The sequence below is a fragment of the Aliidiomarina shirensis genome (assembly GCF_003987345.1).
Classification (GTDB): domain Bacteria; phylum Pseudomonadota; class Gammaproteobacteria; order Enterobacterales; family Alteromonadaceae; genus Aliidiomarina; species Aliidiomarina shirensis.
Map to the genome: position 1 here is coordinate 1 of NZ_PIPP01000005.1, position 172,196 is coordinate 172,196.

At 46.2% G+C, this 172,196-nt stretch carries 141 protein-coding genes and 4 pseudogenes; 63 read left to right on the forward strand and 82 right to left on the reverse strand.

Annotation, left to right across the window (positions count from 1 at the left end; genetic code table 11):
- Nucleotides 1-654 precede the first annotated feature (654 nt).
- Both CWE13_RS10115 and CWE13_RS10120 read right to left on the reverse strand, forming a co-directional pair.
- Nucleotides 655-1,968: a type II toxin-antitoxin system HipA family toxin gene (locus CWE13_RS10115; RefSeq protein WP_126808553.1), complete on the reverse strand. Its 1,314-nt coding sequence runs from the start codon at nt 1,966-1,968 to the stop codon at nt 655-657.
- A complete protein-coding gene (locus CWE13_RS10120; RefSeq protein ID WP_126808318.1) occupies nt 1,968-2,243 on the reverse strand; it encodes a helix-turn-helix domain-containing protein in 276 nt (91 codons plus the stop codon). Before CWE13_RS10120 ends, CWE13_RS10115 begins: the two co-directional genes overlap by 1 nt.
- Before the next feature lie 317 nt (nt 2,244-2,560).
- On the opposite strand from CWE13_RS10120, the gene CWE13_RS10125 reads away from it, so the two are divergent.
- The 7 genes from CWE13_RS10125 (at nt 2,561) to CWE13_RS10155 (ending at nt 12,381) form a co-directional block, all read left to right on the forward strand.
- Nucleotides 2,561-3,511 (forward strand): GlxA family transcriptional regulator, encoded by a 951-nt coding sequence (locus CWE13_RS10125; protein ID WP_126808320.1) that lies wholly within the window; start codon nt 2,561-2,563, stop codon nt 3,509-3,511.
- The gene (locus CWE13_RS10130; protein WP_126808322.1) at nt 3,508-4,737 is read left to right on the forward strand and encodes a S41 family peptidase; all 1,230 of its coding nucleotides are present in this window, start codon (nt 3,508-3,510) and stop codon (nt 4,735-4,737) included. Before CWE13_RS10125 ends, CWE13_RS10130 begins: the two co-directional genes overlap by 4 nt.
- A gap of 361 nt (nt 4,738-5,098) precedes the next feature.
- Nucleotides 5,099-5,422 carry a hypothetical protein gene (locus tag CWE13_RS10135; RefSeq protein ID WP_126808324.1) on the forward strand — a complete coding sequence of 108 codons (324 nt, stop codon included), beginning with the start codon at nt 5,099-5,101 and terminating at the stop codon, nt 5,420-5,422.
- 55 nt (nt 5,423-5,477) lie between these two features.
- Nucleotides 5,478-6,725, forward strand: a complete 1,248-nt coding sequence (locus CWE13_RS10140; RefSeq protein ID WP_126808326.1) for a TolC family protein — start codon at nt 5,478-5,480, stop codon at nt 6,723-6,725.
- A complete protein-coding gene (locus CWE13_RS10145) occupies nt 6,722-7,951 on the forward strand; it encodes an efflux RND transporter periplasmic adaptor subunit (protein WP_126808328.1) in 1,230 nt (409 codons plus the stop codon). The genes CWE13_RS10140 and CWE13_RS10145 overlap by 4 nt, the downstream gene beginning before the upstream one ends.
- 11 nt (nt 7,952-7,962) lie before the next feature.
- Complete coding sequence (locus tag CWE13_RS10150; RefSeq protein WP_126808330.1) at nt 7,963-11,097, forward strand: efflux RND transporter permease subunit; 3,135 nt, start codon at nt 7,963-7,965, stop codon at nt 11,095-11,097.
- A 174-nt stretch (nt 11,098-11,271) separates the two neighbouring features.
- A complete protein-coding gene (locus CWE13_RS10155; RefSeq protein WP_126808332.1) occupies nt 11,272-12,381 on the forward strand; it encodes a ligand-binding sensor domain-containing protein in 1,110 nt (369 codons plus the stop codon).
- 73 nt (nt 12,382-12,454) lie between these two features.
- Here the strand turns inward: CWE13_RS10155 and CWE13_RS10160 are convergent, their stop codons facing one another.
- The 11 genes and pseudogenes from CWE13_RS10160 to merR form a co-directional block, all read right to left on the reverse strand.
- A complete protein-coding gene (locus tag CWE13_RS10160; protein WP_126808333.1) occupies nt 12,455-12,787 on the reverse strand; it encodes a hypothetical protein in 333 nt (110 codons plus the stop codon).
- 274 nt (nt 12,788-13,061) lie between these two features.
- A pseudogene (locus tag CWE13_RS12650) lies at nt 13,062-13,280 on the reverse strand (glyceraldehyde 3-phosphate dehydrogenase NAD-binding domain-containing protein); the annotation flags it as partial.
- Between the two features lie 180 nt (nt 13,281-13,460).
- Nucleotides 13,461-14,357, reverse strand: coding sequence for a copper resistance D family protein (locus CWE13_RS10170; protein ID WP_126808335.1), 897 nt, complete (start codon nt 14,355-14,357; stop codon nt 13,461-13,463).
- A 16-nt stretch (nt 14,358-14,373) separates the two neighbouring features.
- Nucleotides 14,374-14,742: a copper resistance CopC family protein gene (locus tag CWE13_RS10175; protein ID WP_126808337.1), complete on the reverse strand. Its 369-nt coding sequence runs from the start codon at nt 14,740-14,742 to the stop codon at nt 14,374-14,376.
- A gap of 15 nt (nt 14,743-14,757) precedes the next feature.
- Complete coding sequence (locus CWE13_RS10180; protein ID WP_126808339.1) at nt 14,758-15,471, reverse strand: copper resistance protein B; 714 nt, start codon at nt 15,469-15,471, stop codon at nt 14,758-14,760.
- Nucleotides 15,472-15,480: 9 nt separating this feature from the next.
- Entirely contained in the window at nt 15,481-17,325 is a 1,845-nt protein-coding gene (locus CWE13_RS10185) for a copper resistance system multicopper oxidase (RefSeq protein WP_126808341.1), read from the reverse strand.
- The gene (locus CWE13_RS10190) at nt 17,322-17,840 is read right to left on the reverse strand and encodes a DUF411 domain-containing protein (RefSeq protein WP_126808343.1); all 519 of its coding nucleotides are present in this window, start codon (nt 17,838-17,840) and stop codon (nt 17,322-17,324) included. Before CWE13_RS10190 ends, CWE13_RS10185 begins: the two co-directional genes overlap by 4 nt.
- 49 nt (nt 17,841-17,889) lie before the next feature.
- Nucleotides 17,890-20,190 carry a heavy metal translocating P-type ATPase gene (locus tag CWE13_RS10195; RefSeq protein WP_126808345.1) on the reverse strand — a complete coding sequence of 767 codons (2,301 nt, stop codon included), beginning with the start codon at nt 20,188-20,190 and terminating at the stop codon, nt 17,890-17,892.
- The gene (locus tag CWE13_RS10200) at nt 20,183-20,410 is read right to left on the reverse strand and encodes a DUF805 domain-containing protein (RefSeq protein ID WP_126808347.1); all 228 of its coding nucleotides are present in this window, start codon (nt 20,408-20,410) and stop codon (nt 20,183-20,185) included. Before CWE13_RS10200 ends, CWE13_RS10195 begins: the two co-directional genes overlap by 8 nt.
- 199 nt (nt 20,411-20,609) lie before the next feature.
- Nucleotides 20,610-21,371: pseudogene (locus CWE13_RS10210) on the reverse strand (ISL3 family transposase); the annotation flags it as partial.
- Nucleotides 21,372-21,395: 24 nt separating this feature from the next.
- Complete coding sequence (merR, locus tag CWE13_RS10215) at nt 21,396-21,851, reverse strand: Hg(II)-responsive transcriptional regulator (RefSeq protein WP_126808349.1); 456 nt, start codon at nt 21,849-21,851, stop codon at nt 21,396-21,398.
- A 71-nt stretch (nt 21,852-21,922) separates the two neighbouring features.
- On the opposite strand from merR, the gene merT reads away from it, so the two are divergent.
- The 5 genes from merT to merD are packed head-to-tail and all read left to right on the forward strand — an operon-like array spanning nt 21,923 to nt 25,134.
- Entirely contained in the window at nt 21,923-22,303 is a 381-nt protein-coding gene (gene merT / locus CWE13_RS10220) for a mercuric ion transporter MerT (protein WP_001294655.1), read from the forward strand.
- A gap of 13 nt (nt 22,304-22,316) precedes the next feature.
- Nucleotides 22,317-22,595, forward strand: a complete 279-nt coding sequence (merP, locus tag CWE13_RS10225; protein WP_126808351.1) for a mercury resistance system periplasmic binding protein MerP — start codon at nt 22,317-22,319, stop codon at nt 22,593-22,595.
- Between the two features lie 27 nt (nt 22,596-22,622).
- Complete coding sequence (merC, locus tag CWE13_RS10230) at nt 22,623-23,030, forward strand: organomercurial transporter MerC (protein ID WP_000522993.1); 408 nt, start codon at nt 22,623-22,625, stop codon at nt 23,028-23,030.
- 38 nt (nt 23,031-23,068) lie between these two features.
- Nucleotides 23,069-24,751, forward strand: a complete 1,683-nt coding sequence (merA, locus tag CWE13_RS10235; protein WP_003055149.1) for a mercury(II) reductase — start codon at nt 23,069-23,071, stop codon at nt 24,749-24,751.
- Between the two features lie 17 nt (nt 24,752-24,768).
- Nucleotides 24,769-25,134: a mercury resistance co-regulator MerD gene (gene merD, locus CWE13_RS10240; RefSeq protein WP_001277466.1), complete on the forward strand. Its 366-nt coding sequence runs from the start codon at nt 24,769-24,771 to the stop codon at nt 25,132-25,134.
- 147 nt (nt 25,135-25,281) lie between these two features.
- Here merD and lspA read toward each other — a convergent pair whose 3' ends face one another.
- Both lspA and CWE13_RS10250 read right to left on the reverse strand, forming a co-directional pair.
- Nucleotides 25,282-25,785, reverse strand: coding sequence for a signal peptidase II (gene lspA, locus CWE13_RS10245; protein WP_126808353.1), 504 nt, complete (start codon nt 25,783-25,785; stop codon nt 25,282-25,284).
- A gap of 3 nt (nt 25,786-25,788) precedes the next feature.
- Complete coding sequence (locus CWE13_RS10250) at nt 25,789-26,685, reverse strand: cation efflux transmembrane domain-containing protein (protein ID WP_126808355.1); 897 nt, start codon at nt 26,683-26,685, stop codon at nt 25,789-25,791.
- 95 nt (nt 26,686-26,780) lie between these two features.
- Here CWE13_RS10250 and cadR point away from each other — a divergent pair, with 95 nt between their 5' ends.
- The 5 genes from cadR (at nt 26,781) to CWE13_RS10275 (ending at nt 31,165) form a co-directional block, all read left to right on the forward strand.
- Nucleotides 26,781-27,188, forward strand: coding sequence for a Cd(II)/Pb(II)-responsive transcriptional regulator (gene cadR / locus CWE13_RS10255; protein WP_024126910.1), 408 nt, complete (start codon nt 26,781-26,783; stop codon nt 27,186-27,188).
- 178 nt (nt 27,189-27,366) lie between these two features.
- Nucleotides 27,367-28,032: a response regulator transcription factor gene (locus tag CWE13_RS10260; protein ID WP_126808357.1), complete on the forward strand. Its 666-nt coding sequence runs from the start codon at nt 27,367-27,369 to the stop codon at nt 28,030-28,032.
- Nucleotides 28,019-29,353, forward strand: coding sequence for an ATP-binding protein (locus CWE13_RS10265; protein ID WP_126808358.1), 1,335 nt, complete (start codon nt 28,019-28,021; stop codon nt 29,351-29,353). Before CWE13_RS10260 ends, CWE13_RS10265 begins: the two co-directional genes overlap by 14 nt.
- Nucleotides 29,354-29,562: 209 nt before the next feature.
- On the forward strand, nt 29,563-30,894 hold the full coding sequence (locus CWE13_RS10270) for a type II toxin-antitoxin system HipA family toxin (protein WP_126808359.1): 1,332 nt from the start codon (nt 29,563-29,565) through the stop codon (nt 30,892-30,894).
- Nucleotides 30,887-31,165, forward strand: coding sequence for a helix-turn-helix transcriptional regulator (locus tag CWE13_RS10275; protein ID WP_126808360.1), 279 nt, complete (start codon nt 30,887-30,889; stop codon nt 31,163-31,165). Before CWE13_RS10270 ends, CWE13_RS10275 begins: the two co-directional genes overlap by 8 nt.
- A gap of 1,314 nt (nt 31,166-32,479) precedes the next feature.
- Here the strand turns inward: CWE13_RS10275 and CWE13_RS10285 are convergent.
- The 8 genes and pseudogenes from CWE13_RS10285 to CWE13_RS12765 form a co-directional block, all read right to left on the reverse strand.
- Entirely contained in the window at nt 32,480-33,661 is a 1,182-nt protein-coding gene (locus CWE13_RS10285; protein ID WP_126808364.1) for a hypothetical protein, read from the reverse strand.
- 87 nt (nt 33,662-33,748) lie between these two features.
- Nucleotides 33,749-34,459, reverse strand: a complete 711-nt coding sequence (locus CWE13_RS10290) for a hypothetical protein (protein ID WP_126808366.1) — start codon at nt 34,457-34,459, stop codon at nt 33,749-33,751.
- A gap of 121 nt (nt 34,460-34,580) precedes the next feature.
- The gene (locus CWE13_RS10295; RefSeq protein WP_126808368.1) at nt 34,581-35,267 is read right to left on the reverse strand and encodes a hypothetical protein; all 687 of its coding nucleotides are present in this window, start codon (nt 35,265-35,267) and stop codon (nt 34,581-34,583) included.
- Between the two features lie 109 nt (nt 35,268-35,376).
- Nucleotides 35,377-35,811 carry a DUF6367 family protein gene (locus tag CWE13_RS12655; protein WP_241973678.1) on the reverse strand — a complete coding sequence of 145 codons (435 nt, stop codon included), beginning with the start codon at nt 35,809-35,811 and terminating at the stop codon, nt 35,377-35,379.
- Nucleotides 35,812-36,894: 1,083 nt separating this feature from the next.
- Nucleotides 36,895-37,581 (reverse strand): primase 1D-like protein, encoded by a 687-nt coding sequence (locus CWE13_RS10310; protein ID WP_198677949.1) that lies wholly within the window; start codon nt 37,579-37,581, stop codon nt 36,895-36,897.
- Nucleotides 37,574-39,106: a dGTPase gene (dgt, locus tag CWE13_RS10315; RefSeq protein ID WP_126808372.1), complete on the reverse strand. Its 1,533-nt coding sequence runs from the start codon at nt 39,104-39,106 to the stop codon at nt 37,574-37,576. Before dgt ends, CWE13_RS10310 begins: the two co-directional genes overlap by 8 nt.
- Nucleotides 39,107-39,173: 67 nt before the next feature.
- Nucleotides 39,174-40,327: pseudogene (locus tag CWE13_RS10320) on the reverse strand (IS3 family transposase).
- A gap of 732 nt (nt 40,328-41,059) precedes the next feature.
- Nucleotides 41,060-41,380 (reverse strand): annotated as a pseudogene (locus CWE13_RS12765) (transposase); the annotation flags it as partial.
- 190 nt (nt 41,381-41,570) lie between these two features.
- On the opposite strand from CWE13_RS12765, the gene CWE13_RS10330 reads away from it, so the two are divergent.
- The 4 genes from CWE13_RS10330 (at nt 41,571) to CWE13_RS10345 (ending at nt 44,883) form a co-directional block, all read left to right on the forward strand.
- Nucleotides 41,571-42,413 carry a hypothetical protein gene (locus CWE13_RS10330; protein ID WP_126808374.1) on the forward strand — a complete coding sequence of 281 codons (843 nt, stop codon included), beginning with the start codon at nt 41,571-41,573 and terminating at the stop codon, nt 42,411-42,413.
- A 12-nt stretch (nt 42,414-42,425) separates the two neighbouring features.
- A complete protein-coding gene (locus CWE13_RS10335) occupies nt 42,426-42,977 on the forward strand; it encodes a hypothetical protein (RefSeq protein ID WP_126808376.1) in 552 nt (183 codons plus the stop codon).
- A 15-nt stretch (nt 42,978-42,992) separates the two neighbouring features.
- A complete protein-coding gene (locus tag CWE13_RS10340; protein WP_126808378.1) occupies nt 42,993-43,934 on the forward strand; it encodes an SAM-dependent methyltransferase in 942 nt (313 codons plus the stop codon).
- A gap of 763 nt (nt 43,935-44,697) precedes the next feature.
- Nucleotides 44,698-44,883, forward strand: a complete 186-nt coding sequence (locus CWE13_RS10345) for a hypothetical protein (RefSeq protein WP_126808380.1) — start codon at nt 44,698-44,700, stop codon at nt 44,881-44,883.
- A gap of 1,991 nt (nt 44,884-46,874) precedes the next feature.
- Here the strand turns inward: CWE13_RS10345 and CWE13_RS10360 are convergent.
- Entirely contained in the window at nt 46,875-47,090 is a 216-nt protein-coding gene (locus CWE13_RS10360; RefSeq protein WP_198677950.1) for a hypothetical protein, read from the reverse strand.
- A 423-nt stretch (nt 47,091-47,513) separates the two neighbouring features.
- On the opposite strand from CWE13_RS10360, the gene CWE13_RS10370 reads away from it, so the two are divergent.
- The 5 genes from CWE13_RS10370 to CWE13_RS10390 all read left to right on the forward strand — a co-directional run bounded on the left by CWE13_RS10370 (nt 47,514) and on the right by CWE13_RS10390 (nt 55,246).
- Nucleotides 47,514-48,881, forward strand: coding sequence for an amidohydrolase family protein (locus CWE13_RS10370; RefSeq protein ID WP_126808383.1), 1,368 nt, complete (start codon nt 47,514-47,516; stop codon nt 48,879-48,881).
- Nucleotides 48,882-48,955: 74 nt separating this feature from the next.
- Nucleotides 48,956-49,711 (forward strand): DUF3667 domain-containing protein, encoded by a 756-nt coding sequence (locus CWE13_RS10375; protein WP_126808385.1) that lies wholly within the window; start codon nt 48,956-48,958, stop codon nt 49,709-49,711.
- A gap of 350 nt (nt 49,712-50,061) precedes the next feature.
- Complete coding sequence (locus CWE13_RS10380) at nt 50,062-50,400, forward strand: GreA/GreB family elongation factor (RefSeq protein WP_157980958.1); 339 nt, start codon at nt 50,062-50,064, stop codon at nt 50,398-50,400.
- A 337-nt stretch (nt 50,401-50,737) separates the two neighbouring features.
- Entirely contained in the window at nt 50,738-53,773 is a 3,036-nt protein-coding gene (locus tag CWE13_RS10385) for a ligand-binding sensor domain-containing diguanylate cyclase (RefSeq protein ID WP_126808389.1), read from the forward strand.
- 261 nt (nt 53,774-54,034) lie between these two features.
- Complete coding sequence (locus tag CWE13_RS10390) at nt 54,035-55,246, forward strand: NAD(P)/FAD-dependent oxidoreductase (RefSeq protein ID WP_126808391.1); 1,212 nt, start codon at nt 54,035-54,037, stop codon at nt 55,244-55,246.
- A 40-nt stretch (nt 55,247-55,286) separates the two neighbouring features.
- Here the strand turns inward: CWE13_RS10390 and CWE13_RS10395 are convergent, their stop codons facing one another.
- Nucleotides 55,287-55,955, reverse strand: coding sequence for a glutathione S-transferase family protein (locus CWE13_RS10395; RefSeq protein ID WP_241973679.1), 669 nt, complete (start codon nt 55,953-55,955; stop codon nt 55,287-55,289).
- Between the two features lie 126 nt (nt 55,956-56,081).
- Between CWE13_RS10395 and CWE13_RS10400 the strand changes: the two genes are divergently transcribed.
- From CWE13_RS10400 to CWE13_RS10450, 11 genes are all read left to right on the forward strand, one after another.
- Nucleotides 56,082-57,026 (forward strand): helix-turn-helix transcriptional regulator, encoded by a 945-nt coding sequence (locus CWE13_RS10400; protein ID WP_126808393.1) that lies wholly within the window; start codon nt 56,082-56,084, stop codon nt 57,024-57,026.
- Between the two features lie 153 nt (nt 57,027-57,179).
- Nucleotides 57,180-58,448, forward strand: coding sequence for an efflux RND transporter periplasmic adaptor subunit (locus tag CWE13_RS10405; protein WP_126808395.1), 1,269 nt, complete (start codon nt 57,180-57,182; stop codon nt 58,446-58,448).
- A 15-nt stretch (nt 58,449-58,463) separates the two neighbouring features.
- Nucleotides 58,464-59,177 carry an ABC transporter ATP-binding protein gene (locus CWE13_RS10410; RefSeq protein ID WP_126808397.1) on the forward strand — a complete coding sequence of 238 codons (714 nt, stop codon included), beginning with the start codon at nt 58,464-58,466 and terminating at the stop codon, nt 59,175-59,177.
- A 1-nt stretch (nt 59,178) separates the two neighbouring features.
- Nucleotides 59,179-60,483: an ABC transporter permease gene (locus CWE13_RS10415; protein ID WP_126808399.1), complete on the forward strand. Its 1,305-nt coding sequence runs from the start codon at nt 59,179-59,181 to the stop codon at nt 60,481-60,483.
- Nucleotides 60,484-60,495: 12 nt separating this feature from the next.
- Nucleotides 60,496-61,680: an FtsX-like permease family protein gene (locus CWE13_RS10420; RefSeq protein WP_126808401.1), complete on the forward strand. Its 1,185-nt coding sequence runs from the start codon at nt 60,496-60,498 to the stop codon at nt 61,678-61,680.
- Nucleotides 61,681-63,009, forward strand: a complete 1,329-nt coding sequence (locus CWE13_RS10425; RefSeq protein ID WP_126808403.1) for a sigma-54-dependent transcriptional regulator — start codon at nt 61,681-61,683, stop codon at nt 63,007-63,009. It begins immediately after the preceding gene.
- A 181-nt stretch (nt 63,010-63,190) separates the two neighbouring features.
- Nucleotides 63,191-64,303, forward strand: coding sequence for a sensor histidine kinase (locus CWE13_RS10430; RefSeq protein ID WP_241973680.1), 1,113 nt, complete (start codon nt 63,191-63,193; stop codon nt 64,301-64,303).
- Nucleotides 64,304-64,552: 249 nt separating this feature from the next.
- Nucleotides 64,553-66,796 carry a glycosyltransferase gene (locus tag CWE13_RS10435; protein WP_126808404.1) on the forward strand — a complete coding sequence of 748 codons (2,244 nt, stop codon included), beginning with the start codon at nt 64,553-64,555 and terminating at the stop codon, nt 66,794-66,796.
- A 36-nt stretch (nt 66,797-66,832) separates the two neighbouring features.
- Nucleotides 66,833-67,546, forward strand: a complete 714-nt coding sequence (locus CWE13_RS10440; RefSeq protein ID WP_157980959.1) for a TVP38/TMEM64 family protein — start codon at nt 66,833-66,835, stop codon at nt 67,544-67,546.
- Nucleotides 67,547-67,643: 97 nt separating this feature from the next.
- Nucleotides 67,644-69,023 (forward strand): prephenate-dependent tRNA uridine(34) hydroxylase TrhP, encoded by a 1,380-nt coding sequence (trhP, locus tag CWE13_RS10445; RefSeq protein ID WP_126808408.1) that lies wholly within the window; start codon nt 67,644-67,646, stop codon nt 69,021-69,023.
- Nucleotides 69,024-69,218: a YfhL family 4Fe-4S dicluster ferredoxin gene (locus tag CWE13_RS10450; protein WP_126808410.1), complete on the forward strand. Its 195-nt coding sequence runs from the start codon at nt 69,024-69,026 to the stop codon at nt 69,216-69,218. It abuts the gene before it with no gap.
- Nucleotides 69,219-69,223: 5 nt separating this feature from the next.
- Here the strand turns inward: CWE13_RS10450 and CWE13_RS10455 are convergent, their stop codons facing one another.
- Together CWE13_RS10455 and CWE13_RS10460 are read right to left on the reverse strand one after the other, a co-directional pair.
- Nucleotides 69,224-69,805, reverse strand: a complete 582-nt coding sequence (locus CWE13_RS10455; protein ID WP_126808412.1) for a choice-of-anchor V domain-containing protein — start codon at nt 69,803-69,805, stop codon at nt 69,224-69,226.
- A 3-nt stretch (nt 69,806-69,808) separates the two neighbouring features.
- Nucleotides 69,809-70,831, reverse strand: coding sequence for a Vgb family protein (locus tag CWE13_RS10460; RefSeq protein ID WP_126808414.1), 1,023 nt, complete (start codon nt 70,829-70,831; stop codon nt 69,809-69,811).
- Between the two features lie 235 nt (nt 70,832-71,066).
- Here CWE13_RS10460 and CWE13_RS12525 point away from each other — a divergent pair, with 235 nt between their 5' ends.
- Both CWE13_RS12525 and CWE13_RS10465 read left to right on the forward strand, forming a co-directional pair.
- Nucleotides 71,067-71,240, forward strand: a complete 174-nt coding sequence (locus tag CWE13_RS12525) for a hypothetical protein (RefSeq protein WP_157980960.1) — start codon at nt 71,067-71,069, stop codon at nt 71,238-71,240.
- A gap of 28 nt (nt 71,241-71,268) precedes the next feature.
- A complete protein-coding gene (locus CWE13_RS10465; RefSeq protein WP_126808416.1) occupies nt 71,269-71,694 on the forward strand; it encodes a DUF4920 domain-containing protein in 426 nt (141 codons plus the stop codon).
- Between the two features lie 52 nt (nt 71,695-71,746).
- Here the strand turns inward: CWE13_RS10465 and CWE13_RS10470 are convergent, their stop codons facing one another.
- The 3 genes from CWE13_RS10470 to CWE13_RS10480 are packed head-to-tail and all read right to left on the reverse strand — an operon-like array spanning nt 71,747 to nt 78,305.
- Entirely contained in the window at nt 71,747-72,868 is a 1,122-nt protein-coding gene (locus CWE13_RS10470; RefSeq protein WP_126808418.1) for a cytochrome-c peroxidase, read from the reverse strand.
- A gap of 24 nt (nt 72,869-72,892) precedes the next feature.
- On the reverse strand, nt 72,893-75,547 hold the full coding sequence (locus CWE13_RS10475) for a TonB-dependent receptor (RefSeq protein ID WP_157980961.1): 2,655 nt from the start codon (nt 75,545-75,547) through the stop codon (nt 72,893-72,895).
- Between the two features lie 34 nt (nt 75,548-75,581).
- The gene (locus CWE13_RS10480) at nt 75,582-78,305 is read right to left on the reverse strand and encodes a hypothetical protein (protein WP_126808422.1); all 2,724 of its coding nucleotides are present in this window, start codon (nt 78,303-78,305) and stop codon (nt 75,582-75,584) included.
- 209 nt (nt 78,306-78,514) lie between these two features.
- Between CWE13_RS10480 and CWE13_RS10485 the strand changes: the two genes are divergently transcribed.
- A complete protein-coding gene (locus CWE13_RS10485) occupies nt 78,515-78,850 on the forward strand; it encodes a hypothetical protein (protein WP_126808424.1) in 336 nt (111 codons plus the stop codon).
- Nucleotides 78,851-78,912: 62 nt separating this feature from the next.
- Here the strand turns inward: CWE13_RS10485 and rluF are convergent, their stop codons facing one another.
- Nucleotides 78,913-79,881: a 23S rRNA pseudouridine(2604) synthase RluF gene (gene rluF / locus CWE13_RS10490; RefSeq protein WP_126808426.1), complete on the reverse strand. Its 969-nt coding sequence runs from the start codon at nt 79,879-79,881 to the stop codon at nt 78,913-78,915.
- A 222-nt stretch (nt 79,882-80,103) separates the two neighbouring features.
- Here rluF and CWE13_RS10495 point away from each other — a divergent pair, with 222 nt between their 5' ends.
- A complete protein-coding gene (locus CWE13_RS10495; RefSeq protein WP_126808428.1) occupies nt 80,104-81,309 on the forward strand; it encodes a GGDEF domain-containing protein in 1,206 nt (401 codons plus the stop codon).
- 68 nt (nt 81,310-81,377) lie between these two features.
- Here the strand turns inward: CWE13_RS10495 and katG are convergent, their stop codons facing one another.
- Nucleotides 81,378-83,597 (reverse strand): catalase/peroxidase HPI, encoded by a 2,220-nt coding sequence (gene katG, locus CWE13_RS10500; RefSeq protein WP_126808430.1) that lies wholly within the window; start codon nt 83,595-83,597, stop codon nt 81,378-81,380.
- Nucleotides 83,598-83,888: 291 nt separating this feature from the next.
- Between katG and CWE13_RS10505 the strand changes: the two genes are divergently transcribed.
- Nucleotides 83,889-85,193, forward strand: coding sequence for a hypothetical protein (locus tag CWE13_RS10505; RefSeq protein WP_126808432.1), 1,305 nt, complete (start codon nt 83,889-83,891; stop codon nt 85,191-85,193).
- A gap of 74 nt (nt 85,194-85,267) precedes the next feature.
- The gene (locus CWE13_RS10510; RefSeq protein WP_126808434.1) at nt 85,268-85,768 is read left to right on the forward strand and encodes a DUF1543 domain-containing protein; all 501 of its coding nucleotides are present in this window, start codon (nt 85,268-85,270) and stop codon (nt 85,766-85,768) included.
- Nucleotides 85,769-85,879: 111 nt separating this feature from the next.
- On the opposite strand, the gene prpF is transcribed toward CWE13_RS10510, so the two are convergent.
- The 11 genes from prpF to CWE13_RS12530 form a co-directional block, all read right to left on the reverse strand.
- Nucleotides 85,880-87,049: a 2-methylaconitate cis-trans isomerase PrpF gene (prpF, locus tag CWE13_RS10515; protein ID WP_126808435.1), complete on the reverse strand. Its 1,170-nt coding sequence runs from the start codon at nt 87,047-87,049 to the stop codon at nt 85,880-85,882.
- On the reverse strand, nt 87,042-89,633 hold the full coding sequence (gene acnD / locus CWE13_RS10520; protein ID WP_126808437.1) for a Fe/S-dependent 2-methylisocitrate dehydratase AcnD: 2,592 nt from the start codon (nt 89,631-89,633) through the stop codon (nt 87,042-87,044). The genes prpF and acnD overlap by 8 nt, the downstream gene beginning before the upstream one ends.
- Before the next feature lie 82 nt (nt 89,634-89,715).
- Entirely contained in the window at nt 89,716-90,840 is a 1,125-nt protein-coding gene (prpC, locus tag CWE13_RS10525) for a bifunctional 2-methylcitrate synthase/citrate synthase (RefSeq protein ID WP_126808439.1), read from the reverse strand.
- 72 nt (nt 90,841-90,912) lie between these two features.
- Nucleotides 90,913-91,791: a methylisocitrate lyase gene (gene prpB, locus CWE13_RS10530; RefSeq protein WP_126808441.1), complete on the reverse strand. Its 879-nt coding sequence runs from the start codon at nt 91,789-91,791 to the stop codon at nt 90,913-90,915.
- Nucleotides 91,775-92,476 (reverse strand): GntR family transcriptional regulator, encoded by a 702-nt coding sequence (locus tag CWE13_RS10535; protein ID WP_126808443.1) that lies wholly within the window; start codon nt 92,474-92,476, stop codon nt 91,775-91,777. The genes prpB and CWE13_RS10535 overlap by 17 nt, the downstream gene beginning before the upstream one ends.
- Before the next feature lie 77 nt (nt 92,477-92,553).
- On the reverse strand, nt 92,554-95,853 hold the full coding sequence (locus tag CWE13_RS10540) for a cellulose synthase subunit BcsC-related outer membrane protein (RefSeq protein ID WP_126808445.1): 3,300 nt from the start codon (nt 95,851-95,853) through the stop codon (nt 92,554-92,556).
- Nucleotides 95,843-97,051 (reverse strand): cellulose synthase complex periplasmic endoglucanase BcsZ, encoded by a 1,209-nt coding sequence (gene bcsZ, locus CWE13_RS10545; protein ID WP_126808446.1) that lies wholly within the window; start codon nt 97,049-97,051, stop codon nt 95,843-95,845. Before bcsZ ends, CWE13_RS10540 begins: the two co-directional genes overlap by 11 nt.
- Before the next feature lie 4 nt (nt 97,052-97,055).
- Complete coding sequence (bcsB, locus tag CWE13_RS10550) at nt 97,056-99,341, reverse strand: cellulose biosynthesis cyclic di-GMP-binding regulatory protein BcsB (RefSeq protein WP_126808448.1); 2,286 nt, start codon at nt 99,339-99,341, stop codon at nt 97,056-97,058.
- Complete coding sequence (gene bcsA, locus CWE13_RS10555) at nt 99,334-101,931, reverse strand: UDP-forming cellulose synthase catalytic subunit (protein ID WP_126808450.1); 2,598 nt, start codon at nt 101,929-101,931, stop codon at nt 99,334-99,336. The genes bcsB and bcsA overlap by 8 nt, the downstream gene beginning before the upstream one ends.
- A complete protein-coding gene (locus tag CWE13_RS10560; protein WP_157980962.1) occupies nt 101,928-102,809 on the reverse strand; it encodes a cellulose synthase operon protein YhjQ/BcsQ in 882 nt (293 codons plus the stop codon). Before CWE13_RS10560 ends, bcsA begins: the two co-directional genes overlap by 4 nt.
- A gap of 1 nt (nt 102,810) precedes the next feature.
- Nucleotides 102,811-103,047: a hypothetical protein gene (locus CWE13_RS12530; protein WP_157980963.1), complete on the reverse strand. Its 237-nt coding sequence runs from the start codon at nt 103,045-103,047 to the stop codon at nt 102,811-102,813.
- 96 nt (nt 103,048-103,143) lie between these two features.
- On the opposite strand from CWE13_RS12530, the gene CWE13_RS10565 reads away from it, so the two are divergent.
- Nucleotides 103,144-104,703, forward strand: coding sequence for a BcsE family c-di-GMP-binding protein (locus tag CWE13_RS10565; protein WP_126808454.1), 1,560 nt, complete (start codon nt 103,144-103,146; stop codon nt 104,701-104,703).
- Between the two features lie 213 nt (nt 104,704-104,916).
- Entirely contained in the window at nt 104,917-106,533 is a 1,617-nt protein-coding gene (bcsG, locus tag CWE13_RS10570; RefSeq protein ID WP_126808456.1) for a cellulose biosynthesis protein BcsG, read from the forward strand.
- A 37-nt stretch (nt 106,534-106,570) separates the two neighbouring features.
- Here bcsG and CWE13_RS10575 read toward each other — a convergent pair whose 3' ends face one another.
- The 4 genes from CWE13_RS10575 to CWE13_RS10590 form a co-directional block, all read right to left on the reverse strand.
- Entirely contained in the window at nt 106,571-108,157 is a 1,587-nt protein-coding gene (locus CWE13_RS10575; RefSeq protein WP_126808458.1) for an ABC-F family ATPase, read from the reverse strand.
- Nucleotides 108,158-108,369: 212 nt separating this feature from the next.
- Nucleotides 108,370-111,429, reverse strand: coding sequence for a ligand-binding sensor domain-containing diguanylate cyclase (locus CWE13_RS10580; protein WP_126808460.1), 3,060 nt, complete (start codon nt 111,427-111,429; stop codon nt 108,370-108,372).
- Between the two features lie 85 nt (nt 111,430-111,514).
- Nucleotides 111,515-112,285, reverse strand: coding sequence for an OmpA/MotB family protein (locus CWE13_RS10585; RefSeq protein ID WP_126808462.1), 771 nt, complete (start codon nt 112,283-112,285; stop codon nt 111,515-111,517).
- Nucleotides 112,282-113,139, reverse strand: a complete 858-nt coding sequence (locus CWE13_RS10590; RefSeq protein WP_126808464.1) for a motility protein A — start codon at nt 113,137-113,139, stop codon at nt 112,282-112,284. Before CWE13_RS10590 ends, CWE13_RS10585 begins: the two co-directional genes overlap by 4 nt.
- Before the next feature lie 238 nt (nt 113,140-113,377).
- Here CWE13_RS10590 and dbpA point away from each other — a divergent pair, with 238 nt between their 5' ends.
- Entirely contained in the window at nt 113,378-114,772 is a 1,395-nt protein-coding gene (dbpA, locus tag CWE13_RS10595; protein WP_126808466.1) for an ATP-dependent RNA helicase DbpA, read from the forward strand.
- Between the two features lie 37 nt (nt 114,773-114,809).
- Nucleotides 114,810-115,427 (forward strand): glutathione S-transferase family protein, encoded by a 618-nt coding sequence (locus CWE13_RS10600; RefSeq protein ID WP_126808467.1) that lies wholly within the window; start codon nt 114,810-114,812, stop codon nt 115,425-115,427.
- Nucleotides 115,428-115,520: 93 nt separating this feature from the next.
- Here the strand turns inward: CWE13_RS10600 and CWE13_RS10605 are convergent, their stop codons facing one another.
- Nucleotides 115,521-116,507 carry a YeiH family protein gene (locus CWE13_RS10605; RefSeq protein ID WP_126808469.1) on the reverse strand — a complete coding sequence of 329 codons (987 nt, stop codon included), beginning with the start codon at nt 116,505-116,507 and terminating at the stop codon, nt 115,521-115,523.
- Between the two features lie 52 nt (nt 116,508-116,559).
- The gene (locus tag CWE13_RS10610; protein ID WP_126808470.1) at nt 116,560-116,922 is read right to left on the reverse strand and encodes a hypothetical protein; all 363 of its coding nucleotides are present in this window, start codon (nt 116,920-116,922) and stop codon (nt 116,560-116,562) included.
- Between the two features lie 188 nt (nt 116,923-117,110).
- Here CWE13_RS10610 and CWE13_RS10615 point away from each other — a divergent pair, with 188 nt between their 5' ends.
- A complete protein-coding gene (locus CWE13_RS10615) occupies nt 117,111-117,947 on the forward strand; it encodes a DUF4097 family beta strand repeat-containing protein (RefSeq protein WP_126808472.1) in 837 nt (278 codons plus the stop codon).
- 61 nt (nt 117,948-118,008) lie between these two features.
- A complete protein-coding gene (locus tag CWE13_RS10620) occupies nt 118,009-119,931 on the forward strand; it encodes a M1 family metallopeptidase (RefSeq protein WP_126808474.1) in 1,923 nt (640 codons plus the stop codon).
- A 62-nt stretch (nt 119,932-119,993) separates the two neighbouring features.
- On the opposite strand, the gene CWE13_RS10625 is transcribed toward CWE13_RS10620, so the two are convergent.
- Nucleotides 119,994-122,162 carry an FAD-dependent oxidoreductase gene (locus CWE13_RS10625; protein ID WP_126808476.1) on the reverse strand — a complete coding sequence of 723 codons (2,169 nt, stop codon included), beginning with the start codon at nt 122,160-122,162 and terminating at the stop codon, nt 119,994-119,996.
- The gene (locus CWE13_RS10630; protein WP_126808478.1) at nt 122,159-123,043 is read right to left on the reverse strand and encodes a sterol desaturase family protein; all 885 of its coding nucleotides are present in this window, start codon (nt 123,041-123,043) and stop codon (nt 122,159-122,161) included. Before CWE13_RS10630 ends, CWE13_RS10625 begins: the two co-directional genes overlap by 4 nt.
- Nucleotides 123,044-123,209: 166 nt before the next feature.
- Here CWE13_RS10630 and CWE13_RS10635 point away from each other — a divergent pair, with 166 nt between their 5' ends.
- Entirely contained in the window at nt 123,210-123,938 is a 729-nt protein-coding gene (locus tag CWE13_RS10635) for a DUF1499 domain-containing protein (protein ID WP_126808480.1), read from the forward strand.
- Nucleotides 123,939-124,020: 82 nt separating this feature from the next.
- Here CWE13_RS10635 and CWE13_RS10640 read toward each other — a convergent pair whose 3' ends face one another.
- Complete coding sequence (locus tag CWE13_RS10640) at nt 124,021-124,533, reverse strand: response regulator transcription factor (RefSeq protein ID WP_126808482.1); 513 nt, start codon at nt 124,531-124,533, stop codon at nt 124,021-124,023.
- Nucleotide 124,534: 1 nt separating this feature from the next.
- Nucleotides 124,535-125,755: a sensor histidine kinase gene (locus tag CWE13_RS10645; RefSeq protein WP_126808484.1), complete on the reverse strand. Its 1,221-nt coding sequence runs from the start codon at nt 125,753-125,755 to the stop codon at nt 124,535-124,537.
- A 209-nt stretch (nt 125,756-125,964) separates the two neighbouring features.
- Between CWE13_RS10645 and CWE13_RS10650 the strand changes: the two genes are divergently transcribed.
- Entirely contained in the window at nt 125,965-126,882 is a 918-nt protein-coding gene (locus tag CWE13_RS10650) for a hypothetical protein (RefSeq protein WP_126808485.1), read from the forward strand.
- 204 nt (nt 126,883-127,086) lie between these two features.
- A complete protein-coding gene (locus CWE13_RS10655) occupies nt 127,087-127,698 on the forward strand; it encodes a hypothetical protein (protein WP_126808487.1) in 612 nt (203 codons plus the stop codon).
- A gap of 113 nt (nt 127,699-127,811) precedes the next feature.
- On the opposite strand, the gene CWE13_RS12575 is transcribed toward CWE13_RS10655, so the two are convergent.
- From CWE13_RS12575 to CWE13_RS10675, 3 genes are all read right to left on the reverse strand, one after another.
- A complete protein-coding gene (locus tag CWE13_RS12575) occupies nt 127,812-128,675 on the reverse strand; it encodes a PRC-barrel domain-containing protein (RefSeq protein ID WP_198677951.1) in 864 nt (287 codons plus the stop codon).
- A gap of 264 nt (nt 128,676-128,939) precedes the next feature.
- Entirely contained in the window at nt 128,940-129,698 is a 759-nt protein-coding gene (locus CWE13_RS10670) for a Crp/Fnr family transcriptional regulator (RefSeq protein WP_126808489.1), read from the reverse strand.
- A 142-nt stretch (nt 129,699-129,840) separates the two neighbouring features.
- Complete coding sequence (locus CWE13_RS10675) at nt 129,841-130,593, reverse strand: Crp/Fnr family transcriptional regulator (RefSeq protein ID WP_126808491.1); 753 nt, start codon at nt 130,591-130,593, stop codon at nt 129,841-129,843.
- A 334-nt stretch (nt 130,594-130,927) separates the two neighbouring features.
- Here CWE13_RS10675 and CWE13_RS10680 point away from each other — a divergent pair, with 334 nt between their 5' ends.
- The 8 genes from CWE13_RS10680 (at nt 130,928) to CWE13_RS10715 (ending at nt 139,304) form a co-directional block, all read left to right on the forward strand.
- Complete coding sequence (locus CWE13_RS10680; protein WP_126808493.1) at nt 130,928-131,341, forward strand: PRC-barrel domain-containing protein; 414 nt, start codon at nt 130,928-130,930, stop codon at nt 131,339-131,341.
- A gap of 131 nt (nt 131,342-131,472) precedes the next feature.
- Nucleotides 131,473-131,619 (forward strand): lmo0937 family membrane protein, encoded by a 147-nt coding sequence (locus CWE13_RS10685; protein WP_126808495.1) that lies wholly within the window; start codon nt 131,473-131,475, stop codon nt 131,617-131,619.
- 365 nt (nt 131,620-131,984) lie between these two features.
- Nucleotides 131,985-132,806 (forward strand): SDR family oxidoreductase, encoded by an 822-nt coding sequence (locus CWE13_RS10690; protein ID WP_126808497.1) that lies wholly within the window; start codon nt 131,985-131,987, stop codon nt 132,804-132,806.
- A complete protein-coding gene (locus CWE13_RS10695) occupies nt 132,803-134,215 on the forward strand; it encodes a coniferyl aldehyde dehydrogenase (RefSeq protein WP_126808499.1) in 1,413 nt (470 codons plus the stop codon). The genes CWE13_RS10690 and CWE13_RS10695 overlap by 4 nt, the downstream gene beginning before the upstream one ends.
- Before the next feature lie 40 nt (nt 134,216-134,255).
- The gene (locus CWE13_RS10700; protein WP_126808500.1) at nt 134,256-134,882 is read left to right on the forward strand and encodes a twin-arginine translocation pathway signal protein; all 627 of its coding nucleotides are present in this window, start codon (nt 134,256-134,258) and stop codon (nt 134,880-134,882) included.
- On the forward strand, nt 134,869-136,479 hold the full coding sequence (locus tag CWE13_RS10705) for a GMC family oxidoreductase (protein ID WP_126808502.1): 1,611 nt from the start codon (nt 134,869-134,871) through the stop codon (nt 136,477-136,479). Before CWE13_RS10700 ends, CWE13_RS10705 begins: the two co-directional genes overlap by 14 nt.
- 7 nt (nt 136,480-136,486) lie before the next feature.
- Nucleotides 136,487-137,206: a biliverdin-producing heme oxygenase gene (locus CWE13_RS10710; RefSeq protein WP_126808504.1), complete on the forward strand. Its 720-nt coding sequence runs from the start codon at nt 136,487-136,489 to the stop codon at nt 137,204-137,206.
- Nucleotides 137,207-137,255: 49 nt separating this feature from the next.
- Complete coding sequence (locus CWE13_RS10715) at nt 137,256-139,304, forward strand: sensor domain-containing diguanylate cyclase (RefSeq protein WP_126808506.1); 2,049 nt, start codon at nt 137,256-137,258, stop codon at nt 139,302-139,304.
- Nucleotides 139,305-139,352: 48 nt separating this feature from the next.
- Here the strand turns inward: CWE13_RS10715 and CWE13_RS10720 are convergent, their stop codons facing one another.
- Nucleotides 139,353-139,730 (reverse strand): SirB2 family protein, encoded by a 378-nt coding sequence (locus tag CWE13_RS10720; protein WP_126808508.1) that lies wholly within the window; start codon nt 139,728-139,730, stop codon nt 139,353-139,355.
- A gap of 195 nt (nt 139,731-139,925) precedes the next feature.
- Here CWE13_RS10720 and hemN point away from each other — a divergent pair, with 195 nt between their 5' ends.
- On the forward strand, nt 139,926-141,290 hold the full coding sequence (gene hemN, locus CWE13_RS10725) for an oxygen-independent coproporphyrinogen III oxidase (RefSeq protein ID WP_126808510.1): 1,365 nt from the start codon (nt 139,926-139,928) through the stop codon (nt 141,288-141,290).
- Here the strand turns inward: hemN and CWE13_RS10730 are convergent.
- From CWE13_RS10730 to CWE13_RS10750, 5 genes are all read right to left on the reverse strand, one after another.
- Complete coding sequence (locus CWE13_RS10730) at nt 141,272-142,171, reverse strand: putative RNA methyltransferase (protein WP_126808512.1); 900 nt, start codon at nt 142,169-142,171, stop codon at nt 141,272-141,274. The two genes, hemN and CWE13_RS10730, sit on opposite strands and share 19 nt — an antisense overlap.
- Before the next feature lie 122 nt (nt 142,172-142,293).
- Nucleotides 142,294-143,352, reverse strand: a complete 1,059-nt coding sequence (locus CWE13_RS10735; RefSeq protein ID WP_126808513.1) for an efflux RND transporter periplasmic adaptor subunit — start codon at nt 143,350-143,352, stop codon at nt 142,294-142,296.
- On the reverse strand, nt 143,349-146,723 hold the full coding sequence (locus CWE13_RS10740; RefSeq protein WP_338024814.1) for an efflux RND transporter permease subunit: 3,375 nt from the start codon (nt 146,721-146,723) through the stop codon (nt 143,349-143,351). The genes CWE13_RS10735 and CWE13_RS10740 overlap by 4 nt, the downstream gene beginning before the upstream one ends.
- A gap of 28 nt (nt 146,724-146,751) precedes the next feature.
- Nucleotides 146,752-146,961 carry a YgaP family membrane protein gene (locus CWE13_RS10745; protein ID WP_420837040.1) on the reverse strand — a complete coding sequence of 70 codons (210 nt, stop codon included), beginning with the start codon at nt 146,959-146,961 and terminating at the stop codon, nt 146,752-146,754.
- A gap of 43 nt (nt 146,962-147,004) precedes the next feature.
- Complete coding sequence (locus CWE13_RS10750) at nt 147,005-147,316, reverse strand: ArsR/SmtB family transcription factor (RefSeq protein ID WP_338024815.1); 312 nt, start codon at nt 147,314-147,316, stop codon at nt 147,005-147,007.
- A 184-nt stretch (nt 147,317-147,500) separates the two neighbouring features.
- Here CWE13_RS10750 and CWE13_RS10755 point away from each other — a divergent pair, with 184 nt between their 5' ends.
- Entirely contained in the window at nt 147,501-148,130 is a 630-nt protein-coding gene (locus tag CWE13_RS10755; protein WP_157980964.1) for a LuxR C-terminal-related transcriptional regulator, read from the forward strand.
- A gap of 41 nt (nt 148,131-148,171) precedes the next feature.
- Here the strand turns inward: CWE13_RS10755 and CWE13_RS10760 are convergent, their stop codons facing one another.
- The 5 genes from CWE13_RS10760 to CWE13_RS10780 all read right to left on the reverse strand — a co-directional run bounded on the left by CWE13_RS10760 (nt 148,172) and on the right by CWE13_RS10780 (nt 154,618).
- Nucleotides 148,172-149,347, reverse strand: coding sequence for an acyl-CoA dehydrogenase (locus CWE13_RS10760; protein WP_126808519.1), 1,176 nt, complete (start codon nt 149,345-149,347; stop codon nt 148,172-148,174).
- Nucleotides 149,348-149,368: 21 nt separating this feature from the next.
- A complete protein-coding gene (locus tag CWE13_RS10765; RefSeq protein ID WP_126808521.1) occupies nt 149,369-150,064 on the reverse strand; it encodes a hypothetical protein in 696 nt (231 codons plus the stop codon).
- A 196-nt stretch (nt 150,065-150,260) separates the two neighbouring features.
- Entirely contained in the window at nt 150,261-151,370 is a 1,110-nt protein-coding gene (locus tag CWE13_RS10770; RefSeq protein ID WP_126808522.1) for an OmpA family protein, read from the reverse strand.
- 376 nt (nt 151,371-151,746) lie between these two features.
- Nucleotides 151,747-153,714: a bifunctional 2',3'-cyclic-nucleotide 2'-phosphodiesterase/3'-nucleotidase gene (locus tag CWE13_RS10775; RefSeq protein WP_157980965.1), complete on the reverse strand. Its 1,968-nt coding sequence runs from the start codon at nt 153,712-153,714 to the stop codon at nt 151,747-151,749.
- 31 nt (nt 153,715-153,745) lie between these two features.
- Nucleotides 153,746-154,618 carry a 23S rRNA (adenine(2030)-N(6))-methyltransferase RlmJ gene (locus CWE13_RS10780; RefSeq protein WP_126808526.1) on the reverse strand — a complete coding sequence of 291 codons (873 nt, stop codon included), beginning with the start codon at nt 154,616-154,618 and terminating at the stop codon, nt 153,746-153,748.
- Between the two features lie 223 nt (nt 154,619-154,841).
- On the opposite strand from CWE13_RS10780, the gene CWE13_RS10785 reads away from it, so the two are divergent.
- On the forward strand, nt 154,842-156,431 hold the full coding sequence (locus CWE13_RS10785) for a serine hydrolase (RefSeq protein WP_126808528.1): 1,590 nt from the start codon (nt 154,842-154,844) through the stop codon (nt 156,429-156,431).
- Nucleotides 156,432-156,558: 127 nt separating this feature from the next.
- Here CWE13_RS10785 and CWE13_RS10790 read toward each other — a convergent pair whose 3' ends face one another.
- The 15 genes from CWE13_RS10790 to CWE13_RS10860 form a co-directional block, all read right to left on the reverse strand.
- Entirely contained in the window at nt 156,559-157,263 is a 705-nt protein-coding gene (locus tag CWE13_RS10790) for an RNA polymerase sigma factor FliA (protein WP_126808530.1), read from the reverse strand.
- Nucleotides 157,264-157,290: 27 nt separating this feature from the next.
- Nucleotides 157,291-157,782, reverse strand: coding sequence for a hypothetical protein (locus CWE13_RS10795; protein ID WP_126808532.1), 492 nt, complete (start codon nt 157,780-157,782; stop codon nt 157,291-157,293).
- A complete protein-coding gene (flhF, locus tag CWE13_RS10800) occupies nt 157,775-159,919 on the reverse strand; it encodes a flagellar biosynthesis GTPase FlhF (RefSeq protein WP_126808534.1) in 2,145 nt (714 codons plus the stop codon). The genes CWE13_RS10795 and flhF overlap by 8 nt, the downstream gene beginning before the upstream one ends.
- Nucleotides 159,919-162,000 carry a flagellar biosynthesis protein FlhA gene (gene flhA, locus CWE13_RS10805; RefSeq protein WP_126808535.1) on the reverse strand — a complete coding sequence of 694 codons (2,082 nt, stop codon included), beginning with the start codon at nt 161,998-162,000 and terminating at the stop codon, nt 159,919-159,921. Before flhA ends, flhF begins: the two co-directional genes overlap by 1 nt.
- On the reverse strand, nt 161,997-163,199 hold the full coding sequence (gene flhB, locus CWE13_RS10810; protein ID WP_126808537.1) for a flagellar biosynthesis protein FlhB: 1,203 nt from the start codon (nt 163,197-163,199) through the stop codon (nt 161,997-161,999). The genes flhA and flhB overlap by 4 nt, the downstream gene beginning before the upstream one ends.
- A gap of 137 nt (nt 163,200-163,336) precedes the next feature.
- Entirely contained in the window at nt 163,337-164,275 is a 939-nt protein-coding gene (gene motB / locus CWE13_RS10815) for a flagellar motor protein MotB (protein WP_126808539.1), read from the reverse strand.
- 2 nt (nt 164,276-164,277) lie between these two features.
- Nucleotides 164,278-165,144 (reverse strand): flagellar motor stator protein MotA, encoded by an 867-nt coding sequence (gene motA / locus CWE13_RS10820; RefSeq protein ID WP_126808541.1) that lies wholly within the window; start codon nt 165,142-165,144, stop codon nt 164,278-164,280.
- A gap of 214 nt (nt 165,145-165,358) precedes the next feature.
- Nucleotides 165,359-165,910: a flagellar transcriptional regulator FlhC gene (gene flhC / locus CWE13_RS10825; RefSeq protein ID WP_126808543.1), complete on the reverse strand. Its 552-nt coding sequence runs from the start codon at nt 165,908-165,910 to the stop codon at nt 165,359-165,361.
- Nucleotides 165,911-165,940: 30 nt separating this feature from the next.
- Nucleotides 165,941-166,243, reverse strand: coding sequence for a flagellar transcriptional regulator FlhD (locus CWE13_RS10830; protein ID WP_126808544.1), 303 nt, complete (start codon nt 166,241-166,243; stop codon nt 165,941-165,943).
- 440 nt (nt 166,244-166,683) lie between these two features.
- Complete coding sequence (locus tag CWE13_RS10835) at nt 166,684-166,956, reverse strand: EscU/YscU/HrcU family type III secretion system export apparatus switch protein (RefSeq protein WP_241973682.1); 273 nt, start codon at nt 166,954-166,956, stop codon at nt 166,684-166,686.
- Nucleotides 166,946-167,917, reverse strand: a complete 972-nt coding sequence (gene fliK / locus CWE13_RS10840; RefSeq protein ID WP_126808546.1) for a flagellar hook-length control protein FliK — start codon at nt 167,915-167,917, stop codon at nt 166,946-166,948. The genes CWE13_RS10835 and fliK overlap by 11 nt, the downstream gene beginning before the upstream one ends.
- Nucleotides 167,918-167,978: 61 nt before the next feature.
- On the reverse strand, nt 167,979-168,332 hold the full coding sequence (locus CWE13_RS10845; RefSeq protein WP_157980966.1) for a flagellar protein FliT: 354 nt from the start codon (nt 168,330-168,332) through the stop codon (nt 167,979-167,981).
- 2 nt (nt 168,333-168,334) lie between these two features.
- On the reverse strand, nt 168,335-168,745 hold the full coding sequence (gene fliS, locus CWE13_RS10850; protein WP_198677952.1) for a flagellar export chaperone FliS: 411 nt from the start codon (nt 168,743-168,745) through the stop codon (nt 168,335-168,337).
- A 66-nt stretch (nt 168,746-168,811) separates the two neighbouring features.
- Entirely contained in the window at nt 168,812-170,158 is a 1,347-nt protein-coding gene (gene fliD, locus CWE13_RS10855) for a flagellar filament capping protein FliD (RefSeq protein ID WP_126808549.1), read from the reverse strand.
- Between the two features lie 156 nt (nt 170,159-170,314).
- The gene (locus CWE13_RS10860) at nt 170,315-172,036 is read right to left on the reverse strand and encodes an HD domain-containing phosphohydrolase (RefSeq protein WP_126808551.1); all 1,722 of its coding nucleotides are present in this window, start codon (nt 172,034-172,036) and stop codon (nt 170,315-170,317) included.
- Between the last annotated feature and the right edge of the window lie 160 nt (nt 172,037-172,196).

The following is a 172,196-nucleotide window of genomic DNA, read 5'->3' on the forward strand; positions in this document are numbered from 1 at the left end:
TTAGCTAGTGATTCCCCTTACCGGGCTCACAGAGGACTCACACCTCCAAGTCATCCTGCCAGCACCACCTGCACAGGAACAGCGCCTGTCAAGGCGCTACGCGCCGTGCCCGGCGCACCACAAAAAAGCCACCCGAAGGTGGCTGTTTGTTTAGTGGCCTTGGCTAGAGGCTATCTAACAGGTAGTAATTCTTAATCAAATACGTGGCTACTGTCGCAAACCTTTAAAAAGAGTGCAACTTTAAAATGAAGTAATAGCAGGGTGCATAAACTGCATGATCTTATCTCTCTGCAGTGCGGCTGTTAATTTGGAGGCGAAACCGATCCACGATTTACATCTAAAATTGGTCCATCCGATTGCAAGTTTTCTCGTTGCTAAAGCTAGTGCTCCTTGTTTAGAAAACATAAGCGTTACTCACTTTGACCTCCCCCAAAGAATAGAACCATTGCACCAACGAGATTTCCATTAAGATGGTTTAAGCTTGGAAGTCTTTGGACATAAACAATCAATGTGTGTCGCGCAACAAAAATGAATATAATCATTTTAAGCAAATAGAAGGTGTCTAGAATACTCAGGCCTTACCACCTGGTAAGGCCTGATTATTTTAGACACTTTCTAGTTGCTCAAAACACTCACGTTACCAATCGGGTAAATTCATTCGATCAGAAGTCGACGTTTACGCTCAAGCATACCTTCAAAAATTGGAGTCGAAACGCGCTCCGGAAAATCATCCGGCAAATCGTTTTTCACTCGCTCAATAACATCATCTACTTTATCGCATAGGGTCGTGATGATTTCGCTCATTCGGCTCGGGCTAAATTCAGCTTCTTTTGCGGTATTTAAAAAATGCCGCCGAAAAATTTGATAGATCCGCCATTTCTTTCCACTCGACCCTCGCAAGCTCATCGCAAGTTTTAAATCACGAATATTCAGGCCATTTCCACCTATTGCAGTGTGAGCAGAAATGATGTCATAAAGCGGTGTTAACCGGTAGGTACAATGAGGCTCGATGTGTATAGAGAAGTTTTTTGCATGCCCATCAGTTGCGCCTAAGAGAAAAAACAGCACCTGCGCTGCCATAAAAGTTTCACGATCGCGCGTAGGCTCAGCAGAGCCCTGAAGGTGTTTCATTATTCTGGCAATCGTTGGTCCGTTATCCGATTCGTATTTTCTAGCCGAGGGCAAACCCAGTATCTGACAGTAATCTTCTTGAGGGAGTCTCATTAGCCACGAGTGATCTGGGGAATATTTACGATCGAAGCGCTCAATGGCGAGGGCTTTAATAGTTGGCGTGGTAATCACTTCACAATCGGGCGCATCAAAACCAAATGCTTTTGCAATTCTTAAGCACAGCATTTCATTCTCTACGCTGTCAGTCAGGTCAATCGTGTGATCATGGCTTTGAATCTTCCCTATAGGAAGCTTAATGATGTGCGTAGTTGGGGTGTTACCTTTTGGAATACACCATGCGTTGCCTATTTTTAGTAGGGCTGTTTTTTCCTGAGCGCCGGCAATTGAAATTCTAAAATCGTCTAGCTCCCGCAACATGCCCAAAGGTGCCTTAGATTGATAACCTTTTAAAATTCTCTCTAATTTGTCTTCGGTGAGTCTTTCATATTGCAGTTCATGAACGCTCCCCAAGTCTTCGTTTTCGGGAACAAACTGCAATGCACCTACACTATCTTTTCCAATCGCCGAGAGTAGGTCAAACGCTTGGTAAGAGTCGGCTTGATAGCGGGCAACAATTCTGTCTCTAATTTCTTCATTGTCGGGCAGTAAGTTATCAAAAAAGTTAATCACCTCCCGTCCTGAGTATTCGTCGTGCCTTAATGGCATCGACAAAGAAATTGGACGCGCTCCCTCTTTGATAATCCAGCTCTTATCGTAACAGAACGTATGAGCGCCGGAATCACTTCGGCTCAAGTAGCCTATGCGGTAGCCGTTCATATAAATAGCGAGTGTATTCATTACCAATCTTCACTCCATTTGACATCGGGCCGTACAGAGTCAGAACTATTCTTCAGGTCATCGCTATTTTTAGGTTTTACTGACAACTCAAGCTCTAAAGCTGATAGTAAACGAAACAAAGTATCAAGCTGCATTTTCTCTGGCATTGATTCAAATTTAGAAACCGTTCCTTGCCTAAGCCCAACTAAATCACCAACCTTGGCTTGACTCAGGCCGCGAGTTCTTCGTTTATCTCGTATGTAGTTTGATAATGCTTTGGGATCAGTAATTTTCATTGCGCTCTCTTTATAAGCGAGTTCATATAAATCTTATTTTAGACGCATTTGCGTATAAGTCAAGATTCATACGCAAGTGCGTATGAATGTGCCTTTATACTCGAGTGCGTATAATAATAACAAACGGACAAACTCAATCAGATAAATCGAACGTTACTTTTGAACCTTGCTATGCCTAACTTCCACGATTCGCCTCCCAACAGCACCAACGCCGATAATGTCCCGTAACGATGTTTTTCCATTTTGTCTTTTTTTGTCGTAATTATGAATTAACTGCCACAAGCTTTTCCAGTACATTGGTGTTGTGGAGGAGAACAATGACAATTCATCAAGTATTTTTTATCGCAAATGGCTTTCAAGCGTTGGATTTATTTGGGCCTCTGGATGCTTTTATGGAAACAAACACGTTTGTACCTAATGCATATAGAGCCAGCTTATTGAGCTTACAGAAAGATCCGGTGAAAACCGTTTATGGCCAACAGTTGCAAGCTGATCTGTGCTTGGATGACGAATTTGAATTAGACGACCTGATCATTTGCGGTGGGAATGGCATGCGTACGCTTTCTTTAAGCATAAAACAGCATGAACAACTGCGCCAAGTCGCTGTTAAAGCAAAGCGAGTGTTTAGCATTTGTACCGGCGCATTTATCCTCGCGAAGCTGTTCCCGTGCCAGTCGCTTACAATGACTTCCCACTGGCGACACTGTGAGGATTTAGCGCGCCGCAATCCCGGAATTAACGTCCAAAAGGAGCCCTTATTTGTGAATAGCGGCAATAAATGGTCGTCGGCAGGCGTATTATCGGGAGTTGATCTAGCGCTTGCTATCATTCGCCAAGACCATGGCAATACAATAGCCGCTAAGGTAGCAAAAGAGTTGGTTGTATATGTGCAACGCGCTGGATCACAGAACCAATATTCCGACATGCTACAGCTACAATCAGGCGAAAGCCTCAAACTCTCACCTCTACTTGATTGGCTCGCTAAAAATATAGACAGGCCAATAAGCGTCAGTGACATGGCAAGCTTTATTAACCTCAGTGAAAGACAGATTGCCCGCATTTTCAAACAACATCTGAACTGTACGCCAAGCTCGTTTTTTAAACAGTTAAAGCTCAACTACGCTCGGGATTTACTTGGAAACGAAAACATAAGCGTAAAACAAGTCGCTCACCGCATTGGCTTCAACAGCTATGATAGTTTCCGTCGGGCTTTTTATCGCCAGTTCTCGGTTTCACCAACAACATTCACAAAAGGAATTCACTCGTGAAACGATTTTCATTTTTAGCATCCCTACTTGCAATTTTTGGCTCTCAGACGAATGCATTGCCCGAACCGCAAATGACGCAATGGGCGGAAGATATTGATTTTTACGTGGAGCAGGTTAAAACAAAGCACATAAAGCCGTTCCACACACTAAGCGAAAGTGACTTCGATCAACAAATTACAACATTAAAAGCAGATCTCAGTACACTTTCCGAAGTTCAAATAGAAACTCGGTTAATGGGTATAACATCTGCTCTTGGCGATGGGCATAGTAACTATTTCATGATGTCAGGCCCCCACAGTCATTTCCCTTTTCAATTTAAGTATTTTGGCGAAGAGCTACGAATAGTAGCGACAACAGAAGATTATGAACATTTGCTTGGCAGTGAACTGGTTAGCATCAATGAAGTACCCACAGCTGATTTGTTCGAGCGACTCAAACATTACCTTTCCGGAGTAGATAATCAGTTTAGTGAAAAAGTCAGTTTTGAATTTCATCTAACCTTAGCCAAGCTGTTAAGAGGCTTGGGAATTGTAGCTGATGGGGAGAAAGCCAAGTTCGTAACTAAAAGAAATAACTCATTTTCGACGCATCATATTGAACCAATTTCGATGGCGTTATTCGGCCAAATAGAATCTCCCTATCGAACTCATACGCCAGCTTTCACAATGCAAGACATTGCCATGCCGGGAATACAGTTTGATATCGTTAATGAAACTACCGCTTATTTTCGTTTTCGGCGCTATCCTGACGTAGCAGATGTGCTCGATAATTGCAGTGCCCTGCAGTCAAAGCTTGAATCCAGCAATGCCCGCAACCTGATCATTGATTTCCGTGGTAACGGTGGTGGTAATTTTTACACCGGGCTAGCCTTTTCGTCATGCCTGTTACCAATGGAGCAATTTGACTGGCTCAAAGGCGCTGTTTTGCTGACCGATGGGCACACTTTTTCAGCCGCAATGAGTAACGTCGTCCATTTTAAACAACTTTTTAATGCAACGGTGATTGGTGAACCTACAGGTGGAGACCCAAACCACTTTTCTGAAAGTTATCGTTTTGAATTACCCAATTCTAAACGGAAGCTTAGCCTTTCGATTCGTTACTATCCCTTCTTAGAAACGCCGACGGATTCAATTTATCCTGACGAGCTCGTTATACAGTCTTGGGAAGAGTTTGAAGAAGGCTTAGATGTCGTTTTAATGAGGGCATTGGAATATTTTAAGCGGTGAGACCACTCCTCGAACCCTATTGATTAACTCCGACTGCTGGTTTTATCTCTCAATAATTCCAGCAAAGCTCTCGGGGGACGGAATTAACACTAATTCACCCCAAAAGTACTACAAATAAATATGTAATAGCCAAGTGAAATTGAACATTTTTTTGCGGGTAAATTAGAGCGTCCCTTCACGACTCTTTGGAATGTATCCTTATGTTAAACTTCTATCTTCGCAGCGAGGTTTTCACTTTAAAATGTGTCAATAAATCTCAGGCGTTACCAATCTGTTGGTATATCAGTAGGCAGCACTTGAGTTTTACGAGATTTATCTGTTAAGTTAGCAAAGTTATAGTTCATATTCGCGGGTCTTCACATTGTCAAAGCTTGCTTGGTCATTGGTCATTGTTATGCTGGTTCACAGCTTTTTTGCCTGTGCCGTTGCGGTTGGCCACGTTGAAGATACCCAGCACACCTTTGATTATGCTTATCAAAGCCACACCCACACTGACCACAACACAAGCTCACACGAAAATTCTGATATTGATAATGAACACCAGTTTCACGCCCATGTAACCTGCATTATCGGCTACGCATCATTTTGCTCAAGTGATCCATCACCAGCATTAGCGATAGTGCAGCGAATTATTTCCTTCGATAGTAACGACAAACAACCACCCGTACCTCCACCAAACGCTTAATCTCACCCCTAAAGTCTGTGCGTAAAGCACAATCATTTTATTGTGGAGATTAATCATGAAATTATTTTATTTCGTGATTGCTGCAATGGTGGGCTCGCTATTTGTCCCCCTATCAGCAATCGCAAATGAGTTGACCTTGCGTGATGCATTACAAAGAGCCGTGCAAGACAATCCAGATCTACAAAAGTACCCATATCGAAAACGTATGGCCGAAGCTGAAGTACTGCAAGCTTCTTTAAAGCCCAATCCAACGCTTGGATTAGAGCTTGAGAATATTGCGGGGACCGGTAATAGCCAAGGCTATGAAAATGCCGAGGCAACTCTATCTTTTAGCCAACTCATCGAACTTGGTGGGAAGCAAGAGCAGCGCGTTGAACTTGCATCAGCCCGACAGCAGCAGCTGGATGCTGAGTTTAACTACACCAAAATTGAAGTTCTGGCAGAAACAGCTCATCGCTTTTATAAAATGGTGCTGTTGCAGGAATTAAGGAGCTGGAGTCAACAACAAGGGCAACGTCTTGATGCTGCGCTAGAAATTACGCTGGAGCGAATGGAATCTGGCGCAGTGCCTCCCTCTGATGTTACCCGTGTTCGTTTACAACAACACCACGCTCTAGCTAAATCAGAAGAAATCGCTGGAAAGATTACGGAGGCGAAATCAAATCTGAGTGCCATGTGGGCTGCAGAACCTCAGTTCGATAACGTTATTGGCAACTTTAACGAACAACTTCAACTGCCCTCAAGAGCTGATCTAGAGCGCGCGGTAAATCAAGCACCGGAATTTCTCCGCTTGCTTGATTCAGAGCGCTTGCTTATTGCTAGAGCCAAAGCCACGGAGACAGCTGCAGTTTCAGATATAACCGTCGGCCTTGGCATACGTTACAACAATCAACTCAATGATGCGGGCTTGGTTCTTCAAGCATCAATGCCGTTTCAGCTAACAAATCCTAATCAAGGCTTAATTCAGTCGAATCAAGCTGAGCGAGATATGGTCCTCAACCAACAACGGGTAGTGCGAGAACAACTGCGGGGTTACGCTCGATCTATTCTCGCCAGATTGCATATGAACCAACGCTACCTAGAGCGTATTCAACGTGATTTGCTACCTCTTGCCCGCCAACTAGAGCAAGAAACGAAGGCCGGCTACGTTAACGGTGTTCATAGCCTATTGATGGTTATCGATGCCCAGAACGAACTCGCACAATTGGAATACCAGCAAATCAATCGCCGTTACGCTATTTATCAAGACATTCTTGAACTTGAGCGACTGACAGGCCAATCATTCTTGGGATCTTCATTATGAACTATATCAAAGCAATTATTATTCTCTTTGTTCTTCTCGGGTTAACCGTAACAGAGCATGCTTACGCTTCACCTGAAGCAGATCACGAGCACTCTGAAACAAAAATAGAAGGACCTAACGGCGGCACATTTCTTAGTGAAGGAGAATTTGCAGTCGAAATAACTATTTTTGAATTAGGCAATACGCCTGAAATGCGCGTTTATACCTACCTAAATGAGGAGATCATCGAACCCGACAAAGTAAACCTAGAAGTAGTCCTTCACCGATTAGGTAACACAAAAGATACGCTCAGCTTTACCCCCGAGGGTGACTACCTCGTGAGTAATACCGCCATCACTGAGCCGCATTCCTATGAGGTCTATGTTACCGCTTCAACGCAAAATAACCGGGGAGAATGGCACTACGAAAGTTTCGAGGGACGAACGACATTATCCGATCGAGTGATCGAAAGTGCCAATATTCTGGTGGAAAATGCGATGCCGAGAACATTACGGTTTAAAGATCAATTATTTGGTGTTGTGGCGCCTGTAAGCGGACAAGCAGCAAGCGTACGGGCAGTTTATCCGGGTGTAGTGTCCGATGTTTTCGTTAGTATCGGTGCACAAGTTTCAAAGGGGCAAGTTTTAGCTCGGATTAGAAATTCCGCCAGTGGCGCCAGTTATGAGGTGATCAGCCCCATTGCTGGTGAGGTAACTGAACGATTTGTTACAGCGGGCGAAATCGCTAATGAACAAGTGCTCTTTGAAATTGTAGATTTATCCACTGTTTGGGTTGAGCTTTCAGCATTTCCTCAGAACATCGAAAAGCTGAAAGTTGGTCTGCAGGCTGAGATATCTGATTTACACCAACATGAACGCATCTCTGGTGAAATTATATACATTGCTCCTGTAATGACAGGCGGCCATATCGCTCGAGCCCGAGTACTAATTGAGAACAAGGATAGGCACTGGCGTCCCGGAATGCATGTTCAGGCAGAGGTTACTGTAGGCGAGAAAGAAGTTGCGTTAGCGGTAAACATGAATGCAGTGCAAAGTTTTCGCGGAATGCCAATAGTGTTTGCTCAATATGGAAATACCTTTGAAATTCGAGTGCTTGAACTCGGTGACAGCGATGGCGATTACATCGAAGTAAAGGCCGGCTTAGTAGAAAATACTCCCTATGTATTTATGAATAGCTACTTGTTGAAAGCTGATGTACTAAAAGACGGTGCAAGCCACAACCACTAGAGGGCGAACTTATGATTGATTCATTTATCCGTTTCGCTATTCAACGTCGTTGGTTAGTGATTGCCGCAACACTGCTCCTTGCAGGACTAGGCGTTTATAACACATTGAAGTTACCCATTGATGCAGTGCCTGACATTACTAATGTTCAAGTGCAAATAAATACTGAAGCACCCGGATATTCACCGTTAGAAACAGAGCAGCGCATTACCTACTCAGTAGAAAATGCGATGGCAGGTATCCCCGATCTTGATTACACACGATCGATATCACGCTACGGGCTATCGCAGGTGACAGTTGTGTTTGATGAAGGCACTGACATCTATTGGGCCAGGCAGCAGATTAGCGAACGTTTACAGATGGTTCGCGGTGAGTTACCTGGCAACGTTGAACCCGCTCTCGGTCCTATTACGAGCGGGTTAGGTGAAATATTTACGTATATCGTTCGAGCTCAGCCAGGAGCTCGTGATGAGTACGAGCAACCTTACACCACTGAATCACTACGCACATTGCAAGATTGGGTGATTCGCCCACAATTGGTAACAGTACCCGGAGTTACTGAAATTAATACCGTTGGCGGCTATGAGCGAGAGTACCAAGTGGCTCCCAACCCCGGAAAAATGTTGGCCTACAAACTATCCATCGCTGACATTTTTAACGCTCTTCAGTTAAATAACACCAATGCTGGCGCTGGTTATATTGAACGTATTGGCGAGCAGTGGCTCGTGCGCTCGCCCGGGCAGTTGGCATCTCTGGATGATATCGGCAACGTGGTGGTTACTAAACGCGATGATGCACCGGTGCGTATACGAGATATTGCTGAGGTTTCCTTTGGCAAAGAGCTGCGTACTGGCGCTGCAACTTCAAACGGTGAAGAGGTTGTTTTGGGCACTGCTATGATGTTAATCGGTGAAAATAGCCGCACCGTCTCGAAAGCGGTTGCCGAGCGATTAGATGATGTGCAACTAAGCCTCCCAACTGGTGTGATTGTTGAACCAGTTTACAATCGCACAACGCTAGTGGAAAAAACCATCACAACGGTCAAAAAGAACCTTTTTGAAGGCGCGGTGCTGGTAATTGTTGTGTTATTTCTACTGTTAGGCAATGTTCGAGCAGCTCTCATTACGGCGCTAGTAATCCCATTAAGTATGTTATTTGCAGTTTCTGGAATGACAGCCAACCGGGTATCCGGCAATTTAATGAGTCTGGGTGCAATAGATTTCGGAATTATTGTTGATGGCGCCGTTATTGTTGTTGAAAACGCATTACGCCGTCTTGGTTTAACACAAAAGCGGTTAGGTCGATTACTTTCAACCAAAGAACGCTTAAGCGAGGTTTTCGAAAGTACTCGGGAAGTGTTCAACCCCGCAGTTTTCGGTGTACTTATCATTATGTTGGTGTACCTACCGATATTCGCACTCAGCGGTGTCGAAGGAAAAATGTTCCATCCAATGGCTTTCACGGTGGTATTTGCTCTGGTGGGCGCTCTCATTTTATCAATGACATTTGTGCCCGCCGCGATTGCTATTTTTGTTAAGGGTAAGGTGAATCACGAAGAAAACCGAATTATGCGGGGAGCCCGTCGCCTATACGAGCCATTGCTAAAAATATCTTTAAAGCAGCCCGTGTTTATCGTGCTCCTTGGATTCGGTTTGTTTATTGGCTCGGTTCTCCAAGCATCAAAAATGGGAACCGAGTTTTTGCCGCAGCTCGATGAAGGAGATATTGCTTTGCACGCGCTCAGGATTCCAGGCACCGGGTTGCAGCAGTCCGTCAGTATGCAATTACAGTTGGAATCAACAATTGCTGAGCTCGATGAAGTAAAGCGAGTTTTCTCAAAAATTGGGACCCCAGATGTTGCAACAGACCCTATGCCACCAAGCGTAGCCGACACCTTCGTTATTCTAAAGCCGAGAGATGAATGGGCTGACTCATCGAAAACTAAAGAAACGTTCGTGGCTGAGCTACGCGACGCTGTTGAACAACTGCCCGGTAATAAATATGAATTTACCCAGCCTATTGAGATGCGGTTCAACGAACTTATCGCTGGTGTAAGGGCAGATTTAGCTGTGCGTATTTACGGTGATGATCTTGAGCAATTGAAACTGCTGGGCGACGAGGCGGTACAGATCATTCAAGAGGTTTCCGGGGCAATCGACGTGCGTGCTGAGCAAATGACGGGCTTACCCACCCTATCTGTGTCTCCGCAACGTGACCATCTGGCGCTATTAGGCCTAACGGTTCATGACGTACAAAACGCTGTACAAAGTGCTGTTGGTGGTCTTGAGGCGGGCACTATTTTTGAGGGAGACAAACGTTTCAAGCTCATGCTGCGCCTTGATAAATCCTGGAGTACTGATCTCGAATCATTAAAACGTTTGCCAGTTGCCGTTCCTGAAGCGAGTAACCCAGAGCTTCAGTATGTGCCTCTTGGTGAAATCGCCGATATTGAACTCGCGGTGGGTCCCAATCAAGTCAACCGTGAAAGTGGTAAACGTAATATGGTTGTCAGTGCCAACGTAATAGGCCGAGACCTCGGCTCGTTTGTTGATGAGATTCAGGAGCAGTTACAAACCAACCTGTCGCTTCCTCCAGGATACTGGATCAACTACGGTGGTACTTTCGAGCAATTGCAATCCGCCTCTCAGCGATTAGCTATTGTGGTCCCGCTGACGCTAATACTGATTCTAGGACTTCTCTATAGCGCATTCAATTCATTGAGCAATGCCTTCATCATATTTACCGGTGTGCCCTTGGCACTAACTGGCGGTATCTTAGCCCTTACCTTGCGAGGAATGCCATTATCGATTTCAGCCGCCGTGGGCTTTATTGCCCTATCGGGTGTTGCAGTATTGAATGGCGTGGTGATGTTAACATTTATTCAGAAGCTACGGGATGACGGTAAAGCTCTAATGGACTCAGTCTATGAAGGCGCGAGGCATCGTTTAAGGCCTGTCCTAATGACAGCTTTAGTAGCAAGCTTTGGTTTCATACCCATGGCTTTCAACACAGGTACTGGCGCCGAAGTACAACGCCCTCTGGCCACAGTAGTGATTGGTGGAATTATTTCTTCAACCCTACTAACTTTGGTCGTACTCCCTGCTTTGTATTTACTTGTGAATAAGTTTCGGCGGTTGCCACCATCATGATTAGCTGAAAAATAGAAGTTGGGCCTTCGGGCTCAACTTCTGCCAACGTGCATTTTCTTTTACGTCAGAATATCTGCCCAAAGTTTCTCTAAGCATGAGTTCGATAAAACCCATCTATTCCTTTATTTCAAAATGATTTAGAATTGCGATATACGTTTAAAAAGAGAGCAGTTTATGATTTCTGTCGCCCGGTTTCTGATTGCGACATGTCTTGTTTTTGCGTTTGTAATTCCTTCTGCGTGGGCTCAACATCATTCATTTGAGCGATTTGCCGACGAACTGGGTGGCCGCCAATCTTCCGTTTATGACATTTTTCGTGATTCCCGCGGTTTCTTGTGGTTCGCGGGTGATACCGATGGGCTGCTTCGCTACGATGGCTATCAATTAACGCGTTGGGCGGGTAGTGAAAACGATGACCTCGGCCGGGTAAGTTACTCAGCGGTTATGATGACCCAGAACGATGAACTTTGGGCTGCCGCATGGGGATCGGGGTTGCTGTTTTGGCAGCATGAAGAAAATCAGTTTCAAGTATTTAACACTGACAACAGCGCCCTTCCCGACAATCGTGTTCAAACTATCTTTGAAGATAACCAAGGGCGTATATGGGCAGGCACCCTCAATGGCTTAGTTATGGTGGACGATCACCAACTAAGCGCTCTGAACGCCAGAAACCCACTTCATCAGGAACGAATTTGGGGTATTACAGAGCTTGGTGAACATCTCTGGTTTGCCACCACTTCTGGGCTTTATCGCACCAATGAGGACGGTACGGAGTGGCAGCAGTTCCTGCCTTTTCCTGAGCGATATGGCAACAATCGTATAAACGAAATCCGAACCGTGCGGGTGGTGGATAATCGGATTTGGGTAGGTATCGATAGCGGCGTGTTTGAGTTTGAGCCGCACGCTAAGCAATTTACGCCGGTGCAGTTTCCACGTAACCACGCGAGTGAAACGAAGCCTCGGGTTAATACGCTCTATCCGCAAGGCAATAACAAAATTTGGGCAGGCGCTGAGAACGGATTATATTTGGTTGATGCGAATAGCCTCGAGTACATCGCCGCGCAGGACGGGAGCTTTGTCCGGGCTACCGATGTTGATATACGGCGGGTAGCAACTGATACAAGCGGCACACTTTGGCTGGGTGCTCGTGACCAAGGCATTTTGCGTAGCAATCCCCTAACAAGCGATTTCCAGTTAACAGCGGAGCACGCTCCTGAACCCATCCGATCACTGTTACAACGAACAATTAGTGCTGTGCATGTGGAGCCAAACAATGATTTATGAACATAATAGAACCCGCAAAATGTCGAATGAAGATAGACGTCGCCAGTTTGAAAAGTCAATGGTGATTCAACATCTATTTATTTTTATTTTTATTTTTATTTTTATTTTTTAATAGCCTATATCTAGGGTGAGAAACCGCCCATTTTTTTATTGATTCCTCGTTATCTTCTACATTAGGCAGGTATTTCCTAAGATTTTTAGGAACAGAGGCCAGAGGGGTTCCCCGCCGTTCATTATCTAACACTATCTGAAGAAATTGCTCTGCCGGGCTTTTTATGTCATTGATTTTTTTTGATCGCCAACGTGGATCAAGGAAAGCCCGATCTCGTTCCTCTATTTTCTCTTCTTTATCTTTATCGCTTCGGCTAACGATCGTGCTACCGCCTAAATAGCTGCCTTTACCCATATTAAAGCTTTGCCTTGTCATGTTATTTACAAAGAACTTTAGTAGACATAAAACATAAAAGCAATTGTAGTAGGCCTATATCGTGAGTTGTGAGGCCAGAGCTTTCTGAACGATTTTGTCCATTTGCTAACGGACTGAAGGTGTAAGAAGTTTTTAATATACCTATGCTAAAGCTAGAACTTTCCATGCACCGTTTATCGGCGATAATTCCAATGCATTTATAAACATAAGGCAAATGCACTATGTCTAAGAAACCTAGGCCGTACCAGACATTTATTCTCTGGCTGCCAATGAGCATGGCATTACCATCGGCTGTGGCTTCATGGCTCCAACGGCCATGAATGGAGTCAAAGTTTAATAAGTGCGCTAGGGTTGCGGCATCACCAGCCGGGTCGTTAATGTGTACAATTTCGACGCTACTGTGGTTAAAAAGAGCGCGCATGGTAAGCCGCCCCATGCGGCCAAAGCCGTTAATACCTACTTTCATGGTTATTCTACTTCTCCAATTAATAACAGTGCGGCTCCGTCAACTATTTCCGCTAGCTTCGAAGAGCCATCGGCACGGTAAAGCTTATGTGCAGCGTCAGCGGGTAAGCTAGGGTACTACAACTATTTGTCGTTACCAGTAGGTGTTTTCTTACAGTTTATTTTAATCCATATTACTGAACGTGAGTTAACTCAAGCTAACGGGCCCTAAAACACTTGATAGCACCGCAGTTGTAGCCAAAATCAATACCCCCACGACAACCTCTAAGGCGATTGATTTTTGCAATTTTCGGGCAGCTATCGGATCGTTTTGATTTGTTAAACTTGGTACTAAAATAAACTTATGTCGGGCTGCAATAAGTAAAATCACGCATACCAAACTTAGCTTTAACAGCATCGCTTGGCCATAACCACTAGTTATAAATTCGCTAGGTTTATCAAACAATTGCCACAATAAACTGCCGCCAGACACAACCACTAAAGCCACTATGCCAATACCTAGCTGACCAAATTTGTCCATTATTAGCTGCAACTCTTTTACATTAGCTACTGAGCACAGGCGCCATAGTGGATAAAAAGCTCCCACCCAACTACCAATAATAACCACATGCAAGAACACCATGCTTTGGGAGAAGAAATTAAGTTCAGTGCTATGCCCTAGTGTGCTAAATGCAGTAGCCAGCAGCACCGTTCCGCTAAGTACTATGGCCCACGCAAGTTGCCTTATTTTTAGTGTGGTACTGAGTATTAACCTGCTGCCAAGTAACACTAAACCAAAGCCTGCAACACGCCACAACACCGACTCGCCAATAGGGCTAAACCATAGTAATTCATGCATAAAGCCATCGAACATTCCGGCAACACCGTCGCCCGCAAATGAACCTACTTGCGCCAAATAGTTTACCGCTACAGCTACTAACCCAAGTGCTGCGCCGCTAGCTATGTAATGCCGCAGCACAGCAGCTTCTTTAGGTTGCTGACGGACTAGATTTAGCATGAAAAGACCACCTACAACTGCAGCAAAGCCTATATACACCGCCCATTTAGCAAGCAATGCCATGACTACAAAGCCAGACAGCAACATGGTTTATTACTCCCTCTTAATGGTGCTTCATATGCACGCCATGCACCATAAAGGTAAATTCCCCCTCCATTTTATGGGTGTCTTCACCCATAATCATCCAGCTTACGGTGTATTCCGAAGCATCTAATTCGGGCAGCGGAATTGAAAACTGTGTTGCGCTTTGTCGTCTCGATGGCAAAGTTAAGGCAATCTCATTTTCAGCTTTGTCTTTCAGGGTAAGCTGAATTAACCGTGCAGGCCCTGAGAAAGTTAATTCCAGCTTGCTAGGTGCTTCATTGAGCATGGCACCATTAGCTGGGTTTGAGTTGTTCAAGCCCACATGTGCCCATGCCGAACTCGTAAGTGCAAAACCTATAACTAATACTATTACTTGAAATAATCTCATTGTATTTCCCTCATGTTAGAACCATGCCTTCAGACCAATGACGACTTGCGTGCCTTCAACTTTTTTGCCTTCATTACGAGCAAACTCCGCTGTGTTACCAAATTTGCGTGCCCATTCCACACCAATATACGGGGCAAATTCACGTTTTATTTCGTAGCGCAGCCTTAGCCCAGTGCTTAGATCCGACAAACCCGAGCCAATTCCTAAATCTGCATCGTTTTGGCCGTAAAAGTTCACTTTAACTTCGGGGCTTAATATAAGTTTCTGGGTTAGCAACATTTCATACTCAGCGCTCACACGCATAGCCGTACGACCTTCATCACCAATGAATAACGCAGCGTCTATTTCAAAGAAATATGGCGCCAAGCCTTGTAGGCCTAACACTGCCCAGCTGCGTGAAGGAGAAGGTTCAAGGTCAACTCTAACACCTATTTGAGCGTCCCAATAGGGAGCTATAGCACGGCTATAAAGTGCCTGTATTTCAAGTTCTTTGTCGTCGGCATCTTCATATTCGCCTTTGGTTTTCAACCAGAACTTGTTGATGTCTTTCCCCACCCATGCCTGAATATTGAAGCTGGTGGGATCATTCGAACCCACGCCCCTTTCCACTTCATCAAACATGACCTTGGTTAACAGTGGGTCATCGCCACCTCCCGCCTGAGCAAACCCACTCATAAACAAAGCGGCGATTAAACTAAGCGTAAAGCCTTTTACATTAATGTTTTTCATATCAACCCCTTACCTAACCACTACTTTAAGAAACATACCTGGCATGTGATAAAGCAAGTGGCAATGATATGCCCATTTGCCTATTGCATCGGCCGTTACCAAATAACTTATTGTTGAGCCCGGCTGCACTATTACCGTGTGTTTACGTGGTATAAAGTCTGGGTCGCCCGTTTCAAGATCACTCCACATGCCATGTAAATGCATTGGGTGAGTCATCATAGTGTCGTTTACTAAGGTAAAACGCACGCGCTCGCCATACTCAAGCACCAAAGGTTCTGCATCTTCAAAACGCACACCGTTAATTGACCACATATAGCGGTGCATATTGCCCGTTAAGTGCAATTGAATTTCGCGGCTAGGTTGGCGCTTGTCGTAGGTTGGGTGCAAACCTTTCAGGTCTGCATAGGTGAGTACTTTGCGATTGTATTCTGCTTGGTGGTTTCTTAAGCCTATGCCTGGATCATGCAAACCGTTTTGCGGTGCATCGGCACGCATGTCTATGTGAGGGCCGTATTCGGCGTCCGCATGCTTAATTTCTGCGGTACTACCAAAACCTGCTAAGCCTAAAACCGGCGCCCCCATTGCCATACTGCCGTGATCCATTTCTACATGACCCATAGGTCCATGGTCCATACTGCCGTGGTCCATGCTACCGTGCCCCATAGCGCCATGATCCATATCGCCGTGGTCCATGCCTTCCATGCTCATGCCCATGTCACCATGGCCAAGTATAGGTGCAGGGTCCATGCTTGGCACCGCCGCTACTAAATGCGCATCAGAGGTTAAGTTTCCAGTAGTAAAGCCTGTTCTATCTATATTTTGCGCGAAAATGCAATAAGCATTCCCTTCTTCAGGCTCAACAATAACGTCATAGGTTTCTGCGACACCCATACGGAACTCGTCAACTTCAACAGGCTGCACATTTTGCCCGTCTGTTGCCACTACCGTCATTTTCAAGCCGGGTATACGCACATCGAATATGGTCATAGCTGCAGCATTAATAAAGCGTAAGCGTACTTTCTCACCTTGCTTAAAGAGTGCACTCCAACCTTGTTCTGGGGTCTTGCCATTCATTAGAAATGTGTAAGCGGCGCCTGTTACGTCTGAAATATCTCTGTCGCTCATACGCATATCGTTCCACATAGCTCGAGCTTTCCAGGTATTAATTAGGCCATGCTTTCTAATATCCGTGAACAGGTCTGAAACTGTGCGTTCGCTGTAGTTGTAATAGGTTGACTGTTTTTTCAGGTTTGCATAAATCTTTTCTGGCGGTGTGTCTGACCAATCCGACAGCATCACTACATATTCGCGATCATAGACAACAGGATCTGGCTCGGCTGGATCAATAATAATTGGGCCATATACCCCTGTTTGCTCTTGGAAGCCTGAATGGCTGTGGTACCAGTAAGTACCGTTTTGCTGAACTTTAAATTGGTATTCAAAGGTTTCCCCCGGCTTAATTCCGTCGAAGCTTAAGCCTGGTACACCGTCCATTTCTGTTGGCAAAATAATGCCATGCCAATGAATAGAGCTGTCTTCGTCGAGATTGTTTTTTACTCGAAGAGTAACTGTTTCACCTTCTTTCCAGCGTAAAATTGGGGCTGGTAACACTTGGTTAACCACAGTGGCTCGAGCCGACTTACCAGTGAAGTTAACCGTTTTATAATCTATGCTGAGATCAAATACCTTCCCCGACAACTGGGTAAGCGATTCACTTATCGCTTTTGCAAAGGCGTTCTTAGGAAACGGTAAAGCCGCTAATGCCAACATGGCAGAAGCGCCAAGTACAAAACGCCGGCGGCCTTTATCTTGCAAGCCACTCATAGATTCTAAATTGTTCTTTGTATTACTCATTCTACCGACTTCTCAAGGGTATTCACTTGGGCAAATATTTCCGTACTGCCGTCTGCATTTATTTGCAGTATTTGGTATGGCCTAAACATGTTTTTATATTCCATGCCCGGGCTACCCACCGGCATAGCTGGCACAGACAAACCAATAGCGTTAGCTGGCGGTGCGGCTAAGAATGCATGTATAAACTTAGCTGGTATGTGCCCTTCAAACACATAACCTTCAGTTGAAATAGCGGTATGGCAAGACTGGTATGAGCCACTCACGCCCTTGCTTAATTTAAATTCATACAAACCACCAATATTGTGTGGGTTAGCAGTAAACCCTCGCTCATTGGCGTGATCTATCCACGCATTACAACAACCACAATTAGGGTCTTTATACACATCGAGCACTATCGGGTTGGTGGTAACCTGACTCGTTTCAGCTTTTGCTATGGTAATTAGCCCCAGCCCCACTAAGGCTGAAAACATAATGCTTAGTTGTAGCAAAAATGGCTTCCTAAAAATAAAGTTCATTCCGTACCTCTCGTTAAATATCGGTTGACACTTTCTCTTACTTATATAGTTAATTTAATTTACTTACCCGTAACCGAAGCGCGTTAATAATCACACTAACCGACGACAGTGACATCGCCGCTGCGGCAAATATGGGTGATAACAAAATACCGAAAAGCGGATAAAGAACACCGGCGGCAATAGGCACTCCGGCGGCGTTATAAACAAACGCAAAAAATAGGTTTTGGCGGATATTGCGCATCGTTGCTTTCGACAATTGCCGTGCCTCTACAATGCCCATAAGATCGCCGCGAAGCAGAGTAATGCCAGCACTTTCAATGGCAACGTCTGTTCCCGTGCCCATAGCAATACCCACGTCCGCTGTGGCTAAAGCAGGAGCGTCATTCACACCATCCCCTGCCATGGCAACAATTCGCCCTTCATCTTTTAAACGTTGAACAAACTTGCCTTTATCTTCTGGTAAAACCTCAGCTTCCACTTCATCAATATCTAGCTTACGCGCCACTGCTTCTGCCGAGGTGCGGTTATCACCTGTTAGCATCACCACTCGCATGCCTTTCTTATGTAACGCTGAAATAGCACGTTTCGTCGTTTCTTTAATAGGGTCTGCTATGGCAATTAAACCGCACACTTGCCCTGCAACAGCAGCAAATATTACGGTTGCACCATCAGTACGCAGTTGGTCGGCTTGTTCATCGAAAGCTGTGGTGTCTACACTTTCTACTTCCATCAGTATGCGATTACCAAGCAGTACTCTCTTCCCATCAATGGTGCCGACAACGCCTTTACCATTTGGAGAATCAAAACCTTCTGCATTGGGTAAATCCAATTTCATACTGGCGGCTTTTTCAAGAATGGCATGGGCTAAGGGATGTTCACTGCCCTTTTCTAAGCCTCCGGCATAACGCATTAGCTCCTTCTCGCTGAAACCATTTAATGGAACTAACTTTGTTACCTGTGGCTTGCCTTCGGTTAAGGTGCCCGTTTTATCGATCACAACCGTGTCTACTTTTTCCATACGCTCTAGGGCTTCGGCATTGCGAATGAGTATTCCTGTTTGAGCACCACGGCCCACACCCACCATAATTGACATAGGAGTAGCCAGGCCTAACGCGCAGGGGCACGCAATAATTAATACGCTTACCGCGACTATAAGCCCGTACGTCATAGGCGGGTTCGGCCCGTAAATCGACCAAACAACAAAAGCAATGGCGGCAATAACTATCACTGCTGGTACAAACCAGCTTGAAACTTTATCAACTAACCCTTGAATAGGCGCACGGCTACGCTGAGCAGTAGCAACCATTTGCACAATTTGCGAAAGCATGGTGTCGCGGCCAACTTTGTCAGCACGCATAATAAAACCGCCTTGCTGATTAATACTGCCACCAATAACTTGGTCACCTGCTTTTTTACTCACTGCTAAGGGCTCACCGGTAACCATTGACTCATCAACGTTAGAACGGCCTTCAAGCACTTCGCCATCGAGGGGCACTTTATCGCCAGGCCTAACTCTTAAACGGTCGCCTACTTTTACCTGCTCAAGCGGAACGTCCGATTCATCGCCATTGTCAGCTAATTTTCTTGCTGTTGCGGGGGCTAAATCTAATAGCGCTCTGATTGCCCCTGAGGTTTTCTCTCTGGCACGCAATTCCAGTATTTGCCCAAGCAACACCAATACCACAATGACAGCGGCGGCTTCAAAATAAACCGCAACCGAACCATCGGCTTGTCTAAATGCCTCAGGAAACACCTGCGGAATTAATGTCGCCACTAGGCTATAAACTAACGCGACACCAGTACCAATGGCGATCAAGGTAAACATGTTTAAGTTACGACTTAAAACTGATTTCCAACCTCTAACAAAAAATGGCCAACCACACCAAGCAACAACCGGTGTTGCCAGCGCTAACTGAATCCAATTCGAGGTTTGTGGCAATATCATGTGCTCAAGGCCAGTAAAGTGACCGCCCATTTCAAGCAAAAATACTGGTAACGCAAGTATCAACCCAACCCAAAAACGCCGCGTCATATCCACTAATTCTTCCGACGGCCCATCGTTCAGAGTTATTTGCTCAGGCTCTAAGCCCATGCCGCATATAGGGCAATCACCGGGCCCTTCTTGGCGAACTTCCGGATGCATAGGACAAGTGTAAATACTACCTGCAGCAACAGGCTCTGCCTGTTGTGGGCTATCGCTTAAGTATGTCTCCGGGCTTTCGTCAAACTTAGTCTGGCAGCGGTCAGAACAGAAGTACCAAGGCTTACCCGCATGTTGGCTACGATGCTCTGTCGTATGAGGGTCTACCTTCATGCCACACACAGGGTCTTTTACCGTATGTTCACTCATTACGTGCTCCTTTTTTATCCGTAGGCCAATCTGAAAAAGCAATAAAATACAGCAATATCAAATTTACCATTGGAACCAAAATTAGAATCCCTATCCAACCTGGGTATCCAGTACGCTGACAAATTCTCCAAGTGGGTATAACCAATGCAATGACAACAATTAACATCCATAACCAGTGACCTGCCCACATCGTGTGACCAAACATATTTCCGTTCATCATGGTGTTGCCTCCGACTTTACAAACCTCCGCCTGTACGGCTGTGAGGAATAATGTTCACTTTTAAAGCAGTAGCAAATAGTCCTCCTGCCTTTTTACTACCCCTATAACAACACCCCAAGCTGAATCGAAGCTGAAAATGTAGGGTATACGGATTTAATGGTTGATGGGGCACCTTCACCCCATCAATCTGATACCACCCTCAGATGGTTGATAGATCGACTCCGTAGTTGAGTTCCTCTGCGAAGTCCGGCAGTCCGTAACCGATGGTTTTCTTGTAGAAAGGAGAGACCTTCGCAGTCGGTGCCTTCTTCTTGTGCTTCGTGGTGTAGAGCATTCGTGCCCGCATCACCTCGAAGGAGTAACCGCGCCCTTCACGGTTCTTGTCCTTGGCCAGTCGGTTGATGGACTCCGTGTAAGCGTTGGTGACGGGCATGTCCGTCTCGAAGTAGGTCATGGTCTCTTCGCGCCAGTTTCCCACTGCCCTGACCAGATCGCTCCAGACTTCCTTTTGGCCCTTCGGGATGGTGGCTATCCACTCGTCCAGGGCGGCTTCTGCCTGGAGCCGTGTGGTGGCGTCCCAGATGCCGTAGAGGCGCTCCCGGTCTGAGACTTCGTGAGCGCGTTTCAGCAGGATTTTCCGGTCTCCCTTGAGAGTCCGGCTCTGGGACGGTTTCAGCTCCTTTCTGAGGCCCTTGCGCACTCTCTCTAGGGCATCGTTGGCCATGCGCACCACATGGAACTTATCGACCACGATACGGGCCTGGGGCAGCACAGCCTTGACCGCTGCCCGGTAGGGGTTCCACATGTCCATGCTGACGATCTCGACCTTCTGCCAGTCTTTCAGCTTCATCAGGTAGTTGGTCACCACGTCCTGGCGGCGGGTGGCCAGCAGGTCGAGCAGGGTTCGCTCCTCAATGTTGGTCAGAATGCAGCGGTAGCGCTTGTTCAGGTAGGGATCGTCTCAGAATTCGGAAAATAAAGCACGCTAAGGCGTAGTCACCCCGTGACTCCCCCGCGCCGATGCAGCGAGCTTCGTTCCGTCTTGCAGTGACACAATCAGCGGGCAGGAAACGTTCCCTTTCCGCGCATGGCAGGCGCACACCAGTTCAGACAGCACGGCCTCCATGCGTGCCAAGTCGGCCATCTTCTCGCGCACATCCTTGAGCTTGTGCTCGGCCAGGCCGCTGGCTTCCTCGCAATGGGTGCCATCCTCCAGCCGCAGTAGCTCGGCGATTTCGTCCAGGCTAAAGCCCAGCCGCTGGGCCGATTTCACGAACCGCACTCGTGTTACATCCGCCTCGCCATAGCGGCGAATGCTGCCATAGGGCTTGTCTGGCTCCGGCAGCAGGCCCTTGCGCTGGTAGAACCGGATGGTCTCCACATTGACCCCGGCCGCCTTGGCGAAAACGCCAATAGTCAGATTCTCCAAATTTTTTTCCATATCGCTTGACTCCGTACATAACTACGGAAGTAAGCTTAAGCTATCCAAACCAAATTTGAAAGGACAAGCGTATGTCTGAACCACAAAAGTCTGAACCACAAAAGTCTGAACCACAAAACGGGCGCGGCGCGCTCTTCGCCGGTGGGCTGGCCGCCATTCTTGCGTCGGCCTGCTGCCTGGGGCCGCTGGTTTTGATCGCCTTGGGATTCAGCGGCGCTTGGATGAGTAACTTGGCGGCATTGGAACCTTACCGCCCCATCTTTCTCGGTGCGGCATTGATAGCAATGTTCTTTGCCTACCGCCGCATCTTCCGGACTACGCAAGCATGCGAGCCTGGCGATGTATGCGCTGCCCCACAAGCCAAGACGTCGTACAAAGTCATCTTTTGGATTGTGGCTGCGCTAGTTGTCGTTGCACTAACGTTCCCGTATGTAATGCCCCTGTTCTACTAATTGAGGAAAAATCATGAAAAAACTGCTTACCGCTCTTGCCCTTGCCGCTACCTTCGCTGTCCCTGCCTGGGCCGCCACCCAGACCGTCACGCTGTCCGTACCGGGCATGACCTGCCCCACCTGCCCGATCATCGTCAAGAAGGCGATTTCCAGGATTGAAGGCGTTGATAAAGTTGACGTTACCTTCGAACCACGCGAAGCGGTTGTCACCTTCGATGATACCAAGACCAGTGTGCATGAGTTGATCAAGGCCACTGGCGATGCGGGCTTTCCGTCCAGCGTCAAGCAGTGAGCCACTGAACCCGAACCTGGGGCGATCATGGGACTGATTACACGCATTGCCGACAAGGCTGGCGCGCTTGGCAGCGTTGTTTCCGCGATGGGATGCGCTGCCTGTTTCCCGGCTATCGCCAGCCTGGGCGCGGCCATCGGCCTTGGCTTTCTACAGGAATACGAAGGGTTGTTTATCTCCAAGCTGCTGCCGCTGTTCGCAGTCGTGGCTTTGCTGGCGAATGCACTGGGCTGGCTGAGTCATCGGCAATGGTACCGCAGCCTGCTCGGGATGGTCGGCCCAGCCATCGTGCTGGCGGCCATGCTCTTGTTTTTTGGCAATTGGTGGACGGCGAACCTCCTCTATGTCGGTCTGGCCTTGATGATCGGGGTGTCGATCTGGGATCTGCTCTCACCGGCCAACCGCCGCTGCGAACTACCACCCAAACACGGCTAACTGCATTGGCAGTTGCCGAAACGACAAGGAACGATGCAATGTATTTGAATATCACCGGAATGACCTGCGACTCGTGCGCGACACATGTCAAGGACGCCCTGGAGAAAGTGCCGGGCGTGCTGTCGGCGCTCGTGTCCTACCCGAAAGGCTCCGCGCAACTCGCCACCGATCCCGGCACCTCGCCAGAGGCGCTGACCGCCGCTGTGGCCGGCCTCGGCTACAAGGCCACACCCGCCGATGCCCCATCCACTTCAGCGCGGGGCAGACTGCTTGGCAAGGCGCTGGGATGGCTGGGCGGTGGCGACAAGGCTGGTGGTGATGGGGACGGACTGCACGTCGCCGTTATTGGCAGCGGCGGAGCCGCGATGGCGGCGGCGCTGAAGGCCGTCGAGCAAGGTGCGAACGTCACGCTGATCGAGCGCGGCACCATCGGCGGTACTTGCGTCAATGTCGGCTGCGTGCCGTCCAAGATCATGATCCGCGCTGCCCATATCGCCCATTTGCGCCGTGAAAGCCCATTCGACAGTGGCATCGCGGCGACTGTGCCTGCGATTGATCGCAGCAAACTACTGGCCCAGCAGCAGGCGCGCGTCGATGAGCTGCGCCACGCCAAGTACGAAGGCATCCTGGACAGCAACCCGGCCATCACCGTGCTGCATGGTGAAGCGCGTTTCAAGGACGACCAGAGCCTTGCCGTCCGTTTAAACGATGGCGGCGAGCGTGTGGTGGCGTTCGACCGCTGCCTGGTCGCCACGGGTGCCAGCCCGGCCGTGCCGCCGATTCCGGGCCTGAAAGAGTCACCCTACTGGACTTCCACCGAGGCCCTGGTCAGCGACACCATTCCCGAGCGCCTGGCCGTGATCGGCTCGTCTGTGGTGGCGCTGGAACTGGCGCAAGCCTTTGCCCGGCTGGGCAGCAAAGTGACGATCCTGGCACGCAGCACGCTGTTCTTCCGCGAAGACCCGGCCATCGGCGAGGCCGTTACAGCCGCGTTCCGTGCCGAAGGGATCAAGGTATTGGAACACACGCAAGCCAGCCAGGTCGCGCATGTGGACGGCGAATTCGTGCTGACCACCGGGTACGGTGAAATACGCGCCGACCAGCTGCTGGTCGCCACTGGCAGGGCACCGAACACGCGCAGCCTGGCATTGGAAGCGGCGGGAGTCGCTGCCAATGCGCAGGGGGCCATCGTCATCGACAAGGGCATGCGCACCAGTACGCCACACATTTATGCGGCTGGCGACTGCACCGACCAGCCTCAGTTCGTCTATGTGGCGGCAGCGGCCGGCACCCGTGCTGCGATCAACATGACTGGCGGCGATGCGGCCCTGGACCTGACCGCAATGCCGGCCGTGGTGTTCACCGACCCGCAGGTCGCCACCGTGGGCTACAGCGAGGCGGAAGCACATCACGACGGGATCGAGACCGACAGTCGCACCTTGACCTTGGACAACGTGCCGCGTGCGCTTGCCAACTTCGACACACGCGGCTTCATCAAGCTGGTCATCGAGGAAGGTAGCGGACGGCTCATCGGCGTGCAAGCGGTGGCCCCGGAAGCGGGTGAACTGATCCAGACGGCGGTGCTCGCCATTCGCAACCGTATGACCGTGCAGGAACTGGCCGACCAATTGTTCCCCTACCTGACCATGGTCGAAGGGCTGAAGCTCGCGGCGCAGACCTTCAGCAAGGACGTGAAGCAGCTTTCGTGCTGCGCCGGATGAGGAAAAGGAGGTGTTCAATGAGCGCCTACACAGTGTCCCGGCTGGCCCTTGATGCCGGGGTGAGCGTGCATATCGTGCGCGACTACCTGCTGCGCGGATTGCTACGGCCGGTCGCGTACACCACGGGCGGCTACGGCTTGTTCGATGACACCGCGTTGCAACGGCTGCGCTTTGTACGGGCTGCCTTCGAAGCGGGTATCGGCCTGGACGCACTGGCGCGGCTGTGCCGGGCGCTGGATGCTGCGGACGGTGACGGTGCGTCTGCGCAGCTTGCCGTGTTGCGGCAACTCGTCGAGCGTCGGCGCGAGGCCCTGGCCAGCCTCGAAATGCAACTGGCCGCCATGCCAACCGAACCGGCACAGCACGCGGAGAGTCTGCCATGAACAGCCCAGAGCACATTGTTGCAATATCTGTCGCCGCTGGGGTGGGAACACATCAACCTGACCGGCGATTACCTATGGCGCAGCAGCGCCAAGGTCGGTGCGGGGAAGTTTAGGCCATTGCGACCGCTGCCACCGGCTTAGCGTGCTTTATTTTCCGTTTTCTGAGACGACCCCTTTTTTACCCAACAAGCTGCTGGAAACGAAAAGTAAGGCACCGAGGACAATTGCAATATCAGCCAGGTTGAAGGCCGGCCAATGCCAGTCTCGCCAATAGAAATCAAAGGAATCCACAACATAGCCGCGAAAGACCCGGTCAATCAGGTTGCCCATGGCGCCACCGAGGATAAGACTGTAAGCGATGGCTTCTCCTTTATGACGATTTTCAAGGATCAGCTTGATCAGAAAAATCGAGACCACTACCGCGATTCCGATAAAAAAGTAGCGCTGCCAGCCTCCACCATTCGCGAAAAGACTGAATGCGGCACCGGTGTTCCATAGGTGCACCCAGTTAAAGAACGGGATCACCGAAACATACTCGCCATAGGCCATTGATTGCTGCACCAGCCACTTTACAGCCTGATCAGACGCTGCCAGCAGGCCCGATATGGACAATAGGGCATACGGCGAGAGCTTTTTGCCAATAATGAGCATTATTTAACCCTTCAACGCCAAAATGCGTCTGGCACCGTTAAGTACAATGCCCCCCGCGATGGTGCCGATAATCAGATCCGGATAATTGGACCCGGTCCACGCGACCAGGGCGCCGGCGGTGATGACCCCCAGGTTGATCACCACGTCGTTGGCCGAAAATATCCAGCTAGCCTTCATATGAGCTCCGCCCCCTCGATGTTTGGATACCATCAGCAGACAGGCGGTATTGGCAATCAATGCGACGAATGCGATGGCTATCATCACCAGCGATTCAGGCTCACTACCGAATACAAAGCGCCTCACGACCTCTACGAGTACGCCCACAGCCAAAACCAGTTGGACCACACCAGCAACGTGCGCAACACGGACCTGCCTTTTCACGCTATGCCCAACCGCATAAAGAGCGAGTCCGTACACTGCCGCATCAGCAAAATTGTCCAGGGACTCTGCAATGAGGCCAGTTGACTGAGCCATCAGACCGGCAGTCATTTCCACCACGAACAGAAGTGCATTGATGCCGAGCAACCAGCGCAGGGTCCCGGATTCTTGCTTAGCAGAAGCTGCCGAGAACTCGGCGGCCTTGATGGTCTCCGGATTTGCAGCAACGCTTTCCTGAAGCGCGGCTCCTAGCCCCAAGGTCTTCAGTTTCGAGGTGACGGGCTCGACCTCGCCGTCATGCACGACCTTCAGCCGGCGGTTCGACAAGTCGAAGGACAGCGCCCGAATCTCCTCAAAGCCGCTCAGGGCTAGGCGAATCATTCGCTCTTCTGACGGACAGTCCATCTTCGGCACGGCATAAACGCTGACCCATCTCCCCGGCGCTTCGGAGGAGGCCTGTATATCGGTATCCGCCGCAGGCCTTGCATGGTCGCCACAGGGGCCTCCGCAGTTTTTACTCATGATATGACTCCACTTGAATGTGATCGGGTTTTCATTTAAAACTATATAGTCGCTATAAGGTCAATAGCGTAGATAATCCGTTGCGGAGGAACCCGATGCGTATTGGTCAGTTGGCACAGTCAGTAGGGGTAGATACACAGACGATCCGCTTCTACGAACGGCAGGGCTTGTTGCCGCCGCCTGGTCGGCAGGAGAACGGTTACCGTGTCTATACCGAGAAACACGTTGAGCGGCTGGCCTTTATTCGTCGCTGCCGCATCCTGGATCTGTCACTGGCAGAAATTCACGAACTAAAGCGCTATCAGGACGACCCTCATCAGTCCTGTACCGCTGTCAACGCCTTGCTCGATGATCACATCTCTCATGTGCGGTCGCAGATAACCGCTCTGCAAGCGCTTGAGAAACAACTCGTTTCACTGAGAGCGAGTTGCAACGATGACCGGGAAGTTGAGGCGTGTGGGGTTCTTGCTGGAATTAGCGAAGGAAACATGCACCAGCAGTAGGTGAAGCATCAACCAGATAATCCGATGAGATGCCGGTCTGTCTCACTCTCATGCAAAGGTAAGATCAACCATTTAATCCGCTTACCCAAAATGTATAATCAATGCCAATTTATTTGCTGTGTTAAACGAATTAACTCAAACTAGTTCACCTATTCGGGCCAATACTAAAGGGCATAATATGAGGTTACTGTTGGTAGAAGACGACCGGTTGCTTGCTGAAGGGCTTGCTAATCAACTAGAAAAATCAGGTTTTAGTGTCGACATAACCCACTCAGCTCGTGAGGCCATGGTTTTGGGTGGTCAGGAAGACTACAAAGCCTGTGTGCTCGATCTTGGTCTTCCAGACGGCAATGGGCTCGATATTCTTAAGCAATGGCGCTCAAATAAAGTAACTCTGCCGGTATTAATTCTCACCGCCAGGGGCGACTGGCAAGACAAGGTAAATGGTCTTAAGGCCGGCGCTGACGATTACTTAGCAAAGCCATTTCAAACCGAAGAGCTCATTGCTCGACTAAATGCCATAGTTCGTAGAAGTGAAGGGCGCGTTTACTCTGGTGTAAAAGTAGGCCGTTTTGAACTCGATGAAAACCGCCAGTGCCTTAAAATTGAAGGTGATACAGAGCACAGCCTAACAGGCACTGAATTTCGGCTGCTGCGCTGCCTGATGAGTCGGCCCGGCCAAATTTTTTCTAAAGAGCAACTTATTGAGCAGCTCTATAATTTGAGCGAAAGTCCCAATGAAAATGTAATTGAGGCGTATATTCGACGGTTAAGAAAGCTCGTTGGCGCAGAAACAATTGCCACTCGCCGAGGCCAGGGATACCTATTCGATGACACTGTTTAAAAAACCAACCTCTGTAAAAGGTACTTTGCTTATCCTGTTATTACCCGCAGGTATTGTCATGATGACTATCGCGTGGCTTATACACGGGCAACTGTTAGAAAAAATGTCTCGAGAATTTGTAGAAAGCCGGCTGCAAGAAGAAGTGGGGTTTTTAGCACACCATATTCGTCAAGCAGAGGGTAATATCGACATGCTTGAAACGGGAGATTATTTCGAAAAAGTATTCCACCACGCCTTTGCTCTCCAGTCGCCTGAACAAACCGTTATTTCTCCAGACCCCTGGCGCATGTTATTAAGCCCTCTATTACAGGTTGATAAAGAAGGTATTATTTGGGTTAACAATGCAAGTTTAAATCAAGCGCCTTCAGACATGCTTGCCTACCGAAAGTCTTTTTTTATTAACGACATACCTATTACAGTCATTGTTGCTGAAGATATGCGAGCACTACAAAGCAGCCAAGCGAATTTACATACCTGGACCGCTGTGGTTTCACTGTTACTTATATTTTTGCTCGTGGCGGTAACTTGGGTAGGTATTAATTTATCCATGCGCCCTGTTGCCTCGCTCAAAGCATCGCTTAAAGGGCTTCAAAGCGGTGAAATTTCTCGCATTACTACTCAAACACCGGAAGAGTTTAAACCGCTGGTTCAACAACTGAATCAACTGCTTGACTCACTCGACCAACGCTTAGAACGCTCTCGGGAAGCGCTGGCTAATTTGTCTCACAGTGTAAAAACTCCTATAGCGGCCCTTAGGCAAATTCTCGAAGACACCAGCCGCCCAATTAATAATGAACTTCGGCTTGAAATGGCTTCTCGGCTTGCGGATCTCGATAAACAATTAGAAGCCGAAATGCGGCGCAGTCGGTTTGCTGGCCCGCAAATTGGCAAAAGTGCGCACCCGGTAAAGCAAGCGCGAGAGTTGCTATGGATGTTAGGCCGACTGTACCAAGACAAAACATTTGAGTTGTCGACCGAACTTACCGAAGACACACGTTGGCCAATAGAAGAGCATGATTTAAATGAAATTCTAGGAAACATACTCGATAATGCCGGCAAGTGGTCTGCGGCTTGCGTTGAACTGTCTTTGCAACAATCTAACAGTACTGCCCAAATTATAATTACGGATGACGGCGCTGGAGTAGCCGACGCTGAAGTTATGCACTTAGGGCAAAGAGGTTGGCGCTTAGATGAGCAAATTCCTGGCCACGGCCTTGGGCTTGCTATTGTTTGTGGTATTGTTGCTCAATATAACGGCAACGTGTCGTTCTTAACCGGTTCAGTCGGCGGGTTAAAGGTATTTATTGAAATACCCATTTAAGCTGGCTCAATTCACAATGTTTATTTATAAAAAACTGGTAAGGCCTAGGTTCCTTAGACACTCTACTCTATAGCCCTAACGAAACAGAACACGCCCGATCCAGTAGTTCAATTCCGTTTTATACGAAAAACACAGCCAAATAAAGTAGATTATTACCGCTTTGTGCTATATATTACAGCAATAACAGTATTAAACTACCGAGTGCCACTATGGAATCCGTAACGCTACAACTCTTCAATCGAGGTAAATGGTGGGATGCCGCAGAGCTTCGATTTGGCGGCGATAAAATGAATAGTCACGTTACTTTATCCTACCTACCCGATTACATTCGACATGTGCTGAGCTACGAAAGAAAGGATTGCTGGGCGTGCAGTGTAAATGCGCCCGTTACTATCGTTCCTATTGATTATCCAAGTTGGCCTGCGCTACTAGACGATTTACTGCCCGCAGGTGAATCGCGCACATGGTGGCTTAATTACCTCAACGTCAGCAGAAGTAGCGAATTTCAGCAAAATTATGCTCTTCTTACGAAAGCATGCATGGCGCCTATTGGGAACTTACGAATTAAGGAAGCTGCTGAGCAAATCGGCTACGATACCGCCCGCCGTTTTTCCATCGATTCTGTGGTTGAGTTGCAACACGATTTCTTAGAGTATGCGAACGAGCAAGGTGCTGCAGTAGGTGGTGCAACCGGCGCTGGCGGTGTTGCTCCGAAGTTGCTTCTGATGGTTGACGATAATCAAGTGTACATTGACGGCGACTTTGCTGGGAATCCCCTTTCTGCTGCGCCATATCTCACGAAGTTCGCCAGAAACACACGTTCACCGCGCGACAATAATGTTCTGCGAGCTGAAGGCGTGTTTTATCAGGCTCTAGCGGAAATACTCGCAGATACCGATGTTGAAACTATTGATGTAACGCGCATGATGATACGTGAACACCAAGGTCAGGTTAGCCTATGGTTACCTCGTTTCGACACTGCTGTAGAAAATTCCGTAGCCACCCGCATTGGTTTAGAGAGTGTTTACTCAATTATGAATGCAGCGCCCGGTAGCTACCAAGATCACCTGATTGTGATGAAAACCGTGTGGCAGAAGATAAAAGACACCACGAAGATGTCCAGCTTCGAATTCGCAACACAATACCTAGCACGCGATCTACTAAACCTAGTTTTTGGTAACTCCGATAACCATGGCCGCAATATGTCATTCTTAAAGTTCGAAGATGATATTAGATTCGCTCCTATTTATGATTTTGCGCCTATGAAAGCAGATCCAGAAATGGTCACTCGTTTATTCAAGTGGGGCGAGAACTGTGAGCGCAGCGGCACGGTAAGATTCGACCAAGTCGTCGAAAAACTTGAGGGCTTTGGTGAATCTCAAGCGCTATTGGCCTACTTGCAAAACATGGCAGCGCCACTCATTGAGTTACCTAGTTTACTGAAAAAACTCAATTGTCCAGATGAAATACTTAACTTCCCTGCCATTGGGTTTGACCATGTACAACAAAAGCTCATGAGCTACGGAGTTTACAATGCATAACCTATCACCTGATGAACGCAAAGCACTCATAGCGCAAATTGATGAAGCACTCGCTTCCAACACCATTTCAATTGGTAAGGCTGTTAAGAAAATCCGAACCGAGCTTTATGGGATGAATCAAAACGATTACGCCAAATTTATCAATATTTCCGACAAAACCTTGCGCGATGTTGAAAAGGGAAATACCGATCCGCGACTATCAATTGTTAACAAATTACTTGCGCCGGGAAGTTTTCAAGTAAGCGCTCGAGCAGTAAAAAGGGTGATTTAATGTCGAAATATTTCGACATAGAAAGTCAGACTTTTTGCTCATCAAAAATATTTTTGTCGTGGCTAAAGGTCAAAAAATTGAGTTTTTGAAACCGCTTTATGTGACACAATTTTGCATAGAATGATCTAAAACGGTGTAAAATACCGGTAAAAACCCCTTAAAAAACCCACTTAACCTACTGTTTTTACTGAATATACCGATTTACCCCTACTATCCTTTCTGCACTCCGGAGGCAGAGGTCAGAGGTTCGAATCCTCTCGGGCGCGCCATTTCCCTTGGCCTGCAGCGGTTTTTCTCCCTTCTTATTTACTCTTAAACCTTTTCTCTTATGTTCTGCTCCGTATGACCGTTAGCTGTTATGCCTGGCTTTGAGTTGGATCAAGGCTGTGTCCATTCTGTGTCCAGATTGTGGCCGCAATAGTTATTCCGAAATTGCGGCACGGTAGTTTTGACCTTTACCTCACTTTTATATCAAGTAAATCAACCTACCTTCCAACAACACCAACTTCGACACTCTCCAACAGCAGTGTTTTTCTATGATGTCTTTTTTGTCGTATTTATGAATTAACTGCCACAAGCTTTTCCCATACATTGGTTCTATGGAGGAGATCAATGGCAGTTCATCAAGTATTTTTTATCGCCAATGGTTTCCAGGCGTTGGACTTATTCGGGCCTCGGGGCTAGCCTTTTCGTCTTGCCTGTTGCCAATGAACCAATTTGATTGGCTCACCGGTGCTGTTCTGCTGATAGATGAACACACATTCTCGGCCGCAATGACCAACGTTATACAATTTAAGCAACTTTTTAATGCCACGGTTATAGGTAAACCCGCCGGCGGGGGCCCAAACCATTACTCTGAGAGTTATCGTTTCGAATTACCTAATTCTAAGCGGAATCTGAGCCTCTTGATCGCTACCATCCTTTTTTAGAGAAGCCAATGGACGCGGTATATCCTGACGAGTTAGTTACCCAGTCTTGGGAAGAGTATGAAAAAGGTATAGATGTGGTTTTAATGAGGGCACTGGAACATTTTTAGCGCTAAACCCAGCCATAAAATCTTATTGGAAATGTGATGTTATTGCAGAGTAAAGGTCAATTTAAGCGTGCTTCGCATAGTTAGTGTTCCCCAAGCGTATAGCAAGACGGCTAGTCATTGGTTGAAGTAGGCAGGAACTTGGAAAAGCAAAGGTCTGCTAATCGCTCATAGCGAACGGCGGCGTAGTGCCAGTAGCGGACGTTAACGCCAGCAGCATACGCGCCCTCGGAATGGAGCCGAAAGGCGCAATATAGTGGGCGTCGCCGTGCCTGCATTGGTTATGTGACATTTTTCGCCTCTAATGCGTCAGCAAAGAGGTTGGCAGCAGAAACAAACTGCTTGCAAAGAAGCTCAAATTCCTCACCATAGCTTTGCTTATCGGAGCTAGTGGAAAGCACTTTGTGATCTGCTTCGACGCGATATTTTGCAATGTTCTTAATTGCATCAGACAGACCATTAACAAGCTCCAACTCGCGCTCTACGAGTTCAACCAGTTGCAATGCACTCAGAGGCCTTCCGCTACTGTGAATGAAGTCGTCCTCAGTTTTTTCAAATTTGTATTGTAGAAGAGCCTTCAAGGGCTTCGGCTTCAATGAGTCAGAGCCTACAATTTTGTATAGCTCACTGCAGCTGTCAGCCAGCGCTTTGTTAGTGTTCTCTACCGGCATCCTTAGGTGTTCATTCTCAAGGCGTCCGAAGAGAGGATGTGGACTGAACTTTGAATTTAGTTTTACGAGAGAATCCTGCACAGCCTTTAAAGGCTTGGGGAACTCGACCCACGCACCATCATAGGTTCGGGCGGCAAATAGCCTCAGGTTTTCATCATTAGGATCAAGGTTCGGTCTAGCAATCTCATAAGCATGCCAGTGCCTCTGCTCAGAATCAGAAAAACAATAAAGATCTTTGTAGATGGCTGTAACAAATGTCTTGCCGTCCAGGGCTCTACCCTTCCCAAATCTTACATCGATAAACCTATCCGAAGGAGACTCAGCTGTTGTCCTAATATGGCCGCCTGCCGAAGAGTCGTCTACTTCGTACCAATCCAAATGGCTAAAGTACCTAGCCAAAACTTCTTCTGAAAAGAAGGATAAAGCAAGCTGGTGTTCTCCACACATTAAACGCTTCTTGAATTCTGGGGGTTCTGTTCGGGCATTTCCTGAGCTATAAAAATGCTCAGTCAACTCTTCTCGACTAGGGAAGAAAATGTGGGTGTTAATTGATGTGAACGAAAACTTTTCACTGCTTCTCGGACTGGGAACACTGACAAGGTTAAGCTCAACGTTTGCGTTCATCGTTCCCCTGCCTGCTTCAACCCAAGACTCCACAAATCGCATGGCATCCCCATGTGGAATCTGAGCCTTTTCTGCAAGATCAATTGCGCTGACACCACCAAACGTAGTCCACCACGCCTTAACGGCTTCGGTAAAGAGTCGGTATTCTGTATCTTCCGGTGAATTCACGATGCTTTCCTTATCACATAACACCTTGAATAAGCCGTCGTTTGGAACGCCAGCGCAAAACGGTCGGCTTGACTCAATGGTTAAGTTTTATGTTGGGATGAACGCTAACTTTGAACGCCTGACCGGTGATTTAAGACCGTACTTCTTGCAAAGATCAGCTACGGCACTCACAAATGAATCATCAGCTTCGGGTGCAACAACAATACTTCTAACTAATTCATTTATATCATTTAACTTTATTTTTATGCCCATTGGATTTTGTGAGATATCATCCAGCTTTGGCATCACAACGCGAAGTTCCTTTTCAAACTTATAGGCATCACTTTTGTATTGGAGGACGTCGCTGTAAGCACCTATTGCGAAGTTGGGTGGCTTTGAATGATCTATATATTTGACCTTGTGCAGATGGACAGAGCGATCCCATCTCAAAACAGTGCTGACTAGCCGATCAACAGTTGTAGTAATTGCAACACTAGATTTTACGCCGCCGTACAACTGCCACAGCGCCATGTTGTCACGTGCACCTATAGTCCAACAACACACGTAATTACCCTCTCTGGCATTTCGATAAAACGCATCTGAACAGGTTGGTAGATTCCCCTTCTTAAACTCCTCATCTATGGACTCTCTGAGGCTTGGGAAAAGAGCGCCCTCTAGCCGATCTGGAAACCCGTCCGCACGGCGCAAGTACAAGCTTTTGGTATGCAGAAGATCTAAGAGCTTCGGCAAATCCACATAACGCCTCAAGATTGATTTGCTTCTGACCTCTGGATCTGCCGTAACTATCGATTCATTCATTTGGACTCAACTTCTTTAAACTTAACGCCGCATTAAGGTGTAAGCGGTGCTTGGCTATACTTGAGCGAAACGAGAATGCCAAGCGTTGCGAATCACTCTTAAATGCTTTGTTATGTTTGTTCTAAATTTTATGGAACATACTATCGAAATAGTCATAATCTCGATAGCCATCGACCCAACTAAAGCCAGCCAATATTTCCCAAAGCAACTGAGAGAGTTGCTTCATACTATCATCTTCAACACTGACGCCTTTTAGGGTAATAGATATAGTATTTATCCTATGCAGAAATGAGAACACCTCGTCGTCATCGACTTGCACGTTACCTAGCAAATAAGACGTAGCTTCTTTGAACGCCTCAAATTCATTGAGAATGTCAGCCAAGAGGTCTTTATCGAGATTATTTAGAAACACGTGCCAACGCTCTTGGTCTGCTGTTACTTTTTCTTTGAAATAGTCTTTAAATGCCTGAGGCTCCATCAAGTTGCTGAGCAAGTCAGTCTCGTAAGGTTCTCGACATGCACCAACGATATGCATAATTAAATTACGTTTAAACTCTGTATATTGCGATATAAAGTGACTTTTTATCCGCTTCTTGTTCTTTTTCTCTGGGATCCAAACAACCAAAAAATAAAACCAAATGCTGATAAGCATCCCACATGACAAGTTAAAAACAATCTCGTTCCCCAGTTTAAATTGCTGAAAAAATAATCCGGCACTTTCAAAAAGAAGCCTTTCTTCACTACTTTTCAGCACTAAAAAGAGACAAAGAAAGCTAAGAACTAGCAAACCTTTGTTCAAAAGTTTCAATTACCATTTCCTCGAAAAACATAACGTCTAAGCTAAGCGGCGCGGCATTTGCCGCGTCCGGTGGAGCGCGAAGCGCGGAACGACCTTGAGCGCCTTGTTATGCATTACTTTAATGTAAGCGAAAATATACGATACTTAACTCATCTGTGGGCTCAGTGGACTCTAACAACATGCGTCTCTCTGTTTCCACATGCTCCAGGATTGCATCGGATGGCAAATTCAGTGCATCTCGTGCGAGATCCTGCACTACCTTTCTCGAGCCTACAGAATCATTGAAAGAGCCCCGATCATGTCTTGTTTGATCTTCGTTCCAGGAGGCCTGCATGTTCTTCGCAGACATATGCTTACTCCTTGCAATGTGCACATGTCGCTGTAGCGGGATGGCTGGGTCCTCCGCGTCGACTCTAATCATCCAGTCTTTTTTTCCAGACTCGACCCATCTTCCTTCGTTCAGAATTGCGTTATCCGGAACGGTCGCCTCTGAAATGAGCACCACGACTTTATCGACGTTTTCTAGTTCTAGGAAATCTAAAAACGTTACCATGTTGTCTCCTTATGCATAAAATTTGTATATTGTGCGCGCGCATTTAGATACTAATCCAATTAATAGTTTTCGGTTCTTAACTTACTGATCAAACAGGCACTCCTGACTTGAAAGGTCTCGAGTTAGCAAACGCAATTTGAGCATGCTTAATTAGACTCTAACGAGCGCACAATATCTAACCTTTATTTTTTGTTATGTAATTGACAATAAACGACTTAAGTACACACCACAACAACAAAAAGCGCAATATTCCCGAAGTTACTGTGCCCTACATTACTAGAGATCCCCACACTTACTAATAACGGGACGGCTAGTCACTAGCTGGAACAGACTGAAACTCAGAAGGTCCGCTGCTCGCTCATAGCGGACGTTGGGTCGGATCCAGAGTATTAAAAACGCGCTAGTTGGTCTTCCCAATGGTGCGACTCAACTACCCATTCGGGAAGGTCTTTAGTTTCCATAATCTATTCATCACCGAGACCGCCAAATTGAACGTCGGTGCTGTGTTGGGTTCTACCCAGATTTTCCTAGGTACGGCAACAAAATTGAGACACCGTACCAGCACACAGGCCGATCTCCACTTTCACACCGCCCGTTCTTAACATCTCTGCGCCTTTGCCATTGTTTCTTATATCTGGGTCAAGTATTGCGATAATTACATGCTTTATACCCGATGTGAAAAGCTTGCTCGAGCAAGCTCCGGTTCGTCCAAAAAAAAAAAGCAAGGGTCTAAAGTAACATATGCTGTAACGTCATTTAGGTCACCTGAATGAGCATTTAAAGCCTCTATTTCAGCATGATTTTCGCCAATGGCTTGCGTAAATCCTTTGGATATTACCTGGTCATCCTAAACCAGCACACATCCGACAGGAGGATTAGGTTTACAATACGGGAGTGCTTGTTTGGAAATTTCCAAAGCTTCCAGCATTAATTTTTTGGACATATTGATGTGGAACCCCTGACCGGCTCCTTGAGTTGCTTGTTATACTTCACGTTAAAATGGGAGGATTACACCTTAACGCTAGTATAGGAAAGTTATTTGCTGACCTAGTGGTGCTTATTTCACTGACACAAGTATTGTCGTTAGCGAATAAAACTTTTCGGAGGTAGAAAGTGTTGCTCTCCGGAAGGAGAAATATCAACTCTGTCTGGCGATATAGACCCGCAAAAAGTCGGGAATTTTTTATAGTGTGAAGTGTTTTTACTCCAGCGAAGAGAGGAATATCCTCCTAAAATTCTGTGACCAACCCAACGTTCATCTATTAATTTGTAACCACTTGGTTGATTTAGTAGTAGTAGGCTACCCATAAACTTTATCCAGTTCATCGGATCGAGCAGTCTATTACCATATCCATGATAAGACCTTCCACTGGAATAGACGTAAAACCCCATATTCCAATATCGACAAAATTCCATTAACTGATCGGACTCAGCAGGACTTCCTCCCTTATAACCAAAATCAATCATAGGAATATGGTAAACTTGGCCAAAGCTATAAACTCTTGAGTTCACTGCCAGCTCGCATTGATGTGGAATATCCATAATAAGGCTTAAGATTGTTTGCTCATTTATTTGTGAAACAGGAATCAGAAATTCACGACGAGCATCCCTGAGTGAACGCGGTGTGTATTCATAAATACTAAACTCTTGTTGCGCAGATGAATCAATAACTCCGTGAGCCATTGATTCTCTTAATAGTTGAGCGATCCAACCAAACGGATGTCGGTGCAGCTTAAAACCATGAGGTATGTTTGCGTGTCCGTTAGCCAACTTTTATCCCCTTTATGGATTGGAAAAACTCCATCGAAAACTGATCTGTCATACCAGAGACGAAATCTACGATTAGATGCGCTCGCAGAATCCACTCTTGTTTTGGACAAATAGTTGAAAACTTTATGCTAACCTCTTCATCAACTTCACTTGATTTTTCTGCTGGCAAAATGCCTCTATCCAAAATTGCAGCCTTATATGAGTGCAAGTGTTTCTCAGGTAGTTTTTTAAACAAACGCCTATGGACGTGCAGTTTTTTTGCAGCAACTGCCTTAAAATCATTGTTTATTACGATTAAAAACTCATCCTTTGAGAGCTTTAAAAGCCGTTGGTACTCTTCTAGAATCCCCGAAATTATAGCGTATCCGGAAAGCTCGATGGATTCGGCTTCGCTGGAAGAGAACAAATACTGTCTAGAAAAACTTTTTAACCCATCAAGAATTTTTTTCTCTACAGTGTCACCAGAAATAATATCGGTATTTATCTTTAAATTACAAAATGACTCGTAGCTTTCAATAAAAGTTTCGGCAACATAAGCTACTAGTAAGTTTTGGAGTTCAGTTTTAAAAGCTAAAAACGGACTAATAGGTGAGTGCTTATTACCATTAAGCTTCTCTATAAGTGTTTCGCACTTCTTCTTGTCTTTATCATCACCAATTAGCTCTAATAGTAGAGGTTCTAAACTTTCCTTAAACTGCTCAAACGTTATAACATTTTTCTCGATACCATCTTCTATATCGCTTAAGCAGTAGGATATGTCATCTGATGCCTCCATCAGAAAGCTAAGTGGATGACGTGAGTTATCGGGCATGTTCAACGCTTTCCATGCATCATGGATTACTTTTTTTTCCGTCCTGAAGAAGCCAACTTTCTTTGTAAATGGTTTGTCTCGATTAACATCTCGGCTTTCTGCGTCATATGGGTATTTTAAAAGAGCAGTCAGCTGCGTGTAAGTGAGATTTAGTCCGTGATAGCCGTCATCCCCTTGGGTTTTCGCGACAATTCGGAAGCCTTGAGGGTTTCCATCAAAATTCTTAAAGTCTTGTAGTAGTTCGTCCGAAAGCTCATTAGTGTCAAAACTGGTCTCACGAAGGCTAGACTTTAAAGCTTCTTCAAGTTCATTAGAATTGGCCCAATCGACGATAGCGGCTTCACCAAAATGACCAAATGGTGGATTTCCAATGTCATGCATCAAGCAAGCAGTTTCGACGATATTAGATATAGTTAAGCTATGTTCACGCCAGAATTTTTTAACTTCATCATCAAAATCCGGTTGTGAGTCATCAATTAGCTGTATTATTTGTGAAACTATATACCGACCAATATGTGAGACTTCTATTGAATGGGTCAAACGGGATCTTACTGACGAGTTACTCTCAAGAGAAAACACTTGCGCCTTTTGTTGAAGACGGCGGAAAGAAGCTGAATAAATAACCCGAGACCGATCGCTTTGCGAAGTCGCAATGAGGGAATTGTGGCTCGCTGACGAGACGCGGTGACGGTCAGTTGTTATTAATGATTTCATGCGCAATAATTCCTTTGTTAAATATCAAGTTGTCTCGCGTGATTGCAACTGGTAAAGCCTGAGTATTCTAGACACCTTCTAGTTGCTTAAAATACTCACGTTCAAAGTTGTTTGGTGACACACGTTGGTTATTCGTATGTCGCCGTTTCGGATTGTAAACCATCTCGATGTAATGAAACACCGCCTGCCTTGCTTCTGCTCGCGTTTCGTAAATACGACGTCGGATTTTATCTTTCTTTAAATTGCTAAAGAAGCTTTCCGCAACCGCATTGTCATGGCAATTTCTTCTACGGCTCATACTCGGTTTAATATTGTAACTCTCAAGTAACTTTCAGAACTGCAGACTCGCATATTGAGAGCCTTGGTCTGAGTGTATCTTAACCTCACCCGTTGGCTTTCGACGCCAGTACGCCGATGTGAGCGCCTGCATGGCGATATCTTCGGTCATACGGTCGCTCATCGACCAGCCCACGACATTGCGAGCAAACAAATCGATTACAACGGCCAAAAATAAAAAGCCTTCGTGTGTTTTTATATACGTGATATCGGTAACCCACCACGTGTTTGGTGCTTCTACATCAAAGCCGCGATTTAGTTCGTTCTCAGCAACACTGTCCGGCTTACCACCATAGTAGCCTCGCGGCACGTCATATCCCCGTTGTGCTTTGATGGCCGCTTGGCGCATTAACCGTAAAACGCGGTCACGGCCACAAAACTGGTTTGCATCACGCATATCAAGGTAGATATTCCGATACCCGTGAAAACCACCGCTTTCAATCCAGCATTGCTTAATCTGAGCGGTCAGCTTTTTATCAGCCTCGGCACGTTTACTCACGGGCTCTCTCAACCAAGAGTAGAAACCACTTGGATGCACACCAAGCGTTTTACACATTACTCTGATGGGGTAACTGGCACGACGAGATTTTATGAACCGGTACCGTTCTTTGACTCGCCTGCAAAGAACACCGCGGCTTCCTTTAATATATTTCGTTCTTGTTCAGTGCGTTTGAGTTCACGTTTTAACCGCGCAATCTCAGCGCGAAAATCCGACTCTTTCGCTCTTATTTCCACTGGCTTTGAAAGCTCTTTAATCCAGCGATAGATTGCTTTTGTGCTCACACCTAGACGATCAGCTACTTCAGCGGTTGAATAGCCGTGAATCTTCACTTGGTTCACAGCTTCTTGTTTAAACTCGGTGGAATAACGAATACCTTTACTCATGATTTTCCTCTTATGGTCATAGTGACATTTTTACCATAAAAGATGTCTATAAATCTCAGGCCTTACCAGATCTGTGTTTCAGTAAATCCTGATTTTTTCATAGTCGTCTCCTGCTGTTACTATCGCAGAGAATTCTAGTTAAATCTGTCTCAGTTTAGGGGAAGTGGACACAAGCTAACGTAAGTCTGTAGTCATCGACACTTTCTAAGTGCAGTTCTCGAACCTCGCAGAGCGAATGATTCAATTATTAGTTTCATCTAATACCTAATAATATATAAAATAATTACTCCATAAAACAATAAAATATAAAATATCAATGAGGGTTTACCCTCTATTTTCCTTCAAAATCAAAAATAAATCCGTTGACACCCTTATCATTAATTTATACATTTTTAGACGTAATCAACAGAAATGCCTTTCTGTATTAAGGTTAGTAATTGCAGCCTTCGAACTGCATCTGCTCTTTAAATTTCATGCCGATATCTATTAGTCGCGAACACCCTGAGAGACCTTGGGGTAAGTCGTTACTGAAAGTATTTCTATTTTTATTTATTCGTGATGTAAAAGTAATTAGGTTACCTAGGCTAAGTGTTTCGGTAATAGACAATTCTCACTGCTGATAAATTAATGCTATTGTCCACTTCCCCACTAATGACACATCTCCAAACTTGAGCTTTCCTGGTTAGATATAAACCAATTCAGTATTGCGTTCATTGCACCAGACTGTCAGGCACGCTCAACCCGAGAAAAGCTACAACGACTCAAATCCGTTATGATACATGCTTTTTACAATACTCAGGCCTGCGTCAGACAACGTTTTCGCGTAGTCTTTTTTATCTGCTGTCACTAACCCTTTTTTGCGAAGAGCTCCTTGATGCGCTTGATATCGAACGCCTCGATGCCACCATACTTGAATTTCCAATTGTAATAGGTGCTGCTGATACCGCGTTCTCGGCAAATTTCTTTGACCTTCACGCCAGCATCAGTTTCTTTTAAGATCGCGATGATCTGCGTTTCAGTGAGTCCTGATTTTTCATAGTTGTTCCCTGCTATTACTCTCGCAGAAAACTTTATTAAATCTGCATCAGATTAGGGGAAGTGGGCACTATTATCAATTCAACATTACCCTTTGAAAAGAATGGGCATATGCAGGTATTCATAAAGTAAAGGAGGAAAATAATCTCGGTTTCTAAAAAACTTAGCTTAATAGAATAATATTAATTTTAATTAGGGAATTTACAATATGAGACTAAAACGGACAGTGATATCTATTTTCGTGGGGTCAGTAGTATTTGGGTTAAACTACCAACCAGCGAAAGACTTAAATCAAAACCCAGCGGCGTTTCTTTCAGGATTTGGATGGGGAGGAGTGGCCCATGCATCTGACCAATGTGAGACTGAAGAAGGTGGGTTTATGGCTTGCGACGATATGATGGAGAGAATAGGAGTTATTGGCACTGCCCCTCCAGATTTCTGGGAGCCTGATCCAGTCGGTGATCCAGAATGCCAATATGATTGTGGGTCCCCAGGCGGCGATGGCGGTGGCGGTACTTCACCCGAGCCATCAGTAACTGAGACGTTAGCGCAAGAATCAGTGCAACAAATTGAGAATAATTTACTACAAATCGCTAATGAGTTGTCTGCGATTATTGCTTCTATTGACTTAGATACAAATTCAAGACTTGAACTTATGAACGCAGTCACAAAGTTAAACGCATTTGTAACTCTGCTTCAAAGCGGAGTTAATATTAGCTACGCACTGATTTATAATGAGTTGGAGAACCTTGGTCCCGAAATTCTGGGATTAATATTTGGCTTCTCTGCGACAGTGATTGCGAGTGCAGCTTTAACGACTCTTCTTGGAACAACAGTAGCAGGCGTTGTTGGCACTTTTATAGGGGTTTCAGTCGCATCTTGGGCTGTTCATACCTATGTCGTTCATCCGCTTTGGAATAGGCTTCAGGTTGCGTATGAAAACGGATTGATAGTTTCGGATTCTTCTTGGCACATGCCTGACTATAATGATAACCAATGTCCCTGGCATGGGGTTCCTGCTTTTTTTTGCGATGAAATGCAAATACCATAAAAGGAAAATAACATGAATTTAATTTCTTCTTTGATTTTGCCAGTAATTGTTTTGGACGTATCACCAATAATTGATAAGAACAACCTTGTGTTCGAGGATAATAATAACAATAGCAGTCACTTTGTACTTTATAGTTCGGAGTTTGGAGTTGAGAGTTATAAATCGTTACCGCGGGGACGAGGATTAGTTTTTTTAAATACTACTTCGGGCGATTGCTTTGTTAATAGACGCGAAGTAGGTTTCTCCAGTGTTCGCCCCTTTAATGCGGATACTCCACTATCGTCTCTCGAAATACTTGACTCCAACGAAAACGGTATAATCGACAGTGACGATCAAATCTATGATTATATTTCAGTTTGGATCGACATAAATGGTAATGGAAGTTGCGATTACGGTGAAGTCTACTCATTCAAAGAACTTGATATTGAACTGATTTTAGAAGGGAAAGACCGTCAATATAGAAATTCTCAAACTCATACCATATTGGAAACATTTAGTTACCGAATGGATGGGTATACTGATCAAGAGTTTGATGCATGGGGAATCAATTTTAAGCCACTCTAAAGGGGTAGGGGCAGTATGTTAACTGCCCCTACATCACGTTTTAGTTTTTTCGGAAGCTTTATGACCTATAAGATGACAGCTAATACCACCCCTATATCGTTAATTTCTAAGACGTTGGCTTTGCGGCTATTTGCTGGCGACGAAGCTTTAAAGTTAGGTCGATTTTTAACTTGGCAAAAATATTTTATTGAAAAGAATTTTATTTTTGAGGGTAAATCACTATTCAATCTTTATTTAAAAGACGCAGAATTTTCCTTTTCAGAATTAGTCAATCTGATAAATAAATCAGAATTCAGTACTGAGATGTTAAGTGAAGGTATACGTCTGATAAGCCACGAGCAAACAAATATAAGAAGTCAAGATATCTCAGTCAATTTTTTTGGAACAAAGCATATCAAACCAGCCCCTGAGGACTTAAAAGGGATGATAAACCAACTAGCGGAAAATGATACTAAGGCGATATGCGATATGGATTATTTAAAGGTCTATAGAGATCTGAACCTGTGCCATCCATTTTTAGATTGTAATGGCCGCTTCTCCCGAGCATATTTAGTCTCGCGATTGGGTTTCGAAAAGTCCCTTATACTTCTCTTTCGATTAAGGTCGAACAAATATTATGGATATTCAAATTATGACAAACAAGATATTTTTGTCTATCCCCCCAGCTTTGAACGATATTGGGAAGAGGCATCTCTATGGAGAGATGAGTTGCTAAATGAGGTAAACAAAATGTTGCCGGAAGCACAAAAAGAGTTGGCAAGATTAACTCTTAGCCCATCCTTCGCCGGTGGTTTGAGCAATCTTAATGACTACTATGCGAATCCAGTATATGTTGACAAGGCTACCGTTCAATTTGAACGTGCTTCCGTAATTAACGACGGATTCGGAAATACTTACCGGTGCATAAACCCGATTATAAATATCTACGAATTTATGTTGGCACAGGCATGTAATTAGTCTAATCTAATTTTTTATAAAAGGTATATTATTGAATCCCAAATGTCGAATTTACTGCTTAGCAACGTAAATGTTTAACTAACAGCTATATATTAAACTATAAAAAGGTTCATACATGTTTCTTAGAAAATCAAAAATCGCCTTTTTGAAAGGACTTTTACTTCCTACTTTCATAATTTTAGCTGTATTGCAGTTAATGAGAACGGAAGGTTTTTTGCTCATACCCATGACTTTAGAATCGATGCATTCGCTACCTCTTATTTATTATTCATGTGTAATTTTAATTATATGTATTAGTTACATGATTTTCGGTTTTGCGCTGAATTTCATCCGGTTACCACTGGAATTAAACGTTGACTTTAAAAATAAAGCAGTCACCAGTGGAGATAATAAAGTTATAGTAAGCAATTTTATTAAAACGAAAGTAGTTTCATTTTCTAGAAATAGCAATACTTATGTCATAGATTTCTATTCCCTTGACCAGCGAAAGTTCCTAATTCAAGCGATGTACAAATCAGACCTAGACATTCAGGAGTTGATAAATAAGCATAGTGAAGATGGTGTGGAGTACTTCAACCCCTTTCAATATTCTATCTTTAATTTTTGGAAATGACTTTCCGAGCTTTTTCCAAAATATTTTTTTGAAAGATAATAAGAAATTTACACATAACTGATTGGAGGATAATTTCTTTTTTTAAGACTTGTATTTTATTTTTTTATGTTACAAATTAGATTAGTCAATAACTTAGATGAGGAAGAGGATATGTTTAAGAAAAGTGCGGTATACGTTGCAGTTAGCGTGCTAATGGGGCTCAACTATAGCAGTCCTGTTGCATCAGATAATGAAAATTTTTACCAGTTTTTAAATGGTGTTAGTTGGGGAACAACTGCACAAGGACGTGATCAATGTGATACGAGTTCTGGGGTTGGCTGCAACACAGTACCGTAAGCAATGTGGAATAGGTATGGATTGGGTGGAAAGAGTGAGCGTTACTCACTCTTTGGATCAGAGTTCGACACAAAATAAGGCGAGCAATGGTTCAAATCTTACTGCAAATTAACAGTTAAAGGATCGAGTAGGAGGAGGCCTCGCGGCCTCAGTCCTCTCACACCACCGGGCATACGGTTCCGTACTACGGCGGTTCATAAATTACATTTGAGCCGATGGTAACTGTCCATAAGCGATATCAATCCCGGTCTATCAAACAACTTCTTCGGTAATGCCTGATTCATGTGCGAAGCACCCGAGTTCCACCATGGGCCGCGCCCATTGGTCGTACTTAGTTCTGCTCGCTTCTGGGCATTTATCTTTGGGGTGCTCTATGACAAATCACCTTAAAGTTGAACTCGAGAAATAGCTCAGACTGATCACAAGCCTCAAATTACTCGCATCAATTTTGTCAGCCATGACGTCTTGTAGTGGTCAAGTAAAATTGACCGCGGGTTTATAGTTATTCCAGAATCGTTTCTCCAACTCAGATGGTGTTAATTCACAGTTGTAAGAGTGCGGTCTCAATCGACTGTAATAACCGAGAACATAATCGCTGATCCGTTGCTTAGCTTCAGTAAAACTTCGATAGCCAGTAGTTGGTGCTCATTCCGTTTTTAAGCTTCTAAAAAACGCTCCGTGGTATGAATTAAAATGATTACGCTAAATTTATCAATGTCTCCGACAAAACCTTACGTGATGTTGAAAAGGGAAATACCGATCCTCGGCTTTCGATCGTAAACAAATTACTAGCACCCGGAAGTTTTCAGGTAAGCGCTCGAGCGGTAAAAAGAGTAATTTGACGTCGAAATATTTCGACATTAAAAGTCAGCTTTTTTGTTGACCGAAAATCTTTTTGTCGTGACTAAAGGTCAAAAACTCAACTTTTTGAAACCGCTTTATGTGCCATAATTTTACATTGAATGATCTAAAATGGGGTAAAATACCGGTAAAAACCCCTTTAAGAACCCACTTAACATACTGTTTTTACTGAATATCCCGATTAAGCCCCTATGCCTCCACCGCCCTCCGGAGGCAGAGGTCAGAGGTCAGAGGTTCGAATCCTCTCGGGCGCGCCAACATAAAAAAACCACCCTCGCGGTGGTTTTTTTATGTTTTTTGGTCGAAAAGTAAGACTACCACATGTCCGTAGCTGACCTCCCTTCGACCTATCCCATTGCATGAGTGTTGCGGTTATTGTCTGAATTCAGGATATATAATTCTTAAAGTGACTGTCTTATTTATTTTTTCAGCTTTTTATAATGAATAAAAAAGTCAACGGGTACAAAAATAATCACCCACACTAAATCAAAGACGATTACAATTACTATAAACTCAAAGAATGTTGTCTTAAAATTAAAATAAGAGAAAACAACATCAAAAATCCAGAGTAGTAACAGAGCGGCTGATGTCAAAAGCACTAAAGCTTTGGTGTATATTAATTTTGATAAGATCGAGTTACTTTTCATCATTTAATAGTACATTTTTGATATCTGTAGAATTTCCAGTTAAATCTGCACCTGCCTCTACAACTGCTCGACCAAGGCCATTTACAGTTCCTCGTGAACCAAATATTCCAGTAGAACCCTTAGCTAACGTAGAGAGTCCCTCTCCTACGGCGGCGCCAAGTCCTAGTGCACCCTCATATAACATCAAGAATATTCATCAGCCCCACCATGAGCAAAAGAACAAAACACACCGCCATGAATTTATTACCCTTTACAAATCGAGCAAAAATAGATTTCACAATCGCTTTCGGCAAAATGTCGCTTCGCCCTGAATATAGTATCAAACCCCAGATAGAAAACACTGTAAGTATAAGGCCGTAAATCATTTATAAGCTCCTATTTTTCCTCAACCATCTTATCCATAGTCTCTGTTTGCTCTATTTTCGGTCCGACATCGCCGACCCCATTCAGCCCCTAATTTTTCACCTCCCTCCAGAGGCAGAGCTAGCGGATTACCAAGTTGGACGCGTCATTATCCTCAAACTCTACATAAAGCTCTTCGATAGCTTTGATTTGCTGGCTATAGGTCTTGCCGTTTGTTGCTGAAAAAAAGCGGCTGAATGCTTTGTTAATTTCCTCAAGATACTCCTCCGTAGATTGAGTATCAGCGAAACTAGTGAAACTGGTAAGTAAAGCAGCAACAAAAAGTAGTATTTTCAATCTATCCTCCATTAGTACAAAAAATCTCTGTAATTGGTAGGGTTTAGGAACCATCTTACATTATTATAATTTCCCGGTTACATATAAACATGTTCTGATCTTGGGGTTTATCAATGTCTCCGAAAGAATCTTACGCAATGCTGGAAAAGGAAATACCGCTCCTCGGCTATCAATTATTAACAAATTATTTGCGCCAGGAAGTTTTCAGGTAAGCGTTCGATCGGTGAAAAGGGTGATTTAATCTTGAAATATTTCGACATAGAAAGTCAGCTTGTTTGTTCACTGCAAATCTTTTTGTCGTTGCTAAAGGTCAAAAAATTGAGCTTTTGAAACCGCTTTATGTGGCACAGTTTTGCTTGGCGGATCAGGGTTCAGCAGTCTAAGATAGGTGGATGTAATTTATTAACTTCACCGGTATTTTGAATGACTAGGTTTATTGGCTCTCTCTCCATTCTACTTGCAGCGTCGCTTCTGGTCGGCTGTGAAAAAGCTCCGCAGGATCTTCCTAGTGGCCCACCCCTGAACGCCAGTTTGGTGATTACGAATGTAAACGTCATCGACTGGGACGGGCGTGATGCGCGTATCTCCAACGATCAGGCGGTGGTAATTCAAAATGGTAGAATTATTGAGGTGATAGACTCTCAATTGCTACCCTCTCTTACCGCCGGCACTGAGCGAATTGATGGTAATAACAGTTATATCCTGCCTGGGTTCACGGAAATGCATGGTCATGTGCCACCAGCCACTGACTTCGGTGAACTGCCAGCCACTTACGCTGACGACATGCTCTTTTTATATATCGCCAACGGCGTGACGACCGTTCGCGGCATGCTCGGTTATCCACATCAGCTAGAGCTGAAATCAGATATCGCCGATGGCACGCGTATGGGCCCGACTCTCTATCTGGCGGGACCTAGTTTTAATGGTAATAGTATTGAGTCGGCAGAGGATGCGACCCAGCGCGTGTTAACCCAGAGCGGTGATGGCTGGGATCTGCTTAAGATCCACCCAGGTTTAACGCTTACCGAGTACCAGGCCCTGGCGCGTACGGCCCGTGAAGCGAATATCGACTTTGCTGGCCATGTTCCGTCTGAGGTCGGCCTAAAGAATGCGCTCGCCGAGGGCCAGCGCACCATTGACCATCTTGATGGTTATCTTGAGTATGTAGATGCACTGAATCGCCCTATAAGCGATGAGGAGCTACAAACCCTAGTAGAACTCACGCTTAGCCATGAGACAGCTATAGTGCCAACACAAGCACTGTGGTCGACCTTAATTGGCGCAGAAGATCCGGCTAGGTTAGCGCAGTATCCCGAGCTTGCCTTCGTGCCCGAATCAGTTCGTCAGAGCTGGCTCAACTACTACAACCGGCCGAGCATGGCGTACTTCAATCAGAGCCATGCTGATATTCAACAACAAAACCGCCAGCACCTGCTAAAAGCACTGCACGACGCCGATGCAACCATCATTTTCGGCACGGATGCTCCGCAGCTCTTCAGCGTACCGGGATTCTCAATTCACCACGAGATCGAAAAGATGCAGGCCGCCGGTATGCCACTGGAGGCGATTTACTACTCAGCTACTGCCGCCGCCGGATATTATTTTGCTGACAAAGATAACTTTGGTCACATCAAAGCAGGTCAGCGTGCTGACTTTATGCTTTTAAAGGACAACCCGCTCGAGTCTGCTGACGCACTAAAAAACCCACTGGGCGTTGTGGTTCGAGGTCAATGGTTAAGTCGAGAAGCCATCGATGAACGGTTAAGCGACATTCGCCGACGCTACAACTAGCCAGTCTCTAAGATAGATTCACCTTAAAAAGGTAGCTAAAGTATAGGGTAAATAGCAGAGTGGCCAAGATTCCCATGCAAAATTGTAAAAACTGCAACACACAGGTAGCCGATACGGCTCGCTATTGCCATCAATGTGGGCAAGCAACTGAACTCAAGAGCTTTGGTATTTGGAATGCTACCCATAGCTTCTTTGATCAGTATATTGCACTTGAAGGCACTGCGTGGCGAACGCTACGAAAGCTTGTTACGGAGCCTGGGGAACTTTCCATAACCTATATGGAGGGGCAAAGAGCTTCTTTTGTAGGCCCTATTCGGTTGTTCTTTTCAACTAGCTTTGTTTTTATCTTGCTCATGTCTTTGATGCTAGAAAATAGCTTAGCTCTGAAAACTTACTACAGTGATTTACTCTTTTCAGGCCAAGAAACGGTGGTTTTTGAATTACTACAATCAGCCTTTGTTATTCTTGTTACTTTAACACTAAGCTATGCAGCTCTTGTTTGGCTCGTAAAGAAGATACATCACATCAATTTTGGCAATGCTTTACTGATAAGCCTACACTTTCACAGCTTTAGCATGCTTCTTATTCTTCTTGCTAGCTTATTATTCTGGTTTACGTCAGGTGCAGGGCAAGCCGCCGCGGAATGGTTCGTAGTTGCGGCGTTAACTGTGTACATGGCCATAATGCTTTGGCGCGTGATTCAATATTCAAGCAAACAGCATTCAGTTGTAAAAATAGTTTTAGTTTTGGGCATCATGGCGCTTTATTTGTTTTTCTATGTTGGCTTTATGCGTGGCTTCGTTGAAGGATTCTTCTCTAGAGGAATTTAGTTTAAATTCCTCTAGAGTTCGATTTCATCACTTATCAATATCGCCCATAATCCGCCACTCCATGGGGTTAGGAAACTTACTTAGCGATACCGATTTACCCGTCCGAACATTGCTTTAAGTTTTTAAGGCGCTATGATGCTTGTGTTGCTTCACGAGGTCATCATGTTTCGATACAAGTATAAACACTGCTTTTTGAGTATGTCTCTCACCCGCCCTGTCTAAAGCCGAGTAACCCTTACTCGGCGCTAAATCCTGTTCGCTCACTTTATGTTAGTTCGGTTGGAGATATTACCGTGCTTGCTCAGTTGTTCAGGTATTGCAAAACCTCAATTTGCTCCGAAAACCCTATATTGCAAGAGAGTAGTCGTGAGTTGCTATTGGACGATGTCCAACTTGCCTCATTGCTTAACCGCTTTAAACTAGCTTCAACGCACCAAGCCACGTTAGAGAAACGCGTGCGTATTGGAAGTTACGTTACGTTGATTTCCTCTGATTTTACCGAGAGCTTAGAAATACAAATGGTTGAACCCAGTGATAGCTATCCCTCTCGCAATAGAATTTCCTACTTCTCCCCACTTGGAGCCGCGATAATTGGTTTACAAATAGGTTCCGAAATAAATGTAGCGAATGCTGGCCGCAAAGGGAGATGGATTATCAATGATATAAGGCAGAGTTCTGGCGATTTTTAATTCCATAGTTCTTTTGAGGAGGGTAGCGCCATGGAGTAACCAAGGTGTTGGATTACGAACTGCAGAATGATGCAGTAAGCATTTAACATTTTCAAAGGTGAATTCATGAGTAAAGAAAAGGCGAAAAAGCCAGCAGAAAAATCATTAAAAGAAAAACGTCGCGACAAAAAGAAAAAGAAACAAACCAATAGCGACTAACCCGCAGGGCTCCTCTTTGGAGCCCTTATTCTTCATCAACTACATAGTCATAAAGTTACTGTATCACTCCAAAACCCATCTATTCCTTTATTTCAAAATGATTTAGTATTGCGGTATATGTTTAAAAAGAGAACAGTTTATGATTTCTGTCGCCCGGTTTCTGATTGCGACATGTCTTGTTTTTGCGTTTGTAATTCCTTCTGCGTGGGCTCAGCATCATTCATTCGAACGATTTGCCGACGAACTGGGTGGCCGCCAATCTTCCGTTTATGACATCTTTCGCGATTCTCGTGGTTTTTTGTGGTTCGCGGGTGATACCGATGGGCTGCTTCGCTACGATGGCTATCAATTAACGCGTTGGGCGGGTAGTGAAAACAATGATCTCGGCCGGGTGAGTTACTCAGCGGTTATGATGACGCAGAACGATGAACTTTGGGCTGCCGCATGGGGATCGGGGTTGCTGTTTTGGCAGCATGAAGAAAACCAATTTCAAGTATTTAACACTGACAACAGCGCCCTTCCCGACAATCGTGTTCAAACTATCTTTGAAGATAGCCAAGGGCGCATATGGGCAGGCACCCTCAATGGCTTAGTTATGGTGGACGATCACCAACTAAGTGCTCTGAACGCCAGTAACCCACTTCATCAGGAACGGATTTGGGGTATTGCAGAGCTTGATGAACATCTCTGGTTTGCAACCACTTCTGGGCTTTATCGCACCAATGAGGACGGTACGGAGTGGCAGCAGTTCCTGCCTTTTCCTGAGCGATATGGCAACAATCGTATAAACGAAATCCGAACCGTGCGGGTGGTGGATAATCGGATTTGGGTAGGTATCGATAGCGGCGTGTTTGAGTTTGAGCCGCACGCGAAGCAATTTACGCAGGTGCAGTTTCCAAGTAACCACGCGAGTGAAACGAAGCCTCGGGTTAATACACTTTATCCGCAAGGCAATAACAAAATTTGGGCAGGCGCTGAGAACGGATTATATTTGGTTGATGCGAATAGCCTCGAATACCTCGCCGCGCCGGACGGGAGCTTTGTTCGGGCTACCGATGTTGATATACGGCGGGTAGCAACTGATACAAGCGGCACACTTTGGCTGGGTGCTCGTGACCAAGGCATTTTGCGTAGCAATCCCCTAACAAGCGATTTCCAGTTAACAGCGGAACACGCTCCTGAACCCATCCGATCACTGTTACAACGAACAATTAGTGCTGTGCATGTGGAGCCAAACAATGATGTATGGTTCGGTATTCCCAATGGTGTGGCTCGTCGACAAGCTACCGATCAAACGTGGCAACATTGGCTATTTCCTGCGGACGATGTATCACGACGCGTGGAAGCTATAGAAACCGACGATACTGGCCGCACTTGGGTTGCCACTAACGCTTCACTTTATTTTATTGACGAAGACACCAACTCACTGACAGAAGCAACCGAGATACTGCAAGCATTAGGTATTCAATCCACTGCTGTAACGAAGATTTTTCAGGATTCGTCGCGTCGTTTATGGTTTGGCTTCTGGGGACGAGGACTTGCCTACTTCGATATCGGCGCTAGTGAAGAAAGGTTGCAAGTAGGTTGGCACTTTACCGCGTTAAATGATTTGCGCGGAGATCTTGTATATGACCTTGTAGAACAAGAAGGAAAAGGGCTTTGGTTAGTTACCCGATTTTCCGGGCTTTGGTACAAAGCCGATGAGCGTGAAACTTGGATTCCTTTTCAACAAATAGCAGAGGAAGAAAACTGGCAAGGGCGGTTACCAAGCGACGGTATGCTGTGTTTATTCCTGCACAAAAATAACGAACTCTGGGTTTGCTCTGAGAATGGCTTACTGAAGCTTGATCTCGATGCGAAGAAAATAAAGCATTACTCGCGATCCGATGGGTTGCCTTCCGATCGTGTACTTGGGTTAACGCGGGCACCTGGAGTTGGTGGTGAAAACGCTGAACGGCTTTGGATGACGACAAGCCGAGGAATTTCACTTTACGAACGCGATCGTGAACAGTTTCTAAATTTTGGTGCCAACGACGGGCTAACTGCATCGGAGTTTTTACGGGCAGCCGTTGATGCTACCTCTTCAGGACGTGTATACGCAGGCACGGTAAGAGGCGCTTTAGAATTCGAGCCTGACAATCTAAATGTGAGCCGTGCTCGGCCGAATGTTGGTTTAAGCCGCCTGTGGGTTGATGATGAAGATATTACGGGGCGCCTGCATTTCATTCAGCCATCGCTTCATTTAGCACGCGATCACCGTAGTGTTGTAATTCAGTACAGTGTGCTCGATTTTAAAGGTGCATCAGCGAACGCTGGCCGCTATCGCTTACTCGGATTAAACGACGAATGGAGCGAATGGTCCGAGTTACGGCAGCTTACGTTCACTACGTTACCTCCCGGTGAGTATGTTCTAGAAATAGAAGGGCGCAACAGTTTAGGTATCGTGGGTGATGAGCCGTTACAACTCAACATCGTCGTTGATCGGCCTTGGTGGGCGAGCCCTTGGGTTTGGGTTTTTGGTGGTATCCTGATTGTTGTGCTGCTAGCCCTCATTGCGCAACTACGATTTGCTGCCCTTGCTCGCTTGAATCGCCGCCTTGATAACCAAGTAAAAGAGCGCACTCAAGAACTTGAAACACTTGCTCAAAAGCTTCGCGAGCAATCGCAAACGGATTATCTAACGAAACTTCCGAATCGAAGAGGCTTTACTGCGAAGTTTGAAACCGTAATTTCTCATGCGAAGCGCCACAATAAGCCGCTTACGCTCGTAATGTTCGATGTCGATCATTTCAAGAGCTTTAACGACCAACATGGTCATGAGGCCGGCGATCAAGTGCTGTTTGCAGTGAGTAAATTAGCAAAAGAGAGCTTGCGCGAACAAGATATTGTTGGCCGCTGGGGCGGTGAGGAGTTCGCCATTCTGTTACCCGATACACCGTTAACGGGCGCGCTTAAGGTATGCGAATCGCTTCGTTCTGCGCTAGAAGCTATGGTTGTGCAGTACAAAGGTGAAAACCTGAATGTTACCGCCACCTTTGGCGTTTACGAAGGAAAAGCAGCAGATGGCTCTATTGATAAATGGATGCAATTCGCCGATTCAGCTCTCTACCAAGGCAAAGAACTCGGCCGCAATCGGATAACCGCTTACGATCCTGAATACAAAGTAAAACCCTAATCGATAATCAAATTCACGAACGTGCGGCTTTGCAAGCTTCTTATTGTGAACCGCACTTTTTACATCTATTGCAGAAACTTTCCGTTTACTTACATCGAATAGCAAGCAAAAGCAGCCATACACTACTAGAGTTGTAGAATGTGCCCGCTTGTTGCATGACTTGTTGCCTGAGCAACTCGCGGTTTGGTTTTTTGCAGAGCGAAAATCCGTGCCTCTTCCACGACTATCCCCGTCGGGTCGCAGACGCGCTCCGGAGGAGCTATGGATCTGAAAAGTGGATACCCGTTTTGGGCAGTTAAAAATGGTCTGATGTCGACCTTCCCTGCCGTGAAGTCTGATATAAGATGTGATGTTATCGTGATCGGTGGCGGAATAACTGGCGCCTTAATTGCCGACGAATTGGTTTCGAACGGCTTTGCCACTGCGGTGATAGAGCACCGCGACATCGGTTGGGGCAGCACATCGGCTAGCACTGCTTTATTGCAGTATGAAATTGACACGCACTTACTCGACCTTGTGAAGTGGTATGGGGAAGAAAACGGGGCGATGGCCTACCACGGCTGCGCTGATGCTATTGATTCACTTGCTGAACTCGCATCCGAAGTGGGTGATGTTGATTTTGCTCGCCAGCAGAGCCTCTATTTCGCTAGCCAACCGGAAGACAAGAACATACTTCATGATGAGTTCACATTACGGCGTAAGCATGGGTTTAAAGCTGACTGGCTCGCGGCAGATGCAGTGAAGGAACGCTACGGCCTGCTATCATCGGGGGCTATTCTAACCCACCACGCAGCTCGCATTGACCCCTACCGCATGACCTACCATTTATTGGAACGATTAGTAGCCCGCGGTGGGCAAGTATTTGATCGCACCACCATTGAAGCAATAACCCCACACGATAACGGTGTTACGTTACGTACCGCGGAGGGGGCCAAACTTAGCTGCCAATATGTTGTGATGGCGGCGGGCTACGCCTCGCAAAATTGGTTACCGCAAAAAGTGGCGAAAAACCTGAGTACTTATGCGTTTATAACCGACCCCATGGATGCTGATGCTTTAGGCGAACTAACCTCTACTATGATGTGGGAATCCGCTCGCCCATATTTATATTTCCGTTGCACAGGTGAAGGACGTTTATTGGTGGGTGGTGAAGACGACGAGGTTGATATTCCCGCACGGCGCGATGCTCGAGTGCAGGAAAAATGCCATAAACTAATCAGCAGTATCTCTGAAATATTCCCCAACTTCGAACTGAAGCCGGCTTTTTGTTGGGCCGGTACCTTTGCTGAAACAGACGATGGTTTGCCGTTTTTCGGTCCGCACGAGCAGTATGGTCCAAGAGTATTGTTCGCTATGGCGTATGGAGGCAATGGCATTACTTACAGCATGATAGGCGCGAAATTAATTCGCGATCAAATCGAAGGAAACACGCACAAGCTAGCAAAGCTATTTTCGTTCAACCGGATAAAATAAAGCTATCTCGCGGCCACACACCGCGAGATAGCTTTAGTGCTTACTCTGAGCTGGTTTGTAACGCAATCTTTGCTTGATTATCCAGATCATCAGCGCGCTTAATTCCTGGCCGGGCATCTATTCGCTCAACATAGGCTTTAAATGAAGGGCGTTCTTCTAATGTTTTGAACTGCATACCCCAACTAATATGGCTACCAACGTAAACATCCGCCGCCGTAAACTGTTCACCACAGATATACGGACCGTTAGAAATTGCCAGCTCTAGGGCTTCCAAAACATCTTTATGGGTTCCAGAGCCAACCATCTGTTGGTTTTCGTTAAGATCCCAACCGCATGCTTTTGCGCTAGTAGCCATCTCCACTGGGCCGGCGGCAAAGAACAACCAACGATAGTAGGTTCCACGCTCTGGGCTATCTAGCGATGGCGCTAAGTGTTTCTCAGGAAACCGATCAGCAAGATAAGCGCAAATAGCCGCTGCTTCAGTAACCACAAGATCGCCATGCTTTAGCGCAGGTACCTTTCCGAGTGGATTAATTTTTAAATATTCCGATGTTTTCATATCACCGTTATAACTAAGTACCTTTGTGGTATAGGGCACACCGAGTTCTTCCAACATGCGGCGAACAATACATCCGCGAGATTCCGGGTTAGTGTAAAAAACAATTTCTTTCGTGCCTTCTTGTGCATTTTTCTGCATATCTTTCTGCATAGCCGAGCTCCTTTTTTGTATGGGTTTTATTTCTAATTAGAACTATATTGGCTATATAGGTCATAATTAGCCCTATATAAAATAATTATTCAAAATAAATTTCCCAATGCTAGGAACACGAACCAAATGGCCGGCCCAACAACACGCGTACTCGCGTTGCTCGAGTTACTGCAATCTCATAAGCGTTTAAAGGGTAGCGAGCTTGCAGCCTTACTTGGTGTGGATAAACGAACCGTTAGGCGTTATATCAGTGCGCTTGAAGAACTCGGTATTCCGGTTACAACGGAACATGGTCCGCATGGGGGCTACATGTTGGTGGCAGGTTTTAAGCTACCGCCAATGATGTTCACGCACGAAGAAACTCTCGCGCTTTCGTTAGGTTTACTGGCAGCAAAGGCTTTGCAGTTAACCGATACATCTCCGGCACTCACTAGTGTTCAAGCAAAACTTGAACGTGTGATGCCTGAACACATTCAAGCACGAGCCCGTTCAATTACACAGCACACCAATCTAATTCTGCCAAATACCGGCCTACCGCAAGAGCAACCGTTGTTAATGCCCTTGATGGAAGCCATAGAGACTCGACGGCGGGTGGAGATTATTTACGTTGGTCAAGATCAACCTGAACTGCAACGTGAGGTAGACCCCTACGGTATGTTTTATCGCTTGGGGCATTGGTACATAGGCGGGTTTTGCCAACTTCGGCAAGCGTTGCGCATCTTCCGTTTGGATAGGTTGAAAGAAGTGAAATTATTGAAAGCAACCTTTGAGCGGCCTGAGAACTATAACGCCGCCGACCAATTCAAAGAAAGTTTATGCTCCATGCAGGGCAATTTAGAGGTGCGGGTTCAATTACACACCGATCTAGCGAACGCGCAACGAGAATTAGGTTCAAGTGCAAATATTTTGAAGCAAGAAGGTGATTTTGTATTCATTGAAACCATGGTCGATAGTGAGCACTGGTTTGCGTGGTGGCTAACGCGCCTACCTTTTGATTTCACTATAATCAGCCCTAACGAATTAAAAAGTGCTATGCGCCAGCGCGCCGAACAACTTCTCAGTTACTGCTAACTGTCCGATCATTCACTTCCGGACAACACGGGTGTCCGCGGACACCTACCTGAATAATGCAAAATTAGAATATCCATAAAAATCAATGGGATAAATTTCTGGCCCGCTTCTTGCTTTATCTAAACCATATTTAAAAAAATAGGTTTAGCATTCATGATTCAAGATACATCACAACAAGACAGAGTAATTGAACGCCCCACAAAGGAAACGTCCAAGCGAGTGATTTTTATCATGTTCGCCACTATTTTTATTGCGATATTGGTTATCGCCTTTTTTCAGTTCAGTTCAACTACCTCTGGGCTCGTTGTGAAGCGAAATCAACTACAAATTGCAACCGTGGTACGGGGTGACTTATTACGCGATATTTCGGTTCAAGGCCGGATCGTTGCAGCGAACGCCCCAACGTTATACAGCCGTGAGCTTGGCCAAGTTCAACTATTTAAGCAACCCGGGGAGAGTGTGCTCGAGGGTGAACTCTTAGCTTCGGTTGCTAGCCCTGAATTGCAAAGTAATTTGCAGCAAGAGGCGTCCATTTATGCACGCATGCAAAGTGAAGCAGAACGTACAACGTTGATGGCGCGGCAACAGCGGTTAGATATGGAGCAACTAATGAATACGGCCGAGGTTAACTTACTTGCTGCTAAACGCGAACTACAGCGAGCGCAGCAATCAATTGACCTCAATGTCATTCGCCGGCTGGATTTTGATATTGCCCAAGATAACCTCACCCGCGCGGAAATGGAGTACAACCATGCAAAGCGCAAAGTAGAGCTGGCTGCTGAGCAATTGAGCTTTGAACAAACATCACGAGAACAAGACCTTCATCGCCAAGAACTTGTGGTCAATGAACTCGAACGCAGAGTTGCAGCCCTCAACATTACCGCGCCAGTAACCGGGCAATTGGGCAGCTGGCTTACCGAACAACAAAGCCATGTTCTTCCGGGACAAGCGTTGCTCACCGTTATCGATTTAAGCCAATACGAAGCTGAGCTCTCGGTTCCAGAAAGCCATGCCCGCGATTTACAACCGGGGCAGCAGGTTGATATTACCCTCGGAGGTGAACAGTTAACCGGCTCTATAAGCACAATTGCCGCGGAAGTTCGCAACAATCAGGTTATTGCTCGTGTGCGCTTTACCGAATCAGATGCTACTCAACTACGACAAAGCCAGCGCTTAACCGCCCGGGTAATACTGGAGCATAAAAGTAACGTGTTGAAAATTCCTCGCGGTGATTTTGTTAGCTCCGGAGGAGGCCGCCAAGCTTACCAAGTGCTAGATAATCAAGCGGTTCGTAAGAATGTCATGTTAGGTGCGGTATCTGTGCAATGGGTTGAAATACTCGAAGGTGCTGTTGAAGGGGAAGAATGGGTTATTTCAAACCTAGCCGAATTTAAAGATCATCAAATTGTAAATATTAACTAAGAACAGGGTGTCCTTATGATAACTATCAATAATTTAAGCAAAATTTTCCGTACCGAGCTCATTGAAACGCACGCACTTCGAGATATTAATTTACACATTGAAGAAGGCGATTTTGCAGCACTTACCGGCCCTTCGGGCTCAGGCAAATCAACTTTGCTAAACATCCTCGGTACCTTAGAGAGCTTCGATAGCGGCGAGTATTTTCTTGATGGCCAGCCGGTACAAGGGTTATCAGATGCCGCTTTATCTCGCCTTAGAAACGAGAAAATCGGATTTATATTTCAAAGCTTTAATCTGATAAAAGATTTTAGTATCTACGACAACATCGAGTTGCCTTTGCGCTACCGCGGTTTCAATGCCAAAGAACGGAAGCAACGTATTGAAGAGGCATTAGAGCTTGTTGGCTTGCAGGCACGAAGCAGCTACCTGCCTGGCCAGCTTTCCGGTGGTCAACAACAGCGGGTTGCTATTGCGCGGGCTATTGCTGGCAAACCTCGTATTCTGCTTGCCGATGAACCCACAGGTAATCTCGATTCGTTAATGGCGCGCCAAGTCATGGAATTGCTGCAACAGATTAATGAGCAAGGCTGCACCGTTCTAATGGTTACGCACGATCCAGATCAAGCTCGGCGCGCAGCGAGACACATACAAATTGTGGATGGCCAACTCCATGATTCCACCCTATATCAGCCTTTAAGCCAGCCTTTAGCTGAAACACTGGGAGACTAAAATGGAACGTATTACCCATGAGCTAATGTTAGCTTTACGGGGCATAAAGCGTGCTCCCGCTCCGTATTTTTTAACCATTTTGATACTCAGCTTAGGTTTAGGGATATTTTTCTCAAACGCTACGCTTTATTATTGGCTCAACAATGACCCACTGCCCCATAAGAGCCATACTCTATTTTTTCCTCAGATAAACGCTGGGGCTCATGAAGACGGTTCACGCGAGCCTCATCGAATACTGAGCTATCGTGATGTTCAACTATTAAGCACCAGTGATATTCCCTCGGCAAAAGCGGCAATGTTCCAATCTGCGGGTTACGCTAGGCTTCCCAGTGCAGAACAACGTAGCCCAACACCCGTTCATTTAAGAGCTACGCAACGCGATTTCTTTACTTTGTTTGATGTGCCGTTCTTACACGGGGGCCGTTGGCCTGACGATGCCGCCCGGCTTGAAATTATTCTCAGTAAGGCGAGCGCCGAGCGGTTCTTTGGCGAAACGAATGTCGTTGGTGAAACCTTACAACTGGGCAATGAGCTATTTAAAATTATTGGTGTGCTTGATGATTGGGCTCTGCTTCCGCGCTTGTATGATGTTCAAGCCGGGAATGGCGCGGCCGAAACAGCTGATATCTATTTGCCTTGGGAAACGGCTTACGATCTATCGATAAAATCGAACACCAGAACAAGATCGGAAGATAATCGGAACTACAATGAGAATTTCGCAGTAAACGGTCGTGAAGGCTATTTTTTTCAATCCCAGTTTTGGGTGCAGCTCGATACACCAGAGCAGCAAGCGGCTTATGAACAATTCATGCAACAGGTAGTACAAAGCGAGAAAGAAGCGGGCCGGCATCCGCGGCCATCAGCGAACCGGCTCACAAATATGAGCAACATCGCGGAAGCATTTGATGCTCGCAACCGCCAACTTGATGTCTTCGCTCTCGTATCATTGTTGTTTTTGATTGTGTGTTTATTTAATGCCAGTCACTTGTCGTTGAATCGCTATCTGGCCAGCCAATACGAGTTCGGTTTGCGGCGGGCGCTTGGTGCTAGTAGAGGTCAGTTACAAAAACAAATCCTAGCTGATGTTCTCGTTAGCGCAACCATCGCTTTTGTATTCTCGCTACTCGTTGCTGCAGGAGCCACCAAGCTCATTACTACTCTGCTGCCTTCTACACGAACACTTACCAGCTGGAATATTGAAATGGTTGCGGTTATGGCCTTGATTGCTTTGATTGCCAGCTACGTTGTAACTGTATATCCCGCAATCCGTGCTTCTTTCGGCAGCTTAAGCCGACAAATAAAGTAACAGGAAAACGTTATGAGCATCACTCTACTATTAAAATCACTGTCACAACGGAAAGTAATTACTGTTCTCCTTCTGGTTCAGCTTACGCTAACACTTGCTCTATTGAGTAACAGCGTTCTTCTGAGCCACCAAGCTTATTCATTAAGCAACCAACCTACAGGGCTCGATTTAGATTCGACACTTACCGTCGATTTGAACCCTACGGACGACAACCTGATGTCACAGCCGGCTCTTGGGGGCTTAATTCAACGCCAATTAGAGGCTTTGCGTTTAATTCCTGGTGTCCGCCATGCCAGTTTTACCAATCAAACGCCTCTGCTTCCGGGGGGAATGAACGGCAATACATATGTTGAAGATCAAGAGGTAACGACAAATATCCCAGCTGTGCCCTTTAATTTCGCTGATCCAGAACTTTTTGATGCACTGCAAATGACATTGATACATGGTCGATGGCTTACCGCAGAAGATTCAGAAACCGACAGCGTGGTTTTAACTGAAACGTTAGCAACGCAACTATTCGGCGAAAGTTCGAAGGCGGTCGGTCAACTCATAAATACTGGAACAGTTGTTGGCGTAGTTGCTGACATCATGTATCAACGTTTTTCTAGTGACCAATACTATGCACTGTTTTTCAACGAAAAATTACCTAGTGCCGAGCATGGTTATAGCCTTATATTGAACGTTGAAAAAAGCGCTATTGATCGAGTTCGCCAGCAAGTAGCCGATGTGTTGCGGCAAGTGGAAGCGGAAACCGACGTCCTGCAAGTGAATACTCTGCGCCAGCTCCACCGAAGAGTATTTCAGCAGGAACGTGGCCTCGCTATTCTTTTATCTGCGCTCAGTGCCATGATGCTTTTAGTTGCGATGATTTCAGCGTATAGCCATGCACTTTTCCATGGGTTACAACAACAAAATGAAATCGGCATTAAACGCGCATTGGGTGCTAACAAAACGCGAATTCTTTTCGAAGTATTAAGCGAAAGTTGGCTAACCACCGGATTTGGTGCAATCCTCGGGATTCTAGCAAGCTACCTTTTACAGCAGCAGTTGGCGAAAATTATTTCGCTTAGTCCTTTGCCATTATGGTTACCTGTTGGGGCGTCTGTACTCCTTCTGCTTTGTGTCACTATAGCTACATGGTATCCTGCATCTATTGCCACCCGGGTTTCTCCGGCTCACGCGACGAAAGCTCTCTAAATGAAACTAAAAATCTTAGTCGTTGATGACAATCACCCAGTCTGTCAGGCCCTGCAAACACTTTTCTCATTGCAGGGCTATGCGGTATTTCTTGCCCAATCTCCGCAGGAAGCATTGAAGGTTTTAGCGCAACAGGACATCGATCTCGTACTGCAAGATATGAACTTTAGCCCTGCAGAGATGCATGGCGTTCAGGGTGAATCGTTGTTCTTTGATATTCGCGAAACATATCCGCAAATTCCAATTGTTTTAATGACCGCTTGGACACAACTTGAGACCGCTGTGGAGCTGGTTAAAGCAGGTGCAACCGACTACATTGCTAAACCTTGGAACGACAGCCGCCTGTTACTTACCGTTGCAAACGCATTAAAATTAAAGCATCTCGCCGAAGAACAACGTCGTAACCAACAGGAGCTCAGTGCTGCGTTTGCCGGTAAAGATTTATGTGGTTTAGTATTTGCCAGTAGCCAAATGCGGCAACTGTTACAAACCGCACTGCAACTGGCCCCTGCAAATGCATCGGTTCTCATTACCGGCCCAAATGGTGCAGGTAAAGAGGGCATTGCAAATATCCTCCACGCGAACTCGCAACGCAGAGATAAACCATTTGTAAAAGTAAATATGGGCGCTCTACCAACCGACCTGATGGAAGCTGAGTTGTTTGGCGCTGAAGCGGGCGCGTACAGTGGTGCCAACAAAACTCGCGTAGGCCGCTTTGAGGCCGCTGATGGTGGCACTCTATTTTTAGATGAAATCGGTAACTTACCGTTAGAAGGCCAAGCGAAACTATTACGCGTTCTTCAAACCGGTGAATATGAACGGCTCGGATCAAGCGTTACTCGAAAAGTAGATGTTCGCCTTGTAAGTGCCACCAACACAAACTTAACGGAATCGATTGCCCAAGGATTATTTCGCCAAGATTTGTATTATCGGGTAAACGTAGTGCAGTTGGCTCTTCCTGCGCTGAGCGAGAGACCAGACGATATTCTGCCTCTCGCACGCTATTTTCTTGCCGGAAAAAAGGAGCTTAGCGCTGAGGCAGAAGAACGTATGCTCGCGTATTCTTGGCCGGGTAATGTCCGAGAGCTCCAAAACGTTTGCCAACGCGCTTATTTACTCGGTGTAAACAACGAAGTTCAACTGGCCGATCTCGGTTTACCGAACGAGGAGCGTTCCGGTAAACGCACACTTGATGATTTCGGCCGCGAAGAACTAGAAAAAGCATTAAAAGATTCAAACGGGGTGATATCAAGAGCAGCAAAGCAGCTTGGTATAAGCCGGCAATCACTTTATCGCCGCATGGAGTACTACAAACTTGCGCCGCCTTAAACTATGGTTGAATAGATTCAATTTAGTTACCGCCAGCCGGTTTAACTTATTGTGCTTGATACTAACGAGTATGGCTTTGGTAGTGCAACTGATCTACCTCCCAGACATTCCGCTGCTCACTGCTGCCATTTGCCTGGGTGGCATAGTTCTAGCTTTCGCAAGCCGATGGGCGCTGAGCCCTTTGAAAAAAGAAATCCAGGCGCTAAATCATCACGCACAGAACTTACAAGACGGCAGTTTCAACACCAGTGCGAATCAACTTAGGGTTCGTGAGTTAGGCCCCCTAGCGAACACCTTAAATTCAATGTCGGTAAAACTACAAAAGGAACGAGGTACTCTTTATCAGCGCGAATTATTGCTAGACACGGTTTTGCAGAGCAGCCCTACCGCATTTATTTTAACCGACGCAAACGAGAATGTGCTGATGGTTAATCCAGCTGCATGCCAACTCATCAACACGGGAAAATCATTTGTAGGCAGTAAATTAAGTGCTGTTGTAGCTAATCAAGCTGAGTTAGCAAAAGCGCTTTCCAAACAACGGCAGGGATTAGTTCGTTTGCACGATGAAACGGTTTGGCATATCTCGGCGAATCACTTTCAGCTAAACCATAAGCTGCATTGGTTATATCTGATAAAACCGCTTACCCGAGAAATTCGTCGCGAAGAACTTACTGCTTGGAAAAAACTACTAAGAATCATCGGCCACGAACTCAACAATACGTTAGCGCCTTTGTCATCGTTAGCATTTTCGGGGCAGCAACGAGCACAGGAACTAAACCAAAGCGAGCTCGCACAGTTCTTCGATACCATCAACGAGCGTAGCCGAGAACTGAATGATTTTGTTCAGGCATATATAAGTTTTGCTAAGCTCCCTCCACCCATACTCGAGGTTATGAATTGGCCTCGGCTGATAAATCAGCTTCAAGATTTATATGAGTTCGAACTTGAGGGTGAGCTACCTGCACTAGAATGGCGCGCTGATCGAAAACAATTTCAGCAAATGTTAGTTAACCTTCTGAAAAACGCACACGAATCAGGGTCGCCTCCAGAACAAATTTTTCTGCTATTTTCTGAAAGCAAACAGCAGCTCACTATTTCCCTTCGAGACGCAGGCGGAGGCATGAATGATGAGGCGCTAGAAAACGCGCTGATTCCCTTTTACACCAGTAAAAATATGGGCTCGGGTATTGGCTTAACCTTATCTCGCGATATCATTGAAGCTCATAACGGCGCGATCAGTTTACATAATCGGCCTCCCGGTTTGGAAATCATAATTACGCTACCAAAAGCATGATATTGATACGTTTTCAACAACGACAATAGAGATACTTCTCAGATTCCCCAGCGGTTCACAGCATAAAAGCAACCATAAGCATGGTATCAGTAAAAAACGAGAAAAATAGCCTGAAATTAAAGGTGTTATAATCAAGATATATGTACACTGACATCAGCGCTCGCAATACCATATAAAAACAAGCCAGAAAGGCTCATCATGTATTTACTGCTTTAGTGTTTTGAAATATTGAGTAGAAAAAGGAATCCGATGAAAAAGCGCCCATCGCATACAGCACCTCTATGGAAATTCATCTACTGGATAAACCTATCACTAATTGCCGGTTTGATCGGTTACCAGATTTACATTCATCTCGGCGCACCCGATATCCGTTCCGTGCATCAAGAACAAATTGAAGAAATCACCGGTGACGCCGAAGGCAGCAGCGATCTCACCTTTGCGGTGGTGGGCAACATTAATAACTCACATGCTATTTTCCAAGATGAAATCATTCCACAGTTAAATTCGGGTGATTACCAATTTATGATTTCAGCAGGTAATGCAATTGCCGGTGGTCAGCCGGAGAGTTATCGGGACCTCCATAAATTACTTGCTCAACTTGAAATCCCCTATTTGCTGACATTTGGCGCAAATGAAGAAAGTGATTTTGGTAGTTTTAAATTTTACGAACAGTTCGGCCCGTATGTATACGATGTCATGGTAGGTGAAAGCCATTTTGTTTTTCTCGATGGCACCGGAAAAACGCCCTACAACTGGCAAATAAGCTGGCTTGAGCGTTTATTTAAACAACAAGAAGCGCAAAAGCGTATCGTATTCATCGGGTTACCCTTGCACCAACAATTCGAAGATACGGCATTGTTTCAAATCGACGAATATTTCACCGACACCCATTTCGCCAACGAACTCAAGCGTATATTCGAAGATAACCAAGTAAATATGGTGTTTTCGAGCAACCTCGCGTTGTTCACTGAGGTTGAAGAAAATGGTGTGCGATACGTGATCACCGGCGGCGCTGGTGGCCTAATGCTGGATCAATCCGATCACCGGCATCATTTTCTGCGCGTTACCGTGCGTGCGAACGACATATCCATTACACCAGAATATATACAAAGCGCGTGGCCTTGGTGGCGGCGCGCTATCGTGAGCTTTTGGGGCGCCATTCACAGTTTTGTTTATGTAAGTATTTGGCGCTTGTTATTGGTGATTGGTGTACTCGCGGTATTCGCCTCGTATATTTACCGCAACGTAGTGCGCGACCACGATTTCTACCCAGATTTCGACATCGATTCAACACAGTACCTCAGCAAACCTTTGCGTATAGCTATGTACTCAAACAACTATTTCCCTTTTGTTTCCGGCGTTACCATTTCAATTGAGCGCTTACGTATGGGGTTACAGCAACTCGGCGATAAAGTGCTTACCGTTGTGCCAACCTATCGGCAAAAGTGGGATGATGATAATGACACAATTCGCGCCTCAACTTTATTGGCCACCGGCGATAAAGGGGAGTTCCGCTTTGCTAATTTTTTATCGTGGCGGCTCGCATCGGCGGTGAAGCGCTTCAAGCCTGATATTATTCATGTACACCACCCTTTCGGGTTAGGTTGGCTGGGGCAGTTTATGGGCCGGCTCATGAAAGTTCCCGTGGTGTACACCTACCACACAAGGTTGGAGCACTATGCGCATTTTGTGCCGTTACCGGGCTTGTTATTCCGCAACCTGATCTCACACTGGCTGATTCGCCGATTCTCCAATAAGTGCCAAGGCGTTATCGTGCCTACGCATTCAGCCGAAGAATACTTACGGCTCATTGGTGTGCGCACCAACACTTTGGTGCAACCTACGGGCATTGAGGCCGAACGGTTTCGTAAATCAGACCCGAAGGCGATGCAAGCGCTTCGAAATAAGTATGATATTGGAGGCGATACGAAGGTTCTGGTCAGTGTTTCGCGCTTGAGTAAAGAGAAGAATATCGAGTTTATTCTCGAAGCACTTGCTCTAGCGGGCGAAGCACATCCGAAATACAAACTCCTGTTAGTAGGCGATGGCCCTTACAAAAAACGCTTGCAGCTATGCATCGATAAACTTGGGCTTTCAGAAAACGTAATACTAACCGGGCAAGTAGAGCCACAAATCATGCCCCACTATTACCAGTTGGCCGATATATTTGTATTTGCTTCACAATCAGAAACCCAAGGTATGGTTATTTTAGAGGCGATGGCGGCTGGTACGCCAGTAGTCGCCGTGCGTTCTAGCGGTATTGATGATGTAATTGAGGATGGTGTCACCGGGTATAAAACTGCGCACAATCAACGACAATGGGTCAATAAGCTGATCGAGTTGTTAGAAGACGACAACAAGCGAGTAAAGCTTGGAGACCAAGCCAGAGAATTCGCCGAAGGCTATGATGTAGCCCCCGTAAGCAAACGCATTCGCGATTTTTACGGCTATATTTTGGCGCAACATCATGATGGTCAACCTTGGTTACGCTAAGGTATGGCTGAAGATAAGTATAAGGCGCGCAATTACATGAAGAGAAAAAGAAACACCAAGCGGGCGTTATGGATGTTTATTGGCTTTCTCAGTGTGCTGATCATTTTGGCACTCATATGGCGCTTTGCGTGGAATTCAGATTTGCTATCCGTTGAACAGGCTCAATCGGCACTATCAACAGCCAGCAGCTGGCACGGCAAATTTTGGTTATGGCCGCTCATTACCGCGGTTTTCGTGGTGCTGTTGTTACTGATGTTTCCGTTAACTATTTTAGTAGTGTTAACCGGTTTTCTTTACGGGCCGTGGTGGGGCTTTTGCTATGCCACTCTTGGCACATTGGCTTCATCCGTGGTGAGCTATGAAGTGGGCCGATTCAGTGGCCAGCGCGTTTTGCTGCGTTTTGGAGGCAAGCGGCTGCGAAATGCCTCTCGATTTATGGGTGATCGTGGCATTCGCACCATGATTCTCATCAACTTATTACCGTTAGCCCCTTTTACCCTAACCAATATCATGGCTGGTGCATCGCATATCCGCTTCCGTCCTTATTTAATCGGTTCAGCTATCGGCATCATCCCTGGATTAGCCCTTGTGAATTTTGCGGGGAGTGAACTGAACAACGTAATTCAAGGCGCAGATAAAGAGAACATAGCATTTAGCATCGGCATTCTCATTGCGATCGCTTTACTACTTATCTTCGGCCCTCGCTGGCTAAAACGAAAAGTGCAGCCCGCCGATACTGGTAAGCCATAAGTAAAACTACGCTCATTGCGCCAGATCAAGGCCTGTTTCAAGAAAATACCTAGAATGCTCGATTAGCAAATAAGCTTTACGATCTTTAGGTTTTTTCATGACACATATTCCAGAGTTGCTATCACCTGCGGGTAGCCTAAAAGCTATGCGCCTTGCTTTCGCCTACGGTGCTGATGCAGTGTACGCTGGCCAACCTCGCTTTAGTTTGCGAGTACGTAATAATGAGTTCGATCTCGATACCCTAAAAATCGGCATTCACGAAGCACATGCGCTTAGGAAAAAATTCTATGTGGTATGCAACATCGCCCCACACAATGCAAAATTGCGTAACTTCGTTGAAGATATCGAACCTATCGTGGCTCTTGCCCCAGATGCACTCATTGTTTCCGACCCCGGCGTTGTGTATCTATTGCGTGAATATTTTCCGCAAATGCCACTACACCTATCGGTACAGGCGAACACGGTAAACTGGGCGGCGGTAAAGTTCTGGAAGCAGCAAGGTATCGCGCGTGTCATTCTATCGCGAGAACTTGGTATTCAAGAAATCGCCGAAATTCGCGCGCAAGTTCCCGATATGGAAATCGAAATATTTGTCCACGGCGCTTTATGTATGGCTTACTCCGGCCGTTGCTTACTTTCAGGTTACTTTAACAAACGCGATCCCAATCAAGGCGCTTGCACCAACTCATGCCGTTGGCAATACAAAGTAACGCCGGCAATCGAAGATGCAGTAGGCCAAATGAACCCTCTTCCAGAAGTATTACGCGATGCAGTAATGCTCGAAGAGCCGCAACGCCCGGGTGAATACATGCCAATGTTTGAAGATCTGCATGGCACTTACATTATGAACTCAAAAGATTTGCGGGCAGTGCAACACGTAGAAGCACTTACCAAGATGGGCGTGCACTCTCTAAAGATCGAAGGGCGCACAAAATCACCGTATTACGTGGCGAGAACAGCACAGGTGTATCGGCAAGCTATCGACGATGCGGTAGCTGGAAAGCCCTTTAACGCTGCATTACTCAGTGAACTGAATGGCATGGCCAACCGCGGCTTCACTGAAGGGTTTCTTCGTCGCCATGTGGCACAAGCAGATCTGCAAAATTATGCCACGAGCCATAGTGAAGGTGAGCAGCAATTCGTGGGCGAATTTACCGGAATAACCGAGTTGCGAAACGGTGTTTTATTCGCCGAAGTTACCGTTAATAACCGCTTCGGTATTGGCGATGAAGTGATAATCATGACGACTTCAGGTAATCAACGCAGTATTTTGCAGCAACTTGAAGATTGCAACGGCAAAGAGCTTTTCGTGGCGCCCGGTTCTGGTTACACCGTGTGGATACCCATATCTGCGCTGCCATTGTCCCCTGCCGCGTTAAAAAAACACGCCATGCTACTGCGGCAAGTTTACACCAGTTCTGAAGTTTCACATTCCGAGAAAGCAGCAGAACAGCTTACTATAAAAGAGGTGAGTTAAATGTCGTTATACATTACTGAAGAATGCATTAACTGCGATTTGTGCGTGCCAGAATGCCCAAATGACGCTATTACCATGGGTAAAATATTCTACCAAATCGACACCGATTTATGCACCGAATGCGAAGGCTTTTACGATGAGCCCCAGTGTATTCCGGTATGCCCAGTTTATTGTATTCTGCCACTTGCGAATTGAATCCGTCACTCATCATTCAAGCTTGTTTTAAACACGTAAACGGCATCTCCCAAAGGAGATTCATCGTGATCCGATGCCACGGCAGCAGCTATAATCCGCAATGGTCCGGGGTTTTCAGAAGGTGCGCGCCAGCGTAAAATCCATTCAGTTAACATCTCGCCACTGCCATCATCGTGTACAGCACTTTTCGGTTCCGAGTGCCCCAGGTATACGATATCGTTCTCGCTATCAATGCGCTGGTTCTCATCAACAATCCATTCACCTACGCTCACTCGTGCCGTTTCGGTGTTCACTATCGCAACTTGAAATCCACCAGCCCGCTGTTCAGGACCTAAAAGCTGAAGTTTTAACTCGTAAACCGCCCCCGGAGATACCTCCTGTGGGAAGCTGGTAATGGTTAAGCCACTATTCGCTGTCGGTTCCGGGCCAGCAAAATGGCACACACTACAATCAGGTTGGCCATTTGCTCCGGTGTGGGCCGGCGGAGGCCCCTCAGGGAAAGCCGCCACCGGCCATATAGAGCACGCCAACACTGAAACGGCCAACACCCACAATGAGCGGGTTGGTTTTAATGATAAATATTTCATCGCTTATTCAATACTTGCTTGGCCAATAGTGTTTTCATCTGTTCCGAACCAAATGCTATTACTTTCAGCATCATAAACCATGTGGCGAACCGTTCCACCGCCACTTGGAACATCAAACAGCGATGTCCATGTTTCTGTTTCAGTATCAAAGCCAACAAACCGATTTGGTTGTACGCCTGTTTCAACTACCCAAAAACGTTGTTCCGCATCCATTGCAACAGCGTACGGGCGTGAATCAGCACCAGCAGGTAGTTGCCATTCAGATACCTCTGCCGTTACCGGATCGAAACGGCCAATATAACCGCCAGCATAATCCCCGAACCACACATGCCCATTATCGGCTACGGCTAAACGGCGCGTGCGTGTTTCTTCCCGCGGTAAATCTATTTCAATAAGCTCACCATCACGAACGGTAGCAATTTGATTCGTTCCCAACATCACTACCCAAGGTTCATCATTGTGCACCACAATTCCGTACGGCCGTGCTCGCGGCGTGGTTACTTCATACATCGTAAAACTCTCCGCAGCGGTATCAAAATAGCCAATGCGGTTACCACCTTGTTCAGTAAACCAAATATTCCCGTGGCTATCCCAATCCATCGTGTGCACATCTCGTGGCCCGTCTCCAGGTGGCGTAAACTTGGTGATATCTCCAGATTCTGGATCAACCAATCCGATATGAGCAGCACGATTCCCTGCATACCAAGCGCCTCTATGATCTGAAATCACCGTATGTGGCCCAGCACCATCATCCAAATCAAATTTATTAAATTCGCCTGTAGAAGGAATCAGCTGCCCTACATAATGCGTTCGTTGCCCAACAAACCAAATTAGATCTTCACCGCCCACCCAAGGATCACGTGAACGAGGCCCCTCATACGGGACTTCCCATTCTTCAATCGTGAGTTTGACATCCGAACTGGCTTCCTTACTACCATGATGGTCGGCCACAGCCGCAGAAAAGAATAACGGCATCGCCAAAAGGCCAGCGACCAACCATGATTTTTTATAACTTTGCATATTCATAACGTACTCCCCAAATCTAATGGTTAGTTATGTTCAATATTCAACTGTAGTCAATAACTGGGTAGTTTGATTGTTAATAAAACGCAAATAATCGACGGTTAGGCGCATCTACGCCGGTTCACCTATTCATATAGTATCTATTGGATCTGAGTTTTTCATCGTACTACTTGATCTTTTTGCTAATGAGAATTATTCTCATTAAATATTAGATTCATGTTCTATCGTGAGAGCCCAGATGATCAGATTACAACTGCCAGCAGAACTTACTAAGAATTTGCTAAACGAAGAGCAGAGTAACGCGCAGGTGCCTATCTCATGCTCTGAAAAGCCAGAATGGGAGTGCGATGAGGTGTCTGAAAAGAATACTCATCTTCCTGATTACAACGATGTATTAAATACTATAAACTAAAAAACATGCTCAAATAGGAGAACGCGCAATGAAAAATTTAACAGCAACTATTCTCTTCGCACTTAGCTTCCTGTTCTTGGCCAATGCTCATGCAATGAGCACCGAAGCGCTACAGTTTGGTGATGAAGTACCGGATACTGAAGTTACTAACCTAGAAACGTTTTTTGAGAACCCAAACAGCTACATTGGTAAAACAATTCTAGTAGAAGGTGTTATCACCAACTCATGCGAAAACATGGGGTGCTGGATGACATTAAAAACTAGTTCAGATCACGAATTATTTCGTATCAAAGTTAATGACGGCGAAATGGTTTTCCCAATTGAAGCGCGCGGCCGCACTGCATGGGCTTATGGTTCAATAGAAACGGTTGAAGTGCCAGCAGGTGATAGCGACAACGAGACACGGACGATGTATCAATTACGCCCTACAGGCGTGAAAGTAGCGGCCGAATAGAATAGGTAGAAAACTGGGCGCTCAACACCACCAACTGAGCGCCCAATCTAGGTTAAAGCACCTTCAAAAACTCAACCAATGCAGCCTCTTCTTCCTTCGTTAAATTGAATGGTTTTAGCTCATCAGTGGTAACGGGAAACAGTGGGTTATTTATGTTTTCCCCCCGCGGTCGAGGTCGTGGGCCGCCATGCGAGTACATGCGCACGATACCCAGTAAATCATCGAACAAACCATTATGCATCCAAGGCCGTGTTTCTTCTAAATGGCGTAACGTAGGCGTTCTAAATTTACCGACATCGCTTGGTTCACCATTCACCGCAAATACGCCAAGATCTTCAAATCTACGGCCGAAATAGTGTAGCCCCATATTATGAAATTTCTGATCTGAAAGTAATGCGCCTTGATGGCAAGCCACGCAGTTTGCCTTAGTTCTGAAAAGGTGCAGCCCTAAAAGTTGCTCTGAATTCAGGGCGTTTTCCGCTACTTCGTAATTTCCATCTGCAATAGCATTTAAAAATGTATCCAGTTTATTTTCTGGGCTTCGCAATGTTAATTGAAAAGCTGCAAGTGCCTCTGTTATCCGTTGCCACGTAATAGTGCTATCACCAAAATATTCTTCTACCAACGCTTTATATCGATCTTGCTCAGTAACCCGCATAACCGCTAAGCCAGGATTACTATTCATTTCTAAGGGGTTGGTTAGCGGTTGTACCGCTAAATGCTGCAAACTACTCTCTCGGCCATCCCAAAACAATACATTCCACAGATCAACATTCATCAGTGAAGGGGTATTCCGATGGCCCTCTCTGCCCTCAACGCCAGGCGAGATTCTGCGTGGATCAGCAAAGCGATGTTCTGGCTGATGGCAGCTAGCGCAACTTACGCTCCGGTCTGAGCTTAAGTTTTTGTCATGAAATAAGGTCTCTCCGAGCGATACTAAAGCTTGCTCAACCTCTACTGGCTTCGGCAGTGGCTCAAGATCTTCCCGATCGGCGGAATAACACGGCCACTTGTGCATCGGCTGCAAATACAACGAGTAAATGTCACCACTCTCAATTTCGCAATGACTAGTGCTTGTATCTGCGTATGCACTGTGGAAAAGGCTAACGCAGCAAATGCAAGCAACAAGCCACACTTCGCTACGAAACCAGCGTATATTATGTTGAAACTGCATTTTTTTAATTCACCTTTCGTACAACTACCACTGCAGGCCTACGCCTAACCAAATATCTCTACCTGTTTCAAAACCGATCTGATTGCGGCCAATTTGGTGCGTCCTACTATTTAAAAGATTACTAATCTCAAGCGTAACGGCCACACGCGGATATTGCATTGGGCGCCAGCTCATTTTCGCTCCCAATAAGGTTCGTGCCGGCCTCTCCACGTATTCAAAAACGGGATACGCAACATTAACCGGTTCACAGCTTTCACAAATGCCATCGGTAACTTCTATCTCGCGCTGCAAATTAGTATTAAATGCCGATTCATACTCACCAACAAAACTCAGCGTGAATGTTGTTGAGAACTGATCGTTCCAATGGCTTCGAAGCACAAGATTGGCGGTTACAGGCCTACTAAAGTCATCTTGCCGTCGAGTCAAATCATCAAACGACATGAGTGTGTACTCGGTGTTCCCATTCATTTGCGTTGATAAAAACACCAGCTCGTCGTCGGGCACATCTTCTACCGCTGTATCATACGAACCTGCTGTTGTTTGATTTTCACTATGCGAAACATTGAAGGTAATGCCGTGATTCTGCCATTCACGATAGTAGGAAATCGAATAGCGGTTGTGTTGTGATTCGCCTTCATTTGTTTGGTAAATGTAGGTATATCCATCAAAGCGTTCGGTTGGTCCGCGTGTTATTAAATCTTTATTCTCACGCCGCACCCAACGTGCAGAGAAAAAGCCGCCGAATAGCGCTTGCCGAACGCCGAAGGTTAGTTCGTCTGAATAAGGTGTTTTTACATTTTCAAAGCGATAACGAAAGCGATCACTGCTCGTTGCATCAAGCCAGCTGCCAATCACACCTTGCGCAACGGGGCGATATTGAATGATATAAGGCCGTTGAGCTTCTCGAATCGCGTAAGCTGTAAGGTTGGCGGCGTAATAGCGATTTGCGCCGGTAAACAACGTGGTTGTATCGGTTACCGAATACGAAGCCCTACTGCGCCAGGAAATATCGAGATTATTCAAGAAATCATCGTGATCAATGCGTAGGCCGACATCAGTGCGTAACTTTTCCCATACTGACGAGAGCTCGGTGTACGCACTCGATTGTTGTAAGCTCACTTGAATATTGTCTTGCGGATAAATTCTGCGATAGCGAAAGTACTGCCCACGTGCCAACAGGTTTTCTTGAAAGGCAAAAATGTGTTCCGGATTACTAAAATCTATTTCGCCACCGAGTTCCTCGGCTAACGCTTCCAACGATATTCGATAGCTTTGCTCTACACAATCTAGCGTAGTTGCTTGGCAATCAATATTGGAATCGCGATATGGCGACGAGTAAATTACACTCGCTTGCGGCCGACTCCGCGATATATCTGAACGTGACGTATCCGCCCCCCATTCAAGTGCATGTTCAGCACCTAATAACTTTCCGAGGCCTTTATCCCATGCCGTGCTTAACTGCAATGCTTCCTGTTCTTTATCGAGATCGCCATAACCGCCTTCAATACTGAAAGGAACTTCACCGACATTTAAGCCCCAATTTTTACCCGCGGCTCGATACCACGGCAAATAAAACTGCGGCGCCGTTCTGCTATTCTCGGAATGCGACCAACTCAAACGCCAATCCGTTTGCCAAGCAAACATTTCTTGCTGTGCATTTATCCCAAAGCGATATCCGCCACCGCGTAGAGAAAACTCCGAATCTTTTACATCCGCTAAAATCACATCACTGCGATAAGGTGAATATGAACCACTAACAGTAATCCTATCGAGTAGGACATCGTCAATTGTCCACTGCGCCGAAGTTGACCACGATTCTCGAGCAGTACTAACCGTTTCTAGCAAGGAAACTTCACTTATCGTCGATGTTGTTCTGGCTGCAGAAAGCACAAACGATTGCTTATCTGTGATATTCCATCGAGTACTAATAGATAACGATTCTTTATCAAAATTAGGTTTACGCGGAGGATCGCGCTCAATCCCCCCATCGTCATCATTCTCCTGCAAATTATCAATCAGCCGATATTGATTCAGTTGGCTTTGCGACGTTCTGTAATTCAGGGTTAAGCGCGGCGTAGACACCGCACTCCGAGGCTCTACATCCACTACACCGCCGAGCAGATTGCCGTAACGTGCAGGCACATTACTATCATATACCGTTACTGCCCCCACCAATTCTTGATTGATGAACATCGCTTCCGGATGGCCCTGCACGTCATTGATCGCGTTCGCCGAACGATTGCTGTTCGCCGGATCAATCAATGATGAATTACTCACACCATCGAAAATAAATTGATTTTGCCAAGGCTGCGCACCTGAAATAGAAATCAGCTTACTTCGAATTTCCTGTTGTTGATTAACATCAAGAGCCCCCTCTGACCCTTGCACGCCCGGTAAGAAAACGAGCATATCGGTGATATTACCGTTCCCTTGCAATAAATCGTCGATAAAGCCGCGATTTAGGGTAAAGGCGCCATCCGATCCTTGGTGTTCTGGCAGAAAATGGCGGCCCAATACTTGAATCCTCTCAATTTCCTTTTTTACGTGTTGCCGTGCGGAATCATTAGATACAGGCTTAGTATCCGATGCATCGGTTTGCTCTTGCTCCATTTGATCAGCCGAAGTAGCAAAGGCTGATGTACACGTAAGTAACGTAGAGAGCCAAAGCGTCCTTGCCATGGCTTTTCTGGTTGGAAAGTTATATCTCATAGCATTAACAACCTAGTGGACAAGGATCGACATCATCAAGAACTTCATCACCGTCGGCGTCGTCATCCAACTGGATATCGGTTTGCGCTTGCTGTTCTGCAGTAGCATTTACTGCAAAGAAGTTCGCGCGGCCATCAAAATCAGTATCCACACTGGCAATAATTGAACGCGTAAAATCATCCTGCACGCTCTGCAATTCAGAAATGAAGATAGATAGAAGTAAACGATCGGTAGTGGATAGCTCGAGCTCTCCCAAAACACTCTCGGCTTTACCATATTCGCGATTAGTACTCAGGCGCTCTACTATACTTTCTGCTAAATCCGCCTGTTCGGGAGCTGGCAGTGCTTTCGTTAGTACTAAAACCGAGGCGAGGATGTTTTCAATACCTTGCATCGTTGTAGTTACCCACTCTTGGTACACTGGTTCGTTATAGCCATGGCCGCGCAATTCAGAAAGATAGCTTGCCGCTTTTGCGTTTCCATCAGTGGTGTAAGTTAAGCCATCAAGCTTATTTAACGCCGTTAATGAAAACTCAATCGCTGCTAATTTATCTTCTTCCAGCGCATCATTTAAATACGAGTCCACTTCCACTAACCCCTGCGAAACCAGGTCACTTGCGGGATAATAATCACGACCTTTAGCCGCTAACGTAGCTAAATTTAACGTAGCGTTAATGCGATCATCTGAATCAAGTTCAGATAACAAGTTCTCTGCGGCAACAAGTAAATCCGATGCATGCTGTTGCGCTGCGGAATCAGTGTCACTGATAAACAAGAACCAATTTATTGCATCGTAATGCGCGGTTAAATTCTCTTCGAATTTACCGCTACTAATAAATGTATTCTCACAATATTGAGCATCAAGAAATGCGTTATCACGGCCTTGTTGTGTAATCCGTTGCCGTATTAATTGGTTACAGCCTCGAGACCCAGTTGAATAGAGCGTTGAGTTCCGGTTTTCGGTATAGAACGCATCGGTTGCCAATACCGCCGCCGCAGCATCTAACATGGCTTCCGCGAAACTATGCTCATTCAGGGCCCAAAGCCATTCAGAAGCCTCACTTAAACCTGCGAACAGTGCGCGAGGGCTATCTGCATGTGCAGCTTCCAGCATCGCAAGAGCATCGTTTAGACTGCCGCCGGTAAGCAACTCCGAAGTAGGCTTCGCGTTATCAATCGCAGCTACAGCACGGCTATAAAACGTATCGCTATCCGGGATGTAACTAAACGGTATGTTTGTCTCAGCGTTCGGATAAAGAATCTCGAATAACGCCGAAGCTCCCACTAACGGAAATAAGTATTCTTGGCGTGTTACCGCGGCATAGGGTTGTGCCGGAGTGCTGTAGCGCTCATCGTAGTTAACATCACCGTAATACGAGAGAGTAAATGCAACCCATTCCCGCGCTTTCTCTGGCTCGTTCAATATCATGAAATATTCAGCAGATTGAATAGTATAAAGCGGAGCTAAACGAAAGTTCCTCTGCCCTGCATTTTCACCGTTGCTTACTATTTGGTAGCCTGTTCTTGCAGCAACATCCGCAAATCGTTCCGCAGCCGTAATTGCTTCTAAACGATCCGCTTCCAACCCGCTTTCCTGATACCGCGATATGGCGGCATTCACTTGATTTCGAAACGCGGTTGATAAACGCCCATAAGGTGTGCCATACAAACCGCAGCAAAGCTCATCCACAAACACCTGCATCTGTTCAGCAATGCGTTCAGCGTTTACAAAATCGCCCGCAGCAGCTGCATCGTTTAACAATGTTAGGAAAAAGCTACTATCCGATGATGTTAGGTTCTCAATGTTATTCTCAACTACAAACTGGGTATAACTTTGCAGTGCTTCGTAACGAAGTTCTTGAGCCCAATCGTGTTCGCCAAGCTCATCAAGTACGGCTGCTACACGCCGTTTCGCTTGAGCTGTAGGCTCTAAACCAACAATGTATGAACTTAGAATGCGCTCAACTTCATTCGGCAAGTTCGCTTGCACATATCCAATGGCTAAATTGGTATAGGCTTGCTGCGTTTCGGCGTCATCGGTTATCGCCGCAAGACGCAACTCTGCTTGTAATAGGTGGGAGTGATTCGAATGATAATAGTAAGCCGCTTTCTCTGTATTCGTAGTGTAAGCTGGTAATAGTGTCACTACTTCGCGAACAACGTCATTTACACCGTCGCTTAGCCCCACTTCAAATGTTGCATTTGGAAGCCTTAACTCATCCTGAATATAAGAAAACTCACCTGTTTCCTCGTTTAAATTAAAATCGCCACGCTCTGGCGCAGCCAATAATTCAAACTGCACACTGTCGCCATCAGGGTCTTCAGCCATCAGTTGGCCAGAAACTTCGCGGTCAGAAACCACTGCAATTTCTGTATTTAATAATTTTGGCGGCTGATTTACATATTCAATGTTCCATTCAATTTTGTAAATTGCCTCTGCACCCTCTACTTCAGCACGATCAGTTCCATGATAAGCCGCTTCGGGCGTATAGCGCATTTCGTTGCTACGTAAGGTTAGCGTGCCATGGCGAGGTGTTTGCGTGGCAATAGGTGTATTACCCAGATCGGCACTATAAGCCCACGCTTCTCCCTGCTGAATTTCTACAGCTAACTCAATAATTTCTTTTTCATTATCGCTCGAACCGCAACCAGCCAAGGCAAAAGCTACGATACTCGCAAATACGACATACCGGGTTAACCGTTTTTTTGTGTTTAGCGTTTGTTGCATTTTCAATCCCTCCCAAGTTGGCCGGATCTTAATGCGAATCATTCCTATTTGCAAATGAATTGGGGATTAATATGTTAAACACACGAATATCCGCGCTTCGGCATCTGTTTATGTGGTAATTTCGTTATGTTAAATAAGTAAGATTTGTAGATAACTGATAGCGATAAAACGGTACTACGAAAGCAACGTAAGTTTTGTAGGGAGTATTCATGAGCCAAGCGTACTATCCGGTGCGTAATCGCAGGCCGCAACGCGAGCGTAATCTAAAAGCAGAGGATTTGAGCTACTTTGAACAGGCGTTCACGTGCTTAAAAGAAATGCCCGAACGGGTGGCAGTATTGCGTGCGAACCTTGCCTATTATCAGCAAAAGAAACATTTGCCAAAGGCTGCTAAAGCAGCCATCACACGATTTGAATACTTGCTTGCCGTTACTGAAGACCCCGAGGAAATGGAGCGTCGGGTAATGGAAGATAGTTACGAAGGACGAAAATTTCGGCAGATGCCGTTACTCCTGAAAGGGGTGTGTAGGCAAGAGCGTTTCTAAGAAGGTTTTAGTGTCATGCTTATCTGGCACGCACACGCCGAATAGCTCGACATTTAGCTACCTTATGGTTTCTTCTTAATCGCCTTGCGAATCAAACTACGGGTAGGCTTCTTACTCGGTTTGGAATCGCGCGCATTAGGTTTACCATTTGCAGTTCTCGACTTATTCTCACTTTTGCTGCGCCCGCCCCATGGATCTGGCTTTTCACTGTGATGATTCGCAGTCGAATTCGTTCCACCTCTTTTTTTACCCGAATTCGTTTTCTGTTTATGCGCCGGCTTCTTTTTCTTATGCCCAGGAGGCGCTTCTGATGATGAATGCGCCACTGATTTTAATAAGGTATCCAATTCTTGCTCAGTGAGATCTCGCCACTCACCTATACCTAAACCCTTGAGTTCAATATTCATAATACGAATACGTTCGAGCTTTTTTACGTCATAATCAAAAAACTCACACATGCGCCGAATTTGCCGATTTAATCCTTGCACAAGCGTGATTTTAAATACGAAGCGGGAAACCTTACTTACCTTGCATTTTTTTGTTACTTCACCAAGAATCGGCACACCTCGGCTCATACCTTGGATAAAATCATCTGTAATTGGTTTATTCACGGTCACCACATATTCTTTCTCGTGGTTATTGCCGGCACGCAAAATTTTATTGACCAAATCGCCATTACTAGTAAGAAAAATTAATCCTTGAGAATCTTTATCGAGTCGACCAATAGGAAAAATACGTTTTTCATGGTTTACGAAATCCGCCATATTTGCTTTTTCAGCTGAATCCGTAGTGCTCACAATACCAACGGGTTTATTCAGGGCAATAAATACAAAACCCTCTTTATTTTGTGATTCAATGAGTTGACCATTCACCTTTACTTCATCATCTGGCCCCACCTTTTCGCCCATTAACGCCCGGCGTCCATTAATAAAAACGTTGCCTTGCTCAATGAAGCGATCAGCTTCTCTGCGCGAGCAAATTCCGCTTTCACTAATATACTTATTCAAACGTGTTTCTGAAGTGTTCGGCATGAGTAGTTAACTTATATTAAGGTGAATCGATTTATTCATTCATGTATTGTCTAGCAACAACTTTCGCATAACATTCAAGTTTCTAGGTGAAATTCCGATAAAATAAGCGAGAGAAACCGTAGCCCGTGCCACTAATTATAGAGTAAATCATTCCTGCACAAAACAGGATACCGAACGACACCCAAAACATTGCCCAAGATACCACAATCAGGAGCCACATCGTTGCACTTACCCACGCTGATAGGAATTATTCTGTTACTCAACCTTATCTTGGGTGGCTTGTTGATGGTTATATATCAACTTCGGTTAAAGCAACGTTGCTTTTTGTATTGGGCGATTTCCTGCTGGATATTTGTAGCAGGTGGCCTAGTGGCCGCGGCCCGAAGCTATGTTGATATGCCGTGGCTCACACATTGGTTTGCCTCGCTTTTGCTTATCGCAGCACCATTATTGGCGGTAAAAGGCATTCAACATTTCCGTGCCCCGCGAAGCACCCAGGGTTGGCGGTCGCAAATTGTTTTAATGCTCGTAATCGCGTTAGGTTTAGCAGCTCTTTATCCCGTTTACACCTGGATTTCACCCATCACATCGATCTTAATCGCCGGCTTATTCATTTGGGCCCTTTATCTCCTGCTCAACATAAAATCATCGATGCAATTACCACAACAACTGCTTTGCATGTTCTTCTCACTACATGTGGTTACCATGCTATTGCAAGCCGGCTCGATGTTGGTGAGTTTGGTGAATGTTTCTGAACCTACGAGCGCGATGCAGATAGATGCCGGTGTTATCGCAAGTGCTGTTGTAGAATCATCCTCTGCAACTATGAGCTCAATGCTTTATATTACGTTTATCAGCCATCTACTTCTCACTACCACTACCGCGCTTATGTTTCCCTTGTTGGTGTTTTCAAAAACTGAAGAGCAGCTGGTAGAGCTCGCAAACATCGATGACTTAACAAAACTATTTAACCGCAGAGCTTTTTTTAAAGATGCGGATAAACAATTTCATCAGGCACGCAAGAATAAATCAGCCATGTGCGTGCTCATGGTCGATTTAGATTACTTCAAAGATGTGAATGATACTTGGGGGCATGCTATAGGTGATGAGTGCCTACGCTGGGTAGCAAAAACCTTGAAACAAGAACTGCGCGATACCGATATTGTGGCACGAGTTGGCGGTGAAGAGTTTGCTATTTCTCTTCCGGGCGTTGATTTTGAACTGGCTCACCTACTCAGTAAAAGGCTTTGCAAGCGTATTGCGGAAGCCCCACTACAGCTCGAAGAGCACAGCATTCCCTTGTCTATCAGCATTGGCGGTGTTCTTTGTACATCGAAACACAAAGATTTCCATAGCTTGCTCAGTGATGCCGATAAAGCACTTTATCTGGCCAAAGAAAATGGCCGTAACCAAGCTGTTTTTGCTTAGTCACTCCGTGCGTCATAAAAAAAGGGAGCGCAATGCGCTCCCTTTTATTCTTAGATTTACCAACTTACTTATACATCAAACCGATCTGCATTCATTACTTTCGTCCAAGCTTTAACAAAGTCATTCACAAACTTCTCAGTTGCATCACTTTGTGCATAAACTTCAGCAAGCGCACGTAGCTGTGAATTAGAGCCGAACACTAAATCAACCCGTGTTCCTGTCCACTTCACTGCGCCGGTTTTGCGATCACGGCCTTCAAATTCTTCCGCTTCTTCAGAAGTCGGCTTCCATTCGATATCCATGTCGACTAAGTTCACGAAGAAATCGTTCGTTAGTGTACCTGGTCTATCGGTGAACACGCCGTGTTGCTTCTGTTCGAAGTTTGCATTTAGCGCACGCATACCACCTACTAACACGGTCATTTCTGGTGCCGTTAATGTAAGCAGCTGAGCACGGTCAATTAGCAACTCTTCGGTAGAAACCGTATAACGCGTTTTCAGGTAATTACGGAACCCATCCGCTACCGGCTCCAATACTTCAAACGATTCAGCATCCGTTTGCTCATCAGTTGCGTCTGTGCGCCCTGGCGTAAATGGAACCTCAATGCTGTGTCCCGCATCTTGTGCTGCTTTTTCAACCGCAGCTGAACCACCCAGCACAATTAAATCAGCTAAAGAGATACGCTTATTACCCGATTGGGCAGAATCAAAATCTTTTTTGATGCCTTCGTAAGTCGCTAACACTTTTTTCAGCTGTTCTGGTTGGTTTACTTCCCAAGCATTCTGCGGAGCTAAACGAATACGAGCACCGTTTGCACCACCGCGGTTATCAGAACCACGGAATGTAGCGGCAGAAGACCAAGCGGTATAAACCAATTCTGATACCGTTAAACCGGAACCCAAAATGGTTTTCTTCAATTCAGCGATATCGTTAGCATTTACTAACTCATGATCAACCGCTGGCACAGGATCCTGCCAAATTAAATCTTCAGCTGGAACTTCTGGGCCTAAGTAACGGGCTTTTGGTCCCATATCACGGTGCGTGAGTTTGAACCATGCACGCGCGAAAGCATCAGCAAACTCTTCCGGGTTTTTATGGAAGTGCTCTGAGATCTTCCGATATGCTGGGTCTTCTTTCATCGCGATATCAGCCGTTGACATCATCAATGGCATTTTTTTCTGCGCATTATCAGCAGCAGGTGCGTGGTCTTTCTCGGCTAAATTTTTCGCCGCCCATTGATTAGCACCAGCAGGGCTTTTCGTAAGCTCCCATTCATAACCGAACAACACATCAAAATAGCCGTTATCCCACTGAATTGGGTTTGCTGTCCAAGCGCCTTCTAAGCCGCTCGTAATAGTGTCCCCACCTTTACCGCTAGCGTAGCTGTTCTTCCAACCAAAGCCTTGTTGCTCAATTGGTGCCGCTTCTGGCTCTGGGCCAAGATGCGAATCTGGCGCTGCGCCGTGGGTTTTACCAAATGTATGGCCACCAGCAGTTAACGCTACCGTTTCGTAGTCGTCCATTGCCATACGCTTGAAGGTTTCACGAATATCACGGCCCGAGGCAATTGGGTCTGGGTTGCCATCTGGACCTTCAGGGTTCACATAAATTAAGCCCATTTGCACGGCCGCAAGTGGTGTTTCGAGCTCGCGATCACCCGAGTATCGACTATTTTTCTTGTCGCTTGTTGCTAGCCATTCATCCTCAGCGCCCCAGTAGATATCTTCTTCTGGTTCCCAGATATCTTCACGGCCGCCACCGAATCCGAAGGTTTTACCGCCCATCGATTCAATAGCAACATTCCCGGTAAGCACGAAAAGGTCAGCCCAAGAAATTTTGTTGCCATATTTTTGCTTAACTGGCCAAAGTAACCGGCGAGCTTTATCAAGGTTGCCGTTATCAGGCCAACTGTTTAGTGGCGCAAAACGTTGATTACCGGTGCCTGCACCACCACGGCCATCACCCATACGGTAAGTACCCGCAGCGTGCCAAGCCATACGAATCATAAATGGACCATAGTGGCCATAATCCGCCGGCCACCAATCCTTAGAATCTTTTAGTACTGCATCAATGTCTTTTTTCAGTTCATCAAGATTAATACTCTTAAAGGCTTCTGCGTAATTGAAGTCTTCGCCAAGTGGATTCGATTTCTTATCATTTTGATGCAGAATTCTCAGGTTGAGCTGCTCCGGCCACCAATCTAAATTTTTCTTGCCAATGCCTCCAATGCTGGTGTTGCCACCATGCATTACTGGGCACTTGCCACCCGTTGAGTTGTTGTTATCCATCGTTTTCTCCTCGTTAACCTAGTTTTCGGTAAAACTTGTGGTTTACCGCCATATTTTCAGTAATTGCTTAATTACTAACAACATAGGTACTTTTTGTCATTAACGAATATAGACCCCACTCTGAAGCATTGAAAGTTTGTTTTCTCGAATAGCTTAATAGATTTTTTGAATGAACGTTTTCAAGAGAAGTAAGAAAACCTATTAATATAAGTAGCTTACACTGAGAATTCTGGCATTATAGGAAAGCTTTCCACGAACGAATAAGAATAAAAATAAAATATCGGAGATCAAATGGAAGTTTACCGCCGCCACATGCGCCAACTAAACCGGCGCTTATTACTGATCACTGCGTTACTTTTGGTGGTTTGGTTTGAATTTAGTGTGTTCCAACTACGCCCTGAGTTCACTGGGATGCTCGCGTTCACTTTAGAACGAGTGATAAAAACACTCGCGTTTTGGGCTTGGCCAATGCTGTTCTTCATGTTCTTCCAGCCTATCGTAAACAAGTTCTTCTTTCTGAATTACGATGGCGAAGTAACCCCCACTACCTTTAAGTTTGAAACCCGTTTCTTTTTTGCAGTGTTCTTTTTATATGCTTCGATCGGTTTGTTTACTGTAGCGGCCGCTACTTCGGTACTTGGCATAGTGAATATGGGATGGGCCGCTTATACAGAATCATTGCAGTTTAGTTTTCACAATCACATACTCATTCAGCTCGTCCGTTCATTTACGTTACCCGCCGGCGTTATAGCGAGCGAGAACATCCAATCACCATTGTTCATGATAATAGGCACGTTGATTCTACTGCTCGGCTATGCGCTTTATAGCTTTGTTTTAATTACAAGCAAGGGGCGTCCGGATAAATTCATTAAGTACAATAAATCTCATCAACAATTTGAAGCCCATAATGCTTATTTTATGAGCGTGATTGCCTACTTGAACCGAACATTCAATATCCAGTTCGCCGCAACGTTGTTCGTTGTGATCTTTTTCGCGTTGTTGATCATTACTATTTTTGTACCTGCAATTAATACGGCGCAAATCGTACGTTTGTTTTGGGCTTTAGTAATTCATTCCGCGCTATTTTTAGTATTACGAGCTTGTTATCGTTTTCTAAAGTTCTGGTGGGATAAGATATTTGCGGTTCAAGATCATGAGTACACGAAACCAATGTTTTATGAGTCACGAGATCTTTGGCTAAACAATACCGCGGCACGTGATATTTGGGTTCCTCATTACGTTCCGCCTACTGCTGATTCCAGCCTAACTTCTACCTCGCGCGTTAGCAAAAGTTCTAGTTGGAAAATGCCTAAGTTGATTACAATCCCTTGGATAGTAATTATTGAAGTCATTCTGTTTTTTATCGTATTAGCTATTGTGGGTGGTTTTGCATTTGGCTACCACCCAGCATACATAGAAATGATTAAATCACTTAATGCAGTGGCTATGGTAAAAGCAATCTACCAAAATACTGGGTTCTTCTGGCATGCTATTTTTGCACTTTATGTGGCTTGGCGTTTGTTTCATCGGTTCGGCCGATTTAATCTAGGTTTCTTTGAAACTCTAGGGCGATTAGTCACGCGCTGGTCTGATTAATTTCTACCAGCTCATTATGCTAGAACAAGTTATGCTGGCAAATAGACACCCGTGCATAAACAAGGGGAATACCGATGCAGCTATTTATGGTTTATTTAGGTGGCACCGCGCCAAACGCAAACATAGAGTTGCATGATGTGCGCTTTGTGGTTGGCGAAACTATTGAAGATTGCTACCCCGCGTTACGCCAGCAATGGTTTGGTACCGTAAAAGGATTACACTTAGATAGCTACTTAGCTGTGCACCATGTAGATGGTTATCAAATTGAATTAAGCGAGCAGCCGCAAACGCAATCTCAGAAGCTTTGGTTTGTGAATTTCGGTGGCTATTATCCTGGCAAAATTCCAGAATTTCATGATTTTACCCTTTGCGTTGCAGAAACAGCCGATGAAGCAAAGCGCATTGCGAAAGGCCGCCTACTCACGGATAGTGTTGAGCAACACAAAGACGATCTCTACAACGTTGATGATTGCCTTGCAGTTGATTTACTCGGTGGTTGGTATATTCATTTGAATCACGATGGCGGTATGCAAGCTCTGGAACCTGACTGGGCGGGTTATCACGTTATTGGTTAGGTGCTTTCCTGTTAGCAAAAATAAAGCCCCCTTGAACATGCCGCTAATTGCATGGATTCAAGGGGGCTTTTTGTTTTCTGAAGGGCCAGTTTACGCAAGGTATAGGCAGCGTTACACCTCAGGAACGCGAACCCAACCTTCCATTAATACGCGTGCGCTACGGCTCATAATGGCCTTGGTTACTTGCCACTCTCCATCCACTAACTTAGCTTCAGCGCCCACGCGCAACGTGCCCGATGGATGGCCGAACGTAACGGCAGTGCGATCACCGCCACCTGCAGCTAGGTTCACCAGTGTCCCGGGAACCGCCGCCGCTGTGCCGATAGCAACAGCCGCTGTGCCCATCATGGCGTGATGCAGCTTACCCATTGAAAGTGCGCGCACATTCAAATCGATATCACCGGCATTAATGCTTTTACCACTGGAAGAAACATAATTTGCCGGTGGTGACACAAAAGCTATCTTCGGCGTATGCTGGCGCGCTTCGGCTTCTTCTAGTGATTGAATCAAGCCCATGTGTTGAGCGCCATGAGCGCGCAGCTTCTCAAACATAGCCAGCGCTTCAGGGCTTTCGTTAATCGCACCCTGCAGTTCTGTGCCGGTGTATCCGATATCTGCCGCATTCACGAAAATCGTTGGAATACCGGCATTAATCATAGTGGCCTGAAAAGTACCCACGCCCGGAACATGCAATTCATCAACCACATTGCCGGTAGGGAACATTGAGCCTTCACCATCGGCTGGGTCCATAAACTCAATAGGTACTTCTGCGGATGGAAACGTTACCCCATCAAGCTCAAAATCACCGGTTTCTTGTACTTCGCCGTTGGTAATCGGCACATGTGCAATAATGGTTTTCTTGATGTTCGCCTGCCAAATGCGCACCACCGCAGTTCCATTCTCCGGAACACGGCTTGCATCAATAAGGCCGCTGGTTACCGCAAATGAGCCAACTGCAGAAGTAAGGTTGCCACAGTTACCGCTCCAATCAATAAAAGGCTTATCGATAGCTACTTGCCCGAACAGATAATCGACATCATGCTCGGCACTTTCACTTTTCGATAAAATAACCGTTTTACTGGTGCTCGACGTGGCGCCACCCATACCATCGGTATGCTTACCGTAAGGATCTGGGCTGCCAATTACCCGCAATAAAATTGCATCACGGGCAGGCCCGGGTTGCTGTGCTTCTACAGGTAAATCATCGAGGCGAAAGAATACGCCTTTACTAGTACCGCCACGCATATAGGTGGCGGCAATTTTCATTTGCGGTTTATGCATCGCTCGACTCCAAGAAATCTTGCGCGAAACGTTGCAATACACCGCCAGCTTCAAATATCGATACTTCTTCCATGGTATCTAAGCGACACTTCACAGGAACCTCGATTCGATCACCATTTTTTCGATGTATCACTAAGGTAAGGGCTGCACCCGCACTCGGTGTACCCTCAACATCGAAGGTTTCTGTACCATCAATTTCCAAGGTTTTACGTGTAGTTCCAGCTGCAAACTCAAGCGGCAACACACCCATACCAATCAAATTGGTTCGGTGAATACGCTCAAAACCTTCGGCAACAATGGCTTCAACACCGGCTAAACGAACGCCTTTAGCTGCCCAATCGCGCGAAGATCCTTGGCCGTAATCCGCACCCGCAATAATAATTAACGGTTGCTTGCGTTCCATGTAGGTTTCAATTGCATCCCACATGCGAACCACTTTCCCTTCCGGTTCAACGCGAGCCAGTGAACCTTGCTTCACTTCACCATCTACTATCGCCATTTCGTTGATAAGCTTCGGGTTCGCGAAGGTAGCGCGCTGTGCTGTTAAGTGATCACCACGGTGGGTAGCATAGGAGTTAAAATCTTCTTCTGGCACACCCATTTTCGCTAGGTATTCGCCAGCAGCGCTATCGGCCATGATCGCATTCGAAGGCGAAAGGTGATCGGTAGTAATATTATCGCCAAGCACCGCTAATGCACGCATTCCACGTAAACTTAAATCACCTGCCAGAGCCCCTTCCCAATATGGAGGGCGGCGGATATAAGTGCTTTCTGGGCGCCAATCATATAGTGGTTCGGTTTTCTCACCCATATCAACAGAGATATTGAACATAGGATCGTAAACTTTGCGATATTGCTCAGGCTTCACGCTCTCTTTCACAATGGCATCGATTTCTGCATCACTTGGCCAAATATCTTTCAAGGTTACAGGATTGCCATCGGCATCATAGCCGAGTGCATCTTTCTCAATATCAAAGCGAATCGTACCGGCAATAGCGTAAGCCACTACTAACGGCGGTGATGCCAAGAATGCTTGTTTCGCATAAGGATGAATACGGCCATCAAAGTTACGGTTACCTGAAAGTACTGCGGTAGCGTATAGATCGCGTTCAACAATTTCTTTCTGAATAACTGGATCGAGCGCGCCGCTCATGCCATTACACGTAGTACATGCAAAACCAACTACGCCAAAACCAAGGGTTTCTAACTCGGGTAGTAGTTTCGCTTCTTCCAAGTACATTTTTACGGTTTTTGAGCCCGGCGCCAGTGAGGTTTTCACCCATGGTTTACGGGTTAAACCGAGCTTATTCGCGTTTCGTGCAATTAAGCCGGCGGCAATCATGTTGCGTGGATTTGAAGTATTGGTACAGCTAGTAATCGCGGCAATAATGCACGCACCATCAGGCATTTTGCCTTCTTCATTTTCCACTACACCGGAAATACCGCGGGCAGCAAGTTCTGAAGCCGGCAATAATGCATGTGGGTTAGAAGGCCCTGCAAGGTTCCGGTTTACTGACGATAAATCAAACTTTAATACCCGCTCATATTCAGCGGTTTTTAAGCTATCAGCCCATAACCCAGTTTCTTTGGCGAACTTTTCTACCAATGTAACTTGGTCATCATCGCGGCCGGTTAGCGTTAAATAATCTGTAGTTTGCTTATCAATGTAGAACATTGCTGCCGTGGCACCGTATTCCGGTGTCATGTTTGAAATCGTTGCGCGATCACCTACGGTAAGCTTATCGGCGCCTTCACCGTAAAACTCTAAGTAAGCGCCCACTACCCGTTCTTTCCGCAAGAATTCAGTAATCGCGAGCACTAAATCGGTGCTGGTAATGCCTTCACGCAACTTACCCGTAAGCTCTACACCGATAATATCGGGTAAACGCATGTAAGAAGCACGGCCAAGCATCACGCTTTCGGCTTCTAAGCCACCGACACCCACTGAGATAACACCTAGGGCATCAACCATAGGCGTATGGCTATCAGTACCCACACAAGTATCAACGAAAGCTACACCGTTTTGCACCTGCACAACCGGAGACATTTTCTCAAGGTTGATTTGGTGCATGATGCCGTTACCTGGCGGAATCACATCTACGTTTTTAAACGCGGTTTTTGTCCAGTTAATAAAGTGGAAGCGATCATCGTTTCGGCGATCTTCAATGGCGCGGTTCTTTTCAAAGGCATCGGTATCAAAGCCCGCATGCTCTACTGCCAACGAGTGATCTACAATCAGCTGGGTTGGTACAACCGGATTTACTTTGGCGGGATCGCCACCCTTTTGGGCAATTGCATCACGCAAGCCTGCTAAATCAACTAAAGCCGTTTGCCCTAGGATATCGTGGCAAACTACGCGCGCTGGATACCAAGGGAAATCAAGATCGCGCTTACGTTCGATAATTTGCTTCAGCGCCGGCGTTAATTGCTCAGGCGGGCAACGGCGCACTAAGTTTTCAGCCAATACACGTGAAGTGTAAGGCAATTTTTCGTAGGCACCTGGCTGAATAGCTTCTACCGCAGCGCGGGTATCGAAGTATTCTAAGTTTGTGCCAGCTAGTGTTTTGCGATATTCAGTATTCATAATCAACCACAACTTATGTTGTTAGAGAGTTGGAAGGCAGAAAGAAACAGGGAGAAACCGAAGCTTCTCCCTGCTGTGCCAATTAACGTTCGTTGATTGCCGGAACTTTCCGTGGCTCAGGGCCGGTGTAATCAGCGCTTGGGCGAATAATACGGTTATTCGCGCGTTGTTCTTTCACGTGGGCTGTCCAGCCAGTTACCCGCGACATTACAAAAATCGGGGTGAACAACTTAGTAGGAATACCCATGAAGTGATACGCCGAAGCGTGGAAGAAATCAGCATTCGGGAATAATTTCTTCTCGCGCCACATTACTTCTTCACAACGCACTGATACGCCATATAAACGGGTATCGCCGAATTCATCAGCCAGCTTTTTCGACCAAGCTTTAATTACATCGTTACGCGGATCAAACTCGCTATAAACGGCGTGGCCAAAGCCCATAATCTTCTCTTTGCGTTCGAGCATGCCCATCAGCGTTTTCTCTGCATCATCGGCATCTTTCATATCTTCAATCAATTCCATAGCGGCTTCGTTGGCACCACCATGCAATGGACCGCGTAATGAACCAATAGCGCCGGTAACACAAGAATGGATATCGGAAAGTGTAGAAGCACATACCCGAGCCGTGAAGGTTGAAGCATTGAACTCATGCTCAGCATATAGAATTAATGAGGTGTTCATCACCGCGGCATGCAGTTCTGAAGGTGATTCGCCGTGCAATAAACGCAAGAAATGTGCGCCAATTGAATCTTCATTGGTTTCAGTTTCAATACGCACACCATCGTGGCTGAAACGATACCAATACAAAAGAATGCTTGGGAACGTTGCAAGCATGCGCTCAATGGCTTTATCAGCACCACTGAAATCAGTTTCTGGCTCAATATTGCCTAAGAACGAACAGCCTGTGCGCAACACATCCATCGGGTGTGCATCTGCAGGGATGCGCTCTAATACATCTTTCAATGAAGAAGGAAGGCCACGTTGTGATTTCAAACGCGCTTTATATTCAGCTAATTGGCTTTCATTCGGTAATTCACTGTGCGCTAGCAAATAGGCTACTTCTTCAAAGCTCACTTTCTCTGCTAACTCAGAAATATCATAGCCACAGTAGGTTAAACCAGAACCGGTTTTACCTACCGTACAAAGCGCGGTTTCGCCCGCTACTTGGCCGCGTAACCCGGCTCCGCCTAATTTTTTCTCTGACATTATTCAATCCTCTTCGGTAAATTCATCAATTCTTTTCGTTTTCATTCGCGCTTGAACTTGTGGCGCGCCAAATTACTTCTTAAATAAGCTATCTAATTTTTCTTCAAATGAGTGGTAGTTTAAGAAATCATACAGTTCAGCACGCGTTTGCATGCTCTCTACCACATCTTTTTGATCGCCTTTCGCGAGAATATTTTCATAAACATTCAAGGCTGCTTTGTTCATCGCCCGGAATGCGCTTAATGGATATAATACCATTTCCACACCAACCCCGGCTAACTCATCTTTGTTGAACAAAGGCGTTGCGCCGAATTCAGTGATGTTCGCTAACACCGGAACATTCAATGCATTGGTGAAAGCCTGATACTGCTCGAGAGTGTGCACAGCTTCAGCGAAAATAGCGTCCGCACCGGCTTCAACACATGCCTGAGCACGCGCAATCGCGGCCTCTAAACCTTCTTGCTGCAATGCGTCAGTGCGCGCCATGATTAAAAACTGATCATCGGTACGGGCATCTACAGCAGCTTTCACCCGATCAACCATTTCACCTTGGGTAACAATTTCTTTATTCGGGCGGTGGCCACAACGTTTCTGTGCAACCTGATCTTCAATATGGAAACCAGCCGCGCCGGCACGTGTCATTTCTTTCACAGTACGCGAAATATTAAACGCGCCACCCCAACCAGTGTCCGCATCTACTAATAACGGTACATCGGTAGCGCCGGTAATACGGCGAATATCTTCACAAACATCATTTAACGATGTCATGCCCAAATCGGGCAAACCAAACGAGGCATTCGCAACGCCAGCACCTGATAAATAGAGCGCTTTGTGGCCCACACGTTCGGCCATCATTGCCGTGTAGGCATTAATAGTGCCCACTATTTGTAAAGGCTGTTCTTGTGCTATCGCTTGGCGTAGCTTTGCGCCCGCACTAGTTACTGATGTCATGTTCATTCCTCATTTGTAGAAGTTTAATTTCAATATTTTTGCGTGAAGCGCCGATGTGGCGGCGCATCAATAAATCGGCTAACTCACCATCGCGATTAGCAATGGCAGTAATAATTGCTTTGTGCTCATCAAAAGCTCTCGAAACCCGCGGGCCATTCATCCCCAACTGAACACGATACATGCGAACTAAAAAGTATAGCTCGTCACAGAGAATGTTGATGAGATATGCGTTTTTACTACCTAAAATAATTCGATAGTGAAAATCTAAATCGCCTTCCTCTTGGTAATAGCTCTCGCCTTCCCGAACGCGTTGGCTATTGAGGTGCTGATCCAGCAGTGCACTGAGTTCATCAATTTCATGTTCCGGCATATTCTCAGCCGCCAACCGGCATGCTAATCCTTCAAGTTCTTCACGTAATTGATATAACGAAAGTAGCCCTTCCGGAGAAAGCTTAACCACTCGAGCACCCGCGTTAGGCGTTCGTTCAATTAGATGGCAACGTTCCAGCCGCGCCAAAGCCTCGCGCAATGGTGCACGGCTCACGTTGAATCGACGCGCTAACTCTGGCTCACTAATTTTACTACCCGGTGGAATATCACCCTCAACAATCGCTCGCTGTATCTCAAGCAACACACGATCGGACGAAGTAATTGGCGAACGCCACACTGGACTTTGAATAGGCATAGATTGTCGACATAATTAAACGGAATGAAGATTATAGTGTGTGGTTAACTATCATTCAAGTTAGATTGTCGACAATTCTAGCGATCTACGTAACGAGATGGTGGTTGTGGCGGACGCCGTACTGGTAGGTTATTACCACCGAAGTGATAACGCAGATATATCAAGCCTTGGTCCGGAACAAAGGTATCCGAACGAATTAAACTCGTGCTAAAACCTACGTACCAATGATGATTTATTTGATATTCGATAACAGCCGATAAACTGTGGCTCTTGCCGCCACCAGTTCCTTCCAAGAATATAGGATCTATTCCCGTTTCGCCGGAAATATCTAACGCACGTTGCTGTATATCAGGACGCGTAGGAAAAAACTCACTGGCAGCAAGTGTGGAATCAGAGTAGCCAATAGAACCTCTTAGCAAATAAGACCACCGAGAAAAGCGGCCAAATATAGTAACAGGCAAACTAACTGATTGATAAAATTCGGGGCTGTAATAGTTGCCTTGGCCAAAGGTGCTTTGGCTTAGATCTTTGTCAAAACCCCAAAATAACGTATTCAACCCAACGGTAACCGCAAAAGGTTCACTATCGTAGGCACGCATATAACCGCCTTGATAGGCGTACCAACGGTGATTCGATGCCACATGATCACCGGTATAATATTCTGCCCCTAGGCTACCCCACCAACCAAAGCGCTCGCCCTGATCCCAGCTTGCGCTTACGCCCAAACCATTTCTTGTAACCGCACCCCAACTGTAGTCAGAAAACGGATCTTTTTGGCCAGCAAAACTCAACATGGTTGATGATAAAATGCGGCGCTCGGCATTCCACCGTAGCCCGAACTGTCCTGCTGTAGTGCGTAAACCGATACCCCCAACCCAAGTACTGCGATTAAAACCGATTGGGCTACGGCCTATATCCGCCCACCAGTCCTCGAACTCAACACCGACACCAAGTGCTACACCGAAATCTTTGCTTACCGGCTGAACTCCGGTAGGGCAATCTGCTTCACATACCAATCCAGTGCCAAAACGATTTCGCCAAAAATTATCATCTAAATCTGCGGCGCCTGCATCTACCCAAGTCGGGTCAACGCGAACAAACCAGTGGCCCGCCCGCTCGCTAAAAGGAACACGTAAATCAATTAATAGCGTATCCGACTGCAACTCGCTAATGCCCGGTGTACCACCCTTAGCACTCCGATCAAACGCCAGGTAGAGAACCGCCTCAGAGTTTTCAGCCATACGCTGAGCACGGCTCTGCAAACCCGCTACACGCCAATCGTCAGTTGCCGCAGCGCGCCAAAGCTCGCGGTCATCGGCTACGCCTCCTCGTTGCAAGCGAATGGCCTGCAATGACCAGGTATAAGCTTGGTCGGTAGCACCCACAGCTTCAGCAAAACGAGCGCCTTCGGCATATGCTGCCGCTGTATCAGGTTCACTGGTATCAAGCTCTGAAAGTCGAGCCGATATCTGTTCCAATAGGTGTTGATCATCACGCGTTGCACTATCCGCCATTGTCGATACGATCGTCACCACTTGACCAACTTCAACTTCAGAGAAGAGCCCCGGATCGCGCTCAAAGCCTCGTCGCCAGTCCTCGTTAAAACGTGCAACACGCTGATTCAGCTCTAAGCGAGTTTGCATGTCTAAGGTATTCTCTGTTTGCTCGTCAGCAGGAATTTCTGCCAACGCTTGCAGAGCCTCCTCTTCTCGATCATTCCGAGCCAGAAATAGGGCATACGCAAAGTAACTATCGGCACTCGCGTTCATTTGTAGTAACTTCGCAAACCGCTCTTCGGCAAGCTGAATCCGTCCTGCTTGCTCATCTAAAGCCACCAAACGGGCAACAAGCCATGGATCTGTTGGATTTAAATTATGTGCTTGCTCTAATTCCTGATATTCAAGCGCTAAATCGCCTTCAGCTACTGCCTGATCAGCGGCTATAACTCTTTGATTTGCTTGCCAGCGCTGGTACTCCGGCGCGATTTCCAACGCTTGCGCATCCGATAAGCTTAAAAAGAAGTCCGTCATTGCCTGCGGGTCGTCGGCGTCGCGATACGTGGCAAACAAAGCCCACGCTGCGGGCGTACTATCTGGATTTTCAGCTACCAATTGCGCATATAATTCCTGAGCGCGCTGTTCGTTACCCAAGACACTTGCATAGCGAGCTTCTCGCAACAACATTACGTCCGGTTGAAACTCCGCTTCAGGATTGGCACGTAAGCTCCGTAACAGGGCACCTAATTTTGCCTGTTCACCGGCCAGCATAGCTTCATCAAAGAGATCGACATCGCGCCAAAATGTTGCCACTTGTTCCAGCTCTAACCACACCGTAGTGTCGGGTGCCGCCGCTGCGGCCAAGCGAAACCAACGTATTGCCTCGCGTTGACGACCCTGGCGCATAGTTGCATATCCCAAACCGCCTAATAGCTCAGGATCATCTCTGCGAGTAGCTAACGCTTCTCGCAACCAGGCCTCTGCCGCTTCCGGATTTTCATTTTCAAGCTCTTGCAAGCCGCGCAGTTGCTTCCGGTAATCGGGGTCATCAAGCAGTGCTTGTTGTGCCTCATACTCAGCACCTAATCGCTCATACACTTCTCGAACTTGGTTACTATCTGGGTACTCGGCTAAAAATTCGCGTAATAAATCAAGATCACCACGTTCGGGCTGCAACGAGTTTGCGGCTCGTGCCCATAGCGCCAAACTTTCAATTCCTACTACCGAATCACGACCTAACGCTTGTACTCGACGTAAATCTTCAGGCGTTATTTCTCCTAAAACTAAGCGTGTACGGATAACTGCGAGTTCAATACGCCGCTGGTTTGGATAACGTTGCTGTAAGTTGGTAAGGCCAGCCAATGCCGCTTCAGCTTCGCCTGCTTGCGTACGTATTTGCCAATACTCTACAGCTAAATCTGCTTGAATAGGTGGCTCTGGAAATGCTCTATCAAGCGCACTTACGGCCTCCTCATAGCGCCCCGCAAGCGATAAAATACGCGCATCACCAAGTGCCGATTGTTGTTCTTGAGAAAGGCCCACGGTTTGTTGCAAGCGAATAGTTGATGGATGCTGTGGCGCAACTTGCTCAAGTGTTGCGAGTATCTCCCGTGCTCTTTGTTGATTATTCTCTTGCAATGCAAGAGAAGCCTGCGCTTCAAGCAATACCGGGCTTTGAGGATTAACGCGCAACATTTGTTCAACTACGCCAGCAACACGATCTGGCCGGCCACGTTGGTACCATAACGAAATACGCTCTTCGAGTAAGCGTACCGATTGCTCATCAGCCGTATTCTCTTGGCTATGCGCCAACGGTGATAACATCATGAACCAAACGAGGCATGATATTTTCGTGACTACAGAAACAACCTTAACAACCATTCATCGCTCCAGCGTTGAACTGCAAACTGCCTGTTGCCGAAAATTGAAAACAATCTAAAGTTGCTAACCCGAACATAAGCAGCATGTGATCATAGTAGTTTCGTTTGTACGTGGTATGTTCTTGCGCCACGATTCTATCTTTTTGCGCTTGTAGCAATTCGCTCTCGCCAAGTGCCTCTAGATAAGGTAGTAATACTGCCGAAAAACCAATAGGACCGCGCTCTTGCTGTTGTAGCTCTGCAGTATCGTTCGCCGACCATAAAACAGCTCTGGGTGGGTAGCCTTTAACTGCAATACTGTTGCGCATGCCTACATAATCATGCAGCAGAGCATTCTCGGGGGAACGCTGCGCTTCCTGCGCTAGCCACAGGTATGTGCGAATAGCATCATAACTACCTTCACGCACATTTACGTTTTGATGAATAGCTACTTGCTCTGGCGATCTAGGCTCTAGCGCTAAATTTATCGCCAGCCAATCAGGTATAAAGCCTTCTTTCCCCATTTCGTAGGCACGAAAATTCTTTAAAATTCTCGTGCTCGTAGCAAACAGTTCGCGCCATCTGGAATCACTCGTGTGATTTGCTAATCCAATGAATAAACTCAAACTAAAGTAACTCGGATTAACGATTAAATATTCGTCATCGGTTCCAGTGAAACCATAAGGCGCCGGAAGCAGCGCCAAACCGTGGTCTGATTGATATGTACCTTCCTCAATGATTCGCGCTGCCAAACGCCGCCCCAAGGCAGTGTATCTTGGTGTCTGCCAACGTTCGCCAGCTTCTAGCAATGCATACGCCATCCATATATCAGCATCCGTTGCCGAGTTACTGTCGAGAACCTCCCAACTATCTTCGTCGGTTCGCCCCCATAACCACGCCGGAAGTTGATCCGCTAAACTACCATCAGCAAGGTTATTCTCAGCCCAGTGCAGCAACTTCGCAAAAGTTTCTTGGTCGTCAGCCAACAGGGCGAAAAACATGCCATATGCTTGCCCCTCAGAGGTTGAAATACTTCGCTCAGAATCGAGATCAATCACGCGCCCTTGCGCATCAATAAAGTAATAAGTGAAATTTTTCCAGTGCCAGGAAAACGTGAGTGCATCCGGTTTACGGGCTGCTGCCGATGGTGGCTCAGCGCAACCCACCAGAGCGAATACCCACATAATACCTATCAATATATGCGCAACTCTTTTAAACATAATGTTAACTGCCTTGCCGACGACGGCGAGCTAACCCAGATAGGAACCAATACATCACCATCACTAAGGTTACGAGCGCAATCAAGGTGAAAACGGCGACTAAAACCGGATACCGCGAAAGGTGGTAACTCAAGCGATTCCAAAGGCTTAGCTCTCCCACATAGTAGGATTCGTAAGTAGCTAAATGGCGAGTATTTCCCGGAGTGAGCACGCTCATGAACCCCGTTACTGCAGTATTTCGCTCATTCGAGCGCATTAATGCATCAATTTGCGGCAAGAAACCATTTTGATTGGCCGTTAACGCAACCACCGTTCTACCCCGCGTTAACGTTGATTCAAAGCTCACAATCGCCGCACTAGGCCCGCTAATTTGAGTACTTCCATCAGGGCTGTAGAGCAACTGCTGTTGGCCCGCTAAACCATGGGCTTGTAGTTGTTTATCTAACGAGCTACGGCCAAAGCGCTGCAACCACTCACGTAAAACATCGCCGCCAACAATAAGAATATCTTTATCCGCCCCTTCCGGCACATCAGCAACTTGCGCTACATTCACCAATACCGCAGGATATCCTGAAGCAGCACCCATAACGGAAAACGCCGTTAAAACCGAATTAATCTCCTCATTCGTAGGGTTTTCCTGCACGACAAGAAGCGTTTGCGATAAATCGTCATAACGGGTGAATGGGTAGCCTGTTTTTACAAACAAATGTAAATTCGGCATTTCGGTATAGTGCGAATAGCCTCGTAAATCTATTGTGGAATCGCCATCAATTGAACCTAAGGTATTTCCAAGCGGCTGCACCCGACATTCTTCAGAAAGCGCGCTGAAGCTGAACTCAAATTCCAACCGATTTAAAGCGCCCAGTTTGAACGCAGGTATTTGTAACGCACTTTGCGCAAACGGATTTTCACCTAAAAGTGGAACCCGAATCCTATCTGATGCACCCTCCATGCCACTTTCATTTAGGGTAAATCCTTTGATGAATTCACCATTTACGAATACTCGCAACCGGCTCTCATCACGTTGCACCGGTGGCGTATACCGAAACTTCAAATCCACTGGAATTCCTTGGCGCTGCCACGTAAATAGATCAGGCGGTAAACGCATGTTTAAAGCCACAGGCGCGTTTTGGTAACCCGTGCGTTGTAATTCACTTGGGAAATCCACTAGCTCGCTAAATCGAATAGGCTCTTCGGTGTTGATCCAACGAGGCGCAGAATAGGCAGGCCGGGGCTCAATATCTAACGAATGCACGTCAAACGTAGGGCCGCTTAAGCCGATCGGTCTTGCCGTTAGCCCTTGTACCGCCGTTACCAAACCTTCAACGGTAGGTGCTTGTACAACCAAAAGTTTATATGCCCTATGTACCGGGTTTGTCACTACACGAACCTGCGGCTGATTTACATTTTCCAAATCACTCAGTAACCAAGGGCGCGAGTTATTGGTGATAAAAATGATGCCGTGCTGCTCGGGCCATTCGAAGTTGTGCTCAAAGGAAAACTCGTTTTCTTCAAAGTAGTTAATAACCAACGGCTCTTGATCATAACGAAAAAGTTTAGTTTCAACGCCACGCCAATCTGCCTCGGAACCAAAATAAGAGGCCAAGATAGCTGCAGCTTGAACATACTCATTCGATATTTCATCAGGTAACATAAACGCAAGATTCAAACGTTGAAATTCGCGCGCATCGAAAAACGGTTCCGGAAACCAAGCAAGATCATTGGCTACCACTAGTTGATTCCGCGTTATTTCCAGTGTGCTATCACCAAAAAATTCAAGCCACGCCGCAGGTGAGAATACTGAGCACTCCATCCCTTGAGCTTCAGCAATTAACTCAAACTCTAACTCGTTGTAGTTCGCCATAAGCTCCGGGCTTAAGCGGATTTGATGTTGATGTTGCTGATCAGCTTCATTGCGCCGAAGCGGTATTGCGCGAACCACTTCACCATTCAACGTGATGCGTAATTGTGATACTTCAGCGGCCAAAACTGGCGAATAACTGAAGGTAAAGTTCACGTTCGCTTCCGTTACAATTTGATCTAAGCGTGCTCCGAACCCCAAGGTCATTCGGTTGGCCACACCGTCAATTTTTAAATCACGATCGCCAGCCAGATCTCGAAACGTCCATTTATAAGTATGCTCCGGCAACGAAAAGTTTTCCGCCAATCGCTCTTTCACTCGGCTTAACTCATCAGAATCTTCACGGCTTTCGGTTTGCGCAGCACTCGGCCACGCTACCAATGAAAGCAGTATAAAAAGTGCGCCAGCGCTTGATTTGAAATTAACCATTATGTTCTTCCTTATGCACAGGCATCGTTGGCAAAATTGACCGTATAAATCGCCAGCCACCTTCAAAAAACTCAAATACAGGCAACAAAATAGGTGCAAACTGCATTGCCATCCGTTTGTAACCTCGAATACCAATCGCAATCACTTCTTGGAAGCTGCTGAGTGGACGCTCCGCGACATCAACCGGACGCCAACCCACCCATGCATCGGCTCGAGAAAATGTAGCGCGTAGAAGTGCTTGGTCGGTTTCAATATTCGCCGGTATGAATCTCAACCCAAGCAGTTCACCTCGGCGGCTTACAACCGAACATTCAAATGATCGCTCCGACCCACCATCAAACATAAACACTCGGATAATATCACCACGTTCAATCTGGCAGTCATGAGGAATCCGTAATCCAGCCCCCTGATCGGAATAATCAACCAACTCAGCAGAAAAAACGTGTTCTGAAGCCGTTATAAAGGTTACCGGCCGGTTAACTGCAATTCGGTGAGCCGCGCGAACCTGTTTGGCTTCTTCCGCTACTGCAACCGCACCACCAAGAATAATTAAGTTATAAGTAACCCATATCAGATTCAACGCAACTGTGAGGTATTCATCGGTAGGCCCGGTGAATAAACGCCAAATACCAAAACTAAAGCCAATGACGCAAAGCAATACGAGTATCAAGTATGGTTTACTTACTTCCCAATCATAATGCGTTTTTTCGTTTAAACCGCCCTTTGCCGTCACATTAAATTTACCTAACTTCGGAAAGAATAAAGCAACGGTCGTTGGCCTTAAAATATACCAAGCCAATACGGTTTCGTACATTTCAGCCCAAAACGAATGACGATACTGCCCCTGAGTTCGTGAATTCGTTAAGTACGAGTGCACAATGTGAGGTAGCGCATACAACGCAATCATAATCGCCGGTGCGAACACGATGTAGCTGTGCAGGAGCAAAAACGCCAAGGGTGCCATCATAAAAATAATGCGCGGGATACCATTAAGAAAGTACAACATTGCGTTGGCGTAACAAATTCGCTGGCCTAAGTTCAACCCTTTTCCTCTAAGCGGATTATCTAACCGGAAAATTTGTGCCATGCCACGCGCCCAGCGAATACGCTGACCAATATGCGCAGAGAGGCTCTCCGTTGCCAACCCCGCAGCTTGAGGGATATTTAAATAAGCTGAGTTATATCCGAGACGGTGCATTTTTAACGCTGTGTGCGCATCTTCGGTAACCGTTTCTACCGCGATCCCACCCACTTCTTCTAATGGCCCGCGTTTGAGTACAGCGCAAGATCCACAGAAAAATGAGGCATTCCACATGTCGTTGCCGTCTTGAATCAAACCATAAAAAAGCTCACCTTCGTTGGGCTTACTGCGAAACATAGTTAAGTTTTTTTCAAACGGATCTGGCGAAAAGAAATGATGCGGTGTTTGCACTAGAGCTAGCTTTGGATCATGCAAAAACCAACCCATCGTTAACTGCAAAAAAGAGCGCGTAGGAATATGATCACAATCGAAAATAGTAATGTAATCACCCGATGTTTTTTTCAATGCGTGATTCAAATTTCCGGCTTTAGCGTGGGAGTTATCAACGCGCGTAATATATGGAACGCCAATTTTTTCCGCAAAGTCGGAAAATTCATCGCGTTTACCATCATCAAGCAAATAAACATTCAGTTTATCCTCCGGCCAATCCATTGCTAACGCAGCCAGAATTGTGGGGCGCACCACATGTAAAGGCTCATTGTAAGTAGGAATGAAAACATCAACCGATGGCCATGTAGAAATATCGTCAGGGAGTCTCGCAACCTTTCGTTCTAATGGCCAAATTGTTTGCACATACCCCAACACGAGAATTGTCCATGCGTAAATCTCAGCCGTTAGCAGCAACAAACTCAAGAATGTATCGGCTGGAACATCCCAATTAATGGTTTGTGTTACGCGCCAATATAGATATCGAGTACTCACCAGCACCGAAAGTACAACCATCAACAACAGTGCACCGCGTTTATTTACATCACGAACCCACAACGCAGTGCCCCAGAATAACAACAGCATTACAGCCTGTGAGCTCGAATCCATCGGCAAACTAATCGTGAAGGCTACAAGCACTGAGGCTGCTATCGTTAAAAGTATTCTAAACGTTGCCGTATTCAGCCATGCGTAGTGTGTAACTTCGCCAAATCCCATTATGGTTTTCAATGCTAAGCCCGAATACCGTGGCTGAATATGTTGGTTAAAAACAGCACGCACTTTTTTGTTTGTACCCTTAATCACTCGCAACGGAAACGTTAAAACGGTTTTGGTTGGCGATTTCCTCTTTTTCGGCTCCATATCTGATTCTTGTTGAAAGAAAATCAACCATAAAACTTGCAGAACAATCCGCACGAAATCTAAAGGGTTTAAGCGATTGAAATTCACATGCGGAAACCAGAAACGTAGCGAGGTTCGCTGTTTCTGCTGCCGATTTAAATGTTTATTTTCACCAGGGTTAAGTATCAACACTTCTAGATACAACAGAGCAATTTGCAGCGCGCTGTGTACGCGCGTGTATGCACGCCGCTGCTCAACCCACTGTTGACGAATTAAACTCACTTAATGGCTCCGTTGTTAGAGCCTTCAGCGCCCGGGAAAGAGCCCTCAGCTTTTTGGGAAGAGCCCTCAGCCGTTGGGAAAGAGCCCTTAGCGCCAGAGAGCGCATCCTCAGCATCTGCAGAAAAACCATCTGAGTTCAAATAAGAAACCGTCCACAAAGCAAGCGCATCGAAATCTCGATTCGATTGCGCCGACGCAGTAAGCGAACGCACCGGCTTCTGGCTGGCAAAAGCTTCCGGGATATGTTGATCACGATGGATTAAAATGGGGCATTGTGCATCAGCAGTAATTTGTGAACGCAACAATTCAAGCGTATCGCGCGATAAATCCAAGTGCGGCGCCACCGCATTGAACATTACCAATGATCGGCAATTCGCAGCCACTTGCAACCGCCGCTGATGCTCGGAATACCGTATTAAAGCGGGCATTGCTCGCGGCTCGGGCTGAATGACATTCAACATCACATCAGCATGCCGATAAACCCAATCCCGCAGCGGAAACGCACTTCGTGAAACATCAATCACCATAACGCGATCAGGGGTTGATAATATAGGCTTGAGTAGCGAACTCAACCGTTCCGCAAGCGTTTCAATAGCCACTGGCCACTCCACTTCTGGAACATAGCCAAATGGGATAAAAGGATAACCATCTACACTTTCGAACAAAACGTCTAAAATATTGCTCGAAGCTTGATCAATTTGGCTTACACCTGCTGATTCTGAAAGTGATAAACCAAAATGCAGCCCTAATTGATTTTCAGGATTCAAATCAAGCGCTATAGTCCGCAAACCCATATCATTTAGTGCCGCCGCATACTCAGCAACAACACTCGTTCCTCCTGAACCTCCCACTACGCTCTCTACGCCTATAATATTCATGTTAAGACTCCTCAGAACTATTAGTTTCTGAGGGACCATTTACATTTACTAAAGTGCGCTTAGCTAACACGGTGGTAGCCGGATCACGGTATAAACACCAGCGTTGCTGGATATTTAACAGGCGCTTATTAAAATTAACTTCCACGTACGGGGCATCGAACTTATCCACGTAGGTTGCTAAGCGTTGTATGTCAGTTGCTATATACTGCGGTTTATTTGCGATCCAGAAATTGTTCATAACTCATTATTTGTTATAAGCTTATGCAATTAGTGTATTTCAACACCATCGATTTATCTAGCTAGATTATTGGTATAGCGCAGAAGGATATGTTCATTGATTTCGTTGCAAGGCATGTTCGCCGGTATTGAGCAACCGTTACCACAATTACACCCTGGAGAAACCCACACCTTTGTTCACGAGAATCGTGTATGGAGTGATTATCTATTAGCGATGATAGCTCAACAAAGTTCCGTGGTTTATTTTACCCGAGCGGATGATTTACAACGTATTTTCCGCAATACGCCGGATATTCGTTTAAACCAAAACTTAGTATTAGCGGAGTGGAAAGCCGCGCGCTCCGTACAAACTAACCGTATGTTAAATGCGATTATGAATACCTGCGGTAAACAAAAAACTATCATTCTTGCGCTAAATTTTATCTCGCCAGAATTATTAGAAAGGAATTTCTTTAAAAACGATTTTTTCAGTAAATTACAAAGCTGGTGTAAAAAAGAAAATAAGCTACTTCTATTGTTTTGTTTAGGCTCACCCGACCAATCAGCGCTAACGTCTTTTTTAGATACTGCGGCTCGAAAATTCTCGAGTTTGCATATTATCAACCAAGGCCAACCAGATTGGAGTTGGGATGTGCAGTATTGGTTTAACGGATATACGGTAAGCCGATGGCAGTGGGATGTTCATGAAGAAACCTCTGCAACGGGCGTTGTGCAATTTTCTATCGCTACTCATGGTGAAAATGAACCGCAGGCAATGCTCACGGGTGAAAAAGCACCGCGTTATTTTTGTGCGAACGCGCTTGAAGACGGTGAGTATTTGCCGCAAGAATGGCAGCGCTTTTCGGTAGACGTAGACGTTCGCGATATGCTCGCACCGGGCAATGATGCGGTAGTGATTCTTGGGCTCGCCAATCGCAATATGCTCGTCGATGTTGCACGCACCATACTGCAAATTAGGCAATATAGCGGTCGCTACGTGCGTATTCTGGTTCGGGAACGAGATGAATCGCTGCGCTTGCAAGATGAACGCTTTCTAATCAATGCCGGAGCCACACTAGTATTGCCTCACGAGTTATCAACGCGCAGTTTCATTAGCTTAGCGGAAACTACGATCGGTTTTCGATTTACGCAGCGCATTCCAGAAAGTTTCGAGGAACTTCGCACAAACCATTTAGTTGAAGATTCTCGCGGCTATTTCCCACCGCAAGAGTTTCTACAAAAAGTGGTTCAGCTCGAAAGCAAAGCTGAAAAACAAGGCTTAGATACCTTGTTTTTACAAGGGTCTGTAGCTACCGGACTCACACCACTTACTGTAGTTCGGCGCTTTGGTAGCCGCCGACAGGGCGATATGATCACGGTCATTGATAACGAGGTGTGTTTGTTTTTCTATGGTTGCCGCGAAACTGATTTAAACAATGTGCTATTTACAAACTTTGGTATTCCAGCAAACAGCTTATTCAAAAGAGAAACAAGAGTAAGCAACCATAGCCAAATTTTAGAAGTTTGCGAGCACCTTCTCCAAAAAGAACGGAGCTATCCATCAGACGATTTGAGCATGCACATATATGCACGGCAAGCCTCGGATTCTGGTGATTTAGCGACAAACAAAGCGTCCAAGCATGATGCACAGCAAGTACGCAAAGCGAACTTTCTTTGAGGAATGAATGATGCCCGAGAATCTAGTAATTATACTAATTACAGCAACCTTTTTCTTCGGGTTGCTGGTAGGCTATATCTTGGCTCGTTTACGCCATGCTGCAAAACAATCTATATTTGATTGGTTTTCTACGAATAGATATATTCGCGTGTATAAGCCGTTAAAACCCAAAAAAATGGCGCGCAATAGACCCAAAGATGAGCTAAACAACGAATGAGTGACGAATTATACCAGCGCCAGCGTCAGCAGCTGCTCCAGCATCCGTTAATGAGTTGGCCTGGGCTTGGCGCCTGGAGTTTTTATTTTTTATTAAAAGTTGCTCTAGTAAGTATGAACATGATCGGGTTCGATTTGTTATTGAACCTTACACTGTTTGTATTTTTAATCATTCCAGCTGGCCCACTTTGGCTCAAAATTCTACGGCAAGTAATTGCCATACCTGCCGCGGTAGCGCTCATTTATACCGAGAGCTTTTTGCCTCCGTTTGAGCGTTTGATCAGTCAATGGGATTTGGTGTCGAGCTTTAGCGCCATGTATTTATTAGAGTTGGTTACGCGAGCGGTACCAATTCAATCGATTGCCGCACTGCTTGTAGCTTGGATTTTGTATTTATACCTAGCCAAAATTTTGCGCATGACAACTGTAGTGTTGGTAGCCATGCTCGCCTTCCCGCTTTGGCAGCTCGATACGGCCCCACAACCCAACGTACAAACTGCTCAGGCGGCACAAGTAGCTTTTTCAACGAATCCAGAGCAACGGCTCGCAACCAGTAACCCAGATTCAACACTTGCTTCGTTTTATGAACAACAAGCCGATCAACAATTAAGTGTATCAGTTCGTTCACAGCCGAATTTCGATATCTTGATGATTAATATCTGTTCCGTTTCTTGGGCAGATTTAGAGCAATTTGAGTTAGTTGATCATCCAGTATTACAGCAAGCTGATATTCTTCTAAGTAACTTCTACACGGGTAGCTCATATTCTGGGCCCGCAACATTGCGCCTACTGCAAGCTAGTTGCGGCCACTCACCCCATAGCGAAATATTTAATGCGCCCGCCGAGTGCAAAATTGGCGAGCAGCTCGCAGGAGTTGGCTATAGCCGCGAAATTTTGATGAATCACAGTGGTGCATTTGATAACTACTTATCTCAAATTCGTAACTCTGGTGGAATGGGCGATGCACCTTTCGTAAATCCTGAACAATTCTCCCAAATTATGATGGGCTTCGATCAATCTCCCATATATTCAGATGCGGAGGTGTTGAACTACTGGTTAGAAGAAGAAGCCTCGCAACCTAAATTCAGCTTCTACAACACAACCAGCTTGCATGATGGCAATCGCATGCCCGGCTTTCGCGGCAACAGTAGTAATAGTTACCGAACACGCTTATTGAATTTACTAGATGATTTGAATCAATTATTCGAGGATATTGCCGCGAGCGAGCGGCAAGTATTAGTTGTGATAGTGCCTGAGCATGGCGCCGGACTGGCTGGTGATCAGTTTCAGCTGCCGGGGATGCGCGAAATCCCAACGCCAGCTCTCACCCACGTTCCAGTGCTCATTAGATTATTTGGCCCAGGCATTAATGAACAACGCAGCTCAATGATATCTGTTTCTAAAAGCACTTCGCCAATAGCAATAACAAGTGCCATTTATCAGATTATTGAGCAAAACCCTTTTTCGGGCGGTAGTTATGCACCGCAACGCGTAGCAGATAACCTACCCGAAACGCGGCCGGTACTGGAAAACGATCGGGTGATAATGATGGAATATGAAGGGCAATTTATACTGCAGATTAATAACGGAGAATGGCGGCCTTATAATCGTTAAATTATAAAGCCGCTAACGTCTGTAAGTTCAGCGTCTATTAGTTCAACGTTTTCAGGTAATCATCATAACTACCCGAGAAATCACGTAAACCGTTATCGGTAATCTCGATAATACGCGTAGCTAGCGATGAAACAAACTCACGATCGTGGCTTACAAAAATCAAAGTGCCCACATATTTTTCTAACGCTAAGTTCAATGATTCAATTGATTCCATGTCCAAGTGGTTGGTTGGTTCATCCATCACCAATATATTCGGGCGCTGAAGAATTAGCTTACCGAAAATCATCCGCCCTTTTTCACCACCCGAAAGAATGCTAACGGGCTTTGCAATATCGTCTTGTGAAAACAGCATGCGGCCAAGAACACCGCGAACCGATTGCTCGTCATCCGAAGGTTTCTTCCACTGCATCATCCAATCGAGCACATTCATTTTGCTTTTGAACATGTGCGCGTGATCTTGCGCGTAATAGCCGATATTGGCGTTTTCTGACCATTTCACGATGCCGGAATCAGGCGTGTAATCGCCCATCAAACACTTCAACAGTGTTGATTTACCAATACCATTCGCACCCAAAATAGCTACTTTCTCGCCTACTTCGATTACACTCGAAAGCCCTTTTAGTACGTGGTTATCATCAAAGCTTTTCTTCACATCGGTTAACTCTAATGCCAAACGGTAAAGCTGCTTATCCTGATCAAAGCGAATAAACGGATTTACGCGGCTTGAGGCTTTTACCTCTGAAAGCTGAATCTTCTCAATTTGCTTTGCTCGCGAAGTAGCTTGTTTTGCCTTTGAAGCATTTGCAGAGAATCGGCTTACGAAACTTTGTAGCTCAGCAATTTTATCTTTTTTCTTGGCGTTATCAGAAAGCAATTGTTCGCGCGCCTGAGTGGCCGCAAACATATATTGATCATAGTTACCCGGGTATACCCGTAACTCGCCGTAATCAATATCGGCCATGTGCGAGCAAACGCTATTCAAGAAATGGCGATCGTGCGAAATAATAATCATGGTGCACTGACGCTGATTCAATACATCTTCGAGCCAACGAATGGTATTGATATCAAGGTTGTTGGTAGGCTCGTCAAGTAGCATGATATCGGGTTCTGCAAACAATACCTGCGTTAACAAAACCCGTAATTTCATGCCCGGCGCAATTTCCGACATCAAGCCCCAATGTTGATCTTCTGGAATACCAACACCTAATAACAACTCACCAGCACGAGATTCTGCGGTGTAGCCATCAAGTTCAGCAAACTGCACTTCTAAATCAGCAACGCGCATGCCATCTTCATCGCTCATTTCCGGGTTGCTGTAAATCCGATCGCGCTCAACTTTCACATTCCAGAGATCTTCGTGGCCCATCAGCACGGTATCAATCACCGAAAAATCTTCGTAAGCAAATTGATCCTGGCGTAATTTACCCACGCGCATGTTTGGCTCAACCGAAATATTCCCGGCAGAGGGCTCGAGCTCGCCACTTAGAATACGCATAAAAGTAGATTTGCCACAGCCATTCGCGCCAATTAACCCGTAACGGTTACCTTGGCCAAATTTCACGGAAATATTTTCGAAAAGCGGTTTTGCACCAAATTGCATGGTGATGTTTGCAGCAGAAATCACGTATTGAGTATCCAAAAAACAACGAAAAATGGAATGTGGTGGCCATCTAGGTGCTAACGTGAACGCCAGCTTTTACCGAGGGGAACGCACAAAATTTGAGCGCAGTAATGTACTCTTTTTAGCGTAATTAAGCAAGGTGAAAGGGCTCGCAGTACTGAAGTTAATTACCGCGAGTACAATCACCAACCAACACGAGATCATACGCGCGGTGATTAACCACTGCGTATTGTATTGCGGCCTGCATCCTTAGCTTCGTATAACGCTTTATCCGCGCGCACCATCAAGTTCTGATAATCGAATGCATCATCGATCTCAGCGATACCAATACTCGCGGTAACGTGAATGCCTTCGCTAATATCAGCAAAATCGGTACGGTCGATAGCTTGCCGAATACGTTCACAAATAGCTTTCGATTCAGCACAATTAGCACCTGGGAACACGATTGCGAATTCTTCACCGCCCCAGCGCGCAACATAATCAACTTCGCGTACAGCATTCACCAAAACTTGCGCAATCTTCTGCAGCACGCGGTCGCCCGCCTCATGAAGATGTTTATCATTAATTTGTTTAAAATGATCTAAATCAAGCACAGCTAAACTCAATTTAGCGCCGTTTCGCAAACTACGCTTGGCTTCAAGCTGTAATCGCTGATCAAATGCACGGCGATTAGGTAAGCCTGTGAGCGCATCTTCATTCGCCAGCGCTTCAAGGGCAGCCGTTTTCTCATCAACTAGGCGTTCAAGCCGTTCTTGGTTTTTCTGCAAGCTACGCACGCGGTACCATACCAAAGCCGCCATCGCAGCCCCTACGAACAGCCAAAACCACCAAGTTTGGTAATAGTGCGGGGCTTTACTAAAACTAATATCCACACTATCCGACCACGTGCCACCTGGGTAACGACTGCGCACTGAGAAAGTAAATTCGCCCGGCGGCAAACTAGTGTATTCCGCTACTCTTAAGCTGCCCCGCGGAATCCACTCATCGTCAAAACCTTGGAGTTTCACTTGATACTGAATATGTGCAGCCATGCGATAGCCCAAGCCAATGTATTGAAACTCTATGCGATCGTCGTCGGCCGCTAAAGTAGCCCCAGGTTCGAACGAGCCGGCGTTTGATCGCACGCTTTCAATTACTAACGGGGGTGGATTAAGCCCATGGTTACCAAAATCTTCTGGTGCAACAACCGCTACGCCCTCAGCGCTGCCAAACCAAATGTGGCCATCACCATCAACTACAGATGAAGGCCCACCCGTGTTGATCTGGCTACTCGCCATCCCATCGGATTCGACATACTGCGTGGTTGTCACAGTTGCATTAGGGTTCGCAAGCCAATTAGCAACACTTTCACGGTTTACCCGGGTAATTCCTCGGCTACTGCCAAGCCAAAGATTCTCTTCAATATCGAATGCCAGAGAAAAATACTTATCTAACGGCATACCATTTCTGCGGCTTAACCAGTGCCAACATGAAGGGCTAGACGCACCGTTATGTTCCATCGATTCAGAGGAAGAACTAGAAGTTCCACAATCGGCAGGTGAATACACCAAAATGCCGCGGTCGGTGGCGAACCACATTTGCTCTTTAAATGCTACAGCCGCAAAAGTATTGCGCGCCAAGGTTATGTTATCAAGATCGATAGCCTCAATGCGCCAATCTTCAACGGAATCATAAACACCATTCGTATGAACTTTCGAAATACCGGCCGTCGAAGCTGCCCATAAATCGCCATTCGCATCGAGCGCCAAGCCGGTTACTGTTGGATCGATTAAGCCATCATCCACAGTGAAAGTTTTTACGTATGTTAATTCACCCGGCGCAGCATGCACGATAACGAGGCCAATCGGCGTGCCCAAAGCAATAAGTTCCGAGTCTGGTAAGGTTTTAATAGCACGAACTTCGGCAAGCGGCATACCGTTGGCGCGGCCGAATTTTGCCGTAATTTCATCATCAATAACTTGAATCAATCCAAGCGTATATGAGCCCACATAATAGGTGTTGGTTTCCGCATCTTCACCAAACGATAATACTGAAATATCTTTCAGCTCCTCAGAAACAGGTGCTAAACCCATACTTTCAAAGCGACTAACACCTTCGTTAGTTCCGACCCATAATCGTTGCTGCTGATCCGCCATAACCGCACGTACATAATTACCAACCAAACCTTGTGTGCGCGTAAAGCTAGTGAACAACGCATCACGCAATTGCACTAAGCCACCGTGAGTAGAAACCCACATGTTATCTTCGCGGTCTTTAAAAATATCCAGTACATGAGGGTTGGGTAAACCATGCTCAACTGAGAGGATACTAATGCCGGAATCGCTAATACGCCCAAGGCCATGGGTTAAGGTTCCGAACCAAACCGCTTGATTTGGGCCCTCAGCTAAGCTCGTTATCGTACCTTCTATCGGCATTGGCCATGGCTTAAACTCGGTTTCGGGTTCACTTTGGTAAAACAAGCCGTCGTCACTTGCTGCTAACAACATTCCGTTGGAATGCTGCAACACAGCCCGAACTTGGCTTCCGCTCACCGATGGAATTGCTTCAAAATCATCCGTTTCCGGCTTGTAACGGGCCAAGCCCGTGTTAGTGCCAACCCATATCTGACGTTCACGATTCGCTACCGGATCGGCCTCGTAAATGTGATAAGCAAAGCCACTCGGTAAGCCCTCAGCTTGTTGATAACGATGCATATTCCCTTCGGTATCGTAGCGCACAAAGCCCGCACCTGAAGCTGCGGCCCACACGTTCTGCTCGTGGTCGATCAGTACTCGAAATACGAATGAGGGTGCTGGCGGCAACGCTTGCCAATTTTCACCATTGTACTTCGACACGCCACCACGGGGGCCGCTAATGTAAACTTCATTCGTTTGCGGGTTAAGACCAATACCAACAACCCCCAATTCGGGTACTTTTAATTCATCAAGATTATCAAACACCGTAAAATCGCGGCCGTTAAAACGCACTGGGCCTTCCCATGTGCCAAGCCACAAATAACCATCGTTTGTTTGGGTAATACCGTTTATTGAGTTGTGCGGGAGCCCATCGCGGGTGTTCCAATGGCTCAAAGCATACTGTGAAAGTGGTTTACTATTTCTGGAGAACGATTTCAGTTCGTTTTCAGAGCTTTCGGCGGAAACGCTTGAACGGGCTGCTCTGTTCTCAGCAGCGTGCGCCGACGGAACACTGCTAGCCCCCAGCAAGCTGAGAAAAATTATCGCTTCAAATAACCCGAATTTATACATGTGATTCTTACTTGGTTTAGTGCACCACATCTGTATTCTTCCTTAAATACAGCCTTCACTTTCAACGACATATCACCTATTCGTTAAAATGACGGGGTTTCGTGTACAACACTCACTATTCATCTTTTACGCCCGCTGCATCGGGCACTGTAAGCACTAACGTTACGCGCCGGTTTTGGCTGCGCCCTTCAGCACTGGCATTATCTGCAATAGGTTGGCTTTGTGCGTAACCAATGGCGCGTAAACGCTCGCTTGCCACCCCTTCAGAGATTAAATATCGTACAACAAAAGTAGCGCGTGCTGAAGATAATTCCCAGTTACTCGGGAATTTCGGCGTATTGATAGGTACGCTATCGGTATGCCCTTCAACACTAATGTTGTAATCACTCTGGTTTAACATATCTACGATTGGTTCCATTACTTTATCGGCAGAGTTACCAATAAATTCAGCTTCGCCGCTACGAAAAAGAATTTGATCATTTAAACGAATATTCAAAGACCCCGGGCTACTGGATATATCGACCATATCACCCAGGCCTGCTGCGGAAAATTCACTGTTTAAATTATTACCAATACTCAGCAATTCATCGTCAGTAGTGGTTTGTAGATCAATGCCTAAAACATGCAAAATTGCATTTGCTCGCCTTAGCTCCTCTCGCTCTGCAGGTGACCCACTGAAATCGGCGTTCGCCAAAAGTACAACAAATAGAATCAACAATAATGTAATGATGTCCATGTAAGTGGTAACCCACTCTTCATCTTCTTGCGGTGGCGTATCATCAATGCCCGCAAAATTTTGCCGCCGAATCGTTGCGGCTGAATCATAGGATTCTTTTTTCAACGCCGACGATTGGGCTGCTAAGGCGCTTTTCGAAGCAAATCTCATGCAAATGGACTCTTTTTCGGTGAATCTTTATCATCTTTCGGTTTTGGCTTATCGGCACCGCTATGCCCATTTTTACCATTACCGGAAATATTTAATTCATCTTCCACATGCGCAAAAAAGGTGGATAGATATTCTCGAATGTAGCTTGGATTCCGGCCTTTCGCGATCAACATTACGCCTTCACGAATCATGTTCATGAGTTGAACCCTACGCTCAGTGCGGCGCTCAAATTTAATCGCGATAGGCTTGAAAAATAAGTTTGCTAAAGCAACACCATACAAAGTAGTTAGTAAGGCGAAGGCCATATCAGAGCCGATTTGCGCCATATTACTTTCACCCATGCCTTGCAACATGTTAACCAAGCCTACCAACGTACCTAACATACCGAATGCCGGGGCAAACATAGCCATGGTGCGATAAATTTGGGCTTCCGCCTTTTCCCGAATTTTCATCTTTACGATACGCCACTCCAATAACTCCGACATGTCTTGGTGTGGCGTATTGTTAATTAACAACTCTAAGCCGGTACGCAAAAACGGATTTTTCACTTGCTCTAGTTGGTCTTCAACTTTGATCAAATTACCTTGTACTAACTGCCGCGCTACATTCACCAGTTCCTTTTGGTCGTCTTGTGCATAAAGCCGCTCGTTTCTTAAAACTATCCACAGTACTTTGAATACATTCACTACTTCACGTAGTGGGTAAGCCAATAGAGTGGCCGCAAAAGTGCCTCCTAAAACTACCGCTAAGCCGGGAATGTTTACAAAGCTCCACGCATCTTCTGAGGTGAAAAAAATGGCTGAAAACACAATAGCCATTCCTGATAGCATGCCAATTAACGTAGATAAATTCATGGAATTCCGTGTTGTAAAGGTTGTTGTGAAGGTGAAATTACCGAAGGCTGTATATTGAATGAATAGTAACGAACTTAGCACTTCCTCGTAGTGATGCAAATCAAACCAGAACATGTTTTTAACAAAACTTGCTAGATACGCACGGGTTGTATGTTTGCTATACTAGCGAATATCTCAAATTTCAGGCCAAAGGCCTTGATTTCAGTACTTTGCCCCAAGATTTGACCAAGGAATTTTAATGACTTCAGCTTTTACCACATTGCCGCTAGCAGCTCCTTTACTCACCACGCTTGATGAGCTTAACTACAAAGAAACCACGCCCGTTCAAGCGCAGGCTTTGCCACACGTTCTAGCCGGTAAAGATGTGATTGTGCAAGCACGCACAGGTTCCGGGAAAACTGCAGCCTTTGCCCTTGGCTTACTGCAAAAACTCAACGTTCAGCGTTTCCGAATTCAGAGCTTAGTGTTATGTCCCACGCGCGAACTGGCCGATCAGGTAGCGGAAGAGATACGCACTATCGGCCGAGGTATGCACAATATAAAAGTGCTAACGCTTTGTGGTGGAGTGCCGCAGCGCGCTCAAATTATCTCGCTAGAACACGGGGCGCATATCATCGTTGGCACCCCGGGCCGAATTCTTGATCATTTAAATAATCATCGCATCGATTTTTCTGAACTCACTACTTTGGTACTTGATGAAGCCGATCGAATGCTCGAAATGGGTTTTCAAGACGATTTAAAGGCCATCACCAAAGCAACACCAAGTGCCCGGCAAACGCTATTGTTTAGTGCCACCTACCCGCCGCAAATCGAACAGCTGGCAGCAGGGCTACTGAAAACACCGGAAACCATTATCGTGGCCGATGCCCCAGAGCAAAGCACCATTCGGCAAGTATTCTATAGTTTGAATGGCGTGCCACGCGATAACGCAGTAAAGCGCCTACTACAAGAATACCAACCCGCAAGTTGCGTTGTGTTTTGTAATACAAAGCGTGCTACTCAAGCTATGGCTGATAGCTTACGGGCCCAAGGGTACAGTGCACTCGCGTTACATGGCGATTTGGAGCAAAAAGATCGCGATCAAACCTTAGTGCAATTTAATAACCGCAGCGCAAGGGTACTCGTTGCAACCGATGTGGCCGCACGCGGCCTTGATATTACCGATCTTGATTTGGTGCTGAACTCTGAAATCGCTCACGATACCGATACCCATGTGCACCGGATTGGTCGCACCGGTCGAGCCGGTGCTGAAGGCTTAGCCGTTACATTAGTGGGTGAAGGCGAAGAACATGGCTTGAGCCTTATTGAAGATCTACTTGCAAAACAAAATCAACAATACCGTATTGAATTGCAGCCTTTGCCGGAGCAAAAATTATTAACCCGCCCGCCGCTCGAAGCAGCCATGGTTACCATCCAAATACTGGGTGGGAAAAAGCATAAATTGCGCCCTGGTGATATTGTAGGTGCGCTTACTAAAGATGATCAGGTACCCTTTAGTGAGATTGGTAAAATTCAAGTGCAAGCGGCTTGGAGCTATGTAGCCGTTACCCCCGGCAAAGAACGAGTAGCTCTGCATATATTTAATAATAATCGTCTGAAAGGTCGTAGTTTCCGAGCCTTTCGAGTACGTTAAATAACAATGTTAGCAGTCTAGCGATAAGGGAGAAATCATGAAATTGTATGAAATGGCAGTGGCACCAAATCCTCGAAGAGTGCGCATGTTTCTTGCTGAAAAAGGCTTGCTCGATAAAGTTGAGCGAGTAGAAATGGATTTACAAAAAGGCGATAACCTCAAGCCCGATTTCGTTGCCAAGAACCCGATGAAAAAAGTACCGGTGTTAGAAACCGACGACGGTGTTTGTATTTCTGAAACCATGGCGATTTGCCGTTATATCGAAGAATCGCATCCAGAAACACAAAGCCTTTTGGGCGATACGGCGCTGGAAAAAGCACTTATTGAACAGTGGCTGCGTTGGATAGATTTCTACTTGTTTATTCCTACTGGCATGAGTTTCCAGCACGGTAGCGGCTATTTTAACGATCGTATGAATTGTATTAAGGAATGGGCGGAAGATTGCCATGGCAAAGTTATTGAGTTTTTCGACTTTTTAGAAACGCATTTTGCCGACAATGAGTTCGTTTGCTGCAAGCGCTTCACGGCAGCCGATATTAACGCTTATACCACGGTGCAATTTGGCAAAACGATAGGTATTCGTGTTGGTGATGATCGTCCTAATTTAAAAGCGTGGCATGATCGTATTCATGCTCGTGAGAGTGCGAAAGTTTAAACGCCGTTAAACTGCTGTTTATGGATTATGGTGTTGTACTGCGAAACTAAGTTGAGCGTTCAACCCATAATCCTATTTACCCGATGCTCCCATTTACCAAGTGATCCAAAGCAACGAGGCGACCGAAACAATTAGCCAGAGTACGATTGCTAACAACATCGGCTTGAATCCGGCATTGCGAATGGTGCTAAGCGACATTGAAGCACCTACCAAATACAAACATACCACCAGTAAACGTTTCGCCCATGTAAACAACTCGGTATAGATGACCTCGCCCTGAGGAAGTAAGTTGGCAATCACTATCGCTAACACATAGAAGATTATGAAGGTAGGTATCAACTGCACCTTCGGCTTGGATTCCGAAACGGCTTCTACATTACTGACGGCTGAACCTTTTAATGCCCTTCTCTGCTGAATGCGTTGATACACAAATGCCGAAAATACTGCCACTGGCGCAATCGCAAGCGCGCGCAATAGTTTTACAGAGGTAGCAACCTCCAAAGAATCACTGCTGTATACCTCCGCGGCACCAACCACCGAAGAAGTATCGTGAATCGCAACCGCTGCCCAAATGCCAAACTCTTGTGGGGTCATGGCAAGCCAATGGCCAACCATCGGAAATATTATTAAACCCACAGCGTTTAAAACGAATACACACCCCAAGGCTACGGCAATTTGATCTGGCCGTGCTTGAATAGTAGGGGCTACTGCCGCAACGGCACTACCGCCACAAATCGCCGTGCCCGCACCAATCAAGGTGCCCGTTTTTCGATCCATACTGAGTAAGCGTGAAAAACCAAGTGCTAGCACCAGGGTAAGCGTAATAAACACTACAATCATCGGCAAGCTGGTAAGTGCTGCTGATTTCGCAGCGGCAAAACTAACACCAAAACCCAGCCCAACAATAGAAATTGCCAATAGCTTTTTCACCAGCTTTGCGGGGCTGATTTGCGGTGGCACCCACTTAAGTAGAGCCATAGCTAAGCCAAGTACTAGTGCCAAAGATGATGAAATGAATGGGGTTAAGCAAAGCAGCCCAACAAACAGGAACATAATATGTTTCAAGGCAATAACTTGCATTCAAGCTCCGGTTGCGGTGGTGTTGCAAAAATAACAACTAAAATGATGAACATTAAAGAGGTGAAAACGTAACCTGCACGGGAATTCCGTTTTCGCTACTAAAAGCCATAGTAATCGTAAGCGCCGACGTTTGTTCAAACCATACCCGTACCGAACAGTTTGCGCGAATTCGGCCAGTAATGAATTGGTTACCGAGTAACTCACCATTGCAACCTTCGGCGCGCACAAGCACCCAACCTTCGGCAGGTGTTAACACTAACGTTGCTCTTTCTCCTTCGAATACACTGACTGATGCTGGGCTAATCTCGCCCTCACCGTAACGTACCGTGGAAACCACATATTCTTCGCCATCAATCTGCTCTATGGCGCAACCGCTGAGGAACAAGATAGCAATGAACAATAGTTTTAATGGCATTTTTACGCCCTAGATTTATGGCTGTTAAACGTACGTTTAGACCTAACTTTGATTGCCGGCGAAACGAATTCTCTGAATTTAGCAAGTTTCCATTGAAAGCGCCAAGAACTTAGGAAAAATCATCCTGAGCTTGCCGAAATGTATTTGCTCACGCATACTCCAGATTATTCAGCTTGAGGATATTCCCCATGAAAAACTCATTGTTCATCGGCACGTTGGTTGCCTTCGCTAGCTTTTCAGCTCATGCAGATTTACCGTGCAAAGAATCACGCAGCGTTGATTTGGCGTTAAACGCAGAAACATTAAATATGTTAGAAGTGGCTATTGGTGCTGGTACTTTAGATATCGCTGGCAACGACCACGATAGCCCATCTCTCGAGATTCGCATGTGCGCCTCTTCCCAAGACCGTTTAGATCGAATGGCAGCAACAAGTTCTCAGCGAGGGAACACCGCAGTTCTTGATTTAGAAACCGGTGGAAGAAGTAATTCTTTTCGTGCGGGATTGTTTCGTAGCGCAAATTACGGCTACTTTAATATTAGCGGATCTATCCCCGCAAGCTGGGGAATGATGCTTGAGGTAGGTTCCGGTAGCGCTGATATCGAACATATTAATTCACTTCGGGCAACGGTTGGCAGCGGTACAATTAATGCAGAACATATTGCCGGACACGCTCTAGTGCATATTGGCAGTGGTGAAGTTTCGCTGGAACATGCGCACAACATCGAGATAAGCACGATCGGTTCGGGCGATTTTAGCGCAGAACACATTGCGGGTGCGGTTACGGTAGGCAGTATCGGTTCTGGTTCGGTTGAGCTGGATAAGATCACCGGTGGCGTTACCGTAAGCACTATTGGCTCAGGTAACTTAGATATAGATGACGCTGGCGATGATATTCGGATTGGTAATTTAGGATCTGGACGAGTGGTTGTGCGAAATATAGATGGCGATGTGATCTTGCAAGCGAAAGGTTCAGGCTCAGTGCGCACCCACGATGTAAGTGGCAAGGTAAGTATTCCAGATTAATGATGGCTCAGAACTACTCGCGCAGCATAATTCTAATGATAATAAAAACTAGGAGCATAACTTGCGCCCTTTCTCAATAACATTGCCAGTAACCATACTAGCAGCTTGTTTTGGCTTATGGGGCTGTTCCCCTGCCGAGCAAGCCGCTCCAGAACCTAGCTCTGAAACGGCCTCGGCAAATACCGACATAGAGAACCATTCACGCATAGAAACGCCCACTATCGATGAGCACAGCTTTGCGAACAGCAATGAAGTGCGTACCCCGCATTTACATCTAAATTTGGCTGTTGATTTCGATGCAAAAGTGCTATCCGGCTATGTTGAATTTGAGCTTGAGTATCTGAATGAAAACGCCAATACGCTTGTGCTTGATACTGAAATGCTCAATATTGCTCGTGCCGAAGCGTATACCAATGGCGAGTGGGCGCATACGGAGTTCACTCTCGGCGAGCGCGATGTGATTCTTGGAACGCCGCTTTCAGTAACGCTACCCGTTGGCGCCGAGAAAGTTCGTGTACATTATTCTTCGTCACCTGAAGCTACCGGCCTTGATTGGGTTGCGCCTGAGGGCACTGCCGGCGGTGAATATCCATTTTTATATAGCCAATCACAGCCGCATTATGCGCGTACTTGGATTCCTATCCAAGATACACCTACCGAGCGTTTAACCTTTTCCGCCGAACTTCGCACGCCACCAGAACTCATTGGTTTAATGGGGGCAAACAACCCACCGAACCCCGAAAGAACAGGGGTATATCAATTCGAAAGTCGGCAGAAAATACCTTCTTACTTGATGGCCATAGCGGTTGGTGATTTAGAATTTCATGCCTTAAATGAACGTATGGCGATATATGCAGAACCCTCAATATTGCAATCAGCCGTGGCAGAGTTTGGTTACACCACAGATATGATGGACGTAACCGAGGAGCTGTTCGGCCCGTTTGCTTGGGATCGTTACGACCAATTAGTGCTACCACCAAGCTTCCCATTTGGCGGCATGGAAAACCCACAGTTGGCATTTTTAACGCCTACCGTAATTGCCGGTGATCAGAGCCTCGTTAGCTTGATTGCCCACGAGCTCGCGCACTCTTGGTCTGGTAACTTGGTCACCAATGCTACGTGGCGTGATTTGTGGCTGAATGAAGGTTTCACCTCATATGTTGAAAACCGCATTATGGAAGCTGTGTATGGGGAAGAGCGCGCGCTCATGGAGCGTATGCTCGATGCACAATCGCTTGATGCCGCACTGCCGAGTTTATCTGAGCGCCAGCAAGTGCTACACATTGAGCTTGCGCAGCGAGATCCTGATTCAAGCTTTACCGCCGTACCCTACACCAAAGCACAGCAGTTTTTGTTTTTTTTAGAAGATCGCTTTGGTCGTGAAACATTTGATGCCTTTGTACGTCAGTATTTCGCTGATTTCGCTTTCCAGAGTTTAACCACAGAACAATTCCAAGATTATATGGAGCGCGAGCTGGTGCAGCCTAATCCGGGTAAGGTGTCTCGTACTGAAATCATGCAGTGGCTGTATGCACCAGGGTTGCCGGATAATTCACCACGCCCCGAAGTTGCTGCCTTTGAACGTGTAGCCGAAGCTCAAGCGCGCTGGTTTGCTGGGGAGCCTATTGATATTCGTGCATGGAGTATCCATGAGCGTTTGTATTTCTTAACAAACTTACCAGAAGATGTGAGCCACGCGCAGCTCGAGCGCATGGATAAAGAGTTCCATCTAACCAACACGCAAAACAACTCAGTGCTCTCACATTGGCTGGTGATTGCGATTCAGCATGATTATCAGCCCGCGATGCCTCGGGTTGAAGAAATGCTTACCAGTATGGGTCGATTAGCGTATATCCGCTCAGTATATGCGGCACTTGCCGCTACCCCAGAAGGGCTAGAAAAAGCGCGGCAGATATATGTAAAAGCTAAACCGGGCTATCACGTACTAACCCGCGATCAAATAGAAGATGTATTGGGGCTTTAAGCCAAGCGTTTAATGCTTGACCTAGGCTAATTGTGCCTAGGTCAAGCTGCTTCATGCGCATGCTAGCGACGCCAGTTGTGGAATCGCTCGACCCAGCGCAATGCACCTTCAGGTGCATTCGCGCGCCGCCAATTTCCAGCCACATATTTATTAGCCTCACTCATGGTGGGGTAAATGTGGATCGTGCCCAAAATTTTATTCAAACCAATTTTGTATTTCATTGCTAATACAAACTCGGCAATTAAATCGCCGGCCCGTGGCCCCGCAATTGTGACTCCGAGAATCGTATCTTTTCCTGGTTTAGTGAGCACTTTCACGAAACCATAAGCCTGGTTATCGGCAATGGCACGATCAAGATCATCAATGCCATAACGAGTGATTTCGTAATCTACACCAGCAGCGCGGGCCATTTGTTCATTCATACCCACAGTGGCAATTTCAGGTTGGGTGAATGTCGCCCACGGAATCACTCGATAATCGGCCTTGAACCTTTTCAACGGTGCAAATAATGCGTTTACGCTGGCGTACCAAGCTTGATGTGATGCCGTATGGGTAAATTGATACGGCCCGGTAACATCACCAGCCGCATATATGGTAGGTACACTCGTTTGCATGAACTCATTGCTGGGTAATATATGCGTAGTTTCAATACCAAGCTCTTCCAGCCCAAATCCTTTTAAGTTTGCCTGTCGGCCTACCGCTACAAGCACAGCATCAAATTCAACTTCGTCATGGCCAACCGCTTTACCATCCGCATCCACTATTTCCAGTTGCGCTGTGCCTGTAGATTGATTACCTGTAAAGCCAGTAACCCGATGCTGCAAACGCAAATCGACACCTTCTGCTTGCATGTGTTCAGCAAGTAACTCCGAAACTTCCGGGTCTTCTTTAGTGAGTAATCGCTCGGCCATTTCCACTTGCACTACCGCACTACCAAGTTGTTGGAATGCCTGCGCTAATTCACAACCAATCGGCCCGCCGCCCATGACTAACAAACGTTTCGGTAGCTTTTTCAACTGCCAAAGTGAATCGCTGGTTAACATATGCACTTGATCAATACCCGGTATTTGCGGAACCAACGGCTTACCGCCTGTAGCAACAATAATGGCTTTAGTGGTGAGCGTTTGTTTACCGGACTCGGTTTCTATTTCCACTTCCCAAGGCGAAGTAATGCGGGCATATCCGGAAACTACATCAACACCAAGCTCGGTGTAACGTTCAATAGAATCATGTGGCTCGATGGTTTTTATTACCTGCTGCACATGCGCCATAACCTCGGAAAAGTTCACTTCAGTGGATACTGCTGGTAAACCCATACCGGCGGTATTCCGTTGCTTCACTTGCCGTGCAACATTAATTAATGCCTTTGAAGGTACACATCCAGTATTGAGGCAATCGCCCCCCATTGCGTTCGCTTCCACCAATGTTACTTTCGCTTTCGTAGCCGCTGCGATATAAGCGGAAACCAACCCAGCCGAACCGGCACCAATCACCACTAAATTACGATCAAAATGCTTTGGTTTTTGCCAACCTTTTAAGGCTCGGCGGCTCTCCAAAAAACCTAAGATGGCTTTGGCAATTAATGGGAATATCCCGAGTAATGTGAAAGAAAGCAGTAATCGGGTAGAGAAGATGTCGGCGGTGCTCTCAATACTCGCCAACTGCGTGCCCGCGTTTACATAAACAGCAGTGCCTGCAAGCATGCCCACTTGCGATACCCAATAGAAGGTGAATGCTTTTATTTTTGTAAGCGACATGGCCAAGTTCACTACAAAAAATGGGAACAGCGGAACCAAGCGCAGTGTTAGTAGGTAGAACGCGCCGTCTTTGCGAAAACGTTCATTAAATTTGTGTAGTCGATCGCTGAACTTGTTTTGCACCCAATCATGGAGGAAAAAACGCGCGATTAAGAACGCCAAAGTAGCACCAAGTGTTGAGGCAAACGATGCAATAAGCAAACCCCAACCAAAGCCAAATATCGCCCCTACGCTCAAGGTCATGATGGTGGCGCCGGGCAACGATAGAGCAGTAACCGTGATATACACAGCAAAACAGATCGCTACGAGCGTTAGGAAGTTCTCTTCGCGGAATGCTACCAGCGTTTGTTGTTGCTCTCTTAACTCAGCAAGAGATAGATATTGGCCTAAATCGAGCGCGTAAAATGCGCCAATGACACCGGCGATAATGAGAAGAAGCAGAATCCGTGTGAGGATTTTAGCATTGCCGTTCATGAGTTTTCCTTGCTGTTAGCTTTCATTTTTTCCGTATCGCTTCCCTTCACAGCGGCTATTTCTGAACGCGAACTAGGTGCAGTGTTTGAAAGCGGTTGTAGTAATAGAGCATGTAGGCGATTACGCGCAGGTTCACGAAATTCATGAAGCCCCAACACCATACCCCGATGCCCATCTTTTGGATCAGAGCGATACGTTTTAAATAGCTTATCCCACCAAGGTAAATTAAACCCGAAATTACTGTTGGTTTCTTCCTTGTGCCAAGAATGATGAATTCGGTGCATGTCGGGTGTAACAAGAAACCAGCGCAATACATCATCTGCTTTTTGCGGAAGTCGAATATTGCTGTGGTTAAACAGAGAAGTGCCATTCAGTAACACTTCAAAAAGCAGTACGGCCACTGCTGGCGCGCCAAATATTACCACCACACCCATCTTAATCAGCATGGAAAGCAACATTTCCAAGGGATGAAAACGCACCGCGGTAGTAACATCAACGTCGACATCACTATGATGCATACGATGTAACCGCCATAGCCAAGGCACGTGATGAAAGCTCAAATGCTGCAACCAAATTGCGAAATCCAATATCAAAATAGCCACGAGAACATGCAACCAAGCGGGTAAATTTGGAATTAAATAAAGCAATCCAAACTGTACCTCGGCAGCCCACAGTGCTGCACCAATCGCCGCCGTTGGAAAGACTAAACGCAACGCAATCGAATCGATGATAATAATACCACTGTTACTCATCCAGCGTTCACGGCGCGTGCGCTCACGTTCACGTTTTGGGGCGAGGCCTTCCCACGAAAGGAATAGCGCTAACAAGCCAAGAAAAGCGCTTAAACGCAGCCAAACTTCATATGCTAGTAAGGTTTCCATGAAATTCTTTTCCCATACGATGAACTATCATGATACACAGATACGTAATCTTTGCCTGAACATATTCATTTGCTGAAAACTTTTCGAGCAACCGGGGTGTTTAAGGCTATCATTAGAGAACACTTTTCGAATTGCTTAGCTCATCTAATAATAAGAGGAAAAATTTATGAAAAAGTTACTCTGCTGGGTTGCCGGCCTTAGCGGCTTTCTAGCCCTGTTCATGTTATTTATTTCTGGGCCACTTTATCGCTTCGAAATCCTTGGGCTTGGCAATGCATTTTTACTTATGCGCTGGGCGGCTTATGTAGGCGTTGCCGCAATAGTGTTAGTGTTGTTAGCGCTGATTATTCTGCGCCCCAGCTCGAACAAGCACCGCGTAGTGCTAGGCCTCTCACTGATTCTCGGTTTTGTTTCATTTTACATGCCTTACAACCAACTCCAAACGGCTCGCAGCGTTCCGGCCATTCACGATATCACCACCGATACTGTGAACCCACCGGAGTTTGTAGATGTAGCGCCCCTGCGTGCCGATGCGCCAAACCCAGTAGAATACTCAGGACCAGACGTAGCGCGCCAGCAGCTAGATGCATACCCTGATCTTCAAACCATGCGCTTTACTGAAGAACCTGCCAATGTATTCGCAGCTGCTTTAGCCGTAGTAGAAAATAGTGGCTGGGATTTAGTAGCCGCTGAAGCGAATGATGGCCGCATTGAAGCAACAGTAACCACCACTTGGTTCGGCTTTAAAGACGATGTGGTAATTCGCATTCAAAGTGATGGCGGCGAAACCTTACTCGATATGCGCAGTAAATCACGCTTAGGTGGAAGTGATGTAGGCGCTAACGCAGCGCGCATCCGCGATTTCCGCGATGAGTTAGCGCAACGCTTACGCTAGTTACGCAAAAGAATGCTCGGTTTACAGTATTCAGCTTAACGTGGAGAAGCGAGCAGGGTTCCCTGCTCGCACTTTCACAACCTTAGCAACGGCGCTTTTGCAGCCGACGCTGTAAGGTTCTACGGTGCATCTTTAGCGCCCGTGCTGTGGCTGAAATATTACCATCGTGCTCTTGCAAAGCACGCTGAATCATTTCCCATTCCAAAGTATCCACGCCAACGGGTTCATCGCTAAGCTCAGGCGCCTCTTCTTCGCCAGCTATAGCTTTCAGTAGTATGCTCATTTCAATAGGCTTGGTAAGGTAATCAACCGCACCATTCTTAATAGCATGCACTGTGGTAGCAATACTCGCATACCCGGTAAGGATAATAATGCGGGCCTGCGGCCATTTTTTTTGTAACGCATCTAAATGCTTCAGCCCCGATTCTCCCTGCAAGTTCAAATCGAGAAGAATCACCTCAAACACTTCGTTTGCGTGATGGCTAAACGCATCACTAGCCACTGAACAATGGAATGCCTGCCACCCGTGATGTTCCAGCCTACGGACCATAACGCGAGCAAATGCTTCGTCGTCATCGATCATTAATAAACGCATATCAACTATCTCGCATTTGATAAAGCGGAATGCGAACTTCTTGCACCACCAAATTTTGGGTTTGCAAACGCACCGCTAATGAGCCAGAAAACCGCTCTAACGTAGCATGGCTCAACAGCATGCCAATGCCAAAACCACTCTCGCTTTGTGCACGCCTAACACCTAATCTTTCAAGGCTTTCCTCGGTCATTGATTGATTTGGGTTTTCAATTCGCAGCAACCAACTTCCGTGCTCACAGGAAGAATGAACACTAACTTTTCCGGAGCCTATCAGCTCCACTTCACGCGCGGCGTTCCGAATTAAATTCAAAATAGCCGGGAGAAGCGCATGATCCGCTTCTATACTCGCACCACTCTCACCCTCACTGACAAACTCAATCGATACGGAAGCATGCGCTATAGTAAGTTGTTCTTGCAGTTCAACGAGTAATTCATCAACACAAAATTCCCGCATTTCGTTGTTATCAAGCGAGTGCGTTACCGAGCGAAGATCTTTGAGCAGCAACTTCACCCGCTCGAGCGGTTCGGCCATCTCACGAAGTACCGGGTGATTAGGGAACTCCTCTCGTAACTCTTCGTGCAGTAAACTCACCGTAGCCAGCGGTGTGGCAAGCTCGTGAGTATATTGTGCAGAAGCGGTAGCAACCGCCAAAATCTGCTCTTGCCGTAACTGATCTTCACGTAATTTCTGCAACTTTGCTTGGCTATTTTCAAGCCGCTTTCGCACTATTCGAATCATGGTGGCTAGAAGTGTTGCCGCCACAAAGAACGTAAATGACATTGCTGAATAATGCTCAACAAGCGCATTGTCCGCAGAGCTACTGTGTTGCATATTCCAAAGAAATAATGCTTGAGCAATGAAGGTAATAAGTAAAATAACCCAAGCTCTTGGGGCTGAGAGCATTAGAAACGCAATCGCGATAGGTAGTAAAAGGAAGGAATTTGCTGGATTCATCGCGCCGCCAGAAAGTGCTAATGCGCAAACCCACAAAATAACAATCACGAAAATTTGGAAGAACCCCAGCGCCTCAGATTTCCGCTCGCGCAATAACCAAGTTACTGCTCCAGCAGTTGCGCTCAACAACCCTAGCACCAACCAAACAACGAGCAAATTAAACTCTTGCCGGGTAAATTGAAGTAAGGCCATTACCGTAAAAATAATCGCTGACGCGCTATACAGAGCGCGAATAAACCATGAGGTAGAGGCAACTACACGTTGCATAATAATCCTTTAACTTTCATTGTTTTGTGCAGCCCTGAGAGAACGCTGTAAATCACATAACCAAAAAAATAATACCTAAACAATAGCCTACTGAACAACCTTCCACAACGAATCTATACGAGTACCTGATGTTCGATAGCGCACCGAACTGCCAGCGCAATGGCATTAATGTAATCACTTGGTTAACGATCACAAAGAAGGAAAGCGTTATGTCAGAAGTTAATTCAGTAACTAATCCCGCCAGAGCGCATCAGGTTCCGGCAGAAATTAATGGCGCGCCCAGTTATGGCAGCGCTGTGTCTTGGGCGGCAATTCTTGCCGGTGCTGCAGGTGCTGCTGCCCTTTCGCTCATTCTCGTTATTTTGGGAGCCGGATTTGGTTTTACCGCTGTTTCCCCGTGGAGCATGGAAGGCTTAAGTGTAGCGACAATCGGGTTTTCTGCGATTTTATGGATAAGCTTTACGCAAATCGCGGCATCCGGCTTAGGTGGCTATCTAGCCGGCCGATTACGCACCAAATGGGCATCCGTGCATACCGATGAGGTGTATTTTCGGGATACCGCACACGGCTTTCTAACTTGGGCCGTTGCAACCTTACTAACGGCAGCGCTGCTCACTACAACCGTAGGTGCTGTTGTAAGTGGTACAGCTAGTGCAGGCGGGCAAGTCGTGAGTAGTGTCGCGGGTACAGCCACTAGCATGGTTGCAAACAACAGCAGTAGTGATGAGGGAAACAACACCATCGAATACTTTGTTGATTCAATGTTCCGCGGTGGTTCAGAGCAACAAGCGACTGAAGCACCCGAAACGCCACCTGGTGAGGCCCTTAGAATCGTTATGCGAGCGTTACGCACTGGTACATTGGAGCAGCAAGACACGCGCTATATTGCCCAACTCGTTGCGCAGCGCACCGACATAAGTCAACAAGCTGCCGAGGAGCGTGTTAATTCAGGGTTTAACCAATTGCAAACAGCACTTGAAGACGCAGAAATCAGCGCTCGTGAAATGGCTGATGAAGCACGGGCCGCAGCAGCGTATGCAGCTCTTTGGATGTTTGTGTCCCTATTGCTGGGTGCATTCGCTGCGAGCTTAGCGGCTGTTTATGGCGGCCGTCAGCGCGATGTTTAACGCACACTCAATACACTAAAAGGAACATATTATGCGTTCAATATTATTGTTTTTTCTCGGGATTCCTATTCCGATCATTATCATAATTGCATTGCTTTTATAGAACGCAATTAAGATTTCACTAAGTGCATAATGCACAGAGAAAGGCAGTACGCCCCTGAGCGTGCTGCCTTGCAGTGTTCGAATGGGCACGAGGAGAACGTCATGAGAAAGACCCCATACAAAAAGCAGCAAATGCATGAACTATTGTTTCAAGCGATCGAAACTGAACGCGGCGGAATCAAGATCTACGAAACTGCCCTGACATGCGCTCAAAACAAAGATTTAAAGATTGAATGGCAGGAATACTTAGAACAAACGCTCAACCATGAGCAAGAGCTTCTCAAGGTCTTCACGGAGCTGGGATTAGACCCAGATACGCAAACACCAGGCCGCGATGTAACAGCACATATTGGTCAATCTTTGGTTAAGGCAATGGAACTTGCGAAACAACAATGTACTGCCGAAGCTGCGCAATTGGTTGCAGCCGAATGTGTGGTGTTGGCTGAAACTAAAGATCATCAGAATTGGGAGCTAATTGAGCATGTAGCAATGCATGGTCAGGGAGGAGCGATTAACCTACTTAAAGCAGCTTCCGACGCGATAGGCGAAGAGGAAGACCATCACCTCTACCATACCAAAGGGTTCCTGCGGGAATTATGGCTAGAGTCTCTGGGCTTACCAGCTGTTCTGCCGCCACCAGAGGAAGTAAAAACGGTTGAAACAGCCATCGGTGCAGCAAGAGCCGAAACTGCCCGCGATAACATGCTGAAATAAGTGAATCCATCTGAGTATTTATACTCGGTTCTTATATTAGCAGCACAATAGAAAACGGCAGAGGATTTCGCCTCTGCCGTTTATTTACTCAAACACGAATAGTTTGCCAATTCTTAGTTACGGCTGGCAAACTCAGGCGCTGATTTCAGAGCATCACGAGTTACATTCGCTCGTAATTCCTGATCGTCCGCAGTACCAGATCGGGTTACATTACCCCAACCAATAGCAACATCCTTTTGCCCAATACCTAAAAATCCACCAACACTGACAACAATAGCCACTACTTGGCCATTACTATCAATCACGAGATCATCAACCGAGCCGATGCTTTCGTCATCGTTAGTTTCAACATCCATACCTATCAGATTGCTAGCATGAGAACCATTATGAGGTACTGCTGCAATGTGCCCGCGGCTCTGCATTTGGGCACGCCGCTGATCATTATGATCGCGTTGAGTGTTGCGAGTAGTGCTTAGTTCATCAACGGTAACAAACTCAGGAGCGGCCTTCAGAGCATCACGCGTTAAATTAACCCGTAATTTCAACTCATCCGCAGCGCCTGTTCTGGTTACATCATCCCAACCAATGGCTATATCTTTCTCGCCCATTCCTAGGAAACCACCAACACCAACGATAACCGCCACAACCTTGCCGCTACCATCAAGAATCAGATCATCCACTGAGCCGATGTCATCATCGCTATTGGTATATACCGTAGTACCCATTAAGTTGCTGGCATGCATGCCATTCTGAGGTACTGAATCAAGGTAGCTTCGGGCTTGTGTACGAGATTGATCGCGTTGATTCCGTTGGCGCTCACGATCAGCCTTTGGATTAGCGTCTTGGCCGATTTGCGTGCCTTGTTGTAAACGGCCACTATCTAGGTCACCGGAGTACTGAGCCAGAACAGAACCTGCACCCAGAGTAAGCGCTGGTGTAACCAACGCATAAAAAGCAAACGTATGTAACTTGTTCATATGAATCTCCTTTGAATCAGGTTTGCTAACCGAACAAGATGTTCGAATTAACATATTCATCCTTGAGTTCCTTCGCCATCAGGGAATGGAATTAAGGATGAGATTTCAAAGTACGCTCAGTGATTAAACGAGTCGGTGCGTTGGCGCACTTAGCTTTCCCGAAATAGATGCTAATGCCTTATATACCGCGGTTCTCAGCATAAGGCCTTTACGAGTTCTTTATCGAAGGAGACGGTTAATATCTACTCGCTGAGTGTTTTTATGCTAGGGCGTTCCTTGTTCAGTTAGTAACCGGCGCGCAGAATCTGGGGTAGGTTTACCGAGTAAGCGCTGGTACTCATCGATGGCACTTTGATAGCACTCACAGCTAGCCCGTTTCAAAGCAGTTCTATCGGTGATACTTATCTTTCCTCTACTATATTGAATTAACTCGTGTTGCTGCATCAGCCCCGCCGCAACCGTTACACCACTTCGGCGAACGCCCAACATATCGGCAAGAAATTGATGTGTTAAGTGAAACTCGTTGCTATGAGCGCGATCTTGGCTCATCAATAACCAACGAGCTAACCGTTGATCGATCTCATGGAAATGTGCGCATGCGGCACTTTGTGATAACTGCACCATCAAAACAAATAAGTATTGGCTCAATATCTTTCGCAAGTGAGGGCAGTGACGAAGCAACTGCTGCAACTCGCCAACGTCTATACGCCAAGCCGTTCCTTTTCCTTGCACAACAGCCTGCATTGGCACATTAGATAAACCCAAAACCATGGTTACACCCAACATTCCTTCATTGCCAATAACGCACATTTCCAACGGTTTATGGCCAGACAACTTGGTTACCAAAGAAATAAAACCACTCATCGGAAAGTACAGGTGGCGGTATTCTTGGTTATGCTCACAAAGTACAATGCCAAACTGTAATTCAACCACCTCACAGTGGCGCAGTAACAACAAGCGTTCCTGCGCAGGTAGTAATTCAATTAGGTGATTTGTAATCGTTGATTCTGCATGAGTAGACACAAAAGTGGCCTTTAGCACAAGCTATACCAGCATGGCGCAAGGCAGGTGCTATGCTACCTTGAATCGCAAGTATGCTGAGATAATTATTTGGGTTCTGTGCGCTATGCAACGCATATCTTAGAGATAATGCATTGATAAAGTTTTATTTTTTGTGTGGGCAATATGGGAGTAAGCGATCTGTTTCAGATTTCACAACGCTGTAACACTCACAGCAAATACTCTCTAGCTTGGCTCTATCGGTTACCTCAATATGGCCTCGGCTATAATCTATCACGCCTTTTACATGCAAGCGTCCAGCCGCTTCGGTAACGCCTTCGCGCCGCACTCCCAGCATATTGGCGATAAGCTCTTGGGTCATAACGAGATGGTTACCTTCCAACCGGTCTAGGGATAAAAGTAACCAACGGCAGAGTTGCTGCTCGATACTGTGATGCCGATTACAAACGGCGGTTTGTGCCATTTGAGTAATCAGTGCTTGAGCATAGCGCAATGTTAAATCTAATAAATCACTATGCCGGTTAAACTCAGTTTTCATTCGCGAACCAATAATACGATAAGCATAACCAGCACTTTGTACGATACCTCTGCTAGTTGTACTTTCGCCGCCCATCATCAACGACATACCAACAAAGCCATCATTGCCAACGACAGATATTTCAGCTTGCGAGCCGTTTTCCATCACATACAACAAAGACACGATACAATCGGTAGGGAAATATACATGTCGCATCACCTCACCAGCTTCATATAACACTGCCCCTAAAGGCATCTCCACTAATTCCATATGCGGAATTACACGCTGCTGGATTTCCGCCGGCAGTGCATTTAAGAAATTATTCCGTGTTGGCTCTTGATCCTTGAGAGTAGAATTATCCACTCTTGAAACTTGGGGCATGGATATTTCCTTATAAATTAAAAGCGAAGCATAAGTATAGTTCACACCTACGCCCACTCCGTACGCTACCGAACATATAAATTCCATTACATAAGTACACTCTTCCGGTTCTGCGATAAATTCTGTATTAATTACAAGCGTATAGCAGATATTTAGGTAGCTAGGTGAGCTACGCTTTAATGCGACTTTACTGCGACTTTAATGAATCTTTACCTAAAGACCGGTTTCTTAGTGTGATAGCGCACCGAGCGCTGACGAAGTGAGCGCTATGCTTCGAGCTGAACTTGCGTCAACACTTCCGTTCGATAGCAAGTATTTTCGCTAGGAGCTGAATATGAACTATGAAAAACGCGATACAATGGGCATTTACAAGGAAAACCTTAGTGGACCTGGCCCACATCTAATGGGCGCAGACACTTTGATCGGTAATGATGTCTATAACCATAAAGATGACAAGCTCGGTGATATTAAAGAAATCATGTTAGATGTCACCAATGGTCAAGTAAGCTATGCCGTACTCTCATACGGAACATTTCTTGGTTTAGGCGAAAAGCTATTTGCGGTGCCATGGAGCGCACTAACGCTGGATACCGAAAATAAGCGATTCGTTTTGAGTATAGAAAAGGACAACCTGAGTGATGCACCAGGTTTCGACAAGAAAAATTGGCCTAATATGGCTGATGAGAAGTGGAGCAAAGATATCAATAATTTCTATGCTTCCGCAAAAACTGGAAAGTTTCCTGGTTAATTTCATCTGCTATCTTGATAGAACCCGCTAACGTTAGCGGGTTTTTTATCAAGTGTGTTTGCTAACGCACATACACAAAGTAATTGCAGGCCTATACTCAGTATTCAATTGCACTAGACAGGTAGAACATTATGTTAGAAACAATCATTGTACTGCTAATCATTTTGTGGGCCCTTGGCCTTGTTTCGTCCTATACCATGGGCGGATTTATCCATATACTCCTTGTCGTCGCTTTGGTGGTTATCGTTGTACGCCTAGTCCGCGGTCGCGGAGTTTAAACAGAATCCCCAAGCTCGCATAGCAATAGAGCCGCGAGCTGATTTAATCCATCGAAGGATGTACCACGCCCATGGATGGGTATTTCCTATTTCCCCCCTACAAAGCCAATATCGACCAGACACAACCCTTCCAATCACTAAATCATCGCCTTGTCTAAATACTCCCAAATCGTTAAAACTGGCTACCCAATCCTGCTGTACCTAATTAATATCTTCTTTTTTCTAAACAAAAAGCACCGAAGTTCTCACCACACCTTTATTCGAAGTGACAAGGATAGAGATAAATATCTGCTTGAAATGCAGGTGAACTGAAGCATTTTTAAGCGTAAGATGGATGAAAAATAATAAATTGGAATTAAGCAGTTATGAGTAACAACAACCAGCAAAAACGCATTTTCATTACCGGCGGCGCCAGCGGCTTCGGCTTGGCTATTGCCCGTTTTTACGCCAAACAAGGGTGGCGAGTCGCGCTCGGCGATATTTCTGATGAGCACGCTAAAACCGCGCTGGCCGAATTAGAGCCGCATGCAGCGGAAGTTCGCTACTTCCATTGCGATGTTACCCGCGATGACGATTTACAAAAGGTTGCGGATACCTTAGCCGAGGCTTGGAAAGGCGTGGATGTAGTGGTAAATAATGCAGGTGTAGCTCAAGTAGGCGCTATTGATGATGTGAGCATGGCTGATTGGGAATGGATAACGCAAATTAATATGCTCGGCGTGGTTCGCGGCTGCCGCGTGTTCACACCGCTACTAAAAAAGCAGGGGCAAGGCCATATCGTGAATGTAGCTTCTATGGCCGGCTTGCTTGATTTACCCAATATGGCGGCCTATAACGCTACCAAAGCAGCCGTGGTCTCTATCTCTGAAACCTTAGAAAATGAGCTCGCCCCATTTAATATTGGGGTTTCCGTTGTGTGCCCTTCGTTTTTCCGCACCAACCTCGGTAACAGTATGCGCAGCACTGTGCCGGGAATGGAAAAAACTCTCGATAAATTAATGAGTAAAAGTGACCTATCGGCCGATGACATTGCCGCACAAGTAGCCGCCGCCGTGTCACAACGAAAATTCTATGTATTACCGCACGCTTTGGCTCGCCGCACTTGGCGCTTAAAGCGCTGGTTACCGCGTAGCCTTTACGCGAAGATGATTCAGAAGCAATCTGCAAAATTTGGAGGCCGTAAATGAGCGAAACGAAAGAAATGCAGCAGTTGTTGTCAGCGCAGCAAACGCATTTCAATGCCGCTCCCTATTGGTCGGCTGCCGAACGAATTGAGCGTTTAAACAAGTTAAAGGCTGCACTATTAAATCAGCAAGAAGCGCTGATTAACGCCATCAGCGAAGATTTTGGCCGCCGCTCTGCCGATGAAACGCGGTTAGCCGAACTGCTACCTTCGGTTGAGGGTATCAATTACGTGAACAAACGCATTCGGAAATGGTTGCGCCCTTCGCGCCGCAAAGTAGGGTTGGCGTTTCAACCAGCATCGGCTCGCGTGGAATATCAGCCGCTTGGCGTTGTGGGCATTATTGTGCCTTGGAATTACCCGTTATATTTGGCTATGGGCCCGTTAACCGCCGCAATCGCTGCTGGTAACCGCGCGATGATTAAAATGAGTGAATTTACGCCAGCCACAGCTGCAGCTTTCACCACTTTGCTTGCGGAAGTATTTCCGCCAGAAGAAGTATGCGTGATTACCGGTGAAGCCGAAGTTGCAGCGGAATTTTCTCGTTTACCTTTTGATCACATGCTCTTTACCGGTGGCACCAATATTGGCCGCCACGTAATGAAAGCGGCCGCCGAAAACTTAACACCAGTAACGCTCGAGCTTGGTGGCAAATCACCTGCGATTATTGGCAAAGCCGATACCAATATAGCGTCTGCCGCTGAGCGCATTGCGTTTGGTAAGGCGCTTAACGCAGGGCAAACCTGCGTTGCTCCCGATTATGTACTTTGCCCTGAAGATAAACTCAACACTGTGGTTGCCGAACTCACCCATGCGTTCACTAGCATGTATCCGAGTTTCAAAGAAAATGATGATTACAGCTGGATCATAAACGCAAAACAGTTCGATCGCCTACATGAAGTATTACAAGATGCCATTAGCCGCGGCGCCAACGTAACGCCCATTAATCCGAAAAATGAATCATTCTCCGGTACCCGCATTATTCCACCAACATTAATTACCGGCGCTAAAGCTGAAATGAAGGTGTTACAAGACGAAATTTTTGGTCCGGTACTGCCTATTATTACTTATCGTGAATTTAGTGAAGCACTGGAATACGTTCGCCAAGGCGATCGGCCACTTGCGTTATATTACTTTGGGGATGATCGTGCTGAGCGCGATCTCGTATTAAAAACAACACACTCCGGTGGCGTTTGTATTAACGATACCGTGTTTCATGTGGCCCAAGATGATCTCCCTTTCGGCGGTGTTGGCCCTTCGGGAATGGGGCACTATCATGGCCACGAAGGGTTTCTTACCTTCAGTAAAGCGCGAGCCGTATTACAAAAAGGTAAATTGAACAGCGCGAAATTTGTTTACCCTCCTTATGGCGGGAAGTTACTCAACATGATCTACAAACTGTTTATTCGCTAATGTTGTTTATAAGCCGTGATTACAAAGGTTAACGTTACCCATGCTCACAAATAAAAGTGATGAGAACCACATTGATAAAAGCCGCCGCGGCTTTTTGAAACTCAGTGGCCGGAGTGCCTTTGCACTCGCCGCTGTGGGCACAGTAGTAAGTGTTGTGGGGTATACTGGGTTTCGTTGGCAACAGCGTAGTAACGCTGAATCGGCACTGAATTTTTCCGTGCTTCGGCCACAAGATATAATGCTATTTGGCGCCTTATTGCCGGTAGTGCTTGGGCCTAACCCTACGTTTCGTAAACACCTTACTGAAACCTCCAATGATACCGGCTCATCGGTAGTAGAAAATACCTTACTTCAACTCGATAGCATGTTGGCGCACAGCAGCCCAGCTATGCAAAAGCAGATTCGCGATTTGGTTGATCTGCTTACTTTCTCGGCTACTCAAGGCTTTGTTTCTGGATATTGGGGTAATTGGCAGAATGCCAGCCTGGCGGATATCGAAACCTTTCTACAGCGCTGGCGGAACAGTAAAACTCAATTATTTCGCTTTGGCTATCAAGGTATATGCCAGCTGTGCCAAATGGCGTGGTATGGCCGCCCAGAATCATGGGCCGATATAGGTTACCCTGGCATACCTGCTTATCTGCGAGGTTCTCATGCCGGTTCCTGATATATTCCGTGAAGGCATGCAGCGCGGTTGGTTAGTGGTTGATGGTAGCCAACCGCTACCGCAACTACCGCCGCCAGATGTGATTATTATTGGCTCCGGTGCGGGCGGTGCAACCGCAGCGGAAATACTTAGTGAAGCGGGTTTACGGGTTTATATACTAGAGGAAGGCTCGTTAAAAACGTCCACCGACTTTCATAACGATGAACTCAAAGCTTACGCAGAGATGTATCAAGAAGGGGCACTGCGCACTTCAGCTGATGGTGGGGTGGCTATATTACAAGGCCGAACCGTAGGCGGCACGACCACGGTAAACTGGACAAGCAGCTTCCGCACACCGAGCTCAACTTTGGCGCAATGGCGCTCAGAATGGGGTGTTGATTACGCCACCGATGCCGAAATGGCGCCTTGGTTCGCACGCATGGAGCAACGCTTGAATGTTAGCCGCTGGCAAATGGCGCCCAATGCCAATAACGATGTAATTCGGAAAGGCTGTGAAGCATTGGATTGGAGCTGGGATATCATTCCGCGCAATGTTAAAGGCTGCTGGAACCTAGGTTATTGCGGCACGGGCTGTCCGGTGAATGCGAAACAATCTATGTTAGTAACTAGCCTGCCGGCAGCTTTGGAAAAAGGCGCGGTGTTAATTCATAGCTTGCGAGCAGTGAAACTTGATCACCACAAGGGCGAAGTGCTCGGGGTGCAATGCCAGGGTATGAACAGCACCCTAACCTCGGCTAACGGCCCCAAGGTAACTTTGCGCGCGCCCCGATTTATTCTCGCTGGTGGCGCGATAAACAACCCGGGGTTACTGTTGCGCTCGAAAGCACCCGACCCCCACAAACAACTCGGTAAGCGCACCTTTTTGCACCCTGTTTGCATGACATTAGCCACCTTCGACACACCCATTGATGGTTTTTACGGTGCACCCCAATCCGTGTATTCCGATCATTTCAACGAAGTACCCGCCGATAGCCAGCGCATGGGCTTCAAACTTGAGGTGCCCCCCATGCAGCCAAGTATTGTGGCGGCTCTCATGGGCGGTTTTGGCGAGCAGCACTATAACCGTATTCAAGATTTATCGAAAAGTAACCTAATGTTAGCGTTGATGCGCGATGGCTTTTTTCCCGATGATCCCGGTGGCAGTGTTAGCATACGCAGCAACGGCGATGCCGTGCTTGATTACCCCTTAACTGATCGGCTTTGGAATACAGTTGCCGAAGCTTATGTAAGAATGGCTGAGATTCAATTTGCCGCAGGCGCCAAAGAAGTAACACCTTTGCATGTGAATGGCTTAGCCACACACTCAATTGACACCTTTAAAGCGCAAACCCAAAAACAGATCGGGACGCAGGGGTTCGCTGGCAGATTACGCTATGAACCCATATCGGTTCGCCTTTCCAGTGCTCATGTAATGGGCGGTTGCGCGATGGGCGCCGATGCGCGGATGAGTGTAGTAGACACCCATGGACGACACCATCAATTACAGAATTTGAGCATAATGGACGGTTCTTTGTTCCCCACCAGTGTTGGTGCTAACCCACAGTTAAGTATTTATGCGTTGGCAGCACGCTTAGCCACTGCATTTGTGAATAAGTAAGGTTTTTATGGCGGCTGATCTAGAATCTCACGGCAGCATTTTGTTACCGGGTTTACGCAACGCTACCAAAAGTGTTCATCAGCAGATAGAGCGCCAACCTACCATGGCTAGGTTGATGGCGCATGATTTGCAACTGCACGAATATGCGCAGGTACTGTTAGGCTTCACATTATTTTTTCAAAAGTTAGAACCTGAAATTATTGCGCAGTTAAACGGCTACGCCGCGGAAAACACCGGCAATCAATCGAACTATACGTATACACCAAGATTACCGCTGTTGTCGGCTGATCTTGAAGTGGTGGAAGGTAAAATGGAACTCAGTATGGCAAATGGTGATTTGCCAAGTAGTATTCAACGCCGTTCGCCACAGTTGACCTCCGCGCCGCCTGGTATCGAAAACGTTGTTTGGCCAGCAATTACAAACCGTTGGCAACTACTCGCGGTTCTGTATGTATTAGAGGGCTCCAGCCAAGGTGGCGAAATTCTTTCACCGCGAGTTAGCCGCACGTTAGCGCTGAACGGAACTGGATGTAAATATTTTAATTTATCGGATAACGGCACGAATAGTTGGATACAATGGCAAGAGTGGTGTAAACAAGTAGAATGGCAGGAATCAAAAAGCGCAGTTAAGGCACATCAGGATTCAGTTTTTCTCACAGCAGAGCAAACCTTTATCGCAATAACTAAATGTATGGATATAGTTTCGGCATCATTTGAGAACCAATAGGCGGCTCGCTCCGTATATTTTTACGATTCATTGAAAGAAGGAATATTGCATGTCAGAGATCATGGCTTCAGATGAGTTACGTAATCTGATTGCAGCCTGTGAAGACGAGCCGATACATATTCCGCAAGCCATACAGCCGTTTGGTGCCATGCTAATTGTTGATAAACATACTCAGCAAATAGCCTATGCGAGCGCGAATAGTGCTGAATATTTTTCCATAGCTAACACCGAGATCCGCGATTTTTCCGATATTCAACAGGCCTCCATTGAGAACCTTTTACCTACCCATTTGATTACCGCTTTAGAAAGTGCCGCTCGTGAGAATGACCCGATCTGGATTGAAAACGATACCTTAAGTTTCCTCGGTTGGTTGCACGATGACTATTGGATTATTGAAGTAGAACGTTATCAATTACAGACAAGCAACTGGTTTGAGATTCAGTTCCAACGCGCATTTAAAAAACTTAGAAGTTGCACCACGCACCATGATTTAATCAATACGCTCACCCGATTAATCCAAGAGATATCAGGTTATGACCGGGTAATGATTTATCAATTCGACCCAGAATGGAACGGTAAAGTAATCGCTGAATCCGTGCGCCTTCCATTTACCAGTATGAATAACCATCATTTTCCAGCGAGCGATATTCCAGCGCAAGCGCGTGCAATGTACAGTATTAATCCAATTCGAGTGATTCCAGATGTGAATGCAGACCCAGAACCGTTGCACATCATCAATGCTCCGAAAAATACAGATCCGGTAAACCTTAGTACTGGCCTTCTCCGCGCAGTATCTCCTTTACACATGCAATATCTACGTAACTTCGGGGTTTCCGCTTCTACTTCTATCGGCATTTTTAACGAAGATCAGCTGTGGGGCCTTGTTGCCTGCCACCATAGTAAACCTTTAGCTATTGATCGACGCATTCGCAGGCTGTTAGTACGCACGGTTGAATTCGCTGCGGAACGGTTATGGTTAATTCACTCGCGGAACGTGGAGCGTTACATGGTAACGGTGCAAAATGCCCGTGAACAACTCTCCGCGAGCGCCGACAACAAGCACTCATCGCATGAGCTTGTATCTGAACACGCCGAAAGTTGGTGTAAACTATTCCGCTCTGATGGCATTAGCTATTTACATAATGGTGACATGACCACCTACGGCGAAACACCCGATGAATCAGTAATTAGCGCGATGGTTCAGTGGCTTGATAAAAACCATAGAACTAGCCTTTTCTGGCATAGCCACATGCTAATAGAAGACTTGCCCGGTATATTACCAGATGACTCGCGATTTGCCGGTTTACTAGCGGTACCTCTAAAATCAGATGAGCCATCACCTTCATACCTACTTTTATTCCGCCTTGGCCAAAACGAAGTTCGAACATGGGCCGGTAAGCCGGAAAAACATGCGGTGGAAACATCAACCGGAACTATGCTTGGGCCACGGAAATCGTTTGAAATATGGCGCGACGAAATCAGCGGGAAGAGCAGACCATGGCGAACTGCTCAGCTATATGCAGCGCGTGATATTGCTCGTGATTTGCTCATTGTTGCTGATTCAATGCAGCTCAACTTACTGAACGAACAACTTGCTGACGCAAATAAGAATCTGGAGAAATTAGCTAGCTTCGACGATTTAACGGGTATTTTTAACCGCCGTAGAATGGAAGAGCGATTAGAATCTGAAGTAAAAGCTGCGCAGCGCTACAACAAACGCTTTGGTATCTTGCTCTTCGATTTAGATAAATTTAAATCCATTAACGACACTTACGGCCATAATATTGGTGATCAGATCTTGGAACAGGTTTGTGCTGCTGTTACTGGTACACTTCGCGATACCGATAAATTTGGTCGATGGGGTGGTGAGGAGTTTTTAATTATTGCTCCTGAAACGGGTATGCCCGAGCTTATGTTGTTCGCGGAACGAGTTCGAGCCGCCGTTGAAAACATGAAACACGAAAACCTACCCGAGGTAACGATCAGTATCGGTGTTGCCGAGTTTAAAGGTGATAAACGTTGGGACGATATGATTGATCGCGCAGATAAGGCAATGTATCGAGCCAAAGAAAATGGCCGGAATCAGGCTTGTGCTTAGTGAAACAAATATAGCGCACTGACTAACAGTGCGCTATATCGCAATAACTTACCAGAGAACTGGCTTTGCCATTGCCAAGTGAAACACAATAGCTAACTGAACGAACGCCAAGATACCCGCCACAATTCGCGTGCGCTTTGGAAATTTTGGTTTAATGGCAAAAACACCCGCAATAATATAACCAATCAAAAATAATACTTTCAAAAGCAACCACGAGTGCTCAAGTACATTTAAGCCGGTAATCACTAATAACGAAATCGCCATCACCAATAGAATGGTATCGTTCACGTGCGGAATCCAACGCAGTGGCGTGCTACGCCAATTCGGTTTACCGAGCGCATCAAGGCCAAGGCGAATAATCAAAAACAGTCCTGTAAGGTAGGCTGCAAGCATGTGAATGCCCTTAACCGGTGCATAAAATTCCATGATATTGCTCTCTTTTTTGCTGTGGAGTGCATAAACTAAGGTGTTCATACTTGATGCGTTCTATCCTACCGGAATATTTACAATGTGCATTAATTATTCGCTGCTTTGTGGCAGATCAATGTTCGTAAATCGAAGAAAACTTATACTCCTCAGCATCGTTTTCAACACCACCTAATTTACAAGGTAAGCTTTACTATGGCTGAGATAACTTGGGATCCATCACTTATTGCCCGCTACAATATAAATGGGCCCCGGTATACCTCATACCCAACAGCACTGGCACTTACATCGCCTTTTGATCACAGCCATCTATTGCAAGCACTGGAAGCCAGCAATGATACGTTGAGTTTGTATATTCATCTGCCATTCTGCCATCAACTTTGTTATTACTGTGGCTGCAATAAAATAGTGACTCGGCATCAAAGCAAGGCTGATAGTTACCTAGATGCGCTTGAACAAGAAATGCAGCTGTATAAAACGCGACTAACTACGCGCACGATAGGCCACGTTCATCTTGGTGGTGGTACACCAACGTTTCTTACAGAAGCGCAGTTAAGCCGGTTGATGCAAATGCTTAATACGCATTTTGGCATTGTTCCCAGCGATACCCATGAAACCAGTATTGAAATCGATCCACGCAGCTGCTCATTGGCAAAACTAGAGCACCTGCGTAACTTGGGCTTTAATCGGGTTAGTTATGGCATTCAAGATTTTGATAACGATGTGCAAATTGCGATTAATCGAGTGCAAGACTATGAGATGGTAGCTGCGTTGATAAAACGTTCTCGTGAACTTGGCTTTGCCTCGATAAATCTTGACGTAATCTATGGCTTGCCGCACCAAAATCCCACAACATTTCAAGAATCGCTCGATAAGGTGGTAGCGCTCAATCCGGATCGAATTTCACTGTTCAGTTACGCGCATCTTCCGAGCCGATTTGCCGCGCAGCGAAAAATAAAAGACGCGACATTGCCAAACCCAGAGTTAAAGTTACAGCTGATGCAAATGGGCATTCAAACGTTTACTCAGGCGGGTTACCAATTCATTGGCATGGATCATTTTGCACGGCCCACCGATGAACTCGCTAAAGCCCAGCGTGCAGGTAAACTACAGCGAAATTTTCAAGGCTATACTACACACGGTTCTGGGGCATTATTGGGGTTAGGCAATTCATCAATTAGCCAAGTACACGGCGTGATTTGGCAAAACGAGAAAGCGCTAGCTGAATATTACGGTGCGTTGTCTGAAAATAAATTACCGGTTTGCAAAGGCGTGTTGCTCACCCACGATGATGAAATTCGTGCGAACCTAATTGCTGAGCTGATTTGCCATTTTCACCTCGATATCAATGCATTTGCACAAAAATGGCAGCTAAACTTTCACGATTATTTCGCAACGAGCCTGCCACGTTTGCAGAATTTTATTGCCGATGGCTTAGTAAACATAACCGATAAAGAAATACGAATCACCGATAATGGTAGGTTATGGGTGCGTAGTATCTGTAGCGCATTTGATGCGTATTTGGCCGATGGGCAACAATCTTATTCGAAGGTGGTTTGAATGCCCTTTGCTATCATTTTACGTAAAGGCTGAATATTCACATCTACGGTAACCGTTAACTCGTTGAGCGCGTTTGCTCGTTGCTTGCCGTCTGCGGGCGCTCGAAATAAATGCGGTGTCATGGCTAGAAGATTTTTAATTTCAGCTGCTGATTCGAGCGTAAGTGCATAATTCACAGAAAGCGGGGGCTGCACGTGGAAAAACTCGGGGTGTGGCTTCTCTGGCTTTTCGGGTTTTATATCGGGATAAATCACTTCTCTTAGTTCTCTTAGGTGTTTCTGCCCCGGATCTACCATGATAAGAAGACCTCCCGGCTTTAGAACACGTAAGAATTCTGGATAAACAGGAAAGCCAAAAACACATAGCACAACGTCCACTGAAGCATCTTGCACTGGAATTTGCGCATTACTGGCTACAAACCAACGTACCGTATTCTCTGCATCTACGCCTTGCTTTGCAGCAGAAAGTACCGCCCACTTTGAGATATCAAACCCAGCAACACTTAAATAATCGGTGCGCGCGCTCTCCACAAGCTCTCGAAGGTAATAGCCTTCGCCACAACCGGCATCAAGAACGCGTAAGGGATTTTTAGCAGATGTATTTTGCTGCTCTGCATACCGGAGTACTTCTTCCGCAATGCTCTTTGCCAGCGGTTGATAGAAACCGCTATTCAGGAATTCGCGCCGAGCAGATACCATCGCTTTGCTATCACCAGGATCTTTGGAACGTTTCTGCTGCACGGGTAAGAGGTTTAAATATCCCTGCTTCGCAACATCAAAACTGTGGCCGTTCGAGCAGCTCCACGATAAGCCGTGCTCGGAAGGATATAAGGCTTCACCCTCAATAGGGCATTGTAAGTGATTGAACGCAACGCTAGGCATAATTAAAGGCAACTTCTATCGGAAATTAACCGAATAGTAACGCCTATCGACGACACTGGCTAATTGAAATTCAATCTACCTGCCGCCACGTTGTATGCGCTATTACGCCTAGCACATTGAAATTAATCGGGTAACTTGACTTCTTCGCCCGCGCGCAAACCAGCAGCCACTTCGATATGGGCGCGACCTTGATAATCAAGCGCTTCGCCAAGCCTAACTAAGCGCCGTTCTAGGCGGTTTTCTCGCCACACATATACATAATTCAACTGACCAATCTGAGTTATCGCGACCTTGGGAATATGCGTAACCACACGGCTACCCGCCGGAACGGAAACGGTTCCATACATTCCCGGATAAAGGCCTTGAATCGTTTCCGGAACTAACCGAATGACAAAGCTACGCGAGGCTGTATCAGCGGCCGGCTCCATTTCTACAACTTGTGCGGGAAGATGTTCAGCCAAAGCATCAAGTGAAATCTGCAAGATATCACCAACCGCAATATTCGGTAATACCGATTCGCTAACCGATGCTTCTAGCCGCAAGCTTTCTGGCGAATACAGGCCAACTAAAAACATGCCCGGAGTTGCCGTATCGCCGGTAAACACCGCTCTTCGGCTGATAACACCAGAAAACGGCGCCAGGATAACACTGAAACTTTCACTGGTTCGTGCTTCAAATAATGATTCACGTGCGCGAATGAGGTCTGCCTCAGCACTATCACGCGCAGCACGCGCTTCGTCAAGACGTGCTGCCGGGAGCACACCTTGCGAAACGACCGCTTCAATACGTTGAAAGCTTGAGCGTGCTTCGTTTACCCGCGCTTGTGCGGCGGCCAACGATTGTTCTTGTTGACGCACTCGCGAACTAAGATCATCATTTTCTAAACGCAACAACACATCACCGGCTTGCACTTTATCACCAGCATCTACCAATACTTCAGCAACTCGAGCAGTTATACGCGCCGATATAGCCGCTTGCTGACGCGCTTGAATCGTACCACTGAAGGTTCTACGTTGAACTCGTGATTCTGCAATAACCTGAGCGGTACGCGGCTTCGTTTCCGATTTAACGGCCATTGGCTCCGTATTCAATTTCGCAACAAAAGCATTTGCCAACCAAGCAAAAACTAAAAGCAGGCCAACGAACCCAGCAATAATTGCGAGTATGCGTTTTATCTTCATGCTTCGTGCTCCTGTTGCGGTTTATGACCCGTACCGTGCCCTTCAGTGCCGTTGTACATCATGTAATACACCACCGGAATAACAAGTAAAGTGAATAAAGTTGAGGCCGTGATACCAAATATCACTGCCCAAGCTAACCCATTAAAAATGGGGTCCAAAGTAATGACGATATTCGCCAGCATCGTTGTTCCGGCCGTAAGTAAAATTGGTCGTGTACGCGCGGCACCTGCATCAAACAAGGCTTCTTTTAGCGTACAATCACTTTGTAAACGCTGCTGAATGAAATCAATTAATATAAGTGCGTTACGTACCACTATTCCAGCCAAAGCAATCATGCCAATCATCGCCGTAGCCGTGAATAGAGCTGGGTTTGGGTAACCGGCAATATCTGCGCTAAACATATTCAGAAACCAAAACCCGGGCATAATGCCGATTACCGTAAGCGGTATTGATAACATCATAATGCCCGCCACCGCTTTTAATCGAGTTTGCAGTACCATCACGATATAAACCCCAAGGAGCGCAACCCCGTAAGCGATACCTAAATCACGAAACACATCGAGAGTTATTTTCCACTCCCCTTCGCCACTCCACACAACATCGATATCACTTGGCACCTGCCAACCCAAACCCGAACCATTATTAAAGTAATGCCGTTGCCAATGAGGCACTTTCTCATTGCTTTCACTGTTCTGATCTACCATCACATCGGCAACAACGTCGGCGGGCACCCGGCCAACCGGTTCTGCATACACGTAAACTACAGGCCGCAGGTTTTTGTGAAGAATCGGCCGATTAGCTGGCAACTCAACGAACTCACCTAGCTCCGCAAGAGGTACCAATGGTGCTGGCGCTGCAGTTAATCCTGATGCGCTGCTTTGCTGAGCAAACCCACGTTGACCTCGAACATAAAGTGATAAAAGATGATCTGGGTTATCACGTAACCTTTCTGGCAGCCGAATTTCAATCGGCAGCGGGTTAATTTCGTTTTCCTGCTGCAAAAAATCTATCGTCCAGCCACCGCTAGCAGCCTGAATACTCTCATGAATATCGTTTGCACTAATACCTGATAAAGCTGCTTTTTCCCGATCAATCACGAAACGCCACACTTTGTGCTCGTCCGGTACCGAAGTATCTACCTCACTCACAAAATCTTCTTGCCGTATACGATCAGCAAGCACCTGTGCAGCATTTTCTATTTCCGAATAAGGCGTTTCATCGGCGCCATATAATTCGGCAACAATAGTGGCTAAAACTGGAGGCCCTGGCGGCATTTGTACAATTTTTAGCTGTGCACCTACATCGCTGGCAATCGCTTCGAGCGGATCACGCAAGCGATTCACCATTTCATTCGATTGCATGCTACGGCGCGATTTATCGGCAAGAACTATCCGCACTTCGCCGTGCCATGGCTGATTTCGATTCGAATAGTGGCGCACCATACCATTGAAATCCATTGGCGAAGCAACCCCTGTGAATGTAGCAATCGCGCTAACCTCGGGCACTGTTTGTAGATACTCAGCAAAACGCTCAAGGGCCATAGCCGTGCTCTCCAATGGCTCGCCCTCACGCATATCAACAACGAGCTGAAGTTCATTCTTGTTATCATGCGGCAAGAGCTTCAACGGTACCAAACGCAATACAGGTAACAAGGCTGCGAGTATGAATAAGCCAGCCACACTCCATAGAAAAACCTTGCTGCGTTTACGTGAATCTAATAGGGGTTCAAGCGTTTTTCGATACCCTCTATAGATTAGCGAACTGCTCGGGTCGTAGGCACCCTTTTGCTTTGCCTTGCCCATTATTTTCCATGCCAGCCATGGCGTGATCAAAAATGCGGTAATGGTTGAGAAAATTACGCTAATAGGTACATTGAACGCCATTGGCCCCATATAGGGCCCCATCATGCCGGTAATGAAAAACATGGGTGTGAAAACGATAATAATGGCTAGGGTAGACATTAATAGCGCGCTGCGAATTTCAACCATAGCCGCCACTACAGCTCGTTTCGAAGCTTTACCTTCGGCACGAATGTGGCGCTCAATATTATCAATTGCCGCGATCGGATCGTCGACAATTAAGCCTAGTGCCAATATCAACGCAAAGAGAGTAACCCGGTTAATGGTGTAGCCGAACAAAAGATCCATGCCGAGGGTTGCGCCATACGCGATTGGAATTGCAATTGCCACCACAATAGCGGCTCGCCAACTTAAGAAAAGCCCTACGAATACCACTACCACTAACACAGCAACCACGAGGCTGCTAACCAGCTCCGATACTTTTTCATCGGCAGTTTCGCCGTAATTACGAATTACGGAAACTGCTACGCCCTCAGGTAGCCACGTAGCCTCTAATTCTTCAAGCTGAGCAAGTACGTCGCCTGCTACCCACACTGCATTTGCACCGCGCTGTTTTGCTACCGAAATGTAAACCGCAGGATATTTCTCGCCATACATGGTTCCGGATTCAACAACCGCGCTGTTTGTCATCCCGGTAAACTCTGGCCCCGGGTAAAAAGCGGTATAATTCTTCGCCTGCTCCGGGCCATCAGTGATCTCGGCTACGTCCCTTAAATAAACGGCTCTTTCGTTCACGACATTGACAACGGTATTCGCCAACTCCGCCGCACTGGCAAAAAACGCTCCGCTTTCAACTTGGATGACACGCCCTTGCTGATGTAGTTCGCCGGCACTCACTTGCGTGTTGCTCACCTGAATTGCACGAGCAACATCGGCAATAGTGGTGCTGTGGGCAGCAAGGCCCACGCTATCCAGCGCAATTTGAATCGTGCGCGCCTGGCCACCCACTACTGACACCTGATTGGTATTATCAACCGCTTTTAATTTCTGTGTAGCTTGTTCTGCTATTCGGCGCAGTGCGAATGCATCGTGTTGCTCTGGGTCAGTACTATAAAGTGCAGCAACTATGATAGGAACGTCGTCGATTTCAACGGGTTTAACGGCCCAAGTTTTTACAACCGCAGGAATCTGATCTTGGCTTGAGTAGATTTTATTGTAGAGTTTTACAAGTGAATCTTCTCGATCTTCACCCACATAAAAGCGCACCGTAACATTGGCGTAATCGCGATTGGATTGGGAGTAAACATACTCCACACCATCAATTTGAGATACGAGGCGCTCAAGTGGTTCGGTAACCTGGGTAGCAATTTGCCGCGCTGAAAGCCCCGGAGCACTCACTCTAACATCGGCCATCGGCACAACGATTTGCGGATCTTCTTCACGCGGCGTGAGCAATAGAGCAAAGGCACCTAGCAATAATGCCAAGCCAATTAGAATCGGTGGGAAGGCGCTATTTAAGAACCACCTAACCACACCGTTGTTAGCGCTTTGCTCTGCCTTGATATCGCTCACTTTTGGCTCCAATAATTAATATGGCAAATTACTTGAACGCCTGACCCGGTTTTAAACCTGCAGCTTTTAGTATTTTCGCTAATGGGCAGAAGCCGGTAAATGCCGCTTGTAAAAGGTTCAAACCAATAAAGCCTGTGAGTAGCAACCAGCCTTGATGTACCTGCCAAGCTAAAAGCACTGATAACAACACCACGAAGCCAGCAAACGCAAAAACAAAACGATCGATATTCATTTTCATACCCTCCATTAGGATATTCTAATATTTAAAACCCAAAAAAAAGTTACTCGCAAAAGATGCTATGTAAACTTTCCAAAATTTGTAACGCATTTTTATCCGCAATACGATAAAGCACAGTGGTGCCTTGTTTGCGAAAGCTAACAATTTTCTGCTCACGCAATTTTGCTAAATGCTGTGAAAGCGAGGATTGTGATAAGCCCACTTTTTTTTCCAGCTCACCAACCGACATTTCACCGTTTACCAAATGGCACAGCACCATCAATCGATAGCTATTTGCTAACGATTTCAACAAGCTCTCTGCTGAGCTCGCGTTTTCTTGCATTTGATGTATTGAGATAGTTTTCATATTGAACATTATATTAGCTTTTTCTAATTTAACAAGAGCTTTACTTATTTTAAAACCAGAAGTGCATGATAAATAACTTAAAATTTAATATAATGGCGGTTTAATGATATGTATCAAAGTATTTTACGAGCAAATAGGAGGTAATAGTCATTCGTTTAGCCACCTTATCTTCAAAGGTAGCGGAGAATACATCATGAGTGATTTAAATAGCGTGTTGATCATTGAGGAGCGAACCGATTCGCTTTCTCTTGTTGAAGACGTATTCAAAACCCACATTGGTAAAATTACACCAATAAAGCTGCCTATGGCACCGCAATCAGTGTCTACAGCTATTGCGAGCGAGCCCGAGTTGATCGTGCTTGAGGCTTCTAAACGCGGTTACGCCGCATTAGCAAAGCTTCGAAAAAGCTGTGTTCCTTCCAGAATTATCATGTTTTCAGCTTCAGATGCAGAAACGGATATCCTTAATGCTATTCGCAACGGGGCGGATGGTTATTTGTTAAAGGATACCGATCCAGCACAGCTATCCGCGTTATTAACAAAAGCCCTACAAGGAAAAATGGCACTAAGCGAGGGCGTTGTTGAGATCTTAGCCAAAGCATTACGTTATTCGGAAAGTGAAATTCAACAGGCTTCGCAGCAACCGTTAACAAAACGAGAAAAGGAAATTTTACGTTTGCTCACCGAGGGCAAGAGCAACCGAATCCTAGCAGAGGAACTGGCGATTTCGGAAGGTACTGTGAAGGTACATATAAAAAATATTCTGAAGAAGCTAGGGCTGCGTTCACGCATGCAGGCTGCTCTTTGGCAATTAAAGCGCTAAAACATCCATCATGATATTCTAGCGCTCGCGGCCAAAGGGCCTCAGAACGCTGGTAACCCCGTTTGTGCCCTACCCAGAATTAACGCGTGAACATCGTGCGTGCCTTCATAGGTATTAACCGCCTCGAGGTTCATAACATGCCGGATAACGTGGTATTCATCGGAAACACCATTACCACCATGCATATCCCGTGCCGTTCGTGCTATATCTAATGCCTTCCCACAACTATTCCGTTTAATCAGGCTAATTGTCTCGGGCGCCAACATGTTCTCATCGGCCATCCTGCCGGCCTGTAAAGCTCCTAATAGCGCTAAACTAATTTCAGTTTGCATATCCGCAAGCTTTTTCTGAACTAACTGTGTTGCCGCCAACGGGCGCCCAAATTGTTCACGATCTAGCGTATATTGACGTGCGGCGTGCCAACAAAATTCTGCCGCTCCCATAGCCCCCCATGCTATTCCATACCGGGCCTTGTTTAAACATTTAAATGGACCTTTCAAACCGGTGATATCAGGAAAAATATTTGCTTCCGGGACAAATACATTATCCATAACGATCTCGCCGGTTATCGATGCTCGAAGGCTAAACTTACCCTCAATTTTTGGGGCACTTAACCCTTCCATACCTTTCTCGAGCACAAAACCTCGAATAACACCTTCAAGCTTTGCCCACACTACAAACACATCTGCTATCGGGCTGTTCGTGATCCACATTTTGCTGCCTGTTAAACGATAGCCGCCCGCTACCTTTTGAGCTCTGGTTTTCATACTTGCTGGATCTGAACCAGCATCGGGCTCAGTAAGGCCAAAACATCCTACCCACTCACCGCTGGCCAATTTTGGTAAGTATTTCTGCCGTTGTGTTTCGGTACCAAATTCATAAATCGGATACATAACTAATGAACTTTGCACGCTCATCGCGCTGCGGTAACCGCTATCAACCCGTTCAACTTCACGCGCAATAAGACCGTAACAAACATGGTTTACACCCGCACCACCATAGGTTTCCGGAATAGTGGCACCAAGCAAACCAAGGTCACCCATTTCATGCATGATCTCTCGATGAAAATGTTCCTGGCGATTGGCCATCAAAATCCTAGGCTGTAACTTTTTTTGGCAATAGTCATGCGCACTATCGCGCACCATACGCTCTTCATCAGTTAATAATGATTCAATTAAAAACGGGTCTTGCCAATTAAAGGCGGATTGTTTGCTCATTATGTCCTCAACTCGGTTGTATTAATCAACCTTGCGGCGGGTTTCGATGATTACCGTGGCGGTTCCTGCTTCTGGGTTCTCAAAAGCCATAATCATGCCATTTTGAAACCAATCTTCTTCTTGCAAATAGCGGTTCAACACACTCGTGTTGAATGATTGACCCGGTTCGGTAAGCTCTAACGACATCTCGCAATAGCTGGTACGGCACTCTAAGTCGATTACATTGATATGCCGAAATTCTTCTTCTCGAATAAAGAAATCTTGCAAGTTTTGTTCAATCGGATAAGCCCAACTCGGGTCTACCGGTTCTAGCTCGCGGCGCACCGCCATATCGTCATTACTTAGATGGCCATCTTGTGCATTTTCAATAGCGCGAGCTAATGCGGTAACACTATTCCTAGTTTGCTCACTTTGTTCTCCAGCTGCTTCTTGCTGATTGCGTTCTTGTTCTGCAATTTCACCTGCCTGATCACGCAAATCAGCCAATAACCGCTCTTGCTCTTGCACTCTCGCTTCGAGTGATTGATTTTGAGCCTGGAGTTCGCCCACTAAGGCTTCTAGATTACGTTCGTTTTCGTCTACGCGATGGTTCAGCGAAGTATTCACTAAGCTCTCATTCGCGTTGAGATCAGAAACTTCTTGGCTACTCTCTTGCCACAGTAGAATTGCCAACACTGAAATAATAACCACATAAATGATATGTACGAACTTAGCCATGATGAAGCCCTTCTATGCACGTTTGCTTACACTACGTTTGATTGAATATTAGCGAATATAATTATCCGAATAAAGATTAAACAAACAGCCTTTGCACACGCTAAACCTGAATCTTGATCTACTTCAATTTCTTGCCTAGTAAATAACAAAAAGGCACCCGAAGGTGCCTTTTCTAAAGATTCATTTCTAGTTGAAATTAACGAGTACGTGGCACTCGGATTTCAACAGAAAGTGCAGCTTCAGTACGACGGTTGCGCTCGTTAGCAGATAAACTAATTTCGTTTACTACTGGACGGCTCATACCGTGGCCAACTGTAGTGATACGGCTACGGCTAATACCGTGGCTGTTCACAAGGATATCGGCAACAGCTTTCGCACGACGCTCAGATAAATCACGGTTATATTCAGCAGTACCGATTAAATCGGTGTGGCCGTTGATAACTACTTCAGTATCTGTGTGCTCTTTCATGAAATCAGCTAAACGGCGAACATCACCATTATAATCACTAGTTACACGAGCTGAATCGAACTCAAAGCCTACACGTAAATTTTCAGAAACCTGTTCAGTTGTGTACACAGTACAACCACGGCTATCTACAACATGGTTGCGTGGTGTGTTAGCACAATCATCGCGGTAATCTGGAACGCCATCACGGTCGCTATCAGTTTCGCGGTCAGTAGTTTCTGCTGGGGTTGTATCTTGCGTTGCAGCTGCTTCACGCTCATCACGGTTCAACCATGCATTAAGTGCTGGACCACCTTCGCCGAAGCGATAGTTTGCACTTACGATGAATGAAATATCGTTGTAATCAGAGCTAAATTGCGGAGCAACCTCAGCACGGATAAACCATTTTTCGTTGAACGAATGTCTGTAACCAAGTGTTGCACGGTACATTAGATCACGATGACGCTGAACACGTGTTGCGTTGAAACCAGCACCTGCATATACGTTTTCGTTGAGGAAAAATAGTGCGTCGGTACCAAACATATGACCAGTAGCGCTATTAGTAAGCCCTTCTACGTCAGTTTTAACGCGATCCCAGTATGTACGAACTGCCCAACGGTCAGTTAGCGGAACAGAGAACTCTAGACCGATTTGCGGCGAGTTAAAACCATCATCAATGAAATGACCAATATTGGCGTTATCAACGAAAATGCGGTCACCGTCAATTGAAGTAATATTCAATCGAGCACCGAAAGAGAATGATTCGGTTCCTGTGAAGTTTTCTAAAGCCTTGGCTTGTGGGCTAACTAGCATTAGGCCAGCTATTGCCGCAGGTATTGCTATTCCAGTAATTTTATTCATAAGGGATTCCTTCTTTCCTTCAGCTGCTCCACTAACCCGGGAGGGTTGGGGGGGTATCAACCCTTATTCTGGCTTAACTAACGACTAATCGTGTTAACTTTACCAAAACTTTTAAAATTCGGTGTCTAACAAGCTATAAAATTCAATGTTTTGTTAAATTAGAATCACGCCACATAAATTTTACGCTCGAAACTCCTTGGAGTATAACATTTAACCTCAGAAGATCAATGTTATACCAACAAACTATTTCGTATAGTTTGCGTTAAGTATTTAACGATTATCTTGCGGCTTTTATTATCCTCTGGCGTTTGAGAAACACACACCAACTCAGTTACTTGCCGCCCAAAAAGCGATGTTATATCAGCTCTAATGGCAACTATTCATAGGCCTTCAAATGGAAAATTGCATAGCCTTTAAGGTCCTCGTCATATTTCTTTACACTTTCTATATTTTCAGCTTCTTCTTTTCCAGCTTCACTATTATTACCCCGAAACTCAACAATAACGCCTTCGGGTAAATCAATTGCCCAGTTTTTATTCAGCGTGAGCGGCAAAATACCGTCGTTGGCCATAGTCATTTCTCGCGCATAATTAGCGATTACTTGCCGCACTTCTTCGCCGCTAGAATGCACTATAGTGCTACCATCAAGGCCAGGAAAGCCGCCACCACCACCTGCGCGGTAGTTATTCACAGCCACAAGAAATCGTTGATCCATATCTAAAGGGGCTCCGGCGAAAGAAACATCAACGACTCGTCGTGCATCAGCATTAATCAGTTCACCGTGCGTGTTGTAGCGCGCTGGCTGCGTAATATCAAAGCGGTATTCGATTCCGCTCAGTACATCAAAGTTAAAACTTGGATTTCCTGTGAATAGCGCTTGCGGTTCATTTAGTTCCGGATCTATTTGCTGATAAGCCAGCGCTGACATTTCTAACCATTCCACTAGCTGAGCGCCCGTTACTTCAACCACTTGCAGCGTATTCGGGTAGACATACAAATCAACCAAGTTACCGAGTGTAAACTCACCAGCCTCAATAATGGTGTAGTCATCAGCACTTTGAAAACCGTTGCGAAATGGCGCAGCGGCGCTTAAAACGGGTAAACCGTCGGCTACTTCACCGCGCGCCTGCAAAGACTCTACCAACCAGGTTTGCGCATCATTGATCAACTGCACTGCGGTACTCGGTTCTATGCGTGCAAACAGCGTTGAAATACGCGCTTCAACTTCACCCAAGGGCTCGTTTAACATGGCTATTGTTTCTTCATGTTCAGCCATAAGCATCGCTTCTAATGCGGTATCTTTACGCTCATCAACGGCGCGCACTGCAACCTCACTGGCCAAAACTTTCCATCCTGCTTCGCTATGTTGTAAACGTAAATCAATTATTCCGAGATGATCACCCCAGTAGCCTGGAGCAACGGCAGGTACGCCACGCACATAACCCGCCTCGTTATCTACTTCTGGTAAATCGTTGTACCCGTCGGAGCCCGGAAATAGCTGATGTTGATGGCCGAACAGAATGGCATCAATGCCCTCAACGCCTGCTAACTGATAGCTCGCCTGCTCAGCGAATTGCGGATAATTATCATAAATACGCAACCCCGAATGCGGTACCGCCACAACAACATCGGCACCCTCGGCGCGCATTTTTGGAATGTAATATTCTGCGGCTTCAACCATATCGCGCACGCGTACTTTGCCAGCTAGATGCTGTTGATCCCAACGCACTATTTGAGGTGGCAGAAAACCAATGAAACCTACTTTTATTTCGTGTTCATTGCCGTGCTGGTCTTGCATTTGCTTGGCTAGAATTACGTAGGGTTCAAACATTGGGTTATCCCAACCTGAATTCACCTTACCCGATTCAGCGGCAGAACTGGCATGAAAAACATTCGCGCTGATATACGGAAACTCTGCACCACGCACCGATTCATGCAAAAATTCAAGACCATAATTAAACTCGTGGTTGCCCATGTTGCCAACATCATATTGCAGATGATTGAGCGCACGAATAATCGGATGGGCGTTTTCCGAAACGTACTCAACACCATTCCGGGCTACCCAATCGCCAAAAGCACTACCTTGGATCAAATCACCATTATCAATCAGGAAATTGTTTGGATTTTCAGCTCGTGCCTCGTGAATCAAGGCAGCTGTATGCACTAGGCCGTATGCATCCGTTGATTGTTGTTGAAAATAATCATAACCCAACATATACGCGTGCAAATCAGTGGTTTCGATTAAACGCAAGTTTACTTCAGCAGGAGCAGTAGGTTTACTGCAGCCACCTAACAACACCCCTGAAATAAGTACAGCACTCAGCGTAATTTTTAGCATTTTCATATTCATTTCCATTGCTTGGATTAAATATTATTCACTCAGCAACCAACCATGATTGCGCCAACTTAGCCGCTTCCCCATATTCCGGTAATATTGGCTGCATTAATTCTGCGATATTGTTTTCCAACTGCCACGGCGGATTTACGATTAACATTCCAGCCCCATACATACCGCGTTCACCCGTATTTGCTTGGTAATGAAATTCGCTTTGCAATACGGGTAATGCAACTTCCGTACGAATCTGTTCGAGTAAAGCCTCGTGCTTTGCTGCGGGTAACAGCGGATACCAAATTAACACCACGGCATGACGGCAACGTTGCAACACCTTGATCGCCGCCGCAGCGACATCATCGTATTCCGTTTTATTTTCATAAGCTGGATCTATTAAAACAAGTAAACGCGGTGTTTTCGGCGGTAATAATTTTAGTACACCTTGCAAACCATCGCCGTAAACTACTCTACCCGTTTGCTGTTCACCGTATGTACTCAGAACATCATGCTCTGCTGGGTGTAATTCAAATACCGTGTGCCTATCTTGTGCTCTGCGCAACCGCGAAACCCAACCCGGCGATCCGGGGTAAAATCGCAATTGTTTTGCGTTAATTAACTGACCACGATTGGTTTCTTCAGCATTCGCCGAATCTAACGCCGCGAAAAATTCCGCCCAAACCGAATTCGGAATTAGGGTATCGCGCAGAGGCACCATACGCGCAACACCTGCCGTGAACTCACCGGTTTTTTGCGCCTGGGCATCAGTTAAATCATAGTGTCCTTTACCAGCATGTGTATCAAAATAGTGAATAGCACTTTCTTTTGCCTGTAAGCGCTTAATCACAGCGATAAGCGTGAGATGTTTGTGAATATCGGCAGCATTGCCAGCGTGATATCCGTGCTGATAACTGAGCATAATAAAAAATTTCCGTGGTTTTCTGAGCGTGAGCTCGCAAGTACATTAGCGCCTGAATATATTGGCTTTAGATTACCGTGAAATCAGGTTTTTGTCGCGGATCCTCGCGGATAAACCCCGGAATAATGTAGAACGCGTGAAAATTTTATTGGCCAATGCGCGTAACGTGCACCCAATTCCATTATGCATTACTCTAGAAAAAACAAAATTCAAAGGAAAAACCATGGCAAAACTCATTCGCAAACCTGCTCTTTTCGCTAGTTTTACCGCCGCGCTCGCCCTTTCCACGCAACTAGTGTGCGCCAGCACTGCCGAGCCAATTACCAACGTTGAGCCCAAACTCGGTGATTTGCATGAACATATCGAACGCACTCGTGCGCAATGGGGTATTCCAGGTGTAGCCATTGCGGTTGTGCATAAAGACGAAATCATTCACCTATCGGGTTACGGTGTACTCAAGCAAAGCGAAACTGCAGCTGTGAATCCCGATACCCTTTTCGGCGTGGCTTCTACATCAAAGGCAATGACGGTCGCTACCCTTGGCATGCTAGTAGATGAAGGTAAACTTGATTGGGACGACAGGGTTATTGATCACCTGCCATGGTTTCAACTCGCTGATCCTTGGGTCACCCAAGAAGTGCGTATTCGTGATTTGCTCACGCACCAAGTAGGTGTCGGCCGAATGACGGGAAATCGAATCCAGTTCATGCCTACAGCAGATCGTGAAACTGTTATCCGGCAAATGCGTTATCACGAATTTGAAGCGCCTTTTCGTTCGCGCTATGTGTATAGCAATGTCATGTACTCGGTTGCCGGTGAAATCGTAGCGGCTATCACCGGCAAAAGCTGGGATACCGTAATGGCCGAGCGGCTATTTGCGCCTCTCAATATGACCCGTTCAAATACATCGATTACGCAGTTCGCGGAAACCGACAGTAATATCGCATGGCCACACCAATGGATCGACGGTGAGCTGGTAGAAATTCCACGCCGTAACTTCGATAATGTTGGCCCGTCGGCGTCTGTGAATACCACCGCATATGATATGGCGCAATGGATGCGATTACAGCTTGGGGAGCCGGGCGTATATGAAGGTAAACGTTTATTGAGCGAAGCGGTAATGGCGGAAATGCATCAGCCGCAAGTTGCACTCAGCCGTGGGGAGCGCACCGATGCGGTACGCGCTTATGGCTTTGCATGGACACTTGATGAATATAAAGGCTTCCAACGGAGCCAACATGGTGGTGCTACCGATGGCTTCAATACATCGCTCGTATTAGTGCCGGAACTTGATTTGGGTATTGTAGTCATTACGAATACGTTTAGTACCTACATGCACGCTCTGGTAAATACGGTGGTTGATCGTATGGCGGAGTTGCCAGAACAAGATTGGAACAGTGAATATTTCGAGGCCTACAATGCGCAATACGAGCGTGTGCTGACGGCACGCCAAGCAATCGAAGCAAAGCGGGAATTAAACACAACGCCGAGTATGCCCGCTGAGCAACTTCTTGGTAGCTACACGGATCCGCAATACGGAGAGGTAACCGTATTTACAAACGCTGATGGTGGTTTGTCCCTGCATTTTTGGAATGATGGTATTTCGATTCTCGATTTAGAGCATTGGTACCACGATACCTATCGCGCAGTTTGGCGTAACCGAGCGCAACGCGAGAAATTTGTTCACTTCACGCGCGGCCGTGATGGCAAGCCAGCAAGCCTAGAGGTAACGTGGACACTGCGGCCACATATGCTGCAAGTAGGCATTTATCCAACATCCTATTCTCGCGATGTAAGCTTTAAACGCCAGTAAATGATAATTTCTGAGGCGTATGGTTTGCGCCCACAAAAAACGCCAGTGATCGTTAAAAAATCACTGGCGCTTCTCTAAAAGAATCAAACTAAAGCAAAAAAATAAAGCCTCGAGCGATAGTGAGCACTTACAAATCATCTAAAATATGAGCACGAATGCGTTTAATGGCTTGGCTATGTAATTGCGATACCCGTGATTCAGTAACATCAAGCACCGCACCAATTTCTTTTAGGTTCAGTTCCTCTTGATAATATAGTGCCATGACCAACTTTTCTTTCTCCGGTAAACTTCCGATTGCGTGCGCTATCAACTCTTTACGTTCACCTGAGAACAATGCCTCAGCCGGAGAATCATGAGCGCCGCCATTACCACTCAGCTCAGTTTGTTCCGTTACCACTTCATCATAAGAAAGCACCAAACCATTATTAGTATCTAACAACAGTTTCTGATACTCCTCCAAAGGCATATCTAAGGCTTCGGCTATTTCTCTTTCTTCCGGTACTCGACCCAACTGATGCTCAAGCTTACGCATACACGCTTCCACATCGCGAGCATTCCGCCTTACACTACGGGGCAACCAATCGCGAGAACGCAACTCATCAATCATTGCACCGCGGATACGCTGATGCGCAAAAGTTGAGAATGCAGCGCCAGCAGTTGGATCAAAGCGTCCAAAGGCATCCAGCAATCCTTCAAGGCCAGCCTGAATAAGATCATCAATATCGACACCGGCCGGCAGCCTTACCTGCAACGAGAGCGCTTGCCGCCGAACCGTTGGGTAGTATTGCTGCAGAACCGATTCCCGATTCATTTTGCCTTGTGCTGTATACATAAACTCGTATTTGCCCTTGAATCTGGTTTAAGTGCCACTCTCTGTGTTCATGCTTTCGCTTGAGTAACGCACACAAATTAAATCAAGATTAAAGAAATTGCGCGCACACTCACGAACATTGTTGATCAAGCCCCGAGTAGAAACCACCGGAGGGTGCAATAATAGAATACGCTGCGGCCCTCCACTAACATGCAGTTTTCGCATAGCATTATAAGCACGTTGAAAGCCATTTGTATCCGGCTCAACCCATAATGCCCAACGCGGAAAGCGTTCCGCAAGTTCTTGCATGTCGGTGTGCACAAACTCCGCTGGTATTAATTCCCAAGATTCGGGATCTCCTACCCAGCGCCGGCCTTGTTCAGCCAATCTACTTAGTTGTTTTCGTACCGCTTGGGTATCGCCATCGCCTCGCGAAGGTAGCCCTATAACCACCAACGAATACTCTGGTGATGCGGCACTATCAGGTGTTCTATTTTTAGTTGCCCAATCTCTTAATCCGGCGGCTTGATCACTACTCACTTCGAACTCCTGCTGCCGACATAATTTGCATTGCTACCGTAGCTTCTAGTAAATGAATTAGCCCTGCTAATATTTTTTGTGCATTTGCTTTTCCGCGCTTGCCCGGTAGGCTTAATAACCTCTGGCGCGCTGTATTGAATGCCGGCAACATGCTGTGCTCAACATGAATGGCACTTGCCGCTAAACTTGTTGCTAATGCAACCAAAACCGGTTGTGAGCAATGATCATACCCGCTTTTTTGCAATAGCCCAAAAGCTTGCCGCGTTAAACTTGCAGCTTCATCACCCAAGAGTTGACCAATAATCAAACCCTTCGCATTTTCTTCCGGGAGCGTAACGGGGGTTAACCAAAAGCGCCGAACTAAATCGGCATTACGTGAGCTGGCGTTAAGCTCGCCATACCATAATCTGTACTCACCCCCACCACGCGAAAGCCGAACCGTTATAAACCCTAAAGAAAGTTTAGCTGCTTCACCCCGGTATTGCATGGGTGACGTAGACGATTTTTGCATCTTTTGCCGCAAAGAAAGCGCTGCCAAACGGTCATCCGCACTGCCAACGTAAACGCGCTGATTACGGTTGATCACAGCAACCCATTGTTTATCTTGCAGCCAGTTTAATTCTTGTTCCGTTGGCAGCATTTGGAAAATATGTTGCTGTATACCAAGGCTAGCACTGATCTCGGTTATATCTCGCTCTTTGCCATCCGCCAACGCTATAGGCAGTGGTAGCAAGCAACTCGAGGAATTAGCTGGAAGGTTAGCGAGGTGCCATTTCACGCCAGCAACTGGCTTTGGCCGAGCCCAATGCATGCTGGCTGGCCTAACACCTTCTGTTATCTTAGCCACGTTTGCAAACCATTGATCGAGAGCTGTGCTTTGCTGCGTAGCAGGTGCTTCAGCAATAGCGAGTAACTCCTCGACATTGGCAAAACCAGGTAAATCGTTACGAAGCTGGTCGTATAAGCTCGCGAGCGTTTTGCCTTGCGCCTGCAGTGTGCCCGATGACGCTCGGCTCGGGGTATTGCTCTCGGCATTGTAATTCGCTAACCACTGGCTAAATTCGGCATATTCCGCTGCTGCACTATTTAATGCTAAATTCACCAAATTAGTTGTATCTGGCAGCTCCAAATCTTCTGGAACGCGCTGTCCATTGGAAACAAAATGCAGTATCAACCCGTGTCGAATCAATACATCAATCGCACCACCCAAGCGCACTGATTCATCAACCTTTGATATAATACAATCGTTGATTAGCATATTGGTTTGCTTTGCCATTTTTTGAAATAGCTGCACAACCTCATCTAAATTTTCCCGCTGGCTAGCACTATTTAACACCAGAACCAACCGGGTTTTTGCCGCACTTTGCGTACCTGTTTGTAGGTCTGCAATGCGCTGCGTAAGGCGCTGATCACGTTGGCTCATGCCCACAGTATCAATCAACACCAGTTTCTTGCCACGCATTTTATCTTGTAGAACGTCTAGTTTTTCACCCTCTTCAAGCGCGTGCATATCAACATCTAACAAGCCTGCATAAATTTTAAGTTGCTCTCGTGCTCCAACGCGATATCCATCCGTAGTTACAAGCAGTAACTGTTCAGGCCCAAACTGCATCACGTAGTGGGCTGCAAGCTTTGCGGTTGTGGTTGTTTTACCAACCCCCGTAGGCCCTACCAATGCAATAACACCATCAGTAAATAATTCGGCAGGGAAATTAGGTAATTGAATACGTTGCTGTAATTGCTCATGCAACCACGCGCTTACATCAGTGCACTTTTTCGGCATCACACTGGCAAGCTCGCGAATCAACTCCGTGCCAAACCCAGCAGCCTGTAAAATGTTCACCATTTCACGAATCGGATGAATTGCCGGCGCCGCTTTTTTCTGCTGATTGTTAAGCATACTGCGCATTTCTTGCACTTCACTCAGCAACCGTTGCGCCAAAGCCGCAAAATCATTTGGGGCCGGGCTATCCGCCTGAGCCACTTTTTCATCCAATGCATCTTCCGCCATGGCTAAAATCTCGTAACCATCATCAAGTTGGCGAGACGACAAGATCATGGCATCGGGCCCCAAGCTTTCTCGAACTTGGCGCATAGCATCACGATTATTGGCACCAAAATAGCGCCTTACACTCATTATTTATCTCCGATTAAAGCGGTAATTTTCAGTGTTCTATCATCCGGAACTTCGGCTTGGGACATTACCACCAAATAACGTAACTGGCGGCGCAGGAAGTGGGCCAACAATGGCCGTAATCCGTGCTGCACTACCAATACTGGCGGTTCACCCATTGATTCCTGCCGCTCTAGTGCAATTCGAGCTTGTTCTTGCAACGTTGCCGCTAAGCCTGGCTCCAGCGCACCGCCATTATTCATGGCTTGCATCAACACCTGCTCAAGGCGGACATCTAATCCCAACACATGTAGTTCGCGCGCGCCGCCAAACCATTTCTGGGTAATGGCTCGCCCTAACGCTAAACGAACTTGTGCTGTTAACTCATGTGCTTCCGGCTGTTGGCCTTCAAATTCAGCTAGTGTATCAAAGATGGTACGCATATCCCGAATCGGCACTTCTTCATCCAGTAGGTTCTGTAAAATACGCTGCAATACGGTGAGCGACACACACTTCGGCACCACATCTTCAACCAAGCCTTTATTCTCTTCTGCCAGCTTATCTACTAACTGTTGAACTTCAGAACGGCCCAATAATTCACCCGAGAATCTTTGTAATAAATGATTTAAGTGGGTGGCCACTACGGTGCTTGCATCCACTACGGTGTAGCCATATATCTGAGCGTGTTCGCGTTCGCCAGCATCAATCCAAACCGCATCTAAGCCGAAAGCTGGATCGGTCGTTTTAATACCATCCACTTCTCCCGTTACTTGCCCTGGGTTTATCGCAAGCCACTTATCAGGATAAATATCTGCCCGGCCAACTTCGCCACCTTTCAGCGTGATCACATAGCTATTCGGGGGTAATTCTAAGTTATCTCGAATATGTACTACCGGCGGTAAGAAGCCGACATCTTGGGCAAACTTCTTCCGTACACTTTTAATACGAACTAATAACTCACCTTGCTGCCGGTCATCTACCAAAGAAATTAAGCGATGCCCTACTTCCATCCCTAACGTATCTACCAGTTGAACATCTTTCCAACTGGCTTCGGGCGATTCAAATTGTGTTACTGGGCCTTCCTCAACTGGCAATATCGCAGCTTTTTGTTTTTGCTTAACCATAATACGCCAAGCCATAAAGCCTAACGACGCTGTAAACAATAAGAACACGAAATTCGGCATTCCTGGCACTAAACCAAGCAAGCCGATTACCACTGCTGCCAAGATCATCACTTTCGGATTAACAAAGAGTTGGCTTACCATTTGCTGGCCAACATCTTGATCGGTGTTTACCCGTGAAACGGTAACACCTGCAGCGGTAGAGATAACCAAGGCCGGGATCTGCGCTACTAGGCCATCACCGATCGCGAGCAAAATATAAGTTTGCGCTGCATCGCCAAAGCTAAGGCCGTGCTGCATGGTGCCTATCAACAAACCACCAATGATGTTAACCACCATGATGATTAAGCCAGCTACAGCATCACCGCGAACAAACTTACTGGCACCATCCATAGAGCCGTAGAAATCGGCTTCTTGCGCAACTTCAGAACGACGACGCCGAGCATCTTCCTCACCAATCAAACCCGCATTCAAATCAGCATCAATAGCCATTTGCTTGCCCGGCATAGCATCGAGCATAAAACGTGCGCCAACTTCAGCGATTCGCCCAGCACCTTTAGTAATAACCATAAAGTTAATGATGACGAGAATCAGGAACACAACTAAGCCAACCGCGAAGTTACCACCCACAAGAAACTGACCAAACGATTCAATTACTTTACCCGCGGCGTCACCTCCGGTATGGCCGTCCATTAATACCACCCGGGTAGATGCAACGTTCAGTGATAAACGAAGCAAGGTAGTAAATAATAGAACGGCTGGGAACGCGGCGAAATCAAGGGGCTTTTCTGCGAACATACTCACCAACAGCACCATAAGTGCTAAGGCGATGTTAAATGTGAAGAGTAAATCCAAAACAAAGGGCGGTAATGGCAAAACCATCATAGCCAAGATCATCAGGATCAGAATCGGGCCGATCAGCATTTGCAAACGGCCATCGGCTAATTTACCGAATTGATTCAGTGAAGGCATTATCCCCTTCATTCATTCCCCTCCTCGGGAGTTTGATTTGGCTCACTATCTTGTTGATGGCGCGGATGTACTTTACGTTCAGCCATCTGTTTTGGTACTACCAGATTCTTCGGTGTTGGCGGAATATCACCACCTTCTACCTTGATTTGCTTCAATCGGAAAGCCCACGCCAATACTTCAGCAACAGCTGTGTACAGGGCCGTTGGTACTTCTCGCTCTAAATCTACGTTGTAAAACAAAGCCCGGGCTAGTGCCGGCGCTTCTAGGCGCGGAATATTATGCTCTTCACCAAGCTCCCGAATCTTTGCAGCTACAGCATCTGAGCCTTTGGCAACCAATCTCGGCGCGCCCATATTTTTGTCATCATACTTTAATGCCACCGCAAAATGCGTTGGGTTGGTAATAATAACATCGGCTTCCGGCACTTTGCTCATCATACGGCCGCGGGAAATAGCCTGCTGCTGGGCCCGAATTCTTGCTTTAACGTGCGGATCACCCTCAGTTTCTTTGTGTTCACGCTTTACTTCTTCTTTGGTCATTTTCAGCTTTTTCGTATGACTATAAAGCTGATAAGGCACATCAATTAAAACAACCACAATCAAAGTGAGCACCATGAGTACCGCAGCTTCGGCCGCCAACTTGAGGGCATTGGTAAGGGCTAGTTGCACCGGTTGCCCCATTAACCCCATGTATTCGCCTTGACGCGTAACCAAAAACACCACTAAAACGCCACCGACTAACGTTGTTTTTGCAATTGCCTTGCCCAGCTCGGCTAATGCTTGGCTGGAAAAAATCCGCTTTAAACCTTTTGCAGGGTTTAATTTCGAGAGTTGCGGCTTCATTCCTTTTGCCGAAACTATCCAGCCACCTAATAAAGCAGGTGCCACTAGTGCCAATACAACCATGAGAATAAATAACGGCATCAAAGCATATAGGCTTTGCAATGCTAAATTAGCTACTTTAGAGAGCATAGGTTCGGGCTCAAAAGCATGCATTCGCTCAAACAAGAACGCCTGCTCCATTACCGTTCCAAGCTGCTCGTAGAGCATTGAACTCATACCCCAGAGACCAATAATACCACCGAACAACAACACGAAAGTGGTCAATTCTCGCGATCGCGCAACTTGCCCCTCATCCCGCGCTTTTTGTAAGCGCCTGGGTGTGGCGGGTTCTGTTTTTTCAGAATCGTCGCTTGTGCTCTGCTCTGCCATTTCTAAGCGTTTCTCTGGGCATTATCGGGGATTTAGCCGATATTCTGCCAGAAGGAAAGGAAAATCGAATGGAAAAAAAGCGCCTCTTTATTGGCGCTTTTCGTTTTGTAGGTAGGTTCTGGAAGAAATATTTAAAGCTATAGGAAGAATCCTTGCGGCTCTTCATCTATAGAAACACCACCTTCACCAAGCTCTGCTTCTGAATCCTGCTCTAGGAGACGTTCAAATTCTTCTGCGTCTCCCGGTAGAAGCCCTTGCCGGCGAATAAATTCGGCTGACTGTTCAGTGTGTAGAATGAGTGTAATTCTTCTATTCATAGGATCTCGAGGATCCGCGCCTTCCAGAGGAATACGATCGGCAACGCCGGAAATCGAAAGTAATTTATTTGGGTCCATGCCGCCGGCAACTAACTCTCGACGTGATGCATTTGCCCGATCTGATGATAGCTCCCAATTGCTATACCCAACGTAGCCACCTGCATAAGGAATGCTATCGGTATGGCCGCTAATGGTTAGCGCGTTATCCACTGAATTTAAAATAGGTGCTACGGTTTGCAATAATCGGCTCATATACGGGGCTACCGTAGGCGAGCCAATCTCAAACATAGGCCGTTTTTCGGTATCCATCATCTGAATTCGCAGGCCTTCGCGAGTTAAATCTAAACGCATTTGTGCTTCTAGTTGGCGTAACACAGGATCTGCCTGAATAGCTCGCTCGATTTGCCGTTGAATGTTCTGGAATTGTCGCCGCACATCGGCTGGCCGCGTTTGCATGCGATAGTCGATACGGGCTTGCTCACCTGATGAATGCGTGCTATCCGGACCACCGCCCTGAATCACGGAGCTCGCGGAGTTCTCCCTATCGCCACCCGCCATGGCCACAACTAATGGAGTCCGAAAATACTCTGCAACGCTTTGCCGGGTTTCTTCATCGCCGGTTGATAGTATCCACATCACTAGGAACAACGCCATCAACGCTGTCATGAAATCAGCAAGTGCTATTTTCCACGACCCACCATGGTGCTTTTGCACCACTTTCTTTCGGCGGATGATTATCGGGCGATGTTCTTCAGCCATGTTTACGACTCCGCGGGCTTATTGCCACGAACATGATCTTCAAGTTCATTAAACGATGGGCGTTCCACAGTGTCGAGAGCTTTACGGCCAAATTCCACCGCTAACTGCGGTGCATATCCGCCCATACTTGCTAGCAACGTAACGCGCACGCACTGTAAAGCCTTCATAGCTTCCGCTACCTGCCGTTCAACACGACTAGCAATTGGATTGATAAAGCCGTAACCCAATAAAATACCTAAAAATGTTCCGATCAACGCATGGGCAATCATTTCCCCCATCACATCCGGAGATGCATCGGCACTACTTAATGCTTTTACTACACCGAGAACAGCCGCAACGATACCAAACGCTGGCATGGCATCGCCTACTTTTGCGATTGCATCAGCTGGCACATGCGCCTCAGTTTCAAACGACTCAATCTCATGCAGCATAAGCTCATCAAGTTCTTGTGGGTTCATATTTCCGCTGATCATTAAGCGTAGATAATCCGTGATGAAATCTCGGATCATGTCATCCTCGAGAACTAGAGGATGCTCTTGAAAGATGGGGCTCTCCATTGGCTCTTCGATGTCTCGCTCTACCGCCAACATGCCATCTCTGCGCATTTTATTGAGTATTTTGTAAAGAACTGACATCAGTTCCATATACACATTTTTATTGTATTTGGTGGTGGCTTTTAGCTTTTTAGCAACATTGAACGTTGCTTTGATGCCTTTCCCGTTATTCGCAGCAATAAATGCGCCAACCCCAGCACCGCCGATCATGAGCACCTCGAACGGCTGCCACAAAGGGCCCAAAGCACCGCCTGCCATAGCGAAGCCCCCAAACACTGAGAAGATAACAACTATAAATCCAATGGCGATGAGCACAAATTACCCCTCATTATATTACTTTCTTAGGTAGTTTCGCTGGATGTGCAGTTAGATGTGGAACGTGCACAGTTCGCTTAAACTATTTATGTATACGAGCTATCGGCATCAGCTGTGAAAACTTGAGTACTAATTTGCGGAAGATAGAGGGTTTTAAAAATTCCAGGTTTTGCTATTTTCTTGCTCTACATGGATCTCTAGAGTCACTTATTAGCTAGTTACTGCCTTCCTTAATTTTACCAGTAGGTTTCTTTTTACCAGGTTTTCCTGCTCGCGATGGCGGCTGACAAATTCCACACACGTAGTCGTCATCTGGCGTATGCGCATGATTAACAAACGGTAATTGGCATTGATTGCAGGTAGAAAGTTGAAACATATTACTTTCAAAGAAACGCAGTAGTGTCCACGCCCGGGTGAGCCCTAAAACTTGCTCTCCCCCGGTCGAGTCGACATGTTCGTTGTACAAACGGTAGGCTTTGGTAAACGCTGTCATGCGGTCTACCTTTTCGCTATCTGAAAGCTTCAAATAGATAGAATAAAACAAAGAAGAATGAATATTAGGGAGCCATGTCATGAACCAGTCGGTAGAGAACGGCAACAAGCCTTTCGGCGGAGATTCCCCCCGTACTTCTTTATATAAACGAACCAACCGGCCGCGATTTAACTCTACTTCTGATTCTAAAACTTGTAGCCGAGCTCCCAGTTCAATTAGCTCGATAGCTAACTGCACTTGATTCATTTCATCAAGAAGCTTTTTTTCTGACAAAGCGCTACACCCTAGGCTCTAGCCGCGATATTAGCGGGTAGATGCCATTAACATTGCAAGATGGGTGTGCGTTAGGCCTGTTTCACGTTTACTGCGCAAAATATGAGCAAGTTGCTCAGCATTATCAGCGCAAGGCCGAAGCACGAACTGGCCTTGTGTTGCTAACCAAGTAATCTCGCGAATCGACATAGACGAGATTAAGTCAGCCATTTCACTCGATAACTTCAGCCGAAACATCGCTGAATCGCGGTCTTCTGACAACATTTTTTGAATCAGAAGTAGGTATGCAAGGTTGAGTTCTTGGAACTCTTCAATCGTTTTTGTGGTTTCCAAAATCTAATCCCCTGTTCTTCTCCAACGGAGAATGAGCGCATAAAACAAACATTTTGCGTACGCAGAGCATACACCTGCACCAACTTGGTAGCCAAAATCATTAACTATTATTATTACTTTCTGTTAACACAGTGTTAGTGATACAGGCTATCAATCTTTCCGTCAAGCTGTGACGTGACGATCATAATCAACAATGTTTACAATAAATTTATAATCTATGGTAATCCAGAAGTATTTAAGGGGAAACCCTAAATCTTTGTAAAGGCTGTAAGTCATTGCTGAACAGGAAGGTTATGATTTATCTGCTTAGCATTGGTGTGAGATCCTCAGGAAACGATGGTCCGTAAGGCTCTTGGAGATAGTGTACTAATCGTGGATATTTAGTGGATTGAGGGAAATCAATAAACGATTAAATTTTTGTGAATCCGCAAAATTAAGCATCAATGGCTATCCGCAACCTCCTGTAGCCATATCAAAAGTTCGACCAACACTTCTTTCAGTGAGTCTGGTAAGTAGTCATCTGGATTTAGATGCATCAATAGACCCACAAGCTCGGGAGCATCATGAACAAATATACCGTGCTTCTCGGCTTCTGAAATAATACGTTCGGCGAACTCACCATAGCCCTGCGCCAGAATTTCCGGTTGATTCGTTTGGCTATAGCCCAGCGCTACGGCACCACGCCGCTTTTCCCAAGTTTCATCATTCATCATTTGTAGCCTCGGTATCTGCATCGGCTAACCGTTGCCGAGTTTCAACGGTTACTTCAGAAAGCCCTAACTTACGTAATCTATCACGTAAAATACTTTCTTTTGATTCTAGCTTCATCACAACATCATCATTCGCAACAAACACCAAATGGAGTTCCTTTTCTTTTAGATGCACGCCTACCGATAGTGCGCCAAGTCCGCGCACCGTCAGTTCAAGCTCGGAGCGCCAACTTTTCTCTTTATGTTTCTCGTTTTGCTGGTTTTGCTCAGAGGGATTACGGGGCTCTACTTGCCCTGGCTGCAAAAATAACGCCATAAAAATTCCAGACCACAGATCGCCTTCCCAGCGTAATACCGGTGTGGTTAACATTTCGAGTTGTTGTCGAACGATCGGTTGCATCGCTTCCGGAACCGGCCCGCTGAGAACCCGCCCCTCCTGTTGCGCTTGCAATTGCATTTGCGGTTGCTGCTGCAAAGCTGCCCGCGGAATTTCACCACGAAACCACTTGCCTAGCGTGCTTTCATAGAACACACCACTATTGCGTATGCTCGAATCAAGCCGATCGGCCAAGAGCGTTGTTGATATAGTTTCGCCCGGTTGAATCAAGGGGGCCGTAGGCCGAATCGTTGAGCCCGGCGCTGGATATTGCATGAGGACATCGGCAATCGCTTTGCCAGCACCAGACAGCGCAATTTGCGCCGAAGGCGGGCTCGGAAGGCCTGGCTGAATTTGTTGATAGGATGCTTGTGCGAATTTGCTACCAGTTCTAAGGTTCGGTTGCACTGCATGCGCTTGCGAATTGGCGCGCGAATCGAGGCGGGAATCGCTTTGCAAAGCTCGCGGACCCTCACCCGGATCGACTGGGCGCACAGGTTGATTTAGATTTTTTTGAGCGGTGAGATCGCCCTTGGGGCCAAGAACTTGGTGCAGTAGCGTATCAAGTAACGGAGTAATGCCGCTCATTCCTCACCTCCGGTAATCTTTACTTCAAATACGCCGCTTTAAAACTCAAGTGTCTGATAAATTAAGAAAGGTAGGCGTTATCCACTTTTCTTTTTTTCGAAGCCGAGGAGAGCATTTTTTCAAGCTCAGTTCGACGCTGCGTAAGCCGTTCACGAATTTCCTTATCTTGCTTTAACAACGTTTCCAAGAACACCAATTTCTGCTCTTGTTGCTGTTCGGTCAACATGGCATCGAGTTCATGCTTTTGTAACCGCTCAACTTCACTTACGTAGGCAACTTCACTTTCGATAAGTTTAGTCCAATCATCTTCACGGGCATGTTCCAGCATAGTGGAAGAGCATTTTAATAGCCGCTCGTAAGCACTAATAACCTCTTCTCCATCCATTACTGGTTTTAAATAAGCCCGAGCACCCATGTTTACGCGCCTTGCTTCGCTGATGCTGCTTGCTGTCCAATCTCTTTCCATGCTGAACCTATATTTTGAAGGAGTTCTGCTGCTTCATCGAGCTTCGCAGTATCATTGTGTAAGTTAGCCTTCACTAATAAATTAGAAACATAGTTATAAAGGCCTTCCAACCGTTCAGCTAACTCGCCACCCTTTTCTTTATCTAATGCGGCTAATAACCCACTATTTACAATATCAATTGCCTTCGATATTGCTTTTCCTTTTTCAACAACATTCTCGTTACTCATGTGTAACTTAGCCGCTTTAATTGCTGCTTGAGCGCCATCGAACAACATCGAGATCAGTTGGTGCGGGCTGGCAGAAAGCACATTGCTTTCAACGCTAACTCGGCCATAAGCGGCAGCTCCACGCATTGCATACATAACTGTTCCCCTATTCTATGATTTACCGGTATAACCGGTAGTGCCTTTACTAACTCTTTAAATTTATTACTGGCCCATCTGCGCATTCAACATATCAAATTGCTGCATTAGGTAATTACTCGTTGAATTCATATTCGCAATCATCGAATCAAGCTGAGCGAACTGAGAGCGATACCGATCAATAGTTTTCTCAATGCTTTCTTCCATTCTCATGAAGCGGTCATCGAGCCTACCTATGCTTGCTTCCAAGCCTTGGGTCGTGTTCTTAATTGGGCCATCGCTCTGTAGCAACTGTGAAATACTCAAATCAATTTTGCCACTTAGGCCGCCATCCGCTGTAGTACCCGCGAAAAACGTACTAAGATCGTTCATATTATTTGCGGTTAAATCACTTAGCTTGGCTTCATCTAAGGTTAACGTGCCATCGAGCTCAAGTTCGATACCGATATCACGCAACATTCGCGCATTACCTTCCTCAACGCCTTCACCCATAATGCTTCGCATACGCTGCTGCACCGTACGAAGCGTTGAGTCACCTAGTAACTGGCCGTTATTACCACCCTCGCCGCCAAATGCAGTGAGCTCGCCAATCACGCTTTGTAAATTGTTATATTTCTCGACAAATTCGGTAACTGCTTCTTGCGTTAGTTCGTTATCGCGAGTAATTGAAACCGTTGAACTACCTTCTTCTTGCAAATCTAAAGTAACGCCCTGAATGGCTCCTTCAACGCGATTGCTCTGGCTTGTGATGGTAATACCATTCACATTTAACATGGCATTTTGAGCTTGTTGTTCAGTAGCAGCATCAAGCGTGAGCTCTGCACCCAATGTGCCGAAATCTATATTGGTAACCGCAGCATCAGTGCCTGTTTCTAACGAACTGACGACAAGCCGATAGGGAGTGCCGGAGCCATCATTCACAATTGAAGCTTGCACGCCACCATCAGAGGCATTGATAGCATCTCGAATGTTTTGTAGTGAACTTTGCGCCGGGTCAATATCAACAGCAAACGTATCGCCATTACCAAGAGAGAATGAAATCGTGCCGCCGCCTAGATTATCGGTTTGGCTAGCAACACCATTGGTCGCCACACTATAAGCTTCCGCGCGGTCAATAACATTTACTTGATAACTACCAATCGGTGCTGTTGAGCTGGCAGCCGCACTCACTGAAGAGCCCGCTACCGCGCTACTAACACCTTGGAAAGTTTCTGGTTTGTTCAGCTTTGCAGCGGCATCTTGAAAAGTAGATAATGCACTTTCGAGCCGGCCATAAGCAGATATTTTCGCCTGCTGTGCTTGTTTCTGTTGAGTAATAGGCTGAAGCTTCTGACGTTCAGCTGCTGCCAGCTGATCGAGAAGCCCATTGAGGTCCATACCAGAACCAATACCTAATGCAGAAATTGAAGCCATTGTTTTACCTTTTGCAATTGCACATGTTGTTGAAACGAAATTATAGCGCTTTTAACAACAGCATGCTTATTTTGTCAGCTTTTTTCCAGTAGCAATCACCGAAAAAGCCATATTAAAAACTGCTAATTCAAATTATCGGCAGCCAAAACCTAAACTTTAGAAATCAGTTTCGAGCACTTCTTTAATCTCACCAAGCTCAGCTAGCGCGCTTCCTTCAACGGGGTTTCCAAGCTCCGAATCAGGGGGCCCATCATGGGTCGTCAAAATTACCTGACGAATCTGCTTACTTTCATCAAGGCCGGTCACCCATGCAAGTTGGTCGTTTAACTTGTAACGAACAAGCGATCCTATCGCTATCATGCCAAAATGACGAATGTACCGTTCAATCCAGTCATAATCGAACTGCGTTGTATTAGCGAGTAAGTAACGATATGCCGTTTCTGTTGTTTGCCCCGCTCTATCGGCGCGCGGGCGGCACATAGCATCAACCGCATCAACAACTGCAACCATGCGCGATAACTGCCCCAAATCATCGCCCTTGAGCCCCAATGGATAGCCGGAGCCATCTAACCGCTCATTAATGCGCTCAAGCACGCCTTGCACCACTGCCGGTGCAAGCCATTTACAGTTATCCATTTGGTTAGTTAATAGTGCTACATGAGATTGCATACGTAGATAGGAATCACGGCTCAATGTACTAGCACGCCATAGTGAACCCGGCAGCATCCCTTTGCCCAAATCATGCAACATGCCACATGCCACAATAGCTTTTTCCAATTCACGCGGGAGTTTTGCACCACTTTGCGCTAAATCGACCGCGCGAATAGCTACACTTAAGCCATGAATAACCCAAGCGGATTCACGGTGAATACAACGCAACGCAAATAGTGCGCCTTCGCGGTCGTCTTTTATAATGTCGAGTAATTTATCGGCGTGCGCTGAGAGCTGGCTGGAATTAATTTTTTGCCCTTGCCGTAGCGCTACCATTTGACTATCCAAATAGCCGGCTACGCGAGCCAGCCTTCTTGCTATTGGCGTTGGATATTTATGCCCTTGCCGGCGCCCCAAGGATACGCTTTCATCTTTTACTTCAAACAAAGGTGAGGGCGTTTTTGAAGAACCTTCGCCGGCATTTCGCGAAGCTTCCCTTTCGATTTCACGAACAAACGTCCAAAGTTGTTTTTCATCCGCTTTACTTACATTTGTAAATTCAAAGCCAACTGTTAAAACTTGCCGGTCGGGATCGGTTTTTATATGGCGAACATCCGCTACGATTGGAAAAACAGTACTATCCGGGAAACATATTTCAAGTTCAGAGCGCATATGATTAATAACTTTAGATGCACCATCTTGAGCAAAGAAATCAACCAGCGCGCCCGTCGCCGAAAGATCTTTCAAATCACCGATAAGTTCCATAGTGCGGGTTTCGGTAGCTTCTTCCGTACCTTCTTCAGTTGCGTTCGTTTCCTCTTGACCTGTTTTTTTGCGCTTTTTAACAATTTCTTCCGCACGCAAACGAACGCCTACATCCATGCCAATGCGAAGTTGAGCTCGAAACGCAGATCTCCGCTGACGTAAATCTAACCCCTCGGGCCACGCCGATTTACTAACTAACCTGCCGGCGTTGTCTGAAAACTCAGTCATCTTCATCGGCGTTGACCGAATCATACCAGCGTGACTTTGCCCTAAAAGAATGAATTCAACACCCCGACGCAGTTTCGGAGCCAACTCACGAATCGCGGTTAAATCATACTCAACATACTCTTCATCCTTGATATCTAACAAAACCACCGGAAACACTTTCGCTTCAGCAATATTAAGCCGAATCTGTGCTGCGCCAGGTTGTGTCATGGTTTCGAGTAATGCAGAAACTTCCATTTTGCTCGAAACGGGTGAGTATTCTTCTTCCTGATCGAGTAGGAGGAGGCCTCACGGCCTCCGTCCTCTCACACCACCGGGCATACGGTTCCGTACCACGGCGGTTCATAGGTTACATTTGAGCCGATGGTAACTGTCCATCAGCGATATCAATCCCAGT

Excerpts from the sequence above, each read along its gene's own strand:
- CWE13_RS10115 (WP_126808553.1), bottom strand. The coding sequence starts at position 1,968 with ATGAATACACTCGCTATTTATATGAACGGCTACCGCATAGGCTACTTG.
- CWE13_RS10120 (WP_126808318.1), bottom strand. The coding sequence starts at position 2,243 with ATGAAAATTACTGATCCCAAAGCATTATCAAACTACATACGAGATAAA.
- CWE13_RS10125 (WP_126808320.1), top strand. The coding sequence starts at position 2,561 with ATGACAATTCATCAAGTATTTTTTATCGCAAATGGCTTTCAAGCGTTG.
- CWE13_RS10140 (WP_126808326.1), top strand. The coding sequence starts at position 5,478 with ATGAAATTATTTTATTTCGTGATTGCTGCAATGGTGGGCTCGCTATTT.
- CWE13_RS10145 (WP_126808328.1), top strand. The coding sequence starts at position 6,722 with ATGAACTATATCAAAGCAATTATTATTCTCTTTGTTCTTCTCGGGTTA.
- CWE13_RS10150 (WP_126808330.1), top strand. The coding sequence starts at position 7,963 with ATGATTGATTCATTTATCCGTTTCGCTATTCAACGTCGTTGGTTAGTG.
- CWE13_RS10155 (WP_126808332.1), top strand. The coding sequence starts at position 11,272 with ATGATTTCTGTCGCCCGGTTTCTGATTGCGACATGTCTTGTTTTTGCG.
- CWE13_RS10160 (WP_126808333.1), bottom strand. The coding sequence starts at position 12,787 with ATGGGTAAAGGCAGCTATTTAGGCGGTAGCACGATCGTTAGCCGAAGC.
- CWE13_RS10170 (WP_126808335.1), bottom strand. The coding sequence starts at position 14,357 with ATGTTGCTGTCTGGCTTTGTAGTCATGGCATTGCTTGCTAAATGGGCG.
- CWE13_RS10175 (WP_126808337.1), bottom strand. The coding sequence starts at position 14,742 with ATGAGATTATTTCAAGTAATAGTATTAGTTATAGGTTTTGCACTTACG.
- CWE13_RS10180 (WP_126808339.1), bottom strand. The coding sequence starts at position 15,471 with ATGAAAAACATTAATGTAAAAGGCTTTACGCTTAGTTTAATCGCCGCT.
- CWE13_RS10185 (WP_126808341.1), bottom strand. The coding sequence starts at position 17,325 with ATGAGTAATACAAAGAACAATTTAGAATCTATGAGTGGCTTGCAAGAT.
- CWE13_RS10190 (WP_126808343.1), bottom strand. The coding sequence starts at position 17,840 with ATGAACTTTATTTTTAGGAAGCCATTTTTGCTACAACTAAGCATTATG.
- CWE13_RS10195 (WP_126808345.1), bottom strand. The coding sequence starts at position 20,190 with ATGAGTGAACATACGGTAAAAGACCCTGTGTGTGGCATGAAGGTAGAC.
- CWE13_RS10200 (WP_126808347.1), bottom strand. The coding sequence starts at position 20,410 with ATGATGAACGGAAATATGTTTGGTCACACGATGTGGGCAGGTCACTGG.
- merR (WP_126808349.1), bottom strand. The coding sequence starts at position 21,851 with ATGGAAAAAAATTTGGAGAATCTGACTATTGGCGTTTTCGCCAAGGCG.
- merT (WP_001294655.1), top strand. The coding sequence starts at position 21,923 with ATGTCTGAACCACAAAAGTCTGAACCACAAAAGTCTGAACCACAAAAC.
- merP (WP_126808351.1), top strand. The coding sequence starts at position 22,317 with ATGAAAAAACTGCTTACCGCTCTTGCCCTTGCCGCTACCTTCGCTGTC.
- merC (WP_000522993.1), top strand. The coding sequence starts at position 22,623 with ATGGGACTGATTACACGCATTGCCGACAAGGCTGGCGCGCTTGGCAGC.
- merA (WP_003055149.1), top strand. The coding sequence starts at position 23,069 with ATGTATTTGAATATCACCGGAATGACCTGCGACTCGTGCGCGACACAT.
- merD (WP_001277466.1), top strand. The coding sequence starts at position 24,769 with ATGAGCGCCTACACAGTGTCCCGGCTGGCCCTTGATGCCGGGGTGAGC.
- lspA (WP_126808353.1), bottom strand. The coding sequence starts at position 25,785 with ATGCTCATTATTGGCAAAAAGCTCTCGCCGTATGCCCTATTGTCCATA.
- CWE13_RS10250 (WP_126808355.1), bottom strand. The coding sequence starts at position 26,685 with ATGAGTAAAAACTGCGGAGGCCCCTGTGGCGACCATGCAAGGCCTGCG.
- cadR (WP_024126910.1), top strand. The coding sequence starts at position 26,781 with ATGCGTATTGGTCAGTTGGCACAGTCAGTAGGGGTAGATACACAGACG.
- CWE13_RS10260 (WP_126808357.1), top strand. The coding sequence starts at position 27,367 with ATGAGGTTACTGTTGGTAGAAGACGACCGGTTGCTTGCTGAAGGGCTT.
- CWE13_RS10265 (WP_126808358.1), top strand. The coding sequence starts at position 28,019 with ATGACACTGTTTAAAAAACCAACCTCTGTAAAAGGTACTTTGCTTATC.
- CWE13_RS10270 (WP_126808359.1), top strand. The coding sequence starts at position 29,563 with ATGGAATCCGTAACGCTACAACTCTTCAATCGAGGTAAATGGTGGGAT.
- CWE13_RS10275 (WP_126808360.1), top strand. The coding sequence starts at position 30,887 with ATGCATAACCTATCACCTGATGAACGCAAAGCACTCATAGCGCAAATT.
- CWE13_RS10290 (WP_126808366.1), bottom strand. The coding sequence starts at position 34,459 with ATGAATGAATCGATAGTTACGGCAGATCCAGAGGTCAGAAGCAAATCA.
- CWE13_RS12655 (WP_241973678.1), bottom strand. The coding sequence starts at position 35,811 with ATGGTAACGTTTTTAGATTTCCTAGAACTAGAAAACGTCGATAAAGTC.
- dgt (WP_126808372.1), bottom strand. The coding sequence starts at position 39,106 with ATGAAATCATTAATAACAACTGACCGTCACCGCGTCTCGTCAGCGAGC.
- CWE13_RS10330 (WP_126808374.1), top strand. The coding sequence starts at position 41,571 with ATGAGACTAAAACGGACAGTGATATCTATTTTCGTGGGGTCAGTAGTA.
- CWE13_RS10335 (WP_126808376.1), top strand. The coding sequence starts at position 42,426 with ATGAATTTAATTTCTTCTTTGATTTTGCCAGTAATTGTTTTGGACGTA.
- CWE13_RS10340 (WP_126808378.1), top strand. The coding sequence starts at position 42,993 with ATGTTAACTGCCCCTACATCACGTTTTAGTTTTTTCGGAAGCTTTATG.
- CWE13_RS10345 (WP_126808380.1), top strand. The coding sequence starts at position 44,698 with ATGTTTAAGAAAAGTGCGGTATACGTTGCAGTTAGCGTGCTAATGGGG.
- CWE13_RS10370 (WP_126808383.1), top strand. The coding sequence starts at position 47,514 with ATGACTAGGTTTATTGGCTCTCTCTCCATTCTACTTGCAGCGTCGCTT.
- CWE13_RS10375 (WP_126808385.1), top strand. The coding sequence starts at position 48,956 with ATGCAAAATTGTAAAAACTGCAACACACAGGTAGCCGATACGGCTCGC.
- CWE13_RS10385 (WP_126808389.1), top strand. The coding sequence starts at position 50,738 with ATGATTTCTGTCGCCCGGTTTCTGATTGCGACATGTCTTGTTTTTGCG.
- CWE13_RS10390 (WP_126808391.1), top strand. The coding sequence starts at position 54,035 with ATGGATCTGAAAAGTGGATACCCGTTTTGGGCAGTTAAAAATGGTCTG.
- CWE13_RS10395 (WP_241973679.1), bottom strand. The coding sequence starts at position 55,955 with ATGCAGAAAGATATGCAGAAAAATGCACAAGAAGGCACGAAAGAAATT.
- CWE13_RS10400 (WP_126808393.1), top strand. The coding sequence starts at position 56,082 with ATGGCCGGCCCAACAACACGCGTACTCGCGTTGCTCGAGTTACTGCAA.
- CWE13_RS10405 (WP_126808395.1), top strand. The coding sequence starts at position 57,180 with ATGATTCAAGATACATCACAACAAGACAGAGTAATTGAACGCCCCACA.
- CWE13_RS10410 (WP_126808397.1), top strand. The coding sequence starts at position 58,464 with ATGATAACTATCAATAATTTAAGCAAAATTTTCCGTACCGAGCTCATT.
- CWE13_RS10415 (WP_126808399.1), top strand. The coding sequence starts at position 59,179 with ATGGAACGTATTACCCATGAGCTAATGTTAGCTTTACGGGGCATAAAG.
- CWE13_RS10420 (WP_126808401.1), top strand. The coding sequence starts at position 60,496 with ATGAGCATCACTCTACTATTAAAATCACTGTCACAACGGAAAGTAATT.
- CWE13_RS10425 (WP_126808403.1), top strand. The coding sequence starts at position 61,681 with ATGAAACTAAAAATCTTAGTCGTTGATGACAATCACCCAGTCTGTCAG.
- CWE13_RS10435 (WP_126808404.1), top strand. The coding sequence starts at position 64,553 with ATGAAAAAGCGCCCATCGCATACAGCACCTCTATGGAAATTCATCTAC.
- CWE13_RS10440 (WP_157980959.1), top strand. The coding sequence starts at position 66,833 with ATGAAGAGAAAAAGAAACACCAAGCGGGCGTTATGGATGTTTATTGGC.
- trhP (WP_126808408.1), top strand. The coding sequence starts at position 67,644 with ATGACACATATTCCAGAGTTGCTATCACCTGCGGGTAGCCTAAAAGCT.
- CWE13_RS10450 (WP_126808410.1), top strand. The coding sequence starts at position 69,024 with ATGTCGTTATACATTACTGAAGAATGCATTAACTGCGATTTGTGCGTG.
- CWE13_RS10455 (WP_126808412.1), bottom strand. The coding sequence starts at position 69,805 with ATGAAATATTTATCATTAAAACCAACCCGCTCATTGTGGGTGTTGGCC.
- CWE13_RS10460 (WP_126808414.1), bottom strand. The coding sequence starts at position 70,831 with ATGAATATGCAAAGTTATAAAAAATCATGGTTGGTCGCTGGCCTTTTG.
- CWE13_RS12525 (WP_157980960.1), top strand. The coding sequence starts at position 71,067 with ATGATCAGATTACAACTGCCAGCAGAACTTACTAAGAATTTGCTAAAC.
- CWE13_RS10465 (WP_126808416.1), top strand. The coding sequence starts at position 71,269 with ATGAAAAATTTAACAGCAACTATTCTCTTCGCACTTAGCTTCCTGTTC.
- CWE13_RS10470 (WP_126808418.1), bottom strand. The coding sequence starts at position 72,868 with ATGCAGTTTCAACATAATATACGCTGGTTTCGTAGCGAAGTGTGGCTT.
- CWE13_RS10475 (WP_157980961.1), bottom strand. The coding sequence starts at position 75,547 with ATGGCAAGGACGCTTTGGCTCTCTACGTTACTTACGTGTACATCAGCC.
- CWE13_RS10480 (WP_126808422.1), bottom strand. The coding sequence starts at position 78,305 with ATGCAACAAACGCTAAACACAAAAAAACGGTTAACCCGGTATGTCGTA.
- CWE13_RS10485 (WP_126808424.1), top strand. The coding sequence starts at position 78,515 with ATGAGCCAAGCGTACTATCCGGTGCGTAATCGCAGGCCGCAACGCGAG.
- rluF (WP_126808426.1), bottom strand. The coding sequence starts at position 79,881 with ATGCCGAACACTTCAGAAACACGTTTGAATAAGTATATTAGTGAAAGC.
- katG (WP_126808430.1), bottom strand. The coding sequence starts at position 83,597 with ATGGATAACAACAACTCAACGGGTGGCAAGTGCCCAGTAATGCATGGT.
- CWE13_RS10505 (WP_126808432.1), top strand. The coding sequence starts at position 83,889 with ATGGAAGTTTACCGCCGCCACATGCGCCAACTAAACCGGCGCTTATTA.
- CWE13_RS10510 (WP_126808434.1), top strand. The coding sequence starts at position 85,268 with ATGCAGCTATTTATGGTTTATTTAGGTGGCACCGCGCCAAACGCAAAC.
- prpF (WP_126808435.1), bottom strand. The coding sequence starts at position 87,049 with ATGCATAAACCGCAAATGAAAATTGCCGCCACCTATATGCGTGGCGGT.
- acnD (WP_126808437.1), bottom strand. The coding sequence starts at position 89,633 with ATGAATACTGAATATCGCAAAACACTAGCTGGCACAAACTTAGAATAC.
- prpC (WP_126808439.1), bottom strand. The coding sequence starts at position 90,840 with ATGTCAGAGAAAAAATTAGGCGGAGCCGGGTTACGCGGCCAAGTAGCG.
- prpB (WP_126808441.1), bottom strand. The coding sequence starts at position 91,791 with ATGACATCAGTAACTAGTGCGGGCGCAAAGCTACGCCAAGCGATAGCA.
- CWE13_RS10535 (WP_126808443.1), bottom strand. The coding sequence starts at position 92,476 with ATGCCTATTCAAAGTCCAGTGTGGCGTTCGCCAATTACTTCGTCCGAT.
- CWE13_RS10540 (WP_126808445.1), bottom strand. The coding sequence starts at position 95,853 with ATGGTTGTTAAGGTTGTTTCTGTAGTCACGAAAATATCATGCCTCGTT.
- bcsZ (WP_126808446.1), bottom strand. The coding sequence starts at position 97,051 with ATGTTTAAAAGAGTTGCGCATATATTGATAGGTATTATGTGGGTATTC.
- bcsB (WP_126808448.1), bottom strand. The coding sequence starts at position 99,341 with ATGGTTAATTTCAAATCAAGCGCTGGCGCACTTTTTATACTGCTTTCA.
- CWE13_RS10560 (WP_157980962.1), bottom strand. The coding sequence starts at position 102,809 with ATGAATATTATAGGCGTAGAGAGCGTAGTGGGAGGTTCAGGAGGAACG.
- CWE13_RS12530 (WP_157980963.1), bottom strand. The coding sequence starts at position 103,047 with ATGAACAATTTCTGGATCGCAAATAAACCGCAGTATATAGCAACTGAC.
- bcsG (WP_126808456.1), top strand. The coding sequence starts at position 104,917 with ATGAGTGACGAATTATACCAGCGCCAGCGTCAGCAGCTGCTCCAGCAT.
- CWE13_RS10580 (WP_126808460.1), bottom strand. The coding sequence starts at position 111,429 with ATGTGGTGCACTAAACCAAGTAAGAATCACATGTATAAATTCGGGTTA.
- CWE13_RS10585 (WP_126808462.1), bottom strand. The coding sequence starts at position 112,285 with ATGAGATTTGCTTCGAAAAGCGCCTTAGCAGCCCAATCGTCGGCGTTG.
- CWE13_RS10590 (WP_126808464.1), bottom strand. The coding sequence starts at position 113,139 with ATGAATTTATCTACGTTAATTGGCATGCTATCAGGAATGGCTATTGTG.
- dbpA (WP_126808466.1), top strand. The coding sequence starts at position 113,378 with ATGACTTCAGCTTTTACCACATTGCCGCTAGCAGCTCCTTTACTCACC.
- CWE13_RS10600 (WP_126808467.1), top strand. The coding sequence starts at position 114,810 with ATGAAATTGTATGAAATGGCAGTGGCACCAAATCCTCGAAGAGTGCGC.
- CWE13_RS10605 (WP_126808469.1), bottom strand. The coding sequence starts at position 116,507 with ATGCAAGTTATTGCCTTGAAACATATTATGTTCCTGTTTGTTGGGCTG.
- CWE13_RS10610 (WP_126808470.1), bottom strand. The coding sequence starts at position 116,922 with ATGCCATTAAAACTATTGTTCATTGCTATCTTGTTCCTCAGCGGTTGC.
- CWE13_RS10615 (WP_126808472.1), top strand. The coding sequence starts at position 117,111 with ATGAAAAACTCATTGTTCATCGGCACGTTGGTTGCCTTCGCTAGCTTT.
- CWE13_RS10625 (WP_126808476.1), bottom strand. The coding sequence starts at position 122,162 with ATGAACGGCAATGCTAAAATCCTCACACGGATTCTGCTTCTTCTCATT.
- CWE13_RS10630 (WP_126808478.1), bottom strand. The coding sequence starts at position 123,043 with ATGGAAACCTTACTAGCATATGAAGTTTGGCTGCGTTTAAGCGCTTTT.
- CWE13_RS10635 (WP_126808480.1), top strand. The coding sequence starts at position 123,210 with ATGAAAAAGTTACTCTGCTGGGTTGCCGGCCTTAGCGGCTTTCTAGCC.
- CWE13_RS10640 (WP_126808482.1), bottom strand. The coding sequence starts at position 124,533 with ATGCGTTTATTAATGATCGATGACGACGAAGCATTTGCTCGCGTTATG.
- CWE13_RS10645 (WP_126808484.1), bottom strand. The coding sequence starts at position 125,755 with ATGCAACGTGTAGTTGCCTCTACCTCATGGTTTATTCGCGCTCTGTAT.
- CWE13_RS10650 (WP_126808485.1), top strand. The coding sequence starts at position 125,965 with ATGTCAGAAGTTAATTCAGTAACTAATCCCGCCAGAGCGCATCAGGTT.
- CWE13_RS10655 (WP_126808487.1), top strand. The coding sequence starts at position 127,087 with ATGAGAAAGACCCCATACAAAAAGCAGCAAATGCATGAACTATTGTTT.
- CWE13_RS12575 (WP_198677951.1), bottom strand. The coding sequence starts at position 128,675 with ATGAACAAGTTACATACGTTTGCTTTTTATGCGTTGGTTACACCAGCG.
- CWE13_RS10675 (WP_126808491.1), bottom strand. The coding sequence starts at position 130,593 with ATGCCCCAAGTTTCAAGAGTGGATAATTCTACTCTCAAGGATCAAGAG.
- CWE13_RS10680 (WP_126808493.1), top strand. The coding sequence starts at position 130,928 with ATGAACTATGAAAAACGCGATACAATGGGCATTTACAAGGAAAACCTT.
- CWE13_RS10685 (WP_126808495.1), top strand. The coding sequence starts at position 131,473 with ATGTTAGAAACAATCATTGTACTGCTAATCATTTTGTGGGCCCTTGGC.
- CWE13_RS10690 (WP_126808497.1), top strand. The coding sequence starts at position 131,985 with ATGAGTAACAACAACCAGCAAAAACGCATTTTCATTACCGGCGGCGCC.
- CWE13_RS10695 (WP_126808499.1), top strand. The coding sequence starts at position 132,803 with ATGAGCGAAACGAAAGAAATGCAGCAGTTGTTGTCAGCGCAGCAAACG.
- CWE13_RS10700 (WP_126808500.1), top strand. The coding sequence starts at position 134,256 with ATGCTCACAAATAAAAGTGATGAGAACCACATTGATAAAAGCCGCCGC.
- CWE13_RS10705 (WP_126808502.1), top strand. The coding sequence starts at position 134,869 with ATGCCGGTTCCTGATATATTCCGTGAAGGCATGCAGCGCGGTTGGTTA.
- CWE13_RS10710 (WP_126808504.1), top strand. The coding sequence starts at position 136,487 with ATGGCGGCTGATCTAGAATCTCACGGCAGCATTTTGTTACCGGGTTTA.
- CWE13_RS10715 (WP_126808506.1), top strand. The coding sequence starts at position 137,256 with ATGTCAGAGATCATGGCTTCAGATGAGTTACGTAATCTGATTGCAGCC.
- CWE13_RS10720 (WP_126808508.1), bottom strand. The coding sequence starts at position 139,730 with ATGGAATTTTATGCACCGGTTAAGGGCATTCACATGCTTGCAGCCTAC.
- hemN (WP_126808510.1), top strand. The coding sequence starts at position 139,926 with ATGGCTGAGATAACTTGGGATCCATCACTTATTGCCCGCTACAATATA.
- CWE13_RS10730 (WP_126808512.1), bottom strand. The coding sequence starts at position 142,171 with ATGCCTAGCGTTGCGTTCAATCACTTACAATGCCCTATTGAGGGTGAA.
- CWE13_RS10735 (WP_126808513.1), bottom strand. The coding sequence starts at position 143,352 with ATGAAGATAAAACGCATACTCGCAATTATTGCTGGGTTCGTTGGCCTG.
- CWE13_RS10745 (WP_420837040.1), bottom strand. The coding sequence starts at position 146,961 with ATGAAAATGAATATCGATCGTTTTGTTTTTGCGTTTGCTGGCTTCGTG.
- CWE13_RS10750 (WP_338024815.1), bottom strand. The coding sequence starts at position 147,316 with ATGTTCAATATGAAAACTATCTCAATACATCAAATGCAAGAAAACGCG.
- CWE13_RS10755 (WP_157980964.1), top strand. The coding sequence starts at position 147,501 with ATGAGTGATTTAAATAGCGTGTTGATCATTGAGGAGCGAACCGATTCG.
- CWE13_RS10760 (WP_126808519.1), bottom strand. The coding sequence starts at position 149,347 with ATGAGCAAACAATCCGCCTTTAATTGGCAAGACCCGTTTTTAATTGAA.
- CWE13_RS10765 (WP_126808521.1), bottom strand. The coding sequence starts at position 150,064 with ATGGCTAAGTTCGTACATATCATTTATGTGGTTATTATTTCAGTGTTG.
- CWE13_RS10770 (WP_126808522.1), bottom strand. The coding sequence starts at position 151,370 with ATGAATAAAATTACTGGAATAGCAATACCTGCGGCAATAGCTGGCCTA.
- CWE13_RS10775 (WP_157980965.1), bottom strand. The coding sequence starts at position 153,714 with ATGAAAATGCTAAAAATTACGCTGAGTGCTGTACTTATTTCAGGGGTG.
- CWE13_RS10780 (WP_126808526.1), bottom strand. The coding sequence starts at position 154,618 with ATGCTCAGTTATCAGCACGGATATCACGCTGGCAATGCTGCCGATATT.
- CWE13_RS10785 (WP_126808528.1), top strand. The coding sequence starts at position 154,842 with ATGGCAAAACTCATTCGCAAACCTGCTCTTTTCGCTAGTTTTACCGCC.
- CWE13_RS10790 (WP_126808530.1), bottom strand. The coding sequence starts at position 157,263 with ATGTATACAGCACAAGGCAAAATGAATCGGGAATCGGTTCTGCAGCAA.
- flhF (WP_126808534.1), bottom strand. The coding sequence starts at position 159,919 with ATGAGTGTAAGGCGCTATTTTGGTGCCAATAATCGTGATGCTATGCGC.
- flhA (WP_126808535.1), bottom strand. The coding sequence starts at position 162,000 with ATGAAGGGGATAATGCCTTCACTGAATCAATTCGGTAAATTAGCCGAT.
- flhB (WP_126808537.1), bottom strand. The coding sequence starts at position 163,199 with ATGGCAGAGCAGAGCACAAGCGACGATTCTGAAAAAACAGAACCCGCC.
- motB (WP_126808539.1), bottom strand. The coding sequence starts at position 164,275 with ATGGCTGAAGAACATCGCCCGATAATCATCCGCCGAAAGAAAGTGGTG.
- CWE13_RS10835 (WP_241973682.1), bottom strand. The coding sequence starts at position 166,956 with ATGATGAATGATGAAACTTGGGAAAAGCGGCGTGGTGCCGTAGCGCTG.
- fliK (WP_126808546.1), bottom strand. The coding sequence starts at position 167,917 with ATGAGCGGCATTACTCCGTTACTTGATACGCTACTGCACCAAGTTCTT.
- CWE13_RS10845 (WP_157980966.1), bottom strand. The coding sequence starts at position 168,332 with ATGGGTGCTCGGGCTTATTTAAAACCAGTAATGGATGGAGAAGAGGTT.
- fliS (WP_198677952.1), bottom strand. The coding sequence starts at position 168,745 with ATGTATGCAATGCGTGGAGCTGCCGCTTATGGCCGAGTTAGCGTTGAA.
- fliD (WP_126808549.1), bottom strand. The coding sequence starts at position 170,158 with ATGGCTTCAATTTCTGCATTAGGTATTGGTTCTGGTATGGACCTCAAT.
- CWE13_RS10860 (WP_126808551.1), bottom strand. The coding sequence starts at position 172,036 with ATGGAAGTTTCTGCATTACTCGAAACCATGACACAACCTGGCGCAGCA.